Origin of the sequence: Glutamicibacter sp. AOP5-A2-18, from assembly GCF_052446055.1 — a bacterium.
GTDB lineage: Bacteria > Actinomycetota > Actinomycetes > Actinomycetales > Micrococcaceae > Glutamicibacter.
On sequence record NZ_JBQSVW010000001.1, the window covers coordinates 3,319,591 to 3,548,854 of the forward strand.

Genomic DNA, 229,264 nt, shown 5'->3' on the forward strand with positions numbered 1-229,264 from the left:
TTGCCCGTTCACGTGAACTAGCGCCATCGCACGAATATATTGAGGTGCTCAAGGCGGCGCACTCGATTATCAGCAATGAAATACGGGCTGTTTACGCCTTAGAGGAGAACACGCCTGCTTCGCGCACATTAATCCGCGGATATGGTTCTTGCAGTCAACGATTGGCGCTATTAGAAAGCGTTGCGCGTTCCCTCAGTGTATCCACTCGGGTGCGTATTTTGCTCATCGATCGATCTTTTTGGTATGCACGTTTTCCCCGCCTCGGCTTTGTCCTTCCAAATCGCATCTTGCTAGCCTGGCCCGAGTTCAATATCGATGGCTGGCACCCCGTGTCCGAGTTGTTCGGACCAATTGGCTGTCGAGGAGGGTCCCCTTTCGTGAATCAAGGCTCCGAAACGCTTTTCGAGGCCGTAGGGCGCTGCGCGGTCAATTGGGACGGCCGGAGTAGTAGCGATCCATATGACCTTTCACGCTTTGTCCGCGCCGACTACGGCTACTTCACGGACAGAGATCAGGCCTTTCAGCAACTTGGTCAAACTCTGTGCGCACCGTCACGCCTTATCGCAGACCCCGTACTCCGTCGAATTGAAGCCTAGAGCTGTTCTTCGCGTCCACAAAGGCGCTCGGCATTGCTTTTACAATTACCGAGACCACCTGCGAGGGTAGCTCCGCTAGCGTGTAATTCTAGTCTTGCGCGCCCTTGAAACAGAGGTGCAGTGACAAGCGACATGAAGCGAAGCGTTCCATCGTTTAAGCATTTGAACACCGGCCGTCTCGGCCACCGTTCTTCTAGCGGAACCCAACGAACCGCCATTTAGAATGGCACTTTAGCCGCCAAATAATGTCAACAGTCACAGGATTGGGTCTCGGTGAGACGTCTTGCAACCCATGCCTTGCGCTACAAGACCTGGAACGACTACTGCGTCAAAGAATTCGGCAACCAGCACATCGCTATCCCACGTGAAGATCGTGATGAAGTCATCGGTTCGCTGCGTTCGGCTGGGCTGAGTGTCCGCGCAATCTCGGACGCAACTGGCCTTGGTCGCGGAACTGTTCGCCGGTCGATCACCGCGAACACACAGGCAGAAAACTCTACTGTCCCAAATGGGACAGTAGAGAATCACGCAGCAGGTGTCCCAAATGGGACACCTGAAAACACCGGAGAAGATGCACCAGGACTCACCAAAGCGCCCCAAAAACACCTCAACCCAACAAAAAACGAACCCTAACAAGCCACCCAAGAATCTAACGGTCACCAAAAAATGCAGCCAGCGATCACCCCAGCAAACAACCAGCACAGCCACGGAGTCAACTCACCCAAAAACCAGTCACACGTCTGGCACCGAGGTGCACTACCCGAACGCAAGCGTTCGGGATGACACATACCCCAAGCTGCCGCGTGCGATACATGAGCATGGAACAAACCCACCACCGATGCCATGCCTGCAACGAGCCGTTTCCTGCAGGTGCTGACAAGCGCCGCAAGTACTGCGGCGACGCCTGTCGAATGCGCCAGAACCGCGCCCGTCAACGAGGTGGCCAGCCCCAGGCCTCAGCGGCCGATGTGCTGGCCATCCAAAACAAGCAGCTACACGAACAGCTCTCTCGCGCCCGGGCCGAACTGGCCAAGGTTCACAACCGGGCCATGGGCTACCGCAAAGAAACCAAAGCAGCTCGCAAGGATCTGAAACGCTTCACCGAAGAACGCCAGCGCTCTCTGCTCTACTTCCAAAACCAGCACCAGGAACTGCGGGCAAAATACCGACTGGCCCACACGATGATCATTGAACTGGGGCACCAGCTCCACGCAGTGAGCGACGGACAAACGACCTGGGAAGCAACCACGACAGCCCCTGCGTCAATGCAACGAGGCCCGTTGCCCAGCGACGACGACAACACCGCAGCACTTGTAGAACTTGTCGCCTCTGTGTCGCGACAACTAGACGACACCTTCGGGTTGCGACACTACCGACCTAGGACACTGCGCGACAACGACACGTTGTCGTCCGCTGCAGACGCGACACTCTCGACAACGACAACGACAGGCCCAAGTGTCGCTGTCGCACAGACCAGCCACGATGACATCATCGTGCGACAACGCGACACCATCGCCAAAGCCGACAAGATCATCAACACGTTGTCGGAGCGATTGACCATCGCCAAGACAGCCCACATGAAGCTGCGTGATCAGTACTCCCGATCCCAGCAAGCCCTCTCGACGGCCGCCACTCAACGCGAACAGCACCGGGTGATTATCACCCAATGGCGCGTCATGGCCAGGGAACTTTACCGGCGCACAGGCGGCCGGCCGACAGAACAACGACACCGCGACATCCTGGCCACCATGAACCGCTACGAATCCTGGGTGAAAGGACAAAACCAATGACCGTCAGTATCTCCAAGATGAGCATTGGCTACTACCTGGCCACCGCAACCATTGGCGACGGAGTAGTCGGCTGCAGGGACTTGTTGATGAAGTGGTTGTGGAGCGGATAGCGGCCAGGAAGGTGATTTGGATCCGGCACCCCGAAATTGCTGAACGATTCGTGGTGGATCTGTGCGTCTGGGGTGGAGTGCGCGTTCAGCGTCGTAGCGCTCAGCTTCCAGTAAATGTCTGCACCGACCAGAGACTTGAGCCGAGCGCGCTCTTCCTCCCATCCCGGGTGGAATTCTTCAACGACCTTGGATGCGCCACCCCACGATGCGTACCGGGCCAGCACCGCTTGCTCGTCAACAGTAGGCCAGCGGTTCTCCTCATTGAGCGTGTTGACCAGTTCGAGCGCATCGAGATTGAACTGGACGCGTTCGCGTTCGTTTCTGGGTGCGGTGAGGCCCGGCTCTCCAGAATATCGGGCTGGAACCGGGCCAGAACGCTCTGGGCGCGCTTCGTCTACTGCTTCACTGCTGGCGCTTTGTAAAGGCGCAGATCCGGTATCGGTGATCCGTCTGTCGTTATTGGAAGACCCTCCATCTGTAGGAACTCCACTACTTCCTGACTGATTTTGTCCATTGCCTTCAGCGTCTGCATCTTCTGAGCGTCCGAGGCCACCGCGAATTCTTCGTGGGTGAACTTGCTCGGAAAGTCCTGACTGCCGGTCCCCTTCTTGAACATCACGTTGTTGATCAGCATGTCCTCGAACGTCTCGTTCAGCTGCGGATTCTGAAAAAGTACCTGATGCACCATCGTCGGCACCTGGTCGAACTCTTGATTGAAGTTCTCCACCAGATCTCCCCAAGGACAATCCTCCGGGTTCTTCCAAGACTCCGGGTCCGTCTCCCAGTTCTGCCCCGGAAACTGCTCCTGGCTGAACATCGCGTCCAAGTTCTTCAGATCGTCCTGACTTAGTATGCGTGTCATTAGTGAATTCCTCATTGATCTGGAACATTCCATCCGCGAAGTCGAATAGATCCTCTTCTTGCTTTAGTCTTTTGGCAGCTACCGCAACCTATTTACTTTACATAACATGATGGACGGACGAATAAGTCAAGTAGCCCCGCAAACAATCTGCGGGGCTACTTGACCAATGAGAATTTCTAGTACGACGGACCGCCTGCAGACGGGGAATGCACTGGCGGTGGCCCCTGCTGGGAGAAACATTCAGTGATTCGGCTGCTAAATTGCTTGGCATTATCCGAACGGCGCACAGGCGATACAGAGCCGGACTTATTCGCTCCCTGAACGCCGCTGTCTTGTGCCGCTTACTGGGGCTGCTCTTGGTTCCTCTTCGTCGTCAAGCCATCCTCGTCAGCTACTGGGGTGTCAATCGGCTCGACCGTTCGTCCGTCTGACGATTGATGGAGAGGGTTAAGTTAATACGTGCGTGTTCCTTTGAAAGCACCTCAGTATTTTGGCCAATTTGGCCGGGCTTGATTTTGCTGGGGTGTGGTCCTGGTCGAAGATGCTATTTTTACCATCGGCCAATTTGGCCGGGCTTGATTTTGCTGGGGTGTGGTCCTGGTCGAAGATGCTATTTTTACCATCGGCCAATTTGGCCGGGCTTGATTTTGCTGGGGTGTGGTCCTGGTCGAAGATGCTATTTTTACCATCGGCCAATTTGGCCGGGCTTGATTTTGCTGGGGTGTGGTCCTGGTCGAAGATGCTATTTTTACCATCGGCCAATTTGGCCGGGCTTGATTTTGCTGGGGTGTGGTCCTGGTCGAAGATGCTATTTTTACCATCGGCCAATTTGGCCGGGCTTGAATTTGCTGGGCTGAAACCAACGTTCATATTGGCCGGTGGCTCTGAATCCCTGTCGATTCCATACTCAACGGCAACGGCTTTGCTGTGACTAACGGTGCTTCGACGCTGAGCCATCCGCTCTTTCATCTGCGCGCGACGCTGCTCCCCAACAGCCGCCAGACGCTGCATCTCTGACTCGACGAGCCGGAACTGGTTGCCTATGCGGTGACCGCCGCGCGAGTTGTATAACGCGTAGCATTCGAGCACACCATGCTCTTCCAAGACACGCAGGTGACGGCGTACAGTGCGCTCACCCATGCAGGTGTACATGGTCAGCAGCGCCAAGGAGGGCCAGCACTTCCATTCCTCATTGGCGTGATCAGCAGGCAACAGCATGACGTGCAATCCACCTGGCTTGAACTGCTTGGAGGATGCCATCTTTCTAGCGAGGTTCGTCGCTTCAAAACTCACTGTGAATCCATCTCCTTGTACTGTTTCTGAATCTGTTGGGTGAAGTTCTCGTGGGGCAGGGTTTTATTGGTCAGTCGGGAGTTGATTCGCATCATGATGGAACCGTCCCGACTACGCCGAAGCCTGATTCCCAGACCGGTGGCAGCAATGCCCCCATCGGCATTCTGAAAACCTCGTCGAAGTAGAAAAACGCGAAAGCGCTGACAGCGAAATACAGCCAGTACCGGATGATCATTCGCGTTCTCGATGCCATGGATGAAGCACTCATGCTCATGCCTCCTTGGCCGTTGTGGTCTCGGTTCCGAAAATTTCCGGATGCTTTGCCTTGATGCGAGTGAGTTTCCGCTGACCTATTCGGATGTTCTTGCCCAGCGCGACGGCAATCAATTTTGCGGTCAGGTCTGCTCCATGAGCTTCAAGCAGTTTGTTGATCTGCTGCTGTTCCTGATCTGCCGGGCTGACATAGGACATGGCGCTCAACGCTGGCTCAGCAGGCTCTGCGACTGGAACAGGCATCTCGGCTGCGGGTGTGGGCTTGATTGCAGGAACGGCGGGCTCAGCATCCACTGATGGGATGAACGTGCGACCCCATTCCAGCTCGCTGGCTTCCTGGCCAAATGGGTAGTAAGCGAAGACGCCATGCCCCTCAGGCGCGGGCTCTTGGGTGACAGCTACTGCTGGCTCAGGCTCAGCGGCCGACTGATCATTGGACGAGGCGACAGGATCCAGCATCGGTGCGACAGGCGACGTCACCTCGATTTCTGGTGTCGTACTCTCTGGCCGTGGTGTCGTCGGCGGTGTCGGGTTAGGCCGGTCTTCGCCAACCTGCACCAAACGCTCCTCGGTGCGTCGACGCTGCGGACGGGCAATAGCCAAACGGCCTAATTCCTCAGTGGCAGCGAACACGCCGATTGGTGCCATGCCTGCAACGATTGCTCCAATGCCGGTCTTGAAGCTGTCAACGTTCTGATCGAGCAGCAGGACGTGGCCAACGTTGGCGAGCACGGAAACGAACGTGAATGCACCGAGCGAAAGCTAGGATGCCCAGGTCTTCTCCCCGCGTGAACGATGCACCAGCACGGCAATGGAGTAGACCAGGATGGCGGTGTCGATGAAGATCGGAACAGTCCAACGCATTGCCGGTGGCAGTCCAGCCCACTCCGCGACGGCGACGAGCCCAGCGAATGACACCATAAAGCTGATCGCGCCAAGGAAAACTACAAGGGAAACAGCAAGCCAGAGCATCTGACGTGAATCGGGGTTGATTCGGCCGTCTCGGGTAGAGGTAGCAGTAGCGGTGTCTTCCTGCCTGTAATGGGAGTACTTCGTGGTAGAAGTTTTGATGGCTCCTCAGCTGAATTGCAGTCAGCTGGGGAGCTTTTTTCATGAGCACTCATGGGTTAGACCTCCGTCAGTGTGGTCAAGAAGTTGTCGAGGTATTCCTGCGCTTGGTTCAGCTTCTGCTCGATTTGGGTGCGGGTCTTGTCGTCGTCAATCTCGTCGGGATCAATGGTTTCCAGCAACCTTGCGAGGACGAGCACTGCACGGGATGAATCGTCAGCGAATGAGGTGACTTCTTCTACGTCCAGGTCGTTGACACCAGCGCTTCGCTCGACAATCTGACCGGCAAGGCTGATCACCATCGGAAGTGGTGCCTGAGCGTACTGACCGCTAGAACCGGTGAGTCGCTTTACGAGCTGGACGCGGGTCTTTGCGTTGTTGTTGACCGCTTCTTCTGGGTCGATCGGTGTAATGCCTAGATCTTCGAGTGAGGTGTCGAGAGCGTCGCCAATGTCTGCTTGTCCGTCCAGCGGCGGCTCAACCGAGTCATTGTTCTTCGGCTTTGGTGGGGCAGAGCGGTCGTACATCTTGCCGTTAACGCCTTGAACCTTTTGAGGCTTTTCTTCAGGTGTCCGATTTTGGACACCTGAATTTTCGTTCCCACCATCCGCAGCCCCATTTGAGGCAGGAGACTCATCGTCTCCACTTTCTACTGCCCCATTTGGGGCACTAGGATCCTCGTCAAGTTTCCTAATTTCACGACTGACTGTGCCTTTAGAAAGTCCCGTAGCGTCAACAATCGCGCGAGTACTGAGCCCAGCATCTCGTAGCGAACCGATGACTTCGTTGCGATCTTCACGTGGGATGGCGATGTGTTGGTTGCCGAATTCTTTGACGCAGTAGTCGTTCCAGGTCTTGTAGTCCAACGCGAGCCATGCCTGGCCTTGGTAGGCCTTGATAACCAGATCCCAAGTGAATTTCAGCGCCCTGCGAATCTCGTTGGTTAGATTACGAGCTACATCTGGAGGTAAGACTGCTGCCCGATCTTCTTCAACGATAATTTCTGCTTCGATGGATTGAGCTTCGTTACTCATGATGCGACCGCCTTATCGGTGGCATCAATCTCTTCCTGAACTAGTTCGTCAAGGCCAGCGACCAGAATCAAAAGAGAACGAAGAGGAACACATGGCTACATGGATTACGAAAATTCGCACCGTAAAGCTGTAGTGCCCAAAAATGGGCACGTGAAAATTCAGCTGTCTCATCTGAGACAGCTGAATTTTCACGTGATCCAAATGGATCAGGTGAGTTTTTTAGGTGTCCAATTTGGGACAGTTGAAGGCGGGTTACCGTAACGGTTTTCGTTTGGGTGGTGCACCTCGGTGCCAGAGGTGTGAGAGCTTTTTAGTCTTGTTGGGGTGGCTTGTGAAAAAGTGAAATATCCGACGCTAAGGTTTTGTCGAGCTATACGGGGTCAGCAACTACAGGGTAGGCAAGGTTTTCTGCACTTTGGTGGTCAACGATCTGCACCAAAGTATTACCTTCAACTAGATACCGTGTAGGAACGTCATTACCGTTAGCATCTTTCGCCCATGGTGGAGTGAATCCTCCAATAAGTTCCCCTTCTTTGTCCTCGATCAGAACTCCTCCGTGAGTTTCGCGGATTGTCGCTTCACTAGGAACATCTAGAAGGTATTCAAAGCGTTCGGGGCTTTTGGAATCGTGAAGGATAGTAGCCATCTGTAACCCGCCGTCGTCTTTGACGGAAGTTACTGTCGTGAATTCTTTCCCCTTGTTTTCAATGACTCCATTTGCGATTGGTTCAGTCTTAGAGACACCATCAATCGGCCTATAGATGCTCACAACATCAGTATCCTCAGAGCCGATTTCAACAGGATCTGATGGGCTGTTCGGAACGAAAATTTCTGATCCCTCTACAGTGAGATCAAAAGCACCTTCGCCTGAAACATTTGCTTTAGCCTCAACAGACGTGTTCAGCACGTCAACATTCGTATCGGAAGAAACTTTCGACAAATTTAAGAGCGCTTTGTGGGAAGAATCAGGAGCCTCTAAGGCCACAGCAGCATTTGCGTTGCCAATCAGCAGGGCGGCTATCGATAAAGCCGCGAGACCTTTTAGACTTTTCTTTGACAAGATTTCACCAGAACCAAAATAGGCAATTTTATGGACAAAATAATGAAACCAGAAGACAAGCGATTTTTCATAGTTGTGTCGCTCATCGTTGCGGGCTTAGTTTTACTTGCCTTCATCATTGGAGCGTCCGGAATTCTCTCGTACATTTTTGACCCCGAACCAGAAACTGACCTTCTGTTCATGCTGGTTCGGTAGGAATTGAAGGCCTACTAGCACTCAGTGCTTCTGTGCGACACGCTCAAACAGAAATCGAATTTTCTTCGGTGCGAGTTCGACCCTTCCCCAATAGATCCGGGGATGTCTGCTAGGGAACTAGTCAAGGCGCTTAAAAAGGTGATGCCCAACCCCGGCAAGGGTCAGGCATCATTATTTTCGAACAGAAAATTCAATTTAAGAGTACCTTGAGTCCGGCAAGACTGCGAAGGTACACGCTCCAGCATGTCGAAGCTGAACATGAGCGTCAAGGCCACCGGCTAGCCCCCGGGTGTAGAGAGACCAAAGGGTTTACCGAGAGAGATCGACGGCGCGTAAAGGCAGACTCGGAGCGCTAGAAAATCCATCGGGGTAAGAGCAGTTCGGCTCCCCCGCGTTGATCCTCACATCCCAGTCCTGATAGCCGAGTAATCCCCGGCTATGGTCAAGGAAACCTCGCACGGCTCCGGCCAGCTGCAAACTTCCAAGCACCCCCCTAGGGGTGGCTTGTGAAAAAGTGAAATATCCGACGCTAAGGTTTTGTCGAGCGCCGTAGCGGCCTGTATTTGCCGGGTTTGATCTTGTTGGTGCGTGGCCAGGTGTAATCGCCGGTGAGGTTGATGTGTTCCCAACCCAGAGGTGAGAGGAACCGCAACAGCTCAGGGTCCGCGGCGTTGCCCTCCTGAGTCAAGGTGGTGATGGTGCGGTCGAGATAGACCGTGTTCCAGAGAACGATGGCCGCGGTGAGAAGATTCAGCCCTGACGCCCGGTAGCGCTGCTGCTCGAAGCTGCGGTCGCGGATCTCTCCAAGTCTGTTGAAGAAAACGGCCCGGGCCAGGGTGTTCCGGGCTTCTCCCTTGTTCAGCCCGGCCGTGACCTTGCGGCGCAGGTCGGGATCTTGGAGCCAGTCCAGCAGGAAGAGAGTTCGTTCCAGTTTGCCTAGTTCCCTCAGTGCGGTAGCGAGTCCGTTTTGGCGTGGATAGGCGCCAAGTTTGCGCATCATCAAGGAGGCGGTCACTGTTCCGGTCTTGATGGATGTGGCCAGGCGGAGGATCTCATCCCAGTGCGCGGTGATGGTCTGCGTGTTGATGGTGCCGCCGATCAGCGGAGCCAACGTCGACAGTTCGGCGTTGTTGGTAGGTGTGTAGAGGCGGGTATCGCCGATGTTGCGGATCCGGGGCGCGAACCGATATCCAAGCAGGTGCATGAGGGCAAAGAGATGGTCGGTGAACCCTGCCGTATCGGTGTAATGCTCCTGGATGGCCAAGTCGGACTCGTGATACAACAACCCGTCCAAGACGTAGGTCGCGTCGCGGTCACCGACGTTGATGAGTTTGCTGTGGAAGGGCGAATACTTATCCGAGACATGCGTGTAGATCATCCGCCCGGGCTCGGCACCATATTTCGGGTTCACATGCCCGGTGGACTCGGCATGGCTGCCTGCACGAAAGCGCTGCCCGTCCGAGGACGAGGTGCTGCCATCGCCCCAGTGCGTACCGAAGGGGTGTGCATGCTGGGCATTGACCAGCTCGGCCAGGGCGGCACTGTAGGTTTCATCCCGGATATGGGAAGCCTGCTGGCGGTCCAATTGGGCGTAGGTGACGCCGGTGCATGACTCGGACATCTTGGTCAATCCCAGGTTGATTCCGTCGGCCAAGATTGCGGTGAGCAGCAGCTGCTTGTCCTTGGAGGGTTGGCCGGACTTGAGATTGGTGAAGTGGCGCGTGAACCCGGTCCAGCCGTCGACTTCCATCAACAGGTCGGTGATCCGGATTCGCGGGAACATGGCGCTGGCCTGATCGATCAAGGGCTGCGCGTGTTGTGGCACGATTGTCTCGAGCGGGGTGATCTTCACGCCGCTGGCGGTGATCAGCACCCCGGGCAGTTCATCCCGGGAGGCCAGGGTGTTGACTTGGTGTAGCCGTTCACTAAGCAGGGCGAGGCGATCCTGTAGGTAGTGTTCGCCACCGGTGGCCGTGGCCAGGGGCAGTTCCCCGGCACTCTTCATCAGCGTGTAGTCGGAGCCAGCCAGCAGGTAGTCATCGAAGTCGCGGAACTGCCGGGAACCGGTGACCCACATGTCTCCGGACCGCAGCGCATTCTTGAGCTCCGCAAGGGCGCAAAACTCGTAGAATCCACGGTCGGTGCCGTTCTCGGCGAAAACCAGAGGCTTCCACCGAGCCCGGATGAATGACGTGGGTGCATCTTCGGGGACCTTTCGGGCACCGGAGGTGTTCATGGTGCGGATGACTTTGATGGCAGCCAACAGGTCTTGCGCTGCGGGGGCTGCTTGGAGGTCAAGGACGGCAAGAAATGCCGGGGTGTAGCGGCGCAGAGTGGTGAAGTGGGCACTGACGAGGGCGAGGTGGTCTTCGAGGGCAGGCCGGGTCAGTTCCTTGGCTTGGGCAATGCTTTCAGCCAAGGATTCCCAGCCGATCGCTGTGTCGATCGCTGTGTCGATCGCTGCGAAGGGATCCTCACCGTTCTCCTTGGCTGCGATCAGGGCATCGCCGAGCTTGGAGTGCAGGCGCATCATGGCTGCGACGGTGGCACGGGAGGCCAGGGTGTTCTGGTTTTGTTTGTTCCGAGCGGTGCGAATGATCCGGCCAATAATTCGGTCATGCAGATCAATGACTTCGTCGGTGACCGTCGCCATGCTTTCCACGGACATCGCGAACAGGGTCGCGTACCTGCGTCCGGGTTCAAACTTGGCCAGATCCGCCGCGGTCATCGATGCGCCCTCGCGGGCCAACTTCAGCAACCTGTTCCGGTGCACCAGTTTGCCGGCGTCCCAGGGCAGGCAAAGCGCACGCCAGGCCGTGAGCCGGTCGATGTGCTCGTTCATCGCCCGTGCGTTGGGCCGCAGGGGTGCCTGCCGCAGCCAGCCGATTTCGGTCAAGGAACTATCGGTGCGGCGAAGCAACAAACCATCCAGACGACCTCGGTGCTCGCCGGAGAGTTGGTCGCCTAAGATGGCGTAGATTCGCCGGTTCGCCCGGGTCAGGGCCTGCGCGCAGGCCCTTTCAATGATCCCCACCCCAGGAGAGGCAACCTTCCTTGAGCGCAGGAAGTCCCGCGCGCCTTCGACCAGGACAAGGCCCTTGTCTGTTTGTGCGGCCACCTCGCCCACGTGTTCCACGAGCTGGCGAAACTCCGCGATTCCAAATGCAGACATGCCCAGATACGCGCGAAGCTCCCGTCCATGCTCTTGCCGCGTTTCCCCACGTGTCCCGTATTCATCCCAGGCTTCGGCCGAGATCGTCAGGCGGGCCGCGACCCAGTCGATCATTTCAGTGGGTACTTCGGTGTCGTCGGTCAGTGCGATACCCGGGTGCCGAAGCAGACAGAGCTGGATGGCAAAGCCCAACCGGTTGGCATCTGCGCGGCGTTGGCGAATCAACGACATGTCCGCTTCGCTGAGTGTGTAGTGGGCAGCCAGGTCCTCGGTGCCGGTGGGGATTTCAAGGACTTGGCCGCGTTCGGCAGTCGTGAGCAAGGAACGCAGGGCCATGTCAGAAATCCTTGTTAGTTGGAAGGCCGCAATCTACGGACTTGTCCTCGCGCTGCTGCGGAGCACCATGCCCGCGAGTCATGGTTTGGCCAGGTTCCGGTAGATGGTGGGACGGCTGACGCCGAATTCCTGGGCGATGTGCTCGACGGTATGGGCACGTTTCCCGTCGGCATCCTTTTCCTCATACATTTCCCTTGCCAGCTTGACCTGGCGGGGACCGAGCTTTGGTTTCTGCCCACCGGTCCGCCCACGTGCCCGCGCGGCGGCCAGCCCGTCGCGGGTTCGTTCGGACATCAGCGCGTGTTCGAACTCGGCGATCGAGCCGATGATCTGAAAAAACATCCGCCCGGCGGGTGATGAGGTGTCGATGCCCTGATCCAGGACCACCAGGTCGACGCCGCGCTCCTGCAGCGTCTTGGACAGGTCTATGAGGTTTTCCAGCGATCGCCCGAGTCGGTCCAGCTTCGTGACAACGAGCTGATCGCCGGACCGGTTGGCTGAAAGCAGTGCCTTGTCGAGTTCGGGTCTGCGGGCGAGTTTCCCCGAGGCGGTGTCGAGGAACACCTGCTCGCAGCCGGCCGCGCGCAGGGCATCATGTTGGGCTTCGGGGTGCTGATCGCGTGTTGAGACACGCCCGTATCCGATTCTCATGCCCAAAATGTATCACCAACCAGGTTGAGCGTTACATTGCCGCGTACACGGCAAGCGTTACAAAATTTACCGCGGGAATCCGCGGGCCAAGAATCCGGAAGAAGAGTGTCTCGAGAACAATCGTTACCGGACGCTACGAAGTCTTAGATCGGATTTTCGACGAATACACAAGCCTCAAGAAGAACAATAAGCAGAACACGTGTTCTGCCTTCTTTCGAGCCGGTGCGCTGCGTTTCCAGACGATGGCGGAAAATGACTCAGCACAGTATCCGTACATGACGTTGCCGATCGACTAGATGCGGCTCTGCGCTATTTGGCGGAAGCTGAGCCAGCCTATTTACCGAACTAACGAATAACACGAAATTATCGGCGTGTCCATCTGAGGAGTAAATAGCCCCTGCGATCTGGCCACTAAGCTGAGTTTGATACATTTTGCTTGCGCAGCAAGCTGGGGATAAAGGAAATTTTTGATGAAAAAGTCTTTGGTACTGCTCGCGTGCGCGTCGGGCGCTCTCATACTTAGTGGTTGCGGTGGAACAGCAACGGATAGCAATCAGGCGGCGAACACCGGTTCGGCTCAAACGATTGAAGCAGCCGACACCAGCGCAACAAATACAGCCGACTCAGTTGACACGCCGAAAAGCGACTCGTCTTTTGTGGATGGTGTCATCACCACCCCGGAGATGAAGATTGAGATCACGGACCACAAGGTCATCCCGGTTGGCAAAAAGGGCAATGAATACGGGTCGAAACCCGTCATTGCATTTTGGTACAAAACTACCAATCTGACTGAGAAAGACGTCGATAAAGACGTAAGCCCGATGAATTTCATCTACGTAGTGGAAGCGTTCCAAGACAACAACCCAAACGCAGAGAACAAGCTTGAGGTGGGTTCACTCCCCGATGACAAGTTCCTAGACACCCAGATGGAGAACATCAAGAAGGGTGGAACCGTCGCAAATGCAATTGCCTTTGAGCTTGACGATGTAAAAACCCCGGTGGACCTCGTCGCATCAAACGACTTGGGCATGACGGAAATCGGCAAGATTTCGTACAAACTGAAGTAGGACATCTGGTGAGGCCCGCCCAAAAAAGGACGCCCTACCTGGATATCAGGTAGGGCGTCCTTTTTTGGGTCAGTCATCAAGTGCTCCGGCGAGGCCGCCATTTGGATTCACACGATCTCACGCCGGAAGCAGCACAGGAATCTTCTTAGCGTGAATTTTCGTACCGCTCTTCCTGCTGGCCGCAATTTCATCTAATGAAAGATACGTTCACCTGATGTAAGCGGTAGAGGTTCGTCCGCCGATGGTGGCTTCGGCCAGACTTCGGCTTCGCTGTTGTTTTCACCCGGAGCCGAGCATTGGTTCGTAGACTGCTTCATCAGGGTGAAGTGCCGCGGTTCCAGAAACCTTAGCGTCGGATATTTCACTTTTTCACAAGCCACCCCAACTACCGCAGGACACCCTCAGAGCACATAAGGCAGATTTCCCCGGAGAAATGACCTTCCCGCCCTACCCGCAGCCACGTAAACGCACAGGACGCAAAGAGAGCTAGCAAGCATAGCGACTGGTGCCCCAGTCGCGCGTGAAGCCCTCGGCAGTGCAGCGCATTAGAGGTGCAGTAAAAGTGCATCTACTACGCATTCGCACAGCCGTAGCAACGCATGTACAGCAACGCTATAAAGCCAGTACAGAAAGCTGTAGGAGCGTACGTAAAGCTGTAAAGCCAGTACACGAAACCATAAACCCGCACCGTAAAGCTGTAGAACTTGTACGGGAACCCGTAAAACGTGCATTACCTGTAAAACCCGTATTACCCGTAATGCTGGCATTACACGTGCAGCTCACGAGCTGCACGGACTGATCGCAAACGATCAATCGACCGAATAAGGGAAACATCTGACTTGGTTTAGATTAACTTAGAACACGCCCTTATTCGGTCACACCTCTTGCATCTTTGATAACCGAGGTCGAACTACCGCGTCTTACCGTCACATATGTGACGGTAAGTGCTGCTCGATGCCAGAGGTGTACGGGCGTTTTTCTCACTCTTCCTAAAGCTCCAGCACCGCTGTACCGACACTGAGCTATGCGCCAGTAGATCCCAAAAGCAGCGCATCCCACCATTGAGTCTGGAAACGACGCATGGTGCAGCTAGACGCCCTCCATGCGAGGGGGCGCAGACGAAGGAGCATAAGAACTTGAACCGTGAACGTGTGTTGAAGAATCTAGAAAAGTTGTTTTGGAGCACCTACGGCGCAGGTGCTTGTGCCGGGCTGACAGTCTGGTTCACTCGGCTGCTGTCGTAGCTCGCTCTTAACGGTTCCAGGCACACACTGAACAGCTTTAAAAGCGTGGTTCAGTGTGTGCCTGGTTGCGTGTCTCTTGTGACGGCAGCGGGCGCGTTTCGAACGTTTATAGTTGCCTGCATGTGGTTACGGGAGAAATTCTTAGGTAGCCAAGAAAGGATGTTTGATGGCTGCTAGAAAATTTTTCTAGTAGCCATCAAACATCCCAGATCCTGCGAATTATTTATTCGCAGAGTTCTTCCAATAGATAACAGTGCCGATGACAGCAAACCCTAAAGGTGCAATCCAAGCCTGAATCGAGAACCACGACTGCATTGAAGAAAGATCATGTGAAATCGTCAGGCCTGTAATGATTCGGGCAACTAGCAAAACCCATACAAAGGTCAGGCCAGTTTTTAGCGCTCTACCTGAGGGAGCAGGCGAGCTACTTGAGTGAGCAGAATTTTCCATTTTGACTCCTTTATAGTTTGCCTCGGCAACTCCATGCGCCCCATCCCAGTGCCACGCCGATTCCCACAGGACCGCCCATAGATTTTACGATAGCAGGGCCTAGGAACTTAGCAACTGCTTTTGCCGCGATTCCCCAGTTCCAAGAGCTGATTCCAAGTTTGATAGCTGAAATGATGCCCGGAGATCCGCCTAGAGCAGGGATTCCAAGACCGTTCAAAATTACGCACTTTGCAAATTCTGTTGCTCCGTAGGGCTGGAGTGCTTTCCCCGGAGTCTTGCGCTCAATCTCGTTAGTTGCTTGCTCAGATTCTTTTTCAGCCATCAGGTTTAACGAGTCGCTCAGCATACGTAGCTCAGATGCCCTGTCTTGAGCCCCATCCTTAGCAAGATTCTTTGTGTTCACAAAGAATTGACCCGAAGAATCCATCTGGATATAGCGCGTGAACAGAGTCTCCACGTCTTTTTCCAGCTGTTCCATTTCTTTCTGGCTAACTTCACCTGACGAGTCAGCAGCTACAGACGTAGCAATAGTTTTAGTGCTTTGCTGAGAGGCAGCGAACGCACCAGACGGAACTCCTGCAAGCAAGGTGCCAACCAGAGTTGCAGAGCACAACATGACAGCGCTTTTCTTGAACATCGGGTACTCCTCATTGATCGTAACAGTGATGAAAATCGGCTGAATTTCCGACAACTGATACTTCCTGCGAGAATCCGAGAACAGTTCAATTGAGCAGATGACTATTTTTCTTATATCAACCGATAAATTACACGCTAGTGAAGATGATTCTGCTTGTAAATCATACTTTAGTAGGAGGGTATGACTCCGTTTTAGTTCCAGCTGGTTCAGCGAGTTCTTGACTGCGACTATCTTGTGACGTCGCTAGATACGTTCAGCGATGTTCAGGCACGACCTTTACGCGCCATGTAGTGACCTCCAGCAGGTTCTAGGCGGTGTCGCGTTTATCCGCGTCTTTATGGAGCGCGTAGTGAACCGCGCGCGCTGAGATTCCTATTTCTTCCGCGATCGCGCGCATGGATAGCCCTTGCTCGCGTAGCTCGTGGATCTTTTGGTGACGGTCTGCAGCTCGGCCGAGGTAGACCTCGCGCGGTTCAGAAGTCCACCGAATAATTGTGTTGGTCGAGTAGCCAGTTTTTTTGGCTAGCGAACTTACGCTCATGCCGTTTCGGGGTATTCGCTGCGGGGTCATTTGATCGCCTCCAAGATGTTCTTCGCAGTCTGGCTGTGTTCCCGTTTCTTTTCAATACTTTTGCGTCCGCGTGCTGATTGGATTGCGATGAATGTTGCTTCGTAGACGGCTGCGCCGTCGCTCCACATGCGTGATTGTGTGGTGATCCAGCGGTGGATGCTTTTAGCGATCTGCTGCGCTTCGTTGCCCGTCGAAGGATACGACGACGAATTCTTGCCACCAGATGATTTCTGGGACGCACCCGCCACCGAACAACGCATACAACCACCCGCCGAAAATATCGATCATCATCGTCATCATCCAGAACGCGACACCACACACACCGGGCCCGGCATCACTGACTGACCCCATGAGAGAACGAAAGAATCCCTGGACTGTTTCAGTCCAGGGATTCTTTCTCTTTCCTCGATTACCACCGCTCCACTACAAAACAGCGCTATGGAACCTCACTACCCGGCCACCATTTTCCTTGACGGCCTGTGCAAAACCATCCGGGTATCTCATGAGCAACGTGCCGTCCTGAGTAAGGAAACTATTGAGCAAAAGGAGCTTGTCGATAGCTTCTTTCGGCAGCACTGTAATCGTCAGTGATGTTGCTTGAGCATCAAGCACCAGGAATATAGCTCCAGCCCGGATGCCTGTCTCTTCAAACGCTGTATCGAGCCGGTCATTAGGAATATGAGTCATATGCGAGGTGGCTTGCTCTGTTGAGCTTAAGCGGCGGCTACCCATCACCAATACTTCTTCTGTGCCATCTTCTCGAATCGCAATTATCCTGCTTTTTTCCAACCGAGCTTCGCGATACAGCTCAAGATCGATGAGAAGTCCTGGCATTTCTTGACGTGCAAGACGCCCTACACCCTTACCGTCAGTCTGCTTACTAAACATTTTGTGAAGCTCCAATCAATAGGCACACCCTGATTTTCAGAGCGTTTTCTATAACCGTACTTGCAGAATCTACATTATGCAAGCTTGACTATAGAAACGCGCTTGCACAAACAGTCGTTTTCTTCGCGATACCTTAACGGGGTCTGAGGAGGATCGGTACGGAAATTCACGTTTAGGGTGTGTTGATGCTGATTCTGGCTTGGTGTTGGGTGGACTCCGTCAGGAGTCGACTGCACATTTCTCAGGAGCGTAGTGGTTCGGCTGCCCTGCGTTGTCCGCGTTCAACGGCCCGGTAGATGGTGGATCGGCTGATGGAGAAAAGTTCGGCCATTTCGGTCATGGTGTATTTCCCTGCATCGTGTAGTTCCAGGAGATGGGCTTCTTGTTTGACGCTGAGTTTTGGCTGTTTTCCCCGGAGTCGGCCATTAGCTTTAGCGACCTTCATTCCTTCGCGGGTGCGCATGCTGATGAGGTCGGCTTCGAACTCGGCGATCATCGCCAGGACGTTGAATAGCAGTTTGCCCATGGGGTCGGTGGGGTCATGGACGGAACCACCAATGCTGAGTTTGATTTCGCGGCTGGCAAGGTCGCCAGCTATCTCGTGGGCGTCCCGGACGGACCGGGCCAGACGATCGAGTTTGGTAACGACGAAGGTATCTCCGGCCCGGCATGCGGCGAGGGCTTCGCGAAGTCCTGCGCGATTCTTGTTCCTGCCGGTAAAGCCATGATCAACATAGACGCGTTCGGGTTCAACGCCGAGGGATGCCAGGGCATCACGCTGGGCGGTGAGGTCTTGCTCCTCCGTGGACACGCGTGCGTAACCGACCATGATCTTAGACATGTAGATCAGTGTGTCACATAGGGATCCTTCACCGGACAGTTCACCGTACACCCTATACGGACACTCCATAGGTCACCATTAGCAAAGCAGCAGATCAGCGGCTGGCCTGTCCGGTGGAGGACCGTCTTACGGGACATATTGAACGTACAGATCAAATGACCTGCGCGGACACTTATCTAGAGCCAAAATCTTCGCAGAAACTACTCACCCGCAATGACGCGCGAGATAAATTGAGCTTTTTCGTTGTTGTAGGAGAGCCGGTCAGTGCTGTAGCGGTCAGCGAGACCGGACTTAAGCGTGGCGTATTCGGCGGCAAGATTCGGATCGGCTCGAAGCTTTTCGCGGAAACGCAACACGTCGTGTTCCCAAGCTGATCCTTCTTCGCAGACGTGTATGTGCACGACGCGAGGTTCACCGGCTGGTGGGCGAAAGAATCGGTGGTCCGGTTCGCGTTGCCGAAGCACGAGACCTAACGATTCAAGTCCAGGACGATAGGCCGATTCATCGTTTATATCTGGCACAGATACTTGTAGGTCAAGTACGGGCTTGGCGATCAGGCCAGGGATCGATGTTGACCCTACATGTTCTATTCGCGCAACCGTGGGAACGATGGCCGATTGGATTCGGTTAGACCATTCAGCCGCTACCAATGGCCACAGTGGATCAGCTTCCTTTAGTTCCACTGGCTCCCCACCAGGCTTATCAAACCACTCATTTGTCATGATCCAATTCTCACCCAAATTTCCCGCTCAAGGTTCGTTTATAGGACAGCAAAGGAATGAAGGTCAGTGCAAGTCAGGCTGGCGGTTCAACTGATATTTCTTTTGCAAGGCCCACTCATTTTGGTCCAAGAGATATGAACTTTCCGGGAACCAAGCCAACCACTGAAGCATATTTTCACTATCCGCCTATGCTGAGTAGAGCAGCCTCCGGCGTTTATGATCCATTCATTGTGCACGAGATAACTTTGATCTGAGTTCCTCTAAGTGCGAAGCTAAAATTTGACGCTGGTCTCGGGTGAACCTTCTGGCCTGCATATCGAGAACCACTCGACCACAGTTTTCTCCCACTCCCAACAGCTGAGAGACACGAAGATTAGCTTCGTCCAGGTTCTCAGAACTTCCTATCGCGTCGAAAACCTCCTCACGCCGATCGATCGCTTGAACTAAAGCCTCAAGGATCATCATTTCTTGTTTCGTCTGCAGCTCGCTCTCATGCATGCGGCGATTGTTTCACAAACTTTATTCCTGGGGTAGACCACCTCCGGCGGATGGATTCGAATACTCCCGATTGGAGTAGCCCAATACGTTGTTCTGACACGTTCATGCTGATAAAACGTTCTGCTTGCGGACGGTTAGCGGCACACCGATTTATCTCCAGCCACAACAGGCTGATGGAAGCGTTCCCAAGCCGATTGGCGGGACATCCCTAGAGACTCTCCGATGCTGGCCCAGCTAATTTCTCTATTTCGTGCTGCGCCGACCCAGGTTCTAAGGTGGTTTTCGACGTCATCTCGTGCTTTCGCGACTTTGGGCAGCTGGCGAAGGAGTTCTTCATTATTCAGCGCATCCCATGGGGCTCGCTGCTTCGTATCGGATTCAGGAACAGAGTTCTGGAAAAGGACCACCGCAGCTTCCGTGCATTTTTGGCAGATACCCACAGCGGGAGCGCCCACTAGCGCACCAGTTTCCTCACGAGGACGAAGGCAGAACGAACACATGAACGGCTGATCTGCTGAAGCAATCTCTTTAACACCTTTAGCGCCCTGTTCCATGGACTCCAGTCTACGGGAAACACTTGACCTGTCAGGGTTTGCCTGACATTCTGTCAGGTATTACCCTACAGAATGTTGAGTTGCGTTATGACTTCGAGTGAACCACTACCGCTACGTATGCCGGCACGGGAAAAGCTGCCTAAATCCTTCCGATTCATCTTGGCGACAACTGCTGCCGAGGGGTTCGGGGATGCGATGGCGCGTACGCTCATGCCCTTAATCGCAGTCACCGTCTTGGGATACGGCACCGGCTTTGTCGGTGTCATCAATTCAATCGGCTTAGGGGCCTTCCTGTTACTGGGCATGCCGATCGGCATGCTCATCGACCGTCTCCCAGACCGCAGCAGGGCCATGGGCGCCGCAAGTCTCGCCCGCTTCGTAGCCTTGTCTGCACTTATTGGGGCGTTCTTTGTAGGTTGGCTTTCGGGACCAGCTGTCATTGGGGTCGCCGTAGTCATCGGGTTGGCCGACGTAATTTTCACTACGGCGCAAGGCCCTGTCATTCAAGGGCTTGTCCCCGAACAGGGATTGAAGCTCGCATACTCTCAATTGACTATTACGAATCAGAGCGCTGCAACCACCGCGGCCGCGGCTGGAAGCGCGATGCTCGGATTCCTGGGTCTGCCAGGGCTATTGTGGCTAGCGCTCTGCTCCTACGCAGGCTCCTTCTTGCTGCAACGCGGCATTCCTCCGCACCGAGCTTCCGCGCGCTTGAGTCGACGTGAACGAAGAGGGTTTTGCGATGGTTTCCGTACCCTGCGCCAGAGTCCCGCGCTTTGGTCATTGACAATTTCCAGCGCACTGATCAATGCAGGGGTGATGCTTGGGAACACGGTGCTGCCAGTATTTCTGCTGCGGGATTTGGGCCTCGCCCCGGCACTATTCGCTTCACTGGGAATAGTGTCCGCCCTCGGTGCAATACTCGGCGCAGCGCTCGCTCCACGATTGTCCGCGAAATTCGGGATCCGGGCGCTGAGGATCGCAGCCGCATTGCTATCGATGCCAGCCGTCGCAATGGCTATTGCTTGTCAGCAGCTTCCTGGCCACGAATTGATTTGGCTTGCTGCGCAGTCGATGAGTTGGAGTTTCTTGGTGGCTATTGCGTCGGTTGCTGGGGCTGAGGTCCTGCCTCGTACCATTCCTGCTGAGAATCTGGCGTCGGTAGGTTCGGCCCAACGCACCATCACTCTGGGTGTCATGCCGGTCGCGGCACTTCTCGGTGGAAGCATTGCGGTGATCACGGGACCGGTGTTACTGCTGTGGATTTGGGCCATTCTGGCAGGGTGCGCTGCGCTACCGGTCATTCGCACTGCTGAGCTAGATGCTTATCGTTAGCCTGGTCCGAGTGTTGCGTATACGAATACGGAGTTGTCATAGGAAAGCGTCTGGCTTTCGGAGAGCGTCCCAGTAGAGGTTCCTCTACGGGGCGGGCTCATGCTCCTGAGTAGGTAGGCACAGTTGATTGGATGTCCGGCGGCCGCCCTGGAGGTTGGCGCGCTCCGGCCGCGATTTCCACATTGTGACGAACGCGAACACGGATATAAGGAAAGCAGCGAAGGCCTGCGCGTGGAGGACGAGCCACAGTTCGTTCTGGTGCGGAAGCAACAGGCTCATGTTTCCTGCCTCGTCCGCTCGATTGACGAAGAATTCATCGATGGGCGTCCAGAACGCTACCGCCATGACGCTGAGTCCAAACATGAACAGGGCGAGGGCGAATATGATGATCGACCATGCTGTAGGTCGCCGTCTTGAGGTTCTTGTAGGCATTACCGATGAGCTCCTTGTCTTTGACGTGCGGGATCACCATCCTATCGAGACCGGTCAATGGTGGCGGTTCCCTACGCAGATCCGTTAATGGATCAGTTTCGTCGTTGTCGCCAAGGGCCGACACAATTGGCGTCGTCACATCGGTCAGGAGAGCAAGATTGCTGTATTGGCGGTCCGGATCCGTTCGCACCATCCACCGTCCCAGTAGAGGTTCCTCTTACGGGCGGCAGTGCTGTGGACTATGGACAGAAATGCTGAGGACTTCGGAAACTGACAATTTCTATGTTCACGGGCAAGGTGAGCGTTCCGTATACCCCGCCCGCAAAACTGCCCGGTGAAGGTGCCTTATAAGGACGCCTAAAACGCTCGTTTTCTGTACTGGTAGGCTGGCAGAAAACACTTCATGAAAACTTGCAATTCTCCAAGAGATATCGGCAGTGAACCATCGAGATGATATTCATCGATCATTCGCGTGTCCATTTCCTGGATCTTCAAAACGTCGGCTCTACGGAGCATCATTAGGTAGCGGCAACAATGCCGCCACAGAATTAGTATTTTGACAAGCTGACGTAGCGAAGGGATGCCACAACATGGGTGCTTGGGGAGCGAGTCCTTGGGATAGCGACGGCGCGGCAGACTGGTTTGCGGAATTCTTCGAAGGCATAGACGTCGATTCCCGCATTGAAGCGGCTTTGGAGTATGACGATGAGTATGATCAGATTCGCGCTGCCTGCTATATGCTCAACACGATTGGTCGCATCTATGTGTGGCCTGGTGATCTGGAGAAGCTCGAAGAACACCTTGAACGCGGCATAAAGCTACTTACCGCAATGCTTGAGCCAGACTCTGAATTCCGCGAACTGTATGAAGAGGATGACGAGGTCATCGAGGCAGTAGGACAGGAGCTGGAAGATCTAAAAGAGCGGTTGGCTGAGAATACGAACGACGGGATCGACGACTAATTTGAGCCACCCCACTGCGGTAGGAAATGATAGCGAACGTGCAAGGTTCCAATTGCGGTTCTTCATCTCCACAAGGTGACAGATAACGGCAAACTCTTGTGCGACAACAGGAATATTCTTCTTATGTTCTCCATTCGCACGCCGCACGTCTCTGACAGGATGCAGGCGAATGTCCTCGACACTGAATCCCATATCGCGCTGTTCCTCGGCTTTCTTTGCAGCGTCAATTATCAATTCAACTTTGTTCCGGTCCCGGATCCTGCCATAGACCTTCGATGCCGCCAGCCCCGCTATTGTCCGTTCGATCCGATGGTCTCTTTCGAAAGCGGCAAAAGCAGAAAAGTCGAAAATAACTTCTCAGCACTTCATGGTAGTGCCCGGCTCGCTCTGCAAACGGCCGGCGAGTACGGAACACGTCACCGCAAGCAGACCAAGCGATCCGGGATCTCATGCCAATGGGTTGGCCACTGCAAGCGGGCAGCCAAGGTAAGAAGGACCCGGCCAGAGGCAGGCAAAAGCCAGGAAACGGGCCTCCCCCAAATTACGAATCGCCCGTTCCCTGGCTTTTTCGGCTTTTAGCCGTACTGCTAGTTCTTTGCCGGTGGCATCAGCACCGAATCAACGAGGTAAACGGTGGCATTGGCAGTCTGCACGCCACCGCAAATAACCTTGGCATCGTTGACCATCAGGTCATCGCCGCTGCCGCTGATCTTGACCTTGTCGCCTTCAACGGTTTCCAGATCACCCTTCAACTCATCGGGGGTTATCTGGCCGGGGACCACATGGTACGTCAGCACCTTGGTCAGCATGTCGGCGTCCGACACGACAGCGTTCAGGTCTTTTTCTGGAATGGCCTTGAATGCATCATCCACCGGTGCGAAGACGGTGAACTCATCGCCGTTGAGCGTGTCCACCAGGTCCACGTCCTTGTTCAGCTTTCCCGACACGGCCTTGGTCAGGGTGGTCAGCAACGGGTTGTTGGACGCTGCCACGGCTACCGGATCCTGGGCCATGCCAGCAACGGAACCGTCACCTTCGGGCACTGCTTCCGCGTACGCCGCACATCCTGAACCAACGAGGTTGGCGGCTGGATCCATGGCCGATTCGCTGGCCATTCCGGAATCCTCAGATGCTTCCGGGCTGCTAGGAGCCATGCTTGATGCCGAACTTTCGCTGCTGGGAGTGGACTCGGCGCTGTTGTCCATCGAGCAGGCGCTCAATCCGAACGCGGCTACCGCGGCAATCGAGAGCAGTCCTACCGTCTTGCGCTGCATGGTTTTCATGTCGAACTCCTTACCTGGCGACCCCATTGGGCCAGTCGGTTTCCCAAGCCTCTTGGATTGGGCTGTCACAGGGCATTCGGGGCCATGAAGAATCCGGATTGGATTATTTAAAGGTTTTTTCCCTCGTGTCCGGAACTTGAGATGACAGACAACAGCGCACCATGTCGAACCGCGTACAAGGCATGGAAATCCCGAAGGAGATGCAGACGTGCCCGCCAGGGCGTGCGCGAGCATTGCCGGAACCCTCAACAACCACCCCTGACTACCAGTGGGACATGATTTCCACTTCAATCCCGTCAAACGCAATTCGCCATGAACCTTTGTGCGCGCATCTCTCCGCGGCCTCTCCGCTGTTGCCCGTCTCCGGCTGTGGACTTAGCAGGAGTGCCGTTCTTGCCTATTAACTCATCAAGATTCGGTCCATAACCTTGTCACAAGCTAGTGATATATCAATTGTCTGCGATTAGTACATTAGGGAGAAATCGTTGATCAGTACGCAGGATCTGTCCATCAGCTCATTGACCGAAGACCTCAGCACCCTGGATCCTGAGGTAGCACAGCGCATCGATGCCGAGCTAGCTCGCCAGCAGCGTGGACTGGAAATGATCGCTTCGGAGAACCACACCGCCCAGGCTGTTATGCAGGCTCAGGGTTCGGTGCTAACCAACAAGTACGCCGAAGGTTACCCGGGACGCCGCTACTACGGTGGTTGCGAAGAGGTTGACGTCATTGAGACGCTGGCCATCGATCGTCTCAAGGCTCTTTTTGGTGCCGAGTACGCCAACGTTCAGCCACACTCCGGTGCTCAGGCTAACGCTTCGGTTTATCACGCACTGGTTCGCCCAGGCGACACCGTCCTGGGTTTGAACCTGGCACATGGTGGTCACCTAACCCACGGCATGAAGATCAACTTCTCCGGTCGTCTATTCAACATCGTTCCTTACGGTGTAAATGAAGAGACCAACCTGGTGGACATGGACGAAGTTGAGCGCCTTGCCGTGGAGAACCAGCCAAAGATGATCGTTGCTGGTTGGTCCGCTTACCCACGTCAGCTGGACTTCAAGCGCTTCCGCGAAATCGCTGACAAGGTCGGCGCTTACCTGTTCGTGGATATGGCTCACTTTGCAGGTCTGGTAGCAGCTGGTCTGCACCCATCGCCTGTGCCTTACGCCCACGTGGTTACCTCCACCACCCACAAGACCCTTGCCGGTCCTCGTGGTGGCATCATTCTGTCCAACGACGCGGATATTGCCAAGAAGATTAACTCTGCAGTCTTCCCAGGCCAGCAGGGTGGTCCACTGGAGCACGTCATCGCTGGTAAGGCTGTAGCCTTCAAGATTGCAGCTTCCGAAGAGTTCAAGGAACGCCAGCAGCGTACCTTGGCTGGTTCGCGCATTCTTGCTGAGCGTCTGACCCAGGAAGATGTTGCTGCCAAGGGCATCAGCGTTTTGACCGGTGGCACCGATGTGCATCTGGTGCTCGTTGACCTTCGTAACTCGGAGCTTGACGGACAGCAGGCAGAAGATCTTTTGGCACAGGTGGAGATCACGGTTAACCGCAACGCGGTTCCATTTGATCCACGTCCGCCAATGACCACTTCGGGCTTGCGCATTGGTACTCCAGCACTGGCAACCCGTGGCTTCTCGGAAGCTGCGTTTGCTGAGGTCGCGGAGATCATCGCGCAGACACTGATCGCCGGTGCCGATGGTAATACTGCAGTTTTGCCAGAGCTGAAGGACCGAGTTCTGAAGCTGGCCGAGTCTCACCCGCTGTATCCGGAGCTGGCTAAGGTTTCCGAGTAACATCATCAGCTATTGATGAGGGCCCGGAAGGCGGAAACATCCGCCGGCCGCGTCGCCATCCATGGAATTCGCGCAGCAACCACGGCGGTGCTGGCCAGCGAGAACACGCTGGCGGTCCTGCGTGGCAAGGACCCAGCCACCCCGGTGAACTAGGCGCCGCCCCCGCGGAATAACGCAATGGAACGCAACAGATTGAGGACATCGATGTCGATGTCCTCAATCTGTTTAAGCAGGCGCGCCAGCGCGCGTTGCTGAGTGCGACCTGACTGTCGCCCTTCATCTTTGAAGACCATCATTTACGCTGGCGCCATGACGGTTAAGAGCAGCATTGATACGACACAGCCCTACCAGCTGGTGCTTTTCCGCGATGATCTTCGCACCGCGGACCACCCGGCCCTGCTGGCCGCCAGCGAAGCCGGACCCGCCGTTGCGCTCTATATCCTCGATGAGCAATCGCCCGGGATCAGGCCACTGGGGGCCGCGGCACGCTGGTGGCTTCATCATGCACTCGTCAGCCTGAGCGCATCGCTTCAGGAGCTCGGCATCCCACTGATCTTGTGCCGCGGAAACAGCCTGCACATCATCGAGGAAATCACGGGCCAGGGTGCCTGCGCCGCGGTGCACTGGAACCGGCGCTATGGCGAGGCTGAACGCGCGGTGGACACCTTGATTAAGGACCACATGCGCGCAGCGGGAATCCACGCGCAAAGCCACGCGGGCACGCTGCTGCATGAGCCCTGGGAACTGCTCACTCAAGCGGGCACCGGCTACAAGGTGTTCACTCCATTCCACAACGCGCTGCGCAGCACCGGGATCCGGCAGCCCTACCCGGCGCCGCAGCCGCAATCCGCGCCACATCTTGAACTCCCGAACAGCGATGCGCTCGTCAGCTGGGAACTGCTGCCCAGCTCGCCCGATTGGACTACCGGGCTGGCGGATGCCTGGAGTCCTGGAGAGCCGGCCGCCCAGGAACGCCTGGCCGAGGTGCTCGGCGATATCGCGCAGCACTACGGCGAGCGCCATGACCGCCCGGATCTTGATGGAACCTCGGCACTTTCCCCTGCGCTGCGCTGGGGCCACCTGAGTCCGCATCAAGTGTGGAATGAGCTCAGCGCCCTCGCCAGCAGCACTGCGCATGCGGCCGAAGGAGCCTTGGCCCTGCGCCGCCAAGTCGCTTGGCGGGATTTCTGCTGGCACCTCTACTACCACCAGCCGCAGCTGCCCACCGAGAACTTGCGTTCCGAATTTGACGATTTCGATTGGGCCTGGCCCGATGATTCACCTCGCGCGGCCCATTACATGCGATGCTGGCAACGCGGACGCACGGGATTCGGCCTGGTGGACGCCGGCATGGCCCAGCTATGGCAGACGGGATGGATGCACAATCGCGTGCGCATGGTTACCGCGAGCTTGCTGGTCAAGAACCTCGGGCTGCATTGGAAAGTTGGCGAACAGTGGTTCTGGGATACCCTGGTCGACGCGGATCTGGCCTGCAATACGGCCAACTGGCAATGGGTCGCGGGCAGCGGAGCCGACGCCGCGCCCTATTTCAGGGTCTTCAATCCGCAACTGCAAGCCAAGAAGTTCGATCCGTCGGGAACCTACGTAGCCCGCTATGCTCCGTTGGCGGCCGAGCCCGTAGTGGATCTGAAGGAATCACGGCAAGCGGCCCTCGAATCCTATAACCACATGAAGTCCAGGCAGCGTCCGGATTCCCCGTGTACCGATAGCTGATCATCCTGCGCCTGCCTGGATCCAGGCCTTCGCCAGCGTCATGACAGCGGAAACCGCCGCATGACTGAACTCCAGATCAATCATGCGGCGGCTTGTTGGGCAGTATCCGATCAGCGGATCCCACTTCACCACGTTGCCGGAAAGCCCATATCCTTTCATCACTCCGCCTGGCACCAGCCGTTCCAGCGTCCTTTGCGATACGGCGAACTGGCTTGCCCGCAGTATCGAGCCCGAACGCTGGCATGCAGCTACCGGCCTATGGTCATGGGCTCTCCCCTCCACATGATCGACTCACAAACTTTCGAAGCTGCTTGCACGGTATGCAGGATCAGCAATGCGGTGGTCACCGTGCCGACACCGCCGGGAACGGGGCTCAGCGCCCGAACCTTGGGCTGGACCGAAGCCGCATGCACATCTCCAACTAACTGCCCTTGTTCATCCACATTGGTTCCCACATCAATAACCACCGACGAGTCGGAAACGTCTTGGCCACCCAGCAGGTTTGCTCTGCCAACGGCCATCACCGTCACGGCGGCAGTCTTGGTAAATTGAGCAAGGTTGGTTGTCCGGGAATGGCAGATGCTCACCGTGGCATCGCGTTGCAACAGCAGCTGGGTCAACGGTTTGCCCACCACTGCCGAACGCCCCACGACGGCAACATGCTGCCCGGCCAATGGGATGTCATAGTGTTCCAGGATTTCAATGACCGAACGTGCTGTGGCTGGAGCGAAGGCAGGCTGCCCGACGGTGAGCCGGCCTAGACTCAGCGGATTGGCTCCATCAATATCTTTAGCTGGATTGATCAATTGCACTAGGGCTGCCGGATCCACACCCTGGGGCAGAGGGGTTTGAAGAATGATCCCGTGAACTGTTTCATCTTCGTTCAGCTCAAGAATTCTCGCCACCAACTCTTCTTGAGTGGCCTCAGGCATTCTGAGCACTTGAGGATCCACACCTTGTTGAGAAGCAGCTCGCTCGATAGAGCGCACATACCAAGCAGTGGCTTCGTTGTCGGTAGCCAAGATGACAGCGATCTTGGCCGAAAAACCGTCACGCTTCAGGTTCTCAACGAGTTGCGTGGTCCTCGCGCGGATCTGCTCGGCCACCGGCTTTCCACTCAGGCGTTGAGCCGTCATACGGTCACCGCCAAACGGACTGCGGCGCTGAGTTGCTCGGCCTGGCTGATCGCTTCGCTGGCTTGCTCGGTGACTCGACGTAACCGTTCTCGCTCTGCAACATCTTTGATGGCGGCAATATTCATTTCGAGGGTAACTAGGGCGGTCGCCAAAGCAGCACGCGCGGCCTCAGCTGCGGCCGCCACATCACTAGAGACCGAACGGTTGCCAATAGGTAGTAACTCTTGTGCCAGTTCTACCACTGACGCCGCGATTCGGACGGTTAAAACCAACGGTCCGGCAGCATCAACAGTGGCCTCGCCGATAGCTAGTCGCCGAACAGCCTTCTGCTCTTCGGTGCCCTTCGGCATTCCATAAGCGGCGCCAAGCTTTCCAAAGAGTCGCTCATCTTCTTGGGCCGCAATAAGAGCCTCGCGCATCAACATCTTGGCCTGCTTGGCAATTAGTTGGGCTTGCTCTTGGACTTCGGCATACCTCGGGCCGGAGGTGAACTCAGCGACCATGGAAACAAGGGCAGCGCCTTGGGCAGCGTGTAACGCTGCAGCTGCGCCTCCCCCGGGTGTCGGCGCTTTTGATGCAAGACGTTCAAGGTAGCTGGTGACAGTTTCGTTGGAGATCATGGTGATTTCCCCTCGCTCAAGTTGCACGGCAAGACAGACCTAGACCAAAAGAAATACGCAAGTGTTTCCCGCACAGGGGCTACGAAAGTATGAGCGCACAGAATTTTTCTGAGCACTTATTGTTTAATATCCGATTGGTATATCAAGTTATATTGAAGCCTAGAACACCACCTGAAACAGGTCAAGGATTTTTACTTCAGCACGGTCACAACGTGTAACTTCAAAGCAAACAAGGCTCACTGAGACGCTGTCTCATCACAACATCAACGCCTCAACGCCCCGCACTAGCTAATCCAGGTCTTACCCATATCCACCAGCAGTGGCTGGAACGCGTTTTCGGCCGGTGCGCGCACACGGTCTCGACGCTGAGCCAAAACAACACTTCGTGCGGCAGCACCAGTTCCAAGGGAAAGAATCTTGACCCCTGGATGAGGGTTCATCACCGCCGACTGCGGAGCCAAGGCAACACCCAAACCGACCGAAACCATCGCCTGAGCTTCTTGATAGTCATTGGCCTGGAAGGAAATCTTCGGCGAGAATCCAGCAGCGTTACACGAACGCTCCAGCAGCTCGGCCACAGGGTGCATATTCGCCCGAACAATCCACTGCTCACTGGAGGTGGCGGCCATATCGACTTCGTCAAATTCGGCCAGCGGGTGATCTGCTCCGACTACTAAGACCGTCGGTTCAGTGAACAGCGTAGTGAGCTCAAAGTCAGCCCGATCTAATGGCATCCACTCATACTCCCAGAGCAATCCCAAGGAAATTTCGCCTCGCGAGAGCAGACCCATGAGTTCTTGCAGTCGGGTACTTCGCACATCAAGGTTGATTGAGGGATACATCTTGCGGAACTGGCTAATCACCTGTGGCATGAACGAACTGCCCAAGGTCGGGAAGGTGCCCAAACTCAAACTGCCACTCTTCAGACCGGCCAGCTGATCAAGGTCAGCAATGGCCGCATCCATCTGTCGAAGAATCGAACGCGCATGACCGGCAAGAACGTGCCCCGCATCGGTTGGCACCATGCCGCGCGCGTGGCGCTGCAACAGCGGCTGACCAACTTCCTCTTCCAGTTTCCTTAGCTGCTGCGAAACTCCGGAAGGCGTGTAGAAAAGTTCATCTGCTGCCGCAGTTACTGAGCCGCCCTCAACAACAGCGAGCAAGATTTGCAACCTCTTGATATCGAGCACAGAGATACCTTTCAGTGGAACTTAACTACATTCCAGAAAGCTTACACATGCTTGAATCTCTTGAGTATTTCGTGAACCCCTGTCATCCCCAGCGTGCCAAGGCCAGCTCAAGCATGTGCTCAGCGGAACAGGAACCTTTCAACAAACTTGTACAAGTTAATTGTATTCTGAAGCTATGGAAATTTCTTCGGAAGGAACTGACTTACCCCAAGCGCTCTTTGATGCACTGTTTCCGTTGCTCGGATTGGTCCATGCAGCCCGCACCCTTTCTCCCGGGAAAATCGGAATCCTCAGAACCCTCGCGGCAGAAGATCATGTCAGCGCCACTCGACTAAGCCAGGTAATCGGCGTCAGCCAACAAGCCATCTCACTGACCACTAAAGAGTTGGAATCCTTAGGACTGATCGAACGGCACAAAGATGACTCCGACCGCCGCAAACTCTGGTTCCGTCTGACTAAAACAGGCCAGCAAAAACTAGATTCCGAAGTCCAACAAGGGCGCGAAGCACTCAAGCAAGCTATCGGAAACAAACTCAGCGATAAGGAGCTCAAACTTATCCACGACGCTATTCCTGCACTGACAAAAATCAAGACGGCGGCAAAGCGATGAGCGATACAAAATTAGCAACCGAACGTACTACCCTGCTGCCCACACTCGTCTTCGCCGCCCTAGCTACGGCCATTGTTTCTTCACTTGGCATGTTGTTGGTACCGTCCATCGCCAGCCAGTTCGATGTGGATGTGGCCACGGCCCAATGGATGCTCACGGTCAATCTCCTAGCCGGCGCCGTAGCAACTCCCATTCTTGGCCGACTCAGCGACGGCCCGCATAAAAAGCGTCTGCTCCTAGTTTCTTTGAGCATCATGTTCCTCGGATCAGTCTTGGCCGCCGCAGCACCAAACTTCGGATTGTTCTTGGCCGGTCGAGCCCTGCAGGGCCTATCCTATGGCATCGTTCCCATCACCATCTCCATTGCCCGCCGCTACGTTGAGAAAAACAAAGTTCAGCCAACCATCTCCACCCTGTCGGTGACGGTCTCCTCGGGTATTGGCATTGGCTACCCACTGACCGGCATCATCGCGGGGCTTTTTGATTACAGCTTCGCCTTCTGGTTTGGCGCCATCTTTGTTTTGGCCACCATCATCGTGGTGTGGAAAGTAGTTCCTTCCGGTCCCGATACACACGCAGAGTCTCGACCGTTCGACTACGTTGGCACCGTCTTGCTGACCTTCGGGCTCGGCTCGCTGCTCTTGGCCATCTCTGAAGGTCCTAAATGGGGTTGGTCATCGTTGCCCACCCTGGCATTGATCATTCTTGCCGTGATCATCTTGACCGTTTGGGTTCTCGTCGAGAACAAACTCGCCTTCCCCCTGATCAACCTGCGCACGCTCAAGCAGGGTGAAGTGCTCCTTGCCAATATCTCGGCCATCGCGCTCGGAGCTGCACTGTATATCGGCATGTCGGTCTCTTCACTGGTTGCTCAGGCAGAAACCTCCACAGGATACGGGCTGAGCTTGCCCGTGTTCTGGGCCGGATTTGTCATCTTTCCACTCTCCGTTGGTAGCTTCACCGCCAACAGAATTGTCCGAGTCTTGGCCAAGAAAATTGGCATTCAAGTAATGCTGCCCATCGGTGCAATCATCATGTCCTTAGCTGGCTCCCTGTTGTGGCTGCTGCATTCCCAGCTCTGGGAAATCTTGTTGAGCATGCTGGTCTTCGGTCTTGGTATGGGAGCCAGTTATGCGGCCATGCCGGCACTGATTGCCAGAAGCGTGGCAGTGCAGGAACTGGGTAGCTCGGTCAGCTTTAACCAGGTCTTGCGAACTGTCGGGTCCTCATTTGGCACCGCGATTTCGGCGGCCATCATCGCCACCCATCCCGGAATGCATGGCGAGGCAAGCTCGACCGGTATCAATATGACCTTCTTGATTGGTGCAGTGTTGTGCATAACCCTCGGTGTAGCGCTGCTGATCAATTCGGCGCTCCGCTCCACACCAGCAACCGCATCGGTACCAACCCGCGTCAATTCCTAGAGAGCAAAAAAGTGACGTCGGAAGATCTGTAGACCTTCCGGCGTCCCTTTTTGATCCTGCGCTCCGACTAGAGCTCTACGACCTCAAACTCCATCAGGTCAGCGCCGTGCGCTACCGGCTTCTTGCCTTCACTGCCAGCGTGGGCAGCGCCCGAACGCTGATCTCGCCAGTTCTCAAAATCCTCACGCGTGGCCCACTGGGTGTACACGAAGTAGCGGTCTTCGCCGGCCACTGGGCGTAACAGCTTAAAACCTTCAAAGCCTGGCGAGGAATCCACGAACTGCTTGCGTGCCGCAAAGCGCTTTTCCAGTTCTTCACCGGAACCTTCGGGAACCGACAGGGCATTGATGACAACAAACGACATGGTCAACCTTTCTTAGCGGTGCTTCACCGAAACAGAAGCTTCTCAAACTCACCCTACGCCGGAAGTTTCAGCGGTGGCAGTTCGTGGCGCCGTGCAACGCCCTTGGTGCGTTTTGGTTTTCTAGTCAGCGAATTCTTCTGGCCAGCAGATCTCAAAGCGCTCCAAGATCAGCTCGCCCCCAGGCTTCCGAGTATCCGTCGGTGACCAATCACGACCGATTAACTTTTGGGTTCGCCGCCAGAATTTCTCGTGTTCTTTTTGCCAATAGGCAAGGGACAGATCACCTTCGCCTTCGGCCGCCGCGAACTGCTCATCCACCTCGTGGAAGCTGGAACGGTCCACACTGATCACACGGAGAATGGCTTTGGGCTCACCCTGACCGTCACAGATAATGCAGTGATCATCTGGTTGCGGGACGCGTTCGTCGTTGTACGCATATTCACTGGCCAATGACGATGTAGCCCGTTTGTCACCATGGACAATCGCGTTCGACAGCTCATCGGCCAAGGCAGGATGGTCGCCGAAAGATTCAGCGACGTGGTGCGGTGCAGCGTCAGAACTGATGGCCCGATGTGCCAGATATTCGGCCCACATGGCTTCTGCAGCTGTTGCGTTAACCGGGGGAAGTTCTGGCACAGGGTTCTCAGTCATAGCTTGATCCTACGGCGCGATGGACTTTCTAGTGCGTCCTGGAATGAAGAGAGTCGACGGTGGGCGACACGATATTGGTCAGCTACCGTTTTCAAACTTGCTCATGGCCGGTTCCGAATTTCGTAGTCCAACGGGCATCGGCGGTGCTTCGCGAGTCGCCGTTGGCCGCTCAATCTTTACCGGGAGATCTGCACGGACCGCAGGGGTATCTTCGTCCGTAGATGACTTCTGGGAGTGACGTAAGTGAAGGTAGGTCTTGATACCGAAGCCGATAAGAATGCTCAGGAGTATGGCACCAAAAACTACCGAAACTAGCAGCACATCGTTGGGGGTGAAATCACTGATCTCTTTGGTCAACAATGATGGAGCAGAGTTCGCATCCGTACTCGTTCCTGAAATCGTAAGCAACCGCGTCATCGTCACCATAGAACTCCACCCTATGATGCTCGCGCAGTGAACTTGACCATTCTCAGGTAATTGATATGGGTTCGTTACGATACGTTCATGTGGTCACGGTTAGATGTCGCAAGGCCCCTGCCGCGTCAACGATTATTGATGAACATGGAAGGAGCCTTGGACGGTAATTACTTAGTTTTCTCTACGGATCAGTTGACCGTGTGGAGTCTGGAAGTCCACGTCGGTGCCAGCGACGATTGCACGCCTGACTAGTCCTTGCAGTTCTTTGCCCTGGTACGGAGAAATCGGGTTCTTGTGGTGAAGGTTCTGAACATCCACCTCAAAACTTTCCTCCGGGGCAAAGACGGCGAAGTCAGCGTCGCGGCCTTCCTCGATCACTGCCTTGTTACTTAGTCCGGCGAGCTTGGAGGGATTCACGCTCATCCACGAAACCACTTGCTCCAAGCTGATCCCGCGCTTCTTAGCTTCGGACCAGATCAACGGCAGGCCCAACTGCAACGATGCGACGCCACCCCAGGCCACTCCGAAGTCACCGTTTTCCACGTCCTTCAGATCAACGGTTGACGGTGAATGATCAGAAACGATGCAGTCGATAATTCCGTCCTGAAGACCGCGCCACAACAGGTCGCGGTTAGCGTCTTCGCGAATTGGTGGGCAGCATTTGAAGGCGGTTGCGCCGTCTGGGATGTCTTCAGATAACAGCGTCAGGTAGTGCGGGCACGTTTCCACCGTGAGCTTCACGCCCTCTGCTTTAGCCTGGCGGATCATGTCCAACGCATCCGAGCTGGAAAGGTGCAGCACATGTGCGCGCGCCCCGGTCTTACGAGCACGGTCAATGACCTGCTCAATAGCCGAGTTTTCTGCTGAGCGCGGGCGCGAATCAAGAAAACGCGAATAGGTGGAGCCTGAAGCCTGAGGAGAACTATCAATGATTTCTGAATCCTCGGCATGCACCACCATCAAAGAGTCAAAGGAGGCTAGTTCAGCCATATCCTCTTCCATCTCATCAACACTCAACGAGGGGAATTCATCAACTCCCGAATGCAGCAAGAAGCACTTAAAACCGAAGACACCAGCCTCGTGTAGCTCGCGCAAATCCTGTTTGTTGCCCGGCACCGCTCCGCCCCAGAAACCCACGTTCACAAACGCATTCTTGCTGGCGGCTTCTCGCTTGATGTTCAGCGCTTCAAGATTCACGGTGGGAGGAATGGAGTTCAGCGGCATGTCCACGATGGTGGTTACCCCGCCAGCGGCAGCCGCCTTGGTGGCTGATTCAAAGCCTTCCCATTCGGTGCGACCCGGCTCATTAACATGAACGTGAGTATCCACGAGCCCGGGTAGAAGCACTTCGTCCTCAGCTACCTCGATGACTCGCTCACCAACAAGCTGAGCTCCGAGTTCTTCAATGGCGACGATCTTGCCGTCACGAACACCAACTTCGCGCGGGCCAATTCCCTGCGCAGTTAGTACCTGCGAACCGCGAAGAACCAGATCATAAGCACCGGTTGTTGTGGAGGGTTCGGCGGAATTGCGGTCAACGGTCTCATTGATGCTCATACGTTGTTCCTACTCGTTTTTGGTGGTGTTGTGCTTGGCAGCTCAATGCCAGTTTAGGTGGTAGTGGCGCGGGGCACACCCATATTGGTGAACCGGTGCCCCGCGCCAATATTTTTGCGGGTTCGCAAGTCAGCGACGACTGCCTTTCACGCACCCACGGTGGCTGCTGCGCCCAATGGCACCAATGCGGTTGGTGCGTCATCAGGCAACAGAGCCAAGTCTTCAAATTCATTGACGGAATCCAGCGCAGCGCCCATGGAGATGTTGGTGACCTTCTCCAGCATCACCTCGACCACCACTGGAACCTGATGTTCTTTGGCCAGCGCGTTAGCTTGAGCAAAACCGTCGGCCAGCTGGCTCGGATCCTCAATACGAACCGCCTTGCAGCCTAAGCCTTCAGCTACCTTCACATGGTCAACCCCGTACCCGTTGGTCTCAGGAGAGTTGATGTTATCGAAGCCCAACGAGACGTGATAATCCATCTCAAAAGGTCGCTGCGACTGGCGAATCAAGCCAAGGTACGAGTTGTTGACGACCACGTGAATATAAGGCAGTTTGAACTGCGCACCCACGGCCAACTCTTCGATCATGAACTGGAAATCATAGTCACCCGACAGTGCTACAACTCGTTGCCCAGGCTTGCCCCGCACAACGCCCAGCGCGGCAGGCCCGGTCCACCCCAGCGGACCTGCTTGCCCGGCGTTGATCCACTTGCGTGGACCATAAACGTGCAGCATCTGTGCGCCCGCAATTTGCGAAAGCCCAATGGTGGAGACGTAGGTAGTGTCCTGTCCGAAGGCTGCATTCATCTCTTGATATACACGCTGCGGCTTGATCGGTATGTTCTCAAAGTTGGTCTTCCGGTGCCCGGTGGACTTACGTGCGGTGCACTCATCGGCCCAGCTGGAGTAGTCCGGCAGGGTGCCTGCGGCCTTACGCTCACGCACCACTTCGAGAATGGCTTCGATTGCGGCTTTGGCATCAGAGACAATGCCAAGATCCGGAGAAAACACTCGGCCAATCTGCGTCGCTTCGATATCTACGTGGATGAACTTTCGGCCCGCCCGGTAGGTATCCAGTGCACCGGTATGGCGATTGGCCCAACGGTTGCCCAAGCCCAGCACCATGTCTGATTCCAGGAAGCTGGCGTTGCCGTATTTGGTATGGGTTTGGATGCCCACCATGCCGGACTGCAAGCTATGATCATCCGGGATGATACCCCAGCCCATCAACGTTGGTGAGACCGGGATGTTCAGCTCTTCAGCCAATTGAACTAATTGCTCACTGGCGTTGGCGTTGATGATGCCGCCACCGGCAATGATGATTGGTTTTTTGCCGCTGAGCAGCAGATCAACAATCTTTTCTGCCTGTCCGCGGGTGGCCTTGGGCCGCTCAAAGGGCAACGGTTCATAGGCGTCAATATCAAAGTCAATCTCCGCCAGTTGAACATTAATCGGCAGGTCAATAAGTGCTGGGCCGGGACGTCCGGAGCGCATGATCTGGAAGGCCTTGGCAAACGTTCCGGGAACCAAACCTGGCTCCAAAACGATGGAAGCGTACTTAGTCACCGGCTTGGCGATGGATACGATATCTACCGCTTGGAAATCTTCCTTGTGCAATACGTTGGTCGGAGCTTGCCCGGTAATGCACAGCATCGGGATCGAGTCCGCAATAGCTGCGTAGAGGCCGGTGATCATGTCGGTACCGGCCGGGCCCGAAGTTCCTAGGCACAAGCCGATCTTGCCGGTGGCCCGTGAGTAACCGTCGGCGGCATGGGAGGCACCTTCCACGTGGCGGTGCAGGGTGTGGCGAATTCCGCCATGGTCTTTCATGGCTGAGTACAACGGGTTGATGGCTGCCCCGGGAAGGCCGAAGGCTTCGGTGGCGCCTTCCTTTTCCAGGATCTGAACGATGGCATCTACTGCACGCATCTTTGGCATGGGTAACACGTCCTTTAAGAAGAAAGATTGAACCTACGACGAGCTACGCGGCGTTTGAGTCACCACAGCATCTGCTCCTTGAGCACCAGATTTTGGTGACGGGCTGGAACGTAGCCCTCACGGGCCACCGACGGAAGTGGCTGCGACTTACCATGTACCAAAGTCGCGGCTGTCCGAATCATTCGGTGGCTCGTACCAAGTTCTGAGGAGCTGGCGCTGGCTGCGCTGCTCGCCGTAGGAAATAAGGGAGGCCTAGGCCGGTTGGGGTGCGTCGATCTTTCCGGCCAGGCGCTGTACGCCGTTGTAGAGTGCGCTGTGGTCCAGCGCTCCATCGCCGCAGGCCACGGTGGAGGTCACCAGTTGGGCCACCAAAGCACCGAGTGGGAGCACCACTCCAGCTTCTCTGGCGGCCGAGGTCACGATGCCCATATCTTTGTTGTGGAGGGCAAGACGGAATCCGGGTTCGAATTCGCGGTCCAGGATTTTTTGCGCTTTTTGGTCAAGTACCTTGGAGCCGGCCAGTCCCCCGCCGAGCACCGTGATCGCTGCGTTGGTGTCCACTCCGTAGGCTTCAAGGAACACCACTGCTTCACTGAGCGCTTGAATATTGGCGGCGACAATCAGTTGGTTGGCCACTTTCACGGTCTGCCCGGAGCCAGCTGGTCCCACCAGGACGATGGTCTTCCCTATTGCATCCAGCACTGGGCGGGCGGCTTCAAAGTCCGCTGATTCTCCGCCGACCATGATGGACAATGCCGCGTTAATAGCTCCTGCTTCTCCGCCAGAGACCGGGGCGTCCAGCGGACGAAGTCCTGCTTCGCGGGCAGAGGCAGCCAGCGAGACTGCCACGTCTGGCCGGATGGTTGAGTTATCAATCCACAGGGCGCCTGCCTTGGCATTGGCAAAAACTCCGTCTTGGCCAAGGACAACATCTTGGACGTCGGGGGAATCTGGGACCATGGTGATAATTACGTCAGCGTCCGCGACTGCTTGGGCAATGGACGTTGCTTTGGTTCCACCCACGGCTGCCAGTGCGTCGGCTGCCGCGTCGCTGCGGTTATAGCCGGTGACGTTGAAACCAGCGTGGAGAAAATTCTTGGCCATTGGTAGGCCCATGATTCCCAGTCCGATAAAGGCAATGTTCTGTGTCATGAGGTGCTCCTAAAGTGGTGTGGACTCGGAATAGGTCGAAGCTTGGGCGGTGGCCAACCAGTCAAAAGCGGTGCTTGCATCCTGCTTGTATTCCAGTGCAACTTTTCCGGTGTATCCCAGTTCGCGAGAGCGAGCGATCCATTCAAGCAGTGGTAGCTCTCCGGTGCCCGGGGCGCCTCGGCCTGGTGCATCAGCGATCTGAATGTGCCCGAAGTCCTTGGCATGTTCTTCAATGACCGCTGCGACATCATCGCCGTTAACGGCTAGGTGGTAGAAGTCAGCCAAGAGGGCAATATTTGACTGTCCCTGAGCTTGAACCGCCTTGACTACGTTGAGAGCCTGAGCTGCAGTTTTTAGCGGGTAGGTTTCCATGCCGGAGACCGGTTCAATGAGCACGGTTCCATCAACCTTGGCCACCGCGGCGGTTGCAGCCAGGAGGTTGTTCAAGGCCAGCTCATCTTGAGCTTCTGGGGCAACATCTGGCAGTCGGTTTCCATATAGGGCATTAAAGGAAGTGCATCCGGTGGCTTCAGCGATACCAACAACAACGTCGAGGTTGTCCTTGAACTCGGCTTCTCGTCCCACCCAGGAAACTAGGCCTCGGTCTCCATCTGGCATGTCGCCGGCGAAGAAGTTCAGTCCGTCGAGTTGGACTCCGGCGTCCATCAGTGAGGCGACAAATTCATCAACCTGCTGATCCGTGGGCACGGCCTGGGTAAATGGCCACCAGAATTCGACGCTTTCGAAACCCGCCTGACGTGCTGCTGCAGCACGCTGCAACAGTGGCAGTTCAGTAAGAAGAATCGAGCAATTCAGAGTGTAAGACACCGGATTTCCCTCCAAGACCATCCTCCTAAATTTCCGCTTTGTGGAATCTAGGTTTTGCTTTATGAAAACAGTAAGTCTCGACTCGGAGCACTGTCAACCCCTTGAGGAGTAACTTTTACATACTCCTCGATAGCCCGCTGCGGAACGCTTTTGTCCCCGGGAAGGCAAGTAATGATTGCTTCATACACGAAACATGATCGACAGAAACCGGGTCTAGCCAGCCCATTCCCCTGCGCAGAATGGCGAAAGCGTTTCTCAAATATTTCCACTGAGTGAAATCAGGATTTTCTATTGCGGTAACCAAAACGCAAGCCTACAGTTGGTAACCAGTTGATGTGGCACACATCTCGGAGTGACTTTTTCTAACTCAGGAGCAGCCATGAGCGTACGTCTCATAGGGAGTCCAGCTGGCAGGACGTGGGGGCAATTGCCCTCCGCGACTTTGCCAGTAGTAGGCACCCCGTCCGAGTTCTATCGGAACTTCGGACAACCGATCTACCCGTAGCCAAGGCTCTGGTCCAGTATTCGGACCGATGCAATCTCACGCTACAAATAGATCAGCATGCCTCGTGCATGCGCGCTGTAGGTGCAGGCAATCCCCCAGAGATTTCTTTCTTTGCATACCCCTGCCCTCCAGCATTCTTCTGAGAAGAGGACCTCACCATGAGGCAAAACATTTCGGAGCCCGGCTTGGCCGCGCCAGCAGTTGCACTTACACCCAGCCAAGGAATTGATCCTGCCAACCCGCACGAGCTCAGCCCCACCTTGTACAACCAAGATTTGGCACCAACCACCCGCAATGGACGATCGTGGAATGCCTACAGCATCTTCACCCTCTGGGCCAACGACGTTCACTCTCTAGGCAACTACGCCTTTGCTATCGGGCTCTTCGCCTTAGGCATGAGTGCCGGCCAAATTCTTGGCGCACTGGCCATCGGGGCGGCCTTACTCTTTGTCCTCCTTAGCCTCTCCGGCTACATGGGTGAAAAGACCGGCGTTCCCTTCCCTGTCATGAGTCGAATCGCCTTTGGCATCAATGGCGCCCAAATTCCTGCGCTGATTCGTGGAGCAGTGGCTATCGCCTGGTTTGGCATTCAAACCTACCTGGCCTCGCAGGTACTTTCGGTGATGGTCGTTGCCGTCGCCCCAGGCGCTGCAACTCTCGAAGAGTCCAGCTTCCTTGGGCTGAACATGCTCGGGTGGATCTGCTTTGTGGCACTGTGGGCCGTCCAGTTGGTCATTGTCAGCTACGGCATGGAAATGATCCGCAAGTACGAGGCCTTCGCCGGTCCCGTCATCTTGGTAACCTTCTTGGCGCTGGCCATCTGGATGCTCTTCGAATCCGGATTTAACATCTCGCTGAGCACCGGCGAAACCAAAACTGGCGGGCAGATGTGGGCCGCGATGTTTGGTGCCGCCGCCCTATGGGTCTCCATCTACGGAACCTTCGTTCTGAACTTCTGCGACTTCACTCGCGGAGCCTCCTCCAAGCAGGCCATCATCAAGGGCAACTTCTTTGGCATCCCGCTGAACATGTTGTTCTTCGGGGCTATCGTTGTGGTTTTGACCGGCACCCAGTTCTCCATCAATGGCAAGGTCATCACCTCGCCTTCTGATGTTGTCGGGGCCATTCCCAACACCTTCTTATTGTTGCTAGCTTCCGCCGCCTTGCTGGTGCTCACCATTGCGGTAAACCTCATGGCCAACTTTGTGGCACCCACCTACGCGCTAACCAATCTGTTCCCGAAAAAACTGAACTTCCGCAGTGCCGCCATGATCTCAGGAGTTATCGGCCTGGTGATCCTGCCGTGGAATATGTACAACTCTCCGGAAATCATCAATTACTTCCTTGGTGGACTCGGTGCATTGCTTGGCCCACTATTTGGCATCATCATGGCCGACTACTGGCTGATCCGCCGTGCGCGCATCAACGTCATGGATCTGTATCGGACAAATCCGGAAGGAACCTACTACTTCACCCGCGGGGTGAACTACCGCGCGGTGACCGCCCTAGTGATCAGCTCGGCCATCGCTCTGGTCTTGGCCTTTGTTCCTGCACTTCACGTTGTTGGTTCCTTCGCGTGGTTCCTCGGTTCTGGCGCAGGTGCCCTGGCGTACCTTGCCCTAGCTAAGCGACACAACGATCTTGTCGACATTGAAGGTGAGCCTATCGCCGTGGCTCCAACTCACTAGGAGCATCATGCGAATCCTCATTTTGAATGTGAACACCACTGCGTCCATGACCAAGGCCATCGGCGACTCGGCTCGGCAGGTAGCTTCACCGGGCACAGAAATTGTTGAGCTGACTCCGGACTTCGGCGCGGACTCCTGCGAAGGCAACTTTGAAAGCTACCTTGCGGCCATTGCCGTCATGGACAAAGTGGTTCGATATCCAGAACCTTTTGATGCAGTGATCCAAGCTGGCTACGGCGAACATGGACGCGAAGGACTGCAAGAACTCCTTGATGTCCCCGTTGTAGACATCACCGAGGCAGCGGCCTCGACAGCTCAATTCCTGGGCCACAAGTATTCGGTGGTTACCACCTTGGATCGTGCGGTGCCGCTGATTGAAGACCGGCTGAAGCTCGCTGGTCTCACGGATCGCCTCGCCTCGGTGCGCGCCAGCGGGCTGGGTGTTCTTGAACTGGAATCTGACCCACAGCGCGCGGTAGCTGCGATCGTTGAGCAGTCTCGAATCGCAGTGGAAAAGGACAAGGCTGAAGTCATCTGTCTTGGTTGTGGTGGCATGGCCGACCTGGAGGAACAAGTGCGGCAGGCTACCGGTGTGCCGATTGTTGACGGGGTCCGCGCTGCGGTGACTATCGCGGATTCCTTGGTGCGAATGGGGCTGAGCACCTCGAAGGTTCGCACCTACGCTCCCCCACGTCCCAAGGTCCTGACCGGGTGGCCAATCACTGCCAATTCCCTTACCAAGTGAATGCGCAGGAGCATCCCAGTTGGTGCACAGACAGCGCGTTTAGAGTTGTAAGTACCTCATGAAGGTGCGAGTGATGACATAAGGAAACCCCGATGCTTCGGCATCGGGGTTTCCTTTTTGCGTCAGTGGATTACATGGTGTTCACGCTATCCTCAACCAGCTGTTCAGTTTCCTGATCTGCAGCGTATTTGCGTGATGCCTCTCCAACCAACGCCACAGCGATGGCGAGCACACCGGTCACAAGAATTCCCAACCCAATGTGGATCTGCAAGAAGGCGGCACCGGTTGCTGCACCGGCGAGGATCAATACAACCGCCAGCAATCGTCGCTGCCAGAACTTTCCACTGCCACCACCTAGTGGCGAATCAGCGGCAAGGCCGGTCAGGGTTGAAGTCACCACGACCGTGGTGACGTCCTTAACGCCCAGGTGTCGCGCGGTTGCTGCTTGGAGTCCCATCGAGGCGGCAATAAAGCCAGTGATCAACAGTGCCACAACGTCTGATGCTTGGTGAAGGTCTAGGAACAAAGCGAGCGAAGTCAGCGCGAGGCACACACCCACCACAGCGATCAACAGTGTAGTTCGTCGGTTCCAGCCAGCTAGTTCCCGCTTCAAAACGCGACCACCGATCATGGCACCCACAACAAATCCGGCCAGTGCCACAACCGGGCCAACCACGGGAAGATCATCCGCACCCAAAAGCGCCATGCCCAGGATTACTACGTTGCCGGTCATGTTGCCGGTGAAGACCCTGTCCAGTCCGAGGTAACCAACGGCGTCAATGATTCCCGTGGTAAAGGTCAGTGCGAGCATCAACCAGAGATTGATTCGGTCAGGGCCGTGAGTCTTGAACAGGTGAGTCATTCTAATTTTCTTTCGCTACTTCCGGACAGGTTTGGGGAGGCGAGGTTCGCGCCGTCCTTGGCTGCCTTCGCAAAAGTGCAGCTCAGTCACCACCGCATGCAAACTCGAAACTCCTGTTTGCATGCTAATCGTCGGGCTGCACGCGAGACTATTTCGATGACGGGGTACTAAAGACCAGCTAACGTAACAAATCGCGCAGCTGGGTAACGCTGCGAATTCTGCCCGCAAACATGCGTCATATCGTTGCTATCTTCGTTCCTCTCTTCGTAGTTTGCGCTGTGAATACCCAACTTAAACACCAACGGCCGTCGTAGCTCCTGAGAATTCAGGAGTTACGACGACCGTAGGTGTTTTGCCCTCTAAGGATCGCTTGGTGCACCAGCTGCTTAGCTAATGGCCTCGGCAATCGGGGTTGATCCGTCGTAGAAGTTCACGGTCTGGCGAACCGCTGCCTTGGTATCAACTACGTGCGTGATGACCTCTGCGACGTTGTCGCGTGATGCCTTGCCGGTCTCTGAACTGGCCGGAGCACCGTCAATGTTTCCGGACTCATCAGCGATGACCAGCTTCTTAGTGGCTGGTTCAAGGGTCAGTGCGCCTGGACCAAGAATGGTGTATTCCAAGTCAGTGTCTCGAAGTACGGCATCCGCATCATGCTTTGCCTTGGCGTAGGTGTAGAAGGAGTTCTCTGGATCGAGGTTGTCCACATCTACTAATGCGCGGGAGTAGGAAACCATCACGAAGCGGCTGACACCTGCTTGTTTTGCAGCTTCCATCGAACGAACCGCAGCATCAAAGTCCACGGCGACGGTGCGTTCTGGACTGTCGCCACCGGCACCGGCCGAGAAGACAATTGCGTGTGCGCCGGTGAACGCTTCGGTCAGCTCGTCAACATCGGCGTTCTCGATATCAAGCACCACTGGGTTGGCACCGGTCGCGGAGATCTCTTCAGAATGCGCAGGGTTACGGATCAGTGAGTCTACGGCGAAACCGCGCTCGACCAGTTTTGGTGCGGCGAGCAAAGCTACCTTGCCATGGCCACCAATAAGGACTACTCGACGTTCTTCAGACATGTACTACTCCTTCTGATCGTTGATCTCATCGTCTTATTCTGCACAACGACGATGAGTTGTGAACTATTCCCAAGAGGCCACTAAACAGACCCAATCTGATAGTCCGCTCAATACCTGTTTTATTCAATGCTCACCGAGCGTAGCCTCGATGCAGAAAACAAAACCTCAACCTTGGACGAACGCTCATGAAGCAGAAAACCTTAAACCTGGAACTGACCAATGATCAATTCGCCGATCTCACCAACGCTTTAGAAGACCACCGGGATTACTTCAAAAAGCGTGCCGATGAAGCCATGCTCGGAATGAGCCTAGATACCGGCTACTGGAAATCTCGTGCAGAACAAGTTCAAGAAATCCTAGGGCTTGTTATGCACAGCGCACGACAAGATCATTAGCCTCGGTGAGCCGACCATTCGTCAGCAAGCAGCGCGTAGGCATAACTGTCCATCCAGGCCCCGCTGCGATGCAGGCTGTTAGCTTTTTCAAAAGCTTCACGGCGCATGCCTACCCGTTCCATGAGTTTCACCGAGGGTTTGTTGGCTGCGAAGCATTCCGCAACAACTCTGCGTAGCCCCAAATCTTCGAAGCAGATTTCCATGACCTTGAGCACCGCCTCGCTGGCATAACCTTGGCCAGCGAACTGGGGATCAAAGCTCCAGCCGAGTTCGGCTTCCACGGATTTAGTCTGTTCCACAATTTCTCGTTGGCCCCAGGCATCCTTGATGTAAACCATCACGGTTCCAATGAGGCGCAGTTGGCCATCCGGTGTCTGCAGCTCTACTGCGACATCGAGATCGATCTTCCCCGATTCGAGAAATTGCTCTCGGTAAGTCTCAAAGTCGTGAGGTCCGGCAGTGATCCACTGGGTTACTTCTGGCAACTTGCGGTAGCTCCAAGTAGCTTCCAGATCTTGTTCGGTCAGTCGTCGTAAGCGTAGTCTCTCGGTGCGCACGGGCCAATGGATCTGCTCAAGGCTAGGAGTCATGAAGCTATCTTATCCAGTGAAGCCAATTCATGTTTCGTGAAATAGCGAACTGCTACAGCATGTATTTCTCTCGTCTTTCGCAATGAATGTCCGAACTAAGCAAGTACTTAACGTTGTTTACTGTGTTTCACGTGCAACATTCCAAGCAGAAGGGTGCGGATGGCCTGAATCCGACTTGGCTTAATATACTCAGATAAGGCTAAGCTAATTATCAGATCATCCACTCGCGCAACCAATGAAGGTTGTCATAAGAAAAGGACCCTATGGCCTCCATCAAGCTCCGCGCCGCTGCTCTTCTCAGCATCGCTGCCCTGTCCCTCACCGCTTGCGGCTCTTCCACTGATACCGCGGCAGAAGCTAACGCGGATGATGCCAAGAAAGTTTCCTTCACCGACAACGACGGCGAAAAGAACGTCTCCGTACCAGCCACGTCCGTCGTCGCAACCGACAACCGAACTTTCGAAACCCTGGATAGCTGGGGCATCAAGCTCTCCGCCGCAGCCGTCACCCTGATGCCTGACACCATTTCCTACACCAAGGACAAGGACATTCTTGATCTGGGTAGCCACAAGGAACCAAATCTTGAATCAATCGTCACCGTAGACCCGGATCTGATCATCAACGGTCAGCGCTACGCCCAGTATGCAGATAAGTTCAAGGAGTTGGCCCCCGCGGCCACGATCGTTTCGCTAGACCCTCGCGATGGCGAGCCACTGGATGCTGAACTAGAACGCCAGGTCACCACACTGGGCGAGATTTTCACCAAGCAGGACGAGGCCAAAAAGCTTGTTGACCAGTTCGAAGCAGCCCAAAAGCGCGTCGAGGCTGCCTACAACACCGATGACACCGTCATGGGCCTGATCGCTTCGGGGGGCGAGCTTGGCTACTCAGCGCCGAAGACCGGACGCACCGTTGGCCCAATGTTTGATTTCCTCGGCCTGACCCCCGCGCTGGAACTTGAAGACTCCTCCACCGACCACGAAGGTGACGACGTCTCGGTTGAGGCCATCGCCAAGTCCAACCCTGACTGGATCATCGTCATGGACCGCGATGCCGCCGTTGCATCCGATGGCCCTGACTACCAGCCAGCCAAAAAACTACTGGAAGAATCCGAGGCACTGCAGAACGTGACGGCAGCCAAGGAAGGCCAGGTTTTGGTGATGCCAGCAGATACCTACACCAACGAGGGCATCCAGACTTACACCGAATTCCTCAACGAATTCGCTGACGCTCTCGAAGCCGCCAAGTAACATCCAGACACGTCTCAACTCTTTAGTGGCGAAGCCAGAATTCGGCTTCGCCACTAAAGCTGTTTTTCCACCACACTTCTTCACGGCGGCAACATGACAAGCACAATCACCTCGGCGCGAACCCCACCAAGGGTTTTCACCGGCAAACTAACACTGGGCATCCTTGGCGTTTTACTGCTCCTAGCCTTCTCGCTCTTTACCGGCGTGTACGACATTTTTGGCCAAGACGACGGCGCACAGATGTTCGCCATCACACGCATCCCGCGTACCATCGCCTTAGTTTTGGCTGGAGCCGCGATGGCCATGAGCGGCTTGGTCATGCAGCTACTGACCCAAAACCGGTTTGTTGAACCCACCACCACGGGCACCACCGAATGGGCCGGCCTTGGATTACTCACCATGCTGGTGCTGTTTCCGACCGCAAGCCTCCTGGCAAAAATGGGTGTGGCTATCGCCTTCGCTTTCGCCGGAACGATGATCTTTTTCCTCTTCCTCCAACGCGTCTCACTCAAGGCTTCGCTGACGGTGCCAATTGTGGGCATCATGCTCGGTTCGGTTGTCGGTGCGTTCTCAACATTCCTGGCGCTAAGCACCGACAAATTGCAGTCTTTGGGCATCTGGCTGGCCGGTTCATTCACCTCGGTAATCCGCGGCCAATACGAAGTGCTGTGGATCGTTGCTTTCGTGGCCGTAGCGATCTACATCGTGGCCGACCGCTTCACCGTTGCAGGCCTGGGCGAAGAGATCGCAACCAACGTGGGCTTAAACTACCGCCACGTGATGCTCCTTGGTACTGCACTGATCGCAGTAGCAACTGGCGTGGTCACCGTGGTGATTGGCAACCTGCCATTCTTGGGACTGATCGTGCCAAACATTATCTCCATGGTGCGCGGCGATGACCTGCGTAGCAATTTGCCATGGGTCTGCCTGCTGGGCATCGCGATCACCACCGTGTGTGACCTCATCGGCCGCACCATCATCATGCCCTTCGAAGTTCCGGTGTCCCTGATCCTCGGGGTACTCGGTGCGATCGTATTCATCTTCCTTCTGTTGAGGCAGCGCAAAGTTGGCTAATCTCATTTCTTCCCCTGCACTTGCTGCTCCTCATCGAGACCGCTCATCGGGCCCGTTGCCTACCGCCAAGGTGCGCAAACGCTACTGGCTGACCCTGTGGATCCTTGCTGGGCTGGCAGTATTTTTTGCCGTTGGACTCTTGGCTTGGGATAACCCGATGCCGCTGGGATCCACCGGGTTCTGGGTGATCGCGAAGCTTCGCGCCAGCAACATCTTGACCATGGTGATCGTTGCCCTGTGCCAGTCCATTGCCACCGTCGCTTTCCAAACGGTGACCAACAACCGCATCATCACCCCGTCCATCATGGGTTTTGAAGCCTTATACCGTGTGGTGCAAACCGGGGCGGTCTTTGCCTTGGGCGCCGCCGGAGTCACTTTCTTGACCGGGGTCAGCCAGTTCGTTGTGCAGGTCGCCATCATGGTTGGGCTCTCCGTAGCGTTGTACGGCTGGCTGCTCTCGGGCAAGCTCGGCAATATTCAGATCATGTTGCTCGTAGGCATCATCATCGGCACCGGCTTAGGTTCCATTTCTACCTTCATGCAGCGCCTGCTGACACCGAGCGAATTTGATGTACTCACCGCCCGCCTCTTTGGCTCCATGGCCAACGCGGATATGAGCTATATGCCGGTGGCCATCCCGCTGGTCATTATCGCCGGCGGTTACTTGGTGCTGGCTTCCAAGAAGATGAACATCCTGGCCCTAGGCAAAGAAACCACGATCAATCTAGGGATCAATCATCGCCGCGAGGTGATGAAAACATTGTTCTTTGTTTCCATCTTGATGGCTGTGACCACCGCGTTGGTGGGACCTTTGACCTTCCTTGGATTCCTCGTGGCAACGCTGGCTTATCAATTAGCTGACACCTACGACCACCGCTACATCTACCCCATGTCATTCCTCATCGGCTTTGTGGTTTTGGCCGGCGCCTACTTCATCATGAAAAACCTGTTCTACGCCCAAGGCGTGGTGGGCATCATCATCGAAGCCGTTGGCGGCATTACCTTCTTGATCTTCATCCTGCGAAAGGGACGGCTGTGATTACCCTAAAAGAGGTCAGCAAAAAGTACAGCTCCACCGTAGCCATCGGCCCCGTGACGCTCAAGATTCCCACCGGAGGCCTGACCGCGCTGGTCGGTCCCAACGGTGCAGGCAAGTCCACCATGCTCACCATGGTCGGACGTCTACTGGGCATTGATGAAGGAACTATCGAGGTCTCGGGCTACGACGTCACTAAAACCAATTCAAAGGATCTGGCCAAGATCGTGTCGATCCTGCGCCAAGAAAATCACTTTGTCACTCGACTGACTGTTCGACAGTTGGTGGGCTTCGGACGATTCCCACATTCCAAGGGCCGGCTGAATCAGGTGGACGAAGAAATCATTTCGCGGTCCATCGACTTCCTGGACCTTGGTGAGCTGGAAGGGCGCTACCTTGATGAGCTCTCCGGCGGCCAGCGGCAGCGCGCCTACGTTGCCATGGTTCTGGCCCAAGACACCGATACCGTCTTGCTTGATGAACCACTGAATAACTTGGACATGAAACATTCGGTAGTCATGATGCAGCACCTCAAACGTGCTGCGGCAGAACTGAACCGCACCATCGTTATCGTGCTGCACGACATCAACTTCGCCGGGCACTACGCCGACTACATTTGCGCCATGAAACACGGCAAGGTCGTAGAGTTCGGCACCCCGGAGCAGATCATGCAAGATGAAATCCTCACCGAAGTTTTTGAAACCCCGGTGAACGTGATCCCCGGCCCCAACGGACCGCTGGCTGTCTACTACTAAGTCAGAGACACCTGCACTAGACCCACCGTCGCTGGCGCCACGAAATTCGTGGCGCCAGCGACGTCTTTAATAGCGCTTTGCGCACTTCAATATCAAGCGATCGCTGCGGGCACTGAGCCCAGAGGGCTTCGCCTCAACGCCGTGTTAAATTCTTTTCGCAGATTTCACGACGGACCCGTAAGCAACACTTCAATCATTTTCATTTTTGGTTCAATCGCTAAAATCTTCGGACTCAACAAGTTTATTTACCTCAACCATCGACTCGGAATCCTCAGAATCCCTACCCCACATAAGCACAATTCAAGCAAATTAAGCATTGCTACATCCCCTTGAATCTTATGTACGTGGACTTCAAATGTGATCCAGATTATGTTCGTTCAGTAGCCGGATGACGCTTATTCCGGACCGAGTGACCGGGAGCAAAGCGGGCACAACGAGACGTAGGAATGACGATGAACATACAAGCCGAATGGATGCGCGGAGGGACCAGCAAGTGCTGGGTCTTCGAATCCGATCATGCGGAGCAGACAGGGATCAGCCTTGATCTTTTGCTCCCAAAGATCTTCGGAAGCCCAGATTCACGACAGATCGACGGTGTCGGCGGAGCCACCTCCACCACCAGCAAAGCCATCATCCTTAGCCCTTCTACCGATGCAGACGTTGATGTTGAATACACCTTCGCTCAGGTCGGTATCGAAGAGGCCACCGTGGACTGGGGCAGCAACTGCGGGAACTGCTCTGCAGTTGTTGGACTTTATGCCATCGAGCAGGGATGGGTCACCCCCGAAGGCGACGTCACCCGGGTTATCACCCGCAATACCAACACCGGACAGATCATCATTCAGCGGGTAGACACCCCCAACGGCGCCCTGCCAATCGTGCCCCAAGCTCAGATGCCGGGTGTCGCTACTCCCGGCTACAAAGTCGGCCTAGGATTCCGTGATCCAGCAGGCAAGACCACCGGCAGTCTGCTACCAACCGGCAACTCGACCGACACCTTAGATATTGAAGGCCAGAGCTGGAGGGTTTCCATGGTGGACGCTGGAGCACCCGTAGTGGTTGTCCGCGCAGAAGATTTGAGCCTAGATATCAATGACTACGAATCGTGGATGAGCGCCGTTGAACTACAGCTTCCCATCCTTGATAAGGTACGTCGCGAAGCTGCGGTACGCATGGGGCTGGCCACAACACCCGAGCAGGCCGCTCGTGCCATTCCAAAGCTAGCCATCGCCGCAGCCCCACAGGTAGAATCCGGCAGTGATATCAACGTCATGATGCTCTCCATGGGAAAGCCGCATCCCGCCTTAGCTATCACCGGAAGTATTGCACTGACCATCGGTGCCCGCACACCCGGCACGGTTTTGCACAGTATTACCGGGGATCCAACCGGCGCCACACTGAGGCTGCGAACTCCCGCGGGAATCATCGAAACCTGGAGTGAAGAGCGAGAAGGCTCATTGCTCGTCGGAGCAGATCGTACCGCCCGCTCTATCGCCAGTAGCACTATCCACCTCCCCGAGTCCCTCGGCAGCGTTGCCGGGACCGACCTAGCAAGCGCCAGTCGCTAAGGAGAGAGACCATGACTAAAACTGAGCTCGACGTTGCGCCAGTGACTGATCGCAATCACGTTGATTTTCACACCGTTGACCCACGCCGCCAAAAGCGTCGCACCCGTCGTAATATCCTGATTGTTGCCGCCGTAGCCGCCGTGGTTGTACTCATTGCACTCCTGGTTGGCCCTTCAATGGCTAACTCCGCGGCACCGGCCGACCCACAGAGCAGCCTAACTTCTGAACAGATCGTCCCACTGGTAGTCCTCGTGCTGATGTTCATCGTCGCCACCAAGTGGCCGGTGAATATCGGTGTGATGGGTCTGGTTGCTTCCTTTGGCATCGGCTACTTCATGCTCGGCATGGATGACAAAGAAATCTTGGCGGATTTCCCAGCCAGCATTGTGCTGACCATTATCGGCGTCACCTACTTCTTCTCCATGGCTCAGCACAACGGGACCATTGATGTCATCGTGCAAAATTGTGTGCGCCTGGTCCGTGGCAAAACCATGCTGCTTCCATGGGTATTCTTCTTGGTTGCCGCCGCGCTAACTTCGTTGGGAACCTTCTCCCCGGCAGCCGTGGCGCTGCTGGCCCCAGCAGCAATTGGCTTCGCCTACGAATCGCGCATCCACCCGCTGCTCATGGGCGCCTTCATTATCAACGGTGCGCACGCAGGCGGATTCTCACCACTGTCGGTTTCCGGTGTTCTGGTCCATGACATCGCCATGGAAAATGGATTCCCCGTCTCTGCCAACGCACTATTTGTCGCCAGCTTTGCCATCAACCTGATTCTTTCGATTCTCACCGTGATCGTCTTCGCTGCGCTGGGTAAGTTACGTTCCGGTGAAGGTGTGGCACATACGGATGTTGAAGAGTCACGCAGCACCCGTCCGCACGGACAGCAGATCTACACGCTGGTACTCATTGCTGTGATGCTCTTCTGCGCTTTGGTTTTGCGTCTGCCGATCGGCTTTGTCGCACTGAGTGCAGGTCTGCTCTTGGCCTTGCTGAACATCAAGGATCAGCACAAGTTTGTCGCCGGGATTTCCTGGTCCACCGTTCTTTTGGTGGCCGGCATGATCACCTACGTTTCGCTGCTGACGCACATCGGTGTGATTGATACCTTGGCCCATATGGCTTTGGCTTTGGGTGCACCAATCCTCATCGCTTTGGTGCTGTGCTACGTCATCGGTATTGGTTCGGCCTTTGCCTCATCCACCGCACTGCTGGCCGCTTTCATCCCGCTGGCTGGACCACTGTTGTCGGTGAGCTCGTTGAGTGTTTCGGGCACCGTGGCTGCCATCGCCATCTCGGCCACCGTGGTTGATGTTTCCCCGTTCTCCACCGCTGGCGCGCTGGTAGTGGCCAACGTGAAGGAACAAGACCGTCAGCGCACCTACAAGCAGTTGATGATGTACGCAGGTGCTGTGGTCCTTATCGCTCCGGCATTGGCTTGGGCCCTGCTGGTACCAACCGGCATCATGTAGAACTACGCTTCAAGCATTAAATGGCAGTGGGCGCCGATCCAAAAGGATCGGCGCCCACTGCCATTACTTTTTAGCTTAGCGGCGCTTGCCAGTGATGAAGCCCCAAACGATCAATACGATCAGGGAACCACCGATAGCTAGCAGCCAAGTCGAAAGCGACCAGAACTTGTCTACTCCGACGCCGAAAATTGCCGAGCCGATCCAACCGCCGAGCAGTGCACCGACTACGCCAAGGACCAACGTAGCGATCCAGCCGCCACCCTGGTTTCCTGGCTTGATGGCCTTTGCGATGGCGCCGGCAATGAGTCCAAGGATAATCCAACCAATAATGCCCATTTTTTGTTACTCCCCATGTGTTTTTGGCACGACAAACATACCGCTAGTGATTTACTACTTATTATCCGGAAGCCGGCTCAGATGAGCACGATTTTATCCGAATCCTGTTTTTCTGGCTTCTGGAAACTGAACGAAACATGCTTATGTGCAAAGGGCACACCCAGCACCATTTCAAGATCAGGGATGACCCGGCCGTTAACCAGCTCTATTCCTCGATTCGCCGGTGCATCGGCGCGCAAGGTGAATCGCGCATAGAGTACGGGCTGCGTGGCGCTGCCACCGATTTGAACATTCGCATCCACAATTTCTGGTTGCGTTTGAGCGGCGGATTCCACAGCCCTAGCTATTACCGAAGTTTCGATCTCGCTGACTCCCTCGTTGCGCGATTCATATCTGAATTCGTGTGCCGCCGGACGGCGTGGAATGGCGGTGATAATCACGGCCAGTGAAAGCACAATGCCCACGATCCCTACAGCCAATCCCAGTGGCAGTAAGTACTGCTGGTCTATCGGCAAACTGTCACCAATCTGCGCCTGACCAAGATCCTTGATCTTGGGAAAACCAAGCAATGCTGCAGCCAGGCCCAAGCCACCAAGGACCAGCAAGGCCAGTCCGAGGATCGCCAGGATGATTCGCTGGCGCACTACATGTGTTGTCCACATTCTTAGTTCCCTCCTCGCTGCTGGACCGAGACTTTAACCTTGGGCGCCTGTTGCAACGGCAGGCCATCAATCACACTTTGCGCCCGAGTTTGCACGTTCTGCAGAACGCGTTCCACCGAGTGCGCCGGAGTCTGAACACTGACGTGCACCCAGGCCGGCGTGGTCTTTACGCTGGCCCGAGTCACCGAGTCGGTTCGTTCAACCGCGGAGCCCACCAAGGTGGAGATGCCCCGGCACGACATTGCTTGTTCCGATTCCGCTCCAGGATCATCGGTGTCCAACAGGATGCTTTGGCGGCGTCCCGGGATCAGTGCGCAAAGCAGCAGCACGAGGCCGAGCACCGCAAGAACTGCCATGACGCTAACTGCCAGGCTGTCATTGAGGCGCATACCGCTGAGCGTATTCAGAACCTGTTCAGCAGGGCCGGTCCATTGGCCACTAACCAATCGCAGGATGCAGGAAAGCGCGAGGAGAATGCTCACAGTCAACAAGGTGATGAACGTGATCATCAAGGCCAGCGTGCGAGCACTGCGCACGTGCCAGAATCTTCTCATCGCAGTCTCCTGTTCCCTGTGTTTTGATCCGGTGAAGACATCCAACTCACCCGAATGTCGGTCTGGACGTTTTCGACGCCCAGATACTTATAAAGATCCTCGGCGATCATGTCCCGCACGTCTTCGCAGGCTTGTTGGACATTGCTCGGATAACTCAGCCCTAGGTCCAACTCGATGATGACCGCACTTCCGAGCACCTCAGCTTTGGCCTTGGGACGGCTGTCAAAATCTTTGTACTTGCCCAGCCCCAAGATCCCTCCGGCGGCCGAACCAACCACAGGCACCTTGTAGGCGGCCTGAGCGGCGATTTTTGAATAGACGGCCGTATTCACCGTGGTGTTGCCACGGTTTGAGGACAGCTCTGTCATTTGATTCACCGCCGACGTTTGTTGAACACTTGGCTAAGATCAACCCTGTCCTGCAAGAGCCATCCGACCGCGGCACCGATGATGGCGAAGAATGCCACCACTACAAACTGGGTAAACGAACCGAAGGCAATCAGCAGCCCGGCGAGGGCTCCAATGATCAAACCCCACTTGACGTGTAACATGTTCTGCTCCTTAAGTGCGGACTGTTATTTCAGGCCGTCGCGGGGCTCGGTGTCGTCGTCATCGTCTTCTGGAAGATGTACGTCGGTGACCTCGACGTTCACCTCGATAACTTCCAGGCCGGTGGCGCGCTCAACCTGAGCGATGATGTTTGAGCGGATCTCGTTGGAGACCTCAACGATTGAGAAGCCGTAGGAAACCACGATCGATACGTCGATGGCGGTCTGCTGCTCACCCTTTTCAACACTGACTCCGCCAGCTGCGTTGGCCTGTGCACCAGGGATGCGTTCGGCCAGTGAGTTCAAGGTTCGACGTGCTGCATTGCCCATGGCGTAAACGCCGGAAACCTCGCGGGTGGCGATGCTGGCGATCTTCTGAACAACACGATCTTCAATGGTCGTCTTGCCCAGTTCAGTGTGTAGTGGACCGCGCAGTTCTTCATTGTTCTGCGCTTCATTTGCGGCGTTGGCCTTTGCTTGACGCTCCAGCTCTTCGCCGGTTGGCTTGATGATCGGGCTTTGTGAATCGCGTTGCACCATGATGGTCTCCTCATTCATTGAACGGATATTTTGTGCCTTACACTCGTACAGACGAGAGCTATACAGAAATCCTCACACGTTTTGCACGTGACCTAGATCACATTAGGAGGAGTATTTGGACCCGACCCGACTGGCTCTTCTTGTTGGTCGCTCCATGGAAGGCGATCCTGAGGCTTTCGGCGAGCTGGTCACCGGGATGACGCCCGGGCTACGTCAGTACTGCAAGACGTTTTTTAGCAGTTGGCATGACGCCGAAGACGCAGCACAGGATGCATGGATCCGCGCCTGGCAGTCTTTGGACTCACTTCGCGAACGCGCTGCATTCAAAACGTGGCTCTATCGTTTGGCTCGAAATATCTGCCTGGATCGAATCCGCCAACGGGCGAACGATCAACAACCTGTAGATGGCGAAGCACTAGAGCGAACCCCGGTTCCCGAACGCGAATTACCTGAAAATATTGCCGTACAACGTGGGGAAATCGCCGATGCGTGGGAGATTATTAATTCGTTGCCCTCAGCACTACGCCAGACCTTCGTCTTGGTGGCACTCCAGGACATGAGCTACAAGGAAGCCGCCCTGGTGACCAACGTTTCAGAATCAACTGTGCGAGGGCGACTTGCACGGGCACGCAATGCAATCAGTGAGGCGGTGTCATGACTACCCTTCCCTGCGGACGTTCTACCGAAGACGTCCTACTAAACCTCGATGAGCCAGCCGATCTACACGAGTTGCAGTGCCGCTGGTGCCACGCCGAGCGCCAGCGACTCAAAGATCAGAATGGGTTCATCACCCAGCTACTGCAAACTTCTATGCCCGAGCATCAATCCGAGGCTTTCTCGCAAGGCATCTTGGGCAAGATTGCAGGCTTTGTGCCACGTCAACGCGTATGGGATGTGCAGGATTCTGCGACGGGTCAGCCGCAACGGATGTCCTCGTTGGACCTGATCAAAGCCATCAGAGCGGTGTTTGCCAGTTCAACCACGGCTCAGTTGAATTTCACGGAATTTAAGGCCACCGATACGGCGATCCCGCACCTCGCGTGGAAGGCGCAATGCCATGTGAGCATGGCCGAGGACAGCTCGGTTCAGGTGATCGAACAGCAGGTACTGGACTACGTTTCTCAAGCGATCAGTCCGCTGATTTCTTGGAATGAATTAGTCGTTGATCTGGTGATCGAGGACCTTCACGGTCACGCCATCGAATCCATCACACTGCGCGGAGAAAACTAGTCCGCGTACTAGCAGTTGTGTTTGTTCGGTTTTCGGGTGGGGTCATTAACAATGACCTCACTCTAAAGACGGGTGGTTTGGCGGTTCAGCAGGTAGATCAAATACACGCCACCAAACACGACGGTCACCACACCAACGGGCAGCTGTACCGGAGCAAAAAGACGCTGTGCCAGAAGGTCACTGCTGGCTAGCAGTAACGCGCCGACAAGGGCGGTGGGTAGTAATTGCAGTCCGTTAGCTCCGGCTAAACGCCGAGCAATCTGCGGGGCCACCAATGCCACAAAGGCAATGGGTCCTGCCAACGAGGTGACTGCGGCGACCAGAAGGACTGCCAGCACCACCAAGAATAATTTGGTGCGCTCCACCCGCATGCCAAGCGCCCGACACAGGTCATCACCCAATTGCAGCATCTGTAACCGCGATGAACTGGCCAGCAAAGCTATTGAAACGAGCACCAGTAGGATGCTTGTGGGAATCACCGATTGCCACGTCAGCCCGTTCAGGCTTCCTGCACCCCAGACCGCGGCGGCCATGGCCACATCAAGTTCGGCCCGCAGCACCATGAAGTGATTAAACGAGGCCAGCACCGAGGAAATACCGATGCCCACGAGGATGAGGCGAAAGCCAGCGGTTCCATTGCGCCAAGCCAGCGCATAGACCAGCACCGCAGTGAGCAAACCGCCCAGCAACGCTCCAATGCTGGTGGCCACAAAGCCACCACCAAGCACGGTTAATGCCACCAGCGCACCGGTGTAGGCACCGGTGGAAAAGCCGATAATGTCCGGGGATCCCAAGGGGTTTCTGGTCAGCGACTGGAAGACCGCACCAGAAAGTGCCAGCGCCGCGCCAAAGAGTAAAGCTGCCATGGCTCGTGGCATCCGCCATTGCCAGATCACCATGTTTTCAATGCCTTCTCCGCCGCCGAAGAGCACCCGAAGAACTTTCCAGGGGCTCATCTGATACTCACCTCCGGAGATGGCAAGGACGGTGACCAGCAGGCAGAGCACCACCAAGATCAGCAGCGCACTAGGTGCGCGTAATTTGGAACGCAGACTCATAGTGCCACCGCCTTTCGTCCGCGGGCGATCATGATCAGCAATGGTGCACCAAGGAAGGCTGCGACCACACCGGCTTGCAACTCACCGGGCAGCACAACACGTCCCAGCATGTCAGCGCACAGCAAAAGCATCGGCGCTAACAACGCAGTGAAAGCGATAATCCACCCGGTATTTGCCCCGGCCAAGCGACGGGCAGCGTGCGGAGCCATCAAGCCAATAAATCCGATGGCGCCAACCGCTGCGGTTGAGGCACCGGCCAGAACGGTAATTGCCAGCAAAACCAACACGCGAGTGCGTCCAACATTGGTCCCTAAAGACCGCGCGCTGTCTTCACCCAGAGCCAAGGAATCAAGGGAGCGAGCACTGCTGCCCGCCAGCACTAGTCCCACGACAAGGCAACCAGCCAAGGTGAGAATAATCGAAGGGTCCCTGCCCTGCAGCGAGCCGATAGTCCACGCTCGCAGCTGATCAAAAGCTTGAGGCTTGACCAAGGATAGGGCCGTTCCGACACCGGTGAGCACCGACCCGATAGCTACGCCGGAGAGTACCAGCCGGACCGGATCGCTGGACCCAGGCCGAGGCATTCCCACCACATAAACTACGGCCGTGGTCAGCAGTGCTCCAATAAAGGCAAAAAATACATATCCGCTGAAGCTTTGGATTCCCAAGAATCCGACGGAAATCACGATGGCCAGCGATGCCCCTGCGTTCACGCCCAGAATTCCGGGTTCGGCCAAAGGATTTCGTGTCAGACTTTGTGCCAGGACGCCAGAGACCCCGAGGCCCAATCCGGCCAACAAGGCCAGAACCGCGCGCGGTAATCGCGACTCAACCACAATGCTTCGTTCCACTGTGGGTTCGGAATCAAGCAGAGCGTGAATGACGCTTCCCAAAGGCAACGAACGAGATCCAATGGCCAACGACGCCACAACCAAGAGCAGCAATATCGCCGCGAGCGCACAGAGTAGGACCACTTGTCGACTCATGCTGTTGGTGCTGGGCACAGGTTTGGTGGGCCTGGTGAGATTAGCGCTAATGACCGGCGCCCTTCGTCAGATGTACTGCAGGGAACGAGATTACTTTACCGTGCGCAAGCAAAGTTTAGCGTCATAACCTTTGGGTAGGCTTAGTAAAATAAGGTATATTTGTGATGTGAATTTATCGAAGATGGGCACCGCATGGCGCCGCACCCTAATCTCAGCCACCGCCGTAGCGCTGGTTGGCCTGACCGCCGGCTGTGGCGCGTCCACCACTACCGACACCAACTCGGGCAATAAAGATGTTGCGATTGGCGGCGCACATTTCACCACCGCGGATGAGGAGACTGCAAAGTTCGGCTCCGACGCCGAAGCTGGCCAGTTCCCTCGCACCATCACCCACGCCAACGGCACCACCACCTTGGACTCAAAGCCAAAGCGCGTTGTGGTTCTTGATACTGGTGAACTCGATGAGGTGATCTCCCTGGGCATCACCCCGGTAGGCATTCCGTCCACCGAAGGTTCCAGCCCAATCCCGAGCTACCTTGCCGACAAGGTTAAGGACGCCAAGACCGTTGGCACCATCCAGGAACTCAACCTCGAGTCCATCGCAGCATTAAAGCCAGACCTGATTCTAGGTTCGCAGCTGCGCGCGGATAAGCTCTACGCTCAGCTCAACGAGATCGCACCAACCGTCTTCTCCATTCGTCCAGGTTTTCCTTGGAAGGAAAACTTCCTGCTAGCCGGTGAGGCACTGGGCGAAGAGACCCAGGCTGTGGACGTACTGAACAAGTATCAGGACAAGGCTTCCGCCCTAGGCAACGACGTCAAGGGCGACCCAGAGATTTCCTTGCTGCGCTTCATGCCAGAAAAGATTCGTCTCTACGCCAACAAGTCACTGATTGGTGTGATCCTCAAGGATGCTGGCCTGAAGCGTCCAGGGAACCAAAGCATCGAAGACCTAGCGGCTGAAATTTCCGCTGAAAATCTCACCGAGGCAGACTCGGACTGGATCTTCTACACTTCCTACGGAACCCCTGAAGCCACCGGTGAAAAGGCCGCGATTGAAGGTCCACTGTGGAAGAAGCTCAAGGCTGTTCAAAACGATCACGCGGTGCGCGTGAATGACGACGTTTGGTTCCTAGGCCTAGGCCCAACTGGCGCATCCCAGGTCCTTGATGATCTGCGCACCAACTTGGTGAAGTAACTATTCCTCACCCCGTCTCAACGCACTGCAACCGCGAAGCTTGTGCTCAGCCCGAGCATAGAAAGCTTGGGTAACGTAGTAACTACCTCATTGAAGGTGCGAGTGATGATCGTTGAAATCCCCGTCGGCTTAGCCGACGGGGATTTCACTTTAACTTCTTGTCCTGAGATCTAAGCCGACATCTAACTCAGCTTTCCAGCCAACTCACTTCGCCGGTCTGCAGATCATAAACGGCGCTAACCACGCGGGTCCGCTTCTCTTGCACTGCCTTGCGAATAATGACCGAGCGTCCCACCAGCTGCTGCGCAACGGCTATCGCATTAGCTTTGACCACCTTGTTCACTGCATCAGCATCTGATCCTGAAACATTTTCCTTGCGGGCCACTGGCGCAATTTGCTCCGCGAAGTCATCCATCTCTCCGGGCAGTTCAGGGTTATCGGCATTCTTTTCCATGGCTTGAAGAGTTCCGGTCACCGCGCCACAGGCCGTATGTCCGAGAATCACCAACAGGGGAACCGAGTAAGGTTCGGAGACGGCAAACTCCATGCTGCCCACCAAGGTGTCATCAAGGACTGCGCCTGCGGTTCTGGTGACAAAGAGGTCACCGATTCCTTGATCAAAAAGCAGCTCCGGGGTAACGCGCGAGTCGACGCACCCGTGGATCAGGGCGAAAGGGCTTTGATGCTCGGCCTGCTCGTCGCGCCGTTCTTCATCTTGGTTGGGGTGCTGAAGCTCGTTCGAAAGATAGCGCTGATTGCCTTCCTTCAGCGCTTTGAGTAACTCGTCCGGTGTCTTGGGTGTTTCAGCATGAGCGACAGGAGCGGTTTCGGTAGCCTCTGGTGTCGAGCAGGCGTTCAGAGAGGCCAGTGCGATCAGTCCGGTGGCGCCAGCTAAGAGCTTTCGCCGGCTAGTTACATGGGCAGTGACGACGGTGTCAGTGGGTTGTGGCATAGTGCTTTCCGGTCGTAATTCGTGGGCACCTGAATGTCATTAACTCAGATTTCAATGTAAATACCATCATGAAGCCTACCGTTATGCATTTGATTCATAAACGATTTTCCAAATATTTCGCGCTTGGCAGAACCTCGCCAGAATCGGCCTCTTGAGCTAAAAGTGATTGACACCACACCGGTTCTCGGATTGGATAGACACTGTCAATCGATTGATTGGGAACACAAGGTGGTGTCCATGGAATTGGGTCAAATCCAGCAAGCTGCAGTCTCATGCTTTGCGCAGCGCGGATTCGCCGCGACCGGTATCCGAGAACTCGGAACTGCCCTGAATCTGAACTCCGCCACCCTCTATCACTATGTCGGTGGCAAAGAAGAACTCCTCGTTGGCATCATCAAAAATTGCCTGACCTCCATGATCGAAGGAGCCGGGCAGACCATCGCCGACAGCACCGATCCAGTACGTCAGTTGGCCCTGCTTGTTGCCTTCCACGTAGGCTTCACCGCCACTAATCCAAAAACCTCCCGCGTCGCAGAACACGAAATGCGCGCCCTGTCCGCCGAGCACGCCGAAGACATGCAGGCGCTCCGCGATGCCTACGAGCAGCTCTTTGCATCCATCCTGGCCACCGGCACAACTCAAGGCCTGTTCAACACCGTGGACCTGGGCATCGCCCGACTAGCCATGATGGAAATGGGCACCGGGGCGTCCCACTGGTATCGCCGCGATGGACGGCTGTCATTGCCCGAAGTGCAACTAAATTTTGTCTCCCTCGCCATGCGAATGCTCGCCGTCACCGACGAATTCCCGTTGGCCATCAAAGAACTCCCTGCCCCGCTGGTTATTGCCAGCGAACCCGAGCCCAAGGACTGAAAAGTGAAGACGCTTCGTTCCCAACCGGATCCCGCAGCATTTGCGAGCCATACTCAAACCAACGCCACCCTGCTGGCGGACCTGCATCAACGCCTCGAACGCGCTGGGCGCGGTGGCTCGCAAAAGTCTCGGGAACGCCATGTAGCACGCGGTAAGCTACTGCCCCGCGAGCGTGTGGACCAACTGCTCGATGACGGCTCCCCCTTTCTGGAAATCGCCCCGCTGGCCGCCGAGGACATGTACGACGGAGCCAGCCCCGGCGCCGGAATGATTGCCGGCATCGGCTTGGTGCACGGCCGGCACGTGCTGGTCATCGCCAACGACGCCACCGTCAAGGGCGGCACCTACTTCCCGATGACGGTCAAGAAGCACCTGCGCGCCCAGGAAATCGCGCTGGAGAACAACCTGCCCTGCATCTACCTGGTGGACTCCGGCGGCGCGTTCCTGCCGATGCAGGACGAGGTCTTCCCGGATCGCGACCATTTCGGGCGCATCTTCTACAGCCAGGCCCAGCTTTCCGCACGCAAGATCCCCCAGCTGGCCGCGGTCATGGGCTCCTGCACCGCGGGAGGGGCGTATGTCCCGGCGATGAGCGACGAGACGGTGATCGTGCGCAACCAGGGCACCATCTTCTTGGGCGGCCCGCCGCTGGTGAAAGCCGCCATCGGCGAGATCGTCACCGCCGAAGAGCTGGGCGGCGGCGACTTGCATGCCAAGACCTCCGGCGTGGTGGACCACCTGGCCGAAAACGACGAGCACGCGCTGATGATCATCCGCGACATCGTCTCCACACTTCCGGCCAACCCGGCCCCGGCGTGGAACATCGAGGTCCAGGTGGCCGAGCCGCTCTACCCGGGCAGCGAACTGGCCGGAGTGGTCCCGGTGGATGTCAATGCCCCCTACGACGTGCACGAGGTCATCGCCCGCATCGTGGACGGCAGCAAGTTCCACGAGTTCAAGGCCGAATACGGCACCACCATGGTCACCGGCTTCGCGCATATCCACGGGCACCAGGTGGGCATCATCGCCAACAACGGGGTGCTCTTCTCCGAGTCAGCCATGAAGGGCGCGCACTTCATCGAGCTGTGCGACCAGCGCGGCATCCCGCTCATCTTCTTGCAGAACCTGGCCGGGTTCATGGTGGGCCGCGACTACGAAGCCGACGGCATCGCCAAGCACGGAGCGAAAATGGTTACCGCGGTAGCCACCGCACGGGTGCCCAAGCTGACCGTGATCATCGGCGGCTCCTTCGGGGCTGGCAACTATTCGATGTGCGGCCGGGCCTACTCTCCTCGCTTCTTGTGGATGTGGCCGGCTGCGCGCATTTCGGTGATGGGCGGCAATCAGGCCTCCTCGGTGCTCTCCACCATCAAGCGCGATGGCATCGAAGCGGCCGGCGGCAGCTGGAGCGCCGAGGAAGAAGAAACGTTCAAGGCGCCAATCCGCGAGCAGTACGAAACCCAGGGCAACCCGTACTATTCCACCGCCAGGCTCTGGGATGACGGGGTCATCGACCCGGCCGATACCCGCCGGGTGCTCGGCCTGGCCCTGGATGTCTGTGCCCGCCAACCACTGCCGGAGACCCAATTCGGCCTGTTCCGGATGTAGCGCGAGGAAATCATGATGAAGACGAAACTTTTTGATACGGTCCTGATCGCCAACCGCGGTGAAATCGCGGTGCGCATCATCCGCACCCTGCGCGCCCTGGGCATTGAATCGGTCGCGGTCTACTCCGATGCCGATGCCCAAGCACTGCACGTAACCGAGGCGGACTATGCGGTGCGCCTGGGACCCGCCCCGGCCAATGAAAGCTACCTGGATATCGACGCGGTGATCTCCGCCTGCAGGCAGTCCGGCGCCCAAGCGGTGCACCCGGGCTATGGTTTCCTTTCCGAGAACGTGGACTTCGCCCGGGCCTTGGAAGCTGCCGGCATTACCTTCATTGGACCGCCGGTGAACTCCATCAACCTCATGGGCGACAAGATCCGTTCCAAGAACCATGTGGTGGCCCACCAGGTGCCGGTAGTTCCAGGCATCGCCGAGCCCGGGCTGAGCGATGAGCAGCTGCTGGCCGCAGCCGCGGATATCGGCTATCCGCTGCTGATCAAGCCCTCAGCCGGAGGCGGCGGCAAGGGCATGTTCGCGGTGGAATCCGCCGACCAGCTGCCCGAGGCCCTGGCCAGTGCCCGGCGTACCGCCGCCAACGCCTTTGGCGATGACACCCTGTTCCTCGAACGCCTGGTACGCAACCCGCGCCATATCGAGGTGCAGGTCCTGGCCGACGCGCAGGGGAACACCGTGCACCTGGGCGAACGCGAATGCTCGTTGCAGCGCCGCCACCAGAAAGTCATCGAAGAAGCCCCCGCACCGCTATTCGAGAATCTGGAGCACGGTGCGGCGATCCGCGAGCGCATCGGCGCTGCTGCCGTAGCAGCAGCCCAGTCGGTGGGCTATGTCGGGGCCGGAACCGTCGAGTTCCTGGTCAGCGATGAGAACCCCGACGAGTTCTTCTTCATGGAAATGAATACCCGCCTGCAGGTGGAGCACCCGGTCACCGAAGAGGTCATCCGGGTCAACGGAGCCAAACTGGATCTGGTCGACTGGCAGGTGCGCATCGCCGCCGGGCAGCCACTGGACTTCACCCAGGACCAGATCACGCTCGAAGGCCACGCCATCGAGGCCCGGCTCTACGCCGAAGACCCGTCCTCCGGCTTCCTGCCTTCGGTGGGCACCGTGCTGCGCGTGAGCGAGCCGGAGAACGTCCGCGTGGATTCCTCGCTGCGCGACGGCCTGGAGATCAGCGCCCACTACGACCCGATGCTCTCCAAGCTCATCGCCTGGGGCGGGGACCGCACCGAGGCGCTGGCCCGGCTGGATAAGGCCCTGGCCGGCACCGTGGTGCTGGGCGTGCTGACCAACAGCGAATACCTGCGGCTGCTGCTGGCCGACGAGGATGTGGCCGCCGGGCGTCTGGACACCAACCTGATCGAGCGGAAGCTGGACCAGTTCGCCTTCCGCCAGATCAGCGAGCGCGAACTGGCACTGGCAGCTCACCTTGAGGACCAGCGGATTCCTGCGGCGAAAACGCCCTGGGGCCTGCGCGATGGCTGGCGGGCCCAGCAGCGCCGGGCCAGCATCCAGCACTTCGACGCCGCGGCGGCCGAAGGCAAGACCGCGCTGCTCAGGGATCCGGATGCGAGCCGGGTGCACGTGGGCGCCGAAGAATTCACCGTGGGCCAGGAACCGGATGGAATCCTGTCCGTTAACGGCCAGCGCACAGCACTCCAGCACGCCTTCGCCGAAGACGGCACGCTGTGGCTGTGCGAGGACGGGTGGACCGCCGCGGTGCGCAAGCTTTCCCGCGAAGAAGTCCTCGAACGCCACCTGGCCACCCTCGCCATCGAGTCCGGGACCTTCTCCCCGCACGTCGAATCCCCCATGCCCGGCACCGTGATCAGCGTGCAGGTTGCCGATGGCGATGAGGTCGCCGCCGGCCAGCTGCTGCTGAGCATCGAGGCGATGAAGATGGAGCACCAGCTCCTCTCCCCTGCCGATGGCATCGTGCGCATGACCGGCCTGAAGCCCGGGGATCTGGTCAAGGCCAAGCAGGTCGTGGCCACCGTGGAAGCCACCGGGACAACCAAGCCAACCGAAGCACAGCAGCAGGAGCAGGACGCATGAGCGAGAAAACCCCTACCCGCGTCGAGCAGCGCGGCCTCTACTTCGACGAGCTGCAGCTCGGGGCCACCTACGTGCACAAGCCCGGGCGCACCCTGACCGAGGCGGACAACGTCGCGTTCACGACGATGACCATGAACAACCAGGGCCTGCACCTGGATGCCGCGTGGGCTTCCACCCAGCCCTTCGGCAAGCCGCTGGTCAATTCGCTGCTGACCCTGAGCACCATGATCGGCCAGTCGGTGGGCCAGCTGACCGAAGGCACCATCGTGGGGCAGCTGGGCATCAATGACGTGCGCTTCCCGCACCCGATGTTCCACGGCGATACCCTCTACACCGAAACCGAGATCACCGCGCTGCGCGAATCCAAGTCCCGCCCCGGGCAGGGCCTGGCGTCCATGACCCACACCGGCCGCAACCAGAACGGCGACATCGTGGCCACCGCCACCCGAACCTGCCTGATGTGGACCCAGCAGGCGCACCTGGATTCGCTGGAAGCCAAGGGGGAAAGCTCCAATGGCTAGCTTCCTGATGGGTCCTTCCCTGCTGTTCTGCCCGGCCGACCGGCCCGAGCGCTATGCCAAGGCGGCGCAGCGTGCCGATGCGGTCATCATCGATCTGGAAGACGCGGTGGCTGCCGGGAGCAAGGAAGCCGCCCGCCGCGCCTTACTGGATACGCCGCTGGATCCCGCGCGGGTCATCGTGCGCGTGAACCCGGTCGATAGCGAGCACTTCGCCAAGGACCTGGAAGCGCTGGGGCAGACGGCCTATCGCACCGTGATGCTGCCCAAGTGCGAGTCGGCGGCGCAGCCGGCTGCGCTGGCAGGCTACGACGTCCTGGCGCTGTGCGAAACCGCCAAGGGCATCACCAATGCCTCGGACATTGCCGGGGCGCAGAATGTTGTCGCGCTGATGTGGGGCGCCGAGGATTTGATCGCCTCGCTCGGCGGCACATCCTCGCGCGGCCAGGATGGCAGCTACCGCGAGGTGGCACGGTTCGCGCGGTCGCAGGTGCTGCTGAATGCGGTGGCCAACGGCAAGGCCGCAGTTGATTCCGTGTACCTCGATATCCCTGATCTGGAAGGCCTGGGCGAAGAGTCCCGCGATGCCAAGGCATCGGGATTCGCCGCGAAGGCGTCAATTCACCCGAACCAGATGCCGGTCATTCGCGAGGCGTTCGCACCGACCGAAGCAGAACGGGAACGCGCACGGCGGATCCTTGAAGCCGCAGAGGCAAATCCGGGAGTTTTCGCTTTCGAGGGGCAGATGGTCGATGAGCCGCTGCTGCGCCAGGCCCGGGCCACCTTGGGCAAATAAGCTGTTTCCCGCCATGGGCTAAAGTGTGCAGCAATTACAGCCGACAGCTGGCCAACGGAGGTTCACATGCCTGTCGTGAAGAAACCCGGAGCCGATACCCTGGTGTATTTCTGGTTTGCGGTTGGACTGGCCGTGCTCGGCATGGTCATCCAGCAGATCGGCGCCATCATGATGCTCAAGGGCGCGCTGGAGCTGAACATCCTGGAAGTGACCACGCTTCACCTGGTCGCATGGGGCTGCTACACCGGAGCCCTCATCTTCACCATCGTGGTCATGCACAAGGCCATTGCCATGCTGATTTACCTGGTGCATCACCATCGTCCGCTGCCGCCACGAACGGGGGCGGTGATCCGCGATGCCCCGGTAACGGCCCAGACCCCCGATACGGCCACTGCCGGGCAGGCACCCGGTGCGGCAAAGGCCATGGAAGATCCACTGGGCAAGGAAGAGCCGCCCTCCGGGGCCAAGCTAAAAACCTTTCCGCGGCAGGCGCTGGGTGCAGTGCAACCACAGGATCAGCAACAGGGCGCCAAGCACCAAAACACCCGAAACGGCAAAGACCTCGCGTAGCGAGTTTACGGCGAATTCGAGCTGAACCGGAAGTTCCACTGTACGCCCACTGGCGGCACATGGATCCGCCAAATTTACGATGCTTTCGGCATCGCCATCAGCGTCACGCGGCCGCACCCCGCCTAGTTAGGGCCGAGCACCAGGAACAGCGCATATCCGCCCAGCGCACAAAGCGCCAGCGTGGTCATCAGCACCGCCACCACGTCCGCCTGGACCTTCTCGTGCTTGACCCCGAGGGCCATGCGCCGATACCGCGCACGCTGCGAGAGCAGGATCCCCAGAGCCATCGACGAGGACACCGCGATCAGCAGGATCATGCCGATGCCGTAGTGCGGAAGCCAGCGCAGGAAGACCGCGGAAACCACGAGAAATGAAACCATTGCCCGGTTCCACGCGAAGACGGTGCGCTCTGGCTGCAACCCCGGGTCGCTGATCTCGATGGGCTCTTTCATCACGAGCTGAGGGACCAGAAAATCATGGCGATCGCTGCCAGTGAGGCCACCACGGCACCGAATGCCAGCAGCGGGACAATGGCGGGAATCGGCAACGGCCGGCCGGTGCGCATGCTGCGTTCCACGCGGACCCAGCGCACGGCTGCACCGGCGGCAATCAGGATGCCGACGCCGATCACCAGCACCGCCAGCCAGGTGCGAACTGGCGACGGGAAGGCCTCTGCGGCGAAGGCCTCCAGCGCTGTGCCGCCCGCGAGGAATGCCAATGAGGTGCGGATCCAGGCCAAGAATGTGCGCTCGTTGGCAAGGGTGAAGCGCGGGTCAGGTTCACTGCCCTGCGGCAATAGCCAGCGTGAAATCCGGCTGCGTTCTGGCTCGGCCATGACCCTCCTTGGTTTGCATCGTTGCTATGAGCATACCCAACCGATTATCGGCTAAACTTATTTAGTTGGTTGATAAAAACAGTTTTACGAATGTGATCCAGCGCATAAGAATGGAATGCAGCACTTGAACCAAAGAAAGGGCGCATTCCATGGCCTCCACCAATCTCAATCCCCACGTCGTTACGCTGGGCACCGCCGGCGGACCACGCTGGTGGACCGGCGAGAACGCAGGCAAGCGTGCGGGGATTTCCACCGCAGTAGTCGTGGGCGAGAGCGTCTACCTGGTGGATGCCGGAACCGGCGTGGGCAACCAGCTGATGAAAGCCGGCTTCACCCCTGCCAACCTGCGCGGCATCTTCCTCACGCATTTGCACTCCGATCACACCATCGATCTGGCTTCGCTGGCCATCTTCGGGATGTTCACCCTGCCGGCCGGCAAGGCTCCGATTTCCATCATCGGCCCGGGCGACCGCGGCGCCCTGCCGCCAGCGTCCCCGCGCGCCGCCACCGCCCCGCAGCCGGTCTTCGCGCGCAACCCGACCCCCGGGACCGCCTCGATGTTCGAGCACCTGATGCAGGCCTACGCCACGGACTTGAACGACCGCGTGATCGACGCGCTGCGTCCCTCGCCGCTGGACCACTTCATCGCCTCGGACATCGCGATCCCGGCTGGCACCGGGTACCACCCCAATGGCAACCCGACGCCCGAGGGCTTCGCGCCGTTCGAGATCTACCGCGACGAGCTGGTCACGGTGACCGCAACACTGGTCAAGCACCCGCCCATCGCTCCGGCCTTCGCCTTCCGCTTCGACACCGCCGAAGGCTCGGTGACCATTTCCGGGGACACTGCACCATGCCAGAACCTGGTAGCCCTCGCGCAGGACACCGACCTGCTGCTGCATGAGGCCATCGATTTCGATTGGGTGCAACGCGCCTACGGTTCGGTTGGCACCCTGGAGGCCCAGGCCTCGATGGACCACCACCGCGCATCGCACACCTCGCCCGAACAGGCGATCGGCATCGCGCACCAGGCCGGCGCGCGCACCCTCGCCCTGCACCACCTGGTCCCCGGGACGACACCGTTGCACGTCTGGGAAGCCCACGCCGAGAAGTTCTCCGGCAACTACCTGGTGCCCAACGACCTGGACACGATATCCTTTTCCCGCGTCAACAGCGAAATGGCGGCAGCACGATGAGCAACACCTTGAATAACGGCACCAGCATGGAGGCACAGGTGCTGGTCCCCTCGCTGAATTCCCCGCAGATGCGCCGGATCCTGGCTTCCAGCTTCATCGGCAGCGCGATCGAATTCTACGATTTCATCCTCTATGCCACCGCGGCCTCGCTGGTCTTCAACAAGGTCTTCTTCGTGGGACTGACCCCAGGCGTGGCAATCTTCGCTTCCTTCACCACCCTGGCCGTGGGCTACCTGGCCCGCCCGCTGGGCGGCATCATCTTCGGCCACTTCGGCGACAAGATCGGCCGCAAGGGCGTGCTGATCACCTCGATGGCCATGATGGGCGGAGCCTCGACGCTGATCGGACTGCTTCCGCCCACCGCCCAGATCGGCATGCTGGCCCCGATCGCGCTGATCACCCTGCGCGTCGTCCAGGGCCTGGCCGTGGGCGGCGAATGGGGTGGCGCCATGCTGATGGCATTGGAGCACGCCCCGAAGGAACGCCGCGGATTCGCCACGAGCTTCGCGAACATGGGCGGCCCGGCCGGCGCCGTGCTGGCCACCTTGGCGGTCTCGGCCGTCTCCATCATGCCCAATGAGCAGTTCCTGGCCTGGGGCTGGCGCATTCCGTTCCTGATCAGCATCGCGCTGGTGGGCATTGGCTTGATCATCCGCCTGAAGGTCACCGAGTCCCCGCTGTTCCTGGCCCTGGAAGACAAGGCCGAAGAGCGCAAGACCCCGTTCATGGAAGTCATCACCAAGTACCCGAGGTCTGTCATCCGCGGCACCCTGGTAGGCATGAGCTCCTACACCGTGCAGGGCTTGATGACCGTCTGGGCCATCTCCTACGTGGTCGAGGAAGTCGGCATGGACCGCACTTCGGTGCTGAACATCAAGGCTATCGGCGCCGCGCTGACCGTGGTTGGCATCTGGGTTTCCTCGCGCTACTCCGACAAGCTGGGCCGTCGCCCGGTCATGATGATCGGTATCGTTGCCGGCGCCGTGGCTGCGCTGCCGATCATGTGGATGCTGGAACTGGGCCAGCTGTGGCTGTTCGCCATCGCACTATTCGTGGCCAATGGCATCGTCCAGGCGTTCATCTTCGGGCCGTTCGGCGCGTTCACCGCGGAGCTGTTCCCGACCCGCATCCGGTACACCGGCGCCTCGCTGGTCTACCAGCTCTCCTCCACCGTGGGTGCAGGCTTCACTCCGATGATCGTCGCCGGGCTGGTGCTGCTGGGCGGCGGATCGCTGTGGATCGCCGGCGCCGTCTGGGCTGGAGCGTTCATCGTCGCCGCGCTGGCCATGCGCGGCATCAAGGAAGGCCGAGATGCCGACCTCGAAGCAGAGGAAATGAGCCACTAGTCCCCATTGATCGCGGACACAGGCCGGTTGGAACCTTCGAGTTCTAGCCGGCCTTGCGCTCTTTCTCGGCTCCGACTTCCTCGCAGAAATCCAAGAACGCGCGAAGCCGCAAGCTCGGGCGGTCCGAAGCGGTATAGGCAACGCAAATATCGCTGACGCCGACTTCGCCCTCGATCTCCAGCACCGACAGCGGCAGCCCGTCGTAGCTCAGATTGACCGGCGGGCGCTGCACCAGGACCGTATAGCCCAGCCCGCGGGCCACGATCCCGCGCACCGCTTCGAAGCTCTGCGAGCTCCACCGCACCTTGGGGTCCAAACCCGACATGCGCAGATTCACCAACTGGTTATCGCGCACAGTGGGAATGTCCAGCGAGACGAAGTCGTCATCGGCCAGTTCGATCAAAGACACGCTGGCTCGATCCGCCAACCGATGCCCGCCTCCCACCAGTACATAGGGCCTGCCGGACATCACCGTTCGCGAGGAGACCTGGGGCAGTAGGTGGCGGGTGTGGGTGAGCACCGCATCGAGGTGCCCCTTGAGCATGCGCTCCTGCAGCTCGGCCCCGTCGCCCTCCAGCAGCGTGACCTGCAAATCCGGGTGCACGTTGGTGAAACGCTCGCAGATCACCGGGATCCAGAAGGCGGCCAGCGAGGAATAGCAGCCGATCACCAGCGGACCGGAGAGCTTGGTCTGGCGTTCGACGATCTGGTCCTGCACCTCTTCGGCATGGCGTACCAGGGCGCGCGAATCATGCAAAAAGTCAGTGCCGACGGCGGTGAGCACCACGCCGCGGGCACGGCGGCGCACCAGCAGCTGAGATCCGACGGCGCGTTCCAGCTCGTCCATCGACTGCGACATTGCGGCCTGGGATATATGGCACTGCTTAGCCGCGGCCGAAATGGAGCCGAGCTCCGCGACAGCAACGAAGTACTGCAGCTGGCGCAGGGTGTAGTTGATCATCCTCTCAGTCTAGCCAGCGGGAGGCAGACTACTAGCGTTCATAAAGACGTCCGGTGTCCCTGACACGAGCCAAATCCCGTTGACTCACCATCGTTCTTTCGCCTAATTCAGGGAGGCTGGCACCATGCTCCAAGGCGGCCCCGATGTGCCGCTCAAGCTCGGCGACGCTGTCTTGGAGTTCTTCGCTCACCTCGGCGCCTTCACGGGCTTGCCTTTGCAACAGGGACAACCGCTGAACCACAGAATCGATCTGCGCCCAGTCATAGTCGGAAGCCCGCGGGTTGCGTGCGTCATCGAACTCTATCTGCCAGTCGCTCATGCTGGACATCTTCTCATTCACGCCGTTCTGCGGGCAACGACATCACCGTGTAAACCCCGCAGGCCCAGCACCTTCCAAAGAATGCTGGACCCGCAAGAATCAGGAATCTACTTCGAAGCGCCAATCGCCCAGACGCGGGGCAGCTCTGTGCCATTGACCGCCAGGTCGCCGATCAGCCGTGCCTTGAAAACCCACGGATTGTGGTTGCCGGCGGTGCGGGCATTGCGCCAGTGCCGGTCCAGGTTCTTCGAAACACTGGTAGCCGAAGCAGCCAGCGCATCAAAGGCATGGGTGATGGCATTGAGCACCAACGGCGTGAGCACGACCTGAGCCTGGGCCGAGGCCAGCTCTGCTGCATCGTTGGCCGCTTCATCCTCATCCACGCTGATTGCACCCTGGTGCAGCGCGAGCGCGGTTTCATAGGCGCCCTGCAGCGCCTGCGAAACCCGCTCCACCGTCGCGGCAGCGGCAAACGCGGCCGCCGAAACTTCACCGATCACCTGCAGCAGCTGCGGATCCTCGGCCGCGACATTGGCAGCAGCATGGCTGAAGGTGCGTTTCCGCGCCTTCAATTCTGCGGCAAAATCACGCTCCGCCGCTTTCGCAGAACCCGCCAATACCGCCAGCAGCACCTGCTGGTAGAAGGCGGTCTGGTACTTGAACCGGGTGTCGAAGTCGATGAGGTCTTCCTCAGCGACAATCGCATCGGTAAAGATGGAGGTTCCGGTTCCGGTGGTGCGCTGGCCAAAGCCATCCCAGTCATCGGCCAGTTCAACGCCGGGCTGGTGGCGGTTGACCGCGGCGATTACCCGCTTGCCGGTATCCGTACGCTCGGCGTAGGTGTCCAGCCAGTCGGCGAAGATCGAGCCGGTGGAATAGTACTTGGTGCCGTTGATCCTGAATCCGCCCTCGCCATCAGGACTGACCTTGGTGATCACCTCCCCCACCTTCACTGCGCCTACCTCGGTCCAGGAGTTGCCCACCAGCTCGCCGGCAGCGAAGCGGGCCAGCCACTTGTCGCGCCCCGGACCCGGCTCGGCAACCAAGCGGTCTTCGACAAAGGCGAAGTGCGCACGCAGCGCCTGGGCAATATTTGTATCCACGGCCGCCAGCTCGACGAACAGTTCGAAGAGTTCGGGCAGAGTTGCGCCGGAACCCCCGTGCGATTCTGGAACCCTAACCGCACCGAAGCCGGCGGCAGCCAGGTCCGCGACCGCCTGGTAGGGCAATTCGCCGGTGCGGTCGCGTTCGGCCGCGCCCTGCGCGATGCGCGCGAAGAGCGGTGCAAAACGTGCTTTGAGTCCTGCGAGTCGAGTGCCAGTTGCTAATGCAGTCATCGTTCAGTCCAATCCGGGAGAAGTTTTCTTAGGTGTACAGCGAGAGCGGCTGGGACTCTCCGCGCAGGAAGTAAGCACCAACCTCGATCTTCTTGTAGTCCACAGGGTCATGCAGCGAATGGGTGCGCACATTGCGCCAGAACAGGTCCAGGCCGACGCCGCTCTGGGTGGAGGAGGAACCGGTGACTTCGAAGATGCGGTTGGCGACCTCCACGCCGGCCTCGGTGGCCACGACCTTCAGCTCCGCGATCGCCACGGCCAGTTCCGCGCGCTGCGGCTGGGTGACCGCGCCGGCCAGCGAGAGCAGCGCATCGAACCTGCGGCCCAGCTTCTCGGCCAGGGCGGCGACGGCGGCGGTGCGGGCCTTCAGCTCACCCACGGTGCGCTGGAACACCGGATCCTGCGAGTAGGTTTCCGCCGCTGAGAGGAACCAGGCGTTCTTGCGCCCCAGCAGGATCTGCTTGCCGCGTTCCAGCGCGCCCTGCGCGATGCCCACGTAGAAATTGGCGAAGGCCAGCTGGATGCCCGGGGTGAGCAGGGCGGAGACCGGCTCGTCGGTGACCGGGCCCAGCACGTCGGCCGGCTCGATGCGCACGTTGCGGTACACCAGCGAGTTCGACGCGCTCAGCCGCTGGCCCAGGTAGTTCCAGTCGTCGACGATCTCCAGCCCCTGCGCGTCGCGCGGCACCACGAAGGCCAGCAGCTCGCCGGTGCCTTCGACCTGGGCGTTCACGACGATCACCTCGCCCACCCCGGATCCGGTGGAGAAGCGCTTGGCGCCGTTCAGCCGGTAGCCGGCGCCCTCGCGGGTCAGCACGAGGGTCGGGTCCACCGGGTTGACCGAGTCGCCCCACAGCCAGCGTTCCTCCACGGTGCGCCGCCACCAGGCGGCCTGCGCCTCGGCCGGGGCGTAGAACGCGATGGAAGACTGGTTGATGTAGTGGTAGGCCAGCAGCTGGGAGATCGACCCGTCGGCGGCGGCCAGGATGCGGATGACCTCGAAGGCGGTCTCGAAGTGCGCCCCGGCGCCGCCGAATTCGGCCGGGACCAGTAGTTCCAGCAGCCCGGCCTCGCGTAGCAGCCGAACCTCGGCGAAGGGCTGGTTGTTGGCGCGGTCGCGGGCCAGCGCGTCGGCGGCCAGGGCGTCGGCGGCCAGGGCGTCCGCAACCCGGCGGGCGACGGCGCGCCAGTGCTCCAGTTCGGCGTCGCGGGCGGTGCCGGTGTACGGGACGCGGGGCAGTGCGGTGACGGACATGATCGGGCTCCTTGGATTTGGACTTCCGAGGGATTCCGGCAGTTCCGGGCTCCAACGAACCTGGCGTTAGCACTCCCTGCGGATTGCAGGCTTGCTGCGGCGTCGCGGAGCCAGGTCTCTCAGCCGCTGAGATGCACCGATTCAAGCACGCCCCGCAGCGGGTTGGAACCGGACCGTCACGCGGCGGAACGCCACGCAAGACGACGTCATCTGCAGCCCTCTGGGGGCCTGCTTGAACCGGAATTTGACGCCGTGCTACGCGGCCGGTGCGCCTCAGCTGCGCTTGCGCGAAAGCACCAGCAGGATCCATACCAGGAACGGCGCGCCGGCAATGGATGTAACCAGGCCGACCGGCAGCAACACCGGGAACAGGTTCTGTCCAATCAAATCCGCCAGCAGCATCAGCACCGCCCCGGTCAGCGCTGCCCGTCCGGGGGTGGGATGGGTCGTCCCGAACATCCGCTGGGCCAGCTGAGGGGCGACGAAGGCGATGAAGCCCACCGGGCCGGCCACCGCCACCGTGGCGCCGGCCAGCAGCACCGACAGGCCCAGCAGCAGCAGGCTCGCGGCGCGCACGCGCAGGCCCAGCGCGGCTGCCATGTCGTCGCCCAGCTCCAGGATATCCAGCCACCGGGCGCACAGCCCGATCAGCACGGTGCCGGCCACGAGAACCACCAAGGCCACCGGGAACAGCAGGTCCCAGGTAGCCAGCGACAGGCTGCCGGTGAGCCAGACCATGGCGCTGTTCAGGTCCGGCAGCTCCGCGCGCAGCAGCAGCCAACTGACCCCGGCGCCCAGTCCGGCGTTCACGCCCAGCCCCACCAGCACCAGCCGAAAGGAACTGATGCCCCCGCGATAGGAGACGGCCAGGACCACCGCCCCGGCCAGCAGCGCGCCCAGCGTCGCCGACAGCGGCAGCCGCCAGGGGCCCAGCAGGAGGATCGCGGGCACCGCGTTGGCGCCGACAATGGAGGCAACGGCGCCCAGGCTCGCACCCGAGGTCACCCCGATGATGTCGGGGCTGGCCAGCACATTGCGCAGCACCGCCTGGGTGACCGCACCGGAGATGCCGAAGCCGACGCCCACCACGATCGCGGCCAGGGCGCGCGGGCCGCGCAGGTCGCGCACCAGGAACATGGTTCCTGAATCGGCTTGGCCACTGGCGACCTGCCACCACAGGCGCACGTCCAGCCCCAGACCCAGGGCGTTGACCAGCAGTAGCAGACCGGCGGCGGACAACATGCCCCAACACAGCAGGGAGCGCCAAGGCAGGGCGGTGCCTCGTCCCGCCTGGGTCGCCGGACGAATGAGCTCAGAGACTGTCAACGGCACTCCTCAGGCGCGAACTGCGCGCGATCACGATGAACAGGGGCGCACCGAGAATGGCCAGCATGATGCCTACGCTCAGCTCGCCGGTGGGCAGCACCAGCCTGCCCGCGGTGTCGGCCAGCAGCATGATGGCACCCCCCAGGATTCCGGAGAGCACCACCGCGCCGGGCAGCCCGCCCGGCGCGATCCGCTTGGCCAGGTGCGGGGCGGCCAGGCCGAGGAAGGCGATGGCCCCCATCGAAGCGGTGGCCGCCGAGGCAAGCACCACCACGGCGAGCAGGCCCAAGAGCCGGTCACGGACGACATTGCGGCCCAAGCTGGAAGCCACGTCGTCGCCCAGCGCCAGCGCGTCCAGCGAGGAAGCATTCAGCACGGTGAGCAGCAGCCCCAGGACCAGCCATGGAGCCACGTCCCAGAGCACGGAAGCGTCTCGCCCGGACAGCGAGCCAACGGTCCAGTAGCGGAACCGGTCCATGGTGACCTTGTCCAGCAGCACCACGGTACTAGAAATCGCGTTGAGTACCCCGGTAATGATGGTGCCTGCCAGAATTAGGCTGGTGGCGGCGTTGGCGAGCCGGATGCGCGCGGCCAGGCCGAGCACCACGGCGCCGGCGAGCAGTCCTCCGAGCAGCCCGAAGACCGTGTACTGCGCGGGCGACACCAGGTGGAACACGCTGATGGCCAGCACCACGCCGGTGGCCGCCCCGGAACTCACCCCGAGCAAGCCCGGATCGGCCAGGGGGTTGCGGGTGTGCGCCTGGCACAGGGCCCCCGCGACACCCAGCGCGATGCCGCACACCGCCCCGAGCACGGTGCGCGGCACCCGCAGGGCCATGACCGAGGCGTTGGCTTCGGCCAGGTTCCCCGGCGTACCGCGCAGGTAGGCCAGGACATCGGTGGCCGGTACGGGCTGGGAACCGTAGAACAGGCTGGCCGCGGCGGCCAGCAGCAAAACCAGGGCGCAGAGCGCGAAAACCGGCAGGCTCCTGCGAGCCCGCCGGTCCACCGCCCGGTCGTGCAGACCGGCGGCCATGCTAGTCCTCGTCGTGGTGGTGGTCGTGGTCTGCCTGGCCGCGGCGCCAGTAGCCGTCGACATCCCAGTTGTCGCGGTCCAGCCCCAGATCGTTCTTCAGATAGCGGCGCAACGGCTTGATGGACATCGACTCGCCGGCCACCCAGATGAAGCCTTCCCCTTCGGGCAGTTGCTGGGCTTTCACGGCCTGCTCCAGCAAGTCGGTGCTCCCTGCCGGGGAGGAACCGCGATGCAGCCAGCTGAGCTGCAATTGCGCCGGGCTGTCCAGGACGATCTCATCGGCAGCGTCGTTGACCTCGATGAAGGCGAAGACCTTCGCCTCGGCGCGCAGCCCGGAGACCCATCGGGCCAACGCCGGCAGGGCGGTTTCGTCCGCGGCCAGCACATACCAGTCGAAGACGTCCTTCACCCGGAAGGAGCCGCGCGGGCCGAGCAGGGCCAGCTGCTCGCCAGGCTGCACGGTGCCCGCCCAGCGTCCGGCGACCCCGTGCTCGTGCAGCACGAAATCCAGGTCCATCCACCCCTCGGACGGGTTGGCGTCCCGGATGGTGTAGTCGCGGCTGGTCATCGAGCGTCCATCGACCCACCGGTCGCCCACCACCGTGGGCAGCACCGGCCGGCCCTGCTCGTCGCGGTCGAAAAACACCTTGACGTGGTCTTCGGCCGCGACGCTGCGCAGCGACTTCAGGTCCTCGCCGGCCACGCGGATGCGGACCATGCGCGCTCCCAGCGGCTGAACCGATTCGACGGTCACCAGCCGGGGCACAAGCGGATGGGTATAGGTGGCGTTTTTGCCGTTTTCCTCGTCCGGTGCGATGATTTCGCCGGATGCCGGATCATGGGTCGTGATAATCATGGTGGGGTCCTTGTGACGTGGTGGCTAGAGGCTCTTGAGCGATTCTTCGATCTGCTCGACCACACGCAGGGCGGCGCCGTAGTTGTCCGGGAAGAAGTGGGTCAGGCCGAAGGCGTGCTTGTCCTTGACCGCCGGCAGCGAGGTCCAGGTGGCCTGCCCTTCAAGGGTGTCCAGCGCGTCGGACGCGCCGTCGGTGTACTGCGGGTAGAAGATTACGGTGGCGTCGTCGATCTTGGAGAGCTGCTCAAAGGAAAGGAACACGCCGTTTTCGGCTTCTTCGTTCTTGACAACCTCGGCGGCCAGCGCCCCCAGATCGTCCAGGACCTTGCCGATCCAGGAAATCTTGGAGTAGACGGTGACGTCCTCGTAGGCGTCCACTGCCGCGAAGGTGTTTTCCGATAGCTGCTGGGCGTAATCGGACTTCACCTGAGAGACCTTGTCCTCGTAGGCCTTCTTCTGCGCCTGGGCCTGCTCGCCGCTACCCAGGATTTCGGCCATGGCCACCGAGGCGTCGCGGGTGCCGGCGGAACCGTTGGTGCGGATCAGCACGGTGGGTGCGATGGCGTTGAGCTTTTCGAACTCGGCCTTCTTCTCGGAGCTGAGCTCCTGCGATGCGTCGTCGCCGCCGCGGACGAAGCCGATCATCAGGTCGGGCTTCAACTCGACGAGCTGCTCGTAGTCCCATCCGTCCGGGGTGAGGATTTTCGGGAGATTCTCTACCGCGTCATAGTCCGCGACGTTGCCGAAGGAATCATCAAAGGTGTCGCCGGCGGTGGCCAGCGGGGTCAGGCCGGCTTCCACGGCAGGCACTGCGCCACCCTCCAACGCCACGACGCGCTGTGGATCCGACGGGATGCTGACTTGTCCGAACGCGGTATCGACGGTGACGGAGCCATCCGCATTCTGTGCCGCCGCCGCGGCGGAAGTGCCGTTCTCGCCGTTGGCGTTGGAACCGGCGGCGCAGCCGGTGGCAAGCAGGGACAGGGACAAGGCCAGGGCGGCCCAGCGGGCGCGTGGAGTGAAATTCATGTGCGAGTACTTTCGGAGTTGTCGAATTCAGCGAAAACTTCGGTGACTAAGCGGATCACCTGGGGGCAACGTTATCATAGGCTAACCTTACCCAAAAACGTCGGCATGCGGGTTCGAAATTATTCGTCTTCTGCGGTCCGGGCGGGTCGCCCGGTACGGCAGGATCCGCCGTAGGCTTGAGGAGTGGAACCCGCAGATCATCCCCGCCCGTCCCCGCAGCCCCTCGCGTACCTGAGTTATCTCACCGCCACCGTCGACGACGTCCGGGACAAGGTCGCCGAACTGGGCGGCTATACGCGTTTGCTGGGCCCCGAAGCCTCTAAGGCCGGCACCTTCAAGGACCCGGCCGATGCCGCAGCGTTGCTCGCATCCAGAGCGTTGCTGCGCCTGCTGCTGGCCCGGGAACTAAACGCCGAGCCCCTGGCAACACGTGGACTGGAAATTACCCGCCACTGTCCGGGCTGCGGCGTCGCGGACCATGGGCAGCCACGCCACCGGCGCCGCGCAGTGTCGTTGTCCCGCACCAGGGAGCTGGTCATGGCTGCTGTGGCCCCCGCCGGCGTCCTGCTGGGCGTCGACGTTGAACGCGGGCCGGCGCTGAGCGCCAAGGGAATATTCCCCGGGTTCGACGACGCGGTACTCGCTCCCGGCGAGCGCGCAGCGGTGGCAGCCGCGGCGCGCCCCGACGCGCTGCGGCTGGCCTTGTTCTCGGCCAAGGAGGCACTGCTCAAGGCGGCGGGGGTGGGGCTGACCATTGAACCGGCCAGTTTTCTGGTTTCCGCCGACCCGCTGGGCCCGCCCGCTGGGTGGACCCCGGTGCACACACCCGGCGTGGACTCCGGCCCGGTCTACCTGCAGCCGGTGGACGCCGGGGCCGGGCATGTGGCCTCGCTGGCCTGCACCGCGCCGCTGATGGTCGAGCGCCTGGACATCGGCAAGCTGCCCGGCCAATGAGCGGCGCGGGCCGGCGCCGCGCCTAGCGGTCCTCGGCGGCCCGGATGCCGGGACCAACCTCCTCGTCCAGGATTTCTTCGGGCGTTTCGGGCTCGATCCTAAGCCCGCGCAATTCGCGAGCACCCAATGCCACCACGGCGCTAAGGCCGGCGGCCAGCGCGCCGCCGGCAACGATGGCTCCGCCCGGCCCGAGCGCCTTGGCCAGCAGCGAGAGCAGCGGCCCGCCCAAGGTGTCGCCCACGGTGCCCTGGGCGCTCCACACGGCGCTGACCCGGCCAAGCAGCCGGTCCGGGGTGCGCCCGGCGATGATCGCGTAACGGAAAATTTCGGCCAGCACGTCCCCCACCCCGGTCAAGGCCATGGCCGCCAGCGCTAACGGCAGCGAACTTGTCAGGCCCAGCGCCAGCACGCCAAGGCTGGAAGCGCACAGCACCACCAGCAGCACCCGGCCGGCCAGCCGCACCCGGCCGGTCCAGCCGCTGCTCAGCGAGGCGAGCAGGGCTCCGGCGGCCGGCGCCGAATACAGCAAGCCGGCGGCTTCGGGTCCCAGCCCCAGCTGGCGTTCGGCGAACTCCGGAATCAGCACGTAGGGCGAGGCGCACAGCAGCTGGATGAAACCCAGCAGCATGATCGGGCCGACCACCCGGTCGCGCGCCACGTAGGCCATCCCCTCCCGGGTATCGGCCCATGCCTGCCCGCAGCTGTGGCGGATGGCCGGGAGCAGCCCTGCCTGCCGGAGCTGCGGATCGGCCTGCACCTCGCCGCCCGGCTGCAGTTCGGGCAGGCCCCAGAGCAGGGCCACGCTGGCCACGCTGGCGACGATGACCCAGAGATACAGCCAGCCCGGGCCGGCCGCCGCGTACAGCAGGCCGCCCAGGGCGGGGGTGAGCACCATGCCCAAATCCATGCTGATCGCCATGAGCGCACTCGCGGCCGGGAGCTGGGCCGGTTCCACCGTGCGCGGCACCGTGGCGGACAGCGCGGTGGCGCTGATGCCGCCGGCCAGCCCGTCCACGACCGCTGCCAGATGGAATGCCGCCAGCATCGGCTCGGGGGCGAAGGCGTTAACCGCCAGCAGCGCGAAGCCGGCGACGGCTGCGCCGCGGGCCGCCAGGATGATCTTGCGCCGGTCCAAGCGGTCGGCCAGCAGGCCGCCGGACAGCGCCCCGGCGAAGCCTGCCAAACCCAAAACCGTTGCGACCAGGGCGACGTGGACCGACGAACCGGTCAGGGCGTAGACCTGCAGCGGAATCGCGGTGCCCAGCACGCCGATCCCGGCGATGGATACCAGTCGACCCCAAAAGATCAGGGCGAACGCCCGGCTGCTGCGCAGCGGACCCAGGTCGATTGCATGGCGGCGCAGCCATCGGATCACTGGGCGGATTCCCGCGGGGTGATGTCGGTCCAGTGCTCCTGGACGTAGTCATTGGCGGCGTCCAGGTCACACGGGCCGAAGACCTGCGTCCAGCCGGCCGGGACCTGCGCGAAGTCGGGCCAGAGGCTGTGCTGGTTCAACTGGTTGACCAGGACGAGGAAGCTGCCGTCGGTTCGGTCGAAGGGGTTCATTCTCTTGCTCCTTGTGTTGTTTAAAAAATCTGGAAGGTCTTTTGCTCGGTCAGTTGCCGGCGTGCTCGGCTTCGGCACGCGCCAGGTCCTCGCGCAATTGCGGCCCGATGACGCCCAGCGCTGCCGGGCTGGTCATCTCGTGGTGGCCGGCTTCGATAAGCTGCTGGGCGAAGTGCCCCGCGCTGTGCTCGGCCCAGCCGGCCGCGGCGCGCGCAGGGTCGCTGGCAGCCACCCCGTGGCGGCTGATCGTCGCGGTGTATAGGCGGGTGTCCGCGTGCACTCGGTCGTAACGGGCGCCGGGCAGCAGCCCGACGCTGTAGGCGTAGGAGTCCAGGATCGCCTCCAGCTTGTCGCTGGCGAAGTGGCTCCAGGCTCCCCCGGCCTCGGCCAGGAACTCCAGCACCTCCTCGCGCCGGTAGGGGCTCGTGAGCCACTGGGGAAGCTCGCGCAGCGCGCCGGCCAGCAGGAAGTTCAGCGCTTCCTGTTCCAGGGCGGCGGCGTCGTCCGGGGCCGGGCCTTGGACAGGGTTCGTGGTGACGGCGTCCGCATCCAGCAGCGAGAGCGTGAGCACCTCATCCCCTTGCTTCTCCAGCGCGCCGGCCACCATATGGGCCAGATGCGCTCCGAAGGACCAGCCCAGCAGGTGGTACGGGCCGCGCGGATGACGCTTGCGGATTGCCTGGACTAGGCAGTCGCGCAGCGCGGCCATGTCCTGCGGGGCCGGCCCGGAAAGCCGCGGGGACTGCAGGGCAATGATTTCGCGTCCACGGCCCAGATGCCCGGCCAGCCCGGCGTAGCTCCAGCCCAGGCCACCGGCCGGGTGGAAGCAGTACAGCGGGGCGCCGGCCCCCGTGCCGCCGGCCAGCGGCAGCACCATGTCGAAGGAGGAATCGGTACCGGCGGACAGCTTGGAGGCCAGCAGTTCCACGGTGGGCGCCGCGGCCAGCGCGCCCACCGTCAGCGGGGTCTCGAAACGCGCGCGCAGCAGCGACACGGCGCGCATGGCCTTGAGCGAATCCCCGCCCAGCACGTAGAAGTCGTCCTCCGCGTGCACCGAATCCACGCCGAGCACGGTGCTGAACACCTCGGCGACCGCGATCTGCGCGGCGCCGGCCGGGGCCCGGCCTGCGCTCGGGGCGGGAAGCGGCAACGCGGCGACATCCAGCTTGGTGTTCGGGGTCAACGGCAACTTCTCGATCAGCACCAGGTGGGCCGGGACCATGTAGTCCGGCAGTTCGCGGCGAGCACTGGCACGCACGGCGTCCAACAGCCCGGCGCGGGCCTCCTCGGTGTCCGCGCCGGCGGCGGGAACCACGTAGCCGATCAACGCCACGTGGCCCTGCGGCATGCGGCGGGCCAGCACGGCGGCCGAGCCGACCCGCGGATCAGTGGCGAGCACCGCCTGCACTTCGCCCGGCTCGATGCGGTAGCCGCGGATCTTGACCTGGGCGTCGGAGCGGCCGTGGAAGCGCAGCTGCCCGGAGGCGTCCAGCGAGACAACGTCCCCGGTGCGGTACATGAGTGTGCCCGGGACGCCAAAGGGGTTGGCGATGAAGCGGGAGGCGGTCAGCGCGGCGCGTCCCACGTAGCCGTGCGCCAGTCCGTCGCCGGCCAGGTACAGTTCGCCGGGCGCGCCCTCGGCCACCGGGCGCAGCGCGCTGTCCAGCACGTAGGCTTCGGTGTTCTCGATCGGCCCGCCGACCACCGGCACTGCGCTGCCGCCGGTGCCGGCGCCCAGGGCGTTGATGGTGTATTCGGTGGGGCCGTAGAGGTTGTATCCCTCGGACACCGGGTCTGCGCGCAGCGCATCCCAAACCTCGGCGCCCACCGCTTCGCCGCCCAGCAGCACCAAGGCAGGATGGTGCGTCCCGGCGGCCAACAGCCCCTCGGCCAGCAGCGCCGAAGCCACCGAAGGGGTCACGTTGATGACGTCCACGCGATGTTCACGCAGGTAGCCGACCATCTGCCCCGCGTCGCGGCGCAGCGCCTCGTCCAGCACGTGCACTGTGTGCCCCTCGATGAGCCAGAACAGCTCTTCCCAGGACATGTCGAAGGCGAAGGACACGGTATGTGCGACTACCAGCGGGCGGTCCGGGACTCGGGCGATGGCCGGATCGAAGATCTCGCGCCGGTGGTTGGCCAGCATGTTGACTAGGCCGCGGTGCGGTACGGACACGCCCTTGGGCTCGCCGGTGGAGCCCGAGGTGAACATCAGGTAGGCGGTGTCAGCGTGGGTGTAGCCGGAATGAAGCTGTGCGGCCCCGGCCCCGGCATGGCCGGCGGCCGCCGCATCATCCAGCACCAGCACCCTGGTTCCGGCGGCGGCGAGCAGCGCAGCGTCCCTCGACGAGCCCGGTTCCAACAGCACCGCATCGGCCTCTGCAGTGGTGAACATCTTCGCGGCACGGGCATCCGGGTAGGCAGCATCCAAGGGGATGTAGGCCGCCCCGGCAGCCATCACGGCGAAAATGGCGGCCACGAAGCGGTTCCCGCGCGGCAGGCCCAATCCCACGGTGGATCCCGGACCCAGGCCCTGGGCTCGCAGCCAGCCGGCGATCGAGGACACCTCGGCCCACAACTCGGTGTAACTGAGGGTGCGCGCCCCGTCGACGAGCGCAGGGCGCTGCGGGTGGGCGGCGGCGGTGCGTTCCAGCAATGCGACCAGTGAGTCCTCGCCCAGCTGCCGCACGGTGCCCGCCAGCCCGGAGGACTGCGGCTGGTCAGCAACCGCAGCCAGCGCGGTGCCCAGCGGGGCCTGCGCATGGGCGGCCAGCGCCGCCAAGGTGGCGATCACCGATTCCACCAGGGCGCCCGCGACCGCGGCCGAAAACTGCTCGCCCTGATACGCCAGAATCAGCCGGTAGGTGTCACCCGGATGCACTATGAAGGTCAGCGGGTAGTGGGTGGCGTCCCCGCCCTCGATTTCCAGCAGCCCGGTGTCAGCGCTGAGCCTGTCCAGCGCCGCGTCGTCCTCCGGAGTATTGCGCATGACGTAGAGGGTGTCGAACAGGGTGCCGATGCCAGCATCCTGCTGGATGGTTGACAGCCCGACGAACTGGGCCTGCAGGCTCTCGCCCTGGCGGGCCTGCACCTGGCGCAGCAGTGCATCCACCCGGGTATGCGGATCCAACTCCGTGACCACCGGGACGGTATTCAGGAACAGGCCGATCATCTCGTCCACCCCGGCAAGCTCCGGAGGACGGCCGGAGACCGTGGAGCCGAAGACTACGGTGTCCTGGCCGGTGAGCCGGCGCAGCGCCAGCGACCAGCCCAGGGAATACACGGTGTTGATCGACACCCGCGCGGTGCGGGCCAGCGCGATCAGCGCGTCGGTCAACCCGTCCGGCAGGTCCATCTCCACGACCTCGGGCAGCACGGCGGAGCGTTCCGCGGCTTCCGGCGCGACCAGCGTGCCGTTGGCGAGGCCGGCTAGCTGGTCGCGCCACACGCCGCGGGCGGCCTGCTCATCCTGTTCGGCCAGCCACTGGAGGTAGTTGCGGAACTGGGCCGGCTCGCCCAGCGCCTGGTCCCGGCCTCCTGCACGGTAGTGCCGCAGCAGCTCGGTGACCAGCAGCGCGTCGGACCAGCCGTCGATCAGGATGTGGTGGTTGGTGACAACCAAGGCGCCTCCCTCGGACCCCAGGTCCGCGTAGGCGAAGCGGATCAGCGGCGGCCGGCTCATCTCGAACTTCGCCTGGCGTTCATCAACCTGCAGCCGTTCGAGCTCGCGCCCGGCGTGCGGGTCCGCGGACAGGTCCAGCTGGCGCCAGGGCAATGGAACGGCGGCGGGAATGAACTGCACGGGGGTGTCGAACTGTTCGTGGGCGAAGCCGGCGCGCAGGATCGGATGGCGTTCAAGCAGGCTGGCGCAGGCCTGGCGCAGCGCGGCCACGTCCACCGGCGCGGCGAAGCGGTAGGTGGACTGCATGGTGTACACGTCCAGCGCCTCCGGGTCGGCGAGCGCGTGGAAGAGCAGGCCGTTCTGCAGCGGGGCTAGCGGCAGCACGTCGATGATCTCCGGTTCGGCCGGCTCGGTATTCTGGGGCTCGGCGTTCTGCGCCTCGGTGGTTGAGGTGGTCACTAGTTTCCCTTCAACAGGTTGGCCAGCGAGGCCATCGAGGCCCCGTCAAGCGTGATCATGGGTTTTCCGGCCGCCGGGGCAGGTGCCGCGGGGGCTTCCCCGCTGTCCCCGGCGGCGGTGGCGGCCGGCGCGGCGGGCACGAGGTGTTCCGCCACGGCGGCCAGGTCGGCGGCGACCGGGTTGGCGAAGACCTGGGAGATCGTTGCCTTGTACCCGGACTTGCGCAGGGCGCTCAGCAGTGACATCGCGGCCATGGAGTCGCCCCCGGCGGCGAAGAAGTCGCTGTCAGCGCCGGCAGTTGGCATGCGCAGCACCTGCCCGTAGGCGGCTGCCACCGCGTCCACAACCGCTGCGTCCGCGCCGCGGGGCGCCGCATGCCGGGCATCGGCCGCGGCCAGGACCTCGCGCGCCGGAGCCAGCCGGGCTGCCAGCAGCCTGCGCAGCACCGGCAGCGCGGTGCCCAGTGCCAGGCATTCGAAGGCCACCACCAGGGCCGAGAGCACCTGGCGGGCGGCGGTTTCGGGCACCTCGGCGCCGAATTCCAGTTCGACTTCCAGCACCTCGCCCACCGAGACGCTGACGGACAGCGGGTATTCGGTGGCGTCCTGGGAGTGGATTTTGCCCAGGCGCGGGGCCCCGTCCGGGGTGTTCCCCTCGGTTTGCGGATAATTTTCAACAACCAGCAGGGTGTCGAACAGGGTGCCCACGCCCAGGGCGCCGGTGATCTTCGACAGCGGCACTCCGGCCGATTCAACGATCCACCGGCCGGCCGCATGGGCGGCGCCCAGCAGCGCCGTGGAATTCTTCTGCTCCAGGTCCACTGCCACCGGCAGGGTGTCGATGAACATGCCCGGCAACTGGGCCATGCCCGGCACGTCGATGGCGCGGCCGGAGCTGACCGTGCCATACACCGGGATGTCGGTGTCAAGCAGTGCGCCGAGCACCAGCGCCCAGGCGGCGTTCGCGGCGTCGGCCACCGTGGCCGAGGCCTTGCGGGCGCGCTTGGCCAGCGCCTTGCGCACGTGGGCGCCGAGCTGGATGCCGATCACCGTGGGCAGCGCCGTATTTTCCGGATCGCGGTGGCGCAGCACGTGGCCCGGACGGCCTGGGGCCAGGACCCGCCGCCATTCGGCGACCCGAGCTTGGTCGTCGCGCGCGGCCAGCGAACGGGCGAAGGCGTCATAGCCGCTGCCGGCAGGGGCTACCGGCTGCGGCACCTCGGCTCCCCCTGCGGCGCGCGCGTAGTGTTCGAACAGCTCATCCACCAGCGGCGGAATGGACCAGCCATCCAGCAGCAGGTGGTGGTTGGCCAGGATCAGCTGGCTATGCGGCTCGCCGGTTTCCGGGTGCGCTCCGAAGTCGACCAGTTCCAGCCGCAGCAGCGGACCGGCTTCCACGTCGAAGCCGCGGGCCATGTGCTCGGCACGGACCTCCTCGGCGAGCTGTTGCCGGGCTTCCGGATCCAGCCCGTGGCTGCGGCGCACGGCCACCTGCGGGGCGAGCCCGGCCAGCGGGACGAACACCGGGGCTCCGTGATCCGGCCAGTACACGGTGGAGCGCAGCTGCGGGTGGACCGCGGCCAGCGCCGCCACGGCCTTCCGCAGCGTCGCCGGGTCCACCGGGCCGAACAGCTCCAGCCCGGCCAAGGACAGGTAGGTGTCGTGCGGGGCGGCGGCCGCGTGCACGGCCATGGCCTGCTGCACGCCGGTCAGCGGCCAGACGCCCTGGGCTGCCGGGCGTTCGGCCAGCAGCCGCGAGGTTTCAGCGGTTCCCAGCCCCACGACGTCATGCAGGGCGCCGGCGGTGCCGGCGGCCAGCGGGTCCATCCCGGACAGGCCTGCCAGCGCGGCGCGGACGGCCTGGGGAAGACCACGGCCGGCGGCGTTGGCCGCGGCCAGCTGCCAGCGCAGCACCAGGTGCGGGCCGTCCGCGGCGTCGGTGACGTAGGCGTTCAGTTCCACCGGGTGGGTGGCGGGCAGCGCCCGGTGCAGTCCCAGCTCGCTTTCCAGCGCGGCGGCGTCCGCCGCCGGCTGCCATTCGCCGTCGGCCACGGCGTCGCGGCCCAGGTAATTGACCAGAAGCTGGGCGCCGGCGGCATCTTCCGCGGCGGCCAGCTTCTCGCCGGCCGAGCCGGCAAGGTGGCGCAGCATCCCGTAGCTGGCGGTATCCGTTGGCAGCGCGGCCGACGCGGCGCGTGCTGCACGCAACCAGGCTTGAGGCGCCGACGCCTGGGTGCCGCCGCTGGCCGCGGCGGACAGGCTCAGTGGCCAGGTGGCGGTGAACCACCCCACGGTGCTGCCGACTTCCACGGTATCGCGGGCGTCGTTGAAGCGGGTGCCGGCCGGGCGTCCGTGGCCCTCGGCCTCCAACAGCACGCAGGTGCCGTCCGCCAGTGTGCCTGCCACCGCCGCGTGCAGCACGGTGTCCATGCCGCAGCCCTCGCCCAGCGCGAGCAGGCCGCGTGTGGTTTCCGCGTCCAGGGTGTGCACGACCTCCCGGGTGTCGGCCAGCGTTCCCAGCTGGCGGGAATCCGAGTAGCGCACCTGTGCCAGGTCCCCCGGATCCAGCACGGAGAGCCAGCGATCTGCCAGCGCCCGGTCGGCGGCCAGGGCCAGCGCGGCTTGGTGCGAGGCGGCGGCCCAGGCGCGCAGGTTGGCGCAGGCGGCGGCCCAGGCGCGCAGGTTGGCGCAGGCGGCTGGAAGGGCCCGGGTGTCCGGCGTGTCATGGGTGTCTTCAACCAGCCGGCGCAGGTCATCGGTCAGCAGGCGCCAGGAGTAGATGTCCACGGCAACGTGGTGCACTGCCAGCGCAAGCACGCCGTAGCCCGACTCGGCCGGGCGGTACACGGCGGCCGCCACGCGGCCTGTCCGCTCATCCAGTTCAAGACAGGCGGTGCGCAAGGCCTCGAAGAACAGCCGCTCGCCGCAGTCGGCGGCCAGCGTGGTCAGCGGCAGCTTTGCGCCGGGCAGCACCTCGGCCCCGGTGCCGTCCACCCGCAGGCGCAGAGCCGGGTGACGTTCGGCCAAAATGGTCAGCGCGCGTTGCAGGCTGGCGGCCTGGACGCCGGCGGGCACGTTGAGCACACGCAGCTGCTGGAAGCCGCGGCCGTCCGCCCCGGTTCGATCCAGCAGGCCGCGGTACCAGGCCAGGGCCGGGGTATCCGCTAACGTCCCGTCGGCGGCCAGTTCGGCCGACCGGGTCGGGGCGGCCTCCGCGGCGGCAGCGGCCAACCCTGCAGCGGTGGGGTTGCGGTAGATCTCGCCCAGCGAAACGACCAGTCCCCGGGCGCGCAGCGCGCCGATCAGCGCGATCACTGCCATGGAGTCCGCGCCCAGCGCGAAGATGTCCCGGGACGGGTCCACCGAGTCGAGCTGGAGCACCTCGGCGACTGCCTGGGCGGCCAGCGCGGTGCGGGTGTCCTCCGCGACGGCGGGCTGCGCAATCGAAGATTTTTCGGGGTCAAGCGAAGCAGGCTCTGCGAGATCGGCTTCGGCCCGTGCGGCCTCGGCCAGCCGTGCGGTGACTATCTCGAGTCCCAGCTGCTCGGGCTGCGGCTGGGTGCCGCCGGCCAGCGCTGCCAGCGCGGTACGCACTGCCTGGGCCAGCGCTGCCGCAACCAGCGGATCCCCGCCAGCCAGCTCGACTTCCAGGGCCAGCTCCTCGCCCGGGGTCAGGGTCAGGCACACCGGGTAGTTGGTGCCGTCCTGGCCGCCGAGCGCAGTGACCTCAAGGCCGGAAACGGCCGTTTCCCCGCGTTGAGGGTAGTTCTCCACCACCAGCAAGGTGTCGAATGGTTCGGCGCCGAGCACCGACTTGATCCGGCCCATGCCCAGGTGGGCGGCGCGGGCCAGCGCGGTGTTCTGCCGTCGGGCTTCGTCCAGCAGCTCCGCGCTGGGGGCTTCCGGACGCGGCTGCAGCCGCACCGGCGCGGTGGTGATGAACATGCCGATCATCTCGTCGATGCCCGGCACTTCCGCATCGCGGCCGGAGCGGGTGGCGCCCAGCGCGACGTCGGCGGTTCCTGTTGCCGCGGCCAGCACGGTGGCCCAGGCTGCCTGGGCGGCATCGGCCAGGGTGTGCCCCGAGGCGCGCAGCGCGGCGGAAAGCTGCGCGGCGGACGGGGCCTGCAGGTAAGCGGTAGCGCGCACGGTGCCTTCGCCGGCGCGGGTCAGCGCGGCCAGCGTGGTGGGCGCGCCGAAGCCGGCAAACTCGCTGCGCCAGGCCGCTTCCAGCTGCCCGGAACTGGTTTCCAACTGGGCCAGCCACTGGAGATACCCCGTCATCGGGCGTGATTCGGGCAACCGGCCACCTGCTAGCAGGGTGTCCAGTTCCTCGGTGAGCAGCGAGGTGGACCAGCCATCCACCAGCAGGTGGTGCAGGCAGAGGACAAGTTCCCAAGCAGTGTCCGAGATGCGCAACAATCGTCCGCTGGCCAGCGGCCCGGTGGCCAGGTCCATCGGCTCGGCGCGCAGGGCCTCCTCGACCCGCCCCACCGCTGCGGCCATATCCGGCTCCGACCGCAAATCCTCGGTCTGCAGCGTCCAACGCATCCTATCCAAAATGGCCAGGCGCGGGGCGGGCAGGTCGTGCTGGAAGATCACGCCGCGCAGCTGGGGATGGCGTGCGGCCAGCGTATCCAGTGCGCGGGCGACCTGCTCGTCATCTGGCAACCGGGTTTCATCCGCTGCGGCCAGGCGCCAGCGGGTGGTGGTCTGGTAGGTTCCGTCGGTTTCGCGCTCGTGGTGCAGCACCATGCCCAGCTGGGTGGCGGTCAGCTCCCACACGTCCACCGCGACGGCGCCCAGGCTTGCCGCCCGGTCCGCCAGCACCGCGGAGCGTTCAGTGCCCAGGGCTGCCAGCCGGCCGGCCGCGCCGGTGCCGTCAGGCTCGGTCCCGGCAGCCGCGGGCTCGGGCTGCCGGGCTTCGAGTTCGCGGGCCATGTCCGCCAGCGTTCCGGCGGCCAGCAACTTCGCCACGGAGTAGCCGTAGCCCTCACGGTGCAGCCCGGCGATGACCTGGATCGCGGCGATCGACTCTCCGCCCAGGGCCATGAATCGCTGCCCCGGGGACGGTTCGTCGGATAGCCCCAGCACCCGGGTGACCACCGCGGTCACCGCGGCCAGCTCGGCCTCCGATGCCCCGGCTACCGCGCCGGATTCCGCTGGCTTGGCCGGGTCAGCGACGCCGAAGTCGGGGGCTGGCAGAGCACGGGAATCCAGCTTGCCGCTGCCGGTCACCGGCAGCGACTCCAGCAGCACCACCGCGGCCGGCACCATGGCGCGCGGCAGCCCGCCGGCGCAGGCGGCGCGCAGCTCGGCGGCCAGCCGCGGATCGCCCACGGCGGACGGGTCGGACGGGACCACCCAGGCCACCAGGCGTTCGCCCAGCCGCGGGTCCGTGGCTTTCAGCACCGCGGCACGGCGCACGGTGCACTGTCCGGCCAGGAAGGCTTCGATTTCCCCGGGTTCGATGCGCACGCCGTGCAGGGAGATCTGCGCGTCGGTGCGGCCGAGCAGCGCCAGCTGCCCGTCCGGACGCCAGGCCGCGGCGTCGCCGGTGCGGTACAGGCGCTCCCCCGGGGCGAAGGGGTGGGCGGTGAAACGGGCGGCGGTCAGCGCGCTGCGCGAAAGGTAGCCTTCGGCCAGCTGCGGGCCTGCGAGGTAGAGTTCGCCCACAGTGCCCGGGGCGACGCGGCGCAACTGGGAATCCAGGACCAGCGCGCCGGTGGCGCCGACCGGGCGGCCGACCACCGGTTCCGGCGCGTCAGTCACGGCCGCGGCCAGCGCATCCACGGTGGCTTCGGTAGGGCCATACAGGTTGTAGACGACGGAACCGGATTCCCGGGCCAGCTGCCCCATGCGCTGCCAGAGCGCGGCGGGGAAGCTTTCGCCACCTGCCACGCAGATTTCCGGCAGCCGGGTCATCGCCCCGCTGGAGATCACCGCGTTCCACAGGGTCGGGGTGAAGTCCAGGTAGCCGATGCGGTGCGCGGCGACGTAGTCGGCCAGCGCGAACGGGTCCAGGTACTCGTCCTCGGTCAGCAGGTGCAGGGTATGCCCGGTGAACAACGACAGGAAGGCGTCCCAGTGCGCGTCGAAGTGGAAGGCGGAGGTGTGCGCCACCTGCAGGGTGCGGCCCTCCGGGTAGAGCTCGCGCTGTTGGCGGGCGGCGAGGTGGGCCAGTGCGCGGTGCGGCACGGCCACTGCCTTGGGCTCGCCGGTGGAGCCGGAAGTGAACACGATGCCGGCGGTGTCCGCGGCCTGAGGGGCGATCGGTGTGGGGGCCGGGTGCGATCCGATCCCGGTGGCGCGCAGGCCCTCGCCGTCCCAGACCAGCGCCGGGCTGGTGAGCTGAAGCGCGCGCTCGACGCGGGCGGCGGGCCACCCGTTATCCAGCACCACCAGGGTCACCGCGCTGCGCAGGGCAGCCAGGTGGGCCACCACGATGTCCAGTCCCCGGGGCAGCCGCACGGCCAGACTCCGGTGGCCGGTGGCGGTTGTCAGCAGTCCGGCCAGGCGGTCGGCGGCTTGCTGCGCCAGCACGTCGAGTTCGGCGTAGTTGTAGCTGGTGCCGCCGACGACCAGGGCGGTGGCCTGCGGCGCGGCGGCGACCTGGCGGGCAAAGAGCTCGGGCAGCAGCGGCTGGCTTCCGGCGTAATCGCGGCCGGAGGTCTCGAATCCGTTGACCCGGGCCGGGTCCATGAGCTCGATTGCGGCGATGCGGGACTCCGTATCCAGTGCCAGCGCGGTGAGCCCGCGGACCAAGGCCTCGGCCAAGGTAGCGGCCACGTGCGCGGGGACACGCGCGTCGTAGTCCAGTTCGATCTGCCAGCGCTCGCCGGCCCGCACGTGCACGTTGACCGGGTAGTGGCTGGAGTCGCCGGTGGCCTTCAACGTGGCCTGAAGCCCGTCCAGCGCGAAGCGGTCCGGTGCGCCGCCGGCGTCGAAGCTGAGCAGCGACCACGCCAGCTCGCCGGTGGCGGACAGCGCGCGCTCGATGCCCGGAACACCAAGGTGCTGGTGCTCCAGGCTGCGGTTCCACCACTGCTGCTGGCGCACCACGGAGTCCAGCAGGGAATCCCCGGGCTGGTAGTCGCCGGAGGCGAGCACAGTCTCGGTGAGCATGCCGCAGACGGTGTCGGCGTCCGGGCGGGAGGGATCGCGCAGGGCCACAGGCAGGGCGAAGGCGGTGCCGGTGGTACCGGCCGCGAAGTCCGCGGCCAAGGCCCAGGCGGTCCGCAGCGCGGTGGCCGGCGTGAATCCATGGGTGCGGGCGGCGGCGTTCAGCGCCGTGACGGTGGCTGCAGGCAGTTCGCGGGTTTCGCTCGCCTGGCCGGTGCCGGCCAGCGCGGGTGCGCCGAGGAAGTGCGGGCGCGGCCCGGTGTCGGCATGGGCCAGGGTCTGTGCGAAGAACGCGGCGGCGGCCTCGCGATCAGCGGAGGCGATCCAGCCCAGGTGCTCGGCGTAGCTGCCGGTGGCGGCGGGCAGGTCGGACGGGGCGCGGGTGCCGCGCACGGCGGCCAGCTCCCGCAGCCACTGGCCCAGCAGCAGCGGCATGGACCAGCCGTCGAGGACGAGATGGTGCGCGGTGATGACCAGCTCATGGGCCGATGATGATTCCGAGGCCAGGGCGAAGCGCAGCAGCGGCGGGTCCTGCAGGTCGAACCCGGCCGCGGACTGCGCGCCGGCCAGCGCCTCGACGTCCGGTCCGGTGGTGAACGCCCGGGCCGCCAGCTCCTCGTTCCATGGCTCCACGAAGGAAACCGGGTCACCGGTCTCGTCCAGCAGGAAGCCGGCACGCAGGTTTTCCACCCGGCGCAGCAGGCCCAGCGTGGCGGCGCGGGCCTCGTCAGGGTCAAGCGGACCAGCCAACCGGACACGGGTCTGGCCGACGTACGGGTCGGACGCCTGCTCTTGGTCGTGGAGCATCAGCGTGTGGGCCACCAGACCGCGCTGCAAGGCGGTGGTCGGCCACCAGGCCAGCTGCGCGTCCAGCGGGTCGGGGGCTTGCCCGGTGTCGGGCAGGCCGTGGGAATTTTCGACGTCGTGTCGGGTCAGCTCGGTCATGGGGTCCTTTGGGCTGCGGTTCATAAAGCAACGAAGTCTGAAAGCAATGAAGTCTGAAAATGCGCAGGGGATGGCTGCGCGTTTAGCGGCGGCGACGGGTCAGCATGGCCGAAAGCCGGCTGCGCGCCGCGTCATCCAGCTGCACCAGGTCGGCAGTGCCGGCAGGCGCTGCCGCTGCGGTCGAATCCGCGGCCAGCGCGGTGGTCTTGGCGGCGATTCCCGCGACGGTGCGCTCGGCGAAGACCGACCCCACCGAGGAGGAGTAGCCGGCCTGGCGCAACGCGGAGACCACCGCGATCGCGGTGATCGAGTCCCCGCCTTCGGCGAAGAAATCCGATGCGGCGCCCAGCGCCTGCACCTGGATGCCCAGCGCCGCGGCCATGGCGGCGGCCACCGCCTGTTGGGCCGGTCCGTTCACCGGGGCGCCCCCGGGGACGTTAGCGGGCCGGGGATCTGGCAGCTGGTTTTCATCCAGCTTGCCCGTGGTGCCCAGCGGCAGCCGGTCGATGGTGGTCAGCGCATGCGGAATCATCTGCGGCGGCAAGACCCGGATCAGCGCCGCGCGCCACTGTTCGGCGTCGGCAACCAGCGCGGCTCCCTCGGAATTCGCGGGAACCACCCATGCCAGCAGCTGCGCGGCCCGGGCCCGGACCACGGCGTGGGCAACCCCGGGCAGCGCTGCCAGTGCCGTTTCCACTTCGCCCACGTCGATTCGGTAGCCGCGGATCTTCACCTGGCCGTCATCGCGGCCCAGGAAGCGCAGCAGCCCGTCGTGGCCGAGCACCGCCCGGTCCCCGGTGCGGTACATGCGGGTGCCGTCGCCGGCTGGATCTGCCACGAAACGGGAGGCGGTCAGGGCGCCCTGCCCCAGGTATCCGTGGGCTTCCTGCGGTCCTGACAAATACAGTTCCCCGGGCAGGCCGGGCGGCAGCGGGCGCAGCGCTGGGTCCAGCACCGCGGCCTTCAGCCCGGCCAGCGGGCGGCCGACCACTACGTCGGGGCTCTGCGCCACGTTGGCGACCAGCGCGTCCACGGTGAATTCGGTGGGCCCATAGAGGTTTTCGACCACGAGGCGGCCCAGATCCCGCAATTTCTCCCAGAGCACCTGGCTGCAACCCTCGCCGCCCACGGACAGCCGGCGTACCGGGGTTCCGGGAGCGAACAGTCCCGTATCCAGCAGCGGGGCGGCCAGCGAAGGGGTCATGTCCATCCAGGTCATGGCGTGTTCACGCACCTGGACCGCGAGGGCTTCGGGATCGCGGGCCACTTCGTGACTGATCAGGTGCACATGGTGGCCCAGCGCCACCCCGAGCAAGGTGCACCAGGCGCCGTCGAAGTGCAGCGGCAGCGACTGGGCAATCTTTTCCCCCGCCGTGCCCAGGAAACCTGCATGCCGGTGGTATCCGGCCCAGTGCGCGAAGGCTTCGCGGGAAACCACCACGGCCTTGGGCTCCCCGGTGGAACCGGAAGTATGCAGCAGGTAACTAGGCGTCGAACGGGGGACGTCAGCTACCGGGATCGGGCCGGTCGGCGCGGGCACGGAGGACGGATCCAACACCGGATAGCCGGCCCACCCCTGCGCGTCGGCGGACAGCACGAGCGGGGTGCGCAGATCCTGGCCGGCCAGCCGTGCGGCGATGCGCTGGTTGCGCTGCGCTGGCGCGTTCGGGTCCAGCGGGACACTGGTGGCACCGGCCTTGGCGATGCCGAGGATCGCGGCCACGTAGTCCAGGCCGCGCTCCAGGTCGATCAGCACATAGCGCCCGGTTGCCGCGCCACCATCCTGCGCCAGCACGGCGGCGGCGATCGCGTCGGCCCGGGCTGCCAGCGCCCGGTAGCTGAGCGTGACCCCCTCGCAGGTGATCGCCGCGGCTTCCGGGGCGGCGGCTGTGCTGGCCGCGAACAGTACTTCGAGCACCGGCGGGGCGGTTTCGGCCGCGGCCTCTCCGGCCAGCGGGGCCAGCGCGCTGTCCGGGGCCAGGGAAAATTCGGCGTGCCGGGTGGAAGGGTCCGCCGTGGCGAGCCGTTCCAGCAGCAGCCCGTAGGTTTCCAGCAGCACCACGGCGTCCGCGGCGGCCAGGGTCCCGGCCGGCGCGGTGAGCACGGCGACGACTCCGCCAGTACCGGGCTCCGGCAGCAGATTCAGGCAGATGTCATCCACCGGCCCCTCGCACAGGGCGTGCAGCGACACGGTGCCGCCGGGCACGCTCAGCGGCAAGTCAAAGGCCTTGATGTTGATCTCGGTGCCGGTCAGCGTGGTGTCGGAGCCGACCAGGCGCAGATCGCGCATGAGCTGCTCGGAGCGGTACCTGCCGTGCCGGGACAGCTCGGCGCGGGCGGCGGCCACCGACTCCAGCAGCTGCCCCACGGTGCCAGCGGGGTCCACATCCAGCACCAGCGGCAGCACGTTGATGGTCGGGATCGCGCAGAGGGCCGCGGCCCCGGTGCGGTTCATGGCCGGCAGGCCGATAATTGTGTGGCTGGCGCCGGTCAGCCGAGCAGCCAACAGGGCGTGCGCGGCGATCGCGGCGTCGGCCCAAGTCGCCCGGGAGGCGTCCGAGCCCGTCGGGGCCGTGCCGGAGAAACGGCCCAGGGACAGCGGGCGTCCGGTCAGGCGCAGCCGTACGACGGCGGAGGCGTCCGGACGCTGTCCGGCGGCGCCGAGCAGCCCGGCCAGCCGTGTGGGCCGATGGTCCTGCCCGTCCAGCCGGGCCTGCCAGTAGCCGCGGTCCCTTTCCTCCGCGGCAGACCCGTGGTACCGGGCTTCCGCGGCAAGCACCTGACCCGGTGATGTGAAGGGGGTTTCCGGGACCGGGCTCCCGGCGACCAGGGCGGTGTAGTGCTCGGTCACGCGGCGGGCGAGCAGCGTGATGCCGTAGCCATCGAAAAGCACGTGGTGGGCGGCCAGCACCCACACCGCGACCGGCTGCACGTCAGTATCCAGGCTAGTGAGCAGCAGTTGTTCGCGCAGTAGCCGCGATTCCAGGGTAATGCGCGGCAGATACTCGGCGCGCAGCTGCTCGGCCAGCTGGCGGTCCGAGTTGCCGGTGAGCTCCCCGCGCAGCACCCCCGGAGGCAGCAGCCGCGGCGCGGACGGGACGGCCGGGCCTTCACCAGATACCAGCGCCATGAGCTGCGCATCAAAGCGATATCCGAGCCACGGAATCTCCGCCAGGGTGCGTTGCACCGCCTCGGCCAGGGTGGCGGCGGAGATGCGGCCACGGAAAACCACGGCGTCACCGACGGAAAAGTCCGCGGAGCCGGGGGCGGCGAGTTCTGCGTGGACCATACCGGCCTGGGCGTCGGTCAACGGCACGGTGCGCACGGTGTCGGGGGCGAGAGTCATGATCGGTCCTTCGAAAAGCTGCGGCGGGGAGGTGGGCGTTAACGTACCGGGGCTGCGTCCAGCACGGTCGCGATCAGGGCTTCGATGTTTTCGCTGGCGGCCAGTCGCGGGAAGTCGACATTCGCGCCGGCGGCACGCCAAGTCTCCACCAGGTTCATCAGGCGGATCGAGTCGATGCCCAGGTCCGCCAGGGCATCACCGGGTTCGACCTCTTCCGCCAACAGGCCCGCGCAGGCTGAAAGGTCGGCCAAGATGCGCGCTTCGGTGAGTTCTGCGGTGCTCATGCGTGGGCCTTTCGGTGTTCGGACGGCTGGGCGGTGTCGGTGCCCGCGGCGAGGATGGAGTCGAGAATTTCGCCTGCGCGCACTGCCACGTTGGACAGCAGCGTCGCAGAGATCCCGTGCTGGTGTTCGGTCTGCCCCACCAAGAAGAGCTTCGCGTCGTCAGGCAGGACCGTGTGCGCACTGTAGTCGCGGCGGGCCGTGGGACGCCCGAGGTCGTCCCGCACCAGCATTCCGGCATGGCTGCCCAGCAGCGTGGTCGGGTCCAGGGCGCGGTATCCGGTGGCGAAGATCGCCACATCAACCTCGAGCGTCCCGTCGCCGTCGCCCAGCCCCTCGTCCAGGCCCAGCTGCACCCCGGGGGTCCCGTAGTCTTCGCGCACCGAGTCCACCCGTGCCGCCCGGTGCCAATTCAGCCGCTGCGCACCCAGCCACTTGTCGCGGTACTCCAGATCGTAGAGCGCGGCAATGGTGTTGGGGTTGACCACGGAATTGTTGGTGTTCCGGTGAGCCTCGGTGAGCTCCTGGCGCACCTGGGGGTCTGCCGCATACAGCTCGTCCACGGCCAGCGGATCGAAAATCCGGTTGGCGTAGGCCGACGCGTCCGAGGGAATCAGGCCGAATCGGGAGATCACCGAATGGATCTGCGCTTGCGGGCAGCGGTGGTACATCTGCTCGATGACCTCGGCCGCGCTCTGCCCGCCGCCAATCACCGCGACGGAACGGACGGCCGCGGTATCCAGTACGGCGGCGCGTTCCAGGAACTCGGCGCTGTGCCAGACACGCGCACCGGAGCGCACGCCGGAGGGAAAGACCGGTTGCAGCCCTCCGGCGAGCACCACATGCCGGGCAGCCACCGTGCGCACTCCCGACTCATCGGCGATATCCACTTCATAGCCGGTGATGCGCCCGCCGCTGGTGCGCGGCACCACTCGGACCACTTCGGACGAGTACCGCACGTAGTCCGACAGCTGCTCGGCGGCCCATCGCAGATAGGCCACGAACTCGATGCGCAGCGGTGCCATGGAGCCGCGATTGAAGAAGTCCTCCAGCCGTCCCTGGGTGTGCAAGAAATTCATGAAGGTCAGCTCGCTGGTGGGATTGCGGAAGCTGGCCAGGTCCTTGGCGAATGCCACCTGCATGCTGGCATCCTCGAACAGCAGGTTCTTGTGCCAGCCGGGCTCGCTGGCACGGTCGAGGAACAGTGCTTTCAGACTGGGCTCGGTCCCGACAGCGCGGTTGTGCTCGTGGATGGCGGTGGCCAGGGCCATGTTGCTCGGTCCGAATCCCAGGCCCACAACGTCGTAACTCTGGTCGGCGGTTATCTCGGGGCGGCTCATGCTTCTCCTTGCGATGGGTTGGCGCCGGGGCGCAGGGTATTGCGGCTGATCTTGCCAATATGGGTCTTGGGCAGTTCGTCGACTACGGTGATGACATCCGGTATATGGTGTTCTGCGAGATGCTCGGTGCGCATCCAGGCCCGCAATGTCTTGGCACGGGTAGGGGTGGTATGGTCGCGCGGCACCACGTAGGCGTGCGTTCGTTCGCCCAGCGCCTCGTCCGGTACTCCGATGACCGACACATCGTGCACTGCGGGGTTTCGCAGCAGCACGGCCTCGATCTGCTCCGGGCTGATCTTCTCGCCGCCGCGGTTGATAACGTCCTTGGTCCGTCCCACCACGCTCAGGTAGCCGCGGGCGTCTTTCACCACGATGTCACCGGAGCCGTAGAAGCCGTCCGGGGTGAAGGACTGGGCGTTGGCCTGCGGGTTGTTGTAGTAGCCGCGGAAGGTGTACGGACCGCGCACCCAGAGGTTGCCGGGGGTGCCGTCCGGCACCGGATTCCCCTCGGAGTCAAGCACCAGCACTTCGTCGGCCACGCTCATCGGCTTGCCCTGGGTGGAAACGACGGTCTCCAGGTCGTCGTCCAACCGGGTATAGCAGACCAGGCCCTCCGCCATCCCGAAGACCTGTTGCAGTGCGCAGCCTAGTTCCGGGGTCACTCGTTCGGCGACACCGCGGGCCAGCTTGGCGCCTCCCACCTGCAGCAACTGCCAGCTGGACAGATCGTAGCGATGCTTCTGGGAGGAGTTCAGCCAAGCCAGGGCCAGCGGCGGCACTGCCGCCACCACGGTGACCCGGTGCTCAGCCACGAGGCTGAAAATCCTCTCGGCACTGCCGTCCACGGCGCAGATCACTGTCCCGCCGGTGGCGAATACTCCCATGTAGCCTGGCGAGCTAGCGGCGAAATTGTGGGCCAGCGGAATCCCGGAAAGGTAAACGGTGTCATCGTCCAGGTGGCAGATCTGCGCGGATCGTTCGAAAGAATAGGCGTAGTCGCGGTGTGTTTTCGGGATCAGCTTCGGCCGGCCAGTGGTGCCACCAGACAGTTGCAGGAATGCCACGGCATGCGCGGGGCGGGGGCAGCCCGCGCGTGAGACTTCCCAGCCGTCGGCCAGCAGATCCAGGCCTTGCTCGTACAAGGCCTCAGCGTGCAGGAGCGACAATGAGGGCAGCCGGCTGGTAATCTCTGCGGAGAGTTCCTGCGGATCCATTCCAGGGATTTGCTTGCTGGTGATCAGCATTTGCGCCTGCGAGGAACGGACAAGATGCTCCAACTCGCTCGCGCGGTGCGAGTGCACGGCGAAGACCGGGATGGCCCCCACTGAGATGACCGCGTACACGGCATCAAAGAATTCAAGCACATTGGGCACGTGGATGATGACTCGATCGCCCGCGTTGATTCCCCGGACAGAGAGCGTGGCCTGCGAAACATCAACGCGACTGATCAGTTCGGCGTAGCTGGCTACTCGTTCCCCGTCGATCACCGCGGGGTGGTCTCCCCTGCGCAGGGCAGTTTCACGCAGCACGCGGTCCAGCGTCCGACCGCCCCAGAAGCCGGCGGCAATATACCGCTCGGCGAAATCGGAAGGGTAGGGAATGACGCCCTGCAGCATCGGATCATCGACGACTAGTGGTTGTTTCATCGGTTGCTTCCTTCGCGGTCAACGCCCAAGGCGCAAAGCATGGTTCGGAATTTCGCTGCTGTTTCGCTGTGTTCATCGAATGGGTCCGAATCCGCGACGATGCCCGCGCCGGCATGCAATTTCGCCCGGTTGCCGGTGAGCATGGCGCTGCGCAGCAGCAACGCCCATTCGCCTTCACCGTCTTGGTTCATCCATCCCACCAATCCGCCGTAAAATCCCCGGTCCTCTGGTTCCAACTCTGAAATCAGTGCTTGGGCGACAGCAGTAGGAGACCCGCAGATGGCAGGCGTCGGATGGATGGCCAGCGCGGCGTCCAGGGATCCGAGCCCTTTATACAGGGAGGCGCGAATCAGGGTGCCGAGGTGCCACATTTGCCCGGTGGGCAGTAGATCCGGGAGGGAAGGCACGATCAAGTCCTTGGCGACGCTGCGCAACGCCTGAGAAATATGTTGAACAACAAACGCGTGTTCCGCCAGATTTTTCGCGGATCCGGCTAGAACTGCCGCAGCCATCTGGTCCTCGGTCCGGTTCGCGAGTCGCGGAGCTGATCCAGCCAACGGATGGCTGGTCAACTGGCCGCGGCGCACTCCCGCGATGAGTTCCGGACTGTTACCGACGATGCTTGTCTCATCCTGAGGCAGGCTGATCGTGAAACTGTGCCCGGCGGGATTCTGCTGGTACAGCTGCTGCCAGACCGCTTCGGGCTTCCAGTCTTCGTCGGCGAAAACTTCCAGCGACCGAGCGAGTACGACTTTTTCCACGCCGCCTGTTTTGATCTGGTCAATGGCAGCGCCAGCTGCGCAGATAAAGGTTGGGTTGTACTCGCCAACGACTTCGGTGACCGTCGACGTGTCATTCCCATAGTGCATTAATCCACGCATCGGCAGGTCTTCCACGTTCTGCGGGACAAAGAGATAAGGGTCGGCAGAGCGGTCGAACGGCACAACCCCTGCCAGGATGCTTCCCTGAGGTTGCTCGGCAAGCAATTGGCGTGCGGCCGGCCCGAGACCCAAGCGTCGTGCCCTCTCAACGTCCAGGATCGCCTTGGTGCCATGACCGATCAAGGCACGGCCGTAGGAGGCAAACCTGAATGTAGCGGCCTCGGTTCGTGGTGCAGGAGCCGACGGATCTTCGTTTGCGATTACTTCGTGATGGCTTTCCAGCAGCTGGGTCTTCATGCTCTTGCGTCCTTGGAGGGTAGAGAAGTTGATTCGTGAAACTGCAGCGGTTCTAGGAAAGTGTTGCTCCGCCATCGACTGTCAGTTCAATTCCAGTCAGGTGCTTGGCATTCGCCGATAGGAGGAATGCCACCGAATCGGCGATATCTTCTGGATCGGCAATCCGGCCGAGCGGGATACCGTTCCTGAATTGAGCCGGATTTCCGGCAACCGATGCCCGGTTCATTTCCGCTTCACCGTTCATGCCGAGCAGCATGGCCGTCCGAGTGGATCCCGGGCTGACAACATTGGCGCGGATGCCGTGGGCAGCAAGTTCCAAGGAGAAACAACGCGTGACCATCGTCGCGGCCGCTTTGGAGGCGCAATACCCAGCCATGCCGTAGCGGGGCGTACGTCCTGCGTTGGAACTGACTGTCACGATACTGCGGCTGTTGCCGGGATCCTGGTCTCGCTGGTCGATCATGAGACGAGCAACCAGCTGTGTCATTCGGAATACCGATTGCGCGTTAACTGATTGCATGTGCTCCCACTGCTCCGGCTGGAGGTCGAGGAGTTTCCCCGGGTGCAGTACCCCAGCCACATTGACCAGGCCTTCCAGAACCTGCCCACGTTCAATCCGGTGTTCGATGGCGGCTTCGAGTTCGCTAATTCCCTCCGGTGAACTGATATCGGCGGTCAATACATCGTCACCGGCCCGGTCGGTGGCAAGCACCGAGTAGCCGGAGTCCCCGAGCTTGGCAGCCACCGCACTTCCAATTCCGCCGGAGGCGCCGGTGACCACGATCAGCGGTTTCGCGACCACGTCGTTCATCGAGTCGCAACCAATGCGGCCTGCATCTGTTTAAGAACCGTCGCCGAGTTGACTACAGAGGCACAACGCCCGTAGCCGTAGTTGATAGCCATTTGATGTTCTTCCAAGGAAAAGTCCGCTTGCGCATCAGCAATGAAAAATGGCTGAATATCGCGCATGAAAGCGTCCAGAGCGGTTGTCAGGCAACCGATATGCGCATACACACCGGTGATAAGCAATTGGTCTCGACCGGCTTGGCGCATCCATTCCTGGAGTTCGGTCTTGGCGAATGCGCTGTAGCGCCATTTCGTGAGGACCAGGTCCCCGGTTCGCGGTGCAAGCTCCTGGGTAATTTCTTCCCGACCGTCATTGGTCAACCCCGTACCCCAAAAATCGGTGAGCAGAGCCCGATCCGCGGGCTTTTGATTCGGCGGCTGAGCTGTGTAGACCACTGGCACGCCAGCATCATCAGCAGCATCGCGAAGAGCCCGAATATTTTTCAGCGTAACTCGGATTTGCGACCGCGGATCTTCGTGGTCGAAAGCCTCGATAAAGTAGCGTTGCATGTCATGAATTAGCAAGACCGCACGTTGCGCGTCCGCCTTCCAAGTCACTCGTGGTTCCGGCAACTGTCCGTCCGGTAGTCGATATCCCGGAATCGAGGGAAGTCCCACTTCGTCACCTTTCGCGTATGTATTCGGTTGTGGTCTGAGCGACCACGATTCGCAACCTTACATGAGGCTAACCTAATTAAGCAACGAGAACGTAACCTATGATCACGTCGATCAAGAATTTCCCATCCCTTGATAGCGCAAAAGTTCCCATTCAAAGTAATGCAATATTCAGTTCTTACTAAGTACATCAACCGACGTTTTGAAAAATATACTGACGATCAATAGTGTGTCGGCGGACTCAATCGGCTACAACAACCCCGAATAGCATTAGGTTGATATGTTGTAATTACTCTACAAAGTCGTGGATTCCGAGATTCTTCAGCGCCTCGGCAACTCGGAGCAGGGGCGCCGAGCACCCGCAAAAGAATGGCTTCGACCCCTACGAAAAACCACGGCCTAGGCGGCGCGCGATCAAGCCCTCGTCAGCCCCGCGGCAACAGGAAGCCCGCCCCGCGACACGCAACACGCGCAACGTGCGACAGCCGGGAATATCTCCCCGCAACAGGGCCGCGCATACGCATACAGTTAGGCCGACCAGGCCTCACCATCACGCGCCGGCATTTCACGCGATCCCTTGCCCAAAAAGCCGCACGGTGGCGCAAGGAGGTTCGGACGCACCGCCGAGAATGCTGAATCATTGAACGGTAGTTAATTTTCTAGAAGCTTGAAATACCCTGATTTATACTAAATGAATGATTAAACTTAGAGGGATCGCAAAAGTCGCAATCGGCGCCGTCGCTGCCGCGGCGCTCACCGTACCGCTTGCCGCTCCAGCCTCAGCCGAAACGCCACCTCCTGAAGCACCGGCCGGCCTGACATGCTTCGCCGACATGACCCGGGCAGACACAGAGTTTCCGGGAACCTTGCGCGGAGTCCAATACGGCTCCTTGCCGGGATCGAGTGCAGGCGGCCCGGGCATCGACGCTTTCGTCAACGTCAATCCGGTGCAGCACACTGGACTTGGCTTCAACCCGAAAGCGATCGTCAAGAAAAACGGTCACGACTCGGTGCTATATGCGACCAGCCCATCCGGCACCCTCTATGTGGTGGACGGGGACGACTCAACCGCGGTCAATAAAACGTGGGGCGGCATCCGCACGATGACCGACGTTGTCGTCACCGACAAGTTCGACACCGCCACCGGCGTCACCTATACCTATGCGATCACCGACCAGGGCGCCCTCATGCGCTACACCCAGTCGAAGGGCGTCGCGAACATGTACGGAACAGTTCAGGTGTCCCCGCGCGGATGGTGGCCGCTCAAGGGCTTCAGCTACTGGATGACGAAGCCTCTATCCAACGGCGACCAGGCAGACGTCTTTCTCGCGAATGCCGCCGACGGCCGCCTGCTGGAGTACACGATCCCCCGGGCGACGCCGACGAAATGGAGCTCAAAGGTAGTCCGATCCGCCACGTGGCAGAACTTCGTATCCTTCTCCACTGGAAACTGCACCGACAAAACGGGCAACCGAATCCGGACCGCCCCGTTGCTCGCAACGACAAAGACCGGCGACGTGTGGCTCTACTATGTCAGCAAGTCGTCCCCGGATGCCCTGCCCACGGTCACCCAGGGCACACGCGTCCTGACCGGATTCACCAACTCCTACTCCGGCTAGGGATTCCCGCAGCTTGCTTCGCAGGAAAAAGCCGGAGCCGTTCCTTCGATGCTTGCGCACCAAGGAAACGACTCCGGCTTCCGTGCAGGCGGACTAGTGTGTCAGCGCCCGCGCTTTATGAAGGCGTTGACGTCGTCGCTGTTGAACAGGTCCGGAACGGTCCAGCCATCCAGGTTGTATTCGCCCATGCACTGTTCGACCATGCCGTTCATCAGGGGGACGGCGCCGGACTGCTTGGCGTGCATCAGCATCTCGATGCGCACGTTCTCGTGGTTGCCCGAGTAGTTGCGCTCGTAGAGCTCGCGGCGGCCGCCGAATTCGGAGCCGGCTAGCGGGAGAGGAAGCCCAGCAGCAGGTCGTTGACCTCCTTGGCATGGGTCCACAGCAGCCCGTGCGGCGCGCCCTCGACCTCGTGGTACTCGGCGGCCGGCAGCGCCGCGGCGAAGCGCCGTCCGGTGACGTCGATCGGCAGGATCTGGTCCGCGGTGCCGTGCACGATCAGCGCCGGCACGTCGATCTTGGGGATGTCTTCGCGGAAGTCGGTGACCCAGGTCAGCTGGGCGGCGACCGAGGCGTAGGGCGAGGCCGCGTAGGCCAGCGCCTTGTTCGCGGCCAGCCCATCCTCGCTCAGCCGGCTGCCCAGGAACGTCTCGGTGTTGAAGAAGTTCTGGAAGAAGCCGGTGAAGAACGCATAGCGGTCCTTCTTCACTGCCTCCAGCATCGGGTCGAAGACCTCCTGCGGCACCCCCTCGGGGTTGTCCGCGGTCTGCAGGATGAACGGTTCCAGCGACCCCAGGAACGCGGCCTTGGCGATGCGCCCGGAACCGTAGGTGGACAGGTAGCGCGCCACCTCGCCGGTGCCCATGGAAAAGCCCACCAGCACGGCATCCTGCACGTCGAGGGTTTCCAGCAGCGTGTTCAGGTCGGCGGCGAAGGTGTCGTAGTCATAACCCGTGGTGGTTTTGGAGCTCTTGCCGAAGCCCCGGCGGTCGTAGGTGATGACCCGGTAGCCGGCACCGAGCAGCGCCGCGGTCTGCAGTTCCCAGGAGGATCCGTCCAGCGGATAGCCGTGGATCAGCACCACCGGCTGCCCGGAACCGTGGTCCTCGTAGTACAGCTCGATGTCGGTGGTGTTCTCTGCTGCCACTTTCACGGTTGCCATGCTGGCCCTTTCGCCGACGGGGTGTGCGGCGGTTTGCCGCGCTGCCTCCCACGCTAGGCATCGGCGGGTCCGGCTGGCAAGGGTTTGGCGCGAAGCGCCAGCGGGGCCTCAGTTCAGATAGGTGCACGCGACGCTGAAGGCGGTGCGCTCCAGCAGCGTCAGCGCGGCAGCGTCAGCTGCCGTCGGCGGGAAGAATCCGAGGAGGCTGATGCCGCTCGGGACCTGGAGGTCTTCGACGACGGGCCGGGCCTGGCCGACAGCGATTCCGTGGTTGAACAAAAATTCGGCGAAGCACTGGAGCAGGCATGAAGCAGCCTGGCCCGGGCAGGGCAGCGACAGGTCCGATGCAACGGGCCGCACCGGGGTGCGGCCCGTTGCAGGCAAGGTCTAGAGCAGCACCGCACCCAGCACCAGCACGGTGCCAAATGCCGCGGTGCCCTGGATGGCGGTCGCCACGCTCAAGGTCTTGTACGCGGTGATGACCGGAATCCGGCTGAGTTGCGAAACAACCCAGAAGTACGAGTCGTTTGCATGCGAAACAACCATTGCACCGGCACCGACAGCCAGCACGGTAAGCACCATGCCCAGCTGCGAATCCAAGCCAAGCGAACCGAGCATCGGGGCGACCAGAGCAGAAGTGGTCACCATTGAAACGGTGGACGAGCCCTGCGCGGACTTCAGCGCAGCAGCGATCAAGAATGGCACGGCCAGGCCCAAGCCCAGTCCGCTGAGTGAATCGGAAAGGATCGTGGTCAGGTCCGAAGCGGCCAGTACCGCGCCGAAGCCAGCGCCGGCGCCTGTGATCAGCAAGATCGGAGCGGCGGTGCGCACCGCTTCATTCATCTGCTCATTGAAGTCCGACAGCTTGTTGCCACCGCGCAACAGGAAGGTCGCGGCAAACAGGCCGAAGATCAGCGCGATAACCGGAGTACCAAGGAAGGAAAGGATCTCAAGTGCCGTTCCCTCGCCAATAGGGTGCGATGGCAGCTTTGCAATGGAGGCGGCACAGATCAGTACCAGGGGAACAAGGATCGGCATGAATGCCATCGCCGGGCTAGGCAATTTGCCGAAGCTTGCACGCAGCTGCTCGTAGTCGAGTTCGGCGATGTCATTCTCGTCGTCGCTGGGCAGCGGGGTCCACTTGGACTTGTTGAACCGGCTGGCGTAGGCCAAGCCTGCAAGGGCCGAGATCGCGGCAACTGGCAGTCCGACTGCAATGATCAAACCCAGATTCTCGGCAATGCCGATGCTTTCTGCAGCAGCCAACGGGCCCGGAGTTGGCGGCACCATCGTGTGGGTGGCATACAGGCCGGTCATCAGCGCGATAGAAGTCGCCAGCGCCGAGACACCGGTGCGCAAGGTGATGGCTTTGCGAAGGGAGTTGAGGACCACGTAGCCCGAGTCGCAGAAAACCGGAATGGAAACGATGTAGCCGATGATCGACAGGGTCAGGTTGGGGAATCGTGTACCCAGAACCTTGATCAACGCATCTGCCATGGAGATGGCAGCACCGGATTTCTCCAGAATGACGCCGATCATCGTGCCGAAAAGGATCACCAAGCCGATATTGCCCATGGTGCTGCCGAAGGCCGTGGTGACCGTCGATGCTACTTCAGCCAGCGGGATGCGGTAGGCAAAGGCGGCAAGGATCGCGGCGCCTATGAGGGCAAGGAAGGGGCTGATCTTGAAGCGTGCGGTGACCATCACGATGGCCACTACAAGGATCAGCAGAACAAGTAGTTCATACACGGTAAGTTGGCTCCTTTGCCAATATCGGTAGTTCTCTGCGCCCGGCCCACCTTGGCGCAACCGGCGGATCAGCCCTGTCGGCAAAGCTGCTCAAAGCTTTGCCCATTGGTTTAGATACCGCCGTGCCTCCACGGATTTCAGGCGCAAAAATCGATCATCCTGCCAATATTAGGAAAAACTGTACATAATACCTATGGGCGCAAGACCATATTTTCCCAGAATCGATAGCGGCTGATGTGTGCAAATAGCCCGCTAAGTGCAGTCCAGAGGCCACCACCGCGGTTCTCGGGAACTAGAAAATATGCAGTTGGCCCAAGGCCACTCTCGCGTAAATCGCGTGCTGGACTTTCAGGGACTCGCTGGAATGCCGGATGTCCACACCGCTGACCTGGCTGATCCGTTCCAGCCGCTGCACCAGAGTGTTGCGGTGGATATGCAGATCCTTGGCCGCTTGGCTCATCGACGCAGCCGTCGAAACTACCAAGAGGGTCTTGGCCTGTTCCTCGTTTAGCTGTTGGGCTGGAGCAGCCGCATGTTCCAGGCTGCGCGCTGGGGTGCGGGCGATAGCCACCGCTATTTCCCGGCTCCACATCCGGCGTTGGGCCTTGCGCGGCACGAGCGCCGGATAGCCCAGCAGCACGCGCAGCGCTTCGGTCTCGGCCATGAGATCCGCTGCCTTCTCCACCGGCATGGACACGAGGAACCGTTCTCCGTCCATGAGTTCTGCAGCGAAAGCCGGACCTTGGGCTGTGCAAATCCTCCAGTACGCACCGGAAAGGCTGATCCAAGACGTGCGGTGATGTTCCTTGGCTGGTTCTTCAAGCAACGGATTCTCGGAACTTCGCGGGAACCAGGCTTCGATGCGTTTCGGCCCGCGCAAGCCGTTGGCCGCCAGCGAGCGGTCGATGACTTCGGGGGCAACGCGGCCTGCGATCAGCGCAGAAATGATGTCGCGGGCTTCGGTCTCGCGGCGCGCACTGCGCGAGTGCTCGTAGTCCTGTGCGAAGAGCAATTGCACTGTCAATGCAATCAGGCCGGCCAGCGGCTCCACCTCATGCGGAACACCGGTCACGCCGACAACTCCGCACAGCTGGCCGTTCAGCGTCAGAGGGACATTGACCCCTGGCTGCATTCCAGCGGAACCGTCAGCCAGGCTGACCCGGATGATGCCGTTGCGGCTGATCGCCTCGGCGCTGCCTTCGTGGCGGGTACCGATTCGCGCGGCATCGGTCGAAGCAATGATGACTCCGTGCGCATTCATGATGTTCACGTTGCGGTTGATGGTTGGAGCGATCGTGTCGACGACCTTTTGCGCCAACGCGCTGGCCAGCCGGGGTTGCTCCTTTTGATTCATGACTTCATCCTAGCCGCCGGCTTCAACGCATACGCGGATGCCCAAAACAACTACGAAAGGTCTTAGCCTCCCATACGTCGAGATGCTAGGCTCACTGAAGCAAGTTCTGCCCACGGAAGGTTAATCATGAGTTCAGCTATCAGCTATCTGACCGGAGGATTTTTGGTAGCGCTGCTCGTGACGTTAAATATGACCTGGAGCCAGCAACTGCCCGGCCTACTCGGTTTCGTTGCAGTTCTGCTCAGCTTCCTCGGGTTGGCCAGCTGCATTGCGTATGCAACACGTTTGAGTCCGAATACCAATAATTAAAAAGTAACGCTCGAAACGCAAAATCGCAGGCCACCCTCAAATTCAGAGTCGAGGTGGCCTGCAGATCATGGCTTGCCAATAGAAAGCTACTTGCTGTTCTCGGCCGCCGCGCGCTCTTTCTCTATTGCCTGCACCTGGGCGACCAAGTCAGGGGCAAAGGCATAGAGCTTTCCGTCGGCTTGGTGGACCCAGAATCGTCCGCAGAGATCAGTAGTGCGCTCTTGGGCATTGTCTGGCCACCACTCTGCATCCAGGGTTCTCGTTGTGGATATTTCTTCTGCTTCCAGATCCTTGGTACGCGGGTCGGAAGCGTAGGCCCGAGCCAATTCTTCATCGGTTGGATCTCCGACTTGGCTCAAAGTTGTGCACTGGCCATCGCTGAGTTTGCCTTCATAATCCATTACGAAAATACGTTCGTTGCCTGTGTTGCGTTGCACCAGCTCGATATTGGTTCCGCCGTCTGGAACCCAGTTCGGCAAGAGGCCATTTGCAACAGCTTCGCTGGAGGATTCCGCTGTTCTAGTGGTGGATTCATCCAGCTTGTCCGACAACAGATCGCTGACACTGCATCCAGATAGCAGTAGTGCAGAAATGATGCTCAGTGAGCCAACGGCGAGGTACCTATTCTTGTTCATGATTCAATCGTAGAAATTCACCCGCAACTGAACATCGGCATGCTGGGGTAACTCCGCGCAGCCGGTCTCAACCTCTCGGCTGAGACCTCAGCCAGCGGCATGGTTCCAGAGCCGGGGCATCGGATGGGGTCCAGCGCGCCTAGGCTGGCACTGGCCATTGCACCAGAAGGGAATCGAGCAGCCATGAGATCCACGCCAAGCATTGCAGTCACCGGCTCCAACGGAGCGCTCGGATCCCTGGTGGCCCAGGATCTCGCCCATCTCGGGATCGCCCAGCGCCTGCTGGCGCGCACGCCGTCGAAGGCCCCGGATCTGCCCGATGCCGAGGTGCGGCAGTTCGATTATGGCGACCAGTCCGCCAGCGCCGAGGTCCTTGACGGCGTTGAGGTGCTCTTCATGGTCTCCGCCCCCGAGGGCCCGCGGCGGATGGATCTGCACCGTGCCTTCATCGACGCGGCCAGCAAGGCCGGGGTGAAGCATGTTGTCTATACGTCCTTTTCCGCCGCGTCGCCCGATGCGCAGTTCACCCTGGCCCGCGAGCACCACGCCACCGAGCAATATCTGGAGGACTCCGGGGTGCGCTGGACCTTCCTGCGCGACAGCTTCTACCAGGACCTCATGCCGGACCTTGCCGGGCAAGACGGGATCATCCGCGGACCGGCAGGCGAGGGACGCTTCGTCCCGGTCGCCCGGGCCGACGTGGCGCGGACTGCGGCCGCCGTGCTCGCGGATCCGGCGGATCGTGTTCCACAATGAAACCATCGAAGAAGCCTACGCCTCGCGGGCTGCTTTTGGGGCACCGGTCTGGCAGTTGGGCGCCTGGGTCAGCACCTACACGGCCATAGCCAGCAATGCGATGTCAAAGGTGAGCAACCACGTCGAAATCATCACCGGCACCCCGCCAATCTCTCTCGAGGAGTACCTGCGCGCCGCCGGCTGATGCCGAACGTACCGGCTACCTCAGGTACGTGCGCGCCACGCTGAATGCGGTGCGCTCCACCAGCGACAAGGTCTGCGCGGAGAGCTCTGCCAGGGTTGCCGGCCCCGGGGCGATGGAATGGGCGGCCAGGATCCCGGACTCCTCCAGCTGCTCGTCCGGCAGGTCCACTGAGCCGGCGACCACGATCACCTCGGCGTTCTCGCCGGCCGCCTGCAGCACCCCGGACACCACTTTCCCGTCCAGCGACTGCGAATCCAGCCTGCCTTCTCCGGTCAGCACCAGATCCGCGCCCTGCAGGATGCCGTGGGCGCCGAGCACTTTGGCCACCAAATCCCATCCGGGGACCAGATCCACCTGGAAGTAGGATCCGAGGCTGATGCCCAAGCCGCCGGCCGCGCCCATGCCCGGCTGCTCGCGCACCTTGCGCCCGGTATCGGCCTCCAGCACATCGGCCAGCCGGGCCAGGCCGGCATCCAGGAGCTGCACCTGCTCCTGACTGGCGCCCTTCTGCGGACCGAAAACCGCGGCCGCGCCCTTGGCGCCGAGCAGCGGGTTGGTGACATCGCAGGCGATCTGCCATTGGACGTTCGCCGCCCGTGGGTCAAGCCCCGAAGCGTCGATGGCGGCCAGGTTCTGCAGCGTTCCGCCCCCGGCGGGCAGCTTCGCGCCGTCGGCGTCCAGGAAGCTGGCACCGAGGGCAGCGAGCAACCCGGTGCCGCCGTCGGTGGTGGCCGAGCCGCCCAAGCACAAGATGATCTGCGAAACGCCCAGTTCCAGGGCCCGGGAGACCAGCGCTCCCAGGCCGTAGGTCGTTGCCTCCAGCGGCCGGCGTTCGACGTCGCTGACCTGCGGCAGGCCGGCGGCTTCGGCTGCTTCGACCACGGCGATCTTCCCGTCGGCCGATAGCCCCAGCCTGGACTCGACAGGGCGGCCCAGGGCGTCGGTGGTCTGCACGCTGATTGCTTCGGTGCCCCAGGCATCGATCAACGCTTCGAGGGTGCCTTCTCCGCCATCGGCGAAGGGCACCGCGGTGATCTCGACGTCGCGCTTGCGGCTGGCCGCTCCCTTGGCGAAGCCGTCGGCAAGGGCCGCGGCCACTTCGCTGGCTCGCGCACTGCCCTTGAAGGAATCAGGCACGATGGCCACGTTCAACGGACGGGTAGCTGCGGGCGCTGGCTTCTGCATTGGAGTCATGCTTCCCAGCATAGGGAGAACCGGATGGCGAGCCTATGGAGATTTGACCAAATTTCGCTCGGGGCCACCCGTGGATCTATGTGCATTTCGCCCAACCGCGTTCTGTGCGGCCTGCCTGTGCCGAAGCATCGAATATGCGTAGCTGAGCCAAAGGGCCGGCACAGAAACCGCCAGTAGTGTTGTAAACACCTCTTGAAGGTGCGAGTGATGATCGTAGGAGTTCCCGTTGGAGATTGCCCAACGGGAACTTCTCTTTAAGCTATTTTGGCTTCGCTGCACTCTTCGATCGAGCTGTTGAAGCGATTCAGGTACTTGACGAACTGCCCGATGCCCGCAGGGCGCCAATCCCCAGGGTTTGTTCCAGCGAGGCGATGGACAGCGCACGGGAATCCGGCAACCGCTCAGCGCCCATGGCGGTCAGACAGATCTTGCGGGCAACATTTCCCTGGGGATCTGCAATGCGTTCCAAGTATCCTTCCTGATGGCCGCAGTCGCTTGGCGCTGCAGGGTTGAATGATCCAGGCGCAGGGCATTGCTCAGTTCACCAGCCGGAGTTGCTGGCTAACAACAAGCATCTTGCCCGATGCATGGCCTACGCGCAGTGCATGCTTATAGCATCCACAGACTGCCGCTCTAGAGTTATAAGTACCTCATGAAGGTGCGAGTGATGACGCGGAAACTGGCACTGTCGGTCTTGCGACAGTGCCAGTTCCTGTATCCAAAACCATTTGCCTGCTTCCGGCAATTCTCGAAACCGCGAACTGCACGAGGGCCGTTGAAATTATTTCCGGCACCCTGCGACCTGCGACTCACGACAAGGAACTCTTCCTGGAGGCAACCGGCGGCACGATCCTCCCCTAATCTGCAGTCGGCGCTCAGCACCGGCATAGCTTTGCCTCCTATATTTGTAAGTACCTCATGAAGGTGCGAGTGATGATCGAGAAATCCCGGCGAAGCAATTCGCCGGGATTTCTAATTTAAAATGGCGCGACTTACTATGCTGGTGCGTATGTTCCTGTACAGAATGGGGGACCCATGCCGCCTCTGAGCAGCATCCTGTCAAGCATCAAGAATCGCCTTAGCCCGAAATATGCAGAGGAACTGTCGGTCTACGTTGTCTATGGCAAACAACCCAGCCCATTTCCAGATCTGGAACATATAGAGCCAATAATTGCGGTCGTGGCCAATGAGCGTGAATGCTTTGAGATCCAGGAAAAGTGCCCGGAAACTGAAGTCAGCTGGGAAGCCCGAACGGTGAAGAACGCTGAAGGCATGGACGTGGCAACAGGCAGCATTCTGTATCTCACGCACACTACTTTGTTGCCGTACGACGAGGATGTCGATGGGAATCCAGTCTTCGGGATCATGGGGTCTCCGCAGCCTACGGCCCTGTATTGCAGTCGGGACAGTGCTGAACAAGAAGCACCAGATCAATATCTGCACAGAGTCACCGTCGGTGAAATCAACCTTCGCGGCGTCGGAGAGCTTCTGGACACTGGCCACTGACCAATCTCCTCTCCTGCCTACCGGCGAGCGCGTACCTCCCGAATGACGGTCAGCGCCTGCGTCCGATCTGCAGCCCTGAGCCCGATTGGGCGTAGGTGCGATAACGTAGACGGGTTCCCACTTTTCTTTCCCTGGGACACCTGACGAAACGGAGCCCCGGTGAGTACCGCGACCACTGAATTGACGCCCCTGCAACGGCAATCGGTGCTGCGCACCCTGAAGACCCCGCGCCTGCTGAAAACCGAACTGCTCGCCGGCCTGGTCGTTTCCCTGGCGCTGATCCCAGAGGTCATCGCGTTCACCGTGATCGCCGGAGTGGACCCGCGCGTAGGCATCTTCGCATCGTTCACCATGTCTGTGGTCATCGCGATCACCGGCGGGCGCCCGGCGATGATTTCCGCGGCCGCCGGCGCAGTGGCACTGGTGGTTGCCCCGCTGGTGCGCACCCACGGAGTGGAATATCTCTTCGCGGCGGTGGTGCTGGCCGGCATCATCCAGGTCACGCTGGCCGTGCTGGGCGTGGCCAAGCTGCTGCGCTTCATCCCGCGCCAGGTGATGATCGGTTTCGTCAACGGCCTGGCCATCTCGATTTTCTGGGCGCAGATGCCAGAGCTGCGCAATGTCCCGTGGATGGTCTACCCGCTGGTGGTCCTCGGCGTGGCCATCGTCTGCTACTTCCCGAAGATCACCAAGGCGGTGCCGGCGCCGCTGATCGCCATCGTGGTGCTCACCGCGATCACCATCTTCGCGAAGGTCTCCGTGCCCACGGTGGGCGATAAGGGAGAGCTGCCCGATTCACTGCCGCTTTTACATCTTCCCGGGGTACCACTGAACACCGAAACCTTGAAGATCATCGCCCCCTACGCAATTGCCGTGGCCTTTGTGGGTTTGCTCGAATCGTTGCTCACAGCCAAGCTGGTCGATGACATCACCGACACCCCATCAAGCAAAACGCGCGAGTCTTGGGCGCAGGGCACGGCGAACATCATCACCGGGTTCTTCGGCGGGATCTGCGGTTGCGCGATGATCGGCCAGACCATGGTGGGCGTGAAGGTCTCCGGCGGACGCACCCGCATTTCCACCGCCTTCGCCGGCATTTTCATGCTGCTGCTAGCGGTGCTGCTGGGCGACGTGGTGGCGCAGATCCCGATGGCAGCGCTGGTCGCGGTGATGATCGTGGTTTCGGCGACCACCTTTGACTGGCACAGCATCAAACCCAGCACGCTGAAGCTGATGCCCAAGAGCGAAACCTTTGTCATGACCATCACCGTGGTGCTCACCGTGGCCACCCACAATCTGGCTATCGGCGTTGGTGTGGGCATCTTGTCCGCGATGGTGCTCTTTGCCAACCGGGTGGCCCATATGGTCGCGGTAACTCGGACCGTCACCGGCGAACAGGTGTTGTACGAGGTCAACGGAGAGCTGTTCTTCGCTTCCTCCAACGACCTGTACACCCAGTTCCACTACGCCGAAGATCCTGCGCAGATCGTCATTGACCTCAGCTCGTCGCACCTCTGGGATGCTTCGACCATCGCGGCGATGGACTCGATCCGCACCAAGTACCAGAACTATGGCAAGACCGTGGAAATTCGGGGGCTAAATGAGGCCAGCCAAAAGATGGCGGACCGGCTGGGCGGCAAGCTGAACTAGCCTGCCACTAGCCGATGGCGCGCTGGTAGAAGACGCTGTTCGGATCCAGCTGATAGTCCCCGAACGGTGGGCACAAACCAAAACCGGCGGCTTGGTACATGCGCCGGGCGGCAGTGAAGTATGGATGCGTTCCGGTCTCTAGATATAACCGAGTAAAGCCGCGTTGTGCCGCGCAGCTGATCAACTCATCAAGCAGTCGTCGACCGATCCCGCGTCCGCGGAATTCCGGAGAAACGCGCATGCTTTTCAGCTCCGCCACGTGCTCTCCCAGATCCTTAAACGCACCCATGGCAATGGCCGTTTCACCGACGCAGACCTGGAACATGAAGATGTTCTCTGTCCCTAGCTTGGTGGAATCCAAAGCGTGCCGGCTTTCGGTCGGCGCAGTGGGCTCCATGTCGGCCAAATGCTGGCGCACCATGGCCTGTATCGATTCGTCGAGCGGATCAGCTTCGACCACCTTGATATCCATGGCCCTAGCCTGCCACGCGCAGATTTCACAGCGGTGTCCGTCCTATTTCAACAATTTCGCAGCATCCTCACGCAACTGATTTTTGCGAATCTTGCCGGTGACCGTGGTGGGGAAATCTTCAACGATCTGCACATAGGCCGGAACTTTAAAGTGCGCCAATTGCCCCGCGCAGTATTCCCGCAGCGCATCAATATCCAGTGGTGCTCGTCCGGCTTTCATGCGCAGACAGGCGCACACTGCCTCGCCATACTTTTCATCGGGTACACCGATAACCTGCACGTCCTCGATATCCGGGTGCTGGTAGAGGAACTCCTCAATTTCTGCCGGGTAGATATTCTCGCCGCCACGGATGATCATGTCCTTAATTCGGCCCACGATGGTGCAGTAGCCATCCTCGCGCATCACCGCCAGATCGCCGGTATGCATCCAACCCTCATCGTCGATGGCCGCTTTGGTCTTTTCCTCATCCTGCCAATAGCCGAGCATCACCGAATAACCTCGGGTGCAGTATTCGCCGGTTTCCCCGCGCTCAAGAGTTTCACCGCTCAGCGGATCGACCACCTTGATTTCCACGTGGGGGTGCACCCGGCCGATGGTGGCCGTGCGACGCTCAAAGTCATCGTCGCTGCGGGTCTGACAAGAAACCGGACTGGTTTCGGTCATGCCGTAGGCGATAGATACCGCGCTCATCCCCATATCCTCAACGCAGCGGCGCATCACTTCTACCGGACAGATGGAGCCGGCCATAATTCCGGTGCGCAGCGCAGAGAGATCGTAGTTGGCAAACTTGGGGTGGTTTTGCATGGCGATGAACATTGTAGGCACCCCGTACAGGCCGGTGCACTTTTCCTCTGCCACCACACGCAGGGTGGTTTCCGCGTCAAAGCCCGGGGCCGGAATGATCATCGTGACACCGCGCGAGGTACAGCCCAGATTGCCCATCACCATGCCGAAGCAGTGATAAAACGGCACCGGAATGCACAGCCGGTCGTGCTCATCCAGATCGATCATGCCGGTGACCTGATGGCCATTATTCAGGATATTACGGTGGCTGAGCGTGGCACCTTTGGGGTATCCCGTGGTACCCGAGGTGTACTGGATATTGATAGGGTCTTCGGGTTTGGTGGCGGCCAGTCGAGCCGCTAGTTGCGCGTCCTGGACGGATGAACCCTCATCAAGTAGCTGCTGCCAGTCATCGGTATCCAGGTACACCACGCGTTCTAGTCCCGGAGTATCGGTGCGCGTTTGCTCCACCATTGCTCGGTAGTTGCTGGTCTTAAACTCGGTCGCGGCCATCAGCATCCGCAGCCCACTGTGGTTGACCGCGTAGGCGAATTCATGGGTGCGGTAGGCCGGGTTCACGTTCACCAAAATGACGCCAATCTTTGCCGTGGCGTATTGGGTAAAAACCCATTCGGCGCAGTTTGGTGCCCAGATTCCTACGCGATCCCCCGCATTGAGTCCCGCGGCGATCATGCCCTTGGCTAGAGAGTTGATTTGATCATCCAGCTGCTGCCAACTGAAGCGTCGCCCGCTACTAGATTCCACCAACGCCTCGGCAGTTCCCAGACGGGCCACCGTGCGCTCAAAATTAGCGCCAATCGTCTCATCTAGTAGCTTCGGTTCGCTCTCGCCCTTGGCATAGGACTTCATCTGGACACCCTTCAACCTGTTCTAAATTGTGTACTGAGTCACATTTTAGACAATAGTCCGGGGCCATCAACCTGCCAACTATCAGCCGGCAGCCTTCTGGAGCAACGCGCGAATCTTCTCTTCGGTGGCATCGTCAAGTGAGGTGATCGTCCAAGCCACAGGGTGCATGTGCGCACCTTCTTCAAACGCCGGGTTCACTACTTCACCAAAACCAAAGACCACATATTCCTTGTCTGGCTTGATGTAGCAGACATCCTTTCCGTCTTTAACGTAGAACGGCAGGCCCCAGCGAACGATTGGTTCAAGCGAAGGAGCGCTCTGGCTAATCAGCTCGTGCAAGCGCAGCGCAATCTGGCCATAAGGTGCTGGCGCCGAACCGAGTTTGTTGCGAACTGCCTCATCGCCCTTTTTGCCAAAAATCATCGTCGTATCTCCTCTAAAGTCTTACCGAAAAGCGCAGATTTTGCGCCGTCATCGTGTGGCCAAACCGTGACTTTCTGGCCACTACCTAACGATCCCATAACCATCGGCCCGAAGGCCATAAAACCGCGCAAATTCAGTCCAAACCGTCGGTGGGCAGCAGGAAAATTTAAGCATGACACATCCATATTTTGAACCCGATGACGATGATGAACATCGCCTACCGCTGGACCCGCCTGCCACACGCAGCGAGTCACAGTCAGACTCCTTCTTCACCGACCACCTAGAGCACCAGATGTTCTACGGACCAATGAAGGAACTAGTTGATGAGCTCTTCAACGCCGGTCCGCTCAACGGCCCTGGTGATGGTCTGGCTCGACTAGAGAAAGTTCAGAAGCTGGACAGCATGCTCTCCGCGGTCAGCGCCGCGATCATGGCCGACAGTGTGGAACAGGTTGCTCAAGCTTTCGCCGAGGACACCGTCACCAAACCCCACTTTGAAACCGAGCAGGAACGACGCGAACGGCTCAGCGCGAACTACTACCGCGTTGATCCAACCAGTGACCAGGTCATCACCTCCAACTTTGTCGCTGAAGCTGCGATCGCGCTTCGAGAAACAACCGAAAAGGCTCGCGGACGCATGTTCACGGCCAAAGGGCTGCGCCACGTTTGCCCAGAAACCCTTCAGGCCTTGGCCGCTGGACAGATCACTGCGGCCGCAGCGCGGGCCATGGTGAAGTATTCGCAGGACCTGACGCAGGAACAGATCAACCTGATGCAGGAGAATCTGTTGCCCATTGCGGCTACCGCTAGTGATGAGACCATCACGCAGCGCATCCGTCGCTTCCATGATCAGGTCCGCCCGGAGTCCGCGGACGCTCGCCACAAGAAAGCCGCGGATGCTAGAAAGGTAAGTAGCTGGGATTTGCAGGATGGGATGTCCGCGTTGAAGCTCGTGGCACCAAGCGTCAATGTGAAGTCTATAGTGAACACGCTCAAGTACGAGGCCACCTTGCATAACGATCCCGAAGACACCCGCACTCAAGCACAGCTAGAAGCAGACATCTTCTGTGATGCGCTGATCAATGGATGGCCCACCACCAATGGCACACCGCTCAAGCCTCGGGTAGTCGTCACGATCCCTGCCCTGCAGATGATTGCCAATCCAGACCGCGCCCTGGCGGACTTGGAAGGGTACGGGCCGATCCCCATGGGTGCGGCATTACAAATTGCCAAGGATGCTCCATCCATCATTCCGATGCTCACCGATCCATTCAGCGGAGCCGTGATGGATGTTGGCCGCAAACGCTACAAGCCCACTCGGGTGCTCAAGGAATTCCTCCGCGCTCGCGACCAGCACTGCTGCTACCCCGGATGCCGACGCACCGCAGATAACTCCGAAGTTGATCACGTCGATGCCTGGGAAACCGGCGGACACACCAACCGTGCCAACACCGAATTACTGTGCAAGCAGCACCAGATGTTCAAGCACGCTTTGGGCTGGAAGGTCATCAACCGCCCCTACGGTTCTAAGTGCTGGCGCACACCGCACGGCCTAAATTCCCTCGTCGTTCCCGGCAGCGTAGACAATGTTCAGCACTTTGAGCACGCCAATGATCGCTGCCCCGAACGCAAGGTCCATTTGACCCCGGCAACGCTACGCGTGCTGGGCCACCCCACCACGGTTAGCGGTGGCGACGTAAGAATCACGATTGACGACCCCAACAATGATCCGCCCGGACAGCATCCGGACGCGGCCTAGGCGTCAAGCCCCATCGAGGGGTGTGCAGTGACGGAAGTTTTCCGTCATCACGATTGACCCAGATCTCCCATACGACCCGAGAATGTAGCAGCATCAGGAAAGAAAACGGTGCTTGCTGCAAATTGTGCTGTGCCCAACGCCTTCACTCGTTGAGTCCATTGAGTGCGCCGAGCACGGATGACGTAAATTTTCCGTCAGTATCGTCCCGACTTCATCCCACCCTTTACTGCGGACTTTTCTCGTTGCCGGGCATGACGGAAATTTTCCGTCAGTGAACGAGAGCTAGAGGATCCACATTAAACAGCTATCGCTGTCCTGACCGGCCAGAGTATCCTGTTGCTACAACCACTGGCACCAACTAGAGCAGGTCACCTCATGAGTGACGAGCAAACTGAAAATTCGACACCGCCCGACAACGCGACGCGCGTGGTGCCGGCCGATGGTCAGCGGAGTTTTATGCATATTCTGATCAACACCGCGATCGCCAACTTCAGCACAAGCTTCCTGTGGTTTGCACTGACGTTCTGGGTTTATCTCGAAACTCAAAACGTGATGGCTACCGGCATTATTGGCGGTGCGTTCATGTTGCTGATTGCCGTGTTCTCCATGGTTTTTGGCACCATCGTGGACAACCACCGCAAGAAGTCCGTGTTTGTATTCTCGGCAATGATCACCGCAGTCACGTTCAGCTTGGCCGGACTGATCTATCTTTGGTTACCTACAAAGGACATCCTGAATGTCGGCGGATGGCAGTTCTGGCTCTTTTGCCTGGTGATCCTCTTTGGGGCCATCGTTGAACAGATGCGTGGAATCGCTCTGTCCACAACGGTCACGCTGCTAATACCCCAAGAACGTCATGCCAACGCCAATGGTCTGGTTGGCACGGTGCAGGGCATCGCGTTTATCATCACCAGCGTTTTTAGTGGTCTTGCCATCGGCTGGTTGGGGATGGGGTGGACGTTGGTCATTTCCATCGCGATGGTGGTGCTGACCATGCTGCACTTGGTGGGGATTTCGATTCCGGAAGAGGAACCTGAAAAGGAAGAAGGCCGCACCAAAACCAGCGATCTGCGTCTCGGATTCACCACGGTAATGGCCATCCCAGGACTGTTCGCGCTGATCATCTTCTCGATGTTTAACAACTTCATCGGTGGCACATACATGGCGTTGATGGATCCCTACGGGTTGACCATCATGTCCGTCCAGTCGTGGGGATTGACCTTTGGATTAGCTTCCACCGGGTTCATTGTTGGCGGTTTGTTGATTGCCAAATTCGGATTGGGCAAAAACCCGATTCGCACCATGCTCTGGCTGGTAGCAGCGATGGGTCTACTGGGCGCAACATTCACGATTCGCGAATGGACGTGGCTCTACATCGTGGGAATCTGGCTGTACATGATGCTCATTCCAGCCGTTGAAGCCTCGGAACAAACAGTGATACAAAAAGTGGTGACTTTCCGCAGGCAGGGTCGAGTCTTCGGCTTTGCCCAGATGATGGAGGCCGCGGCCGCGCCGATTACCGCATTCCTCATTGCACCGCTGGCGCAGTATTGGATCATCCCGTACATGCGTAGCGACGAGGGAACTACGCAACTGGGGTGGTTGCTCGGCGACGGTCAGGCCCGTGGCATTGCCTTGATCTTCCTTGTCGGAGGGCTGATCATGATCTTGGTGGCATTCTTAGCTATGGGCACCAAGCAGTACCGCAAGCTCTCCACAATTTTCCAAGCAGAAGAGCCCACAACACTTCAGGAGCAAGAACTTGGCAACAACCCAGAAGACCCTTCCCACCGACGTTGATGTCCACGAGTTCATCGCGGCAGCCACCCCAGCAAAGCGTCGGGTAGATGGTGAAGAGCTGGAGCGAATTTTCAGTGAGGTCACCGGCGAGACTCCGGTGATGTGGGGGCCGAGCATTGTTGGTTACGGAACCTATACCTACGTTTCGCCGTCCAACCCAAAAAATACTGGCCTCTGGCCTAAAACCGGGTTCTCTCCACGCAAGGCACAGCTGTCCATTTATGGGCTAAAAGATATGCCCGAAGGGGCCGCGCTCCTGGAACAACTGGGTAAATACACCGAAGGTATGGGGTGTGTGTACGTGCGCAAACTAGAGGATATCGACCTTGAGGTGCTTAAAAAACTGATCGCCATCGCCGCTTCACGCCCGGATCAAACTGCGGGCTAAAGCGGGGACGGCGACCGGTGTTATTCGGCTTCTTCGAAGAAGGTTTCCACCTCGGTAATACCGGCGGAGATTACTGGCACCAGGCGTTCGTCGATGCTGTAGTTATCACCATCCTTGGTCAGTAGTCCATAGTTAGCCAGTGATTCCATGGCAGCCTGGGCTTCGGGCAGAACCGCGTCGTAAATCTTCGGTCCCACATTGCGGCGCAGGCCTTCAAGGTCGCCATCGCGTCCGGTAGAGGCGGTAACCAGCAGGTTGCGCAGCACCAGGTAGTGGGCCTCATCGCGCAGGGTGACGTCGAAGGCGGGGTTCAGGTGGGCCTGGACTGCGCCGACGGCCATCTCGAAGAGCAGCTGAGCGCTGCCGGCTTCAGCACCGTCCACCACCAGGTCGTAGGACTCTTCATCCAAGGTCATGACCGGGCCGTCGTAGGTGACGACGGACAGACGAGCTGCGCCCCAAACGTAGGTGAAGGCCAGCGGTGCTGGCTCATCATTGTCAAAGGATTCCGGGTCCACGCCAACTGCGCGCAGTACGCGGGTGCGTGCCGCGGTGGACTCTTCGCTGCTATCACTCATGTCCACCCCGTCACCCAGGGCCAGCGCGAAGGCTTTAACCTGCTTAAACAGTTCGGTGGCACGCAGCAGTTCGCAGATTTCCGCGTCGCTTTCGGCAAAGCCGTCAAGGGTGTCCTCGAGCATTTCGCGCAGAGCCTGGAAGTCCTCGGATTCGCCCTCCCAGAGCTTGTTCTCTTCAACAAAGCTGAGGTAATCCAGCCAGGCGCTGAAGATCGGCTCCGGCGCCACTGCGTCGTCCAGGGATACCAGGTACTCGGCCAGGGTCTCGCCAAAGAGGTCAACGTCGATGTTGTGCAGGTTGGAACTGTTGGCGCGCTGCGCGTATTCGCCGCCTACTGCTCCAACAACGTTGAGCTGGATGGACGCGGCGGTGGCGGCATCTTCTGGGGAGAAGGCCGGGACCGCGGTGGTGACCCAAGCGGTGTATGGCGCACGCAAGGATTCCAGATACTGCTCTACCTGAATGCGGTAAACGCTACGTCCTCGTGGTGCGGATTTTGCAGGGTTTCCTGCGCCGGAGTTCTTCTTACCTTGACGCTTTTTGCTGCCCATGAGTGATCCTTCGAGTTAGCGATACTGGTCTCGGTCTCAAGACTACGGTGCACCCACGATTTGCGGTAACCCACGCGCCACCATTGACCTGCCTGCGGTAATCGGACATGATGATCAACAGAGAAACTTGGAAGTCCTAGCATTTGCGGTACGAGGGAGAATCCGAATGAAGATCGCCGTTCTAATCAAGGAAGTTCCGGACACCGGAGCGGACCGGGAACTGAACATGTACACCGGGCTGGCGCAACGTTCCGCCTCCGAGTCGGTGCTTGATGAAATCGGCGAGCGCACCTTGGAAGTGGCGCTCAAGGTGTTGGATGCAGATCCGGCAACTCAGATCACCGTGCTGAGCATGGGTCCAGAGTCCATTCAAGCCACGGTGCGCAAATCTCTGGCCATGGGTGCGGCCGCCGCCGTGCAGATCAGCGACGAACAACTTCTTGGCGCGGACCTGGTTCTGACCGCGCAGGTCTTGGCTGCCGCGCTACGCCGGGAAGACTACGATCTGATCCTCACCGGGAACATGTCCACCGATGGTTCGGCCGGGATGCTGCCGGTGATGCTCGCTGAACTGCTCAACCTGCCTGCGGCTACCTCACTGTCCGCGATATCAATCGCCGAGGGCCAGATCACCGGAACCCGCGAGCTTCAGGGAGCCACCGCGCAGATTAGCGCCAAGCTTCCGGCCATCGCTTCGATCACCGAGGCGCTGCCCGATGCAAGATTCCCCAACTTTAAAGGCATTATGGCCGCCAAGAAAAAGCCGATCGAGGTGCTAACGCTTACGGACCTTGGAGTTGAAGCACTACCTACGGATACGGCTCGGTCCATCATGCTTGCCGTTGAGCAACGACCACCGCGTGAGGCTGGCACGATCATGAATGACGACGGAGCGGCAGCGGCTGCGCTGGTTGAGTACCTGGCCAAGAACAACCTGGTGTGAGCGGAGAAAAATCATGACAACTTTTGCCCCGGATTCCATTCTGGTGTTCCTCGAAACCACGCCCAACGGTGAGCTGGCCAGCAACTACGCCGAACTACTTGGTGCTGCCAGCAGTATTGGTACAACGGTTGCCCTAGTGGCCGGAACTGAGGAAAACCTTCAGTCATTCGCCACTCAGGCAGCTCAAGGTGGTGCCGCAGCGGTACTGACCGCCAGCACCGACTCCACCATCCTCAGCGCTCCACTGACCGACGCCTTGCAGAATGGTTATGACCTAGTCCACCCCCAAGCGGTATTGTTGGGCCACACGCTCACCTCGCGTGAGGTCGCAGCCCGTTTTGCGGTACGCAACAAGCTAGCGGTAAGCGTGGACGCGCTGGGTGTACAACGCGATGAGCAAGGCATCATGGCCAGCCACTCAATTTATGGTGGCGCCTATTCAACTTTCAGTGCGCCTACCTTTGGTGCCCCGGTGATCACCCTCCGGGTGGGCAGTAGCGAGCTTCGGGCGCCAAGCCAAGAAGCGAGCATTACCGCCCTTGAGCTGACCGCTAGTCATAGCCCAGAAATCGAAGTGCACGAGATCCAACAAGCTACGAGCAACTCCGCTCGTCCCGAGCTGCGTACCGCCACCCGTGTTGTCTCCGGCGGTCGAGGTCTGGGTAGTGCCGAGCAGTTTGAATTGGTTTACCAGCTGGCCGATGCGCTGGGCGCCGGCGTGGGCGCCTCGCGCGCAGCCGTTGATGCTGGCTACATTGAGCACGCAGCCCAGGTGGGTCAGACCGGTGTGGCCGTGGCACCGCAGCTCTACGTTGCCCTCGGCATCTCCGGAGCCATCCAACATAAGGCTGGCATGCAGACGGCAAAAACCATTGTGGCGATCAACAAAGACAGCGATGCACCAATCTTTGAAATTGCTGACTTTGGCATTGTTGGCGATGTGTTCAAAGTTGTTCCGCAGTTGATCTCCGCGCTGGAAGCACGCAAGGCGCAGTAATCATGAGCCCAACATCTAATACCTTTCGGCAGGGTTTGCCCCGTGTAGCCGGTGGAGATCCGTGGCCGCCGGTTACCGAGGTAGTGCCTCAAGTCGAACCCGTTGCGCCGCCGGTAGCGGTTGAAAGCGACGTCGCGCCACAGGCCCCGGAAGTTCCTTCCGAGGTTGTTGCTGACGTTGCTCCTGCGGTTATTTCTGCTGTGGCTCCTGCGTCGGCAACACCTGCCCGGTCGCTACGCCAAGGATTACCCCGGAGCGTTGATGGACAACCCTGGCCACCGGCACAAACACTGGTTACTACCTCTGCCGCGGCGCCTGCTCGGTCGGAGCCAGTTGTTGCGGCACCGGTAGCCGATTCTGCTGCACCTGCTGAAGCTGAAGTCGAGCCTGACGCCGCTGCTGCAGAAGTTGCACCCGCGAGTACCACTGCCCTTGCCAGCCCAATTGCAACAGGTGGGGAAAGCGCAACAATCAGACGAGGGCTGCCTCGGGTAGCCGACGGTGAAGCTTGGCCACCAAGTAGTTTCATCGCTTCTGCTCCGTCGTCTCCTGCGTCGCCCGCTCCAATCCAGCCTCCGGTTGAAGAGACGAAGACTATTGCTACGCCACCGGCACAGGTTGTGGATACCTCCGCGGCCCCGGTTCTGGAACCCCAAGCGCAGCCGGAAGTTGTTGCGGCAACTACCGCACCAGCACCAAGCCCAACAGAACAACCAGTCAAGGCGCCGGCAAAGCCAGCTGCGCAAGCACCGGCTGCCGCGCCTTCAAAGCCAACGACAACTGCAACGCCAGCGCCAACGAAAACAGAGCCAAAACGCCATGGTCCATTGACCACCAAACAATGGGTTTTGGCTTCGATTCTCGGTGCGTTCTGTGCCTTGGGCATGGCCACCGCGGTGGTCCTGGTGGCTCGCGGCATTGCCAGCATCGATGCAGTTGCCGCGTTCATCGATCGCTACCCGGGCGAATACCACCTGCCTGAGTCGGCTCCCGTTGGCGTTCCCGCATGGCTTGCATGGAACCACTTCTTCAACTTCTTCCTGATGGTGCTGATCATCCGTTCAGGAATGTTGGTCCGACACCAGAAAAAGCCGCCAGCCTATTGGTCATCCAAGCGCAGCCCTAAGGTCAGCATCAACTTGTGGTTGCATCAAAGCCTAGATTTGCTGTGGATCATCAACGGTTTGGTCTTTGTCATCGTGCTGTTCGCAACAGGACATTGGATGAGAATCATCCCTACGTCTTGGGAAGTTTTCCCGAACGCACTCTCTGCGGCCCTGCAGTATCTGAGCTTGGATTGGCCAACTGAAAATGGTTGGGTCAACTACAACTCGTTGCAGCAGCTGGCCTACTTCGTCACCGTATTCATCGCTGCACCGTTGGCTGCAATCACCGGATTCCGGTTGAGTGCGTTCTGGCCTAAAAACCCAGCACTGAGCAAGCGGTACCCTATCGAGTGGGCACGTGCACTGCACTTCCCCACCATGCTCTATTTTGTCTTGTTCATACTTGTCCATGTGATCTTGGTGTTCTCCACCGGTGCTTTGCGCAATCTGAACCATATGTACGCTGCGCAAGGTTCGACCGATCCCACTGCGTACGCGGACAACTGGGCGGGATTGCTCTACTTTGCACTGTCTTTGCTGGTCATCATGGGTGCATGGATTGCCTGCAGGCCGATGGTCCTTGCCTCCATCGCACGGTTCTTCGGAAAGGTCAGTTCTCGCTAACTTTGCCAATTCTTGCCGCTGACGCAAATTACCTCGCGTGCTTCACTCCCCTGCCGGTACGGTCGGTTAGTAGAGACTGACGAATCAGAACAGGACGGCACTAATGAGCCACCAGCACAATACCGAAGAACTTGAAGGCGTTGCCTTCTGGGAAAAGCACTACGGGCAATCGGAACGAGTATGGTCCGGCAAGGTTAATAAGGTCATTGAAGATCTGGTGGCTCCATTAACCCCAGGGACCTCCTTGGATATTGGCTGCGGAGAAGGCGGCGATGTTTTGTGGCTGGCGTCCAATGGCTGGCAGGCCACCGGGCTGGACATCTCCCCGACCGCGATCTCTCGCGCTGTTGAGGAAGCGAAAAAGCATGGAATTGATCCCAGCGCAGCACAGTTTGTGGCCTCGGATCTGGATGCGTGGGATACAAAGCAGAGCTTTGATCTAGTGACCTTGAGCTTCTTCCAGGCGCCATTCCAGTTCCCTCGCGCTGAATTCTTGCGCAAGGCTGCAAGCTTTGTTGCACCCGGCGGTCACCTGCTGGCCTTATCGCATGCGTCCTTGCCATCCTTCGCGCAGATTCCGGAGCATGAGCTGCCCATCTTCCCCAGCCCCGAGCAGGAACTTGAGGCGTTGGACTTGGACCCGGTGCAGTGGAGCATTCACACCGCTGAGCTTCGCGAACGCACCATCACCGCACCCAACGGGGAACCGGCGGTTATGGAAGATTCCGTGGTGTTTGTTCAGCGAAACAAATAAGCATGAAGTGATCCTCCAACCCGCGGGGCTGGAGGATCACTGATGGTTTAGATTCCCACACGGATCTAAACCAGCTTGAGCGCACTATCTGGTTGATAGTGACGCAAATCTACGGAACGGCGAACGACCGTACGCAGGTCTTCGGCCTTGTTGGTACCTTGCGTTATCACGTTCAGCTGCACCATCACATTGCCCAGGGCAGTGCATTCAACCGGCCCGGCGATCACCGGTACCTGAGCGTGATCAGCGGTGCGCTGGCACAACAATTCGCCTTGAGATCCGCCGCCAACAATGTGGATGTCTGCTAACTCGAATCCACCTAAGCGTGCGGCTTCTCGCGCTTGGCGGGCAAAACTGGCAGCGAGGGACTCGATGACCACGCGGATCAACTCCGCACGAGATTCCGGCGCCCTACCACCGGCAGCCACAATCGCCTCGTTGATGCGTACCGGCATCTGCCCGGGAGCGAGAAACATCTTATGTTGCGGATCAATCAGCACCCCAGCAGCGGGCAGGATTTCGGCCTCTGTAAGGAGGCCACTCAACTGAACTTCAGGCCCTGCGGCCAACTTGTCTTGCTGATTCCAATAGCTCACCGACTCACTAAGCAAGAATGTGCCGGTAACGTTTTTGAGGAACCGTACCGACCCGTCCAAACCGAGTTCATTGGTGAACCCCGCCTCTTGAGCCTCTTGGCTCAGCACCGGTTCGCCCAGTTCTACACCGACCAGACCCCATGTGCCACACGAGATGTAGGCTGATTTTTCGCTGGTCAGCGGGGTCGCTGCCACCGCACTTGCGGTGTCATGCGACGCAACCGCCACCACCGATACCGGGTTTGAGACCCCAAATTCGCGGGCCAACTCGGGCAGCAATGAACCCACTTCCTGACCCGGATGAATAATTGGAGCCAGCAAGTCGCCAACCCCGAGGTGCTGCACCAAATCCTCATCCCAGCTTTCCGTTCGCTGGTTAAGCAGCCCGGTGGTGGAGGCATTGGTCCATTCGCAGCGTGCATGGCCGGTCAGTAGCCAGTTGACGTAGTCGGGTACCAACAGCAGTTGATCCGCCTGAGCCAACCGGGAATCGCTGTGTTCCGCCTGCAGTTGATACACAGCATTAAACGGAAGGTACTGCAGTCCGTTGCGCTCAAATAGTTCCGCGCGACTGAACTTAGATTCAAGATCAGGAACTGCTTGCTCATTGCGTGGGTCCCGATAGTGGCGCACCTGGCCTAGACGCTGACCTTCTTTGAGCAGTGCATAGTCCACGGCCCAAGAGTCCACGCCAATACTGGCGATGTCCGGACGCAGCGCAAAGGCCCTTTTCAGGCCAATACGAATTTGCGCCCACACCCCGCCAATGTCCCAGGCCAAAGCCTGGGTTGATGCGCCGTCTTCAAGCTGGTCCAACGGCGCCGGCCCGTTGGCAAAACGGTGGCAAAGGGTCAGCTGAACTTTCCCGTCCACCAGTTCACCAATCATGACCCGACCGCTGGTGGCGCCCAGGTCAATGGCTGCGACCGGGCTTCCCGTTTCTTTCTGGCTCATCGCAGGAACGCTGCTGCAACCCCAGAATCCACTGGAATGTGCAACCCAGTAGTTCGGGTTAATTCGGGTCCGGTCAGTACATATACTGCGTCAGCAATGTTTTCAGGGACAACTTCTCGCTTCAAAATTGTGCGGTTTGCATAGTACTGGCCCAAGTCTTCTTCGGCCACACCATAGGTCGCAGCACGCTGAGCGCCCCAACCCGAGGAGAAGATTCCTGAACCTCGCACCACACCATCAGGGTTGATGCCGTTAACCCTGACTCCATGCTCGCCCAGCTCAACAGCAAGCAAACGAACCTGGTGAGCTTGGTCAGCTTTGGTGGCTGAATAAGCAATATTGTTGGGGCCAGCAAATACGGAATTCTTGGAGGAAATGTAGATGATGTCACCGCCCAGTTTCTGCTCAATCAGCACCTTAGTCGCAGCCTTGGACACCAAGAACGAACCCTTAGCCATCACGTCATGCTGAAGATCCCAGTCTGCTTCCGTGGTTTCAAGCAGGGGCTTCGATAGCGAGAGCCCAGCGTTGTTGACCACCAAGTCCAGCCCACCAAAGGCCAGCACTGCGTCGTTGATGGCGGCCTGTACGGCGTCGGCATCCGCAACATTGGCGGCTACACCCACGGCAACATCGCTGTTGCCCAGTTCGGCGGCTGCGTCCTGCGCCTTGGCCAGATCCAGATCGGCAATCACCACGCATGCACCTTCAGCAGCCAGCCGCTTGGCCACAGCTTTACCAATGCCCGAAGCTGCACCTGTCACCAAGGCAATACGGCCAGCGTGGGACTTGGGCTTGGGCATACGCTGCAGTTTGGCTTCTTCCAACGCCCAGTATTCGATGCGGAACTTCTCCGCGTCAGAAATTGGGGTGTAGGTAGAGAGTGCTTCGGCGCCACGCATCACGTTGATGGCGTTCAGGTAGAACTCACCGGCCACTCGTGCAGTCTGCTTGTTGGCTCCGTAGGAGAACATGCCCACGCCGGGAACCAGGACAATCAAGGGGTCCGCTCCGCGCATGGCCGGGGAGTTTCCATCCTTGTGGCTCTCGTAGTAGCGCTGGTAGTCCTCGCGGTATTGCCCGTGCAATTCTTTGAGCCGCTCCAGCTGCTCCTCAATGCTTGCCGATGCCGGCAGGTCTAGAACCATCGGCTTGATCTTGGTGCGCAGGAAATGATCTGGGCAGCTGGTGCCGAGTGCAGCTAGCTGTGCCAGCTTTTGGCGTGAGAGGAACGCCAATACCCGCTCGTCATCGCTGAAGTGGCCGACCATTGGCTTGTCGGTGCTGGCCAAACCGCGAATGGTTGGCGCCAATGCGGCGGCCCGGGTACGACGTTCAGATTCTGGCAAGGCTTCAAAACCTGCAACTACCGCACCAAAAGGTTCGGGTGCTCCGTGCTGCTGAATGTACGCGGCGGCAGTATCGATGATCCACAGTGAGTTCGCCTCCGATTCCTCACTGGTGTCTCCCCATGCCGTAATTCCGTGACCACCAAGGATGCAGCCCACCGCTTGTGGGTTTTCATCCTTGATTCGGGCAATGTCTAGTCCGAGCTGGAAGCCCGGACGACGCCAATCCACCCAGGCCACCTTGTCGCCAAAGATCTTGGCGGTCAGTTCGCGGCCGTCCTTGGCGGTAGCGACAGCGATGCCCGAGTCAGGGTGCAGATGGTCAACGTGATTGGCGTTGACCAGACCATGCATGGCCGTGTCGATGGATGGCGCTGCGCCGCCCTTGCCGTGCAGGCAGTAGTCGAAGGCGGCCACCATTTCATCTTCACGTTCCACCCCGGGGTAGACCTGTACCAGTGAACGCATACGGTCCAAGCGCAGGGTGGATAGTCCCTGTTCGGTGAGCGTTCCCAAGTCGCCGCCGGAGCCTTTGACCCAGAGCAGTTCAAGATTCTCGCCGGTGACCGGGTCGATCGCACTGCCCTTGGCTGAGGTGTTGCCACCGGCGTAGTTGGTGTTTTTCTTGTCTTGCCCCAGGCGGTTGGAGCGTTCGATGAGCTGCGCAGCTACGCTGGTGCTCGTTGATGTGATGCTTTGAGTCATGATTCTCTCAGTAGTTCGTCTCAGGGATCTGCGTTATGGCGATCAGGCGGTCTGGTGCTTAGGCGTCGATCTTGTCGGGTGCCACTAGCTTGCCGTAACGAGATACTTCAATTTCTTCGAGGGACTTGCCGCGGGTTTCGGGAGCCCAGATGGTTCCAATTAGCAAGGCTGCAGCGAGCAGTCCAAGGATCAGCAGGCCGAGTTTCTCCAGTCCCATGTTGGTCAGCAGCACCGGGAAGACCAGCGAGAGCAGACCGACCAGAACACGAGCCAGCATAAAGAGGACACCTTGGGCGCTGGCACGGTATTTGGTGGCGAAGAGCTCAGCGGTCCACAAACCGTAGAACGCCTGCGCTCCGATACCAGCGGAGATGCCCCAGGCCACTGCGTAGAACAGCAGTGAGAAGGCGCCAGGAGGCACAAAGATCAGCACCGCCCAGGCGGCAATACCTAGCAAGGCGCCGGTGAAGTACAACCACCGCCGAGATACTAGATCCCCGTATTTCATGAAGCCGAAGTACGTGGCGGCAGCGGTGAGCACCCAAACCAATACCTGCAGCAGGTTCTGCTGCGTGGCTGATTCCACGCCGGCAGCTGCGTAGACTCGCGGCTGGAAAATTCCGGCCTGACCGGCCACGGTATTCCATAGTCCATACACACCGATCAGGAAGAACAGGGCGGACCAGTTTTTGCGTTCGGCCAGCAGGCCTCGGATGCCGGAGAAGAAGGATACCTTGGTACCGTTGGCCAGTTCCTGCGCCCGTTGCTCTTTCCACCGAGTAGATTCGGGCAACCCACGGCGCACCCACCAGGTCACGGCGGCCACAATAAACAGGTGGAAGAAGATCAGGCGTGAACCGGCCACTCCCAGTGGTTCAACCATGATCGCCAATGCGAAGCCAACGGCAGGGCCAAAGGACCAAGCCAACTGCGCGGTACCCACGTGGGCGGCGCGAGATTCTTGCGGAGCTTCCTCGGCGATATAGGTCCAGGAGGCCGGGACACCAGCACCCACCGCGATGCCCATGAGGACCACGCCGATGATGAGCAGGGCGGTATTGAAGGTGAAAGTGATCAGCAATGCGCCGAGCATAAAGACCATCAGGTCGTAGGTGTAGATGAACTTACGACCCAAGCGGTCACAGAGCGGTCCACCAATCATCGCGCCAAGGGCCGCGCCGAAGGCATTGGCCGAGACTGCCGCGATCACGCCAACGAGTGAGTCTTCAAATCCGAAGGCGTTCTGCCACAAGCTCAGGCTGGTGGCGAGCGCGATGATGGCGCCGGCTTCGATGTAGTTGCTCATCGCCACCGCGATGGTGGCTTTCCATCCGGAGATGCCGCGCTTCGTTGCTACGGTACCCATTTAGGCTCCCCATCCTGCTTGTACTCCGCCGGTGCGTTCGGCTTCGATACGTGTTTGGTAGTCCGATTCGCGGAAGGCCTGCATCGGGTCGGTTGGTAGTCCACGCTCGGCCCGCCAGGCTTCAAGCTGCGCGCGGACGTCGGTGTAAAAAGCGTTCATGAAGATCTCGTTGGCGACCAGCACATCTCCGGAGATCTGGGCTTCGGTCAACGCAACGCGGTCGATCAGTAGGGCACGAGCCGTCATTTCCTGAACGTTGAGTACGCTGCGAATTTGGCCTTGGATTTTGTTCTCCACATTGTGGCACTGGTCCAGCATGAAGGAAATGGTGCTTGTTTCTTCCAACCCGCCGCCCCGAATCACCTCAGCCATGATGCGGAAGAGCTGATAAGGATCTGCGGCGCCAACGATCAAGTCATCATCGGCGTAGAAGCGCGAGTTGAAGTCGAAGGAGCCGAGTTTGCCCAGACGCAGAAGCTGCATCACGATGAACTCGATGTTGGTGCCCGGGGCATGGTGTCCGGTGTCTAGGCACACCATGGCGCGCTCGCCTAGGGCAGCCACCTGAGCATAGGAGGTGCCCCAATCAGGGACGTCGGTGTGGTAAAAAGCTGGTTCGAAGAATTTGTATTCCAAGACCAATCGCTGCTCGCCGTGTAGCCGTGCGTAAATTTCAGCCAGCGAGTCGGACAACCGATCCTGGCGCCCGCGCATGTCGGCTTGTCCTGGATAGTTGGATCCTTCGGCAAGCCAGATCTTTAGGTCTTGGCTGCCGGTGGAGTCCATAACATCGATGCATTCAAGGTGATGATCAATGGCCTTGCGTCGGATCTTTGGATCCTCGTGGGTCAGTGCACCGAACTTGTAGTCATCATCCTGGAAGGTATTGGAGTTGATGGTCCCTAGGCGGACGCCGAGGTTTTCGGCATGGGCACGCAGTTCACCAAAGTCCTCAACTTTGTCCCACGGAATGTGCAATGCCACCGATGGAGCTAGGCCGGTCAGCCGATGAACTTCGGCAGCGTCGGCGATCTTCTCAAAAGGATCCCGTGGAGTGCCGGCGGTGGAGTACACCTTAAAGCGAGTGCCGGAATTTCCATAGGCCCATGAAGGGACTTCGATGGCTAGACGGTTCAGGGTTTGCAGGTTTTCGGGACTCAACGTTGTGCCCATTGACCTCTCCATTTCTAAAGCTTTGTACTAGTGCCTGGTTGCTGGAAATTGCGCCAGCTGATCTTCCAAATTGAATACTTCGGTGAGCCGTTGGGCCCCTTGGTCTGCGCGGCCGTCGAGACTGACAAAAAATTCTGACATTTGCGCTTCCCACTTCCCGGTGCGCGGATCGGCGTCTAAGGCTGCTTGGGCTGCCTGGTCGTCGTCGGTTTCGTAATAACCAATCAACAGCCCGTCTTCTCGAAGGAAGAGCGAGTAGTTGCGACGTCCCGCGTCCTTGATGGCTTGGAGCATCTCTGGCCACACTTGTTGATGGCGTTCGATGTACTGGTCCATGAGCTTCGGGACGACTTGAAGCTGGAAGCAAACTCGCACTCGTTTTCCCTTCGGTTCCCAACGTCGTTGTAAGTGGATTCGGGCGAGTCTCATTTTTTATGAAAATGAATCGTTTCAATCACCCGATTTATTGAGTGTAAGCCACTTCACTGAGTTAGATCAAGCCGGAATCGATCACTCAATGAAATATTTTTGAAACCTTTCAAAATGAGGTTGCACAAGCCTGTAAACGGGCCACTCGGGATATACTCGCAAGAAGACCATCATCAAAAAGAACAGGAATTCTCTGTGGCCGTCAGCGTTAAGGAAGTCGCCGCCGAAGCAGGAGTTTCCGTGGGCACAGTATCCAATGTGCTCAACCGCCCTCAGGTCGTTTCCGAACGCACGGTCGACAAGGTTGCCGCAGCAATTGAGAAGCTTGGCTTTGTCCGCAACGACGCGGCACGGCAATTGCGGGCCGGACACAGCCGAAATTTTGGACTTGTCGTTCTTGACGCGCGCAACCCGTTTTTCATGGACGTCACCCAGGGTGCACAACGCCGCGCTCTAGACAATGGCTACACCGTATTGATGGGATCCAGCGACAGCTCGCTAACCACCGAAGGCCAGCTACTGGATCTCTTCGAAGAGCAAAGAGTGGCCGGCGTACTCATCTCCCCGATGCACAGCGACTTGAGTCGCCTCTGGAAAATTCGCGAATCCGGCACCCCAGTAGTTTTGGTAGACCGTGGAAGTGGGGACCGCAGCTTCTCCTCGGTTTCGGTCAACGACGTTGAAGGTGGCCGCATCGCGGTACAACACCTGGTAGATCTGGGCCGAAAGCGCATCGCGTTTGTCGGCGGACCACAAAGCATCGAACAGGTCCAACATCGTCTCGAAGGTGCACAGTCGATTATTGCCGGCACCGCCGACGCCGTGCTGGAATACCAGCCGACGGCGCAGCTAACCGTCCTTGAAGGCCGAGCCGTGGGCGAACGCATTCTCGCCATGGAACCAGAGCAGCGTCCTGACGGTATCTTCGCCGCCAATGACTTGTTGGCCTTAGGGATTTTGCAGGCCCTGGTGATGTCCGGTTCACTCTCGGTCCCGGAAGATATCGCACTGGTGGGCTACGACAACATTGCCTTTGCCGAATCAGCGGTAGTCCCGATCACCACGGTGAGGCAGCCGGCCGAAGAAATTGGTCGCACCGCGGTTGATGTCCTGTTGCGTGAAGCCGAAGCGGGCGAGGATGCGGTTCGCGAACAATTCGTTTTCACACCCAAACTGGTGATTCGTGAGTCGACTGTGGGAGCAGATAACGCAAGCTGATCACTTGCTTATGAATCCCTGAAAACACTAGGTCTCGGGATGCATTCACCTCCCAAATCTTGTTAGGTTGGCACTACAGCCTACGAAAGGGATGGAATTATGACTGCAAATAATCCGGACGCCTTCTTGAACAAGAATGAAGCCGAACTGCCAGATACCGTTTCCGACCCTGCGCTGAACGACGAGGTCGGTCAAGACTGGACCGACGAGGGTGGCGCAACGCCGTCCGGCGCGGCGATCGACGGTACCGAGAGCTAAGCAAAACTAAGAACCTTTTCTCCACGACGGGATGCACTCACTGAGTGCATCCCGTCGTTTGTTCACTGGCTAATCACTGCCCAGTCACGCTTTAGCGCCCATGTTAGCGTTGAATCCATGACCAAGAATCTGGATATCAGCAGTATCTCCCTCGCTCAGATATCAGCTGTTATCGCAGTCGTCGACTACGGATCCTTCACCGCAGCGGCTGACATTCTTGGAATTTCCCAACCCTCACTTTCGCGCCGAATCCAGGCGCTAGAACACAGTTTGGGCGTGCCCATTTTCCGTGCGGTCGGGCGCACTATGCACCTGACAGACACGGGGCGCAGCATCCTCCCGGCCGGTCGGCGCATCCTCGACGAGCTCTCTTCCATCAACGCACTGGGTGCTTCCACTCGGGAGCTGACTACCGGTTCGCTCAAGGTGGCCGGGCTACCTTCCTTGATTGGCAGTGTCCTGCCTGAGTTCCTCGGCCCATTTCATCAACAGCATCCGGGAATCCACATCGAGATCCTCAGCGCCGAAGACCATGAGCAACTCATCGAGGTGGTCCGACTGGGTAGCGCGGACCTTGCTCTGGGAGTCAGCCACAGCGTTCCTGCGGATATGCACTCGCAGTTGCTCCACCACCAAGAATTCACCGCAATAGTTTCAGCTGACCTTCCGGAGAATGTAGCGGTTGATGCGCAGCTGCTGAACAGTCTCACCCTTGTCAGCCTGCCGCAGGGCACCTCCATTCGAAAGATCACCGACGAGGTCTACCGCGGGTTTGGATGCACCCCGCCCAGGGTCATCACCACCACTCAGCGCGATGCTTTAGTGCAGCTAAGCATTGCCACCGGTGCCATCACCATGGTTCCAAGCATCATGGCTAAGTCCGCCGAAGTGTACGGTGGGCGTCAGCTTGCGCTGTCGCAAGGTACCGGGCGCAGCATCGGGGCGATCTACCGTCGAGGCTCCTTCCAGAACCCCGCGCTCACCGAATTCCTTCGTTTCCTGTAAGCCTCCATTCCGCGAGCTGTTCACCCGATGAAGTAAGGGATTCTCAGCCTTTTATAGCCTGAATGCATAGGTGAGCTCGGACAAGGTATTGGAACGCACCGGTAGTTCTATGGTCCGCTGGAATTTGATCTAATCCAGCTGAAGATGCCCAGGAGAAACCGATGACCAAGTTTCGCATACAACTTCGCCACCGGCGCATCACGCTACTGGTCATCGCAGCCTTGGTGCTTTCATTAGTGGTCGCAGCCGGTGGACTCTGGTTCAAACTCCAAGGCAACATTTCCACCGCAGTCATGCGTGGTTCCGAGTCCGCACCTACAGACTCGCGTATGGATCTGAACATTCTCCTACTGGGATCCGATACCCGTCAGATGGAAAGTTCAGGTTTTGGTCAGGCCTCAGGAGCACGCAGTGATTCGATGGTTCTGGTGCATATTGCCGCCGGCAATAAGCGCATCGACGCAGTGCAGATACCCCGCGATACCCTGGTTGACATGCCTGCCTGCGCAGACACGGGTGCCGGAAAATTTGATGGCGGACTTGCGATGATGAACTCTGCGTTGAACTATGGGCCCGCCTGCTCGGTGAGCGCTGTTGAATCATTAACCTCAGTGCACTTGGATCACTTTATTGAGATCAACTTTGAGGGATTTATGTCCATCGTTGATGCCCTAGGTGGGGTCAACGTCTGCCTGCCAGAAGCGATGAAAGATTCCAAAGCGAACTTGGATCTGCCGGCCGGAGAGCAAACGGTCAATGGCAGCGATGCCCTGGCCTTGGCACGCACCCGTCACGCTGTGGGCGACGGCAGCGATATTGCACGACTTGGCCATCAACAGATGGTGATGTCGGCAATCGTTCAACAGGCCACCAGCAAGGAAACACTGGCCCGCCCAGACCGGTTGTATTCATTCTTGGATGCGGCAACATCCTCCTTGACGGTCGACCCTGGACTGAGTTCCCTGGCCGACCTGACCTCGTTGGCAGTGCGGGCTCAAGCGGTGCCAACGGATCAAATCACTTTCATGACCATGCCTTGGCAGCCGGCGCCACAGAACAAAAATCGGGTGATTCCCTCCGCCGGTGCGCAGAGCCTCTTTGCGAGTTTGCATGAGGATTCCCCGGTAGTCACACAAGCTCAAGACACCACACACGATGCACCGGTGCAGATCTTCAACGCCGCTAAGGTTCCTGGTCTTGCCGCTGACTATTCTGCCAAGGCTACCGAGCAGCGTTTTAACGTGACTTCGGTGACCAACGCGAGTGCAGTGGCCGACAAATCCACACTGTTGGCCGCAGATACCGAAGAAGCCCAGCAGACAGCAAAAGCCCTGGCCAAGGTACTGAACCTGAACATCAAGCCAGCTACTGCTGATATTGATGGGGCTCAGTTAAACCTCGGCCAGGACTATCAAAGCTTGGTTCAACCGGAAAAGTCACCGGTGAAAACCACTAATCGCAAGGCTAGCCAGAGCCTTTGCGGTTAGTGGTTTCTGCTTAGAACTCCAGATCCAGATTCTCGTTGATTCCCTCGATACTAAATACGGCAGGGTCAAAATCTTCACCCGGCTCCAGTGCCGCATCTTCGGGAATCACGTCTTGCATCATGGTCAAGGGCACTTCAACTTTCAGCTCTTGAACCATTTCGGACCAGTTCAATGGTCCACCGCTGTCTTCCAACGGACCCATTCGGCGCCCGCCGATACACCGCGGCAACTGACCGTCGTCGGACTTAAGCACGTCCTCCACTTCAATGCCGACCCGCCAATCATCACCAAAGTCGTAGGTGTAACTTAGGCGGTCTTTAGGCTTTTTGAAGAGCTTGGAAAGTAGTACCGTCGACTCGTCGTGGTCACTTTCCATATAGGAGTTCTGCGGACCATAGCTGATCTTACGGTTCTGCCCGTAGAACTGGTGCAGGTGAGAGTCGGACCAGTCGAAGCTGATCTGGATGATGTCGTGTAGGTCCCCGAGGTTCAGGTCAACTGGAACCAGCACGCGACGCCAGATCGGTGGTTTTACATCGCGCAGGGAGAGCTTAAGCTGCAGCACCTTGCCGGTGTACGGTTCGGTCCGCTTTTCTCGCTTAGGCTCTTGCTCATCATCAAGCGAGAATCCAAAAGGATCAACCACCGCTTGGCTTGCAGGTTCTTCATCCTGCTCTTCGTTATCCAGATCGGTCAGTGCGAGGCGAACAATTCCCGGAATGTCATAGGTGCTTCCTTCGCTCACCAAGCCAAGAGCTCGAAGCAGTTCCATGCGCTGATGTGCGCCGGCCCAAGCAACTTCCGAGAACATCTCGTCACGGGCGGCTGCGACCGAATGTGCTTCTGAGTCAATGGCTTCGAGCAGCCAAAGGTTTGCTAGACCCCAGGACTCAAGAGATTCCTCGTCTTCTTGTACCGGCTGAGCCAGAAGCAAATCAAGGATGGCCTTGAGGTAGGTGTAATTGCTCTCGAAGGAGGTCGCCCCGTCCGGAACTATGAGGTCGTGCGAGGTTGAGCCCAGTTCCGGTAGCGCAGCCGTTTTGATGTCCAGTGCCTCGGCGAATTCGAGGGCAGAAAGCAGCACTGTAACAACGTAGTGACGACTTGTTGAGTCTAGGTCCTTCGGGAACAGTCCACGTACCGCATGAGCGGCTTGAGAAACGTATTCAGGACCCGGACCGGCGGCCCAGTAGTCATGACCGGTAGTGGTGGCCCAGGCAAGAAGCACCCGACCCATTTTGGAGACCGGCATTTGGACTATTTCAGCCACTGCAGCCTCTGCAGTTTCCGGTACATCCAACGACTTTTTTGCATCTTCATCGTCGAAGGGATCATCGGCATCAATTGCTGCCAGCAACCATTCGAGGCTAGCTGGATCGCCAGCCCACAGGTCACTTTCAATCAAGAAGTCCAAGTAGACGGTCCACGCAGTGAAGACTAGATCGCGCAATTCTCCGGAGTCATCATCCGGTTCTTCGGCCTCTTCAAACTCGATGGTCGCAGTCAACACGGTGAACAGCTTTGGCGGATCAAAGTCGGTGACGCTGCGAAGTTCTATCGCCTCAGCGTAGGAGCTCAAAGTTTCGGTCACGACGGCCAGAACCATAGGCGCCAGTTCGTTATCCCCATGTCGCGTTTCAAGCCACTGGGTGAACTGAACGGCCAGCGCATCTAATCCGCGCTTAACCTTTGCGCGCTCAATGGAGACGACATCTCCTTGCAGTCGCGCCGGGTGCCCCTGCTTGGGCTTCTGCTTCTTCTTTTTCTTGGCCACTGAGCTGTTATCCCATCGTTGCTTTGCTTATTTTCAAGGCTACGTGTCACCCCTAGCAGATAGCCAACATTTGAGCTGCCTGGACTTCACGCGTGCCCGACTGCGCCGGGCCGTTGGTAGGGTGAAATCATGATTGATATTGCCACCTTGCATTCAGATCTGTCCCGCCTGGGTCGCGAAACCGCGACGATGTCCTCCACCGTGCAGAGCTTATCCGCTGAAGAACTAGCCGCCGCATCCCTTTGTGAAGGATGGAGTCGAGCACAGGTCATCGCGCACCTCGCCTCCAATGGTCGCACCCTGGTTAAGCTCATCGATTGGGTCACCAGCGGCGAACCACAACAGCTTTACGCTTCTCAAGAAGCCCGCAATGCAGAGATTGACCAGCTGGCCGCGTTGCCACGCGAAGAACTATTGGCGGCTTTTGATGAATCCGCTACCTATTTTGCCCAGCAGTCCGAACGCCTTAGCGGCGAGCTAGCTATCCAGGAAGTGGACTTGCACGGCAAGGTCATCCCTGCCACCGCGCTGGTTGCCCTGCGGATTTGTGAAATTGTCATCCACCATCATGATCTTGATACCGCGTGGACCATTGCGCAAGCCGAACCGGACTCCCTTGAAGACTCGGTGGAAGCCGCCGTGCGCACCATGCGGTTCAAGAATGCTCCGGGTATGACACTGCTCAGCGAAGAAGGTGACCAGTGGGTGATCGGTGATGGCTCGTTGACCGTACGTGCTGACCGTGCAGCCTTAGTTGACTGGTTGGCCCGTGGAAATGCCCGCGACATTAAGGCTGACGGACCGATCCCCCAACTGCCTACTTGGTAGAAATTCGGTCATCAATCTAAGAAGAAAGAACCAGCAGTGATCCCCGTTATTGTGCTCACCGGATACCTCGGCGCGGGCAAGACCAGTCTGCTCAATGGCTTGCTCACCCGGCCCGGTACTCGCGTTGGCGTGATCATCAACGATATCGGCAAGATCAACGTGGATACCGGGCTGATCACCGGGCAGATTGATGCCGCCGAATCAATCGCCGGAGGCTGCGTCTGTTGCTTGCCCGATAGCGGTGGCCTCGATGAACTGCTGGAAAAGTTGGCTGCGCCCAAGCTTAGGTTGGACGCAATCATCGTTGAGGCCAGCGGTGCTGCCGACCCGATCAACGTGGATCGCTTGTTGCGTTACGGCAATGCTCCCGGGGTACGCCCGGGCGGCATTATTGATGTCATTGATGCGGTGCAGCATGAACACACGGTGGACACCGCCGCTATGGCTCCTGCCCGCTTCACCGCGGCCAGCCTCGTGGTGGTCAACAAGCTGGACATGATCCCGGAAGACTCCCGTGAGGAGACCTTCAAACGGATCAGCAATAGGGTCCGGGAAGCCAACCCGCAGGTAACCATCGTGCCGGCCAATCATGCGGCAATTGATCCCGAACTAGTCTTTGATATCGCGCTGAACGAGGATCCAGTGGACGAACTTCCATTGGCTGCCGCCTCGCGAGCTGAACATGATCACGTTCATGCCCCGCATGCCCACGCGGTCACTGTGCCTTGTGGTGAAGCCGCAGATCCGGGCGCAGTGTTGGACCTATTGGAGCATCCGCCGGCGGCAGCATATCGTCTCAAGGGCCATGTGAAGATCCGAACCGGCTCCGGAACTCAGCGCTACCTGGTTAATATGGTCGGATGGCAGCCACATCTACAGTTGGCCACGCCAGGCTCTGACCCTGCCGATGATGCGCTCGTGGCAGTGGGTGTGGACTTGAACGAACAAGAGGTGGGTGAAGTCTTACGTGCTGCGCTGCAGCCGGCCATGTCCGAGCCAACCCCGCAAGATCTCACGCGTCTAGCGCGTCGATTGATACTTAGTTCACGGATTGCAGACAGTGATAATGAACAGTCCGACGATGACGATTCTGTAAGTAGCTGAGAAGCGATTTGTAAGTAATGCCCATCCGGACAATTTCAGAATCCACGTGTTTATTGGGATCCAGGAGGGTTGGTTGTAATTGTTGGTTGAGGCTCGTGTAATTGTTGGTAGTTAAAATCCAGGCCGGCACCTGCCCAATATGGGTAGGTGCCGGCCGCTGACTTCACTAGGTCTATCTGCTTACAAAGCGATCTGGCGGTTCTGATCTTTGTAGAGCAGGTAACGGAAGTTATCTGGTCCGCCGGCATAACAAGCCTGTGGGCAGAAGGCGCGTAGAGACATGTAGTCTCCGGCTTCAACCCTAGGTCCCCTGACTTACCCGCCGCGGATCAAACAAGCTCGCGGTAGCCAGGCGGCTCCGCCCTCGATGTCAGGACGTTTTTTGGGCCATCTCTTCACCATGACCACCTTGCGTCCCGCCAAACCGGTTGACGATTTCTATGATCCTGTCGACGCTTTCATCCGGGAAGAGATCCTCCGGGCCATGTGGTGCAAGATCGGTATACGGGCTCTCATAAAGTGCCCCAGTGTCCATCCTGCCACCCCGTGTCAGCTGTGCAACGATCATGTTGATCAGTTGCAGCTGTCGGGTATTCAGCGTTGTCGCAGTGATGAACTCAGAGAACGCTTCCTGCACCGCCTCCGGTTCGAGTCCTACCAGAGAGCGGATGAAGCCGGCGAGGTCCCCGTCCGTGGCGCGTTCAAGATCCTCTTTGGAACCGGCCCCTGATTCAAGAAGCAGCCCTTCAAGTGCTTTGAGGTCGTCTTCCGTCAAGGCGCGTCCGCGGCGCAGGCGCTGGATCGATATGTGGTCAAGATGTCCGCGCAGGTGGACTTCCACGCGCTGTCGGAAGTATGAAACATCAAAGATCTGCTCGTGCACTCCCCCGAGGGTGACTTCAGAGATTTCTCCCATGGTGTCCTCAAAATCGGAGTAAACGATTTTTCGTTTCTTCTTTTCAATCAGGGGAATCAGCTCGCGCAGTTTCCGTCTTACAGACTCCAGCCACAACGGATCGGCACTATCCCACGCTCCGGACGCGGTGCCCATCTCCACCACTGAATCGATGAGCGGCAGATGGGCTGCAATGCGTGGAATGTTTCCCTGCTCCTGCAATGCCTGAGCGATCTTCACTAGTTGCGCCCCAATGCGTGAGAGCGCCTGCGTATCGCCACAGAGCGCAGCAAGTTCCGCCTGCAGCACTAGAAGATCAAATCGCTTGGATTCTTCTTCACCGTCGCCAGGCGCAATGGAAGCCAAGCCAGCAAGCTCTTGCTCGGCGGTCGCCGCTTCCGCGTCGGTAAGGTTCTTCCACGCATCATCGTTGGCAAAGTGTGCAACAGCGGCCATGTGGGGACGAACTAAGAAGTTAGAACGTGGCAGCTCGCGTACTCCCCCACCCAGCCGGGATACAAGGTCATCGCGGAATGCTGCATCGAATTCTGAACCGATGGCCGCGCGCAACAACCGCACCCGAGTGGCGAAGGTCCGCGCTGCAAGGGATTGGCCCAGGCGTACGTCGCTAGCGTCGAGTCCAGCGTTGAAGTACTCGGCATTGCCGCACACGTCGAAGATCAAGAAATCCTTCTTCGACGAGTCTGGGCCGTATAGGTCGGGGCGCAGGCGAGTTCCGCGTCCGACCATTTGCCAGAACTTTGACTTGGAGCGCACGGGCTTAAAGAACACCAGGTTCACTACGTCCGGCACATCGATGCCGGTGTCGAGCATGTCAACGCTGACCGCAATGTGGGGCTCTTTGTCAGGATCGGAAAAATCATCGATGAGTTGTTGAGCGTAGTTCACACTATGGGTAATGACCCGCGCGAACCGGCCCGCGTGCGCCGGATAGTTTGCATCAAAGCGCTCGGCAATGAAGTTGGCGTGTTCCTGGTTCCTGGCAAAGATGATGGTCTTACCAAGGCGGTCCCCGCCGGCGACCCTGTGGCCGCGTTCCATAAGCACTGCCAGTACCTTGTCAACGGTGTCCGCGTTGAAGAGCCACCGGTTGAACTCCGGGGCCGCAATTTCGTCGGGGATCAGACCGTCCTCGTCCCAGTCCTTCTCATCCCACTCTTCCTGCTCTTCGGGGGTGAGATCCGCGTAGCGAACGCCAGCACGCATGAAGCCCACCGGTACGTCGACTACCCGCGGCGGGACTAGGTAGCCTTCGGCTACCGCTTCGGAAAGCTCATAGGCGTTGGTGGGGTTGTTGTTCTCAATACCAAATAGGGCGTAGGTGTTTCTGTCCACCTCGCTGTGCGGTGTGGCGGTGAGCCCAATCAATAGGGAATCAAAATACGCGAAGATGTGCCGGTACTTTTGGTACACCGAGCGGTGGGCCTCATCAACAATGACTAGGTCGTAGTAGCCGGCTCCACGGCGCTTGGCACCGGTCAGCTTTCCCTCACTCGAGGCATTGATGATATTCATCATTGTCGGGTAGGTGGCTAGATGTATACGACTGCCGGCCGCATCGTCAGTTCCGAGTCGGGCCGGGGAAGATCCGGGGATCAGATTCTTAAAAGCACGGGCGGCCTGAGTGACAAGGGCATTGCGGTCAGCAAGGAACAAGACGCGCTTGATCCACCGGTTCTCACTGAGCATTTTCGTCAATGCGACAACGGTGCGGGTCTTGCCCGTGCCGGTGGCCATCACTAGCAGCGCACGGCGGCGAGCATCCGTGTCGAAGGCCTCGGCTACGGCACGGATTGCCTTGTGCTGGTATGGTCGGTCGGCCAGTCCCTCTGGGATAACCGCCTTGGCCAGTGGCTTGCGCTGGATACGTCGGTCAACAAGCAGTTGCAGCTCGTCCCGGCTGTGGAATCCGAGGACCTCGCGCTCTGGGTAGCGAGTGTCTTCCCATAGCCAGTGCCGATACCCGTTGGAATAGTAGATGACTGGCCGTTGTCCGTAGGCTCGTTCAAGGCAATCTGCATAGAGCTTCGCCTGCTGTTTACCCATGTGGGCATCTTTGCTGCTGCGCTTGGCTTCCAAGACGGCTAGCGGTTTTCCGTTCGCTCCCCAGAGGACGTAATCAATATAGCCGGAACCCGTGAGAGTGCCATCCAGCGTGGGCATTGTATTAACGGGGAATTCCCGGACGTTGGGATCCTCGACATTCCAGCCCGCTTCGTGAAGGTACATATCGATGTAGACACGGGTCCCGACCTCGGTGTAATCGTGCCCATCGGGGATTTTCACGTTGGCCTTCTTGGCGGCCTCAATCTCTTCCTGCAGAGCACGGATACGCGCTTCGTAGTCAGATTCCTTTTCGGCTGCAGCATTGAGCGCCTTATCCTTGGCTTCCAAATCTGCGGCGAGTTTCTCGGCTTCAGCCTTGCTCAGCTGCACAACTCCCGTTGCCGGTTTAGGGCCCAAGAGATGCGGATCAAATTTGCTAGAAGGCACCGGACGCAGAGAGGGATCTTTAGCGTAGAACGTTGCCAGCCAGATGGTGGTGTGGAATAGCTCGGCCAAAGCAAAGAGGGATATCTGCGTGCTGACCGGTTGATTACCGTGGACGCCGTTGTTCGAAAGCTTACGGATGGCATGCATCTTCTCGCGCACCATCGACGGCACGATGGCCTGGAAATCTGCCGTGGTCAACCTGTTGTTCAGGTCGTCCTTCAGCGGCATTCGCAACGACGAGTCTGCCTTGTATAGCCAGTCGACCAGTTGTTCCAAGGTACGCCTGGAATACAGCAGGCTCCCGCGCGGATCTAGCAGCGCATATCCCTCGGCCCGCTGTGCCTCGGCGAACACATTGGGCCACTGGGCTACGAGGAACGCGAAGTTCGATGGCCGCTGCGGAGCCTTGTCGTCCTGGACCATGCGCGCATTCCCCCTGTGTATGCCCAATCTGTTCCTCTCATAGTAGTCAAGGGACAAATGGAATGCGTTCGGCATCGTACCGACACGCACCCTGTTACTTCGCATCAAAGATAGATTGGGATGTCTCCCAATGCCGGCAAAGACCCCTCGCGAAAATATTCTGCGCAGTTAGTGTTCCGGGCTGTCCCATCTACAAACAACTCGACCTGGCCGGTACGAGAATTCCAAGGTGTTGCGGCTTTGAAACCTCGATCGTCAAAGATCGATCAAAGAAGATACTTGCCGTTCTTCCGCATAATTCCGCAGTTTTGTGGCGCCGTACCCGCCGTGTTGGCTTCTGTCGATCAAAGAACGATCAAAGAAGTTTCCGCTATCGAGTTAGCTCCGCTGAACAGACCAGAACGGTACATACCTCATCCCCTTATGACCAGCATCCGGATCAAAAGCTACGATCAATCCAACCTCAACTGCGTCGCGAATCAGTCTCGACGCTTGGGCACTATTCTTCTTGTCAATCCGAAAACGTTCTCGCAACGAAGCGTTATTCAGCTGTTCATGACGAACATATCTAAGGCAGGCATGAAGATATACTGCTTCGCTCCGTTCAGACTTGGAGAGCGTTGACAAAGGCCTATGCGAAAATACGGTTACCCGTGTGGCAATATCATCAATTCGAACGCTAGGAGCAGGCAATTCATTAATCTCCACTAACGCGGCGACTTTATCCCACCCCGTTCCGCGCTCTTCGCACACACCAATCCGACGCAAGAATGATGCAAGCGCTTCATTTCTAGAATGAGGCGCCGTATCCACAAAACGAAGGGGGTCAATCAACGGACGTCCCGGGTTCGAAATTTCAACTCGGTCATCGAATATCTCAATCATCGGCCCCGACCCCCTTAAAGCGAGGTCCTGATGGATCAGCGCGTTCGCTACCAACTCACGAATGGCTAACTTTGGGAACGAGTGTCCATCTTGGCGCCGAGGAGACTCCAGCGATTCTTTGGCTGGCAGCAAGGTATCAAGATATCCGATCAGCCCATCAAAACCTGCAGCATATCCACGACTACCCACTTGTTCGCGTTCCGTTTCGAGCCTGTCTCGCCCCACATAGCGAATGACTCGAAAAGCTTTTCGTGACAGATCCGGAAATGCACTCATATCACGGGCAAACAAGAGCGCACCCAAATTGGTTATTGACCAAGTCCCGTTGGCGGCCAGCCTGATCATCTTGTCGTTTTCTAGCGAGTTGAGAATCAACTCCGGACCCGTTGGAAGCGGAATATCGAGCAAAGTGAAGTATGCGGGGTAGTCCAACAGTCGGAGCACGTCTTCAACGCGAAGACTATCCATGGCAATACGTCGTTCAACGGGTTTCGAATCAAACGATCTCCACAGCGCTGCTTCCTTCTGGGGGAAGTCCTTCAACTTCTTTTTCTGGGATCCGACCCTGATCCAAGCCGTATCACCCGCACGGATAGGCGCGCTTGCCGCTGGCTTGATAAGTAAGACTACGAGTGATTTCCCGTCGACTGACCCTACCTCGAATCTAAAGTCAACATTCGTTTGGAGAGTTCTTTGAAGCCAGTTCTCGAGCCCTTCATTTCCCTTCTTTGCGATCCGAGGGTCGAAGGAGGTGCCCACCAACCTGTGCGAACCGTCCTCAACTCCCCAGACCATATAGGCCGATTCTTCACCGACTACTGCCGCTGCGTTACCAAGGGCAGAGATATATTCGGCTATCGCCTGTTCATCGGCAAGATTCTCTTTGAACTCGACCCATTCGGATTCAGCAGGCATAGCCGTCAGCCTTCGAATCAAGCTTTCGAACAAATTTTCTCCGTCAGCGACGCCCAAGATACTCTCCATCATTATTTGCGATGCTAGGCATCGTCACGGCCAAGATGAACCAACTACTATTCGAAGAAGTCCTCGTCGATGTCAACCACGTCATAGCTCTGCTTGACCTGTACACCAACGCGATACTTGATCATCAATGACACCAATCGTTTGCCATCGATCAGCACGATTCTGGTCGGGATACTTGCCGCATACTCGCGGGCATGCTGGGTAAACGTGCTGGTAGTGATGAAGACGCCCCTGCTGGCGCCAAATCCGTGGAGGGCACCGATGAACGCTTGGATGGTCTCGCGACCAACGCTGTTACCTTCGGCATAGCGTTTTGCCTGAACATAAATTTGTTCCAAGCCCAACGCGTCCTGGTCAATGACACCGTCCACTCCGCTATCGCCGGACCCGCCGATCCGTCGTCCCCGCTGTGCGGCACCACCGTAGCCCATACCCAGCAGCAACTTAACGACAGCCTCTTCAAAGAAGTCCGGGTGGCTTTCGCGAAGGCGTACCAACAGTGCTTCGCCGACATCCGCTGCAATGCGATTGATGCCGGTCTCGATCTGTTCTATTGGGTCGGTTGCCTCCGCCTGTACCTCTTCGAGAACGTCGGTGGTAGCTACACTCTGCACGTTCGGCCAGAACGATGCGAAAGTCAATTTGGCCTCCGAAAAGCTGGCTATGCCTTCAGGATGCTCGGCGAACCACTGCCTGCCTGCCTCCGTGATTCGGTAGTTTGCCCGGATCGGCCTTTCGATCCACCCTGCCTTGAACAGGTTGCTGAGCGCCCACCCTAAACGCTGTTCGGAGCGCAACCCACCAGAGTTCAGAGTCTCAGCCTGGGCGACCTCCGAGAGTCCTGCCGAGATAATCGCCCGGCCCATGATGTCACGCCGGTGCAATGTCTCGCCATCCAAGAGAACCAGCAGCACGTGCTTGATGAAGTGCGGCCAAATGGGCACGTCAGAGACCGACTCTTCATTATTGGCGTCGGTCATCAGAGCTCTCCTTTGAAAGCGCGGTCCTGTAGCGACAAGAAGAGGTTATCGAGTTCGGTAAATTGGGCGCGATATTTTAACTTGAGGTGTTCGATGGAAGAAACTCGACGGGTAAATTCCTGCTGCATCTCGAGAGGTGGTGTCAGGACTCGTAAAGACTTGAGCTTCGTAACATTAATGCCCTTCATGATCGCGCCCTGGCTAATGAGGTCAACTTGACGTCGAATCGCCGAACTATGATGAAGCTGGTGCGAAATAAACTCAGTCTCCACTGACGAACCAAGCCGTACACGCAGCACATCCGAGTGCATGATGCCCGCGGATCTTGTATTGGGGTAGACAGCACATTTCCCCACGTCCCCTTTTCTAGTCATGACTATGTCACCTGGGACGACGGAATATGCCGACAGTCGTTCTGCCGTCTGTTCATCTAAAAATTCGGGTGGTAGCGTAGCAAATCCAGTGTTAACCTGCCTTATGCCCCAAAGCGGTATGCCTGAGTTTTTGTACTCACTCCTGCTGAGCTGGGTACCGAAAGGGCCACACTTAATATCGTCTGTTTTGCGGCAAAGCTCAACCAACGCACGCTCTGCATACCCGGATACGTTGAGCACTGGATCCCCAAACATCTCGTGAAAGATGGACTGTGCAAGCGAATCGAGTTGGGTAATGGCTTCACGGCGTTTGGTGCGGAGGTCGTCAGCCTTGTCAAGGATGGCAGCAATGCGGCGCTGCTCATTCATCGGCGGGCACGGCACTTCTACAGCGCCAAGGACTTTCGGGCTGATTCGTGGAAGGTTTGCACCGGTTGCCAGACTGTTTACGTGGTTGACGATATGCTTCTGACGAAGAAAGTACGCGAGATAGCGTCGGTCTGATTGGTCGCTGACTTTAATAGGCAGAATATCTGTGCTGCAAATACCCGACATCTCGGGCAATGCAATTTTGGTCAAATATGGGCGAAGCTTTCCGTAGAGAATGTGGCCAATACCAAACTTAAACTTGCTGCTGGCTAGCTCACCATTAGCGACTTCACCAACACCAACGAAAGTGCCACCAGAAGCAATGTTCTCTAGACCCACATAGGTTGTTCCATCTATGATTTCACTTGGCTGAACCGAGATTCGTTCAATTGTTGCGACTTCTGAAAGTGCCACCATTTTCATGCCAACAGGCCCTTCAACTCTGCGAGCCCCTTGGCGATGCCTTCGTCCAGCTGCTCAACGTCAGCAATAATTTTTGCAGGGTCACGGTGCTCGACTTCGTCATACTCAATCTCCTTGTACCGATTGATCGACAGGTCATAACCGTTCTCGGCGATCTCCGACTTCGGGACAACAAAAGACCGCTCGGTCCGCGCCCTGTCGTGTTCTTTCGTCGAACGCTCCTCGCCGAGCTCTCCACGTACAGCCTTCCAACGCTCAAGCACGTCCGGCAGGTCAGAAGTTTCCTGTGGGGTGCGCTTGTCATCGAGGCTGAAACCGTCGGCTGTCACATCATAGAACCAGACATTCTCCGTGCCGCCTGAGTTGGTGCGGGTGAAGAACAATACCGCGGTGGAAACTCCTGCATAAGGCTTGAAGACACCGGAAGGCAGCTTGACCACTGCTTCCAGCTGCTGGTCTTCAACCAACTGCTTGCGCAGGTCCTTGTGTGCCTTGGAAGACCCAAAAAGAACGCCATCGGGCACGATTACCGCGGCACGTCCACCTGGCTTGAGCAGGCGCAAGGAAAGGGCAAGGAACAGCAGCTCAGTTTTCTTGGTCTTGACAGTTTTGAGCAGTTCCTTGGAGACGTTTTCCGAATCTAGGCTGCCGGCGAACGGTGGGTTGGCGAGGATGACATCATACTTTTCCTCATCCGTCGAGTGCAGGTCCGCGAGCGAGTCCCGGTTCTCGATGACCGGGTTCTCGATGCCGTGCAACAACAGGTTCATGGCGCCAATACGAAGCATGGTGGAGTCGAAGTCGAATCCGTGGAATTGCTTGTTGTTGAAGAACGTACGCTGTTCCGGATCAAACATCAGCTCCGGGTTGTGCTCGCGGAGGTGTTCACCGGAGGCCATAAGAAAACCGCAGGTTCCGGAGGCCGGGTCGCAGATTGCCTCCATCGGCTGCGGATTACGCATGGCGACCAACAATTCAATGATGTGTCGTGGTGTTCGGAACTGCCCATTGGTGCCGGCCGTGGCGATCTTGGAGAGCATGTACTCGTAAAGATCACCCTTGGTATCACGGTCATCCATCGGGATGCCATCTATCAGATCCACGGCCTTTTGCAATACGTGGTCTTTGGTGATGGTAAAGCGAGCGTCCTTCATGTGGTCCGTGTAGGTGGAATCGCTACCGTCGGACTGGCGCGTGATCTCTTCGCGCAGGAACGGGAAGATGCTCTCACTGAATACGGTAAACATTTCTGACTTGTCGAAGTTCTTGAAATTCGACCACCGCATATCTTGGTACGAACGCCCGAACTTGTCGCTTCCCTCTGGGAATATAGGGTTTTCAACTGGCTTGCCGGTACGTGATGCTTTGCGTTCGGCGACAATCTGGTTGTCATCAAGGCGCTTGAGGAACAGCAAGTAGGTTATCTGTTCAATGACCTCCAACGGGTTGGAGATGCCTCCTGTCCAAAAGGCGTTCCAAACGCTGTCTACCTGCGACTTCAATTCCCCAGTGATCATGCCTTCCATCATATTGCTCTAACCCAAAGAAACTTGCCCGAAAGCATGGCGAGCACAAGATGCATTCCAAGCAGCTAGCCATCCTTTCCAGTCGACGCATGTTGTCGGCGAGCGCTGATAGGATGCTAAGCACTCTAGATAAAGTGAGATAACGCACTCGGCAGGCCAACCGCGCCGTGCAGTTGACCTCATGCAAGACCCAGTTCTACGAAACCGACGGTCGAAAGTCGACTTCCAGTCGCAATTAGCGGGTAGTTAGGAATCGGTGAGAGTAAAACTGACTTCTCATCGTGAGACCGCCAGGGCCTAGTCATTGAAAAAGTAAGGACGGATACATACCATGTCCCGCAGTGATCAGTTACGCTCCGAAATAAGTCGACTTGAATCTAGCGTGGCAAGCTTCCTCAAAGATCTTGCGAAGCACCAAAAAACTGCAAATGACGCGGCCGCCAAAGCACGTAGCGAGCGCACCCGTGCAGAAAAATCAAGAACGGACTCCAGCCGTCGTTCAGCATTCAGCGCTGCCGAACGCAAAGAGAAAGAATCCAACACCGCACTAAAGAAGGTAGCGGATATCAGCAGTAAGTTAGCCACGGTCAGGAAGTCGATAGCGACTAAACAGGCTTCATTGCGTAGCGCGGAACGGACTGAACAACGAACTAGAACTCGTGATGATGAACGTCGACGCCAAACAGAGAAATCCCATGCGCAGGAGATTGCTCGGCTCAGCCGCCCGTCAACGCAAATTCGCTACGTTGAGGTGCATCCACCCAAGCCTGAACCACTTCGCGTTTTGTACGTTACTGCGAACCCCGATTCCGTAGAGACCACGTTCGAGTACCCGGACGGGACCGTTGAAACGATCGGAACTTGGCTTCGCGTCGATCAGGAAGTGCGACAGGTCAAGCAAGCGCTCAGAGCATCCAAATTCCGTGACTTAGTTACGATTGAGCACTTGCCGGCAGCGACAGGGCCCGACCTGATGAACGGTCTCAACGACCATCGACCCCACGTCGTACACTTTTCCGGTCATGCATCGGCATTGGGCGTCCACCTTGAGGATGACAATGGGACAACCGGAGGCGCAGGCATGAACTTCGGTCTACTGGCTTCACTCCTCGGTGCCACTGACGACCCGCCGCGTCTCGTCGTACTCAACGCATGCGAAAGTCTGGAGGGCGCAGACGACCTCCTACAGACGGTGCCAAACGTGATTGGAATGTCAGAATCGATCACAGATATCGCGGCCATAACGTTTGCAACCAAGTTCTACGCTGCGATAGCCTCAGCGCAGTCTGTTGCTTCTGCAGTCGCCCAAGCCAAGGTTGCAATGCAGATGACTGCACTTGAAGACGCACATTTACCGGAAATTCGGACGCGAGACGATGTCGACCCATCCAAACTGGTCTTGGTGAATCCAGGCGAATCGAACATCAACTAAATCTCGGCTATTTCCGTTGTCTCGATAAATGAGTTTTTAATGCCATCCAAATGACAGTGATCAACATTAGAATTCATGGTTAGTTCTCAATGTTCGAGGTGCTTTGCAACCTCTAAAGTCTCAGTGGCGATTCAGCCAATGATCGATCTTCACAAAACAGTCCAGCGAATGCAAAAACCGGAGGCCGCATCCCGCGCGGCCCTGCCGCCGACCCACCTTGTCCGAGCAAGAAAGAAGCATCACTTGAACATGAGGCGGACACGGTGCGCCGATTGTCGGAGGATCAGCGCGGGATGCGGGCCCAGCAGTCTCTGGAAATAAGGGCTCTTAAAACTTAAGCGTGGTGCAGAGTGTTCAGCACGGGCGCAGCCCTGCCGTATATAACAGTATCCGAAGGCGGTAATGCGCATGGTTCCGATAACCCCGGCCAATGCGTTTCAAGTTCTTCGCCGTCAGATTCGCTGCCTCACTCCTGGCGTTCGTCAATCTGGTTCTAACGAACACCAGCAACTCCCTGCGCCATCCGGTCAACGTCCGGAACAGCGACTTCGCCTCAACCATTGTTGTTGCTCGCACGGACTTTTCCAGCACCGCCCACCGGGATTGGAACTCATGGATATTCGTAGCTTTCAATAGTTCCCGCACATGCTCCTTGATCGCATAGATCACTCCGAGTTCCGGGTCTGATTCCAAGATCAGCTTCAACCGTTCAACCTGCTTGATCGACAAGTTCTCCAGATTGCAAGTCAATAATTTCCGGTACTTGTAAGCCGGATCAGCAGCCCGGCCACGACGATCAAAGACTTCGTGGGAGCGACGTCGGCGGACCTGGGTGATCATCAGATTCGCCCGCTGAATCACGTGGAAATGATCCACGCTAACCTTTACCTTCGGCAGATTCTCCCGCACCGCCTTGCGGAACTCCGATGACATGTCGATCGCGACGTACTGCACCCGTTGGCGCCAATACCGTGGCCGATTCTTCAGCCACCGTTTCACCGCCGTGCCGCGGCGTCCGTCCACGATATCCAGAATCTTTCCGGTATCCAGATCAGTAAACACAATCGACCACGGCTCAATCCGCACTACTTTCCCGGTCCGGCCCCGTGCGTAGCGGACTTTGCGAAACCGGTGCTCATCAATGCCGAGCCGGCGGATGAACATGCGGTCCACGTCCCCGACCAGTTCACCGATCGTGGTTAGCCGGGCCATGACCGTAGGCCAAGACACCCCATGCGCGGCAGCGACCCGGGACACTGCCCTGAGTTCGGAACTCATCTCGTCCACGAACTGTTGGGAGAGTCGTGTGGTGATCCTGGCACGGAACGGGAGTTGCTCGGTGGTTTGAACGAATGAACGGCGTTCGCAGGCCGATTCCTGGCAGGCCATACGGCGTTTGCGCACCAATACCTGCAGGTCGGTGCCGCCGACTGGCACGTCCTTCACCCGATGTATTGGTCTGGCCTGGATTCGTTGGGTGAGCACTCCACAGGTGGGGCATGCTGCTTCGGTAGCTTTGGGCTCGATGAGGGCTTGTCGTCCGTCTGCTTCGTGGGTGGCGCTGATGACGCGGTAGTCGTTGAGGTTCAACAGAATCGACGCAGCATCGATTGGCCCGGTATCCTTGAACACGGCTCGTAGTTCCTTGCTGATGTATGTCTAGACAACACTCATCTTCGCAGAGGACTGCGGGCCTTACTTCTTTTTCGGGGTCACCACGCTAAAACTTGAAGAGCCGAAATAAGCCCTTACAAAGCGATCTGGCGGTTCTGATCTTTGTAGAGCAGGTAACGGAAGTTATCTGGTCCGCCGGCATAACAAGCCTGCGGGCAGAAGGCACGTAGAGACATATAGTCTCCGGCTTCAACCTCAACCCAGTCACCGTTCAGGCGATAAACGCCCTTACCTTCCAGTACGTACAAGCCGTGCTCCATCACATGAGTTTCCGCGAACGGGATAGAGGCACCGGGTTCAAAGGTCACGATGTTCACCCCAAAGTCGAAGGCCACATCGTTCGGATCCAGCATGCGAGTGGTGCGCCATTTACCGTCGGTACCCGGCATTTCGCCAGGTTCAACGTCGCGTTCGTTGCCAACTACTGCAGCTGGGGCATCCACGCCGACCAAAGGTTCATAACGCTTGCGCAGCCAGTGGAAGCTGGTGAGTTCTGCACCATCGTTCCGTGCGGACCAGGTGCTACCAGCTGGCAGGTAGGCGTAACCGCCGTCTACCAACACGTGTTCCGTGCCCTCAATAACCAAGGTCAGCGCACCGGTGAGCACAAAGATGAACCCCTGGACCTCGGCCTGAGGTTCTGGCTTGCTGGCACCACCGCCGGGAGAGACCTCCACGATGGACTGAGCGAACGTCGTCGCTCCGCCAGCCACCGGACGGTTTAATACCCAAGCGCGAGTATTGGTCCACTCGGGGAAAACGCTAGTGACGATGTCGCGCAGCACGCCCTTGGGGATAACAGTGTAGGCCTCGGCAACAATGGCGCGGTCGGTGAGCAGATCGCTTTGTGGCGGGTGACCGCCGAAGTTCGCGTAATAGGACGAGGAGTTCTGAACAGCTGGAACAGTCATGATGTGATCCTTAGGCGTGAGTGCGATTCAGCGCGATCGCTTCGAGTTCGGACAGGGAAATCTGGGCCAGCTCAGAAACTTCCTCGGCGCTTACCGCGCCGCAGGTAACCCCGCGGTGGATGTAGCGGGCCAACGCGCGAGCGGTGGCAGGTTCATCCATAATGGTGGAGCTGATCTGGTGAACATAGTTGCGCAGCCGGGTTCCGGCCGCTTGCAAACCTTCGCGGAAGAACGCAAAGGTGGCAAGATAGCGGGTAGGGAGTTGGTTTTCGTGCAGGTCCCAACCCTGATAGATGCCGCGGGCCAGATGACGGGAAACCAACCGTGCGTGTAGCGCCCATGCCTCGGCCATATTCTCTGGGTCACCGGCCGGGATGATGTTAGTTGAGCCGTCGGAAAGCTCCACACCGGTGCCAGCTACGGCCACCTGCATCACGTCCTTGGCGTAGTCAGCCACCGGGTGTTCCATGGACTGGTAACCGGCGGCCACACCCATGGACGCCGAATAGTCGTAGGTTCCGTAGTGCAGTGAGGAGACTCGACCTTGCCCTGCATGGATCAGCTGGGCCACCGGGTGGGTTCCGTCGGCGGCGATGATCACCTGCGGGGTTTCCACCTGGACTTCAAAGCGGATCCGGCCTGCCTCAAGGCCGTGGGTCTGCTCTAGCTTTTGTGCCAGCAGCACCATGGCCTTGACCTGATCTACGGTAGTGACCTTGGGAAGGGTCAGACGTAGTCCGGCTGGTAGCTCCGCGTGGGAAAGCAGCTGCGTAATGAATAGACCCAGGGTCCGAATGCCGCGTGCTCGGGTGGGCGCTTCGAAACATTTAAAGCGGATGCCAATGAAGGATGGTGCCTTGCCGGCGGCCACGGCCGCAGCGAGTCGGTCGGCTGCGGCCAGTACGTCCGCGTCCTCCTGAGCATCACTGCGATTGCCGTAGCCGTCTTCAAAGTCAATGCGCAAATCTTCGATGGGTTCACTGGCCAGCTTTTGTGCCACCAATTGGGCCAGTCGCTGCGGTTCAGCCAGGTTTAGCTTCGCCGCTAGGTCAGCCAATCCGGCTTCACCGCCGGTAGCTGCCAGAGCGTTAGCTCCCCAAGCAACCGGCAGTTCAGCAGTGTATATATCTCCGGGGACATATACAGTGTGGACCGGCTGGCGGGCCCCGGAATCACCCGGGTAGGCATTGTCCAGTAGCTGATCGGTGGCGGCCAATTGTGTTTCTACGCCGGCCAGCGTGGACTCATCGAAGGGGTTGATCATGACTTGCTCACGTACTCCTTTTCCAACAGTTCGTAGGCTCCGGTGGTGAGGAAGTCTGCGAAGTCCTCATCCTTGCCGCTGGTCAACGTTGCGATCAACCCGGCAGCCGGCTCATAGTAGGTCTTGAAGTGCTCTTCATTATTAACTTCACCGCGCAGGCGTTCTACTTCTTCGCCAAGAATGGTTGCTACCAAGTGCGCGGTGATGGTGTTGCCAGTGTCGGCGGCCACCACTTCGTTGCGGATCTGCTGCCAGATCTGTGAACGCGAGATTTCAGCGGTAGCGGCATCTTCCATCAGGTTATGGATGGCCACCGCACCGTTACCCGAAAGCCACACGGCCACGTAGTTCACGGCCACGTAGAGGTTGGCGCGCACGCCGGCTTCGGTGACGTCCCCTGGGGCGCTGGCGATGTCCAGTAGCTGAGCGGCGGTAACTTCTACCTCTGGGCGCTGGCGGTCGATCTGGTTTGGCTTATCCCCGAGCTTGGCGTCGAAGATTTCCTTGCAGATATCCACCAGGTCAGGGTGGGCAACCCAGGAGCCGTCAAAACCGTCGTTTACTTCGCGGGACTTGTCATCGCGGACCTTCTCGAAAGCTGCGGCGGTAACTTCTGGTTCGCGACGGTTCGGAATGAATGCGGCCATGCCACCCATGGCGAAGGCACCACGCTTGTGGCAGGTCTTGACCAACAGTTCGGTGTAGGCGCGCATCATGGGTGCGGTCATAGAAACGGCCGAACGGTCCGGCATGATAAACGCTTCACCGGCTTCGCGGAAGGTCTTGATGATGGAGAACAGGTAATCCCAACGACCAGCGTTCAGACCCGAAGCGTGCTCACGCAGTTCATAGAGGAATTCTTCCATTTGGAAAGCGGCTGGAATGGTTTCGATGAGCATCGTGGCGCGCACGGTGCCGTGGGCGATGCCCAGTTCCGCCTGGGCGAAGGTGAAGATCTCGTTCCATAGGCGAGCCTCGAGGTAGTGCTCCATCTTTGGCAGGTAGTAGAACGGTCCCTGGCCAGATTCGGCGAGCACCTTGGCGTTGTGGAAGAAATGCAGCCCGAAGTCCACCAGTGCACCGACGGCTGGTTCGCCGTTGATCAGCACATTGTTTTCTGGCAGGTGCCAGCCGCGTGGGCGGACTACTACAACGGCGCGTGGTGCGTCGGTGCGCAGTGCATAGGACTTACCGGACTTGGAATCGGTGAAGGCCAGGGTGCCGCGGGCGGCAGCCGAAAGGTTGGAGATGGCATCAACCACGTTGAACCAGCTCGGGGTCGAGGCATCTTCAAGGTCGGCAAGCCAGACCTTGGCGCCGGAGTTCAGCGCGTTGATGGCCATCTTGGCTGGGGAGGCTGGGCCTGTGATTTCTACCCGGCGGTCACGCAATGCTTCGGGGGCTTCCGCGACCTTCCAGTCACCGGTGCGCACCGACTCGGTCTGTGGATCGAAGTCGATGGCTCTCGCGTCGGAGAATTCCTGGCGGCGTACCGAACGGGCGGCCAGTAGTTCGTTGCGGGTTCCGGCGAACTTCTCATGCAATTTCTGGATAAAAGCGAGGGCATCATCGGAGAGGATCTGCCCGGCATCTGCTACGTCGGGGATGCTGGTGATTGAAATACTCATGAGTTGTTCCTTAACCTCTTGTGCTCTGTAGTACTGCTCTGTTCCGTGCGCGGGTGCTTTGACGTGCACCTTGATTTTCCACTGCAACCTGTTGCGCCGGTGGGTGTTCGGCGCTCCATCAACGATCACAGCTCTTCAAAAGATTTCCGTATAGTGGATACTATTATCCTCAAAATGAAAATGCAAGAGAGTATTGTGGTCTTCGGCACGGATTTTTGATGGCAAAATATCGGATCGTGGAAGAAAACCGAGTTTCTAGGCTATTGTTGGGACGAGGATTTCGCATCGTAGAACTTACGGACCACAATCTTCCAAAATCAGTGCCTTAACCAAAGGAGTAAAAATGACGCAGGCTTCCAGCAAGTCCACCACCGGCGGAGTGCAGTCCGTTGAACGCGCATTTGAACTTCTGGAGGTCATCGCGCGGGCTGGTGGAGAAGCGGCGCTAAGTGAACTTGCTGCTGACACTCCTCTGCCGTTGCCTACCATTCACCGGTTATTGCGCACTTTGGTCGGGGTTGGATACGTTCGCCAGCTGCCTAACCGCCGCTACTCTTTGGGTCCACGCCTGATCCGTCTTGGCGAAGTCGCCAATCGACAGCTTGGGGCGCTGGCATCCCCAATGCTTAAGGAATTGGTGGCCAAACTCGGCGAATCGGCAAATATCGCTGTCCTGGACGGCGACATGGTCACCTACATCGCCCAGGTGCAGTCGGCTCATTCGATGCGCATGATCACTGAAGTTGGCCGCCGCGCGATGCTGCACAACTCCGGCGTGGGCAAGGCCGTACTCTCGGTCCTCGATGACGAACGGGTGCAGCGCCTCGTTTCTCAGGCGGGTATGCCACCGAAGACCGCGAATACCATCACCACCTTGGGCAAGCTGTTCACCGACGTTGAGGCTACGCGCGAACGCGGCTACGCGATTGATGAAGAAGAGCAAGAGCTCGGTGTGCGTTGCATTGCCGTTCCGGTGCCTGGAGCCCCAACTCCCATGGCCATTTCGGTCTCCGGACCGGTCACCCGCGTCGACGAAGCCTTTATGCAGACCGCAATACCCGTACTACAGGCCGCCGCCAAGGAACTTGGTGTGCAGCTGGTTGCTGCCGCCGACTAGCCTTTCGGCTCTTCAGCCTTCGGCGGCAGAACGCTCATCACTGCCAGCGGAAGCAAGACAATGGCGGCGATGACCGTCAGCGCCGAGAAGGAGCTGACCGCCATCAGCGGGCCGGCGGCAAAAGCAGCCGTGGCACCGCAAAGGTTGGACAGGGCATCAACTCCGCCCTGGACAGACGCGCGTTCCTGCTTGCTGATGACCGTCGCGAACAGGGCAGATCCGGACACGTTGATGAACGACCAGCCCACCCCGAGCAGGATCAGGCTGGCCATGATCCAGCCCATGCTCTCCGGGTGCAATCCCCCGGCCAACAGGGAAGCTGCAAAGATCGCCAAGCCTGTACCGATGGAGAAGCGATAGCCCCAGCGGTCCGCCGCGTACCCCACCACTGGGGCCAAGGCGTACATGCCGAGAATATGCAGCGATATGGTGATGCCGACCAAGGACACCGAGCCGCCGTGATGGGTGACGTGGATCGGAGTCATCGTCATGATGGCCACCATGACCACCTGCGCACTGAGGATCGCCGCCACCGCGTAGCGCGCCCGGAGATTATTGCGCAGTTCCGAGGCAAAGCGCTTGAGGCTGCCGCGCTGTCGCACCGGCAGAGCGGCACCGGCCAACCGGTCGTTCTCCCGGATCAGCAATAGCGGATCAGGGTGCATCAGCAAGAAGACCAGCAAGCCTGCCAGCAGCATGGCGATCCCGGCAATGAGGAATGCCCCGGCATAAACATGCAGCCCGGTCGCGTTGCCGATCGCCTGGCCAGGAACTCCGAGGTTCGGGCCGAGCACCGTGCCGATGGTTCCCACCCAAACGATCAGTGCCAGGCTGCGGCCCTTGTGGTCGTCGGCAGCCAGGTCGGTGGCGGCGAATCGGGACTGCAGGCTGATGGCTGATCCCGAGCCGATCAGCAGCAAGCCGGCGAAGAGCAGGATCACCATCTGGAATTGGGCGGCGGGAACCAATAGCAGCGCACCGAGCGCTGCCAGCCACCAGCCGCTTGACAGGGCAAAACGGCGTCCGAAGCGCGAGGCTAGGTTGCCTAGGGGCAATCCGAGCAGGGCCGCACCGAGGGTGCTGGCGGTGCGGGCAAGGCCTGCCCAGGCTTCACTCGAGGTGACTTCTTCTGCCAGCAGGATACCGATCGACGGGGCAACGCCCACGCCGATGGTTCCGAAGATCTGGGAGATGGCAAGGACCCACAGTGTTCTTTTCTGAACCGTTGTGCGAGTCAGCTCGATCATGTTCGCCCGCCCTTCCCTGCGTCCTCTAGGCAACCGTCATTTTTGCTGCCGTCACCAGAGTACGCGAGCGCAGTGGGACAACGACCCAGCTACTGGGCGAACTGTGTTTCGTACAACTCGGTGTAGCGCCCGCCAAGGGCAAGCAGTTCCGCGTGCGTCCCGCGCTCGATGATCCGACCGCCCTCCACCACGAGGATCTGGTCGGCTGAGCGGATGGTGGACAGCCGGTGGGCAATGATCAGCGCGGTGCGGTTTTCCAGGGCCTCAGCCAAGGCGGCCTGCACGGCAGCTTCGTTGGCTGAATCCAAGGCGGCGGTCGCCTCATCAAGAATAACCACCTGCGGGGCGGCCAGCAGCAGTCGAGCGATGGTCATGCGCTGGCGTTCGCCACCGGAAAGGCGGTAGCCGCGCTCACCCACCACGGTTTCCAGTCCATCGGGCAGCGCCTGGATGACCGGCTTGAGCCGGGCGCGTTCCAGCGCTTCCCAGATTTGCTCGTCCGTGGCTTCAGGGCGGGCCAAGGTCAGGTTGGAACGGATGGTTTCGTGGAAGAGGTGGCCGTCCTGGGTAACCATCGAAACTGTGGTGCGCAGTGAATCCAGTTTGAGCTGACGGATATCCTGCCCCGCTAGCTGGACGCTTCCCGAGTCCACATCATAAAGCCGGGCCAGCAGTGAAGCTACCGTGGACTTGCCGGCGCCCGAGGATCCCACGAGGGCAAAAGTCTGCCCTGCCGGGATCTCGAAATTGATATCGTGCAGGACCTGCTCGCCCCCACGGGTATCAAGAATCGCCACGTCCTCCAGCGAGGCCAGCGAGACCTTATCCGCGCTCGGATAGGAGAAATTCACGTGATCGAACTTCACTGGAACCGCGGCGCCCGCTTCAAGACGGCGGGCATCTGGGGCATCGGAAATCAGCGGTTCCAAGTCCAAGACCTCGAAGACGCGGTCAAAGCTGACCAAAGCGCTGGTGATTTCCACGCGGGCATTGGCCAGTGCGGTCAATGGAGTGTAGAGCCTGGTCAGCAGCATGCCGAGGGTGACAACATCGCCGGCGGCCAGTTCGCCGCGCACCGCGTACATGCCACCCAACCCGTAGACCAAGGCGAGCGCCAAGGCGGCCACCAGGGTCAACGCGGTCACGAAGTAGAACTGGCGCATGGTCATCTTCACGCCGATGTCGCGGACCCTGCCTGCATGCATGGCGAAGACCTTGGACTCGTCCTTGGGGCTGCCGAAGAGCTTGATCAGCGTGGCGCCCGGCGCCGAGAAGCGTTCGGTCATCTGGTTGCCCATACTGGCGTTCAGTTCGGCGGATTCGCGGCGCAGCAAGGCGACGGATTTGCCAAAGTGGCGGGCCGGCAGAAGGAAGATGGGCAAGAGCACCAGGGCAATGAGGGTGACCTGCCATGAAGTGGTGAACATGACGGCCGCAGTGAGGATCAACGCCACGGTATTGGATACCAGGCCAGAGAGCGTCCCCGCGAATGCCGACTGGGCACCGATGACGTCATTGTTCAACCGGCTGACCAACGCACCGGTTCGAGTGCGAGCGAAGAACGCGACAGGCATTTTCTGCACGTGGTCGAAGACCGCGGTGCGCAGGTCATAGATGATGCCCTCACCAAGGCGCGAGGAGAACCAGCGCACGATGACGGAAGTAATGGCATCCAAAACAGCGATGACCGCCATGATGATCGCCAGGTTGGCAATGGTGCGCACGCCCGACTGTGCCACGATTTCGTCAACCACCCGGCCAGCGAGCACCGGGGTCGCTACCGCGAGGACAGCTGCGATTACCGAGAAGAGTACGAAGATCAGCAGGCGGGTCTTATACCCAGCGGCAAATTTCAGAACCCGTTTAGGCGTGGTCGAGGAATAGGCCTTCCCCTTATCGCCAGATAACTTCCATAGCGAATGCCAGGCGGCACTTTCCATGCTCATGAATATTTGCTCGCAATCCTGCTCGGGGATTCGGTGGGTTCCACCTTGCTTAGTTTCCCAGCATCTCTCCTGCAACTTCTAGCTAGGGTCAGCTTATTTTCTAGCTGCACCCGTTGACCATTTGTTATCAATCATGGCCGCACAGTCGAAAGCTTCATCGAGGATTTCGCGCAGGGATTCATTGTGCGAGTCCACCCACCGCACCAGAGCGTGGTCATAAAGGGTTAGGGCCAACAGCGCCGAGGTGTCCGCCAATCGACGATTGGCACAGAACGGATGCAACGCTTGGGCAAGCTCGGCTTGCTGTTCGCGACGTGACTCCTGCCAGCTGGCTCGCAGCGCCGAGGTGCTCCACACCAGTTGAACTCGCGAGCGCATCGCTTCGGGTTCCTCCTCAGCGGCAACAACCGTCGGCTCAAAGCTCCGGCGCAAAAGTTCGAGCAAGCTTTCACTGGGATTCGATGCCATGGACTCGAGCATCTGGGAGAAATGCATATTCATGGATCGCAGTGCGGTCACCACGGCGTCTTCTTTTGAAGAGAAATATCTGAAGAACGTCGCGCGCGAAATTCCTACAGCTTGCGCCGCTTGCTGGGCCGTGACGTTCTCCAAACCGCGCTCAGCAAAAACGGTATACACCTGCTGAGCCAATTCGGTTTTCATCTTCTCGCGCACCCGATCGCGCACCACGCTGCCCATGGCAAAAATTTTACTCTGAGATCACTCGCCTTTAATGAGACCCCGTCTCTTTTACCAGATCAGCACCAGAATGCAGTAGGCGTGTCGGATCTTCTCCGATTCACGATACTCAATAATTCCCCAATGATGGTGCCCGCATCTTGCCGCTTCGGTAGGCTCAAGAGTGGCATTGATTTCCAGTTGAAGGACGGGCATGGAACAGCAGAGAAGCATCAACAGCATCGAACTCGGCCAAGGCCTGAAGGTCACCGGCCAAGGCTTTGGATGCATGTCTCTGAGCAGCGCTTACGGTACCGCCGAGGACGCGGAATCCTTGAGGACCGTGAACCACGTGATTGATTCCGGAGTCACCTTCCTGGACACCGCGAACATCTACGGCGCGGGACACAACGAAACCCTGCTGTCCCAGGTCCTCAAGACGCGCCGCGACGAGGTCACCCTGGCCACCAAGGCCGGAATTGTTCGACCCAAGAACCCGGGCGACCCGCGAGCAAATGGCGACCCCGCCTTCATCAAGAAATGCTTTGACGAGAGCCTCCAGCGTCTCGGCGTGGACTACATTGACCTCTACTACTACCACCGGGTAGATAGCCGGGTCCCGATTGAAGATACCGTCGGCGCCTACAAGGACCTGGTCGAGGCTGGCAAGGTGGGCCATACCGGATTATCCGAAGTGACCGCAAACGAACTTCGCCGAGCACATGCGGTTCACCCTATTTCAGCGATTCAAATGGAGTACTCCATTTTCAGCCGGGACATCGAGCGCTGGCTGCTCCCCACAGCCAGCGAACTGGGCGTGGGTCTGGTCAGCTACGCATCCTTGGGCCGCGGCTACTTCACGGGCGAAGTGTATTCGCTCGATCAGCTGGATGCGAACGATGTCCGCCGGAACTTCCCGCGTTTCGAGGACTCCAGGATGCAGCACAACCACCCATTGCGAACGACCATCGAAGAAACCGCGCAACGTGAAGGAATCACCACCGCCCAGCTCTCATTGGCGTGGGTCTATGAGCAGGCTCGGATCCAGAATGTGCAGGTATCGCCTATTCCGGGGACCCGCTTCGCCCACCACTTTGACGAGAACATTGGTGCTTTGGATGTCCGCCTCTCCGAGGAATCAATGGCGGCGCTGAACGCGCTGGCAGAACGCGTGGACGGCGAGCGCCAATCCGACATCATGTCCGTGTCCAAGGGACGCGAAGAAGTACAAATGGCGGAAGAAGGCAGCGCCTCATGAAAATTGCATTAGCCCAGGTACTGAGCACCTCGGATCCACAGCGCAACCTCGTGGCCATTCGTGATCACGCTAAGCAAGCCAAGGAAGCCGGAGCGTCTTTGGTGATCTTCCCCGAAGCGATGCAGGTGGCTTTTGGCAATGATCTAGCCAAGGCCGCTGTTGCTCTCGATGGTCCTTGGCCTGCGCTGGTTCGCCAGCAAGCGCGCGAAATTGGCATCACCATCGTCGCCGGGATGTTCACCCCCGGCGAGGGCGGGCGGGTTCGCAATACCCTGCTGATCGCGGGTCCCGAGGCAGATACCCACTACGACAAGATCCACCTGTACGATGCCTTCGGCTACGCTGAATCCGACACGGTGACCCCGGGAAATACGCCAGTGCAGTTTTCGCATGAGGGACAGATCCTTGGTGTGGCTACTTGCTATGACCTCCGATTCCCGCAGCTGTTCATCCGCCATGCCACTTCCGGCGCTGCAGTGAACATCGTCTGCGCCTCGTGGGGCGCTGGTGAAGGAAAAGTTGAACAGTGGACCACCCTGGCCAAGGCCCGCGCCTTGGATTCGACCACTTTTGTGGCGGCAGTGGGCCAAGCTGATCCGGAAAGCGTGGGGCGGCAGGTATCCGGCACGGCCCCGCTAGGCGTGGGTCATTCACTCGTGGTGGACCCGCTGGGTCGGGTCATTGCCCAAGCCGGAGCCGAACCAGAATTGCTCGTGGTGGATCTGGATCTGGCCGTGGTTGAAAAAGCCCGGCAACAGTTGCCGGTGCTGGCTAATACCGTGGATCTCTAGCGAGTTAGCCAGTACAGGATGTCACTGCACACCGGGTCGCCAGTGTCATTGTCGTTGAATCACACCTCAAGCACGGTCACTAGTTGCTGTTCGGGTTGGCGCTCCACTTGCATGCTGGGGCATCGAAGAAACCAGTCTTTTATCGCGTCCAACTGCCCAAAACCAGCAGTGCAGCGCGCGTAATATCCTCGCCGAGCCGCAAGGTACCTCCCGGCATGCATCCAATAAGCCAGCCGTTTATTGCCCGATGTCCCCCAGGGCTTGTGTTGGCATCACTGACTTGTCCCGGCGTCGGGGCCTCAGCTCGCTGGCAAGCGATCCGGCCACGATGAGCAGCGCGCCGACAATGGCCACAGGTGGCAGCCGGTCCCCGGCGATACGCCCGATGATCGCGGCCCATACTGGTTCCCCGGCATAGATAATTGTGGCCCTTGTTGGCGAGACCGACTTTTGCGCCCAGTTCATCGCAAGCTGGATCATGCAGCTAGCCACGCCGAGGGCAACTGAAGCAATGACCCACACCCACGAGAACTCGGGCACTTGCTCACCGACAATCGGAACGGTCAAGAACCCGAGAAACCCAGCCACCAGCAACTGAACCACGGTGACGCGCCCAAGATGCACCTTGCCGGCGAACCAGCCAATAAGAATGATCTCCAGGGCTATTGGCAATGTGCTGATAATCGTGACGATCTCGCCCGTGCCGAAGGTGAGCCCGACATTGCCGGGGTCGGCCAGGAGAACAAGCCCGATGAAGGCCAGTGACACGCCAATCCAGGTAAGCAGCCCTGGCCTCTTGCGGAAGACAACCCATTGCAGCAACGGCACCAGCGGAACATAGAGCGCAGAGATGAAGGCCGAGGTGCTGCTGTTAAGCGTCTGCAAGCCGGCGGTTTGCAGGCCGTAACCGAAGAAGATCATGACTCCGATGGCCGCTCCGGCTCCTATTTCCTTCAGGGTCAGGCCCTTGAGCACACGCGCGAAGAGCAGGGCGCTGATCAGGCCTGCAGTAATAAACCGCATGCCGACGAAGAACCACGGGCCGGTGTGTTGCACGGCAATGTGGATGATCAGAAAGGTTGCGCCCCAGACAACCGTGGCAAGGACTAAGACCACTTCTTGGCGGGAGAACGCACGCCACCGGAACTCATTGTGCAACATAATGCACAATCTTATGGTGAATAATAGTGCACATGCAAACGAGCGACAGCGCAGATGTCCTGACCCACGTCAGCAGAAATGTTCGCCGGCTACGCCTAGCCACGGGCCTGAGCCAGGCGGCACTGGCCGACCAATCAGGAGTCAGCAGGCGCACGGTCATCAAGCTGGAAGCCGGCGAAGCGAACATCAGTCTCACAGGACTCGACCGGCTCGCAGAATCCCTGGGCGTGACATTCGTCGATTTGGTCGCTGAGCCCACGGCCCCGCGCTCCTCGGTCAACGAAGCCGTATGGAGAGGGACGCACCCACAGAGCGTTGGGACGCTGATGGCCTCGGTTCCAGCCAATAAGGAAGCGCAGCTTTTGAGCTGGTCGCTTGAACCGGAAGAACGCTACGTCGGCGAACCTGATCCTGCGGGCTGGTCCGAAATGATTCTTGTTGTCGAAGGCGAGCTCCGTATTAAGACCACAGAAGAAACGGTGCTGCGCACCGCTGGCGAGCATTACGCATTCGCCACGAATCAAGACTTCTCCTACATCAATCAGAGCCAGCATTTGACGCGTTTTGCCCGGATCGTCGTGAGCTGATTTATCCAAACAGCCACCAACGCTGCTGAGCTCTTTCGCAAACAGACACAGGCCACTAGGGTGATTATCAGCCACCCGAACACCTGCCGATGGAGCTTCCGTGTCCTTAGCCTTGCCCAAGCCAACTGCGCCGCATCCATCCATGGCTCCGGCGTTGAATTGGGGAATACTGGGGCCGGGCTGGATTGCGGGGCAATTCGCGACCTCGCTGAATTCCCTGACCGCCAGTCGTCTCGCCGCGGTCGGTTCGCGCAGCCAAGAACGCTCTGCGCAGTTCGCCCAGACCCATGGCGATAGCGACACCCGGGCTTACGATTCCTATGACCAGGTGCTCGGCGACCCGTCAGTGGACGTGGTCTATATCGCCGTCCCGCACAGCGGCCATGCAGAACTAGCCATCAAGGCCATCAACGCCGGCAAACATGTCCTGATCGAAAAGCCGATGACCCTGAACGCGGATCAGACCCAGCAGGTAATCACTGCTGCCAGAACGGCCGGCGTCTTTGCCATGGAAGCCATGTGGTCACGCCTCTTGCCCGTCGGCAACGTGATCGCGCAGGTCCTCGAATCACGGCTGCTCGGCGAGATCCTCTCCATCAGCGCGGACTTCGGAGCCAAATTCCCTGTAGATCCCACCTCCCGGATTTATGATCCTGCCCTGGGCGGCGGTGCGCTGCTCGATGTCGGGATCTACCCTGTCGCCTTCAGCGCCATGGTCTCCCCTGCCAAACAGCTGCTGCACGCATCAGGCCGGATGACCCAGACAGGAGTCGACGCATCATTCACGGCAGTGCTTGCCAACAACGACGGATCCACCTCCAGCATTTTCAGCAGCATCGAAACCGATTCGCCGCAGGCCGCCTGGATTGCCGGAACCGAAGCGACCTTGGAAGTAGAGCGCCCCATTTTTGCCGGCTCACGACTCGTATTGCGCAACGGGGATGGCAGCGTCGCCGACAGCCAAGACTTCACCGAGCACTCCGCTGCCACTGGTTTAGGCTGGGAAGCCGCGCACGTCGCCCGATGCATCAGCGAAGGACTGCTGGAGTCGCCCATCATGCCACTGGATGAATCATTGGCGATCGCAAACACCATGGACCAGATCGCGGCCCGGCTGCGCAAAGGCTAGTGAATCGGCTCCGCTGTATGCGGGGCTCCGTGCTTCGCCACGTCATCCATCAGGATCTGCGGCCAGGCATTCACCTCATCGCGGGTGCTGGCTACCTGCAGCCTCGCTTGGGGCAACCCGTATAGCAACGCCTGCGCTGTAGTCACCGGGTGGGAAGGGTCCTCGGTCCACGCGAGGATATGCGTGGGGACATTAACGCGTGCCAGATCCGCAAGCTGCGGCAGATCGCTGGCAGCCGCGCCCCGGAAAATGGTCGGCAGAAGCTGAGGAGAATTATCCGGCAGGGTCACCGGGTTCCCGACGGTCGCTGGAGGGACCGGCTGATTGATATCGGCTTGGACAAAGGCATCCCAGCCCTCGATTTCCAGCACCCTGGCATGGTTCAGGTACGCTTGCGACTTCGCCTTGCGGGACTCCCAGGCAGTTGGCGGAAGCAGCAGGGTCAGCCCGCAAAAGCGCTCTGGTTCCTTGATCGCGGCGTAGAGCAAGGTGGCGCAACCCATGGATGGTCCCACGCCATAGACCTTTTCGCCCGGGAAGTACTCGTGCAGCAGGGCCAGCAGATCATCCGCCAAATTCTGCCATTCGTAGTCTTCAACGACGGTGCGTCCGGTGGATCCGCCGTGCCCGCGGGCATCGTAGCGCAGCAGCCGCGTGCCACTCAGTCCCCGGCCCAAATCCATGTTCAGCACGCGGTCCCGCGCCCGGCTGGAGGTCAAGCCATGAAGCTGGACTACCGGATGTCCGCCTTCATCGCTGAGTTCCACTTCAAGTTCAGCGCCTTGAACACTAAATTTCGCCATAATCCAAGTCCGCTTCCGTCATAGTCAATCTTGGGTAATAGGATAACGCCATGAGACTGACGAACGTTGCACAGTTACGGCTGCCCTTTGGAAAGTTGCACGGATATGACGTCGCTGTTCAGCGCACCGGTGTTGAACTGCCCATTTCCTTCGACCAGCGACGCCACGTCTCCGTGGGCCAACGCCCCGGATCCTGGATGGCCATCAGTTTCAGATTGCCCGCCAAGGTTCAGCTCGATGTCCTAGCCAGCGCATGGCTGGAAGTCATCAACCGCCACGGAACCCTGTGTTCCGCCTTCAGCCAGGATGAGCACGGCGAGCTGCGCCTCGAAGAGATCACCGTGGCACCTGGAGCTTGGGTCCAGCACCCCGTAGCCAGCGGACAGTCCATGAACGACGCACTGCGCGATGTTTTTGATCAGGCTTGCTCCCCCTTCAACGCCCCATCCCACCGGATGTGCCTGCTTGAGACCGCCTTGGAATCAACCGTGGTTATCGCTTCGGACCATTCGCACGTGGACCTGTGGTCCATGCTGGTCATCGTGCGGGACCTGCTGCGATCACTGGGACTATCCGATGATGATGTCGTCCCGCAGCCACTGACCGCTGCCAGTTTCACCGAGCACACCCGGGCCTTGGCGGAACGGGAGCGCGCCCCGCGCGAGGTGCACCAGCGATGGGCTGAAGTACTCGACGCCAGCGGCTCGGTCATGCCCCGCTTCCCGCTGCCGCTGGGTGAACCGGTGCCCCACGCCGAACGAGTCGAAGTACGAGATGTCCTGGACGTTGATGACAGCGCCGCCTTCGCAGCCCAAGCCAAAGAGGATTCGGTGTCCACACTGACTGCCGTCATCTCCGCGATGACCTCAGTGACCTTGGACCTGGCGCAAGCCCCGCTGCGTGCTGTCTTCCCGGTGCACAGCCGCTACGACCACCAGTGGGACGACTCGGTCGGCTGGTTCATCACCAACTCCGTCATCGAATCCGCAGCTCCGGCTCCCACGGCCTGCGCGGCAGCGGTCAAGGAAGCAGTGCGGCTCGGTTCGTGGCCGCTGGAAGAAATCCTCGAGCCCTGGGGCGGAATGCCCGAAGCGCCGGGCATGTTCGCCATCTCCTGGCTGGATTTGCGCAGGCTACCGGTCCGCGTGGATTCCATCGGGCTCGAAGCCCAATACATTGGCGCGACTATCCGCACCGACGGGGTCATGCTGTGGTTCATCCTCGACGATGCCGGGCTGCACCTGCGCTGCCGCTACCCCGATACCCCTGAGGGCCGTGAACATGTGGGCGGCTGGCTGGATGCGCTGATCCTCAAGCTCCGCGCCCAGGCCCGCGCCTCGGTAGGCGGGCTGCTCCGGCTCGGCGATCGTCGATACCGGGTGCAGCGTGCCGAACGCTCCGACGTACCAGCCATTGTCTCACTATTATACGACGACGAGCTGGGGGCATCGCGCGAAGGCGACGAGCTGGTGGCCTACGAGCGGGCCTTCGACAAGCTCAGCCGCGACTGGTCCAACTATCTTGCGGTGGTGCGCGACGAGGAAGATGCCGTCGTCGGAACCATGCAACTGTCGATCATTCCCGGGCTGTCCCGCAAGGGCACCACGCGCTTGCAGATCGAGGGAGTGCGGGTGGCCGCCAGCGAAAGGTCCCATGGTGTTGGCCGGGCGATGCTCGAATGGGCGCACGCGCATGGCCGGGCCCGCGGCGCCCGGCTGGCCCAGCTCACGACCGACACCTCCAGGCTCAGGGCCCACGAGTTCTATGCGTGGCTGGGCTACGAGAAGAGCCACGTCGGGCTCAAGCTGCAGCTCTAGGCCCGGCCCGCGCCCTCGTCGGCAACCACGGTGAAGATATTCGGCTGCACATAGCCGGCCTGCTCGAATGCCTCCAGCACCGCTTGGCTGACCGGCTCCACCTGTTCGCGATGGATCAACGCGATGGCGCTGCCGCCAAAGCCGCCACCGGTCATCCTCGCGCCAATCGCCCCGGCAGCCAGCGCCGCTTCCACCGCGGCGTCGAGTTCTTCGGTGGAGATCTCGTAGTCATCGCGCATTGAGACGTGGGACTGGTACAAGAGCTCGCCGACCGCTTCGAGATCTCCCTCGCCAAGGACCTTCACGGTCTGCAGTACGCGCTGGTTCTCGGTGACAATATGCTTTGCCCGGCGCTTGATGACCGGATCGTCGATGGCTTCAAGGGCATCAACGCTGGCCACATCGCGCAGCGCGTCCACCCCCAGGACTTCGCAGGCCTGCTCGCAGCTGCGCCGGCGCGCGGCGTAGCCGCCATCCACATGCGAATGCTCCACCCGGGTGTCAATCACCAGCACCACAGCATCATGTTCGGCCAGCGGCAGGGGCACGGTCGCCGCTTCCATGGAACGGCAATCCAAGAACAGCGCATGCTGCGCCTGGGACATCAACGAGGCGCTCTGGTCCATGATTCCGGTCGGAGCACCGACAAACTCGTTTTCCGCCCGCTGGGTCAGTTGCGCCATCCGGGTGTGCGAAAGCCCGAGGTCATAGAGGTCGTTGAGCGCAACGATGGTTCCGACTTCCAGCGCATGGGAGGAGGACAGGCCAGAGCCCACCGGAACATCAGAATCCACCAGCAGCTCGAAGCCGGAGAGCTGCACCCCGTCCAGCTCGTTCAGCGCCCAGACCACCGCGGCCGGATAGGCGGCCCAACCGGGGACGGCCTTGGGCACCAGCTCGTCGATGGTAATCGAGGTGACCGGGTTCGAGTCCGCGCCCCCATAGGTGGAGGCGAAATCCAGCGTGGTGCGCTCCGGCTCCAGCTGCGACTTGCGGCGGATGGCGACCAGCGCGTTCTTGTCGATGGCGAAGGGCAGGACATAGCCCATGTTGTAGTCGGTGTGCTCGCCGATCAGGTTCACGCGCCCGGGCGCGCGCCAGATGCCTTCGGGGTGGTACCCGAAGGTCTTGGTGAATCCTTCACGCAGCGCGCTGACGCGGGCCGCGTGGTCCTTGCTGTCGCTGATGCTCACAGGGTGACCTCACGCAATCTTGCTGCCGTGGTTTCGGCGGGAATGTCATTGATAAAAGCGCCCATGGCCGCTTCGGAGCCGGCGAGGAATTTGAGCTTGTCGGCGGCGCGGCGCGGGCTGGTCAGCTGCAGGTGCAGGCGCGAGGCCGCGCGTTCCCTGGCGGCGATCGGAGCCTGGTGCCAGGCGGCGATGTACGGGGTCGGGGTCTGGTACAGCGCATCGAAACGCCGCAAAAGGTCCCGGTACATGACCGCCAGTTCGCCTCTTTCCTCGTTATCCAGCGCCGCGAAGTCCGGCACGTGGCGGTGCGGAACCAGATGCGCTTCCAGCGGCCAGCGTGCCGCGTAGGGAACGAAGACGGAGAAGTGCTCGCCGGCAGCAACCATGCGCGTACCTTCCTTGCGTTCGAAGTCCAGGATGTCGCCCATCAGGGTGCGTCCGGTCTTCTCCAGGTGGGCCACCGCTTGGGCGGCCATCTTGGTGGCGGTCGGGGTCAGGTAGGGGTAGGCGTAGATCTGTCCGTGCGGGTGGTGCAGGGTCACGCCGATATCCTGGCCTCGGTTCTCGAATGGGAACACCTGGGCAATGCCTTCCATCGCCGACAGGGCCGCGGTACGCTGCGCCCACGCGTCGATGACGGTGCGCGCCCGGGCATCATCCAGCGAGGCGAAGGAACCCTCGTGCTCCGGGGTGAACACCACGACTTCGCAGCGGCCATAGGCCGGGGCAGGAACCTGCACCGGAGCAGCGGCCGGGATCCGGCCCAGATCCGGTCCCAGCGAGGGGAAGCGGTTCTCGAAAACCACCACGTGGAAATCCTCGGCCGGAATTTCGCTGTGGCGGCCCTGGGTACTAGGGCACAGCGGGCATTCTTCCTTGGGCGGAAGGTAGGTGCGCGACTGCCGGTGGGCCGCGACGGCCACCCAGTCTCCGGTCAACCGGTCGTAGCGCAGCTGTCCAGGTTCCCCACGCGGATCCAGCGCCCTGGCGTCGGGTGCCGGTTCGGGGGCGATGGCATTGGCATCGGCGAAGAAGATCGCCTCGCGGCCATCGGCCAGGTGATGGACCCGGTGTGATATCAGGCCAGAAGGGATCCTGCCGGTAACGCTCATGATTCGACCACCTTTTCAATTTTCAAGTTCTCGATGTGCTGGCGGAGTTCCTCGACGGCCGTCTCGTCCAAGCCGTCGTCGCTGACGAGTGTGTCGATTTCGTGCAACGGAGCACTGGAGTACAAACCGGCCAAGCACCATTTGCTGGAATCCGCGACGACCACGCGGCTGTCACAGCGTTCCAGGAAAAGTCGATTGACTTCCACCTCGAGCATGTTCGGTGTCGTGATTCCGTCCTGGACGCTGAACCCGTGGGCCCCCATGAAGCATCGGTCGACGTGCAGTGTCCGCAGGGCCGCAGTGGCCAGTGGACCGACCAACGCGTCGGATACCGTTCGCAGGCCACCGGTGAGCTGCACGGTCTGGCCTGCAGCCGGGGCATCTTGTAGGAGGTCGGCGATGCGCGGAGAGTTGGTCACAATCGTGAGGTCGGGGACTGCCCGCAGCAGACGGGCCACCTCATAGGTCGTAGTCCCCGACGTAAGGGAGATGGACATTCCTGGTTCAACCATTTGCGCCGCCGCACGGGCAATGGCCGCCTTATGCGGCAACTGCAGAGTTGACTTGCGCTGGAATCCCGGCTCTTCAGCAGACGCAGATTCCTGGAGCAGTGCGCCTCCGTGGACCTTATGCAATTCGCCGTCCTTGACCAGGCGGTCCAGGTCACGGCGCACTGTCATGTGCGAAACGCCAAATTCCTCAGCCAACTGGGCTACCTTGACTGCACCGTTGGCACGAACTCTATCCAGAATCCGCCGTCGACGCTGGGTTGGGAAGTTCTCGCTCATCGGGACTCCTTGGCAGACAGGTTGAAATAACACGCTCCGTAAAGCGATACAACCCTAATTCAAACACACTCAAACATATTTGAACACATTTGAACATGTTTTCAACCAGACCCGTCCACTTGCCGGGCAGCCCGAGAACGTAGATATCAGCCCCGGAAATACTTCGGGATCATCGCTCCGGCGTGCCGCTGCAAGTGCTTCGCCCTGCTTGCGCCAAGTCCGCGCGCAGTGGGGAGCTGGATTTTCGCGCGGCTACGGCGCCCCGGAGCCAATTTCGGCAAACACCCCTCATGATTCAGGCAAAATGACCAGGTCCAGATACGCCTTGAGGGTGCCAGCCATGTCAACATCGTCGGGAGACAAGAGCCACTGCACTTGGATCCCGTCCCACAGGGCCAGCAGCGACGCTCCCGCCACATGCGGGTCCACCCCGGGGCGCAGCCGACCAATGCTCTTCATGAATTCGAATTCAGCGCCGTACTCGCCGCGCAAGCGCTCGAAGCGGGCCTCGAAATACGAGCGCGCCGGATGATCGGAAGTGGTTGATTCCCCGCAAAGGGCTGCGTAGAGCTCGATCAACTCCGCGGCACCCTCGTTGAATTGCGCTTGCTCGACAATGGACTGGGCAAAGCACTCACCAGTGCCCGGCGTGCCGTCGGTGACGGCGTCGCGGCGCTTGAGAGCGGCAATGAGAAGTTCCTGCTTGTTCGGATAGTGGTGCAAAACGCTGGTTTGGCTCATGCCTGCCGCGTCGGCAACATCCTGCACAGTTCCGCCGCGATACCCCCGCGCGCCGAATACTTGGAGGGCAGCCTGGGCGATCTGTTCCCTTCGGGCTGCAGATTTGGCATATGGACCGCGCCGGCGGCGGCCGGATTCATTGCTCGTCACAGTTACTCAGTGTAGGTAGGCCCAGCAGTATTCGAAAATGATGCATCGGCCTAGCAAGCCAGCATGATCGGCAAACAAGAAATTTAACCAAAACTGAGTAATCACTCTATTTTTGTTGTAACCTATTTCACATGCCCTCGTCCCGGGCACCATAAAGAAAACTACTTTTAAGTGAGCACGGATGCCATTGACAACAAGACGCCGCCTTCTCAAGGCCGGCCTGGGCGCCGCCGCCCTGGGCGTAATGACTGCATGCGGCACCGCAGGCCCCCGGTCTGCAGATGCCATGCCAACCATTGCGCCGGCCGCCCCAGGAGAAAAAGTCAGGCTGACATATTGGAGCTGGCTCAAGGATGTCCAGCGAGTCGCAGATGCTTTCAACGCCATGCATCCGAATATCCATGTTGAGGCGGTTTGGATCCCCAGTGGAAATCAAGGCGGATACCCAAAGCTCTACTCTGCTCTCGCAGCAGGCGGAGGACCCGATCTGGCCCAAATCGAATTCCGCACCCTCCCGGAGTTCATGCTCGTCAATGGCGTCGTGGATCTCGCGGCGTACGGTGCGCAGCAGTACGCTCACCGATATGATCCGTCACTGTGGGGCCAGGTCAGTTTTCCCAACGGAATATTCGGCATGCCTCAGGATTCCGGGCCGATGGCAATGTTCTACCAGCCAGAAACTCTGGACAAAGTCGGCGCCGTCGCCCCGGAAACATGGGCGCAATGGGCCGAGATCGGGTCAGAACTGCGTCAAGCCAACAGCTACATCGACTGCTTCTCCCTCAGTGATGCCTCCTACTTCGTGTCCTACGCGGCACAAGCAGGAGCCCAATGGCTTCGGCCATCCGACGACGGCTGGGTCATTAATATGACCGACGACGCAACACTGGAAGTCGCCAGGTTCTTCGACCGGGCCATCGACGAAGATGTCGTAACTACCGCGATCTCGCCCTTCAGCCCGTCTTGGTATGCTGCGGCTGCATCCGGCCAGCTCGCCTCTGTCACCAGTGGGAACTGGGCTGATGCGCTTGTCAGCTCTGTCGCTGGCGGACAGGGCAAATGGAGGGTCGCATCGATGCCGAAGTGGACCCCGGGCGGATACGGCTCCAGCTACCTGGGCGGATCGACGGTTGCGGTTCTGGCTAATAGCCGCCATCCGCATGAGGCCTTGGAGTTCGCCGCCTGGATGACGTCCACGGAAGCCGGGATCAGCAACGAAATCGCGCACAGCGGCATTGGCTGGTCACCGGTTCCGGGCATCATCGGCGAGTCGCGCGAAGGCCCCTCCGAATTCTTCGGCGGGCAATCGTACAACGAGCAAGTCATTGTCCCAGCCAGCAAATCGCAGAATCCCAATTGGAGCTGGTGGCCGGTCACCCAGCAATCCTTCAATATCCTTTCCGACGGATTCCGCCGGAAAGCCGCCGGAACCAGCTTGGTCGATTCGGTGGTATCCGCAGAGCAGGAAATCATTGCGGCATTCCGCAACAAGGGCCTGAAGATCCGCAAGGAGGCATCGTGAGCACGCCGACCATCACCCGAGGCACCCGGAGAAAACGTGGTCCCTCATCAAGCAGGTTTGAGATCGCCCCGTGGCTGTTGCTCGCGCCTTTCCTCGCGCTCTTCACCCTGACTTTCATCTTGCCCATCATTGCAGCCATACAAGCCAGCTTCACCCGTATCACACGGCGCGGATTGTTCGGAGAAGCCGGCGTGCACAGCGAATTCGCTGGATTCGGCAATTACGCGCAAGCCCTGGGAGACGAAGCCTTCGTTGCTTCGATTGGCCGCATGATCGTGTTCGGCATCGTGCAGGTTCCCATCATGATCCTTCTTTGCACGGTCCTGGCTCTGCTGCTTGAGTCGGCGAGCGCCAAATGGCCGGCCTTTTTCCGGGCGGCGTACTTCCTGCCCTACGGCGTGCCGGGGGTCATTGCCACTATCCTCTGGTCATTCCTCTATGTTCCCGGCCTGAGCCCGATCATCGATGCCGCCTCAGCCGTCGGCTTGGAAGTCGATTTCCTCGGGCCACAGAGCATCTTGTGGTCCATCGCCAACATCGTGACATGGAGCTACACGGGCTACAACATGCTGATCATCATCGCGCAGCTCAAGGCAATTCCCGGCGAGATCTACGAAGCCGCACGCTTGGACGGGGCGGGTCCACTGCGTGTGGCATGGAATATCCAGCTGCCGCTCATCAGCCCGGCACTGGTCTTGACCACGGTCTTCTCCATGATTGGCACCTTGCAGCTTTTCGCCGAAGCGCAAGTTCTCATGAGTGTCGCACCCGCCATCGACAGCCAATACACCCCTAACCTTTCCGCCTACACAACCGCGTTCGCCTACAACGACTACAATGTTGCGGCTGCGCAATCCGTTCTCATTGCCTTGGCCGCATTCGCGCTCTCATTCGCCTTCCTGCGCCTGACCAATAGGAAGTCCTCATGACTCTGATCCGCCGCCAGTCCTTCGCAAAGCCCGCCTCTTCAAAACCAGCGGCTCTGATTGTCACGGCCTTGCTGACCATAGCCGCATTGTATTTCCTGGTCCCGGTCTACTGGGTCGTCGTTGCAGCAACGAAATCGACCCAGGACTTGTTCAGCACAAATGGATTCCTCCTCTCCGGTGACTTCGTCCTATGGAAAAATCTGGGCCAGGTTCTGGCCTATGACGGCGGAATTTTCCTGCGCTGGTTCATGAACTCGTTGCTATACGCGGGGGCAGGGGCGCTGATTGCCGCTTACCTTGCTGCAGCTGGCGGATACGCCCTGGCCAAGTACCGTTTCCGCGGAAGCAATCTGGTCTTCGGTGTGGTCTTGGGAGGCGTTCTCGTGCCTGGAACCGCAACCGCCTTGCCCCTATTCCTGTTGTTCAGCGAAATGGGGCTGTCCAATACCTATTGGAGTGTCCTGCTGCCATCATTGGTGTCCCCGTTCGGCCTGTTCCTCTGCCGCGTTTACGCTTCCAGCACCGTGGATAGCGCGTTACTCGAAGCCGCGCGCCTGGATGGCGCAAGCGAACTGCGGATCTTCCACACGATAGGACTCAGAGTCCTGTCCCCTGCTCTGGTGACGGTATTCCTGTTCCAGCTTGTCGGAATCTGGAATAACTATTTCCTTCCCCTGGTGATGCTGTCCGATTCGGATCTCTATCCAATTACCCTGGGCCTGAACACCTGGCTGGGACAGGTTGACCGCCTGCCAGAATTCTACGAGCTGACCACCGGCGGCGTCTTGCTGTCCACTATTCCCTTGGCCATTGCCATGATCGTCCTGCAGCGCTTCTGGCGCGGGGGCCTGACCGAAGGATCCGTTAAATGACTTCCCCAACAGCCTATCTGTCCGATACCGCCCCGGGCGGAGGCCGGCGCCTGCCGGCAACGTCCTGGACCCACAGTGATGCCCCTGAACTGAGCCTCGATGGACAGTGGAAGTTCCGCTGGCTCCCTGGCGTACCGGGCACGCCCGGAGGGCGCGGACTGCTGCCGGCAGGCGAGCTTCCCGAGTCCATGGCAGATGCTGGCTATGACGACTCGAGCTGGGACAGCATCGCAGTCCCTGGGCACTGGGTATTGCAGGCCGATGGCGCCTACGGACGCCCTTCGTACACGAACGTCCAATTTCCCTTCCCTTGCGACCCGCCCTATCCACCGGATGAGAATCCTACCGGCGACTACCGGCGGACCTTCGAAGTGCCCCAGAGCTGGACTTCCGGAATGGAGCGGCTGGTGCTGCGCTTCGACGGCGTTGAATCCCGATACAAGGTATGGGTCAATGGGCAAATGATTGGCTGGGGTACCGGTAGCCGCCTTGCCCAGGAATTCGATGTGAGCTCGGCCGTAGCCGCCGGTGAAAATACAATCGTTGTCCGCGTGCACCAATTCTCCGCTTCGAGCTACGTCGAGGACCAGGACCAGTGGTGGCTCCCGGGAATTTTCCGATCGGTAACGCTCAAGGCCCGTCCGCACGGCAGCATTGACGACCTCTGGATAAAAACCGGCTATTCCTCCGGTACCGGAATCATTACACCGGAAATCATGGCCGCTGACGATGCGTTCCCGCTACGTTTCGTTGTTCCCGAACTGGAAATCGACGAAGTGTGGCAAAGCCGCGAGGATATCCGAGAGGTGGAAGTGCCCGCCGTTTCCCCATGGAGCGCTGAGCGGCCAAAACTCTATGGAGCAACCGTTTCCAGCACTGGCGAGACCATCAGCCTGCGGCTAGGTTTCCGCACGGTAAGAATTGCAGGCGACCAGTTCCTGGTCAACGATCGCAAAGTGGTCTTCAACGGGGTGAACAGGCATGAAACCCACCCGCTCCTCGGCCGGGCGTTCGATGAGCAATTCGCACGAGAAGACCTGATGCTAATGAAGCGCTTCAATGTCAACGCCATTCGCACCAGCCACTATCCGCCGCATCCGCGGCTCCTGGACTTGGCCGACGAGCTCGGTTTCTGGGTCATACTCGAAAACGATCTGGAAACCCACGGATTTGAACGTCACGGCTGGCAGGGCAATCCCAGTGACGACCCGGCCTGGCGAAGTGCCTATCTTGATCGGATGGAGCGGACTTTCGAACGGGACAAGAACCATCCCTCAATCATCATGTGGTCGCTTGGCAACGAGTCCGGCACCGGGGCCAACCTTGCCGCGATGTCCGCATGGATCCATGCGCGGGATAGCAGCCGCCCGGTGCATTATGAAGGCGACTACACCGGAGAATACACCGATGTGTATTCGCGAATGTACGCTTCGTTCCCCGAAGTGCAGACAATTGGAGAGGACCGGATGACCGCTCCGCTGCTGGGATGCACCACCGCAGAGGCCGCGCGCCAGCGGACCAGGCCCTTCCTGTTGTGCGAGTATGCGCACGCCATGGGCAATGGGCCCGGAGGATTGCAACGGTATGCGGATCTGGTGGACCGCTATCCCCGGTTGCATGGAGGCTTCGTCTGGGAATGGCGTGACCACGGGCTGCAGGCCAGCACACCGGATGGCAAGAGCTTCTATGCTTACGGCGGCGATTTCGGCGAGGAGCTCCACGATGGCACCTTCGTCATGGACGGACTGGTCCTCTCCGATTCCACTGCCTCACCGGGGCTCCATGAGTTCAAGCATGTAGTCGCCCCGATCAAGTTCTCCCTGTCCTCCGTGGACGGACACCGGGTGCGCTTGGGCATCCGGAATGACCGCCACAGTGCCGACAGCGGCGACCTCGCATTCAGCTGGCGCTTGGAAGCGGCCGGGCATCCGGTCGCTAGTGCAGAATTCTTGGTATCCGGCTCTGACGACGCGCTGGAAGCTGGCGAAACTGCCACGGTTGAACTCGCCTTGCCGTACCCCCTGCCCGCAGGCGAAAACTGGTTAACCGTGGAGGCGCGGCTGGCCGAGGATGCAGCGTGGGCGGCCGCGGGCCATGAGGTGGCCAGCGCCCAATGGCCGATAGCTGCTCCATCCACCGCAATGCCGGGGCCGCGACCCGCACGGTTGCCCTCTTCGGCTGATGCGGGCGGAGCATCGATCCCTCTGGACAATGGCCGGATGCAGCTTGGTGCCGCAGTTTTCGCCGAGGGCAAGCTCATGGAGTTGGCCGGGCAGCCGGTGCATGGGCCGCGGCTGGAGTTGTTCCGCGCACCCACCGACAATGACCGTGGCGCACACTTCGGCAGCTATAACCATTCTGATCCCTGGCAGGAAGATGAGCACGGAGTCCCGGGCAATGGAGAACCCGGTCCGTCAAATGCGGACCTCTGGACGGCGGCCGGATTGGACCGGCTGAAGGCGCGGGTGCTCAGTGTCGCTACCGGCCCGGGCCGTGTGCAGGTGGCGACCAGGTATTCAGCAGCGGACCAGGCCTGCTCCATCCGAGTTGACGAGCAATGGAGCCTGGACGAGTCCGGCCTGTGGCTTCGCATCGATATGGTTCCAAGCCGAGGCTGGACATCGGTGTGGCCCCGATTCGGCGTGCGTTTCCAACTGGGCAAGGAGGTCGATTCGGCATCCTGGTACGGCTTGGGCCCGCACGAATCCTACCCGGACAGCCGTCTGGCGGCACGTGTAGGCCGCTACAGTGCAAGCATTGACGATCTGCCGGTCGAATACGCACGTCCGCAGGAAACAGGGCACCGCAGCGATTTGCGCGAATTGGAGCTCGGCGTGGGCGGTGCGCCGTGGCTGCGCATCGAGGCCTGGCCCGACGGATTGGGCCGCCGCCCCGGTTTCACGCTCAGCCGCCACACGGCACAGCAGCTTGCCGGCGCTGCCCATCCGCACGAGCTGCCGGAACCAACCAACTCCTGGCTGTACCTGGATGCGGCCCAGCATGGCGTAGGTTCCCGGGCCTGTGGTCCCGATGTCTGGCCGGAAGACGCGCTGCGCCCCGAGGCGCGCTCCTTGCTCCTGCGGATCACCGGATTGACAGGGAACGAAACCTCGCGGAGCGGGTAGCGCCGCGAACTTCCCTGCCGCTCATCGCGGCTGGACCGGGCCAATCAGCCAGCTGGCTTCATGGCTGGCGCCCGGGGCCAGCGCGATGACGTCCTGGCCGGAGTTGAAGCCGCCGGGCGGGCAGGTCATCGGCTCGATGGCCAGCCCGGTGCGGTCAAGCGCCGGATCATCGCGGTCTGCGGTGTGGATCTGGACCCACGGGCAGGCTTCGTCCCAGGTGATCTGCGACCCGAGGCCCTTGGTGTCGGTGATCGATGCGCTGAATGAGCCGTCCGCGTCGGCGGCCAGGGAAGCGTAGGCATGATCGATGAAGAGGTCCCCGATCGGCTTCGGGGTGCGGAAATCCAGCTCGGTGCCAGCCACCTGAACCACCTCCCGCGGCAGCAGGCGCGCGCCGTCGGTGAGCTGCACCTTGCCGGCTGGCAGGGTGAAAGTCCATTCATCCGCCTTCTTGCCCGGTGCGACCAGGTAGGCGTGCGAACCCCAGGCGAAGGGCGCGGTGCCCTGCCCGAGGTTGGTGGCGGTGGCGATGGTGCGCAGCCCGCCGGCTTCCAGCCGGTAGTCGATCACCAGCTGCACCTCATAGGGGTAGCCGGGGTTCGGGGCGATCACGGTGCGCAACTGGGCGGAGCTGCCGCGGCACCCGGTGATCTCGAAGCTGGTATCGGCCACCAGGCCGTGCAGCGCGTGGCCGCGCTCCGGCTCGGTGATCGGCAACTGCAGCTCCTGGCCTTCCCAGTGGTAGGCCCCGTCGATCACCCGGTTGGGCCAGGGGGCCAGGATGGCGCCGGAGAACACCGGGCGCGCGCCATGCGGATCGAAGGCGCGCACCAGCGGGCGGCCACCGTAGTCCAGGGACATCAGTGTGGCGCCCACCGTAGCCAGCTGCGCGGTGAAGCCGTGGGCTCGCAGCGTGAGCACCGTTCCGTTGGCGGTGTCCTGTTGCGGCATTGCTTGGCGATCCATTTCGTCATCCTTCTGCTGTGCTGGGAAACCATCGGGCATGGGCGGGCCCTCCCGCCATCGCGTGCGGGAGGGCCATGGCAGCAAGCCGCAGGCTAGCTGCCGGCGCCTGCGCGGCGCTTGTTGTAGATGTCGAAGGCCACTGCCAACAGCAACACGATACCCTTGACGATCTGCTGGGTGGAAGCGCCCACGCCCATCAGCTGCATTCCATTGGAAAGTACCGCCATCACCAGGCCGCCGACAATGGCGCCTGTCACACGGCCCACGCCGCCGGTGGTCGACGCGCCGCCGATGAAGCAGGCCGCGATGGCATCCAGCTCGAACATGTTGCCGGCGCCGGGCTGGGCGCCATTGGAACGCGAGGAGAAGACCACGCCGGCCACGCCCGAGAGCAGGCCCATGTTGATGAAGATCCACAGGTTGATCTTCTTGACGTTCACGCCCGAGAGCTTGGCCGCCGAGAGGTTGCCGCCGATGGCGTAGACGTGGCGTCCGAAGACCGTGCGGGTGGTCAATACGTTGTAGCCCAAGATCAGCACGGCCAAGATGATCAGCACAATTGGCATGCCACGGCTGGTGGCGATCTGCCAGAAGAACCAGAGGATGATGATGGCGGTGATCGCGTTTTTGCCCAAGAACATGGCCATGGACTCAACACTCTGGCCGTATTTCATCCGGCCCTGACGGTTGCGCCACTGCGAGTAGACCAGACCGGCCACGGCAATCACGCCGATCACCAGGGTGAAGGTATCAAAGCCGTAGCCGCCGAGCAGTCCGTTCAGGAAGCCACCGGCGATCTGTCCGTACTCACCAGGGAATGGCGAGAGCGAAACGTTGTTGAGCACTTCGTAGGTCAAGCCGCGGAAGAGCAACATGCCTGCCAGGGTCACAATGAAGGCCGGGATGCCCACATAGGCCACCCAGAATCCTTGCCACAGACCACAGATGGCGCCCACAGCGATGCCGGCAAGCATGCCAACCCACCAAGGCATGTCGTGCTTGATGATCAGTACCGCGGAGACCGCGCCGGTCAGTGCCACCAGTGAGCCCACCGACAGATCGATGTGCCCGGCGACAATCACGATGATCATGCCCAAGGCCAGGATCAGCACGTAGGAGTATTGCAGGACAATGTTGGTGATGTTGGTGGGGCTCAGTAGCAGCCCGTTGGTCAGAATGCTGAAGAGCACCACGATGAGCACGAAGGCAATGTAAATGCCCGAGGTGCGCAGGTTCTTGGTGAAGATATCCTTCAACTCGGTTGTGAGTGTCATCGGGTGCTTTCCTTCTCGATGGTCATGAGTTCCATGAGGCGTTCCTGGGTGGCTTCGGCTGCCGGTAGCTGCCCGGTCATTCGTCCGTAGGCCAGAGTGTAGATACGGTCGCAGATGCCCAGCAGTTCGGGCAATTCGGAGGAGATCACCAGAACTGCCTTACCGGCGGCAGCCAGCTCGTTGATGATGGTGTAAATCTCGTATTTGGCGCCAACGTCGATACCGCGGGTGGGTTCGTCGAGGATCAGTAGCTCTGGTGCGGTGTGCAACCACTTGCCCAGCACCACTTTCTGCTGGTTACCGCCCGAAAGGTTTCCGACCTTGGCCATCACGTTGGGGGTTTTGATCCGCATGGACTGGCGGTAATGCTCAGCGATCTGAATTTCCTTGTTGCCGTTCACAAAACCGTTGGAGGAGATCTTTCCCAGACCAGCGGCGGTGGTGTTAACGCGGATATCTTCGATCAGGTTCAGCCCGAACTTCTTGCGGTCCTCAGAGACGTAGGCGATGCCCGCCTTGATGGCCTTGCCTACCGTAGAGGTGTCCACCGGCTTGCCGCCCATCAGCACACTGCCACTGATATTGCGGCCGTAGCTGTGGCCAAAAACGCTCATCGCCAGCTCGGTTCGTCCGGCACCCATCAGTCCTGCGATGCCCACGATTTCGCCGGCACACACGTTCAGTGAGGCGTTGTCCACCACGGTGCGCTCTTGCTGCACTGGGTGCTGTACCGACCAGTCACGGACTTCAAAGACCACTTCGCCGATATTCGGTTCACGCTCTGGGTAGCGTGAGGACAGTTCGCGTCCCACCATGCCGCGGATAATGCGGTTCTGGTTAGATGCCGGGTCGGCCATGTCCAAGGCTTCAATGGACTGGCCATCACGGATGATCGTGGTGGTATTGGCAATGTCTTCGATTTCGCCCAGCTTGTGCGAAATGATGATCGAGGTGATGCCCTGATCGCGCAGTCCGCGCAAAAGGTTCAACAGGTGCTCGGAATCATCGTCGTTCAGTGCCGCCGTTGGCTCATCCAAGATCAGCAGCTTCACGTTTTTGCTTAGCGCCTTGGCGATTTCTACCAGCTGCTGCTTGCCAACGCCCAGCTGACCTACCTGGGTGATTGGCAGTTCATCCAGGCCCACCCGCTTGAGTAGATCGGCGGCTCGGTGATTGGTTTCGTTCCAGTCGATGAAGCCACCGCGGGAGGTTTCATTGCCGAGGAAAATATTCTCTGCCACCGACAGGTAAGGCACAAGCGCCAGTTCCTGGTGGATAATCACGATGCCCTTGGCTTCGGAATCCTTGATGCTCGCGGCTTTGAGCTCTTCGCCTTCAAAAATGATCTGGCCCTCGTAGCTACCGTGCGGGTAAACCCCGGACAGTACCTTCATGAGGGTGGATTTGCCGGCGCCGTTTTCGCCGCAGATGGCGTGAATCTCGCCGGTGCGGACCGAGAGGTTGACGCCGTCTAGCGCCTTGACCCCGGGGAAAGTCTTGGTGATCTCCTGCATTTGCAGGATGGTGGTGTCCATAGTGCAGACGTCCTTGGTGTGTGCTGTGAGCACCCTGCCCGTTGCTGGCCGCAACACCTAGGGTGTTGCGGCCAGCGCGGGGCGTGGGAGACTACTTGCTGCGGCCGGCCTTAACTTCTTCTGCCGTGTAGTACTTGGAGTCAACGAGCAAGGACTTGATGTTGTCCTTAACCACGATGTCCGAATCCAGCAGGAAGGATGGAACGACCTTCTTGCCGTTGTCGTAGCTCTTGGTGTCGTTGGCCTGTGGTTCGTTGCCCGAACCGTAAGCCTTGACGGCCTCCACTGCCTGGGTAGCCAGCTTGCGGGTGTCCTTGAAGATGGTGGCGTACTGAACGCCGTCTTCAATGAGCTTTACCGAAGCGATTTCTGCGTCCTGGCCACTGATGATTGGCAGGCCGCCCTTGATGGACTTGCCGTAACCAGCGTTGGACAGTGCGGTGATGATACCGCGCGAGATGCCATCAAATGGTGAGAGCACGCCGTCGATCTTGGTCTTGCCACCGGCGTAGTGAGCGGTGATCAAGTCCTCCATGCGCGACTGAGCCTCTTCCTGGCTCCAACGCAAGGTGGCTGCCTGCTGGATGTCGGTCTGACCGGACTTAACCACTAGGGTCTTGTCATCCAGGTATGGCTTGAGCGTATCCATTGCACCCTTCCAGAAGAAGTGTGCGTTGTTGTCATCGATGGAACCGGCGAAGAGCTCGATGTTCATCGGGCCCTTCTTGTCGGTCTTCTTGCCGTCCTTGTCCAACAGGCCTAGGCCGGTGAGCAGCGAGGTTGCCTGCTGTACACCCACCTTGTAGTTATCGAAGGTGACGTAGAAGTCAACGTTTTCGGTGCCGTTGATCAAACGGTCGTAGGAGATGATCGGGATATTCGCATCCGCTGCTGCCTGCAGCTGGGTGGACAGTGCGGTGCCATCAATCGAGGCCACCACCAGAATGTCATCACCCTTGGTGATCATCTGGTCGATCTGCTGCTGCTGGGTAGGGATGTCATCGTTTGCGAACTGCAGGTCTACTTCGTAGCCCGCTGCTTCCAGCTGTGACTTGACGGCCTTGCCGTCAGCGATCCAGCGCTCGGAAGTTTCGGTTGGCATTGCTACGCCGACCTTCATGTCCTCAGGTGCTTTGGTTTCTTCGCCGCCACCTGCTCCTGCGCCTCCACCTGCACCGCTACCGCCGCAAGCTGCCAGCGAACCGATCAGTGCGAGGGAACCAATGGTCGCCGCAGCTTTGCGGGTCCAGTTATTCCATGCCATCTTTTCCTCCTTGAAAATGTGCCACACTCTGCGAGTGAGACGGGGCTCACACCATGTTAGCGCTAACATAGCGGGTTAGGCCAGCCCTAATTGCAGATAAATTAAGAATCCTTACTCATTGCGTTTTTCAGGCCCACAGAATGGGCCTGAAAGGCACAAAAAACCCTGAAAAATCAGCTAAGAACTAGAAACCCTGGGCCAGACGGTAGTAGCTCTGGTTCACTCGAATCTGAGCAGCGAAGTTTCGTCGTGTCGTTTCTTCGTCAATGACCAGCAGTTCAGTTCCTGCGATTTCCGCAAAAATTTCAAATGCTTCGATGCCGGCAGCGGTGGACATCACCGTATGGTGCGCTCCACCGGCAGCCAACCACGACTCTGCCGACACGTTGAAGTTTGGTCGTGGGCTCCATACCGCACGGGCTACCGGCAGGTGCGGTAGATCAGCCGGTGGGGTCACTACATCCACCACGTTGGCGGTGAGGCGGAAACGCTCTCGCATATCTGCCATCGACACCACCACGGCCCCTTGGGTGGCATCTGCGTTGAACACCATGCGGACCGGATCTTCGCGGCCGCCAATGCCCAGCGGGTGGATTTCCACACGTGGCTTGCTAGTAGTCAGCGAGGGGCAAACCTCGAGCATGTGAGCACCGAGGATCAATTCTTTGCCCTCGGTTAGATCGTAGGTGTAGTCCTCCATGAGCGAGGCACCACCGGGCAGGCCTTCGCCCATCACCTTGGCGGCACGGACCAGAACCGCGGTCTTCCAGTCGCCCTCGGCGCCAAAGCCGTAGCCCTTGCCCATCAGTCGCTGCACTGCCAGACCGGGTAGCTGCTTCAGTCCACCGAGATCCTCAAAGTTGGTAGTGAACGCCATGGCATTGGCTTCGCCTAGGAATTTTTCCAGTGCGATTTCCTGACGCGCTGCGTAGCGCAGCGACTCGTGGCGATCCCCGCCGGCACGAAGTTCTTCAACAACGTCGTACTCGCGTTCGTACTCGGCCACCAGTGCATCAATCTCGGAATCAGCCACAGCCTCAACGGCCTGAACCAGGTCGTTGACGGCCCAGGTGTTCACCGAAACACCAAAGCGAATTTCAGCCTCAGTCTTATCCCCCTCGGTGACCGCAACGTTGCGCATGTTATCGCCAAAGCGGACCAGATTCAGGTTCTGCATGGCATTAAAGCCTGCTGCACCGCGGACCCAGGTGCCCACGCGGCGGGCAACTGCAGGGTTGGATACGTGACCCACCACAGTGGTTCGTGCTGCACCCAACCGGGTAGCCAAGTAGGCGTATTCACGGTCGCCGTGCGCTGCCTGGTTCAGGTTCATGAAGTCAAAATCAATGGAATCCCAAGGCAGTTCAACATTGGCCTGGGTGTGCAGGTGCAACAATGGCTTCTGCAAAGCCTTAAGCCCATTGATCCACATCTTGGCCGGGCTGAAGGTGTGCATCCAGGTGATGACACCAAGCACCTTGTCATCCGAATTGGCCTCCAACATGGCACGACGAATCGATTCGGAATCCTTGAGTACCGGCTTCCAGATGATCTTTGCCGGAACCTCGCTGCAAGCATCTAACCCGCGAGCCACCTCGGTGGACTGCTCGGCCACCTGGCGCAGGGTTTCCTCACCGTAGAGGTCCTGACTTCCAGTGAAGAACCAGATTTCTTTGTTGTTATATGCCTTAGTCATGATGTCCTTACTGTCCGTAAACGTTCTGGTAGCGCTCATAGAGCGAGTCAATTTGTGCGGGATCGATGGGCTGTGGATCCCCAAGTTGTTGCGCGATATGCACTGTGCGAGCCACTTCTTCACACATCACGGCTGCCTTGACTGCCGCTCGGGCATCTTTGCCAATGGTGAAGGGTCCGTGGTTGGCCATCAGCACCGCTGGGCTCCGTGATTCGCGCAGCGTGGAGACAATGCCTCGGCCGATGGAGTCGTCCCCGATGATCGCAAACGGTCCGACGGGAATGGGCCCACCAAACTCGTCAGCCATCATGGTTAGCACGCAGGGAATCTCTTCTCCGCGGGCCGCCCACGCGGTGGCATAGGTGGAGTGGGTGTGCACCACTCCGCCGACTTCAGGCATGTGTTCGTAGGTGTAGGCGTGCGCTGCGGTGTCCGAGGACGGCGCGTGTTTCCCCTCAAGAAGTTGACCGTCCAGGGTGCAGACCACCATAGATTCAGCGGTCAGGTCATCGTAGGCAACGCCGGAAGGCTTGATGACAAATAGGTCCTGGCTGCCGTCGCTCACTTCTGGATGGCGTACTCGTTGGGAGACGTTGCCCGCGGTCCACACCACCAGCTCATAACGCGGGAGTTCGGCGTGCAGATCTGCAACAACCTGACGTACCCGTTGCACTTCATCGCGCATGGATTGCGGGTAGCGTTCCAGGGAAAGTTGTTGATTCATTGATTACTCATTTCGTTCAAAAACTGAGGCAAAAGTTAGATGACGGTGATGGCGGTTCGTTGAATTTCTAGGCCGGCTTCATAGGTATTCAGATAGCTAGCGAAGCCAGCTTGATCCGCTTCTTGCGGTTCGGCCAGGGACAAACGCGCATCAGCAAAGACCTCGGAATCTAAGAATTCCGGCAGAGTTGAATCCACGCCGTCCAGCACTCGGCGGCGGTAAGCCGCGAGCACTGCAATGCCCCACGCTCCCCCGTGGCCGGCACTCTCGCCGACCAGTACCGGGGTGTTGATCGCGGCTGCCAATAGTCGTTGGGCCACACCTTGGGTGCGGAAGATGCCGCCGTGGGCAAACATCTGTTTGACCTCAACTCCTTCGGCGGCCAAGACACGCATGCCAAGGCTGAGGGTGGCAAACATGGAGTAGACCTGAACGCGCATGAGGTTGGCCAGATTCAGTGTCGAGTCTGGTGTACGCACAATGGTTGGACGACCTTCTGCCAAGTTCGCCACCGGTTCGCCGGATAGGTTGTTGTAGGCCAAAAGTCCGCCGCCATCTGCGGCTCCGTCGAGGGCTGAACCCAAGAGGGTTTCGAAGACCGTGTTCTCATCGGCCTTGTGTCCTAAGGCTTGGGCGAACTGTCCGAAAACTTGGGCCCAGGCAGCAAATTCGCTGGCCCCGTTGTTGCAGTGGACCATGGCCACTGAGCTTCCGTCCGGGGTGGCGACTACATCGATTTCGTGGTGCACTTCGGTCAATGGGGCATCGAGTACCACCATGGCAAAAATGGAGGTGCCGGCCGAGATGTTGCCGGTGCGCACTGCCACGGAATTGGTGGCGACCATGCCTGTTCCGGCATCCCCTTCCGGAGGACACAATGCGGTTCCTGGCTTGAGCTGTCCGGTGGGATCAAGCAGTAATGCCCCGGCCTCGGTGAGTGATCCAGCATCGCCGCCAGCAGGCAAGACCTGAGGCAATAGACCAAGAAGTGAACCGGTAGCACCTTGCTGTTGCGCTAGGGCGTCGAAGCTGGCCAGCATGCTGGCGTCGTAGCTACCGGTAGCTGAGTCGATGGGGAACATTCCTGCTGAATCGCCCACGCCAAGCACAAATTTTCCGGTCAATTGCTCGTGAACGAACCCGGCCAGAGTGTTCAGGCGAGCTACCTGTGGGACATGTTCTTCGTGGTCAAGCAGTGCTTGGAAGTAGTGGGCTACGGACCAGCGCTGAGGGATGTTGAAGTTCAGTTCTTCGCTGAGCTTGGCGGCAGCCTCTGCGGTCGAGGTGTTGCGCCAGGTGCGGAAGTCGACAAGCAGTTCACCTTCGGAATCAAAGGCTAGGTAGCCATGCATCATGGCAGATATTCCGATGGATCCAAGCTGAGTTGGGCGTACCCCGTGACGCGCTTGGGCATCGGTAAGCACCTGGGCCATGCAATCTTGAAGTCCGGCAATGATCGCTTCGCGGGAGTAGGTCCAGTTTTTGTTTTGGTACTGGTTTTCCCACGCGTGGCTACCGCTGGCTAGCTGCTGGTGGTCGGGGCATATCAGGCTGGCTTTGATGTTCGTTGAACCGAACTCGATGCCCAGCACGGCCTGACCGTTGCTGATGATCTCTCGGGCCGTTGACCTGTTGAGCTGTGTTGCCATGAATTCTCCGTTCGCACAGCTCGTTGAGCAGCGCCATTGCCATCGTCCGCTGCTCGATGCGTGAAAAAACAGCGTCGAGCAGAACAGAACCTCGATGCAATGTTAGCGCTAACAATTTGTGATGCGCAACACCGGATTTCAAAATACTGGCAACTAGAAGACGATTACTGAGACTTTGGAGGTGCCGTGCTTGCGCGAATGACCAGCGCTGGAGCGATCACCTTTGGGGTTTTATCGGCGGTGACACCTTCGAGCAATTCCGTGAGTGCTGCGTGGCCAACGTCCCTAAATGGCTGGCGAACAGTGGTCAGTGATGGGATGAGGAAATTAGAAATCTGCAGATCGTCAAAGCCAATCACCGAGACGTCCGTTGGCACCTCCAATCCGGCTTCCCAGAAGGCGCGCAAGATGCCCGTGGCCAGATAATCATTGGCGGCAAACACGGCGGTCACTTCCCCAGCGCGCACTGAATCGACCAGCCTCTTGCCCGCCTCATAACCGCTCGGTGCCAACCAAGATTCGGCAGGCACTTCGATGACCGGAGCTTGAGCTTCCAGCATTTTTTCTTGCCAGCCGATTTGGCGTTCAGTGGCGTCATACCAGCCGGTTGGTCCAGAAACATGGGCGATTTTACGGTGACCTAAAGCCAAGAGATGGCCAGTAGCTATGCGCGCGCCTTCACGCTGGTCAACATAGACGTAATGGGCCGGATCTGATTCGGGCACCGTGGTGCGAGCTGCGACAACCACCACCGGAATTTTGAGCGCCGCATCGTCCAAGGCGTCAATCACCTTTTCGAACGGCGCAACCATCACCACGCCATCCACACCTTGGTCAACCAAGTGATTCAAAGCTTCGGTTGAGCTGTGGGCGTCGTAGCGATCCAGGGCGGTCACGGTCACGAAGTAGCCTTGCGCGCGGGCAGCAGCTTCGATGGCTAGGACGGTGGATTGCGGTCCGAAAAACTCACTACCAATGGTCAAAATGCCAATGGTGCTGGAGTGCGATGTGGCAAGTGCGCGGGCAGCACGATTGCGACGATATCCAAGCTGACGGATTGCTTCCATCACCTGATCACGCGTTCCGGCTCTGACATTTGGGTGGTCGTTGAGCACGCGCGAGACAGTCTGGTGCGACACCCCTGCCAGGGCCGCCACATCCGCCATTGACGGGGGCCTGTTACTTGGGCGCCCTTCACCGGGCTGAGCAATGTTCACAACGGTCATTATCGCAAAGGTCGACTGGTTGACCACTGTCAGTCTAGGTAACATCCGAGAAACTACAGGTCAAATAACATATATTTTATTCTGGGAATATGTTTGTTCTGCGTATATTCAGCGATATTCAGGACATCCCAGATCTTAATGCTTCGACCTATTTACGATGGTCAGCCTATGGATCGATGCCCATTTCAGCTTCAGCCAATTGCTCGTCGTGTCCGCCGAGTTGCTCCAGTTCGTGAGCAAGCTCAGCTAGCTCAGCGCCCCCTGCCATCTGGGCGGTCAACTCACCAACGGTGATTTCCGACTTGGAATAGTATCCGATGGAACGTCCCCGCTTCAGGAGCAAGAAGGAATCGCCCACCGGGTACGCGTGGTGCGGATTGTGGGTAATAAAAATGACACCCAGACCACGGTCGCGGGCCTGAAGAATGTAGCGGAGCACAACACCGGACTGTTTGACGCCCAAAGCCGCTGTCGGCTCATCTAAGATCAAGACTTTGGCCCCAAAATAGACTGCTCGCGCAATAGCAACGCACTGACGTTCGCCGCCAGAGAGCTGTCCTATCGGCTGTTCGACATCGCGTAAATCGATGCCCATATCAAAGAGTTCCTGCTTGGTGATTTCCTTCATCTTCTGCACATCAAGCCGTTTGAAGGGACCCCTACCGATTGTCAGTTCGGAGCCGAGGAAAAAGTTGCGCCAAACCGGCATCAGCGGGACTACCGCCAAGTCTTGATACACAGCAGCAATTCCAGCGTCTAACGCTGCCCGTGGGCTTTTGAGCTTGACTGCCTCACCATGCAGAATGAACTCACCTTCATCATGCTGGTGTAGTCCTGCGATGATCTTGATCAGCGTCGATTTGCCTGCACCGTTATCACCGAGCACGCAGGTGACCCTGCCGGGTGCAACGGACATGTCAACACCGTGTAGTGCACTGACACTGCCGTAGTGCTTGCCAATGCTTTTGAGCGTGAGCAGGTCATCAGTGGGATGGTCAGCCGAAGGCTGCGCTGTCAGATTCTGATCCATTGATTTCTACTTACTCGATTCCGCACGCTTTTTCACCACAATGTTGACCACTGTAGCCAGTAGCAGCATGAGGCCGAGGAAAAATTTGAACCAGTCAGGGTTCCACGCGGCATAGATGATGCCCTTGTTGGCCATGCCAAAGATAAAGGCGCCGATGGCCCCGCCGATGGCCGAACCATAGCCGCCGGTTAGCAAACATCCGCCAATGACCGCGGCGATGATGTACAGGAATTCGTTGCCGATTCCTTCGCCAGACTGCACCGCGTCGAAAGCGAATAAGTTATGCATTCCCAAGATCCAACCGCAGAATCCCACCGACATGAACAGGCCAATTTTTGTGCGCACTACAGGGACACCGACGGCGCGAGCCGCGTCCTCATCCCCGCCGATGGCAAAGATCCAGTTGCCAACTTTGGTTCTGAGTAAGACCCACGAGGCGATCACCACCATGGCTAACCAGATGAACACGGTGACCTTTACGTCGATCCCCGCGATATTCACAGAAGAGGCGAAGACCGCCTGGGCGCTGCGAAAGCCTTCCATATCGGCAACGGAAGGTGAGGACACCGATCCACCGATGGCCCGCGTGAGCCCGAGGTTCAGGCCCGTAAGCATCAAAAAACTGGCTAGCGTCACGATGAAGGAGGGCAGCTTTGTCTTGATCAGTACGATTCCGTTGATGAATCCGATAAGTAAGGAAACGATCAATGCCAGCACGACGCCAACCCATAGATTGAAGCCGAAGTACCAAGAAAATAGTGAAGCGCTCAACGCCGAGGAAATCACCGCCACACCGGTGGATAGATCAAACTCGCCGCCAATCATCAACAGGGAAACTCCCACGGCCATGATGCCGATGGTTGACGAACCATACAGGACGGTGGCCAATGAGGCCGGCGCGAGAAAGACCGGTGCAACGATGGCAAAGAAGATAAACAGGGCTACCGCACCGACGAGTGCTCCGATCTCCGGACGCCCTAAGAGAACCGCGACGGCGCTCTTTTTACCTACCGACGCATCGTGTCCAGGGATTCGTTTCTTGGGCGAGGGCGAGGCAGTTACTGATGACATGAGATTTCCTCCGTATCCTAACTATGCGCATGACCACCACTGCTGACTAAGGGTGCTGCGCATGCAAGGATGTGGCTAGCGGACGCCTTCTTGAGCGAAAGTAGTGATCTTTTCGGCCGCAGCCTTATCGATGATAGCCGGACCAGTCAAAGTTGCCTGGCCTCCACCAATGGTGAACCCACCACGATAGTTCTGCCATAGCGCATCAACCGCCATATAGCCTTGCAGCCAGGGTTGCTGATCCACCGTGAACAGTACTTTGCCGGCAATGATCTCTTGAACAAGCTGCGAGTTCATGTCGAAAGAGACTATGTCTACTTTTGAGTTTGTTGTGGCCTTGGCTTTGAGCAGCGTCATGGTCACCGGCGCACCCAGACCGATGATGGCATCGGCTTGTTGGTCTGCTTGTAGTTTTGCCGTCGCCGTGGACTCAACCTGGGTCATGTCGGTTCCCTGCACGTAGAGCACCTCGGTATCCGGAATAACCTTCTTAACACCGGCGCACCGCGATTCAAGACCGACATTGCCCTGTTCTTGGATAACGCAGATCGGCTTTTTGAACCCTGATTCCTTCAGCTTTTCACCAGTGGCCTGTCCGGCCAGTTGATCATCAGATCCAAAATGAGCAAAAGCACCCAAGGCCTTAAACCGATTTTCCCCTGCGTTCATGCTCACAATGGGAATCCCGGCCTTGGTGGCCTTTTTCATCGCTGCGGTCATGGCATCGGGTTTAGCCAGCGTCACTGCAATGCCGTCAACGCCTTGATCAACTGCCTGTTCAATGAGCTGAGACTGGCGTCCACCATCAGGGTCCGATAGGTACTGAAGCTCTACGTTGTCCTTAGCGGCAGCTTCTTCAGCACCCTTGCGGACGATATCCCAGAAGGTGTCTCCCGCAGCTGAATGGGTGATGACTGCAACTTTGATCCGGTCCGTGCTCACTACTGTTCCGCCACTCGCATTAGCTTCAGACGGTGGAACGCGGCCGCCGGTCGCAGAGCACGCAGTCAATCCAAGCGCTGGAACGATGGCAAACATGATCGCAAGTTTGCGCCAAGTAGGCTTTTGCATTTTCTGCTCCCCTTCAGGAATCGCCGGCGCTCTCGTTTGGTTACACGGAGCAAGACCGCCTTATCAAGTTTTTCGTCATCGAATCACAAGATGTCTCAAGCGTCTGAGCGAGTCGAATCCGTTGGGTTCCAGTCACGTCTAAGGATACTTTTAGAACGCGTGGCCCTTCTCCATGCACAGACTTTGACCGCCATCGGCAAAGTCCGCTCATGAGTTTGAACAGAGTTCGTGTCATTCCGAAGGCATCATGGCACAACGACCATTAAAGCAAGCTCGTACCGCAAGCGACTAATCTTGAGCAGTTCTCTGTCCGGGCGCTGGTTCTCAACGCTGGGACCCGTAGCTCGCGTTGGCATGCAAAAGCCCGGAACCCACCAAGCGTGATTTCCGGGCTTTGCATGCTTTGCTTGCTCAGTGCGAGATGTACTTAAACGGTGCGAACTACGTTTTCGTAGCCAAAGCGGGCCTTTGGTGCACCGATTTCGTCCTCGGCTGGCTGACCAATGTTGACTACCAAGAAGCTCTTCTGGTCACCTTCTGGGAAGAAGGAAGCATCGATAGCCGAGAAGTCAGCACCGGTCATAGGGCCTACTGCGAAGCCAAGGCTACGTGCGGCCAGCAAGAAGTAGCCTGCCTGCAGGTGAGCGTTGTTGTTGCCGGTAGCTGCGGTGAAGTCAGCGTCTGCGTCGTACATGGCCTTAGGAGCGTTGTAACCTGGCAGGAAGTTGTCCCACTGTTCGTGCCATGCGGTGTCGTAGCTGAGGATTGCTACCAGTGGAGCGGCAGCGGTCTTGGCCTGGTTACCGTGAGCCATGGCATCAACCAAGGTGGCGCGCGCTTCAGGCGAACGTACGTAGGTCACGCGAAGTGGCTGGGAATTGAAAGCGGTTGGGCCGAACTTTGCCAGTTCGTAGATCTCCTGCGCCTGAGCTTCGGTGACTTCACCGGTGAATGCGTTTGCGGTGCGGGCTTCGCCAAAGATGGCGTTGATCGTCGCTGAGTCGACCTGGTTTCTCTGGGATGTAACAGTCATGAGATTGCCTTTCGGTTCGGCCCGCGCGCCGGGTAATTCGCCGGTACCGGACAGAGGATCTTGTCTACCGTGCACAACCAGCTGAACTGATCGCTCATTCCGCGAACCATTGTGTTTTGCAACACGCATAGGGTCCCGCGCCCTACGGTGAGGGTGAAACCGGCGTCTGTCCTGAACGAACTAGACGGCGGTGCACAAGCGCGCAGGCAATCGAGCACAGCGCGATAAACACACCAAAGTACGTCACCGCCATTGATTCACCGCTGAGCTGACCAACCCAGCCAAGCCCTAAAGCGCCCAACGCAGTCAGTGCGTAACCGAGCACCCAGAAGGCCGAACTAGCGCTAGCACGGTGGCGCAATTCAATACGCCGCAAAACAATGGATAACCCAACCGGGAACAACGCCCCGTGACTGAAGCCAGCAACCGAGAGACCAAGCAGATAGATGCCAACGCCTAGATGCCCATCGGCTCTCGGCGCCAGCGCAATGAGTACCGTGCCAACGGCCAGCCCAGCAAAGCCGAAATGAACTTTCTGGGTCACTAGCTTCCCACCAATTTTCTGACCCGTCGTGGTGGCGACAAAAATCAACGAACCAATCAAGCCCAATAACCGCAGGTCCGCAATGCCAAAGGCGCGGACCACCAGGATGGATGTTATTGCGGTGCAACCACCCATCACCGCGAAGCCTAGGGTCATCAATCCGCCCACACAGTAACCACGTAACGCGAAGCGAGGCACCAACGGAAGGGTGAGCTTCAACCGGTTTGATCGGTGCACTACGCTGTCGGGAATCACGCTCAGGGCAATGATGCACAACCCAGAAAGCACCGCATGAACGCTAAAGGCGATCATCGGAACTGCGGGGAAAAAGTAGGTTAAAAAGGCGGCCAGCGCCGAGCCGCTGTCAAGCCCCACCGTATTGGCCACTCTGGAAATACTTGCGCCTCGCGCCGAGCTAGCAACCAAGTCAGTCAGATATGCGGTGGCAGTACCGGTCACCAATCCGGCACAGATACCGGAGAGGATACGGGCAATAAAAAGCATGGGCGCATCGGTGGCCGTGGCATAAAGAATCCCGCTCGCAGCCGAGGCCAGCAGCCCAAAAATCATGACCGGTTTGCGGCCTATGGCATCGGATAATGAACCAAAGACACACAGTACGGCGAGCACGACAACGGCATAAATAGCAAAGAGTTGAGTTGAGGCAGCGGTGCTCAGACCGTATTCATCTTGCAGGGTTGGATACAAGCGCGGTGGGCATAGTGGTGCCACACATGGCGACCGCATAGGTCACCAAGACCAAAGGTAAGGACCAACCCCGAGCTCGGTTTGGCAAAGCAGGCCGCATCACGCCAATACCTCGCTCTCATGTTGCCTAACAACATGAGCCTAGATAAGACCTAATGTCCTGTCAATGTTTTCACTATTGTTGCTGATTAAACCGAGCTAGGTCAGCGGCTCCGATCAGGCCCGCTGCAGGGCCCAATTCGGCTTGTTTGATCTTTGCAAAGGGGCGGTATCCCCTACCGGAAAGCGAACGGCGGTAGGTTTCTTCGGCCGTGGCAACCAGCTGCTTAGAGGCAGTACCTAAGCCACCACCGATAACAATGGTTCCAGGATCCAATACGGAAGCCAGGTTGGAAATACCCAAGCCCAGCCATTCCCCCATATCTGTAATCAGGTCGCTGCAGGCAGGATCACCTTCCGCAGCCAGGCGAGTAACCGCGGCGCCGGTGACGGCCTCCGGGTTATCGCCCACCGCTTCGCGCAGGCGGAAGGCCACCGGCGACTTACTGCGCACCAGCTCGGCTCCTTCGCGGCCTAGCGCGTTGCCTGAAGCGTACTGTTCCCAGCATCCTCGGTTACCGCAAGCGCAGCGATGACCGCCGGGAACTATCACCTGATGGCCAAATTCGCCGGCAATGCCCGACTTACCTCGGTGGATTTGGCCTCCAAGGATCACCGCACCGCCGATGCCGGTTCCCAGAGTCAGGCACACCATGTCGCTTTCGCCGCGGCCAGCACCAAAACGGTGCTCGGCCCAGCCAGCGGCGTCAGCATCGTTAACGAGGGTGATTTCGTGACCCACTAATTGCATCAAGCGGTCCCGCACTGGCTCATTGCGCCACGACAGGTGCGGGCTAAAGAGTACGTTTTGTCCCTTGCGGTCCATCCATCCGGCAGCACCGATGCCCACTGGCAACCCTTCGTTACCTTCAGAGAGCTCCCGAATGACCTCGGCCAGGGCACGCTCAATGCCGGCTACGTCATGGTTTGGGGTCTCACGATAGATCTGACCGGAGACAGTTCCTGCTTCATCCACGAGGGCTGCAAGAATTTTGGTGCCACCGATATCAACGCCGATGGAAAGATTTGCTGGACTCACAATTTTCCAGCTTAGACCCTATAGCGATATCCGGGGATCAAATGTGCTGTGCTCAACTGCTCACACGCACCGGCGCGGTGCTGGCGCGATGAATAAATCGGGTCGGAACGATGGAGGTACCCGGCTTTTGCTCACCGGTGCGTAGCTGTTCCAAGATGGCTGCCACACTGCGCCGACCCACCTCGGCAAAGTCTTGATGAATGGTGGTGAGTGGAGGTGAGTAGGCGGGGGTATCTGCCGAGTCATCAAACCCGACCACACTCAGATCCTCGGTTCGGCAGAGGCTCCAGGCGCCAAGGGAACCCTGGGCGGCCGGGAAGTTGCGGTATTTGAACTGTCCCGCAATAACTAACTGCGGAACCACAAAGGTCATGCGAGGTGCCCCCTTTCGGGGGCACCTCGCATGACCACTTTAATCACCAGCTAGGTGATGATTTACGCTCGGGATTGTGAGGCCCGGTGGGCGCTCTGAACCATCTCTTCGAGGCTATGGCGCATCTGCCAGTCCAAGTCACGAGCGGCCAACTGTCCGTCAGCAACAATTCGCGCCGGATCGCCCGGGCGGCGTGCTTCTTCTATTGCGGTGAATTGAATACCGGTCACCTTGGCCACCGCGTTCATAATTTCTCGCACGGAAACACCGTCGCCAGAGCCCAGGTTGTAGACCGGCTCCAGTTTGGTGCCGGCTTCCAACTTCTTCGCAGCCTCAACGTGCGCCAACGCCAAATCGGCCACGTGCACGTAGTCGCGCACGCAGGTGCCGTCCGCGGTCTCGTAGTCGGTACCGAAGATCTTCGGTGTCTTGGATTCATTGAGAGCTTTGAATACCAGCGGGAACAAGTTGTGCGGGCTGGCGTCGTACAGCCCTTCGCTGCCCGAACCCACCACGTTGAAGTAACGCAGCGAGGTGTGCTTCAGCCCCGTCGCCACGGCCTGATCACGAATCAGCCATTAACCAATGAGCTTGCTTTGACCATAAGGAGATTCCGGGAAGGTTCCGGTGTCCTCGGTGACCAGCTCAACCGATGGGGTGCCATACACAGCCGCAGATGAAGAGAAAACGATATTCTGCACCCGCGCGTTTTCCATAGCCCGAAGTAGGTTGGCGGTGCCGGTGACGTTTTGTTCAAAAGTCAGCAACGGATTTTTTACCGATTCGCCCGCGTACTTGTAACCGGCCAAGTGGATCACGCCGGTGATGTCATGGCGCTTCATGATTTCGGTGAGCTTTTCGGTATCCAGCACATTGACCGAATAAAAAGGTAGCTCGTTGGCAACAAATCCGCGGACACCGCTGGACATGGAATCAACAATGACCGGGTTCATTGAAGCCTGCTCCAATGAACGCACTACATGCGATCCGATGTATCCAGCTCCGCCGGTAACTAACCAACTCATGCGCGGCCCGCTCCTTGATCTGCAACAACAGTGAAAATATTCGGGGCTTTAAAGCCGGCCTGGGCAAATGCTTCCAGGACCGCTTGGCTAACCGCTTCGATCTGCTCCCGATGGATCAGTGCAATGGAACTTCCACCAAAACCGCCACCGGTCATCCGCGCACCAATTGCCCCGGCTGCTAGTGATGCTTCAACGGCAGTATCTAGCTCTTCGCAGGAAATCTCGTAGTCATCACGCATCGAAACGTGTGATTGGTACAAAAGCTTGCCAACGGCCTGCAGATCCCCGGCTTCCAGCGCCTGCACGGTGTCCAACACTCGCTGATTTTCGGTGACAATATGCTTTGCTCGTCGACGAACCAGCTCATCTTCAATGACCTGTAGCTCATCAACAGTTCCCACATCACGCAGTGAAGGGACCCGCAAGATCTCAGCTGCTTGTTCACAACTACGTCGACGTGCGGCATAACCACCATCTACATGTGAATGCTCCACACGGGTATCGATGACCAATACCACCGCGTCGTTCTGTGCCAGTGGCAACGGTACCGCGCGAGATTCCATGGATCGGCAATCGAGGAACAAGGCATTCTCAGCACGAGACATCAACGAAGCACTTTGGTCCATGATGCCGGTCGGAGCGCCAACAAATTCGTTTTCGGCCCGCTGCGTTAGTTGAGCCATCTGAGTGTGTGAAAGCCCCAGATCATACAGATCTTTCAGTGCCACGACGGTGCTGACTTCCAAAGCGTGTGAGGACGATAGCCCTGAACCCACTGGCACATCGGAATCCACCAGCAGTTCAAAGCCAGAGATCTCAACGTCGTCCAACTGGTTTAGTGCCCACACCACAGCGGTTGGATAGGCGGCCCAGCCAGAAACGGACTGAGGTGTCAGCCCATCAAGTGGCACGCTGGTGACCTTGGGATCTTCATCTGCACCGTAGGTTGACGCTAGGTTCAGTTCGTTCGCCGAATGCTCAAACTGTGCCTTGCGACGAATCGCCACCAACGCATTTTTATCAATGGCAAAAGGAAGCACATAGCCCAGGTTGTAGTCGGTGTGCTCACCGATCAGATTTACCCGCCCCGGCGCACGCCAGATACCTTCCGGGTGACGTCCGTAAAGTTTCAAGAACTTCTGACGCAGGTTTTCGATTCGTCCTGCTGGTTCGTGGATTTCGCTGTTGCTCAAAGCGACACCTCTCGCAATCTTGCTGCCGTCTGTTCCGGCGTAATGTCATTGATAAATGCACCCATGGCGGCCTCAGAGCCGGCCAAGAACTTCAACTTGTCCGCAGCACGTCGTGGGCTGGTCAGCTGTAGGTGCAATCGGGTGGCAGCCCGGTCCGCTTCATTAATCGGTGCCTGATGCCAGGCGGCAATGTACGGGGTAGGCGTGTCATAGAGACCATCAAAACGACGCAACAGATCTCGGTACATGATCGCTAATTCGTCTTTTTCTTCCTTATTCAACGCCGCAAAGTCTGGAACATGGCGGTGCGGAACCAAGTGAGCTTCCAACGGCCAGCGCGCTGCATACGGAACAAACACAGTGAAGTGTTCCCCACGAGCAACAATTCGCGATCCATCCTCGATTTCAGATTCAAGGATCTGTCCCAGCAACGTCTTTTGCGTCTGTGCGTAGTATTCGCGTGCTTGTTCAGCGATCTTTTTTGCCGTCGGGGTCACGTAAGGATAAGCGTAAATCTGGCCATGAGGATGGTGCAGGGTCACGCCAATATCCTGGCCGCGATTTTCAAAGATGAAAACTTGTTCAATGCCCTCTATCGCTGAAAGCTCACGAGTTCGATGAGCCCAGGCGTCCACCACGGTGCGTGCCCGATCATCGGTCAGCGAGCCAAAAGAACCGGCATGGTCAGAGGTGAATACAACCACTTCGCAACGCCCCACAGCGCTCAGTGGCTGTTCAGGCAGCGTCCCGTCAGCTGCAGGTGCTGGCACCCGGCCAAGAGCAGGGCCGAGCGATGGGAAGCGGTTTTCGAAGACCACTACGTCAAATTCCTCGGCGGGAATCTCACTGTGTCGCGCCCCGACGCTCGGGCACAGTGGGCACTGGTCCTTGGGAGGAAGGTAGGTGCGTGACTGGCGGTGAGCCGCCACGGCCACCCAGTCTCCGGTCAAACGGTCAAAACGTAGCTCTCCGGGCTCGCCGCGCGGATCTAGTTCACGTTCGTCGTTGATCTGTTGCGGGAGCGTGCTGCCGGGATCTGCAAAAAACACTGACTCGCGTCCGTCAGCTAAGCGATGACTTATCCAATGTTCAGCGAGCGTCTCGGACTCGATGTTTTTGACTACCATCAGGCTTTCTCCAGTCTCAGATCATGAATGTGCTCGGTAATGGCGTCCACATCCGCAGGGGATAAAGCGTCATCGGTGATGAGGGTGTCGATGGCAGCAAGTTCAGCAATACGGTAAAGACCTTTGGTCCCCCATTTGCTGTGATCAGCCAACAACACATTGCTGTTACTGCGTTCAAGGAAGAGTCGGTTGACTTCAACTTCCATCATGTTTGGAGTGCTCAGACCATCTTCAACGCTGAAACCATGGACGCCCATAAAGCAGCGGTCCACGTGCAAGGAAGAAATTGCTGCGGTGGCAAGGGGGCCGACCAATGCATCCGAAACGGTTCTCATGCCGCCGGTGAGCAGTACGGTCTGACCTTCTACTGGAGCGTCTTGAAGAAGGTCTGCAATCCTTGGCGAATTAGTCACCACGGTGATGCGCGGAATTTGGCGCAGCGCGCGAGCTAGGGCGAAGGTCGTGGTTCCGGAAGTCAGTGAGACTGACATTCCTGGTTCAACCAGTTTGGCTGCTGCCGAAGCGATGGCAGCTTTCTCCGGTAGTTGCAGCTGCGATTTGCTTTGGAACCCTGGTTCATCCGCTGATGAGTCCTGTTGTAATTCGGCGCCGCCGTGAACCTTATGAAGCTCTCCGTCCTTAACCAACTGGTTCAAGTCACGGCGAACTGTCATGTCGGATACGCCAAATTCAGCAGCGAGGTCCGCAACTTTTGCTGCGCCCGCGGCGCGCACGCGCTCAAGAATTTGTTGGCGCCGACGGCCAGGCAGGCTCTCACTCACGGGGGCTCCATTCTTCCTCGCCGCACGGCGAGGGTGTTGATTCTTCTTCATAATCTAAACACAAACATGTTTATTTCAACAGTCTTGTTGTTTGCTTATGTTCATTCTACTATGATCTAAAGCACACGACCTGACAACGTTGCCCGTATCGGCATTCAAAGAGGAACGCACATGATTCATCATGAAGAACAGCTAAACATTGACGCACAGTGCCTTGTTCACTTGAACAGCGGCGACGTGTCAGTGCTCATCGACCTTGGCGGGCAACAGCTACCTTCCATCGTCCACTGGGGCGCCACCCTAGGGAAGCTCACTTCCCAGCAGGTGATCACCTTGGCCACCACCAACACCAACCACGTCACTTCCAACAATCAGGACCTGCCGGTACGCACCGACATCTTGGGATCCCAACACGCAGGCTAGTCAGGACGCCCAGGACTAAGCGGAACCCGTGCAGGCAAAGACTGGTCGCCTAAGTTCACGGTGACCTCCGCAGTTCTGCGCAACGCCGACGCGCAAGAGATCACCATCAACGGTGAACTAACTTCGGCAACGGCCGCCACACTTCAGATCCTCGCTGCCGACACCGAAAGCGATCTGGAGCTTGGTCTAGACCTCGAACTCACCGCACAAGGTGTGTTCCGAGCTCGCGGAACACTGCGTAATACCGCAGCCACCGCTTACCAGGTTCACGAGTTTGGCCTACTACTGCCACTGCCAAGCAACGCCAGCCAGATCCTCGACTTTGCAGGACACTGGGGCAAAGAACGCGTCCCACAGCGCCGCGAACTGACCGTAGGTACTCACCTGCGCGAAAACCGTAAGGGCCGCACCGGCGCAGACGCCAGCTACGTGCTCAACGTTGGCGAACCCGGCTTCAACTTTGCCACCGGCGAACTCTGGGGCCTTCACCTCGGATACTCGGGCAACCAGCGCGTCTGGGCCGAGAAACTCTACGATGGCAACCGCGCCTTGGGCGCCAGCGAACTGCTGATGCCCGGAGAAATTGAGCTGGGACAGGGCGAAACCGTCGACACCCCGTGGATCTACGGCGTCTACGGCAACGGTCTGGATGATCAGGCTCACCGTCTGCACAGCTGGTTGCGCGCCCGCCCCACTCACCCACAACGCCCACGTCCGGTAACCCTGAACGTCTGGGAAGCGGTGTACTTCAACCACGATCTGACCAAACTCAAATTGCTGGCTGATCGCGCCGCCGACCTTGGTGTTGAACGCTATGTGCTTGATGATGGCTGGTTCGGCTCGCGCCGCGATGACACTTCAGGTCTGGGCGACTGGACCGTATCACCAGCGGTTTGGCCACAGGGCCTGAATCCCCTGATTGATCACGTTACTTCCCTGGGCATGGAATTTGGTCTGTGGTTTGAACCTGAAATGGTCAACGTTGATTCCGAAGTTGCCCACGCGCATCCGGAGTGGATCATGGCTCCAAGTCAGCGACTGCCCATTGAAAGCCGCCATCAGCAGGTGCTGAACCTGGCCATTGATGGAGCCTACGAACACGTCCGCGAGCAGATGCTTGCGGTACTCGAAGCCCACAACATCGCCTACATCAAGTGGGATCACAACCGTGATCTGCTTGAAGCCGGCAATCAGCTGACCGGTAAAGCATCGGTGCATGCGCAGACTCAGGCAGCCTACCGCCTGATGGCTGAGCTCAAGGAACGATTCCCAGAATTGGAAATCGAATCTTGCTCCTCCGGTGGAGCCCGTGTTGATCTGGGCGTACTGGAACACACCGACCGTGTTTGGGCTTCGGATGATATTGACCCATTTGAGCGTCAGCAGATACACCGTTGGACCCAGCAGCTGATCCCAGCTGAACTTATGGGTTCACACGTTGCCTCCGGCGCTTCGCACACCACCCACCGCAATCACTCCTTGCACTACCGTGCAGGTACTGCGTTCTGGGGACATATGGGCATCGAGTGGGACCTGACCGAAGCAGACCCAGAGGACATGAAGGAACTTCGTGCCTGGATCGAATCCCACAAGGAACACCGCGAGCTGCTACACACCGGTCGTATGGTGCGCGTGGACCAGTTCGATTCATCGTTGGACATCCACGGAGTGGTAAGCCAAGACGGCACCGAGGGACTTTTCGCCGTGGTCAGCCTGGCACTAGCGGACACCGACCCTATCGGAAAGTTCAGATTTGCTGGACTAGATAACTCGCTGGATTACCAGATCCGCGATGTCACCCCTGGATTCCCGGCGAGCGCCGAGTACCAGTCTCGCCATCCACAGTCGACTCACCGTGAACTGAATATGCGTCTGCCCGCATGGTGGCCCGTTGCGGAAGCAGTCATCCTCAGTGGCGCTGGACTGCAAAAAGCAGGAGTCTTCAGCCCTTGGCTCAACCCCGAATCTCTGCGCATCTTGCACCTGCGCGCAACCAGCACTAAGGAAACCAAATGAGTTCCGCAGCCCCCTACCGCTCGCTGAGCCAGGCTAAACGAAGCCGTCGCTCACGCCAAGACCTTCGTCTGGCAATCATCTTCTTAACTCCGGCGGCCATTGGTTTTTTGGTTTTCCTCGTCTGGCCAACCCTGCGCGGTATCTGGTTGAGCTTCACCTCGTACAACCTGCTCACTCCAGCTGAGTTTGTCGGGTTCGCTAACTACGAGCGCATGTTTGGTGATCCGGTATTTTGGCAGTCCATGAAGGTCACCATTGAGTACGTGGTGATCAACATTGGACTGCAGACTGCGGTAGCGCTGGTCATTGCCTTGCTCATGCACCGGCTGACCCAGTCCACACTATTGCGTGGAATCGTGCTGATGCCTTACCTGGTCTCAAACGTGGTTACGGCCATCGTATTCCTGTGGATCTTGGATGTTCAGTTTGGTGTGCCCAACCAAATCCTTGAGTGGATTGGTGTGGAGAAGATTGGTTTCCTTTCGAGTGAAACGTGGGCTATTCCTACCATCGCGTTGATTAACGTGTGGCGTCACGTCGGTTACACGGCACTACTGATTTTTGCTGGCTTACAGATGCTTCCCAACGATGTTTTTGAAGCAGCCAAACTAGATGGCGCGGGCGAATTCCGTTCCTTCTTCTCCATCACCATGCCGCTACTGCGTCCGATTCTTGCCCTCGTGCTGATCATGACGGTCATCGGTTCCTTCCAGGTCTTTGACACGGTCGCGGTGACCACCGGCGGTGGACCAGCCAACGCCACCAACGTTCTGCAGCTCTACATCTACGACGTAGCTTTTGGGCGCTTCCAGTTCGGTTACGCCTCAGCAATGTCAGTAGCGCTGCTAGTGGTACTGGGCATCATCACCTTCATCCAATTCCGTTTGACCCGTGCCGGGTCTAGCGACATGAACTAACGGCGGTCCACCATGACAACTACAGCAGCTCATCGCGCAACAAAGACCACGGCACCGGAACCTATCAAGGTTGGCCGACGTGTATCCCCAGGACGCATCGTGGCCTGGGTGGTAATGATTCTGGTCATTATCGTTACCTTGTTCCCGTTCTACTGGATGCTCCGCACGGCGCTGTCCACCAACCAGGGCCTGCAAGCCAACCCGGCTTCGTGGCTACCACCAGAATTCACTTTTGGCGCATTTGAACGTGTTTTGGGGCTGCAGAGCACCGAACAGGCCATCGCTGAAGGCGGTTCGGGTACGCAGCTCGACTTCTGGCGTTACCTGCTCAACTCGGTGTTTGTTTCTACCCTGATCACCGTTTGCCAGCTAACTTTCTCTGCCATGGCGGCTTTCGCGTTTTCGCGTTTGACCTGGCCGGGACGAGACAAGGTATTTGCAATCTTCATCGGTGGACTGATGGTCCCTTCGATTTTCACCCTGTTGCCAAACTTCGTCTTGATCAAGCAGCTCGGTCTGATCGATAACCTGGTGGGCATTGCCTTGCCTACGATGTTCATGACGCCTTTTGCGGTATTTTTCTTCCGCCAGTTCTTCTTGAACGTGCCTAAGGAAATCGAAGAAGCGGCATTGATTGATGGGGTGTCCAAGGTAGGAATCTTCTTCCGCATTGTGCTTCCAATGTCCAGCTCACCGTTGGCCACCTTGGGAATCCTGACCTACATCACCTCATGGAATGACTACTTCTGGCCGTTGATGGTTTCGTACACTGACTCCTCGCGAGTGCTCACCGTGGCTTTGGGTGTCTTCCGTTCCCAGTCCCCTCAATCGGGAACTGACTGGGCTGGGCTCATGGCAGCAACACTCATTGCAGCGTTGCCCATGATTCTGCTCTTCGGTGTCTTCGCCAAGCGCATCGTAAACTCCATCGGCTTCAGCGGCATCAAATAGGAGAACCCAATGAAATCCACTGAACTTCGCTCCTCACAGCGCGCCCGGAGAATCGCCGCCGTACTCGCCACCACTGCACTGGCTTTAACTGGCTGTGCAGGCAACGGTGAAAACGCTCAGTCCTCCAACACCATCGATTACTGGATGTGGGACACCAGCCAGCTTCCGGCATATCAGAAATGCGCCAGCGGCTTTGAAAAAGACAATCCAGAGCTGAAGGTGAACATCACCCAGTACGGTTGGGACGACTACTGGAGCAAGCTAACCGCAAGCTTCATCGCCGGCACCGGGCCAGATGTTTTCACCAACCACGTATCTCAATACCCACAGTTCGTTTCGCTAGATGTTCTGGCACCACTGGATGATTTCAAAGACATCCAAGGTGTAGATCAAGATGCGTTCCAAGCCGGACTCAAAGATTTGTGGACAGGTGAAGATGGCAAACAGTACGGAATGCCTAAGGACTGGGACACCATCGCGGTGTACTACAACCAGAAAATCTTCGAGGACGCAGGGGTTAAACCCGAAGAGGTTTCCAACTCGCAGTGGGCCCCAACCGATGGCGGTAGTTTCGAAAAGGTAGTCGCTCACCTGACGGTTGATGCCAACGGAACCCGTGGCGATGAACCTGGGTTCGACAAGAACAAGGTCAAGATTTATGGTCTAGGACTGTCCAACTCCGGCGGCGATAACGCGGGTCAAAGCCAGTGGGCAGGCTTCGCTGCTTCCAACGGTTGGCAGGCAACCAACCAGCCACTGTGGGGAACCCACTACAACTACGATGATCCGAAAGTTCATGAAACTTTAGACTGGTACTTTGGACTCACCGACAAGGGCTTCATGCCACATTACGGTCAGTTCAACTCCGCCGATGGTGTCATCGGTCAGGTTACTTCCGGTTCAGTCGCCATGGTGACAGATGGAGCCTGGATGAACGCGTCCTACGCAGCAAGCGAAAGCAAGATTGGTGCAACGCGTTTGCCAAAGGGTCCGGATGGAACCAGTAAGTCCGCCATTAACGGACTGGCCGACTCGGTAGTCAAGAGCAGTGACAATCCTGAAGCGTCCGCACGCTGGGTTGCTTACCTGGCCAGCGAGAAGTGCCAAAGCGTGGTCGCCAAAGCGGGCGTGGTCTTCCCAGCACGTCGTGACGCCACGGAGATCAAGTCAAAGATCTACGCGGAAAAGGGTCTGGATCCGGAAGCTTTCACCGGTCCAGTGAAGGACGGCAATACGTTCTACCTTCCGGTCACTGACCACGGAGCTGACGTCACCTCGTTGATCATTCCAGCATTGGAAGATCTCTGGGCCAACCGCAAGCCGGCGTCAACTTTGGATAAAACCAATGACGCCATAAATAACGTGTTCACCAACTAGTCACGTTTACCTTGCAAATAGATGTAGCCGACAGCCCAAGGCTGTCGGCTACATCTATTTTCAGCGGTGCACTGATTTCCTGTTTTTAGTGCCCTGAACCCGCCTGGTTCAGCTTGGGAAGTGGCATCTGGATTTCTCCGGTTTGAATCTTTTGATAATCATCCGGAGTGACCACAGGAATTTCGTACCCTTGTTTATCAATCAGCTTTCCGTCTTCAAAATGGTCTCCGTCAATCAATCCGCAAACTTCGTCTTGTTTGACCATGCGAGGAGGGGCCGCCGAGAAGACCGAAGCGTTCTTGGTATTGCCGAAAGTGAATTCATTGAACAGCAGATTGAGCAGCACGGCCATGATGGCTGCAGAGGAAATGCCGGAGTGGAAGATCGTCTCAAACCAGGTGGGGAAACCTGAGTAAAAATCGGTCTTGACGATCGGGATACAACCAAAGGCGATCGATGTGGCCACGATGACCAAGTTCATGCCGTCGTACTTGACCTTAGAGAGCGTACGAATTCCGGATGCCGCCACGGTGCCAAAGAGTACGATTCCCGCGCCGCCCAAGACCGGCGTTGGGACGGCAGCAACAACTCGCCCAAGGATTGGAAGTAGGCCGAGGACTACCAAAATGCCGCCACCAGCTGCCACAACAAATCGGCTGGTGATACCTGTAATTGCTACGAGTCCAACATTTTGGGCAAAAGCGGACTGAGGGAAGGTGTTAAAGATCGGAGCCAGCGCCGAGGAGGCCATATCGGCGCGTAGCCCGTTGGCGATACGACGAGAGTCGATCTTAGATCCGGTAATTTCGCCCACCGCCAGAACGTCGGCGGTGGTTTCGGTAAGGATCACAAGCATCACGATAGTCATCGAGATGATGCCACCAATTTCAAAAACTGGCATGCCAAAAGCTAGCGGTTCAGGGAAGGCAAAAATCGCTCCCTGGGAGACCTTGGAAAAATCTGCCATGCCAAGTATCACTGCGAGAATGGTGCCCAAAACAATAGCCAGCAAGATCGAGATCCGAGAGATCGCAGCATTGCCCACCTTGGAGAGCAAAAGTACTAACACCAAGGTTCCGGCAGCCAAACCAATATTGCTCAGTGAACCGTAATTTTCAGCCTTGGCGTCACCTCCCATCGCCCAGTTGGCTGCGACCGGAATTAGTGAGATTCCGATCATCGTAATAACTGCTCCAGTGACCACCGGCGGGAAGAATCTATTGATTCGTGCGAAGAACGGGGCAACCAGTAAACCAATGAGAGCGGCAACAATGACGGCCCCAAAAACCGCCGGCAGTCCCCCACCTCCGTTGAGAATCGCCACGATAGTAGAAACGGTGGCAAAGGAAGTGCCTTGGACCAACGGAAGTTGGGCACCGAAAAATGGAATACCAATGGTTTGCAAGAGCGTCGCCAAACCACCGACAAACAAACAACAAGCGACCAGTAACCCGTTTTCTTCCGGGGACAGGCCTGCCGCGGTACCGATGATCAGCGGCGGGGCAATGATTCCGCCGTACATGGTCAAAACGTGCTGCAACCCGTAGGCAAAAGTCTTCCCCGGAGAAAGCTTCATGTCCTCCGGTCGGAGCTCTTTGGTAGATTCATCGTGTGTAGCGCTCAAGGCTGACCTCCTACGTCAGTTGCTGCCAAGGGTGTGCCAGTGTGTCCGCACCGGCACACCCTCAACGCTGTTCGTTTAGATAAAAGCCGGGATATTGGCCCAGATTGGGTGATTAGCCTCGGTGTCTTCACGGGTAATGGTCGCTTCGATCAGACCGTAGGGACGATCCGCCGCGAAGAAGACCTCGTTGGGGTTGTCCTGTCCGAAGACGTCCAAGTCCACGAGGAAGTGGTGCTTGTTGGGCAAGGACATCTTGATTTCGGCAATTTCTGGGTGCGCTTCAAGAACGGCCTGTCCCATCTGGAACATCGTTTGCTGCAATGCGAAAGAGTGAGTCTGCGCAAACTGGGTCAGCAACAGGTTACGCACCGAGGCATACAGAGAATCAAAGTCGATTCCTTCAGCGATAGCCTGATCGGTGTAACGCCAGCGAGCGGTCACATCGGTAGCCAGGATGCGGTCGGTGGTTTCCTTCAGAGTTGTGTACTTGTCCCGTGGAAAACCGTGGAATTCGCTGCCAGTGGATTTGAGCACCGTGAGATCTTCAAGACCGGAGACGATGGACTTTTTGCCTTGAGCATCAATTTCCAGCACTGCGGTGCGGACCTCGGACTTGTTCTGCGAGAAGGCATGGTCGTGATCGTTGATGCGGTCCCAAGAGAACTGCTGCGCTGCCCAGCGACCGCCGGTGATCCATTCAAATTCACCGGTGAAGTGTTCGCCCAACTTCACCAGGAATTCCTCTACGGCGCCCACGCCATTGCGGGCTAGGCCGTAGACAGTGTTTTTCTGCGTGTCGGTGGCGACAACTCGTGAATTGTCTCCGTCTTGGTGTGCTGCGCTGAAGTCGCCGTGTAGCTGGCTGGTGACGTTCAAATCCTGGATCTGGTGGCGTTCGGTGTCGCGGGTGATTTTGACCAAGCGAACTTCGGCCTTGCCGTACTGGTTGGATCCGAGCACGATCTTGGTCTGGGTTGGGGCGGTGGTTTCGGTAGTCATTTCTCTAACTCCCTCGGTATGTGGAATAGGCAAACGGGCTGATAAGAAGGGGTACGTGGTAGTGCTCATCGACGTTGTTTACGAAAAAATCGATGCTTACCGCGGGGAAGAAGCTTTCCGTTCCCTGCTTCCCGAAGTAGTCGCCGGTTTCAAAAGAAATCCGGTAGCGACCGGCTTCAACCTTTGTCGGTCCGAGATTCTTGATACGGCCATCCGCATCGGTCAATCCCATTCCGATTTCTTGCCAGCCGGATGCCGTTTTGGCTTCCAGCGTGGCCTTAACACCGGAGGCAGGCCTCCCGGTCCCGGTGTTGAGTATGTGGGTGGTGATGTGGCTGCGTTCTGCACTGTCATCTGCCATGGTCATCTCCTAATCGTTGGAGGGAATTAGTTAGTAATGAGGACTTTGAGCCGAAGGACGGCTATTTCGCGCAATTGCCGGGCGACTTCGGCAGCTTCTGTTTTTTCATCGTTGCTCAGCCGGCGTTCGCACTCGGCCAGGATCTCTTCGGTGCTGCGTCCTGCTGCACGGATGAGGAAAACGCGGTCAAAACGCTGTTCATAGTTTTGGTTGGCCGCTTTCAGTCGCGAGGTGGCATCACCATCTAGGCTCAGTGAAGCCTGCTCGCCACGAGACATCTCGGCTTCCTTGCTTTGCCCCTGTGCCCGTTCGCCGATGCGCGGGTGCTGCGCCAAGGCAGCATCAAGTTCTTGGGGGTCAAAAGGAGCGATGCCATCCAGGGCATAGGAAGAAAGTTCGTCCCGGTTTGCAAAAGGACGGGCAGCAATCAGCTCATGGATCCAACGGTCCACATCAACGCAGGGCCGTAAGAGAGTTTCGGCTTGGTCGGCGGATAGTTCGTTGAACGCGTCGAGGTGCATTGGGTGATCAGCTCATTTCATCGGTCGACATTCCACGGACCTTGGCTGAACACCCTTACCACCGAAAAAACTACTCTCGGCTTCGACTCGATGCTGGTTTCGTGGAACCTTGTGGCTCAACTGTAAGCCAAATCACGCAGTGCGCGTCAAGGGAATGCGCCAGAAATTTACATGATCGTATTTGTTAAATACTTTTCACAGGGCGGCCAAAACTACTACCTCGTAGCCCTTGCCAAGGACCCAGAGTGGCTCACATACTGGTTTCACTAGATAAAAGATAATTTTCACAATACGAAAATTTGAGAACGAGGGAGAGTCTCATGACCACCGTCGACCCGACAAAAATTAATTTTCAGACGCAGGAAAATGATTCATCTGGCAGCACGGATGCGTTGCGAACCGGATTGTTTCAGCCGATCGAAGGTCTGGACCGAGACATGACGCGACACCCAAAGATCTCGCACACTGCACCCTCTGCATGGACCAAGATCTTTGGTTCTAACGCCGAGCACTAAGGGTCACGGCGAGCGCCAAAGCGCAGCGCACGGAACCCCTGTCCCACCGAGTCTTCGTCGGGAAATTAACGTCGCGTGAAGTCCATGAAGTCTGCCGGCGAGGTGCTCGGTGCAGCCATCATGCCCACCACGGAATCGACCAAGAAGTAGCCCACCGATTCCCAGGTGCCTATCGCTTCACCCTCATTAACCGAGCCCTCATATTCGGCGCAGAGTCCCAACAGCATTGGGCCTAGGATCTTGGCGCGGGCGCTGATAACAACCTCAGGAAGGCCCTCTAACTCTTCGGGCAGCCGCCTCTTCACTTCACTTCCCCGCAGGTCCTCATCAACCAAACTGGCCAGCATCTCGCGCAGGTCTGGACGAAACAACGCCTGAAATAGGAATTTTGCTCGCCATGAAGGTTTAGGCAGTGCATCAAAAGAAAAGACCAGTGGCAGCGTGTACAGCGTGACTATTTCACGCAGATTCATCATTGATGCATCCGAGCTCAACGGCAGTTCAGCGCGGATGGCCCGAACGTCATCCATCGCACGGCCAACCATCGCAGCTAAGAGATCGTCTCGACTCCCAAAGTGATATTTGATGGCCGAGTGGTTCGCCGTGCCAGCATGTTCGGTGATCTTGCGGTTAGAAACCGCATCGATTCCGTGCAACGCAAAAAGCTCTTCTGCCGCATCTAGCAGTACTTCTCGCGCCTTGTCGCTATGTCGACTCACGGAATATTTCCCTTCAAAGCTGGTACGTCCAGTGATCTTAATGGTGATCCATGGCGCTTCCAATGTCATTTTTACGCCACGTGGCGTAAAGTCGTTGATGTACTTCATCTAAAGCCAGTTGTTCCACCAAAGCAACTCGGACTGTCTAGACTTCAGGAGCCAGAGCAATTGAGCACTGCACCCACCGATCCACACAGCACGCCGCCTTCTCGGCGCGAAGCAAAACTGGAACCACACGAAACCTCTGAACAAGAGATCGCCGCCAAGCGGGCCAAGGCTGAAAAGATCGGGCGGACAGTTGCCGTTTTCATCATGCCATTGATGATCGTGGGCATGATGATTTGGGGCTACCTAGGTGCCATGCACCATCAAGAAGCCAAGAACATGCCTGTTGCAATCACCGCATCAAGCTCAACAGCCGCAGAAAAATTTGCTGAGTCACTTGAAGAGAGTGACGGCGATGCGGTGGACATCAAGATTCTCGACTCCGCATTAGAAGCTCGAACAGAGGTCACTGACCGCGAGGTCACGGCAGCGGTGGTGCTTGATGATCAATCTGCAACCCTGTACACCGCCAGTGGCGCAGGTGTTTCCAGCTCCTCGGCAATCACCGCAGTGCTCACCCCGGCTTTGGCGCAACAGGGTTTCACGGTCAACAGCCAAGACCTTGTGCCACTTCCTGCCAATGACTCCATGGGCATGGGCGCGATGCTTCTGTCCACAGCAATGATCACTGCCGGTTACATGCCATGGTCTTTGGCTTTCTCCAACTCTCCTGAACTGCTCAAGCGCCGCCGTGCACTGCCACTGTTGGCCGGCTGGTCACTTCTGCTCTCAGGTTTGGGCATCTTGATTGGCGGACCAATTTTGGGCGTCATTCCAGCAGCGAGCATTGTCCCGGTCTGGGGCACGCTGGCCTTGGGCGTCTTTGCCGTCGGTTCCTCGCAGGTTCTTTTGACCCGCATCTTTGGTCCTATGGCCGTCATCCCAGGCATGTTCCTGTTCATGGTGCTCGGTCAGCCGGCCTCCAATATCGGCATGTCGGTTTATATGCTGCCTAAGATCTTCCCGTTCTTGCACCAGTTCCTACCGATGCCTGCCCTGGGTGAGGCCGTGCGATCGGTACTCTACTTTGATGGCCACGGGGCCGCGAAACATCTTTTGATTCTCATCGCTGGCGCGGTGGCAGCTATCTTGCTGACCACGCTGATCGACTTCCTGAGGACTCGCAAGGGTAAGAGCGCTACCCCTACCCAGATTAATGTCGCCTCCCTCCACGGGGGACCTCGCCCGCAAAACCGGGCATGGCGCTACATCGCTCTGGGCGCAGTACCTTTCACCATGATCGCCATCATGCTTTCGGCAATGCTGGGCGCCATGCAGGAACCAACTCCACGCCACATGCCAGTGGCCCTGGTTGGTTCCACAACACAACAGGCACAGCAGATGGCCGATTCCTTGAATGAATCCATGGAGGGAAAGTTCGACTTCACCATCGTGGATGATGCAGCTGAGGCCAGATCCATGGTCGAGTCTCAGGACCTCACCGGTGCCTTCATTTTGCCAAGTCAGGATGATCCGCAGGCAACCATCTATACGGCGCAGGCCTCAGGCAATGCCGCCTCGCAGGTAGTAGTTCAGGTCTTCACCCAGATCGGTCAGTCCCAAGATATGGCTGTGGATCATCAGGAGCTCGCGGCACTGCCAGCGGGCGACAATATGGGCACGGTCAGCATGTATCTGGGCATGGGTTGGGTGATGGCAGGCTTCATGGTCATCATGGTTGGCTCCACCGCTGCACCGCATACACGTCCACTACCAAAACTCATTCCACTGCTGGCCGTGTACTCGGCCTTCATGTCTGTCGTGTTGTATTTGATTGCCGGACCGTTCACCAACTCGGTTGATGGACACTTCTGGAAGCTGTTTAGTGTCGGCATGCTCGCCATCTTTGCCGTGGCGATGCTAACTACGGTATTCAACCGTCTGATCGGAATGCTCTGCCTGCTGCCAACAATGCTGATCGTGATGTTCCTCGGTGTGCCAGCGTCCAACGGCGCACTGTCGATCTATATGGAACCGCGCATGTTCAACATCCTGCATGACATCCTTCCGATGCCAGCGGCCGTTGAATCCATTCGATCAATTCTGTACTTCGATTCAGAAGGCCTCGGTGCACATTTGATCACCCTAGCCATCTGGGCCCTGGTGTGCTTGGCCCTGACCTTGGTGATCGACCAGCTTAAGGTCGTGCAAACAACCAGCCACCCCATCCCTGAAGAGGAACTAGCCGCCCTGCAGGGTCGGGCGTTGGAAGCGAAGGCAACGCAGGCTGCGCAGAGCGCAGATCAAATTGATGCCGAAGCCCAGCACCTGATCGATGATCAGAAAGAGACGGTTACGGTGTAGCCGTACCAACGATTCAAGACACCGCGGGGCCGATGAAAATTGGTCCCGCGGTGTCCTTTTTGGAATTAGCTGCGCCGGCACCGAATGCTTGAGGTCCAGTATCTTCCTGCGTCTTCACCGCAATGTCGCTAGAGTTTGAGCACACTCGCCGGTTCCTCAACTGGGCATTATGGCTAGGTCTTCCTAGGATGGGAGCACGCACGCTCACCACCGTTGATGGAACCAGGCAAGGAGAAATGATGGCGCAGTCACCTCACTCAAGCAGGCAGGGTCGCACGATCGTGATCACTGGGGCGGGTTCAGGCATTGGCCGCGCCACCGCACGATTGCTCTTATCCCAGGGCTGGAATGTTGCCCTTGCCGGGCGCACCAAGGTCACCTTGGAAGAAACGGCACAGTCCCACCCCGCGGCCTTGATCCATCCCACCGACGTCACCGATCCGAGTGCGGTGGACAAGCTCTTTGCCGCGACCCATCAACGTTTTGGATCAGTAGACGTGCTGTTTAATAACGCGGGGGTGTTTGGGCCAGCGGTATCTATTGACGAGTTGACCCCAGAACAGTGGGATCAGGTATGCCAGATCAATCTCACTGGTGCCATCAATGCGGCCCGTAGCGCCTTTGCACATTTTAAAGCGCACGCCGGTGGCCGCATCATCAATAATGGGTCCATTTCCGCTCAGGTTCCACGCGTCAATTCGGTGGCCTATACGGTGACCAAACACGGGATCGCCGGGTTGACCAAGTCGCTAGAACTAGATGGACGCCCCTACCGGATCCGCGCCACACAAATCGATATTGGCAATACCGCCAGTGACTTACTTGATGATTTTGGTGCCAACGATGGTGCCCTGCAACCCAGTGGACAGCGAATTGTAGAGCCGTCCTTCCCTTTGGAAGAAGCCGCCGAGGCCATTGCCTACATTGCCGGAGTTCCTTTGGGAACTTCTATCAATCAGTTCACGATTACCGCCGGTGGCATGCCGTACATCGGACGAGGCTAGGCGAATCCCCATGCGCGTAGAGATTCCAGATCATCACCGACGTGCTCAGCGCGGTTTATCGCAAGGATTTGCCGGTACTTGAGCAGTGGTGTTCGAAGGACATCCAGTGGGATATCGCGGGCAGGCCGTCCATGCAGGGTTTAGAAGCAAGCGCAGATGGCCAAAGCTGCAGCAACCAGCAATCAGTGGCTCACTTCAGCCACGTCATCAAGTTCGCTTCTGCTGGTAAGGCCACAAAAATCACCGCGGTCCGCAGCTATTTTGTTGAACAGCCGGGAGCTGAACGGGCGGTTTAGAAGTACTCTGCCAGTAGCGCTTCAAGCTTGCCGAGGGCCGAATTCCAAGCCTTGGTGCTTGTTTCCACGACTTCATAGGGTATCGGTCCTTGGGTCAGGGAAAGCATGGTCTGGCCGGCGAACTCTTTGAATTCAATGCGTGTTTCGATGATCAGGTCCAAGGTCATTTCATGTGGACCATCGGCGCTGACCAGACATTCATATTCATCAAAGGTCGTCAGTACTGCCTTGAGCGGAACCTTTGAGTCTGGGTTGTCGACCTGCACCATTTCCAGTTCATGGCGACCGCCAACTTTGGCTTCAAAAACGACAGAATCTTCATTAACTGCCCAGCCGTGAGGACCCCACCATTGAGCGATGATTTCGGGTTCTACAAAAGCTGCCCAGACGGCAGTTTTCGGTGCAGAAAACTGTCGGGCGATAACCAGTTCAGTCAACGATTCCATGTACTCAATGGTATCGCTACTTAAAGATGCTGTAGCCCCAACCTTGACCGCACGCCACCTTCAACTCTTTTAGCAAAACAGTGGAAAAGTACCACAAACGATGGCAGACGAGAATGCCGGTTCTGCCACGTTGGTCGCAATCGAGTTCAAGGCGAAGGTGAAGGTGAAAAGTAGGTTAGACATTTGGTGTTCTCCGTACTCGTGAATGCGATGATGATCTGTCGCGGCATTCATATGCCACTAACTACTTTTCATCGCGATCGCTGTCTCGCACCTGTACAAAAGAACAGTTCTCGCAAACTATCTACTTTCAGCTGGATTTATTCCCTCCCGGTAAATCGGGCTGAATTCTTCCTTTCTCCCCAGACGCAATAAGGCCTCACTCCTCTCTACCGACCTAACCTTCTCGGACCAAGAATCGTTGAACTTTTGTACACCGCAAGACTGTACGGAAGTACAGGGTCAGTTGATTCAACGGCTAATACAGTCGTTATCAACAGCAACGATTCCAAACCAGGAAGGGCCCATCATGAACGGATTGCAGCTAACCGGCGTTAGTCGTAGCTTCGGGGACCGTACCGTCTTGCACAGCATGGATCTTTCGGTCCAGCGCGGCGAGATCGTCGGTTTCATCGGAGGCAATGGTGCCGGCAAGACAACCAGCATGAGGCTGATCTTGGGGCTACTGAGCGCCGATCAAGGACAAATTACGTGGGACGGCAAACCCATCTCCACCCAGGATCGACGCAACATCGGTTACATGCCTGAAGAACGCGGACTTTACCCACAGATGCCGGTACGCGAGCAGATCATCCACTTTGCATTATTGGAAGGTCACAAGCTTCCCGCTGCACGCACGGTGGCAGATGATCTCATCGCTTCGTTGGGACTTCAGGGTAGGGAACGCACACTCATTCAGGATCTCTCGCTGGGCAACCAGCAGCGTGTTCAGTTAGCAGTTTCACTGGTGGGCAACCCAGCACTTCTGGTACTCGACGAACCATTTTCTGGCCTAGATCCCAGCGCTGTGGCAACCATGGGCGAATTGATCCGTGAACAAGCTGCCCGCGGAGTCGGAGTACTTTTCTCTTCTCACCAACTGGATCTGGTTGAACGACTCTGTGACCGGGTCTGCATTCTCGATCAAGGCCGAGTCAAGGCCAGCGGAAGCATCGCAGAACTAAAAACCGAAGGTCAAAGCCGTTGGCAACTGAACTTCTCTCGTAATGCAGATGCCTTCGCAGCTGAAACAGCAATGCTCCAGGCCATCGACGTAACGAGGTCTTCCACTGATCGAAACAGTGTTGTGGTCTCCTTGGAAGGCGATGACCGCGACATTCCTGCGCAGCTGCTAGCCATTGCGCAGAGACACGGTGGACTGCGCAGCATCGAATCCGTTCAACGTTCTTTGGATGAATTACTCACGAAGCAATACATTTCAGCTGGTTTGGCCACACCGACCGAAGTCGAACCAGTTACAAGAGCATCGGAGGCAAGTAAATGAGCACCGTTTCGAAATCACGACAAGCATTACGCGAAACAGGACTAGTTATCCGTAGGGAAATCCTCACCAGAACGGCAAACCGCACCATTCTATTGACTACCGGGCTACTCGCCTTGGGCGTCGGTGCGGCAGCAGGTGTTGGAGGCTGGTTTCTGGTCAATTCCGCGCAAGGCCTTGAGACGTTCAGCTTGAACCCTCGAATGCTCTTCGCCACTGCCATGATCTGTGCGTTGCTAACTTCTCTGGTCTACTCCTCACAAAGCTTGACCGCCGGAGTGGTGGAAGAGAAGTCCTCGCGAGTTGTTGAAATCCTGCTCACTAAGATCGGCATCGGTCCGCTACTTGCCGGAAAACTACTCGGCATCGGACTGGTCACACTGGCTCAACTACTAGTGATCGGCGGGGCCGGAGTACTCGGGTTCACAGTGGTGGATGGGTTCTCTCTTCTTGATATGCAAGTGGGTCCATCATTGGTGTGGTTTATGGTGTGGTTCTTGCTCGGCTATGCGGTTTTCGCGCTGCTCAACACCGCGTTGGCAGCCACCGTGGCCAGGCAGGAGGACCTGGCTTCGGCAGTCATGCCACTGTCGGTGTTGCAAATGGCACTTTTGGTTATTTCGCTGTACGTCTTACCTACTCATCTAGATAACGCCTGGCTTCATGCTCTGTCCTTTGTCCCGCTATTTTCCTCTTATTTGATGCCTATTCGATTCGGCCTTGACGGCATTGAAATGTGGCAAATGATTGCAGCCGCCGGCCTCAGTGTGATGGCAATCCCTGTCCTGTTCTGGGTTGCAACCCTTCTTTATCGCAACAATGCCCTGCGTACCGGGTCTCGAGTCTCGCTGCGTACTTCCCTGAGCTCGGCCGACTAACGCTAGTTCCTAAACCTGGTCACTACGTCTTTGAAAGGACAAGAACAATGACTGAAAACAACACCGCGCAAAATAGCCCGTCCAAATCCTCGAAGCTCAAGAAGCACCTTCGAAATCTCGGCCTGTTCCTCATGGGCATCGCCGTGGCTTACGCCATCACCACCTTCCTCGCCTAGCCGCTGTCCAAACCTCATAGCCTGAAAGCGCATCGCCATGACCGTCATTCTCAATCCTTCACTTCCGGCGACCCAAGCTGGCACCACGGCAGCGCAGCAGGCCCAACCTCTACTAGATGGTCTTGGTCGGGCACCGATCCGCACAGTCTCGGCAACACAATTTGCCGGTCGTAATGGCAGCTGGATCATGGAATTAACAGACGGAAGTCAGATATTCGTCAAGAAGTTCAATGCATCTGCGACATCACCGCAGGCGTTTGCCCGATCAATGAATTTTTCGTTCTTTGCTAGAAACAATCCACAGCATGCGCCTAGCACCCCTAAATTGTTAGCGGGGGATGAATCAACTGGCCTGTTGCTGTTCGACTACTGTCCCGGAACTAGCCTGGCTCATCTGATCGTCCAGGATGCTTTGCCCGTGAGTTTCGCGGCAGATTCCGGCAGGTTATTGGCACGATTACATTCAGGCCCCACTGACGGACTGGATCCAGCGGGCAGTACGCTCCCGGTGCAGACGTTGCGCTTCGGTGTCACACATACCAGGTACTTGGATTTCACGTTGGCAGAACTCAGCCTGTACCCAACTTTGCAACAGGACGGCGAACTCCTTCAAGCGCTCGAAGCCCTTCATGATGCTGAGGAGACAAACCGCAAATCACCGATTCACGGTGATCTGCGGTGGGACCAGTTTCATGTGAACGATTCACAACTGAATCTGTTGGATTGGGAAGACTTCTGCCTGGGAGACCCGGCACGAGACATAGGAACACTGGCCGGGGAATGGATCTATCGCGCGGTGCTCGACACGGTCACCTCTCGTGGCGGAGCCGATTCTCCACCCGAATACTTTGACGAAAACAGCGCGACAACCCTGATATCTCACCGGCTAGCTGCAGTCGTTCCGCAGCTACAGGAGCTGTGGCACCACTATCGGCTTAATTCCAGCACCGATGACTCGCAACTGGCATTGCGCGTCACCGCGCGGCTTGGCTGGCACTTGGTGGATCGTTCAATGGCTAGGGCAGCCATGGTTTCTAGGCTCCCCGGAATTGAACGGGCAGCGGCAGGCATCGGCCGTAGAGCCCTTTTAGACCCCGCACGATATAGCCACGCACTAGGTTTCGGAAAGGACTGAGAATGGACGCCCTACTTACGGCAACTGAAACTAATTTCACTGACATCTTGGCGGCCATCTCAGAATCCGTTCAGTTGGACCTGGTGAAAATGACGGCAAGGATCGATGGGCATCATTTTGACGCATCAAGTCCGGGGGAGCTCAAAAACGAACTGAGCGCCCAGATTTATAAGCATCTGCACATCCGCAATCCCCTTATAGATACCCAGCCTACAACCGGAGAACAAGATTTAGCCGCGCAGTTCACCGCCCTGGTTCCACACCGAAGTATTTGGCAGGTAGCGGACTGTGGATTCGAAAGCTCGGCTTCAGTAAATGGAGAATCCCACGTCATCGTGAAGCTCGGCGGTGTCAAGGTTCTAGTACCACAGTCCGACGTACGTAGGGACCCTGTGAAGGAAACGTTGGCCGTACGTCTGCCCAGCTGGCGTGCCCGAACCACACCAGGATATTTGCTGGTTCTCGGTGAGCTTTCCCCTGGGCCTTCCATCGATACAGCTCGGCTCTATTTTGGTTGTGAAACCCATGCTCAAGCCTTAGAGCTCTTTCCCGAGTTACTTCTAACGCTTGCAGCTTCGGGAATTGGATACCACCTCAAGGCGCTGTCATCCTCATTGGCTTACCCTCGCAGTGACGCGATCGTTGCCTATGTACCGGCAGTGCACGCTGCAAAAATTGCGGACCTGCTTGGTCGGGCCATGAAAGACCTGTCGAGCACTCCAAATAGCTCTTCGATATTCACTCAACCGCTTGGTAAGGGAATCACCCTGGCCGAAGAGAGTATCGATCAACGTCCGTCCCACCGATCCCTGAGCTTCGGGCAACATCGCTCTCGGGTTCTAGCCGACGCACTTTTCCGTGCTGACCGCGAAAAGATCGGTCTATCTCAGGCGTGGATTCAAGAAGCGGCTGAGGCCCGGATTGACCCTAACCGGCCGTCTACTAACCTGTAAATTTACCCGCTGACCACACACCCATCACAACAAATGCCGTTTCTTTGGCGCATCACTAAGGAGCAACATCATGAGTAACACCAACGCACTCACCGACCTAGCCCAAGCGCACACCATCTACGCCGCACCAAGCGAACTAGGTGCCGACGCAGCCGCAGAAGCACCAGCAACCACCCCATTCTGCGCAGGCGTCTTGATCGGCGCAACCCTGACCGTGGGTTGCTAAGCCTCACCTCAATCAGTGACTGCGGCGGGGTGCTTGGCCGGCAACGGCCGTTCGCTCCGCCGCATCATTCCACAGCTACCCCAGAGGAACACCATGACAACAGCGCACAGCACCACGCCGGCTCAGGCATTGGATCTTTCGTTGGACGGCTTCGGCTATCGTAAAGTTGCGCTGGTTCTGACAGGTTCTGCTGCGACCCAAGTCATGCCATTCTGGCTCGATTGGATTCTGGCCGCAGCACCCCACACGCAGTTCAGAATCATCATGCGAGACTCCGCGAGCCGCTTCATCACTCGACACAGTTTGGAAACGCGTTTGCGCGCTCGTGTACATTCCGATCATTGGGAAGACGAGGTGATCGCGGCACATGTGGAGCTAGCTGAATGGGCAGATCTCATGCTGATCTATCCCGCAACTTTGGACTATGCATCGCGCCTCGCCAGCGGAATTACCGATTCCCCATCATTACTCGCTGCGCTCAGTACAAGTGCACCGGTATGCATCGCTCCCTCGTTGCCACCCCGCGCGCTGTCCAATCCGCTGGTAACAAATATCTTGGATGCCTTGCGCACCCCAAAGAACTTCGTGGTCATCGATCCGGTACCTGGCCCCAGCGAATCTAGTGATAGCGCGCTGGCGTGGGTACCTCCACCTTTTCCAGCAGTTATGCGTCGTCTCGAATCGTTGCGAGTTGCTGGAACTATCGGTTCGACAACGGATCGCTAATGACGACAGCCAATTTCACTCCGGCCGCAGGATTCAGGGTGCAAACAGGGTTACTGGCTACCGAAGTAACCAGTCATGACGGCGTCTATTCATGGCAACATCGCCTGGGCGCACATGCCCGCTCAGTTTTTCCACCCTTGTGCCGTCAGGGCTAACGAACATGACTCACGATTCAGAATTGGTCATATGGGGACAAGGCGACAGCTCGGATCGCAGTTACCGAACCCATGCCGGCGCATCCCTTGCGATTCATCTTTTGGACCCAAAACCGGTCAAGTTGCGAGTTATTGGGAAACTCTGGGGCGCTGCACTCAACGAGATACACAATGTTCGTCCTGATTCCAAAGTAGCTTTCACCAAGCCTCGCACCTTGCAACGCGCTGCCGCATGGCTCGACGGCGCTTGGAAACCAGCTCGTACCGTTCTTGGTACCGCCGGACTGAACCGCATGAATGATTGGGCTATTCGAATGAGCGAGGGCCATCATCGTGTACTCGTACACGGTTGCCCTGGAATGGCTCACTGGGTCCTGACTGCCGATGCACGATCGGGAAGTCTGCTCACCGGCGAAGATACAGGCGTCGCGAACCCAGTCTATGATTTCGGCTGGATTCTGGGCGAAATTGCCGAGCTCAGGGCATTTCACCCTTTGTTAGGCCCTGTGTTGAACCAGTTAGAGGAAGGTCTTCTCGACTGCTTTCCCGATGTGCCCAACTTGAATGATCTGAACTTGGCGCGTGCCTTCCGACTGGTTCACCATGCCTTTGATTGGCACCACTATGCCGGAGCATCGATTGAACAGGCCACATTGCTTTTGCGATTAGCAACGAATTACATATCTAACCCGCTAGGAACTGATCAGGAAATCTCATGAACTCGACCCCCTTGAAAGCACCCCAAATGCGCAGCATGACACTTGATCAGGGTGCCCGCGCAATCGCCATTCAAAACCCAGCAGCGCGAAACAGTACATTCGTTCTTGCCATTGCCTCAGGGATGCGGCACGAACTACCGGGTGAAGAAGGAATGCTTCACTTACTTGAGCATCTGATTTACCAAGATAGTGCGGCAATAACCTCAAGCGACCGTGAAGCTGAACTTAACAGCATTGGTGGTGTCTTGGGCGGACACACTCACATGGACTACACCGAGTTCTACGAAACGGTATTACCTTCTGATCTGTCTGGCATGGTTGCCCGGGTGATTGAACAGGTTTTTCATCCAGCATTTCAACCTGAGCAGATTAATGAACAAATCCAAGCTGTATGCACCGAACGGACCCAGCGTTTGGCTCCCGTACCTGGTGAAGTATTGCCGTTCCCACACCTGACTTGCCAGTATTGGGAAGATCACGCGCATGGCCACGATGGCACAGGCGACAAAACCCTACTTTCTAGAGTTTCTGTCGAGCGTCTGCAAAACCTACACGCAAAACACTACCGCCCTGAACACGCTGTTTTGGTGGCTTTCGGGCCGCAAGAACCGTCCGACATGTTGGAGATCCTCGCTGAAAAAATGGGTTCAATCTCAGTTGAGAAAACCACACAAGAAACTATGGCATCGCACCTCATAGAGGCCCGTCCAAGCTCGGCGAGGAACCAAAAAGTTCATGTACCCGGCCTTCCTGCTAGACGACTGCTCGCCGCTACCAGCGCTGCGGACGCGCAGACGATCAACGAATCGTTCCTTGGTGATTTGATTGTCGCTTCACTGCTTTCAATGCAAACCGGATTGGATTCCAGCCTTGGTATCTTCGGTCCGGCCGACTTAACCGAAAACGACTTATTCATCCTCGTAGATGACACGGGCCTCGAACTAGCTCCAATGCTTAGGCTGCGAGCATTAGCCACTGTTGATGACGCAACTTTGCTATCTGCGGCAAAAAAGGCACTGTTTACCGCTGAAAAATCCGTGCATGATGATGAACGGCTGACACGGACTACCGCTCGCGACATGCTTCTTCGAGGATCACCTAGCTTTGCCCATGAACTTGTTGATCGATTGAGGCTTCTTTTGGAACAGACAGCAAGATTACGCAAACTGCTACTAGGTTCAACGCAGCGTTTAGCTACTCAGCCGTGGCATACCATCGATGTGACCCCAACCCTCCAGGAAATTGCATGAGAACCCTGACCAAGAGAATATTAACAATCTCCGATGACCGCTCCAGTTTTCCGGTGCTCTCGCTAGCTTGGCGCACTGATCCGCAACATGAACAGGAAACTCGAAGGTTGTTGACTCAGAGTTTCGGCCAAACTGACCGGCTGATCCCGGTCTGGCACCAGTTCTCTGGCGACAACGGGTCAGTAATTCTGACTGTTGCCGCTGAACAGTCACAGCTCGAACGTTGGTTGCGATCTATGGCTCACGAATCCTCGTGTCTCGATTCCAAGCTGGTCTCCGGGCCGACGATTGCTGTGGTCGGAACCTTCATTGATGCCGAAAATTTCCTTGCCACTGCTAGCGATTTGTTCCCAAGAAATGACTCAGAAACTGCGGCGTTACCGAGCCGAATGCAGCAAAACATGGTTCAGGGCTACCAGCAGACACTGATTACCGGCCAAGACCCAAGCCAGCAGGTCGGAGAGGCTGCCTGCTTCTTGGCACTGTGCCTACTATCGGGAGGAGCTTCGGCATTGCTACCGAGCTCGGTGGCGAGCATAGGGAACGGGGCTACAGTCCAAATTTCCCGAGGTCTCATACAACGCCGTGCTGCCATCACTTGGCAAGGAATTTGCCGAGGGAGCGGCGGATTGCAGATTTTCGAAAGGATCGTCCAGACCCTGCCAGTGCAGCTCAACGCCATGGATGACGCCGAGGTGCAACGCCTGAAGCACTTCGGCCTGGCCAACCTTAGTCGCGCGTGGCGCTCACCGATAGAACTAGCACAAACCGCGAATCTGTACCAGATTATGGACTGGGGACAGTCATTGATCACTAGCCCACAGTCAGAACTTGATCGAGTAACGCGCGAAGACTTGAATCACGCAATGGATCAATTGCTACGCCCCGTATTGGAAGTTCTCGGCCGAAGCTAAGGGTATGTATTGCACGCACTAACTAGACGCGTGGCGCTCTTCTAATATCTAACAGCCCATATTCCATAGACTTAACAAGAATTTGCACGCGGTCGCGAACGCCGAGCTTTTCCATTACCTTAACGAAACGCGCCTTCACGGTCGATTCGGTAACGTACAGCTCTTCAGCCATTTCCTTGTTGCTCATCCCTTTACCAAGCAACACGATGACTTCAAGCTCTTTGTCAGTTAAGGCCTCAGATAATTTTGCATCAGGTTCAACCTGCGCTGGAATCGAGTCTGCCAACCCGGAAACGACGTGGCGAGTTACCTCAGCGGAAAGCACCGATTCGCCAGCCATTACTTTGTGAATTGCTTCGGTGATCTCTTTGGGCTGAGCGTCCTTGACAAGATATCCACTAGCTCCGGCACGGAGTAGGTCCACTACGTAACGGTCCGTAGAAAAGGTGCTAAGCCCAAGAATCGCGATTTCTGGATTGTTTTGATGGATCTGCGCAGTGGCGGCAACCCCGTCCATTACCGGCATCTGCATGTCCATGAGAATCACGTCCGGACGTAGCCCGGCGGCCTGAAGCACCGCAGCTTTCCCGTCAGCAGCTTCTCCAATGATCTGGATGGTGGGATCCGAGGAAAGATAGTCACGCAAAATTTCGCGAGTCAGAGTTTCGTCGTCAACGAGCAATACGGTGCTCAAGGCTTCTCCTTCTTACCTGGCGCCATGACAACACGGCGCTACACCCTTAGTTTGCCTTAGAAAGTCCTTCTAATGGAATTGTGACGCTGGTTGTCCACACTCCCTCAGTCTCTCCCGCTTCCACAAACCCACCGAAGACCCCGCAACGCGCACGCATGGCCTCGAGTCCAGTTTTTGAAGACATGATCGGCTTTTCGCCCGATATGTTATTCGTAGCTACGAGTTGAACGTTACCTTCGCGAACATATAGGCCCACTTCCACACTGCTCGCGGGGACCGCGTGTTTGAGAATGTTGGTGCCCAGCTCACGAATGGTTCGGCGGAGGGCCTGTCGCAAACTAGCTGGAATACGGGCAACTTCGCCCTGCACCGTGAGATTCACTTCATATCCTGAACTCTGAAGCGCATCTGCCACCGCGTCCAGATCATGTACCAGACCCACGGCTGTCGTAGTTTCTCCAGAAAGTTCTGCCGGATCGATAATACTCGGACCAACTGTCGCGCTCTCGCCAGCTGCGTCAGATACTTTATCTTCTTCCTTGAGCAGCAGTACTAGCGACCGAAGATCCTGCAGTGTCTGTTGTGCAGAATTGCCGATTCCCGCCAGAATCTCTGAAGTTTTTTTCTGGTCGTCCACGAACTCTGTGCGACGCGCCTGCATCGCGATAATAGTGACGTCATGGGCAACGATGTCGTGCAACTCGTGAGCAAGCAAGGTTCGTTCGTTGGCTCGAATTTTTGCCTGCTCGACCTCCAAAGCCTCAATGCGTTTAGCGCTGTTTTCGTGACGACGGCGGAACGCATTCAAGCTGAGCCCCGCGGCACCAGCGAAGGCAACAAAGACTCCGACCATGACCACCGCGAACAACGGAGCATTGGGAACCAACAAATACAGGAAGAATAGGACGGCCTCACACAACAAGGGAAAAAGCACTGCTTGACGCCACGGCAAAAGGTAGCAACATCCTGCAACGACAATTACTGAGGGGAACACCAGTCCCGCCAAGAGGACGCCTGGCATACCCACCGCAGCGATTACACATATACACGCGAGCCAGAGAATAGCGCCAGGTAGAGCGCCAAGAAATAATGCCGCGAGCGGCAAATAGGGTAACGCTAATTTCAGCGTCCCATATTTTCCAAAAGAGTCCCCGGAGCCTACCCAAACGTCCCCCACGTACATGACGAGGGCCAGCAGAATCGGCACCAGGCGACCAACGACACCTCCGGGTAGCGGCTTAATATCGGCGGTCCAGGCAGTCCACTTTCTCATATCTGACATTGTTCCATCGCCAATGCGGGTTATTGGCATCGTCGTGAATTCCGTGACCGACTCAGAATGCGTGACTGCCAGAGTAATGATCGACTAGCTTGCCATCTACTGGGGCCGACGGCGTGATTCCAGACGGCTGACCGTGTACAACGTCTGCTCATCGGGCTGGGTTCCGGCAGCGTCATGCGCAGCCTTAACTCTCATGGCTCGATCCCACTTGATGCGCTCGCGAGGGCTGGCTTCTATGCGGCGTTCCGCCGGGCCAAAGATGCTCAAACCCAAGTACTTCAGACGCCAGAGAACGCGGTAACCGATACTCAAGCCAGTGGTATCGGCGATGATAGGCAACGGAGATTCATCCATGCTCATAGTCCTCTGCAGTATCCGTGGGATTTAGTTCTTCTTTTCCAAGCATACTGCATTAGTTGGTGCACCAACTAAATTCGTGGCTACGCTTTTGGCGCGCTACCACCAGCATCGATCAGGCGGTCCAGGATGCCCCTCAACTCAAGAACATCCTTCTCGGATAATTGGAGTCGAGACATCATTTCTAGCGGTACTTTCAACGCCTCTTTGCGCAAATCAGCGCCTTTTTTGGTGGGCTCGATGATGACCGACCGTTCATCCTGCGGATTTTTAGTCTTGTCTACCAACCCTGCAGCTTCCAAGCGTTTGACCAGAGGGGAAAGAGTACCCGGATCTAGGTGCAATTGATCGCTCAGTTCGCGGGCGCTGAGCGCTCCAGAATCCCACAGTGCCAGCATCACCAGGTACTGAGGGTGGGTCAGGCCCAACGGATCCAACACTGGCTTATAGGCAGAGATCACCGAGCGAGAAGCGACCGCCAAACCGAAGCACACCTGCTTTTCCAGCTTGAGAAGATCATCTTCCGGAAGAATAGCGCTGTCCACGTTGTTGCAAACTCCTTGAATTGGGGCAATACCGGTGATTCGATCGTACCGCCCGGAGCGCGGGTTGCTTGTGGCCAAAGCCCCTCGCAGTGAATAACCTTGGCTCATGAGCAACCTCGATCAAAGCCCAGAAGAAATCGACTGCAGCAACGCCCTATCCCCTGCTGAAGTTGAAATCTTGACACCTCGCGAAGTCCCTCTGGGTGGGCCTCGGGCAATGACCGTCTTCCGCACCCTGCCGCAAAAACAGCGTAGCCTCATCGGAGCCTGGTGCTTTCTGGACCACTACGGTCCAGATGATGTCCAAGTTACCGGTGGAATGAACGTACCTCGCCATCCGCACACCGGACTTCAAACAGTCTCGTGGTTGTTCACCGGTGAAATCAACCATCTAGATTCAGCTGGTTTTAAGGCAACGGTACGTCCCGGAGAACTCAACCTGATGACCGCCGGGCGCGGCATCAGCCACTCCGAAATTCTCACCGAGGACACCGCCACCCTGCACGGTACTCAGTTATGGGTTGCCTTGCCGGAACAGGCCAGGAACATGGACCCTACTTTTGAGAACTACCGGCCTGAGCCATTGCTCGGTCAAGGCTGGAGCCTGTCAGTCTTCCTGGGCAGCTACGAAATTTTCGGACAGCACTCGGCCTCCCCGGTAACAACTCACACCGAGCTGGGCGGCGCCGAACTACGTTTGGAGCCGAACACCGAAATCGAGGTTCTGGTCCCGGAGCATTTTGAGCACGGAATTCTTTTAGACTCGGGTTCCTTGCAGGTCAACGGGCACCCATTGGCCGCGCGTGACCTCGGCTTTGTCCGGGCCGGTTGTAAAACCTTGCGTCTGGTTTCAGGCGATGAACCGGTATTAGCCTTGCTCATCGGCGGGGAGCCGTTGAATGAAGACATCTTGATGTGGTGGAACTTCGTGGGACGCACCCACGAGGAAGTCCTCGCATTCCGTGCTCAGTGGCAAGCAGAAATTGGCGCAGAACCAGCAGACACCTCAGAGGACCGCTTTGGCCCCTTCCCGCCGAATACTCCAGCAGCACTACCGGCCCCAGCCCTACCTACCGTTCGCCTGCGCCCGCGGGTAAACCCTGCCTAAATCAAAGGACACCACCCATGAGTGAGATCAAGCCAGTATTCCTGCCCGAGCGTCGCCGCTTCGCCCTGGATGATGACGGCAAGCTGATCGACGAGGCGCACTACCGCGACTTTGAAGGATCCGACGGCGTTGAGCGAATCTTCTTCCACACCACCGTGGATGAAGAATACGGTGGACAGGGACTAGCTAGCGTGATGGTGAAATACGCTTTGGAGAACACAATTGCCAGTGGCGCTAAGATCGTAGCGGTCTGCCCCTACGTCAAGGCTTATGTGGCCAAGCACAGCGACTACGACGCGCATCTGGTTGAGCCTACAAAAGCCCACCTGGGAATCTTGCCGCGCGATTAGTAGTCAACCGTGGTGGCAGTCCCCTTGGTGCGCCCAGAAATAATGATCAAGATCAGGATCAGGAGCAAACTAAAGCTGAAGACCGAGATGAATCCCGTGCCGATAGCTGCCATCGCAAAGATCACGCCGCCAATCGCCGTGGCACCGGCATTGCCAAGGGAGTCTGCCACTGACATCGCCGAGGAGTTAAACCCTTGCTCGTCCTTGGCTGACAGTGCCAACATATTGACGTTTTGCCGCGGGAAAATCATCCCCATACCAAAACCTCCCACGGCCCAACCGCACACCAACACGATCACCGGCGGGTGGAAGATTGCGGTGGCTAGGGCAGTGGCTATGGCCACAGCGC

The 229,264-nt window shown here is 58.8% G+C and carries 212 protein-coding genes and 3 pseudogenes (1 of these 215 cut by a window edge); 84 read left to right on the plus strand and 131 right to left on the minus strand.

The window, feature by feature from the left end; all coding sequences use genetic code 11:
* Positions 1–869 precede the first annotated feature (869 nt).
* The gene (locus tag ACT3RW_RS15910) at positions 870–1,229 is read left to right on the plus strand and encodes a hypothetical protein (RefSeq protein WP_444614425.1); all 360 of its coding nucleotides are present in this window, start codon (positions 870–872) and stop codon (positions 1,227–1,229) included.
* Positions 1,230–1,408: 179 nt separating this feature from the next.
* Positions 1,409–2,386 (plus strand): hypothetical protein, encoded by a 978-nt coding sequence (locus tag ACT3RW_RS15915; RefSeq protein ID WP_444614426.1) that lies wholly within the window; start codon positions 1,409–1,411, stop codon positions 2,384–2,386.
* A gap of 31 nt (positions 2,387–2,417) precedes the next feature.
* On the opposite strand, the gene ACT3RW_RS15920 is transcribed toward ACT3RW_RS15915, so the two are convergent.
* The 9 genes from ACT3RW_RS15920 to ACT3RW_RS15960 all read right to left on the minus strand — a co-directional run bounded on the left by ACT3RW_RS15920 (position 2,418) and on the right by ACT3RW_RS15960 (position 12,440).
* Positions 2,418–3,386 carry a hypothetical protein gene (locus ACT3RW_RS15920; protein ID WP_444614427.1) on the minus strand — a complete coding sequence of 323 codons (969 nt, stop codon included), beginning with the start codon at positions 3,384–3,386 and terminating at the stop codon, positions 2,418–2,420.
* 419 nt (positions 3,387–3,805) lie between these two features.
* Positions 3,806–4,651, minus strand: a complete 846-nt coding sequence (locus ACT3RW_RS15925; RefSeq protein WP_444614428.1) for a helix-turn-helix domain-containing protein — start codon at positions 4,649–4,651, stop codon at positions 3,806–3,808.
* A gap of 91 nt (positions 4,652–4,742) precedes the next feature.
* A complete protein-coding gene (locus ACT3RW_RS15930) occupies positions 4,743–4,919 on the minus strand; it encodes a hypothetical protein (protein ID WP_444614429.1) in 177 nt (58 codons plus the stop codon).
* A gap of 2 nt (positions 4,920–4,921) precedes the next feature.
* Positions 4,922–5,656, minus strand: coding sequence for a hypothetical protein (locus ACT3RW_RS15935; RefSeq protein ID WP_444614430.1), 735 nt, complete (start codon positions 5,654–5,656; stop codon positions 4,922–4,924).
* 30 nt (positions 5,657–5,686) lie between these two features.
* Positions 5,687–5,896, minus strand: coding sequence for a DUF2637 domain-containing protein (locus ACT3RW_RS15940; RefSeq protein WP_444614431.1), 210 nt, complete (start codon positions 5,894–5,896; stop codon positions 5,687–5,689).
* 155 nt (positions 5,897–6,051) lie between these two features.
* On the minus strand, positions 6,052–7,026 hold the full coding sequence (locus tag ACT3RW_RS15945; RefSeq protein WP_444614432.1) for a helix-turn-helix domain-containing protein: 975 nt from the start codon (positions 7,024–7,026) through the stop codon (positions 6,052–6,054).
* A gap of 370 nt (positions 7,027–7,396) precedes the next feature.
* On the minus strand, positions 7,397–8,086 hold the full coding sequence (locus ACT3RW_RS15950) for a hypothetical protein (RefSeq protein ID WP_444614433.1): 690 nt from the start codon (positions 8,084–8,086) through the stop codon (positions 7,397–7,399).
* 724 nt (positions 8,087–8,810) lie between these two features.
* On the minus strand, positions 8,811–11,789 hold the full coding sequence (locus tag ACT3RW_RS15955) for a Tn3 family transposase (RefSeq protein ID WP_444614434.1): 2,979 nt from the start codon (positions 11,787–11,789) through the stop codon (positions 8,811–8,813).
* 78 nt (positions 11,790–11,867) lie between these two features.
* Positions 11,868–12,440, minus strand: coding sequence for a recombinase family protein (locus ACT3RW_RS15960; RefSeq protein WP_444614435.1), 573 nt, complete (start codon positions 12,438–12,440; stop codon positions 11,868–11,870).
* Between the two features lie 470 nt (positions 12,441–12,910).
* Here ACT3RW_RS15960 and ACT3RW_RS15965 point away from each other — a divergent pair, with 470 nt between their 5' ends.
* Positions 12,911–13,507 carry a DUF5067 domain-containing protein gene (locus tag ACT3RW_RS15965; RefSeq protein WP_444614436.1) on the plus strand — a complete coding sequence of 199 codons (597 nt, stop codon included), beginning with the start codon at positions 12,911–12,913 and terminating at the stop codon, positions 13,505–13,507.
* Between the two features lie 1,463 nt (positions 13,508–14,970).
* On the opposite strand, the gene ACT3RW_RS15970 is transcribed toward ACT3RW_RS15965, so the two are convergent.
* The 8 genes from ACT3RW_RS15970 to ACT3RW_RS16005 form a co-directional block, all read right to left on the minus strand.
* A complete protein-coding gene (locus ACT3RW_RS15970) occupies positions 14,971–15,201 on the minus strand; it encodes a hypothetical protein (RefSeq protein ID WP_141392848.1) in 231 nt (76 codons plus the stop codon).
* A 10-nt stretch (positions 15,202–15,211) separates the two neighbouring features.
* Entirely contained in the window at positions 15,212–15,892 is a 681-nt protein-coding gene (locus tag ACT3RW_RS15975) for a hypothetical protein (RefSeq protein WP_096254218.1), read from the minus strand.
* A 253-nt stretch (positions 15,893–16,145) separates the two neighbouring features.
* Entirely contained in the window at positions 16,146–16,379 is a 234-nt protein-coding gene (locus ACT3RW_RS15980; protein ID WP_443445843.1) for a hypothetical protein, read from the minus strand.
* Between the two features lie 192 nt (positions 16,380–16,571).
* Positions 16,572–16,760, minus strand: coding sequence for a hypothetical protein (locus ACT3RW_RS15985; protein WP_170947708.1), 189 nt, complete (start codon positions 16,758–16,760; stop codon positions 16,572–16,574).
* Positions 16,761–16,832: 72 nt separating this feature from the next.
* Positions 16,833–17,297 (minus strand): hypothetical protein, encoded by a 465-nt coding sequence (locus ACT3RW_RS15990; RefSeq protein WP_444614437.1) that lies wholly within the window; start codon positions 17,295–17,297, stop codon positions 16,833–16,835.
* 241 nt (positions 17,298–17,538) lie between these two features.
* Complete coding sequence (locus tag ACT3RW_RS15995; protein WP_444614438.1) at positions 17,539–18,138, minus strand: recombinase family protein; 600 nt, start codon at positions 18,136–18,138, stop codon at positions 17,539–17,541.
* Positions 18,139–18,338: 200 nt separating this feature from the next.
* Complete coding sequence (locus tag ACT3RW_RS16000; protein ID WP_444614439.1) at positions 18,339–18,860, minus strand: GrpB family protein; 522 nt, start codon at positions 18,858–18,860, stop codon at positions 18,339–18,341.
* Between the two features lie 632 nt (positions 18,861–19,492).
* Positions 19,493–19,912 (minus strand): ClpX C4-type zinc finger protein, encoded by a 420-nt coding sequence (locus ACT3RW_RS16005; RefSeq protein ID WP_444614440.1) that lies wholly within the window; start codon positions 19,910–19,912, stop codon positions 19,493–19,495.
* 87 nt (positions 19,913–19,999) lie between these two features.
* On the opposite strand from ACT3RW_RS16005, the gene ACT3RW_RS16010 reads away from it, so the two are divergent.
* The 4 genes from ACT3RW_RS16010 to ACT3RW_RS16025 all read left to right on the plus strand — a co-directional run bounded on the left by ACT3RW_RS16010 (position 20,000) and on the right by ACT3RW_RS16025 (position 23,220).
* Positions 20,000–21,247: an MFS transporter gene (locus ACT3RW_RS16010; protein ID WP_193058614.1), complete on the plus strand. Its 1,248-nt coding sequence runs from the start codon at positions 20,000–20,002 to the stop codon at positions 21,245–21,247.
* 319 nt (positions 21,248–21,566) lie between these two features.
* Positions 21,567–21,767: a hypothetical protein gene (locus ACT3RW_RS16015; protein WP_041649101.1), complete on the plus strand. Its 201-nt coding sequence runs from the start codon at positions 21,567–21,569 to the stop codon at positions 21,765–21,767.
* Positions 21,768–22,269: 502 nt separating this feature from the next.
* Positions 22,270–22,641, plus strand: a complete 372-nt coding sequence (locus ACT3RW_RS16020; protein WP_171918452.1) for a DUF4259 domain-containing protein — start codon at positions 22,270–22,272, stop codon at positions 22,639–22,641.
* A gap of 123 nt (positions 22,642–22,764) precedes the next feature.
* Complete coding sequence (locus ACT3RW_RS16025) at positions 22,765–23,220, plus strand: hypothetical protein (RefSeq protein ID WP_444614441.1); 456 nt, start codon at positions 22,765–22,767, stop codon at positions 23,218–23,220.
* An 8-nt stretch (positions 23,221–23,228) separates the two neighbouring features.
* On the opposite strand, the gene ACT3RW_RS16030 is transcribed toward ACT3RW_RS16025, so the two are convergent.
* Positions 23,229–23,924 carry a fasciclin domain-containing protein gene (locus ACT3RW_RS16030; protein WP_022875805.1) on the minus strand — a complete coding sequence of 232 codons (696 nt, stop codon included), beginning with the start codon at positions 23,922–23,924 and terminating at the stop codon, positions 23,229–23,231.
* Positions 23,925–24,409: 485 nt separating this feature from the next.
* Here ACT3RW_RS16030 and glyA point away from each other — a divergent pair, with 485 nt between their 5' ends.
* A complete protein-coding gene (glyA, locus tag ACT3RW_RS16035; protein ID WP_444614442.1) occupies positions 24,410–25,726 on the plus strand; it encodes a serine hydroxymethyltransferase in 1,317 nt (438 codons plus the stop codon).
* Between the two features lie 15 nt (positions 25,727–25,741).
* Positions 25,742–25,879 (plus strand): hypothetical protein, encoded by a 138-nt coding sequence (locus tag ACT3RW_RS16040; protein WP_444614443.1) that lies wholly within the window; start codon positions 25,742–25,744, stop codon positions 25,877–25,879.
* On the opposite strand, the gene ACT3RW_RS16045 is transcribed toward ACT3RW_RS16040, so the two are convergent.
* Positions 25,876–26,022: a hypothetical protein gene (locus tag ACT3RW_RS16045; RefSeq protein ID WP_444614444.1), complete on the minus strand. Its 147-nt coding sequence runs from the start codon at positions 26,020–26,022 to the stop codon at positions 25,876–25,878. The two genes, ACT3RW_RS16040 and ACT3RW_RS16045, sit on opposite strands and share 4 nt — an antisense overlap.
* Before the next feature lie 13 nt (positions 26,023–26,035).
* Between ACT3RW_RS16045 and ACT3RW_RS16050 the strand changes: the two genes are divergently transcribed.
* Complete coding sequence (locus ACT3RW_RS16050; protein ID WP_444614445.1) at positions 26,036–27,460, plus strand: cryptochrome/photolyase family protein; 1,425 nt, start codon at positions 26,036–26,038, stop codon at positions 27,458–27,460.
* Here the strand turns inward: ACT3RW_RS16050 and ACT3RW_RS16055 are convergent, their stop codons facing one another.
* From ACT3RW_RS16055 to ACT3RW_RS16070, 4 genes are all read right to left on the minus strand, one after another.
* Positions 27,461–27,619, minus strand: a complete 159-nt coding sequence (locus tag ACT3RW_RS16055; RefSeq protein WP_444614446.1) for a hypothetical protein — start codon at positions 27,617–27,619, stop codon at positions 27,461–27,463. It abuts the gene before it with no gap.
* Between the two features lie 89 nt (positions 27,620–27,708).
* The gene (locus ACT3RW_RS16060) at positions 27,709–28,596 is read right to left on the minus strand and encodes a bifunctional 5,10-methylenetetrahydrofolate dehydrogenase/5,10-methenyltetrahydrofolate cyclohydrolase (protein WP_444614447.1); all 888 of its coding nucleotides are present in this window, start codon (positions 28,594–28,596) and stop codon (positions 27,709–27,711) included.
* Positions 28,593–29,216, minus strand: coding sequence for a cyclodeaminase/cyclohydrolase family protein (locus ACT3RW_RS16065; protein ID WP_444614448.1), 624 nt, complete (start codon positions 29,214–29,216; stop codon positions 28,593–28,595). The genes ACT3RW_RS16060 and ACT3RW_RS16065 overlap by 4 nt, the downstream gene beginning before the upstream one ends.
* A 284-nt stretch (positions 29,217–29,500) precedes the next feature.
* Complete coding sequence (locus ACT3RW_RS16070) at positions 29,501–30,406, minus strand: LysR family transcriptional regulator (RefSeq protein ID WP_444614449.1); 906 nt, start codon at positions 30,404–30,406, stop codon at positions 29,501–29,503.
* A 175-nt stretch (positions 30,407–30,581) separates the two neighbouring features.
* Here ACT3RW_RS16070 and ACT3RW_RS16075 point away from each other — a divergent pair, with 175 nt between their 5' ends.
* Together ACT3RW_RS16075 and ACT3RW_RS16080 are read left to right on the plus strand one after the other, a co-directional pair.
* Positions 30,582–31,016 (plus strand): MarR family winged helix-turn-helix transcriptional regulator, encoded by a 435-nt coding sequence (locus tag ACT3RW_RS16075; protein WP_444614450.1) that lies wholly within the window; start codon positions 30,582–30,584, stop codon positions 31,014–31,016.
* On the plus strand, positions 31,013–32,440 hold the full coding sequence (locus ACT3RW_RS16080) for an MFS transporter (protein WP_444614451.1): 1,428 nt from the start codon (positions 31,013–31,015) through the stop codon (positions 32,438–32,440). The genes ACT3RW_RS16075 and ACT3RW_RS16080 overlap by 4 nt, the downstream gene beginning before the upstream one ends.
* A 67-nt stretch (positions 32,441–32,507) precedes the next feature.
* Here the strand turns inward: ACT3RW_RS16080 and ACT3RW_RS16085 are convergent, their stop codons facing one another.
* The 7 genes from ACT3RW_RS16085 to ACT3RW_RS16115 all read right to left on the minus strand — a co-directional run bounded on the left by ACT3RW_RS16085 (position 32,508) and on the right by ACT3RW_RS16115 (position 39,349).
* The gene (locus ACT3RW_RS16085) at positions 32,508–32,804 is read right to left on the minus strand and encodes an antibiotic biosynthesis monooxygenase family protein (protein WP_444614452.1); all 297 of its coding nucleotides are present in this window, start codon (positions 32,802–32,804) and stop codon (positions 32,508–32,510) included.
* A gap of 120 nt (positions 32,805–32,924) precedes the next feature.
* The gene (locus ACT3RW_RS16090; RefSeq protein WP_444614453.1) at positions 32,925–33,455 is read right to left on the minus strand and encodes an ASCH domain-containing protein; all 531 of its coding nucleotides are present in this window, start codon (positions 33,453–33,455) and stop codon (positions 32,925–32,927) included.
* Between the two features lie 78 nt (positions 33,456–33,533).
* A complete protein-coding gene (locus ACT3RW_RS16095; protein WP_444614454.1) occupies positions 33,534–33,872 on the minus strand; it encodes a hypothetical protein in 339 nt (112 codons plus the stop codon).
* 171 nt (positions 33,873–34,043) lie between these two features.
* Positions 34,044–35,429: an allantoinase AllB gene (gene allB, locus ACT3RW_RS16100; RefSeq protein WP_444614455.1), complete on the minus strand. Its 1,386-nt coding sequence runs from the start codon at positions 35,427–35,429 to the stop codon at positions 34,044–34,046.
* Between the two features lie 146 nt (positions 35,430–35,575).
* On the minus strand, positions 35,576–37,369 hold the full coding sequence (gene gcl, locus ACT3RW_RS16105) for a glyoxylate carboligase (RefSeq protein ID WP_444614456.1): 1,794 nt from the start codon (positions 37,367–37,369) through the stop codon (positions 35,576–35,578).
* Positions 37,370–37,621: 252 nt separating this feature from the next.
* On the minus strand, positions 37,622–38,521 hold the full coding sequence (locus tag ACT3RW_RS16110) for a 2-hydroxy-3-oxopropionate reductase (protein ID WP_444614457.1): 900 nt from the start codon (positions 38,519–38,521) through the stop codon (positions 37,622–37,624).
* 9 nt (positions 38,522–38,530) lie between these two features.
* Positions 38,531–39,349, minus strand: a complete 819-nt coding sequence (locus tag ACT3RW_RS16115; RefSeq protein WP_444614458.1) for a hydroxypyruvate isomerase family protein — start codon at positions 39,347–39,349, stop codon at positions 38,531–38,533.
* Between the two features lie 663 nt (positions 39,350–40,012).
* Between ACT3RW_RS16115 and ACT3RW_RS16120 the strand changes: the two genes are divergently transcribed.
* Both ACT3RW_RS16120 and ACT3RW_RS16125 read left to right on the plus strand, forming a co-directional pair.
* The gene (locus ACT3RW_RS16120) at positions 40,013–41,542 is read left to right on the plus strand and encodes an NCS1 family nucleobase:cation symporter-1 (RefSeq protein WP_444614459.1); all 1,530 of its coding nucleotides are present in this window, start codon (positions 40,013–40,015) and stop codon (positions 41,540–41,542) included.
* 7 nt (positions 41,543–41,549) lie between these two features.
* The gene (locus ACT3RW_RS16125) at positions 41,550–42,287 is read left to right on the plus strand and encodes an aspartate/glutamate racemase family protein (RefSeq protein ID WP_444614460.1); all 738 of its coding nucleotides are present in this window, start codon (positions 41,550–41,552) and stop codon (positions 42,285–42,287) included.
* A gap of 130 nt (positions 42,288–42,417) precedes the next feature.
* On the opposite strand, the gene ACT3RW_RS16130 is transcribed toward ACT3RW_RS16125, so the two are convergent.
* On the minus strand, positions 42,418–43,149 hold the full coding sequence (locus tag ACT3RW_RS16130; RefSeq protein WP_444614461.1) for a YoaK family protein: 732 nt from the start codon (positions 43,147–43,149) through the stop codon (positions 42,418–42,420).
* Between the two features lie 386 nt (positions 43,150–43,535).
* Positions 43,536–44,222 (minus strand): SDR family oxidoreductase, encoded by a 687-nt coding sequence (locus ACT3RW_RS16135; protein ID WP_444614462.1) that lies wholly within the window; start codon positions 44,220–44,222, stop codon positions 43,536–43,538.
* 185 nt (positions 44,223–44,407) lie between these two features.
* Between ACT3RW_RS16135 and ACT3RW_RS16140 the strand changes: the two genes are divergently transcribed.
* Positions 44,408–44,617, plus strand: a complete 210-nt coding sequence (locus ACT3RW_RS16140) for a hypothetical protein (RefSeq protein ID WP_131089443.1) — start codon at positions 44,408–44,410, stop codon at positions 44,615–44,617.
* Here ACT3RW_RS16140 and ACT3RW_RS16145 read toward each other — a convergent pair.
* On the minus strand, positions 44,614–45,207 hold the full coding sequence (locus ACT3RW_RS16145; RefSeq protein ID WP_444614463.1) for a GNAT family N-acetyltransferase: 594 nt from the start codon (positions 45,205–45,207) through the stop codon (positions 44,614–44,616). The two genes, ACT3RW_RS16140 and ACT3RW_RS16145, sit on opposite strands and share 4 nt — an antisense overlap.
* 263 nt (positions 45,208–45,470) lie before the next feature.
* Here ACT3RW_RS16145 and ACT3RW_RS16150 point away from each other — a divergent pair, with 263 nt between their 5' ends.
* The 6 genes from ACT3RW_RS16150 (at position 45,471) to ACT3RW_RS16175 (ending at position 52,362) form a co-directional block, all read left to right on the plus strand.
* On the plus strand, positions 45,471–46,457 hold the full coding sequence (locus tag ACT3RW_RS16150) for a siderophore ABC transporter substrate-binding protein (protein WP_444614464.1): 987 nt from the start codon (positions 45,471–45,473) through the stop codon (positions 46,455–46,457).
* Positions 46,458–46,550: 93 nt separating this feature from the next.
* Positions 46,551–47,531 (plus strand): ABC transporter permease, encoded by a 981-nt coding sequence (locus tag ACT3RW_RS16155; protein WP_444614465.1) that lies wholly within the window; start codon positions 46,551–46,553, stop codon positions 47,529–47,531.
* Entirely contained in the window at positions 47,524–48,570 is a 1,047-nt protein-coding gene (locus ACT3RW_RS16160; protein WP_444614466.1) for an iron chelate uptake ABC transporter family permease subunit, read from the plus strand. Before ACT3RW_RS16155 ends, ACT3RW_RS16160 begins: the two co-directional genes overlap by 8 nt.
* Positions 48,567–49,322, plus strand: a complete 756-nt coding sequence (locus tag ACT3RW_RS16165; RefSeq protein WP_444614467.1) for an iron ABC transporter ATP-binding protein — start codon at positions 48,567–48,569, stop codon at positions 49,320–49,322. Before ACT3RW_RS16160 ends, ACT3RW_RS16165 begins: the two co-directional genes overlap by 4 nt.
* A gap of 452 nt (positions 49,323–49,774) precedes the next feature.
* Positions 49,775–50,890 (plus strand): PrpF domain-containing protein, encoded by a 1,116-nt coding sequence (locus tag ACT3RW_RS16170; RefSeq protein WP_444614468.1) that lies wholly within the window; start codon positions 49,775–49,777, stop codon positions 50,888–50,890.
* Between the two features lie 11 nt (positions 50,891–50,901).
* Positions 50,902–52,362: an SLC13 family permease gene (locus ACT3RW_RS16175; protein ID WP_444614469.1), complete on the plus strand. Its 1,461-nt coding sequence runs from the start codon at positions 50,902–50,904 to the stop codon at positions 52,360–52,362.
* Between the two features lie 75 nt (positions 52,363–52,437).
* On the opposite strand, the gene ACT3RW_RS16180 is transcribed toward ACT3RW_RS16175, so the two are convergent.
* From ACT3RW_RS16180 to ACT3RW_RS16205, 6 genes are all read right to left on the minus strand, one after another.
* Complete coding sequence (locus ACT3RW_RS16180; protein WP_131089452.1) at positions 52,438–52,698, minus strand: GlsB/YeaQ/YmgE family stress response membrane protein; 261 nt, start codon at positions 52,696–52,698, stop codon at positions 52,438–52,440.
* Positions 52,699–52,775: 77 nt separating this feature from the next.
* Positions 52,776–53,360 carry a hypothetical protein gene (locus ACT3RW_RS16185; protein ID WP_444614470.1) on the minus strand — a complete coding sequence of 195 codons (585 nt, stop codon included), beginning with the start codon at positions 53,358–53,360 and terminating at the stop codon, positions 52,776–52,778.
* 2 nt (positions 53,361–53,362) lie between these two features.
* On the minus strand, positions 53,363–53,914 hold the full coding sequence (locus ACT3RW_RS16190; RefSeq protein ID WP_444614471.1) for a DUF6286 domain-containing protein: 552 nt from the start codon (positions 53,912–53,914) through the stop codon (positions 53,363–53,365).
* On the minus strand, positions 53,911–54,282 hold the full coding sequence (locus tag ACT3RW_RS16195) for an Asp23/Gls24 family envelope stress response protein (RefSeq protein ID WP_131089456.1): 372 nt from the start codon (positions 54,280–54,282) through the stop codon (positions 53,911–53,913). The genes ACT3RW_RS16190 and ACT3RW_RS16195 overlap by 4 nt, the downstream gene beginning before the upstream one ends.
* Before the next feature lie 5 nt (positions 54,283–54,287).
* Entirely contained in the window at positions 54,288–54,464 is a 177-nt protein-coding gene (locus tag ACT3RW_RS16200; RefSeq protein ID WP_165477316.1) for a hypothetical protein, read from the minus strand.
* A 24-nt stretch (positions 54,465–54,488) separates the two neighbouring features.
* On the minus strand, positions 54,489–55,019 hold the full coding sequence (locus tag ACT3RW_RS16205) for an Asp23/Gls24 family envelope stress response protein (protein ID WP_444614472.1): 531 nt from the start codon (positions 55,017–55,019) through the stop codon (positions 54,489–54,491).
* Positions 55,020–55,116: 97 nt separating this feature from the next.
* On the opposite strand from ACT3RW_RS16205, the gene ACT3RW_RS16210 reads away from it, so the two are divergent.
* Together ACT3RW_RS16210 and ACT3RW_RS16215 are read left to right on the plus strand one after the other, a co-directional pair.
* Entirely contained in the window at positions 55,117–55,659 is a 543-nt protein-coding gene (locus ACT3RW_RS16210) for an RNA polymerase sigma factor (protein WP_444614473.1), read from the plus strand.
* Complete coding sequence (locus ACT3RW_RS16215) at positions 55,656–56,231, plus strand: hypothetical protein (RefSeq protein ID WP_444614474.1); 576 nt, start codon at positions 55,656–55,658, stop codon at positions 56,229–56,231. The genes ACT3RW_RS16210 and ACT3RW_RS16215 overlap by 4 nt, the downstream gene beginning before the upstream one ends.
* A 62-nt stretch (positions 56,232–56,293) precedes the next feature.
* Here the strand turns inward: ACT3RW_RS16215 and ACT3RW_RS16220 are convergent, their stop codons facing one another.
* Positions 56,294–57,289 carry a FecCD family ABC transporter permease gene (locus ACT3RW_RS16220; RefSeq protein WP_262199071.1) on the minus strand — a complete coding sequence of 332 codons (996 nt, stop codon included), beginning with the start codon at positions 57,287–57,289 and terminating at the stop codon, positions 56,294–56,296.
* Positions 57,286–58,275 (minus strand): iron chelate uptake ABC transporter family permease subunit, encoded by a 990-nt coding sequence (locus tag ACT3RW_RS16225; protein WP_444614475.1) that lies wholly within the window; start codon positions 58,273–58,275, stop codon positions 57,286–57,288. Before ACT3RW_RS16225 ends, ACT3RW_RS16220 begins: the two co-directional genes overlap by 4 nt.
* Before the next feature lie 166 nt (positions 58,276–58,441).
* Between ACT3RW_RS16225 and ACT3RW_RS16230 the strand changes: the two genes are divergently transcribed.
* Positions 58,442–59,473 (plus strand): ABC transporter substrate-binding protein, encoded by a 1,032-nt coding sequence (locus ACT3RW_RS16230; protein ID WP_444614476.1) that lies wholly within the window; start codon positions 58,442–58,444, stop codon positions 59,471–59,473.
* Positions 59,474–59,660: 187 nt separating this feature from the next.
* On the opposite strand, the gene ACT3RW_RS16235 is transcribed toward ACT3RW_RS16230, so the two are convergent.
* Positions 59,661–60,425 carry a carbonic anhydrase gene (locus ACT3RW_RS16235; RefSeq protein ID WP_444614477.1) on the minus strand — a complete coding sequence of 255 codons (765 nt, stop codon included), beginning with the start codon at positions 60,423–60,425 and terminating at the stop codon, positions 59,661–59,663.
* Between the two features lie 237 nt (positions 60,426–60,662).
* On the opposite strand from ACT3RW_RS16235, the gene ACT3RW_RS16240 reads away from it, so the two are divergent.
* The 6 genes from ACT3RW_RS16240 (at position 60,663) to ACT3RW_RS16265 (ending at position 66,863) form a co-directional block, all read left to right on the plus strand.
* Positions 60,663–61,298 carry a TetR/AcrR family transcriptional regulator gene (locus tag ACT3RW_RS16240; RefSeq protein WP_444614478.1) on the plus strand — a complete coding sequence of 212 codons (636 nt, stop codon included), beginning with the start codon at positions 60,663–60,665 and terminating at the stop codon, positions 61,296–61,298.
* Between the two features lie 3 nt (positions 61,299–61,301).
* Positions 61,302–62,906 (plus strand): carboxyl transferase domain-containing protein, encoded by a 1,605-nt coding sequence (locus tag ACT3RW_RS16245; RefSeq protein ID WP_444614479.1) that lies wholly within the window; start codon positions 61,302–61,304, stop codon positions 62,904–62,906.
* A 12-nt stretch (positions 62,907–62,918) separates the two neighbouring features.
* On the plus strand, positions 62,919–64,979 hold the full coding sequence (locus ACT3RW_RS16250) for an ATP-binding protein (protein WP_444614480.1): 2,061 nt from the start codon (positions 62,919–62,921) through the stop codon (positions 64,977–64,979).
* Positions 64,976–65,500 (plus strand): MaoC family dehydratase, encoded by a 525-nt coding sequence (locus tag ACT3RW_RS16255; RefSeq protein ID WP_013350553.1) that lies wholly within the window; start codon positions 64,976–64,978, stop codon positions 65,498–65,500. Before ACT3RW_RS16250 ends, ACT3RW_RS16255 begins: the two co-directional genes overlap by 4 nt.
* Complete coding sequence (locus tag ACT3RW_RS16260; RefSeq protein ID WP_041649151.1) at positions 65,493–66,293, plus strand: HpcH/HpaI aldolase/citrate lyase family protein; 801 nt, start codon at positions 65,493–65,495, stop codon at positions 66,291–66,293. Before ACT3RW_RS16255 ends, ACT3RW_RS16260 begins: the two co-directional genes overlap by 8 nt.
* Positions 66,294–66,359: 66 nt before the next feature.
* Entirely contained in the window at positions 66,360–66,863 is a 504-nt protein-coding gene (locus tag ACT3RW_RS16265) for a hypothetical protein (RefSeq protein ID WP_444614481.1), read from the plus strand.
* A gap of 122 nt (positions 66,864–66,985) precedes the next feature.
* On the opposite strand, the gene ACT3RW_RS16270 is transcribed toward ACT3RW_RS16265, so the two are convergent.
* A complete protein-coding gene (locus tag ACT3RW_RS16270; protein WP_102599277.1) occupies positions 66,986–67,315 on the minus strand; it encodes a DUF202 domain-containing protein in 330 nt (109 codons plus the stop codon).
* Positions 67,315–67,698: a YidH family protein gene (locus ACT3RW_RS16275; RefSeq protein ID WP_013350564.1), complete on the minus strand. Its 384-nt coding sequence runs from the start codon at positions 67,696–67,698 to the stop codon at positions 67,315–67,317. The genes ACT3RW_RS16270 and ACT3RW_RS16275 overlap by 1 nt, the downstream gene beginning before the upstream one ends.
* A 149-nt stretch (positions 67,699–67,847) precedes the next feature.
* Between ACT3RW_RS16275 and ACT3RW_RS16280 the strand changes: the two genes are divergently transcribed.
* A complete protein-coding gene (locus ACT3RW_RS16280) occupies positions 67,848–68,894 on the plus strand; it encodes an MBL fold metallo-hydrolase (protein ID WP_102599278.1) in 1,047 nt (348 codons plus the stop codon).
* A complete protein-coding gene (locus ACT3RW_RS16285) occupies positions 68,891–70,240 on the plus strand; it encodes an MFS transporter (protein WP_444614482.1) in 1,350 nt (449 codons plus the stop codon). Before ACT3RW_RS16280 ends, ACT3RW_RS16285 begins: the two co-directional genes overlap by 4 nt.
* A gap of 43 nt (positions 70,241–70,283) precedes the next feature.
* On the opposite strand, the gene ACT3RW_RS16290 is transcribed toward ACT3RW_RS16285, so the two are convergent.
* From ACT3RW_RS16290 to ACT3RW_RS16325, 8 genes are all read right to left on the minus strand, one after another.
* Complete coding sequence (locus tag ACT3RW_RS16290; RefSeq protein ID WP_444614483.1) at positions 70,284–71,201, minus strand: LysR substrate-binding domain-containing protein; 918 nt, start codon at positions 71,199–71,201, stop codon at positions 70,284–70,286.
* A gap of 31 nt (positions 71,202–71,232) precedes the next feature.
* Positions 71,233–71,520: a hypothetical protein gene (locus ACT3RW_RS16295; protein ID WP_146041051.1), complete on the minus strand. Its 288-nt coding sequence runs from the start codon at positions 71,518–71,520 to the stop codon at positions 71,233–71,235.
* A 107-nt stretch (positions 71,521–71,627) separates the two neighbouring features.
* Positions 71,628–72,857, minus strand: coding sequence for an acyl-CoA dehydrogenase family protein (locus ACT3RW_RS16300; protein ID WP_441685069.1), 1,230 nt, complete (start codon positions 72,855–72,857; stop codon positions 71,628–71,630).
* 28 nt (positions 72,858–72,885) lie between these two features.
* Positions 72,886–74,112: an acyl-CoA dehydrogenase family protein gene (locus ACT3RW_RS16305; protein WP_444614484.1), complete on the minus strand. Its 1,227-nt coding sequence runs from the start codon at positions 74,110–74,112 to the stop codon at positions 72,886–72,888.
* A 273-nt stretch (positions 74,113–74,385) separates the two neighbouring features.
* Entirely contained in the window at positions 74,386–75,354 is a 969-nt protein-coding gene (locus ACT3RW_RS16310) for a FecCD family ABC transporter permease (RefSeq protein WP_444614485.1), read from the minus strand.
* A gap of 70 nt (positions 75,355–75,424) precedes the next feature.
* Positions 75,425–76,474, minus strand: coding sequence for a FecCD family ABC transporter permease (locus ACT3RW_RS16315; protein WP_444614486.1), 1,050 nt, complete (start codon positions 76,472–76,474; stop codon positions 75,425–75,427).
* A 1-nt stretch (position 76,475) separates the two neighbouring features.
* Complete coding sequence (locus tag ACT3RW_RS16320; protein ID WP_443452580.1) at positions 76,476–77,330, minus strand: siderophore-interacting protein; 855 nt, start codon at positions 77,328–77,330, stop codon at positions 76,476–76,478.
* Between the two features lie 24 nt (positions 77,331–77,354).
* Positions 77,355–78,359 carry an ABC transporter substrate-binding protein gene (locus ACT3RW_RS16325; RefSeq protein ID WP_442347858.1) on the minus strand — a complete coding sequence of 335 codons (1,005 nt, stop codon included), beginning with the start codon at positions 78,357–78,359 and terminating at the stop codon, positions 77,355–77,357.
* A 183-nt stretch (positions 78,360–78,542) separates the two neighbouring features.
* Here ACT3RW_RS16325 and ACT3RW_RS16330 point away from each other — a divergent pair, with 183 nt between their 5' ends.
* Positions 78,543–79,313 (plus strand): 4'-phosphopantetheinyl transferase family protein, encoded by a 771-nt coding sequence (locus ACT3RW_RS16330; RefSeq protein ID WP_102599286.1) that lies wholly within the window; start codon positions 78,543–78,545, stop codon positions 79,311–79,313.
* A gap of 22 nt (positions 79,314–79,335) precedes the next feature.
* Here the strand turns inward: ACT3RW_RS16330 and entS are convergent, their stop codons facing one another.
* From entS to ACT3RW_RS16385, 11 genes are all read right to left on the minus strand, one after another.
* Positions 79,336–80,688 (minus strand): enterobactin transporter EntS, encoded by a 1,353-nt coding sequence (gene entS, locus ACT3RW_RS16335; protein ID WP_443446508.1) that lies wholly within the window; start codon positions 80,686–80,688, stop codon positions 79,336–79,338.
* Entirely contained in the window at positions 80,685–80,879 is a 195-nt protein-coding gene (locus ACT3RW_RS16340) for an MbtH family protein (RefSeq protein WP_013350576.1), read from the minus strand. The genes entS and ACT3RW_RS16340 overlap by 4 nt, the downstream gene beginning before the upstream one ends.
* A 49-nt stretch (positions 80,880–80,928) precedes the next feature.
* Positions 80,929–84,960: an amino acid adenylation domain-containing protein gene (locus tag ACT3RW_RS16345; protein ID WP_444614487.1), complete on the minus strand. Its 4,032-nt coding sequence runs from the start codon at positions 84,958–84,960 to the stop codon at positions 80,929–80,931.
* Positions 84,960–93,026: a condensation domain-containing protein gene (locus ACT3RW_RS16350; protein WP_444614488.1), complete on the minus strand. Its 8,067-nt coding sequence runs from the start codon at positions 93,024–93,026 to the stop codon at positions 84,960–84,962. The genes ACT3RW_RS16345 and ACT3RW_RS16350 overlap by 1 nt, the downstream gene beginning before the upstream one ends.
* Positions 93,027–93,108: 82 nt before the next feature.
* Positions 93,109–96,372: an AMP-binding protein gene (locus ACT3RW_RS16355; RefSeq protein WP_013350580.1), complete on the minus strand. Its 3,264-nt coding sequence runs from the start codon at positions 96,370–96,372 to the stop codon at positions 93,109–93,111.
* Between the two features lie 38 nt (positions 96,373–96,410).
* On the minus strand, positions 96,411–96,656 hold the full coding sequence (locus ACT3RW_RS16360; protein ID WP_013350581.1) for a phosphopantetheine-binding protein: 246 nt from the start codon (positions 96,654–96,656) through the stop codon (positions 96,411–96,413).
* Positions 96,653–97,993, minus strand: a complete 1,341-nt coding sequence (locus ACT3RW_RS16365; RefSeq protein ID WP_013350582.1) for a lysine N(6)-hydroxylase/L-ornithine N(5)-oxygenase family protein — start codon at positions 97,991–97,993, stop codon at positions 96,653–96,655. Before ACT3RW_RS16365 ends, ACT3RW_RS16360 begins: the two co-directional genes overlap by 4 nt.
* Complete coding sequence (locus ACT3RW_RS16370) at positions 97,990–99,639, minus strand: (2,3-dihydroxybenzoyl)adenylate synthase (RefSeq protein ID WP_444614489.1); 1,650 nt, start codon at positions 99,637–99,639, stop codon at positions 97,990–97,992. Before ACT3RW_RS16370 ends, ACT3RW_RS16365 begins: the two co-directional genes overlap by 4 nt.
* Positions 99,636–100,817 carry an isochorismate synthase gene (locus ACT3RW_RS16375; RefSeq protein WP_013350584.1) on the minus strand — a complete coding sequence of 394 codons (1,182 nt, stop codon included), beginning with the start codon at positions 100,815–100,817 and terminating at the stop codon, positions 99,636–99,638. Before ACT3RW_RS16375 ends, ACT3RW_RS16370 begins: the two co-directional genes overlap by 4 nt.
* A 52-nt stretch (positions 100,818–100,869) precedes the next feature.
* Positions 100,870–101,628, minus strand: coding sequence for an SDR family oxidoreductase (locus tag ACT3RW_RS16380; RefSeq protein ID WP_013350585.1), 759 nt, complete (start codon positions 101,626–101,628; stop codon positions 100,870–100,872).
* Complete coding sequence (locus tag ACT3RW_RS16385; protein WP_102599338.1) at positions 101,625–102,281, minus strand: isochorismatase family protein; 657 nt, start codon at positions 102,279–102,281, stop codon at positions 101,625–101,627. Before ACT3RW_RS16385 ends, ACT3RW_RS16380 begins: the two co-directional genes overlap by 4 nt.
* Positions 102,282–102,973: 692 nt before the next feature.
* Between ACT3RW_RS16385 and ACT3RW_RS16390 the strand changes: the two genes are divergently transcribed.
* Positions 102,974–103,897, plus strand: a complete 924-nt coding sequence (locus ACT3RW_RS16390) for a hypothetical protein (protein ID WP_013350587.1) — start codon at positions 102,974–102,976, stop codon at positions 103,895–103,897.
* 101 nt (positions 103,898–103,998) lie between these two features.
* On the opposite strand, the gene ACT3RW_RS16395 is transcribed toward ACT3RW_RS16390, so the two are convergent.
* From ACT3RW_RS16395 to ACT3RW_RS16415, 5 genes are all read right to left on the minus strand, one after another.
* A complete protein-coding gene (locus ACT3RW_RS16395; RefSeq protein WP_081461196.1) occupies positions 103,999–104,280 on the minus strand; it encodes a 4-hydroxyphenylacetate 3-hydroxylase C-terminal domain-containing protein in 282 nt (93 codons plus the stop codon).
* Positions 104,226–105,059, minus strand: coding sequence for an alpha/beta fold hydrolase (locus ACT3RW_RS16400; protein ID WP_013350588.1), 834 nt, complete (start codon positions 105,057–105,059; stop codon positions 104,226–104,228). Before ACT3RW_RS16400 ends, ACT3RW_RS16395 begins: the two co-directional genes overlap by 55 nt.
* A 108-nt stretch (positions 105,060–105,167) precedes the next feature.
* Positions 105,168–105,443, minus strand: coding sequence for a hypothetical protein (locus ACT3RW_RS16405; protein WP_013350589.1), 276 nt, complete (start codon positions 105,441–105,443; stop codon positions 105,168–105,170).
* Positions 105,444–105,446: 3 nt separating this feature from the next.
* Positions 105,447–106,808: a GntP family permease gene (locus ACT3RW_RS16410; RefSeq protein ID WP_441687516.1), complete on the minus strand. Its 1,362-nt coding sequence runs from the start codon at positions 106,806–106,808 to the stop codon at positions 105,447–105,449.
* A 292-nt stretch (positions 106,809–107,100) separates the two neighbouring features.
* The gene (locus ACT3RW_RS16415) at positions 107,101–108,162 is read right to left on the minus strand and encodes a CdaR family transcriptional regulator (RefSeq protein WP_443449046.1); all 1,062 of its coding nucleotides are present in this window, start codon (positions 108,160–108,162) and stop codon (positions 107,101–107,103) included.
* A gap of 126 nt (positions 108,163–108,288) precedes the next feature.
* On the opposite strand from ACT3RW_RS16415, the gene ACT3RW_RS16420 reads away from it, so the two are divergent.
* Positions 108,289–108,471, plus strand: coding sequence for a hypothetical protein (locus tag ACT3RW_RS16420; protein ID WP_013350592.1), 183 nt, complete (start codon positions 108,289–108,291; stop codon positions 108,469–108,471).
* A gap of 86 nt (positions 108,472–108,557) precedes the next feature.
* Here ACT3RW_RS16420 and ACT3RW_RS16425 read toward each other — a convergent pair whose 3' ends face one another.
* Complete coding sequence (locus ACT3RW_RS16425) at positions 108,558–109,106, minus strand: hypothetical protein (protein WP_013350593.1); 549 nt, start codon at positions 109,104–109,106, stop codon at positions 108,558–108,560.
* A gap of 183 nt (positions 109,107–109,289) precedes the next feature.
* Here ACT3RW_RS16425 and ACT3RW_RS16430 point away from each other — a divergent pair, with 183 nt between their 5' ends.
* Positions 109,290–109,862, plus strand: coding sequence for an NAD(P)H-binding protein (locus tag ACT3RW_RS16430; protein ID WP_444614490.1), 573 nt, complete (start codon positions 109,290–109,292; stop codon positions 109,860–109,862).
* Complete coding sequence (locus ACT3RW_RS16435) at positions 109,849–110,046, plus strand: hypothetical protein (RefSeq protein ID WP_441697004.1); 198 nt, start codon at positions 109,849–109,851, stop codon at positions 110,044–110,046. The genes ACT3RW_RS16430 and ACT3RW_RS16435 overlap by 14 nt, the downstream gene beginning before the upstream one ends.
* A 15-nt stretch (positions 110,047–110,061) precedes the next feature.
* Here the strand turns inward: ACT3RW_RS16435 and ACT3RW_RS16440 are convergent, their stop codons facing one another.
* Together ACT3RW_RS16440 and ACT3RW_RS16445 are read right to left on the minus strand one after the other, a co-directional pair.
* Entirely contained in the window at positions 110,062–111,231 is a 1,170-nt protein-coding gene (locus ACT3RW_RS16440; protein ID WP_441686315.1) for a glycerate kinase, read from the minus strand.
* 313 nt (positions 111,232–111,544) lie between these two features.
* On the minus strand, positions 111,545–111,709 hold the full coding sequence (locus ACT3RW_RS16445) for a hypothetical protein (protein ID WP_180993170.1): 165 nt from the start codon (positions 111,707–111,709) through the stop codon (positions 111,545–111,547).
* Positions 111,710–112,275: 566 nt separating this feature from the next.
* Here ACT3RW_RS16445 and ACT3RW_RS16450 point away from each other — a divergent pair.
* Positions 112,276–112,746: a hypothetical protein gene (locus ACT3RW_RS16450; RefSeq protein ID WP_102599333.1), complete on the plus strand. Its 471-nt coding sequence runs from the start codon at positions 112,276–112,278 to the stop codon at positions 112,744–112,746.
* A gap of 159 nt (positions 112,747–112,905) precedes the next feature.
* On the plus strand, positions 112,906–114,396 hold the full coding sequence (locus ACT3RW_RS16455) for a SulP family inorganic anion transporter (protein ID WP_444614491.1): 1,491 nt from the start codon (positions 112,906–112,908) through the stop codon (positions 114,394–114,396).
* Positions 114,397–114,403: 7 nt separating this feature from the next.
* On the opposite strand, the gene ACT3RW_RS16460 is transcribed toward ACT3RW_RS16455, so the two are convergent.
* From ACT3RW_RS16460 to ACT3RW_RS16470, 3 genes are all read right to left on the minus strand, one after another.
* Positions 114,404–114,868, minus strand: a complete 465-nt coding sequence (locus ACT3RW_RS16460) for a GNAT family N-acetyltransferase (RefSeq protein ID WP_444614492.1) — start codon at positions 114,866–114,868, stop codon at positions 114,404–114,406.
* A gap of 42 nt (positions 114,869–114,910) precedes the next feature.
* Entirely contained in the window at positions 114,911–116,521 is a 1,611-nt protein-coding gene (locus tag ACT3RW_RS16465; RefSeq protein ID WP_444614493.1) for an AMP-binding protein, read from the minus strand.
* Between the two features lie 81 nt (positions 116,522–116,602).
* On the minus strand, positions 116,603–116,944 hold the full coding sequence (locus tag ACT3RW_RS16470) for a DUF1801 domain-containing protein (protein WP_444614494.1): 342 nt from the start codon (positions 116,942–116,944) through the stop codon (positions 116,603–116,605).
* A gap of 172 nt (positions 116,945–117,116) precedes the next feature.
* Here ACT3RW_RS16470 and ACT3RW_RS16475 point away from each other — a divergent pair, with 172 nt between their 5' ends.
* The 3 genes from ACT3RW_RS16475 to ACT3RW_RS16485 all read left to right on the plus strand — a co-directional run bounded on the left by ACT3RW_RS16475 (position 117,117) and on the right by ACT3RW_RS16485 (position 120,891).
* Positions 117,117–118,703, plus strand: coding sequence for a DUF222 domain-containing protein (locus tag ACT3RW_RS16475; protein ID WP_444614495.1), 1,587 nt, complete (start codon positions 117,117–117,119; stop codon positions 118,701–118,703).
* Positions 118,704–119,078: 375 nt separating this feature from the next.
* On the plus strand, positions 119,079–120,503 hold the full coding sequence (locus ACT3RW_RS16480; protein ID WP_444614496.1) for an MFS transporter: 1,425 nt from the start codon (positions 119,079–119,081) through the stop codon (positions 120,501–120,503).
* Positions 120,466–120,891, plus strand: coding sequence for a DUF1801 domain-containing protein (locus ACT3RW_RS16485; RefSeq protein ID WP_444614497.1), 426 nt, complete (start codon positions 120,466–120,468; stop codon positions 120,889–120,891). The genes ACT3RW_RS16480 and ACT3RW_RS16485 overlap by 38 nt, the downstream gene beginning before the upstream one ends.
* Before the next feature lie 20 nt (positions 120,892–120,911).
* Here the strand turns inward: ACT3RW_RS16485 and ACT3RW_RS16490 are convergent, their stop codons facing one another.
* Positions 120,912–122,021: a hypothetical protein gene (locus ACT3RW_RS16490; protein ID WP_131089507.1), complete on the minus strand. Its 1,110-nt coding sequence runs from the start codon at positions 122,019–122,021 to the stop codon at positions 120,912–120,914.
* A gap of 166 nt (positions 122,022–122,187) precedes the next feature.
* On the opposite strand from ACT3RW_RS16490, the gene ACT3RW_RS16495 reads away from it, so the two are divergent.
* From ACT3RW_RS16495 to ACT3RW_RS16510, 4 genes are all read left to right on the plus strand, one after another.
* Positions 122,188–122,964, plus strand: coding sequence for an electron transfer flavoprotein subunit beta/FixA family protein (locus ACT3RW_RS16495; protein WP_444614498.1), 777 nt, complete (start codon positions 122,188–122,190; stop codon positions 122,962–122,964).
* 13 nt (positions 122,965–122,977) lie between these two features.
* Positions 122,978–123,961 (plus strand): electron transfer flavoprotein subunit alpha/FixB family protein, encoded by a 984-nt coding sequence (locus tag ACT3RW_RS16500; protein WP_262199044.1) that lies wholly within the window; start codon positions 122,978–122,980, stop codon positions 123,959–123,961.
* 2 nt (positions 123,962–123,963) lie between these two features.
* The gene (locus ACT3RW_RS16505) at positions 123,964–125,691 is read left to right on the plus strand and encodes a cytochrome b/b6 domain-containing protein (protein ID WP_444614499.1); all 1,728 of its coding nucleotides are present in this window, start codon (positions 123,964–123,966) and stop codon (positions 125,689–125,691) included.
* 103 nt (positions 125,692–125,794) lie between these two features.
* The gene (locus tag ACT3RW_RS16510) at positions 125,795–126,445 is read left to right on the plus strand and encodes a class I SAM-dependent methyltransferase (protein ID WP_131089511.1); all 651 of its coding nucleotides are present in this window, start codon (positions 125,795–125,797) and stop codon (positions 126,443–126,445) included.
* A gap of 65 nt (positions 126,446–126,510) precedes the next feature.
* Here the strand turns inward: ACT3RW_RS16510 and ACT3RW_RS16515 are convergent, their stop codons facing one another.
* Genes ACT3RW_RS16515 through ACT3RW_RS16535 form a run of 5 tightly spaced genes read right to left on the minus strand, consistent with a single transcriptional unit; the run spans position 126,511 to position 133,017 of the window.
* Positions 126,511–127,995 carry a rhamnulokinase gene (locus ACT3RW_RS16515; RefSeq protein WP_444614500.1) on the minus strand — a complete coding sequence of 495 codons (1,485 nt, stop codon included), beginning with the start codon at positions 127,993–127,995 and terminating at the stop codon, positions 126,511–126,513.
* Positions 127,992–130,049 (minus strand): bifunctional aldolase/short-chain dehydrogenase, encoded by a 2,058-nt coding sequence (locus ACT3RW_RS16520; protein WP_444614501.1) that lies wholly within the window; start codon positions 130,047–130,049, stop codon positions 127,992–127,994. Before ACT3RW_RS16520 ends, ACT3RW_RS16515 begins: the two co-directional genes overlap by 4 nt.
* Positions 130,050–130,107: 58 nt before the next feature.
* Positions 130,108–131,415: an MFS transporter gene (locus tag ACT3RW_RS16525; protein WP_444614502.1), complete on the minus strand. Its 1,308-nt coding sequence runs from the start codon at positions 131,413–131,415 to the stop codon at positions 130,108–130,110.
* Positions 131,416–132,588, minus strand: a complete 1,173-nt coding sequence (gene rhaI / locus ACT3RW_RS16530; protein ID WP_444614503.1) for an L-rhamnose isomerase — start codon at positions 132,586–132,588, stop codon at positions 131,416–131,418.
* A 27-nt stretch (positions 132,589–132,615) separates the two neighbouring features.
* Positions 132,616–133,017 carry an L-rhamnose mutarotase gene (locus ACT3RW_RS16535; RefSeq protein ID WP_444614504.1) on the minus strand — a complete coding sequence of 134 codons (402 nt, stop codon included), beginning with the start codon at positions 133,015–133,017 and terminating at the stop codon, positions 132,616–132,618.
* Positions 133,018–133,212: 195 nt separating this feature from the next.
* Between ACT3RW_RS16535 and ACT3RW_RS16540 the strand changes: the two genes are divergently transcribed.
* The 4 genes from ACT3RW_RS16540 (at position 133,213) to ACT3RW_RS16555 (ending at position 136,985) form a co-directional block, all read left to right on the plus strand.
* Positions 133,213–134,235 (plus strand): LacI family DNA-binding transcriptional regulator, encoded by a 1,023-nt coding sequence (locus tag ACT3RW_RS16540; protein ID WP_444614505.1) that lies wholly within the window; start codon positions 133,213–133,215, stop codon positions 134,233–134,235.
* A 99-nt stretch (positions 134,236–134,334) separates the two neighbouring features.
* Positions 134,335–134,493 carry a hypothetical protein gene (locus ACT3RW_RS16545; protein WP_165477320.1) on the plus strand — a complete coding sequence of 53 codons (159 nt, stop codon included), beginning with the start codon at positions 134,335–134,337 and terminating at the stop codon, positions 134,491–134,493.
* Positions 134,494–134,610: 117 nt separating this feature from the next.
* Positions 134,611–135,498, plus strand: a complete 888-nt coding sequence (locus ACT3RW_RS16550) for a LysR family transcriptional regulator (RefSeq protein ID WP_444614506.1) — start codon at positions 134,611–134,613, stop codon at positions 135,496–135,498.
* Positions 135,499–135,659: 161 nt separating this feature from the next.
* Positions 135,660–136,985: an LCP family protein gene (locus ACT3RW_RS16555; protein ID WP_444614507.1), complete on the plus strand. Its 1,326-nt coding sequence runs from the start codon at positions 135,660–135,662 to the stop codon at positions 136,983–136,985.
* A gap of 10 nt (positions 136,986–136,995) precedes the next feature.
* Here ACT3RW_RS16555 and ACT3RW_RS16560 read toward each other — a convergent pair whose 3' ends face one another.
* Positions 136,996–138,759 (minus strand): plasmid pRiA4b ORF-3 family protein, encoded by a 1,764-nt coding sequence (locus ACT3RW_RS16560; protein ID WP_444614508.1) that lies wholly within the window; start codon positions 138,757–138,759, stop codon positions 136,996–136,998.
* Between the two features lie 129 nt (positions 138,760–138,888).
* Between ACT3RW_RS16560 and ACT3RW_RS16565 the strand changes: the two genes are divergently transcribed.
* Both ACT3RW_RS16565 and ACT3RW_RS16570 read left to right on the plus strand, forming a co-directional pair.
* Entirely contained in the window at positions 138,889–139,587 is a 699-nt protein-coding gene (locus ACT3RW_RS16565; RefSeq protein WP_262199033.1) for a maleylpyruvate isomerase family mycothiol-dependent enzyme, read from the plus strand.
* A 36-nt stretch (positions 139,588–139,623) separates the two neighbouring features.
* The gene (locus tag ACT3RW_RS16570) at positions 139,624–140,691 is read left to right on the plus strand and encodes a CobW family GTP-binding protein (RefSeq protein WP_444614509.1); all 1,068 of its coding nucleotides are present in this window, start codon (positions 139,624–139,626) and stop codon (positions 140,689–140,691) included.
* Between the two features lie 180 nt (positions 140,692–140,871).
* Here the strand turns inward: ACT3RW_RS16570 and ACT3RW_RS16575 are convergent.
* From ACT3RW_RS16575 to ACT3RW_RS16600, 6 genes and pseudogenes are all read right to left on the minus strand, one after another.
* Positions 140,872–140,991 (minus strand): annotated as a pseudogene (locus tag ACT3RW_RS16575) ((S)-ureidoglycine aminohydrolase); the annotation flags it as partial.
* A 70-nt stretch (positions 140,992–141,061) separates the two neighbouring features.
* Positions 141,062–144,523 (minus strand): DEAD/DEAH box helicase family protein, encoded by a 3,462-nt coding sequence (locus ACT3RW_RS16580; protein ID WP_444614510.1) that lies wholly within the window; start codon positions 144,521–144,523, stop codon positions 141,062–141,064.
* A gap of 378 nt (positions 144,524–144,901) precedes the next feature.
* Positions 144,902–146,380, minus strand: coding sequence for an ATP-binding protein (locus tag ACT3RW_RS16585; RefSeq protein WP_444614511.1), 1,479 nt, complete (start codon positions 146,378–146,380; stop codon positions 144,902–144,904).
* A 59-nt stretch (positions 146,381–146,439) separates the two neighbouring features.
* The gene (locus ACT3RW_RS16590; RefSeq protein ID WP_444614512.1) at positions 146,440–147,372 is read right to left on the minus strand and encodes a restriction endonuclease; all 933 of its coding nucleotides are present in this window, start codon (positions 147,370–147,372) and stop codon (positions 146,440–146,442) included.
* Entirely contained in the window at positions 147,372–148,538 is a 1,167-nt protein-coding gene (locus tag ACT3RW_RS16595; RefSeq protein WP_444614513.1) for a restriction endonuclease subunit S, read from the minus strand. Before ACT3RW_RS16595 ends, ACT3RW_RS16590 begins: the two co-directional genes overlap by 1 nt.
* Positions 148,535–150,055 carry a type I restriction-modification system subunit M gene (locus tag ACT3RW_RS16600; RefSeq protein ID WP_444614514.1) on the minus strand — a complete coding sequence of 507 codons (1,521 nt, stop codon included), beginning with the start codon at positions 150,053–150,055 and terminating at the stop codon, positions 148,535–148,537. The genes ACT3RW_RS16595 and ACT3RW_RS16600 overlap by 4 nt, the downstream gene beginning before the upstream one ends.
* A gap of 340 nt (positions 150,056–150,395) precedes the next feature.
* Between ACT3RW_RS16600 and ACT3RW_RS16605 the strand changes: the two genes are divergently transcribed.
* A complete protein-coding gene (locus ACT3RW_RS16605; RefSeq protein WP_444614515.1) occupies positions 150,396–151,496 on the plus strand; it encodes a CHAT domain-containing protein in 1,101 nt (366 codons plus the stop codon).
* Between the two features lie 354 nt (positions 151,497–151,850).
* Here ACT3RW_RS16605 and ACT3RW_RS16610 read toward each other — a convergent pair whose 3' ends face one another.
* The 4 genes from ACT3RW_RS16610 to aceB all read right to left on the minus strand — a co-directional run bounded on the left by ACT3RW_RS16610 (position 151,851) and on the right by aceB (position 156,973).
* Positions 151,851–153,128 carry an ISL3 family transposase gene (locus ACT3RW_RS16610; protein WP_444612499.1) on the minus strand — a complete coding sequence of 426 codons (1,278 nt, stop codon included), beginning with the start codon at positions 153,126–153,128 and terminating at the stop codon, positions 151,851–151,853.
* Between the two features lie 116 nt (positions 153,129–153,244).
* Entirely contained in the window at positions 153,245–154,081 is an 837-nt protein-coding gene (locus tag ACT3RW_RS16615) for a bifunctional allantoicase/(S)-ureidoglycine aminohydrolase (protein ID WP_444614516.1), read from the minus strand.
* A gap of 10 nt (positions 154,082–154,091) precedes the next feature.
* Complete coding sequence (locus ACT3RW_RS16620; RefSeq protein ID WP_444614517.1) at positions 154,092–155,345, minus strand: DUF6986 family protein; 1,254 nt, start codon at positions 155,343–155,345, stop codon at positions 154,092–154,094.
* On the minus strand, positions 155,342–156,973 hold the full coding sequence (gene aceB / locus ACT3RW_RS16625; RefSeq protein ID WP_444614518.1) for a malate synthase A: 1,632 nt from the start codon (positions 156,971–156,973) through the stop codon (positions 155,342–155,344). The genes ACT3RW_RS16620 and aceB overlap by 4 nt, the downstream gene beginning before the upstream one ends.
* 343 nt (positions 156,974–157,316) lie before the next feature.
* Between aceB and ACT3RW_RS16630 the strand changes: the two genes are divergently transcribed.
* Positions 157,317–158,090: an IclR family transcriptional regulator gene (locus ACT3RW_RS16630; RefSeq protein WP_131089524.1), complete on the plus strand. Its 774-nt coding sequence runs from the start codon at positions 157,317–157,319 to the stop codon at positions 158,088–158,090.
* On the opposite strand, the gene ACT3RW_RS16635 is transcribed toward ACT3RW_RS16630, so the two are convergent.
* The 3 genes from ACT3RW_RS16635 to ACT3RW_RS16645 all read right to left on the minus strand — a co-directional run bounded on the left by ACT3RW_RS16635 (position 158,087) and on the right by ACT3RW_RS16645 (position 161,982).
* Positions 158,087–159,337 carry an MFS transporter gene (locus tag ACT3RW_RS16635; protein ID WP_444614519.1) on the minus strand — a complete coding sequence of 417 codons (1,251 nt, stop codon included), beginning with the start codon at positions 159,335–159,337 and terminating at the stop codon, positions 158,087–158,089. The genes ACT3RW_RS16630 and ACT3RW_RS16635 overlap by 4 nt on opposite strands.
* Positions 159,338–159,426: 89 nt before the next feature.
* Positions 159,427–161,283, minus strand: a complete 1,857-nt coding sequence (locus tag ACT3RW_RS16640) for an ABC transporter ATP-binding protein (RefSeq protein WP_444614520.1) — start codon at positions 161,281–161,283, stop codon at positions 159,427–159,429.
* A 93-nt stretch (positions 161,284–161,376) separates the two neighbouring features.
* A complete protein-coding gene (locus ACT3RW_RS16645; protein WP_444614521.1) occupies positions 161,377–161,982 on the minus strand; it encodes a TetR family transcriptional regulator in 606 nt (201 codons plus the stop codon).
* Between the two features lie 193 nt (positions 161,983–162,175).
* On the opposite strand from ACT3RW_RS16645, the gene ACT3RW_RS16650 reads away from it, so the two are divergent.
* On the plus strand, positions 162,176–163,219 hold the full coding sequence (locus ACT3RW_RS16650; protein WP_444614522.1) for an aldo/keto reductase: 1,044 nt from the start codon (positions 162,176–162,178) through the stop codon (positions 163,217–163,219).
* Positions 163,216–164,010 (plus strand): carbon-nitrogen hydrolase family protein, encoded by a 795-nt coding sequence (locus ACT3RW_RS16655; protein ID WP_444614523.1) that lies wholly within the window; start codon positions 163,216–163,218, stop codon positions 164,008–164,010. The genes ACT3RW_RS16650 and ACT3RW_RS16655 overlap by 4 nt, the downstream gene beginning before the upstream one ends.
* A gap of 237 nt (positions 164,011–164,247) precedes the next feature.
* On the opposite strand, the gene ACT3RW_RS16660 is transcribed toward ACT3RW_RS16655, so the two are convergent.
* Positions 164,248–165,171: a DMT family transporter gene (locus tag ACT3RW_RS16660; protein ID WP_444614524.1), complete on the minus strand. Its 924-nt coding sequence runs from the start codon at positions 165,169–165,171 to the stop codon at positions 164,248–164,250.
* Positions 165,172–165,203: 32 nt separating this feature from the next.
* On the opposite strand from ACT3RW_RS16660, the gene ACT3RW_RS16665 reads away from it, so the two are divergent.
* Entirely contained in the window at positions 165,204–165,758 is a 555-nt protein-coding gene (locus tag ACT3RW_RS16665; protein WP_444614525.1) for a helix-turn-helix domain-containing protein, read from the plus strand.
* Between the two features lie 100 nt (positions 165,759–165,858).
* Positions 165,859–166,887 carry a Gfo/Idh/MocA family protein gene (locus ACT3RW_RS16670; RefSeq protein WP_444614526.1) on the plus strand — a complete coding sequence of 343 codons (1,029 nt, stop codon included), beginning with the start codon at positions 165,859–165,861 and terminating at the stop codon, positions 166,885–166,887.
* Here ACT3RW_RS16670 and ACT3RW_RS16675 read toward each other — a convergent pair.
* Positions 166,884–167,690, minus strand: coding sequence for an alpha/beta fold hydrolase (locus ACT3RW_RS16675; RefSeq protein ID WP_444614527.1), 807 nt, complete (start codon positions 167,688–167,690; stop codon positions 166,884–166,886). The two genes, ACT3RW_RS16670 and ACT3RW_RS16675, sit on opposite strands and share 4 nt — an antisense overlap.
* A gap of 50 nt (positions 167,691–167,740) precedes the next feature.
* On the opposite strand from ACT3RW_RS16675, the gene ACT3RW_RS16680 reads away from it, so the two are divergent.
* Complete coding sequence (locus ACT3RW_RS16680) at positions 167,741–169,507, plus strand: GNAT family N-acetyltransferase (protein ID WP_444614528.1); 1,767 nt, start codon at positions 167,741–167,743, stop codon at positions 169,505–169,507.
* On the opposite strand, the gene galK (ACT3RW_RS16685) is transcribed toward ACT3RW_RS16680, so the two are convergent.
* The 4 genes from galK (ACT3RW_RS16685) to ACT3RW_RS16700 all read right to left on the minus strand — a co-directional run bounded on the left by galK (ACT3RW_RS16685) (position 169,504) and on the right by ACT3RW_RS16700 (position 173,491).
* Positions 169,504–170,700: a galactokinase gene (gene galK / locus ACT3RW_RS16685; protein ID WP_444614529.1), complete on the minus strand. Its 1,197-nt coding sequence runs from the start codon at positions 170,698–170,700 to the stop codon at positions 169,504–169,506. The genes ACT3RW_RS16680 and galK (ACT3RW_RS16685) overlap by 4 nt on opposite strands.
* Positions 170,697–171,812, minus strand: coding sequence for a galactose-1-phosphate uridylyltransferase (gene galT / locus ACT3RW_RS16690; RefSeq protein ID WP_444614530.1), 1,116 nt, complete (start codon positions 171,810–171,812; stop codon positions 170,697–170,699). The genes galK (ACT3RW_RS16685) and galT (ACT3RW_RS16690) overlap by 4 nt, the downstream gene beginning before the upstream one ends.
* Positions 171,809–172,600 carry a DeoR/GlpR family DNA-binding transcription regulator gene (locus ACT3RW_RS16695; RefSeq protein ID WP_444614531.1) on the minus strand — a complete coding sequence of 264 codons (792 nt, stop codon included), beginning with the start codon at positions 172,598–172,600 and terminating at the stop codon, positions 171,809–171,811. Before ACT3RW_RS16695 ends, galT (ACT3RW_RS16690) begins: the two co-directional genes overlap by 4 nt.
* 288 nt (positions 172,601–172,888) lie before the next feature.
* Positions 172,889–173,491 (minus strand): TetR/AcrR family transcriptional regulator, encoded by a 603-nt coding sequence (locus tag ACT3RW_RS16700; RefSeq protein ID WP_013350642.1) that lies wholly within the window; start codon positions 173,489–173,491, stop codon positions 172,889–172,891.
* A gap of 181 nt (positions 173,492–173,672) precedes the next feature.
* Here ACT3RW_RS16700 and ACT3RW_RS16705 point away from each other — a divergent pair, with 181 nt between their 5' ends.
* Genes ACT3RW_RS16705 through ACT3RW_RS16720 form a run of 4 tightly spaced genes read left to right on the plus strand, consistent with a single transcriptional unit; the run spans position 173,673 to position 179,939 of the window.
* A complete protein-coding gene (locus tag ACT3RW_RS16705) occupies positions 173,673–175,013 on the plus strand; it encodes an ABC transporter substrate-binding protein (RefSeq protein ID WP_444614532.1) in 1,341 nt (446 codons plus the stop codon).
* Between the two features lie 11 nt (positions 175,014–175,024).
* Positions 175,025–175,942 (plus strand): carbohydrate ABC transporter permease, encoded by a 918-nt coding sequence (locus tag ACT3RW_RS16710; protein WP_444614659.1) that lies wholly within the window; start codon positions 175,025–175,027, stop codon positions 175,940–175,942.
* On the plus strand, positions 175,939–176,814 hold the full coding sequence (locus tag ACT3RW_RS16715) for a carbohydrate ABC transporter permease (protein WP_444614533.1): 876 nt from the start codon (positions 175,939–175,941) through the stop codon (positions 176,812–176,814). Before ACT3RW_RS16710 ends, ACT3RW_RS16715 begins: the two co-directional genes overlap by 4 nt.
* Positions 176,811–179,939, plus strand: a complete 3,129-nt coding sequence (locus ACT3RW_RS16720) for a glycoside hydrolase family 2 TIM barrel-domain containing protein (RefSeq protein ID WP_444614534.1) — start codon at positions 176,811–176,813, stop codon at positions 179,937–179,939. Before ACT3RW_RS16715 ends, ACT3RW_RS16720 begins: the two co-directional genes overlap by 4 nt.
* 21 nt (positions 179,940–179,960) lie before the next feature.
* Here the strand turns inward: ACT3RW_RS16720 and ACT3RW_RS16725 are convergent, their stop codons facing one another.
* From ACT3RW_RS16725 to ACT3RW_RS16815, 19 genes and pseudogenes are all read right to left on the minus strand, one after another.
* Positions 179,961–180,905, minus strand: coding sequence for an aldose 1-epimerase family protein (locus tag ACT3RW_RS16725; RefSeq protein ID WP_444614535.1), 945 nt, complete (start codon positions 180,903–180,905; stop codon positions 179,961–179,963).
* Between the two features lie 92 nt (positions 180,906–180,997).
* On the minus strand, positions 180,998–182,179 hold the full coding sequence (gene mmsB, locus ACT3RW_RS16730; protein WP_444614536.1) for a multiple monosaccharide ABC transporter permease: 1,182 nt from the start codon (positions 182,177–182,179) through the stop codon (positions 180,998–181,000).
* A complete protein-coding gene (gene mmsA, locus ACT3RW_RS16735) occupies positions 182,176–183,714 on the minus strand; it encodes a multiple monosaccharide ABC transporter ATP-binding protein (RefSeq protein ID WP_444614537.1) in 1,539 nt (512 codons plus the stop codon). Before mmsA ends, mmsB begins: the two co-directional genes overlap by 4 nt.
* 91 nt (positions 183,715–183,805) lie before the next feature.
* Positions 183,806–184,978 carry a multiple monosaccharide ABC transporter substrate-binding protein gene (chvE, locus tag ACT3RW_RS16740; RefSeq protein WP_131089541.1) on the minus strand — a complete coding sequence of 391 codons (1,173 nt, stop codon included), beginning with the start codon at positions 184,976–184,978 and terminating at the stop codon, positions 183,806–183,808.
* A 184-nt stretch (positions 184,979–185,162) separates the two neighbouring features.
* Complete coding sequence (gene araA / locus ACT3RW_RS16745; protein WP_444614538.1) at positions 185,163–186,674, minus strand: L-arabinose isomerase; 1,512 nt, start codon at positions 186,672–186,674, stop codon at positions 185,163–185,165.
* Positions 186,675–186,681: 7 nt separating this feature from the next.
* On the minus strand, positions 186,682–187,359 hold the full coding sequence (locus ACT3RW_RS16750; RefSeq protein WP_444614660.1) for an L-ribulose-5-phosphate 4-epimerase: 678 nt from the start codon (positions 187,357–187,359) through the stop codon (positions 186,682–186,684).
* A gap of 74 nt (positions 187,360–187,433) precedes the next feature.
* Entirely contained in the window at positions 187,434–189,047 is a 1,614-nt protein-coding gene (locus ACT3RW_RS16755; protein ID WP_444614539.1) for a xylulokinase, read from the minus strand.
* A 164-nt stretch (positions 189,048–189,211) separates the two neighbouring features.
* Positions 189,212–190,213, minus strand: coding sequence for a LacI family DNA-binding transcriptional regulator (locus ACT3RW_RS16760; RefSeq protein ID WP_444614540.1), 1,002 nt, complete (start codon positions 190,211–190,213; stop codon positions 189,212–189,214).
* 226 nt (positions 190,214–190,439) lie between these two features.
* Positions 190,440–191,303 (minus strand): ATP-binding cassette domain-containing protein, encoded by an 864-nt coding sequence (locus tag ACT3RW_RS16765; protein WP_444614541.1) that lies wholly within the window; start codon positions 191,301–191,303, stop codon positions 190,440–190,442.
* A 6-nt stretch (positions 191,304–191,309) separates the two neighbouring features.
* Positions 191,310–192,374, minus strand: coding sequence for an ABC transporter permease (locus ACT3RW_RS16770; RefSeq protein ID WP_444614542.1), 1,065 nt, complete (start codon positions 192,372–192,374; stop codon positions 191,310–191,312).
* Positions 192,375–192,449: 75 nt separating this feature from the next.
* A complete protein-coding gene (locus ACT3RW_RS16775) occupies positions 192,450–193,445 on the minus strand; it encodes a substrate-binding domain-containing protein (protein ID WP_444614543.1) in 996 nt (331 codons plus the stop codon).
* A 427-nt stretch (positions 193,446–193,872) separates the two neighbouring features.
* The gene (locus tag ACT3RW_RS16780) at positions 193,873–194,478 is read right to left on the minus strand and encodes a malonic semialdehyde reductase (RefSeq protein WP_444614544.1); all 606 of its coding nucleotides are present in this window, start codon (positions 194,476–194,478) and stop codon (positions 193,873–193,875) included.
* A 142-nt stretch (positions 194,479–194,620) separates the two neighbouring features.
* On the minus strand, positions 194,621–195,730 hold the full coding sequence (locus tag ACT3RW_RS16785) for an MFS transporter (RefSeq protein WP_444614545.1): 1,110 nt from the start codon (positions 195,728–195,730) through the stop codon (positions 194,621–194,623).
* 175 nt (positions 195,731–195,905) lie between these two features.
* A complete protein-coding gene (locus tag ACT3RW_RS16790) occupies positions 195,906–196,868 on the minus strand; it encodes an ROK family protein (RefSeq protein WP_444614546.1) in 963 nt (320 codons plus the stop codon).
* 52 nt (positions 196,869–196,920) lie between these two features.
* Complete coding sequence (locus ACT3RW_RS16795) at positions 196,921–197,241, minus strand: substrate-binding domain-containing protein (RefSeq protein WP_444614547.1); 321 nt, start codon at positions 197,239–197,241, stop codon at positions 196,921–196,923.
* A 62-nt stretch (positions 197,242–197,303) separates the two neighbouring features.
* Positions 197,304–198,266, minus strand: a pseudogene (galE, locus tag ACT3RW_RS16800) (UDP-glucose 4-epimerase GalE).
* On the minus strand, positions 198,263–199,459 hold the full coding sequence (gene galK / locus ACT3RW_RS16805; RefSeq protein ID WP_444614548.1) for a galactokinase: 1,197 nt from the start codon (positions 199,457–199,459) through the stop codon (positions 198,263–198,265). The pseudogene galE and the gene galK (ACT3RW_RS16805) overlap by 4 nt, the downstream one beginning before the upstream one ends.
* Positions 199,456–200,586: a galactose-1-phosphate uridylyltransferase gene (gene galT / locus ACT3RW_RS16810; protein ID WP_444614549.1), complete on the minus strand. Its 1,131-nt coding sequence runs from the start codon at positions 200,584–200,586 to the stop codon at positions 199,456–199,458. The genes galK (ACT3RW_RS16805) and galT (ACT3RW_RS16810) overlap by 4 nt, the downstream gene beginning before the upstream one ends.
* Entirely contained in the window at positions 200,586–201,368 is a 783-nt protein-coding gene (locus ACT3RW_RS16815) for a DeoR/GlpR family DNA-binding transcription regulator (protein WP_262198980.1), read from the minus strand. Before ACT3RW_RS16815 ends, galT (ACT3RW_RS16810) begins: the two co-directional genes overlap by 1 nt.
* Before the next feature lie 171 nt (positions 201,369–201,539).
* On the opposite strand from ACT3RW_RS16815, the gene ACT3RW_RS16820 reads away from it, so the two are divergent.
* The 5 genes and pseudogenes from ACT3RW_RS16820 (at position 201,540) to ACT3RW_RS16840 (ending at position 207,052) form a co-directional block, all read left to right on the plus strand.
* The gene (locus ACT3RW_RS16820) at positions 201,540–201,791 is read left to right on the plus strand and encodes a hypothetical protein (protein WP_444614550.1); all 252 of its coding nucleotides are present in this window, start codon (positions 201,540–201,542) and stop codon (positions 201,789–201,791) included.
* 15 nt (positions 201,792–201,806) lie between these two features.
* Positions 201,807–203,807: pseudogene (locus tag ACT3RW_RS16825) on the plus strand (alpha-galactosidase); the annotation flags it as partial.
* Positions 203,804–204,724, plus strand: a complete 921-nt coding sequence (locus tag ACT3RW_RS16830) for a carbohydrate ABC transporter permease (protein ID WP_444614551.1) — start codon at positions 203,804–203,806, stop codon at positions 204,722–204,724. The pseudogene ACT3RW_RS16825 and the gene ACT3RW_RS16830, both read left to right, overlap by 4 nt.
* A gap of 12 nt (positions 204,725–204,736) precedes the next feature.
* On the plus strand, positions 204,737–205,675 hold the full coding sequence (locus tag ACT3RW_RS16835; protein WP_131089579.1) for a carbohydrate ABC transporter permease: 939 nt from the start codon (positions 204,737–204,739) through the stop codon (positions 205,673–205,675).
* Positions 205,676–205,684: 9 nt separating this feature from the next.
* Positions 205,685–207,052 carry an ABC transporter substrate-binding protein gene (locus ACT3RW_RS16840; protein WP_444614552.1) on the plus strand — a complete coding sequence of 456 codons (1,368 nt, stop codon included), beginning with the start codon at positions 205,685–205,687 and terminating at the stop codon, positions 207,050–207,052.
* Positions 207,053–207,137: 85 nt separating this feature from the next.
* Here the strand turns inward: ACT3RW_RS16840 and ACT3RW_RS16845 are convergent, their stop codons facing one another.
* The 4 genes from ACT3RW_RS16845 to uraD form a co-directional block, all read right to left on the minus strand.
* The gene (locus ACT3RW_RS16845) at positions 207,138–208,628 is read right to left on the minus strand and encodes a nucleobase:cation symporter-2 family protein (protein WP_444614661.1); all 1,491 of its coding nucleotides are present in this window, start codon (positions 208,626–208,628) and stop codon (positions 207,138–207,140) included.
* Positions 208,629–208,751: 123 nt separating this feature from the next.
* Complete coding sequence (gene pucL, locus ACT3RW_RS16850) at positions 208,752–209,675, minus strand: factor-independent urate hydroxylase (protein WP_444614553.1); 924 nt, start codon at positions 209,673–209,675, stop codon at positions 208,752–208,754.
* A 4-nt stretch (positions 209,676–209,679) separates the two neighbouring features.
* Complete coding sequence (gene uraH / locus ACT3RW_RS16855) at positions 209,680–210,036, minus strand: hydroxyisourate hydrolase (RefSeq protein ID WP_444614554.1); 357 nt, start codon at positions 210,034–210,036, stop codon at positions 209,680–209,682.
* A gap of 26 nt (positions 210,037–210,062) precedes the next feature.
* Positions 210,063–210,557, minus strand: a complete 495-nt coding sequence (uraD, locus tag ACT3RW_RS16860) for a 2-oxo-4-hydroxy-4-carboxy-5-ureidoimidazoline decarboxylase (RefSeq protein WP_444614555.1) — start codon at positions 210,555–210,557, stop codon at positions 210,063–210,065.
* 320 nt (positions 210,558–210,877) lie between these two features.
* Between uraD and ACT3RW_RS16865 the strand changes: the two genes are divergently transcribed.
* Positions 210,878–211,072, plus strand: coding sequence for a hypothetical protein (locus ACT3RW_RS16865; RefSeq protein ID WP_444614556.1), 195 nt, complete (start codon positions 210,878–210,880; stop codon positions 211,070–211,072).
* Positions 211,073–211,137: 65 nt separating this feature from the next.
* Here ACT3RW_RS16865 and ACT3RW_RS16870 read toward each other — a convergent pair whose 3' ends face one another.
* Positions 211,138–211,791: a TetR/AcrR family transcriptional regulator gene (locus tag ACT3RW_RS16870; protein WP_444614557.1), complete on the minus strand. Its 654-nt coding sequence runs from the start codon at positions 211,789–211,791 to the stop codon at positions 211,138–211,140.
* A 168-nt stretch (positions 211,792–211,959) separates the two neighbouring features.
* Between ACT3RW_RS16870 and ACT3RW_RS16875 the strand changes: the two genes are divergently transcribed.
* Positions 211,960–214,200, plus strand: a complete 2,241-nt coding sequence (locus ACT3RW_RS16875; RefSeq protein ID WP_444614558.1) for an ABC transporter permease — start codon at positions 211,960–211,962, stop codon at positions 214,198–214,200.
* A gap of 13 nt (positions 214,201–214,213) precedes the next feature.
* Here the strand turns inward: ACT3RW_RS16875 and ACT3RW_RS16880 are convergent, their stop codons facing one another.
* On the minus strand, positions 214,214–214,345 hold the full coding sequence (locus ACT3RW_RS16880) for a hypothetical protein (protein WP_278184787.1): 132 nt from the start codon (positions 214,343–214,345) through the stop codon (positions 214,214–214,216).
* A gap of 94 nt (positions 214,346–214,439) precedes the next feature.
* Here ACT3RW_RS16880 and ACT3RW_RS16885 point away from each other — a divergent pair, with 94 nt between their 5' ends.
* Together ACT3RW_RS16885 and ACT3RW_RS16890 are read left to right on the plus strand one after the other, a co-directional pair.
* Positions 214,440–215,204 carry an SDR family oxidoreductase gene (locus ACT3RW_RS16885; RefSeq protein WP_444614662.1) on the plus strand — a complete coding sequence of 255 codons (765 nt, stop codon included), beginning with the start codon at positions 214,440–214,442 and terminating at the stop codon, positions 215,202–215,204.
* A 41-nt stretch (positions 215,205–215,245) separates the two neighbouring features.
* Positions 215,246–215,500 (plus strand): hypothetical protein, encoded by a 255-nt coding sequence (locus ACT3RW_RS16890; protein ID WP_444614559.1) that lies wholly within the window; start codon positions 215,246–215,248, stop codon positions 215,498–215,500.
* Here the strand turns inward: ACT3RW_RS16890 and ACT3RW_RS16895 are convergent.
* Positions 215,497–215,946 carry an SRPBCC family protein gene (locus tag ACT3RW_RS16895; protein WP_131089590.1) on the minus strand — a complete coding sequence of 150 codons (450 nt, stop codon included), beginning with the start codon at positions 215,944–215,946 and terminating at the stop codon, positions 215,497–215,499. The genes ACT3RW_RS16890 and ACT3RW_RS16895 overlap by 4 nt on opposite strands.
* A gap of 529 nt (positions 215,947–216,475) precedes the next feature.
* Between ACT3RW_RS16895 and ACT3RW_RS16900 the strand changes: the two genes are divergently transcribed.
* From ACT3RW_RS16900 to ACT3RW_RS16945, 10 genes are all read left to right on the plus strand, one after another.
* On the plus strand, positions 216,476–217,450 hold the full coding sequence (locus ACT3RW_RS16900; RefSeq protein ID WP_131089591.1) for an ABC transporter ATP-binding protein: 975 nt from the start codon (positions 216,476–216,478) through the stop codon (positions 217,448–217,450).
* Positions 217,447–218,325, plus strand: a complete 879-nt coding sequence (locus tag ACT3RW_RS16905) for an ABC transporter permease (protein WP_131089592.1) — start codon at positions 217,447–217,449, stop codon at positions 218,323–218,325. The genes ACT3RW_RS16900 and ACT3RW_RS16905 overlap by 4 nt, the downstream gene beginning before the upstream one ends.
* A 47-nt stretch (positions 218,326–218,372) precedes the next feature.
* Positions 218,373–218,501: a hypothetical protein gene (locus ACT3RW_RS16910; RefSeq protein WP_444614560.1), complete on the plus strand. Its 129-nt coding sequence runs from the start codon at positions 218,373–218,375 to the stop codon at positions 218,499–218,501.
* 37 nt (positions 218,502–218,538) lie between these two features.
* Positions 218,539–219,636, plus strand: coding sequence for a class V lanthionine synthetase subunit LxmK (gene lxmK / locus ACT3RW_RS16915; RefSeq protein ID WP_131089593.1), 1,098 nt, complete (start codon positions 218,539–218,541; stop codon positions 219,634–219,636).
* 2 nt (positions 219,637–219,638) lie between these two features.
* On the plus strand, positions 219,639–220,589 hold the full coding sequence (locus tag ACT3RW_RS16920) for a T3SS effector HopA1 family protein (protein ID WP_444614561.1): 951 nt from the start codon (positions 219,639–219,641) through the stop codon (positions 220,587–220,589).
* Positions 220,590–220,659: 70 nt separating this feature from the next.
* On the plus strand, positions 220,660–220,815 hold the full coding sequence (locus tag ACT3RW_RS16925) for a hypothetical protein (RefSeq protein WP_444614562.1): 156 nt from the start codon (positions 220,660–220,662) through the stop codon (positions 220,813–220,815).
* 93 nt (positions 220,816–220,908) lie between these two features.
* Complete coding sequence (locus ACT3RW_RS16930; RefSeq protein WP_131089595.1) at positions 220,909–221,541, plus strand: flavoprotein; 633 nt, start codon at positions 220,909–220,911, stop codon at positions 221,539–221,541.
* Positions 221,542–221,701: 160 nt separating this feature from the next.
* Entirely contained in the window at positions 221,702–222,415 is a 714-nt protein-coding gene (locus tag ACT3RW_RS16935; RefSeq protein ID WP_444614563.1) for a hypothetical protein, read from the plus strand.
* The gene (locus tag ACT3RW_RS16940) at positions 222,412–223,665 is read left to right on the plus strand and encodes a M16 family metallopeptidase (protein WP_444614564.1); all 1,254 of its coding nucleotides are present in this window, start codon (positions 222,412–222,414) and stop codon (positions 223,663–223,665) included. Before ACT3RW_RS16935 ends, ACT3RW_RS16940 begins: the two co-directional genes overlap by 4 nt.
* Complete coding sequence (locus ACT3RW_RS16945; RefSeq protein WP_131089598.1) at positions 223,662–224,579, plus strand: hypothetical protein; 918 nt, start codon at positions 223,662–223,664, stop codon at positions 224,577–224,579. Before ACT3RW_RS16940 ends, ACT3RW_RS16945 begins: the two co-directional genes overlap by 4 nt.
* Before the next feature lie 22 nt (positions 224,580–224,601).
* On the opposite strand, the gene ACT3RW_RS16950 is transcribed toward ACT3RW_RS16945, so the two are convergent.
* The 4 genes from ACT3RW_RS16950 to ACT3RW_RS16965 all read right to left on the minus strand — a co-directional run bounded on the left by ACT3RW_RS16950 (position 224,602) and on the right by ACT3RW_RS16965 (position 227,565).
* Entirely contained in the window at positions 224,602–225,273 is a 672-nt protein-coding gene (locus tag ACT3RW_RS16950) for a response regulator (RefSeq protein WP_131089599.1), read from the minus strand.
* A gap of 46 nt (positions 225,274–225,319) precedes the next feature.
* On the minus strand, positions 225,320–226,546 hold the full coding sequence (locus ACT3RW_RS16955) for a sensor histidine kinase (RefSeq protein ID WP_444614565.1): 1,227 nt from the start codon (positions 226,544–226,546) through the stop codon (positions 225,320–225,322).
* Positions 226,547–226,651: 105 nt separating this feature from the next.
* Positions 226,652–226,909 (minus strand): hypothetical protein, encoded by a 258-nt coding sequence (locus ACT3RW_RS16960; protein ID WP_131089601.1) that lies wholly within the window; start codon positions 226,907–226,909, stop codon positions 226,652–226,654.
* Between the two features lie 86 nt (positions 226,910–226,995).
* On the minus strand, positions 226,996–227,565 hold the full coding sequence (locus ACT3RW_RS16965) for a MarR family transcriptional regulator (protein ID WP_165477325.1): 570 nt from the start codon (positions 227,563–227,565) through the stop codon (positions 226,996–226,998).
* Between ACT3RW_RS16965 and ACT3RW_RS16970 the strand changes: the two genes are divergently transcribed.
* Positions 227,564–228,565: a pirin family protein gene (locus tag ACT3RW_RS16970; RefSeq protein ID WP_262198950.1), complete on the plus strand. Its 1,002-nt coding sequence runs from the start codon at positions 227,564–227,566 to the stop codon at positions 228,563–228,565. The two genes, ACT3RW_RS16965 and ACT3RW_RS16970, sit on opposite strands and share 2 nt — an antisense overlap.
* Positions 228,566–228,582: 17 nt before the next feature.
* The gene (locus ACT3RW_RS16975; protein WP_444614566.1) at positions 228,583–228,915 is read left to right on the plus strand and encodes a GNAT family N-acetyltransferase; all 333 of its coding nucleotides are present in this window, start codon (positions 228,583–228,585) and stop codon (positions 228,913–228,915) included.
* Here the strand turns inward: ACT3RW_RS16975 and ACT3RW_RS16980 are convergent.
* Positions 228,912–229,264 carry the end of an MFS transporter gene (locus ACT3RW_RS16980; protein ID WP_131089605.1) on the minus strand. 1,033 nt of this gene lie beyond the right edge of the window, so only the last 353 of its 1,386 coding nucleotides appear in the window; its start codon lies beyond the right edge, outside the window; the stop codon is at positions 228,912–228,914. The two genes, ACT3RW_RS16975 and ACT3RW_RS16980, sit on opposite strands and share 4 nt — an antisense overlap.

Bases quoted from the DNA above. Each gene is read 5' to 3' on its own strand.
- ACT3RW_RS15915 (WP_444614426.1), top strand. From the start codon at position 1,409: ATGAGCATGGAACAAACCCACCACCGATGCCATGCCTGCAACGAGCCG.
- ACT3RW_RS15920 (WP_444614427.1), bottom strand. From the start codon at position 3,386: ATGTTCCAGATCAATGAGGAATTCACTAATGACACGCATACTAAGTCA.
- ACT3RW_RS15930 (WP_444614429.1), bottom strand. From the start codon at position 4,919: ATGAGTGCTTCATCCATGGCATCGAGAACGCGAATGATCATCCGGTAC.
- ACT3RW_RS15940 (WP_444614431.1), bottom strand. From the start codon at position 5,896: ATGCTCTGGCTTGCTGTTTCCCTTGTAGTTTTCCTTGGCGCGATCAGC.
- ACT3RW_RS15945 (WP_444614432.1), bottom strand. From the start codon at position 7,026: ATGAGTAACGAAGCTCAATCCATCGAAGCAGAAATTATCGTTGAAGAA.
- ACT3RW_RS15955 (WP_444614434.1), bottom strand. From the start codon at position 11,789: ATGGCCCTGCGTTCCTTGCTCACGACTGCCGAACGCGGCCAAGTCCTT.
- ACT3RW_RS15960 (WP_444614435.1), bottom strand. From the start codon at position 12,440: ATGAGAATCGGATACGGGCGTGTCTCAACACGCGATCAGCACCCCGAA.
- ACT3RW_RS15965 (WP_444614436.1), top strand. From the start codon at position 12,911: ATGAAAAAGTCTTTGGTACTGCTCGCGTGCGCGTCGGGCGCTCTCATA.
- ACT3RW_RS15970 (WP_141392848.1), bottom strand. From the start codon at position 15,201: ATGGAAAATTCTGCTCACTCAAGTAGCTCGCCTGCTCCCTCAGGTAGA.
- ACT3RW_RS15980 (WP_443445843.1), bottom strand. From the start codon at position 16,379: ATGAGCGTAAGTTCGCTAGCCAAAAAAACTGGCTACTCGACCAACACA.
- ACT3RW_RS15985 (WP_170947708.1), bottom strand. From the start codon at position 16,760: ATGGGGTCAGTCAGTGATGCCGGGCCCGGTGTGTGTGGTGTCGCGTTC.
- ACT3RW_RS15990 (WP_444614437.1), bottom strand. From the start codon at position 17,297: ATGTTTAGTAAGCAGACTGACGGTAAGGGTGTAGGGCGTCTTGCACGT.
- ACT3RW_RS15995 (WP_444614438.1), bottom strand. From the start codon at position 18,138: ATGTCTAAGATCATGGTCGGTTACGCACGCGTGTCCACGGAGGAGCAA.
- ACT3RW_RS16000 (WP_444614439.1), bottom strand. From the start codon at position 18,860: ATGACAAATGAGTGGTTTGATAAGCCTGGTGGGGAGCCAGTGGAACTA.
- ACT3RW_RS16005 (WP_444614440.1), bottom strand. From the start codon at position 19,912: ATGGAACAGGGCGCTAAAGGTGTTAAAGAGATTGCTTCAGCAGATCAG.
- ACT3RW_RS16010 (WP_193058614.1), top strand. From the start codon at position 20,000: ATGACTTCGAGTGAACCACTACCGCTACGTATGCCGGCACGGGAAAAG.
- ACT3RW_RS16015 (WP_041649101.1), top strand. From the start codon at position 21,567: ATGGGCGTCCAGAACGCTACCGCCATGACGCTGAGTCCAAACATGAAC.
- ACT3RW_RS16020 (WP_171918452.1), top strand. From the start codon at position 22,270: ATGGGTGCTTGGGGAGCGAGTCCTTGGGATAGCGACGGCGCGGCAGAC.
- ACT3RW_RS16025 (WP_444614441.1), top strand. From the start codon at position 22,765: ATGTTCTCCATTCGCACGCCGCACGTCTCTGACAGGATGCAGGCGAAT.
- ACT3RW_RS16030 (WP_022875805.1), bottom strand. From the start codon at position 23,924: ATGAAAACCATGCAGCGCAAGACGGTAGGACTGCTCTCGATTGCCGCG.
- ACT3RW_RS16040 (WP_444614443.1), top strand. From the start codon at position 25,742: ATGAGGGCCCGGAAGGCGGAAACATCCGCCGGCCGCGTCGCCATCCAT.
- ACT3RW_RS16045 (WP_444614444.1), bottom strand. From the start codon at position 26,022: ATGATGGTCTTCAAAGATGAAGGGCGACAGTCAGGTCGCACTCAGCAA.
- ACT3RW_RS16050 (WP_444614445.1), top strand. From the start codon at position 26,036: ATGACGGTTAAGAGCAGCATTGATACGACACAGCCCTACCAGCTGGTG.
- ACT3RW_RS16055 (WP_444614446.1), bottom strand. From the start codon at position 27,619: ATGAAAGGATATGGGCTTTCCGGCAACGTGGTGAAGTGGGATCCGCTG.
- ACT3RW_RS16060 (WP_444614447.1), bottom strand. From the start codon at position 28,596: ATGACGGCTCAACGCCTGAGTGGAAAGCCGGTGGCCGAGCAGATCCGC.
- ACT3RW_RS16065 (WP_444614448.1), bottom strand. From the start codon at position 29,216: ATGATCTCCAACGAAACTGTCACCAGCTACCTTGAACGTCTTGCATCA.
- ACT3RW_RS16075 (WP_444614450.1), top strand. From the start codon at position 30,582: ATGGAAATTTCTTCGGAAGGAACTGACTTACCCCAAGCGCTCTTTGAT.
- ACT3RW_RS16080 (WP_444614451.1), top strand. From the start codon at position 31,013: ATGAGCGATACAAAATTAGCAACCGAACGTACTACCCTGCTGCCCACA.
- ACT3RW_RS16085 (WP_444614452.1), bottom strand. From the start codon at position 32,804: ATGTCGTTTGTTGTCATCAATGCCCTGTCGGTTCCCGAAGGTTCCGGT.
- ACT3RW_RS16090 (WP_444614453.1), bottom strand. From the start codon at position 33,455: ATGACTGAGAACCCTGTGCCAGAACTTCCCCCGGTTAACGCAACAGCT.
- ACT3RW_RS16095 (WP_444614454.1), bottom strand. From the start codon at position 33,872: ATGACGCGGTTGCTTACGATTTCAGGAACGAGTACGGATGCGAACTCT.
- allB (WP_444614455.1), bottom strand. From the start codon at position 35,429: ATGAGCATCAATGAGACCGTTGACCGCAATTCCGCCGAACCCTCCACA.
- gcl (WP_444614456.1), bottom strand. From the start codon at position 37,369: ATGCCAAAGATGCGTGCAGTAGATGCCATCGTTCAGATCCTGGAAAAG.
- ACT3RW_RS16110 (WP_444614457.1), bottom strand. From the start codon at position 38,521: ATGACACAGAACATTGCCTTTATCGGACTGGGAATCATGGGCCTACCA.
- ACT3RW_RS16120 (WP_444614459.1), top strand. From the start codon at position 40,013: ATGAGGCAAAACATTTCGGAGCCCGGCTTGGCCGCGCCAGCAGTTGCA.
- ACT3RW_RS16125 (WP_444614460.1), top strand. From the start codon at position 41,550: ATGCGAATCCTCATTTTGAATGTGAACACCACTGCGTCCATGACCAAG.
- ACT3RW_RS16130 (WP_444614461.1), bottom strand. From the start codon at position 43,149: ATGACTCACCTGTTCAAGACTCACGGCCCTGACCGAATCAATCTCTGG.
- ACT3RW_RS16135 (WP_444614462.1), bottom strand. From the start codon at position 44,222: ATGTCTGAAGAACGTCGAGTAGTCCTTATTGGTGGCCATGGCAAGGTA.
- ACT3RW_RS16140 (WP_131089443.1), top strand. From the start codon at position 44,408: ATGAAGCAGAAAACCTTAAACCTGGAACTGACCAATGATCAATTCGCC.
- ACT3RW_RS16145 (WP_444614463.1), bottom strand. From the start codon at position 45,207: ATGACTCCTAGCCTTGAGCAGATCCATTGGCCCGTGCGCACCGAGAGA.
- ACT3RW_RS16150 (WP_444614464.1), top strand. From the start codon at position 45,471: ATGGCCTCCATCAAGCTCCGCGCCGCTGCTCTTCTCAGCATCGCTGCC.
- ACT3RW_RS16155 (WP_444614465.1), top strand. From the start codon at position 46,551: ATGACAAGCACAATCACCTCGGCGCGAACCCCACCAAGGGTTTTCACC.
- ACT3RW_RS16170 (WP_444614468.1), top strand. From the start codon at position 49,775: ATGAACATACAAGCCGAATGGATGCGCGGAGGGACCAGCAAGTGCTGG.
- ACT3RW_RS16175 (WP_444614469.1), top strand. From the start codon at position 50,902: ATGACTAAAACTGAGCTCGACGTTGCGCCAGTGACTGATCGCAATCAC.
- ACT3RW_RS16180 (WP_131089452.1), bottom strand. From the start codon at position 52,698: ATGGGCATTATTGGTTGGATTATCCTTGGACTCATTGCCGGCGCCATC.
- ACT3RW_RS16185 (WP_444614470.1), bottom strand. From the start codon at position 53,360: ATGTGGACAACACATGTAGTGCGCCAGCGAATCATCCTGGCGATCCTC.
- ACT3RW_RS16190 (WP_444614471.1), bottom strand. From the start codon at position 53,914: ATGAGAAGATTCTGGCACGTGCGCAGTGCTCGCACGCTGGCCTTGATG.
- ACT3RW_RS16195 (WP_131089456.1), bottom strand. From the start codon at position 54,282: ATGACAGAGCTGTCCTCAAACCGTGGCAACACCACGGTGAATACGGCC.
- ACT3RW_RS16200 (WP_165477316.1), bottom strand. From the start codon at position 54,464: ATGTTACACGTCAAGTGGGGTTTGATCATTGGAGCCCTCGCCGGGCTG.
- ACT3RW_RS16205 (WP_444614472.1), bottom strand. From the start codon at position 55,019: ATGAATGAGGAGACCATCATGGTGCAACGCGATTCACAAAGCCCGATC.
- ACT3RW_RS16215 (WP_444614474.1), top strand. From the start codon at position 55,656: ATGACTACCCTTCCCTGCGGACGTTCTACCGAAGACGTCCTACTAAAC.
- ACT3RW_RS16220 (WP_262199071.1), bottom strand. From the start codon at position 57,289: ATGAGTCTGCGTTCCAAATTACGCGCACCTAGTGCGCTGCTGATCTTG.
- ACT3RW_RS16225 (WP_444614475.1), bottom strand. From the start codon at position 58,275: ATGAGTCGACAAGTGGTCCTACTCTGTGCGCTCGCGGCGATATTGCTG.
- ACT3RW_RS16235 (WP_444614477.1), bottom strand. From the start codon at position 60,425: ATGCCACAACCCACTGACACCGTCGTCACTGCCCATGTAACTAGCCGG.
- ACT3RW_RS16240 (WP_444614478.1), top strand. From the start codon at position 60,663: ATGGAATTGGGTCAAATCCAGCAAGCTGCAGTCTCATGCTTTGCGCAG.
- ACT3RW_RS16250 (WP_444614480.1), top strand. From the start codon at position 62,919: ATGATGAAGACGAAACTTTTTGATACGGTCCTGATCGCCAACCGCGGT.
- ACT3RW_RS16255 (WP_013350553.1), top strand. From the start codon at position 64,976: ATGAGCGAGAAAACCCCTACCCGCGTCGAGCAGCGCGGCCTCTACTTC.
- ACT3RW_RS16260 (WP_041649151.1), top strand. From the start codon at position 65,493: ATGGCTAGCTTCCTGATGGGTCCTTCCCTGCTGTTCTGCCCGGCCGAC.
- ACT3RW_RS16265 (WP_444614481.1), top strand. From the start codon at position 66,360: ATGCCTGTCGTGAAGAAACCCGGAGCCGATACCCTGGTGTATTTCTGG.
- ACT3RW_RS16270 (WP_102599277.1), bottom strand. From the start codon at position 67,315: ATGAAAGAGCCCATCGAGATCAGCGACCCGGGGTTGCAGCCAGAGCGC.
- ACT3RW_RS16275 (WP_013350564.1), bottom strand. From the start codon at position 67,698: ATGGCCGAGCCAGAACGCAGCCGGATTTCACGCTGGCTATTGCCGCAG.
- ACT3RW_RS16280 (WP_102599278.1), top strand. From the start codon at position 67,848: ATGGCCTCCACCAATCTCAATCCCCACGTCGTTACGCTGGGCACCGCC.
- ACT3RW_RS16285 (WP_444614482.1), top strand. From the start codon at position 68,891: ATGAGCAACACCTTGAATAACGGCACCAGCATGGAGGCACAGGTGCTG.
- ACT3RW_RS16290 (WP_444614483.1), bottom strand. From the start codon at position 71,201: ATGATCAACTACACCCTGCGCCAGCTGCAGTACTTCGTTGCTGTCGCG.
- ACT3RW_RS16295 (WP_146041051.1), bottom strand. From the start codon at position 71,520: ATGAGCGACTGGCAGATAGAGTTCGATGACGCACGCAACCCGCGGGCT.
- ACT3RW_RS16300 (WP_441685069.1), bottom strand. From the start codon at position 72,857: ATGACTGCATTAGCAACTGGCACTCGACTCGCAGGACTCAAAGCACGT.
- ACT3RW_RS16305 (WP_444614484.1), bottom strand. From the start codon at position 74,112: ATGTCCGTCACCGCACTGCCCCGCGTCCCGTACACCGGCACCGCCCGC.
- ACT3RW_RS16310 (WP_444614485.1), bottom strand. From the start codon at position 75,354: ATGTTGTCCGCCGCCGGTCTGCTACTGCTGGTCAACGCCCTGGGTCTG.
- ACT3RW_RS16315 (WP_444614486.1), bottom strand. From the start codon at position 76,474: ATGGCCGCCGGTCTGCACGACCGGGCGGTGGACCGGCGGGCTCGCAGG.
- ACT3RW_RS16320 (WP_443452580.1), bottom strand. From the start codon at position 77,330: ATGATTATCACGACCCATGATCCGGCATCCGGCGAAATCATCGCACCG.
- ACT3RW_RS16325 (WP_442347858.1), bottom strand. From the start codon at position 78,359: ATGAATTTCACTCCACGCGCCCGCTGGGCCGCCCTGGCCTTGTCCCTG.
- ACT3RW_RS16340 (WP_013350576.1), bottom strand. From the start codon at position 80,879: ATGAACCCCTTCGACCGAACCGACGGCAGCTTCCTCGTCCTGGTCAAC.
- ACT3RW_RS16350 (WP_444614488.1), bottom strand. From the start codon at position 93,026: ATGACCGAGCTGACCCGACACGACGTCGAAAATTCCCACGGCCTGCCC.
- ACT3RW_RS16355 (WP_013350580.1), bottom strand. From the start codon at position 96,372: ATGACTCTCGCCCCCGACACCGTGCGCACCGTGCCGTTGACCGACGCC.
- ACT3RW_RS16360 (WP_013350581.1), bottom strand. From the start codon at position 96,656: ATGAGCACCGCAGAACTCACCGAAGCGCGCATCTTGGCCGACCTTTCA.
- ACT3RW_RS16365 (WP_013350582.1), bottom strand. From the start codon at position 97,993: ATGAGCCGCCCCGAGATAACCGCCGACCAGAGTTACGACGTTGTGGGC.
- ACT3RW_RS16370 (WP_444614489.1), bottom strand. From the start codon at position 99,639: ATGAAACAACCACTAGTCGTCGATGATCCGATGCTGCAGGGCGTCATT.
- ACT3RW_RS16375 (WP_013350584.1), bottom strand. From the start codon at position 100,817: ATGAAGACCCAGCTGCTGGAAAGCCATCACGAAGTAATCGCAAACGAA.
- ACT3RW_RS16380 (WP_013350585.1), bottom strand. From the start codon at position 101,628: ATGAACGACGTGGTCGCGAAACCGCTGATCGTGGTCACCGGCGCCTCC.
- ACT3RW_RS16390 (WP_013350587.1), top strand. From the start codon at position 102,974: ATGATTAAACTTAGAGGGATCGCAAAAGTCGCAATCGGCGCCGTCGCT.
- ACT3RW_RS16400 (WP_013350588.1), bottom strand. From the start codon at position 105,059: ATGGCAACCGTGAAAGTGGCAGCAGAGAACACCACCGACATCGAGCTG.
- ACT3RW_RS16415 (WP_443449046.1), bottom strand. From the start codon at position 108,162: ATGAATCAAAAGGAGCAACCCCGGCTGGCCAGCGCGTTGGCGCAAAAG.
- ACT3RW_RS16420 (WP_013350592.1), top strand. From the start codon at position 108,289: ATGAGTTCAGCTATCAGCTATCTGACCGGAGGATTTTTGGTAGCGCTG.
- ACT3RW_RS16425 (WP_013350593.1), bottom strand. From the start codon at position 109,106: ATGAACAAGAATAGGTACCTCGCCGTTGGCTCACTGAGCATCATTTCT.
- ACT3RW_RS16430 (WP_444614490.1), top strand. From the start codon at position 109,290: ATGAGATCCACGCCAAGCATTGCAGTCACCGGCTCCAACGGAGCGCTC.
- ACT3RW_RS16440 (WP_441686315.1), bottom strand. From the start codon at position 111,231: ATGCAGAAGCCAGCGCCCGCAGCTACCCGTCCGTTGAACGTGGCCATC.
- ACT3RW_RS16450 (WP_102599333.1), top strand. From the start codon at position 112,276: ATGCCGCCTCTGAGCAGCATCCTGTCAAGCATCAAGAATCGCCTTAGC.
- ACT3RW_RS16460 (WP_444614492.1), bottom strand. From the start codon at position 114,868: ATGGATATCAAGGTGGTCGAAGCTGATCCGCTCGACGAATCGATACAG.
- ACT3RW_RS16465 (WP_444614493.1), bottom strand. From the start codon at position 116,521: ATGAAGTCCTATGCCAAGGGCGAGAGCGAACCGAAGCTACTAGATGAG.
- ACT3RW_RS16470 (WP_444614494.1), bottom strand. From the start codon at position 116,944: ATGATTTTTGGCAAAAAGGGCGATGAGGCAGTTCGCAACAAACTCGGT.
- ACT3RW_RS16475 (WP_444614495.1), top strand. From the start codon at position 117,117: ATGACACATCCATATTTTGAACCCGATGACGATGATGAACATCGCCTA.
- ACT3RW_RS16480 (WP_444614496.1), top strand. From the start codon at position 119,079: ATGAGTGACGAGCAAACTGAAAATTCGACACCGCCCGACAACGCGACG.
- ACT3RW_RS16490 (WP_131089507.1), bottom strand. From the start codon at position 122,021: ATGGGCAGCAAAAAGCGTCAAGGTAAGAAGAACTCCGGCGCAGGAAAC.
- ACT3RW_RS16495 (WP_444614498.1), top strand. From the start codon at position 122,188: ATGAAGATCGCCGTTCTAATCAAGGAAGTTCCGGACACCGGAGCGGAC.
- ACT3RW_RS16500 (WP_262199044.1), top strand. From the start codon at position 122,978: ATGACAACTTTTGCCCCGGATTCCATTCTGGTGTTCCTCGAAACCACG.
- ACT3RW_RS16505 (WP_444614499.1), top strand. From the start codon at position 123,964: ATGAGCCCAACATCTAATACCTTTCGGCAGGGTTTGCCCCGTGTAGCC.
- ACT3RW_RS16510 (WP_131089511.1), top strand. From the start codon at position 125,795: ATGAGCCACCAGCACAATACCGAAGAACTTGAAGGCGTTGCCTTCTGG.
- ACT3RW_RS16515 (WP_444614500.1), bottom strand. From the start codon at position 127,995: ATGAGCCAGAAAGAAACGGGAAGCCCGGTCGCAGCCATTGACCTGGGC.
- ACT3RW_RS16520 (WP_444614501.1), bottom strand. From the start codon at position 130,049: ATGACTCAAAGCATCACATCAACGAGCACCAGCGTAGCTGCGCAGCTC.
- ACT3RW_RS16525 (WP_444614502.1), bottom strand. From the start codon at position 131,415: ATGGGTACCGTAGCAACGAAGCGCGGCATCTCCGGATGGAAAGCCACC.
- rhaI (WP_444614503.1), bottom strand. From the start codon at position 132,588: ATGGGCACAACGTTGAGTCCCGAAAACCTGCAAACCCTGAACCGTCTA.
- ACT3RW_RS16535 (WP_444614504.1), bottom strand. From the start codon at position 133,017: ATGAGACTCGCCCGAATCCACTTACAACGACGTTGGGAACCGAAGGGA.
- ACT3RW_RS16545 (WP_165477320.1), top strand. From the start codon at position 134,335: ATGACTGCAAATAATCCGGACGCCTTCTTGAACAAGAATGAAGCCGAA.
- ACT3RW_RS16550 (WP_444614506.1), top strand. From the start codon at position 134,611: ATGACCAAGAATCTGGATATCAGCAGTATCTCCCTCGCTCAGATATCA.
- ACT3RW_RS16555 (WP_444614507.1), top strand. From the start codon at position 135,660: ATGACCAAGTTTCGCATACAACTTCGCCACCGGCGCATCACGCTACTG.
- ACT3RW_RS16565 (WP_262199033.1), top strand. From the start codon at position 138,889: ATGATTGATATTGCCACCTTGCATTCAGATCTGTCCCGCCTGGGTCGC.
- ACT3RW_RS16580 (WP_444614510.1), bottom strand. From the start codon at position 144,523: ATGGTCCAGGACGACAAGGCTCCGCAGCGGCCATCGAACTTCGCGTTC.
- ACT3RW_RS16590 (WP_444614512.1), bottom strand. From the start codon at position 147,372: ATGACCGACGCCAATAATGAAGAGTCGGTCTCTGACGTGCCCATTTGG.
- ACT3RW_RS16595 (WP_444614513.1), bottom strand. From the start codon at position 148,538: ATGAAAATGGTGGCACTTTCAGAAGTCGCAACAATTGAACGAATCTCG.
- ACT3RW_RS16600 (WP_444614514.1), bottom strand. From the start codon at position 150,055: ATGATCACTGGGGAATTGAAGTCGCAGGTAGACAGCGTTTGGAACGCC.
- ACT3RW_RS16605 (WP_444614515.1), top strand. From the start codon at position 150,396: ATGTCCCGCAGTGATCAGTTACGCTCCGAAATAAGTCGACTTGAATCT.
- ACT3RW_RS16615 (WP_444614516.1), bottom strand. From the start codon at position 154,081: ATGACTGTTCCAGCTGTTCAGAACTCCTCGTCCTATTACGCGAACTTC.
- ACT3RW_RS16620 (WP_444614517.1), bottom strand. From the start codon at position 155,345: ATGATCAACCCCTTCGATGAGTCCACGCTGGCCGGCGTAGAAACACAA.
- aceB (WP_444614518.1), bottom strand. From the start codon at position 156,973: ATGAGTATTTCAATCACCAGCATCCCCGACGTAGCAGATGCCGGGCAG.
- ACT3RW_RS16630 (WP_131089524.1), top strand. From the start codon at position 157,317: ATGACGCAGGCTTCCAGCAAGTCCACCACCGGCGGAGTGCAGTCCGTT.
- ACT3RW_RS16635 (WP_444614519.1), bottom strand. From the start codon at position 159,337: ATGATCGAGCTGACTCGCACAACGGTTCAGAAAAGAACACTGTGGGTC.
- ACT3RW_RS16640 (WP_444614520.1), bottom strand. From the start codon at position 161,283: ATGAGCATGGAAAGTGCCGCCTGGCATTCGCTATGGAAGTTATCTGGC.
- ACT3RW_RS16645 (WP_444614521.1), bottom strand. From the start codon at position 161,982: ATGGGCAGCGTGGTGCGCGATCGGGTGCGCGAGAAGATGAAAACCGAA.
- ACT3RW_RS16650 (WP_444614522.1), top strand. From the start codon at position 162,176: ATGGAACAGCAGAGAAGCATCAACAGCATCGAACTCGGCCAAGGCCTG.
- ACT3RW_RS16655 (WP_444614523.1), top strand. From the start codon at position 163,216: ATGAAAATTGCATTAGCCCAGGTACTGAGCACCTCGGATCCACAGCGC.
- ACT3RW_RS16660 (WP_444614524.1), bottom strand. From the start codon at position 165,171: ATGTTGCACAATGAGTTCCGGTGGCGTGCGTTCTCCCGCCAAGAAGTG.
- ACT3RW_RS16665 (WP_444614525.1), top strand. From the start codon at position 165,204: ATGCAAACGAGCGACAGCGCAGATGTCCTGACCCACGTCAGCAGAAAT.
- ACT3RW_RS16675 (WP_444614527.1), bottom strand. From the start codon at position 167,690: ATGGCGAAATTTAGTGTTCAAGGCGCTGAACTTGAAGTGGAACTCAGC.
- ACT3RW_RS16680 (WP_444614528.1), top strand. From the start codon at position 167,741: ATGAGACTGACGAACGTTGCACAGTTACGGCTGCCCTTTGGAAAGTTG.
- galT (WP_444614530.1), bottom strand. From the start codon at position 171,812: ATGAGCGTTACCGGCAGGATCCCTTCTGGCCTGATATCACACCGGGTC.
- ACT3RW_RS16695 (WP_444614531.1), bottom strand. From the start codon at position 172,600: ATGAGCGAGAACTTCCCAACCCAGCGTCGACGGCGGATTCTGGATAGA.
- ACT3RW_RS16705 (WP_444614532.1), top strand. From the start codon at position 173,673: ATGCCATTGACAACAAGACGCCGCCTTCTCAAGGCCGGCCTGGGCGCC.
- ACT3RW_RS16715 (WP_444614533.1), top strand. From the start codon at position 175,939: ATGACTCTGATCCGCCGCCAGTCCTTCGCAAAGCCCGCCTCTTCAAAA.
- ACT3RW_RS16720 (WP_444614534.1), top strand. From the start codon at position 176,811: ATGACTTCCCCAACAGCCTATCTGTCCGATACCGCCCCGGGCGGAGGC.
- ACT3RW_RS16725 (WP_444614535.1), bottom strand. From the start codon at position 180,905: ATGGATCGCCAAGCAATGCCGCAACAGGACACCGCCAACGGAACGGTG.
- mmsB (WP_444614536.1), bottom strand. From the start codon at position 182,179: ATGACACTCACAACCGAGTTGAAGGATATCTTCACCAAGAACCTGCGC.
- mmsA (WP_444614537.1), bottom strand. From the start codon at position 183,714: ATGGACACCACCATCCTGCAAATGCAGGAGATCACCAAGACTTTCCCC.
- chvE (WP_131089541.1), bottom strand. From the start codon at position 184,978: ATGGCATGGAATAACTGGACCCGCAAAGCTGCGGCGACCATTGGTTCC.
- araA (WP_444614538.1), bottom strand. From the start codon at position 186,674: ATGACTAAGGCATATAACAACAAAGAAATCTGGTTCTTCACTGGAAGT.
- ACT3RW_RS16750 (WP_444614660.1), bottom strand. From the start codon at position 187,359: ATGCGCGATGAAGTGCAACGGGTACGTCAGGTTGTTGCAGATCTGCAC.
- ACT3RW_RS16755 (WP_444614539.1), bottom strand. From the start codon at position 189,047: ATGGCAACACAGCTCAACAGGTCAACGGCCCGAGAGATCATCAGCAAC.
- ACT3RW_RS16760 (WP_444614540.1), bottom strand. From the start codon at position 190,213: ATGGCGGATGTGGCGGCCCTGGCAGGGGTGTCGCACCAGACTGTCTCG.
- ACT3RW_RS16765 (WP_444614541.1), bottom strand. From the start codon at position 191,303: ATGGATCAGAATCTGACAGCGCAGCCTTCGGCTGACCATCCCACTGAT.
- ACT3RW_RS16770 (WP_444614542.1), bottom strand. From the start codon at position 192,374: ATGTCATCAGTAACTGCCTCGCCCTCGCCCAAGAAACGAATCCCTGGA.
- ACT3RW_RS16775 (WP_444614543.1), bottom strand. From the start codon at position 193,445: ATGCAAAAGCCTACTTGGCGCAAACTTGCGATCATGTTTGCCATCGTT.
- ACT3RW_RS16780 (WP_444614544.1), bottom strand. From the start codon at position 194,478: ATGACTGTTACATCCCAGAGAAACCAGGTCGACTCAGCGACGATCAAC.
- ACT3RW_RS16795 (WP_444614547.1), bottom strand. From the start codon at position 197,241: ATGACCTTTGTGGTTCCGCAGTTAGTTATTGCGGGACAGTTCAAATAC.
- galT (WP_444614549.1), bottom strand. From the start codon at position 200,586: ATGGTAGTCAAAAACATCGAGTCCGAGACGCTCGCTGAACATTGGATA.
- ACT3RW_RS16820 (WP_444614550.1), top strand. From the start codon at position 201,540: ATGATTCATCATGAAGAACAGCTAAACATTGACGCACAGTGCCTTGTT.
- ACT3RW_RS16830 (WP_444614551.1), top strand. From the start codon at position 203,804: ATGAGTTCCGCAGCCCCCTACCGCTCGCTGAGCCAGGCTAAACGAAGC.
- ACT3RW_RS16835 (WP_131089579.1), top strand. From the start codon at position 204,737: ATGACAACTACAGCAGCTCATCGCGCAACAAAGACCACGGCACCGGAA.
- ACT3RW_RS16840 (WP_444614552.1), top strand. From the start codon at position 205,685: ATGAAATCCACTGAACTTCGCTCCTCACAGCGCGCCCGGAGAATCGCC.
- ACT3RW_RS16845 (WP_444614661.1), bottom strand. From the start codon at position 208,628: ATGAAGCTTTCTCCGGGGAAGACTTTTGCCTACGGGTTGCAGCACGTT.
- pucL (WP_444614553.1), bottom strand. From the start codon at position 209,675: ATGACTACCGAAACCACCGCCCCAACCCAGACCAAGATCGTGCTCGGA.
- uraH (WP_444614554.1), bottom strand. From the start codon at position 210,036: ATGGCAGATGACAGTGCAGAACGCAGCCACATCACCACCCACATACTC.
- uraD (WP_444614555.1), bottom strand. From the start codon at position 210,557: ATGCACCTCGACGCGTTCAACGAACTATCCGCCGACCAAGCCGAAACT.
- ACT3RW_RS16865 (WP_444614556.1), top strand. From the start codon at position 210,878: ATGACCACCGTCGACCCGACAAAAATTAATTTTCAGACGCAGGAAAAT.
- ACT3RW_RS16885 (WP_444614662.1), top strand. From the start codon at position 214,440: ATGGCGCAGTCACCTCACTCAAGCAGGCAGGGTCGCACGATCGTGATC.
- ACT3RW_RS16895 (WP_131089590.1), bottom strand. From the start codon at position 215,946: ATGGAATCGTTGACTGAACTGGTTATCGCCCGACAGTTTTCTGCACCG.
- ACT3RW_RS16900 (WP_131089591.1), top strand. From the start codon at position 216,476: ATGAACGGATTGCAGCTAACCGGCGTTAGTCGTAGCTTCGGGGACCGT.
- ACT3RW_RS16905 (WP_131089592.1), top strand. From the start codon at position 217,447: ATGAGCACCGTTTCGAAATCACGACAAGCATTACGCGAAACAGGACTA.
- ACT3RW_RS16910 (WP_444614560.1), top strand. From the start codon at position 218,373: ATGACTGAAAACAACACCGCGCAAAATAGCCCGTCCAAATCCTCGAAG.
- lxmK (WP_131089593.1), top strand. From the start codon at position 218,539: ATGACCGTCATTCTCAATCCTTCACTTCCGGCGACCCAAGCTGGCACC.
- ACT3RW_RS16920 (WP_444614561.1), top strand. From the start codon at position 219,639: ATGGACGCCCTACTTACGGCAACTGAAACTAATTTCACTGACATCTTG.
- ACT3RW_RS16925 (WP_444614562.1), top strand. From the start codon at position 220,660: ATGAGTAACACCAACGCACTCACCGACCTAGCCCAAGCGCACACCATC.
- ACT3RW_RS16930 (WP_131089595.1), top strand. From the start codon at position 220,909: ATGACAACAGCGCACAGCACCACGCCGGCTCAGGCATTGGATCTTTCG.
- ACT3RW_RS16935 (WP_444614563.1), top strand. From the start codon at position 221,702: ATGACTCACGATTCAGAATTGGTCATATGGGGACAAGGCGACAGCTCG.
- ACT3RW_RS16940 (WP_444614564.1), top strand. From the start codon at position 222,412: ATGAACTCGACCCCCTTGAAAGCACCCCAAATGCGCAGCATGACACTT.
- ACT3RW_RS16945 (WP_131089598.1), top strand. From the start codon at position 223,662: ATGAGAACCCTGACCAAGAGAATATTAACAATCTCCGATGACCGCTCC.
- ACT3RW_RS16955 (WP_444614565.1), bottom strand. From the start codon at position 226,546: ATGAGAAAGTGGACTGCCTGGACCGCCGATATTAAGCCGCTACCCGGA.
- ACT3RW_RS16960 (WP_131089601.1), bottom strand. From the start codon at position 226,909: ATGGATGAATCTCCGTTGCCTATCATCGCCGATACCACTGGCTTGAGT.
- ACT3RW_RS16970 (WP_262198950.1), top strand. From the start codon at position 227,564: ATGAGCAACCTCGATCAAAGCCCAGAAGAAATCGACTGCAGCAACGCC.
- ACT3RW_RS16965 (WP_165477325.1), bottom strand. From the start codon at position 227,565: ATGAGCCAAGGTTATTCACTGCGAGGGGCTTTGGCCACAAGCAACCCG.
- ACT3RW_RS16975 (WP_444614566.1), top strand. From the start codon at position 228,583: ATGAGTGAGATCAAGCCAGTATTCCTGCCCGAGCGTCGCCGCTTCGCC.